The sequence below is a fragment of the Qipengyuania psychrotolerans genome (genome assembly GCF_019711355.1).
GTDB lineage: Bacteria > Pseudomonadota > Alphaproteobacteria > Sphingomonadales > Sphingomonadaceae > Qipengyuania > Qipengyuania psychrotolerans.
In genome coordinates this window covers 1,813,697-2,000,000 of the sequence record NZ_CP081297.1, presented here as the reverse complement: position 1 = coordinate 2,000,000, position 186,304 = coordinate 1,813,697, and the positions used below count along the sequence as shown (strand labels likewise).

168 protein-coding genes, 1 tRNA gene, 2 rRNA genes and 1 other RNA gene (2 of these 172 cut by a window edge) are annotated in these 186,304 nt (G+C 60.6%); 98 read left to right on the top strand and 74 right to left on the bottom strand.

Annotation, left to right across the window (positions count from 1 at the left end; genetic code table 11):
- The 3 genes from K3166_RS09800 to K3166_RS09790 all read left to right on the top strand — a co-directional run.
- Window positions 1-1,219, top strand: a 23S ribosomal RNA gene (locus K3166_RS09800); it begins 1,590 nt to the left of the window's first position.
- 117 nt (window positions 1,220-1,336) lie between these two features.
- Window positions 1,337-1,451 (top strand): 5S ribosomal RNA (gene rrf, locus K3166_RS09795).
- Window positions 1,452-1,573: 122 nt separating this feature from the next.
- Window positions 1,574-1,650 (top strand) — tRNA-Met (locus tag K3166_RS09790).
- Between the two features lie 406 nt (window positions 1,651-2,056).
- On the opposite strand, the gene K3166_RS09785 is transcribed toward K3166_RS09790, so the two are convergent.
- On the bottom strand, window positions 2,057-2,395 hold the full coding sequence (locus K3166_RS09785; protein WP_221422067.1) for an ArsR/SmtB family transcription factor: 339 nt from the start codon (window positions 2,393-2,395) through the stop codon (window positions 2,057-2,059).
- Window positions 2,392-3,063 carry a peroxiredoxin gene (locus tag K3166_RS09780; RefSeq protein WP_247714603.1) on the bottom strand — a complete coding sequence of 224 codons (672 nt, stop codon included), beginning with the start codon at window positions 3,061-3,063 and terminating at the stop codon, window positions 2,392-2,394. Before K3166_RS09780 ends, K3166_RS09785 begins: the two co-directional genes overlap by 4 nt.
- 74 nt (window positions 3,064-3,137) lie before the next feature.
- On the opposite strand from K3166_RS09780, the gene K3166_RS09775 reads away from it, so the two are divergent.
- The 9 genes from K3166_RS09775 (at window position 3,138) to K3166_RS09735 (ending at window position 11,117) form a co-directional block, all read left to right on the top strand.
- Entirely contained in the window at window positions 3,138-4,067 is a 930-nt protein-coding gene (locus tag K3166_RS09775) for an MBL fold metallo-hydrolase (RefSeq protein ID WP_221422066.1), read from the top strand.
- Window positions 4,064-4,510 (top strand): YeeE/YedE family protein, encoded by a 447-nt coding sequence (locus K3166_RS09770; RefSeq protein WP_221422065.1) that lies wholly within the window; start codon window positions 4,064-4,066, stop codon window positions 4,508-4,510. Before K3166_RS09775 ends, K3166_RS09770 begins: the two co-directional genes overlap by 4 nt.
- A complete protein-coding gene (locus tag K3166_RS09765) occupies window positions 4,510-4,929 on the top strand; it encodes a DUF6691 family protein (protein WP_221422064.1) in 420 nt (139 codons plus the stop codon). Before K3166_RS09770 ends, K3166_RS09765 begins: the two co-directional genes overlap by 1 nt.
- Window positions 4,926-5,339 (top strand): protein tyrosine phosphatase family protein, encoded by a 414-nt coding sequence (locus K3166_RS09760; RefSeq protein ID WP_221422063.1) that lies wholly within the window; start codon window positions 4,926-4,928, stop codon window positions 5,337-5,339. The genes K3166_RS09765 and K3166_RS09760 overlap by 4 nt, the downstream gene beginning before the upstream one ends.
- 22 nt (window positions 5,340-5,361) lie before the next feature.
- A complete protein-coding gene (locus tag K3166_RS09755; protein ID WP_247714602.1) occupies window positions 5,362-6,594 on the top strand; it encodes an NAD(P)/FAD-dependent oxidoreductase in 1,233 nt (410 codons plus the stop codon).
- Window positions 6,558-8,417 (top strand): SulP family inorganic anion transporter, encoded by a 1,860-nt coding sequence (locus K3166_RS09750; protein WP_247714601.1) that lies wholly within the window; start codon window positions 6,558-6,560, stop codon window positions 8,415-8,417. The genes K3166_RS09755 and K3166_RS09750 overlap by 37 nt, the downstream gene beginning before the upstream one ends.
- 108 nt (window positions 8,418-8,525) lie before the next feature.
- Window positions 8,526-9,983 carry a cytochrome ubiquinol oxidase subunit I gene (locus tag K3166_RS09745; protein ID WP_221422062.1) on the top strand — a complete coding sequence of 486 codons (1,458 nt, stop codon included), beginning with the start codon at window positions 8,526-8,528 and terminating at the stop codon, window positions 9,981-9,983.
- Window positions 9,973-10,980 carry a cytochrome d ubiquinol oxidase subunit II gene (gene cydB, locus K3166_RS09740; protein WP_221422061.1) on the top strand — a complete coding sequence of 336 codons (1,008 nt, stop codon included), beginning with the start codon at window positions 9,973-9,975 and terminating at the stop codon, window positions 10,978-10,980. Before K3166_RS09745 ends, cydB begins: the two co-directional genes overlap by 11 nt.
- Window positions 10,980-11,117, top strand: a complete 138-nt coding sequence (locus K3166_RS09735) for a DUF2474 domain-containing protein (RefSeq protein WP_221422060.1) — start codon at window positions 10,980-10,982, stop codon at window positions 11,115-11,117. Before cydB ends, K3166_RS09735 begins: the two co-directional genes overlap by 1 nt.
- A gap of 80 nt (window positions 11,118-11,197) precedes the next feature.
- On the opposite strand, the gene K3166_RS09730 is transcribed toward K3166_RS09735, so the two are convergent.
- Window positions 11,198-11,536, bottom strand: coding sequence for a tRNA-binding protein (locus K3166_RS09730; RefSeq protein WP_221422059.1), 339 nt, complete (start codon window positions 11,534-11,536; stop codon window positions 11,198-11,200).
- A gap of 89 nt (window positions 11,537-11,625) precedes the next feature.
- On the opposite strand from K3166_RS09730, the gene K3166_RS09725 reads away from it, so the two are divergent.
- The 3 genes from K3166_RS09725 to K3166_RS09715 are packed head-to-tail and all read left to right on the top strand — an operon-like array spanning window position 11,626 to window position 15,835.
- Window positions 11,626-12,855, top strand: a complete 1,230-nt coding sequence (locus tag K3166_RS09725; RefSeq protein ID WP_221422058.1) for an MFS transporter — start codon at window positions 11,626-11,628, stop codon at window positions 12,853-12,855.
- A 32-nt stretch (window positions 12,856-12,887) separates the two neighbouring features.
- Window positions 12,888-14,912, top strand: coding sequence for a TonB-dependent receptor plug domain-containing protein (locus K3166_RS09720; RefSeq protein ID WP_221422057.1), 2,025 nt, complete (start codon window positions 12,888-12,890; stop codon window positions 14,910-14,912).
- A 29-nt stretch (window positions 14,913-14,941) separates the two neighbouring features.
- Entirely contained in the window at window positions 14,942-15,835 is an 894-nt protein-coding gene (locus K3166_RS09715) for an HpcH/HpaI aldolase/citrate lyase family protein (protein ID WP_221422056.1), read from the top strand.
- Here K3166_RS09715 and K3166_RS09710 read toward each other — a convergent pair.
- The 10 genes from K3166_RS09710 to K3166_RS09665 all read right to left on the bottom strand — a co-directional run bounded on the left by K3166_RS09710 (window position 15,832) and on the right by K3166_RS09665 (window position 30,901).
- The gene (locus K3166_RS09710; protein ID WP_221422055.1) at window positions 15,832-16,566 is read right to left on the bottom strand and encodes a 3'(2'),5'-bisphosphate nucleotidase CysQ; all 735 of its coding nucleotides are present in this window, start codon (window positions 16,564-16,566) and stop codon (window positions 15,832-15,834) included. The genes K3166_RS09715 and K3166_RS09710 overlap by 4 nt on opposite strands.
- 90 nt (window positions 16,567-16,656) lie before the next feature.
- Window positions 16,657-18,072, bottom strand: a complete 1,416-nt coding sequence (locus tag K3166_RS09705) for a sugar MFS transporter (RefSeq protein WP_221422054.1) — start codon at window positions 18,070-18,072, stop codon at window positions 16,657-16,659.
- A gap of 102 nt (window positions 18,073-18,174) precedes the next feature.
- Window positions 18,175-20,544 carry a glycoside hydrolase family 3 protein gene (locus tag K3166_RS09700; RefSeq protein WP_221422053.1) on the bottom strand — a complete coding sequence of 790 codons (2,370 nt, stop codon included), beginning with the start codon at window positions 20,542-20,544 and terminating at the stop codon, window positions 18,175-18,177.
- Window positions 20,545-20,627: 83 nt separating this feature from the next.
- Complete coding sequence (locus K3166_RS09695; protein WP_221422052.1) at window positions 20,628-21,824, bottom strand: MFS transporter; 1,197 nt, start codon at window positions 21,822-21,824, stop codon at window positions 20,628-20,630.
- On the bottom strand, window positions 21,814-22,875 hold the full coding sequence (locus K3166_RS09690; protein WP_221422051.1) for a LacI family DNA-binding transcriptional regulator: 1,062 nt from the start codon (window positions 22,873-22,875) through the stop codon (window positions 21,814-21,816). The genes K3166_RS09695 and K3166_RS09690 overlap by 11 nt, the downstream gene beginning before the upstream one ends.
- 80 nt (window positions 22,876-22,955) lie before the next feature.
- The gene (locus K3166_RS09685) at window positions 22,956-24,458 is read right to left on the bottom strand and encodes a tryptophan halogenase family protein (RefSeq protein ID WP_221422050.1); all 1,503 of its coding nucleotides are present in this window, start codon (window positions 24,456-24,458) and stop codon (window positions 22,956-22,958) included.
- Entirely contained in the window at window positions 24,455-25,486 is a 1,032-nt protein-coding gene (locus K3166_RS09680) for a cupin-like domain-containing protein (protein WP_221422049.1), read from the bottom strand. Before K3166_RS09680 ends, K3166_RS09685 begins: the two co-directional genes overlap by 4 nt.
- Window positions 25,479-26,198: a SapC family protein gene (locus K3166_RS09675; RefSeq protein ID WP_221422048.1), complete on the bottom strand. Its 720-nt coding sequence runs from the start codon at window positions 26,196-26,198 to the stop codon at window positions 25,479-25,481. Before K3166_RS09675 ends, K3166_RS09680 begins: the two co-directional genes overlap by 8 nt.
- Entirely contained in the window at window positions 26,199-27,746 is a 1,548-nt protein-coding gene (locus K3166_RS09670) for a tryptophan halogenase family protein (RefSeq protein WP_221422047.1), read from the bottom strand.
- 128 nt (window positions 27,747-27,874) lie between these two features.
- A complete protein-coding gene (locus tag K3166_RS09665) occupies window positions 27,875-30,901 on the bottom strand; it encodes a TonB-dependent receptor (protein WP_247714600.1) in 3,027 nt (1,008 codons plus the stop codon).
- Between the two features lie 200 nt (window positions 30,902-31,101).
- Here K3166_RS09665 and K3166_RS09660 point away from each other — a divergent pair, with 200 nt between their 5' ends.
- Genes K3166_RS09660 through K3166_RS09640 form a run of 5 tightly spaced genes read left to right on the top strand, consistent with a single transcriptional unit; the run spans window position 31,102 to window position 35,667 of the window.
- Complete coding sequence (locus K3166_RS09660; RefSeq protein WP_221422046.1) at window positions 31,102-31,692, top strand: flavin reductase family protein; 591 nt, start codon at window positions 31,102-31,104, stop codon at window positions 31,690-31,692.
- Window positions 31,693-31,752: 60 nt separating this feature from the next.
- Window positions 31,753-32,730: an NAD(P)H-dependent flavin oxidoreductase gene (locus K3166_RS09655; protein ID WP_221422045.1), complete on the top strand. Its 978-nt coding sequence runs from the start codon at window positions 31,753-31,755 to the stop codon at window positions 32,728-32,730.
- Between the two features lie 13 nt (window positions 32,731-32,743).
- Entirely contained in the window at window positions 32,744-33,886 is a 1,143-nt protein-coding gene (locus K3166_RS09650; protein WP_221422044.1) for an acyl-CoA dehydrogenase family protein, read from the top strand.
- Window positions 33,887-33,896: 10 nt separating this feature from the next.
- Window positions 33,897-34,637, top strand: a complete 741-nt coding sequence (locus K3166_RS09645) for an SDR family NAD(P)-dependent oxidoreductase (RefSeq protein ID WP_221422043.1) — start codon at window positions 33,897-33,899, stop codon at window positions 34,635-34,637.
- 4 nt (window positions 34,638-34,641) lie between these two features.
- Window positions 34,642-35,667, top strand: a complete 1,026-nt coding sequence (locus K3166_RS09640) for an aldo/keto reductase (RefSeq protein WP_221422042.1) — start codon at window positions 34,642-34,644, stop codon at window positions 35,665-35,667.
- A 107-nt stretch (window positions 35,668-35,774) separates the two neighbouring features.
- Here K3166_RS09640 and K3166_RS09635 read toward each other — a convergent pair whose 3' ends face one another.
- The 5 genes from K3166_RS09635 to mtgA form a co-directional block, all read right to left on the bottom strand.
- Window positions 35,775-36,344, bottom strand: a complete 570-nt coding sequence (locus K3166_RS09635) for a fasciclin domain-containing protein (protein WP_221422041.1) — start codon at window positions 36,342-36,344, stop codon at window positions 35,775-35,777.
- Window positions 36,345-36,426: 82 nt separating this feature from the next.
- Window positions 36,427-37,140, bottom strand: a complete 714-nt coding sequence (locus K3166_RS09630; RefSeq protein ID WP_221422040.1) for an anti-sigma factor — start codon at window positions 37,138-37,140, stop codon at window positions 36,427-36,429.
- Window positions 37,137-37,706, bottom strand: coding sequence for a sigma-70 family RNA polymerase sigma factor (locus K3166_RS09625; protein ID WP_221422039.1), 570 nt, complete (start codon window positions 37,704-37,706; stop codon window positions 37,137-37,139). The genes K3166_RS09630 and K3166_RS09625 overlap by 4 nt, the downstream gene beginning before the upstream one ends.
- Window positions 37,706-38,626 (bottom strand): cation diffusion facilitator family transporter, encoded by a 921-nt coding sequence (locus tag K3166_RS09620; RefSeq protein WP_221422038.1) that lies wholly within the window; start codon window positions 38,624-38,626, stop codon window positions 37,706-37,708. The genes K3166_RS09625 and K3166_RS09620 overlap by 1 nt, the downstream gene beginning before the upstream one ends.
- Window positions 38,627-38,809: 183 nt before the next feature.
- Window positions 38,810-39,478 (bottom strand): monofunctional biosynthetic peptidoglycan transglycosylase, encoded by a 669-nt coding sequence (gene mtgA, locus K3166_RS09615; protein ID WP_221422037.1) that lies wholly within the window; start codon window positions 39,476-39,478, stop codon window positions 38,810-38,812.
- Between the two features lie 93 nt (window positions 39,479-39,571).
- Between mtgA and K3166_RS09610 the strand changes: the two genes are divergently transcribed.
- Window positions 39,572-40,912 (top strand): amidohydrolase, encoded by a 1,341-nt coding sequence (locus K3166_RS09610; protein WP_247714599.1) that lies wholly within the window; start codon window positions 39,572-39,574, stop codon window positions 40,910-40,912.
- A 71-nt stretch (window positions 40,913-40,983) separates the two neighbouring features.
- On the opposite strand, the gene rpoH is transcribed toward K3166_RS09610, so the two are convergent.
- Together rpoH and K3166_RS09600 are read right to left on the bottom strand one after the other, a co-directional pair.
- A complete protein-coding gene (gene rpoH, locus K3166_RS09605; RefSeq protein ID WP_425594561.1) occupies window positions 40,984-41,943 on the bottom strand; it encodes an RNA polymerase sigma factor RpoH in 960 nt (319 codons plus the stop codon).
- Window positions 41,944-42,012: 69 nt separating this feature from the next.
- Window positions 42,013-42,957, bottom strand: a complete 945-nt coding sequence (locus tag K3166_RS09600) for an RluA family pseudouridine synthase (RefSeq protein ID WP_221422035.1) — start codon at window positions 42,955-42,957, stop codon at window positions 42,013-42,015.
- A 16-nt stretch (window positions 42,958-42,973) separates the two neighbouring features.
- On the opposite strand from K3166_RS09600, the gene K3166_RS09595 reads away from it, so the two are divergent.
- The 4 genes from K3166_RS09595 (at window position 42,974) to rnpB (ending at window position 45,312) form a co-directional block, all read left to right on the top strand.
- Entirely contained in the window at window positions 42,974-43,369 is a 396-nt protein-coding gene (locus tag K3166_RS09595; RefSeq protein ID WP_221422034.1) for a M67 family metallopeptidase, read from the top strand.
- Window positions 43,370-43,405: 36 nt separating this feature from the next.
- A complete protein-coding gene (locus K3166_RS09590) occupies window positions 43,406-44,065 on the top strand; it encodes a histidine phosphotransferase family protein (protein ID WP_221422033.1) in 660 nt (219 codons plus the stop codon).
- Window positions 44,066-44,172: 107 nt separating this feature from the next.
- Entirely contained in the window at window positions 44,173-44,811 is a 639-nt protein-coding gene (locus K3166_RS09585; RefSeq protein ID WP_221424053.1) for an N-acetylmuramoyl-L-alanine amidase, read from the top strand.
- Window positions 44,812-44,907: 96 nt separating this feature from the next.
- Window positions 44,908-45,312, top strand: an RNA gene (rnpB, locus tag K3166_RS09580) — RNase P RNA component class A.
- A gap of 9 nt (window positions 45,313-45,321) precedes the next feature.
- Here the strand turns inward: rnpB and K3166_RS09575 are convergent.
- Window positions 45,322-46,122 carry a metallophosphoesterase family protein gene (locus tag K3166_RS09575; RefSeq protein WP_221422032.1) on the bottom strand — a complete coding sequence of 267 codons (801 nt, stop codon included), beginning with the start codon at window positions 46,120-46,122 and terminating at the stop codon, window positions 45,322-45,324.
- Between the two features lie 269 nt (window positions 46,123-46,391).
- On the opposite strand from K3166_RS09575, the gene K3166_RS09570 reads away from it, so the two are divergent.
- Both K3166_RS09570 and K3166_RS09565 read left to right on the top strand, forming a co-directional pair.
- A complete protein-coding gene (locus K3166_RS09570) occupies window positions 46,392-47,171 on the top strand; it encodes a TorF family putative porin (protein ID WP_221422031.1) in 780 nt (259 codons plus the stop codon).
- 81 nt (window positions 47,172-47,252) lie between these two features.
- A complete protein-coding gene (locus tag K3166_RS09565) occupies window positions 47,253-47,690 on the top strand; it encodes a VOC family protein (protein ID WP_221422030.1) in 438 nt (145 codons plus the stop codon).
- A 10-nt stretch (window positions 47,691-47,700) separates the two neighbouring features.
- Here the strand turns inward: K3166_RS09565 and nhaA are convergent, their stop codons facing one another.
- A complete protein-coding gene (nhaA, locus tag K3166_RS09560; RefSeq protein ID WP_425594560.1) occupies window positions 47,701-48,957 on the bottom strand; it encodes a Na+/H+ antiporter NhaA in 1,257 nt (418 codons plus the stop codon).
- 55 nt (window positions 48,958-49,012) lie between these two features.
- Between nhaA and K3166_RS09555 the strand changes: the two genes are divergently transcribed.
- The 5 genes from K3166_RS09555 (at window position 49,013) to K3166_RS09535 (ending at window position 55,321) form a co-directional block, all read left to right on the top strand.
- Window positions 49,013-50,413, top strand: coding sequence for a glycosyl transferase family protein (locus K3166_RS09555; protein WP_221422029.1), 1,401 nt, complete (start codon window positions 49,013-49,015; stop codon window positions 50,411-50,413).
- Complete coding sequence (locus tag K3166_RS09550) at window positions 50,410-51,522, top strand: hypothetical protein (RefSeq protein ID WP_221422028.1); 1,113 nt, start codon at window positions 50,410-50,412, stop codon at window positions 51,520-51,522. Before K3166_RS09555 ends, K3166_RS09550 begins: the two co-directional genes overlap by 4 nt.
- Before the next feature lie 46 nt (window positions 51,523-51,568).
- Window positions 51,569-52,474 (top strand): sulfite exporter TauE/SafE family protein, encoded by a 906-nt coding sequence (locus K3166_RS09545; protein ID WP_221422027.1) that lies wholly within the window; start codon window positions 51,569-51,571, stop codon window positions 52,472-52,474.
- Window positions 52,471-53,220 carry a TIGR02186 family protein gene (locus tag K3166_RS09540; protein WP_221422026.1) on the top strand — a complete coding sequence of 250 codons (750 nt, stop codon included), beginning with the start codon at window positions 52,471-52,473 and terminating at the stop codon, window positions 53,218-53,220. Before K3166_RS09545 ends, K3166_RS09540 begins: the two co-directional genes overlap by 4 nt.
- 97 nt (window positions 53,221-53,317) lie before the next feature.
- Complete coding sequence (locus K3166_RS09535; RefSeq protein WP_247714598.1) at window positions 53,318-55,321, top strand: ATP-binding protein; 2,004 nt, start codon at window positions 53,318-53,320, stop codon at window positions 55,319-55,321.
- Between the two features lie 109 nt (window positions 55,322-55,430).
- On the opposite strand, the gene K3166_RS09530 is transcribed toward K3166_RS09535, so the two are convergent.
- Both K3166_RS09530 and K3166_RS09525 read right to left on the bottom strand, forming a co-directional pair.
- The gene (locus K3166_RS09530; protein WP_221422025.1) at window positions 55,431-56,165 is read right to left on the bottom strand and encodes a 7-carboxy-7-deazaguanine synthase QueE; all 735 of its coding nucleotides are present in this window, start codon (window positions 56,163-56,165) and stop codon (window positions 55,431-55,433) included.
- Between the two features lies 1 nt (window position 56,166).
- Complete coding sequence (locus K3166_RS09525; RefSeq protein WP_221422024.1) at window positions 56,167-58,875, bottom strand: valine--tRNA ligase; 2,709 nt, start codon at window positions 58,873-58,875, stop codon at window positions 56,167-56,169.
- Between the two features lie 103 nt (window positions 58,876-58,978).
- Between K3166_RS09525 and K3166_RS09520 the strand changes: the two genes are divergently transcribed.
- Genes K3166_RS09520 through K3166_RS09505 form a run of 4 tightly spaced genes read left to right on the top strand, consistent with a single transcriptional unit; the run spans window position 58,979 to window position 62,537 of the window.
- Window positions 58,979-60,088, top strand: a complete 1,110-nt coding sequence (locus K3166_RS09520) for an MlaE family ABC transporter permease (RefSeq protein WP_221422023.1) — start codon at window positions 58,979-58,981, stop codon at window positions 60,086-60,088.
- On the top strand, window positions 60,088-60,984 hold the full coding sequence (locus tag K3166_RS09515; protein ID WP_221422022.1) for an ABC transporter ATP-binding protein: 897 nt from the start codon (window positions 60,088-60,090) through the stop codon (window positions 60,982-60,984). The genes K3166_RS09520 and K3166_RS09515 overlap by 1 nt, the downstream gene beginning before the upstream one ends.
- A gap of 3 nt (window positions 60,985-60,987) precedes the next feature.
- Window positions 60,988-61,938, top strand: a complete 951-nt coding sequence (locus K3166_RS09510) for an MlaD family protein (RefSeq protein WP_221422021.1) — start codon at window positions 60,988-60,990, stop codon at window positions 61,936-61,938.
- Between the two features lie 14 nt (window positions 61,939-61,952).
- Window positions 61,953-62,537 carry an ABC-type transport auxiliary lipoprotein family protein gene (locus K3166_RS09505; RefSeq protein ID WP_221422020.1) on the top strand — a complete coding sequence of 195 codons (585 nt, stop codon included), beginning with the start codon at window positions 61,953-61,955 and terminating at the stop codon, window positions 62,535-62,537.
- Window positions 62,538-62,584: 47 nt separating this feature from the next.
- On the opposite strand, the gene K3166_RS09500 is transcribed toward K3166_RS09505, so the two are convergent.
- The 7 genes from K3166_RS09500 to crcB form a co-directional block, all read right to left on the bottom strand.
- A complete protein-coding gene (locus K3166_RS09500; RefSeq protein ID WP_221422019.1) occupies window positions 62,585-63,718 on the bottom strand; it encodes an SMP-30/gluconolactonase/LRE family protein in 1,134 nt (377 codons plus the stop codon).
- Between the two features lie 122 nt (window positions 63,719-63,840).
- Complete coding sequence (locus K3166_RS09495; RefSeq protein ID WP_221422018.1) at window positions 63,841-64,533, bottom strand: ATP12 family chaperone protein; 693 nt, start codon at window positions 64,531-64,533, stop codon at window positions 63,841-63,843.
- Window positions 64,530-64,739, bottom strand: a complete 210-nt coding sequence (locus K3166_RS09490; protein ID WP_221422017.1) for a hypothetical protein — start codon at window positions 64,737-64,739, stop codon at window positions 64,530-64,532. The genes K3166_RS09495 and K3166_RS09490 overlap by 4 nt, the downstream gene beginning before the upstream one ends.
- Window positions 64,732-65,385 carry an HAD-IA family hydrolase gene (locus K3166_RS09485; protein ID WP_221422016.1) on the bottom strand — a complete coding sequence of 218 codons (654 nt, stop codon included), beginning with the start codon at window positions 65,383-65,385 and terminating at the stop codon, window positions 64,732-64,734. The genes K3166_RS09490 and K3166_RS09485 overlap by 8 nt, the downstream gene beginning before the upstream one ends.
- The gene (locus K3166_RS09480) at window positions 65,382-65,981 is read right to left on the bottom strand and encodes an FMN-binding negative transcriptional regulator (RefSeq protein ID WP_221422015.1); all 600 of its coding nucleotides are present in this window, start codon (window positions 65,979-65,981) and stop codon (window positions 65,382-65,384) included. Before K3166_RS09480 ends, K3166_RS09485 begins: the two co-directional genes overlap by 4 nt.
- Window positions 65,981-67,114, bottom strand: a complete 1,134-nt coding sequence (locus K3166_RS09475) for an RluA family pseudouridine synthase (protein ID WP_221422014.1) — start codon at window positions 67,112-67,114, stop codon at window positions 65,981-65,983. Before K3166_RS09475 ends, K3166_RS09480 begins: the two co-directional genes overlap by 1 nt.
- Window positions 67,111-67,521, bottom strand: a complete 411-nt coding sequence (gene crcB, locus K3166_RS09470; RefSeq protein WP_221422013.1) for a fluoride efflux transporter CrcB — start codon at window positions 67,519-67,521, stop codon at window positions 67,111-67,113. Before crcB ends, K3166_RS09475 begins: the two co-directional genes overlap by 4 nt.
- A gap of 205 nt (window positions 67,522-67,726) precedes the next feature.
- On the opposite strand from crcB, the gene rpsU reads away from it, so the two are divergent.
- The 5 genes from rpsU to K3166_RS09445 all read left to right on the top strand — a co-directional run bounded on the left by rpsU (window position 67,727) and on the right by K3166_RS09445 (window position 70,649).
- Window positions 67,727-67,933 (top strand): 30S ribosomal protein S21, encoded by a 207-nt coding sequence (gene rpsU / locus K3166_RS09465; protein ID WP_006834591.1) that lies wholly within the window; start codon window positions 67,727-67,729, stop codon window positions 67,931-67,933.
- Between the two features lie 81 nt (window positions 67,934-68,014).
- Entirely contained in the window at window positions 68,015-68,590 is a 576-nt protein-coding gene (locus K3166_RS09460) for an FKBP-type peptidyl-prolyl cis-trans isomerase (protein ID WP_221422012.1), read from the top strand.
- A gap of 49 nt (window positions 68,591-68,639) precedes the next feature.
- Complete coding sequence (gene gatC / locus K3166_RS09455) at window positions 68,640-68,942, top strand: Asp-tRNA(Asn)/Glu-tRNA(Gln) amidotransferase subunit GatC (RefSeq protein WP_221422011.1); 303 nt, start codon at window positions 68,640-68,642, stop codon at window positions 68,940-68,942.
- Window positions 68,942-70,423, top strand: coding sequence for an Asp-tRNA(Asn)/Glu-tRNA(Gln) amidotransferase subunit GatA (gene gatA / locus K3166_RS09450; protein ID WP_221422010.1), 1,482 nt, complete (start codon window positions 68,942-68,944; stop codon window positions 70,421-70,423). The genes gatC and gatA overlap by 1 nt, the downstream gene beginning before the upstream one ends.
- 13 nt (window positions 70,424-70,436) lie before the next feature.
- Window positions 70,437-70,649 carry a hypothetical protein gene (locus tag K3166_RS09445; RefSeq protein ID WP_221422009.1) on the top strand — a complete coding sequence of 71 codons (213 nt, stop codon included), beginning with the start codon at window positions 70,437-70,439 and terminating at the stop codon, window positions 70,647-70,649.
- Window positions 70,650-70,654: 5 nt separating this feature from the next.
- Here the strand turns inward: K3166_RS09445 and K3166_RS09440 are convergent, their stop codons facing one another.
- Entirely contained in the window at window positions 70,655-71,440 is a 786-nt protein-coding gene (locus K3166_RS09440; RefSeq protein ID WP_221422008.1) for a class I SAM-dependent methyltransferase, read from the bottom strand.
- 63 nt (window positions 71,441-71,503) lie between these two features.
- On the opposite strand from K3166_RS09440, the gene gatB reads away from it, so the two are divergent.
- From gatB to K3166_RS09420, 4 genes are all read left to right on the top strand, one after another.
- Window positions 71,504-73,006 (top strand): Asp-tRNA(Asn)/Glu-tRNA(Gln) amidotransferase subunit GatB, encoded by a 1,503-nt coding sequence (gene gatB / locus K3166_RS09435; RefSeq protein ID WP_221422007.1) that lies wholly within the window; start codon window positions 71,504-71,506, stop codon window positions 73,004-73,006.
- 7 nt (window positions 73,007-73,013) lie between these two features.
- Entirely contained in the window at window positions 73,014-73,472 is a 459-nt protein-coding gene (locus K3166_RS09430) for a tRNA (cytidine(34)-2'-O)-methyltransferase (RefSeq protein ID WP_221422006.1), read from the top strand.
- A gap of 129 nt (window positions 73,473-73,601) precedes the next feature.
- Entirely contained in the window at window positions 73,602-75,764 is a 2,163-nt protein-coding gene (locus K3166_RS09425; RefSeq protein ID WP_221422005.1) for a S46 family peptidase, read from the top strand.
- Window positions 75,765-75,853: 89 nt separating this feature from the next.
- Window positions 75,854-76,090, top strand: coding sequence for a hypothetical protein (locus K3166_RS09420; RefSeq protein WP_221422004.1), 237 nt, complete (start codon window positions 75,854-75,856; stop codon window positions 76,088-76,090).
- Window positions 76,091-76,096: 6 nt separating this feature from the next.
- On the opposite strand, the gene K3166_RS09415 is transcribed toward K3166_RS09420, so the two are convergent.
- The 7 genes from K3166_RS09415 to K3166_RS09385 form a co-directional block, all read right to left on the bottom strand.
- Window positions 76,097-76,657: a hypothetical protein gene (locus tag K3166_RS09415; RefSeq protein WP_221422003.1), complete on the bottom strand. Its 561-nt coding sequence runs from the start codon at window positions 76,655-76,657 to the stop codon at window positions 76,097-76,099.
- Window positions 76,658-76,664: 7 nt separating this feature from the next.
- Window positions 76,665-77,156, bottom strand: a complete 492-nt coding sequence (locus K3166_RS09410) for a hypothetical protein (RefSeq protein WP_247714596.1) — start codon at window positions 77,154-77,156, stop codon at window positions 76,665-76,667.
- 24 nt (window positions 77,157-77,180) lie between these two features.
- Window positions 77,181-77,795: a hypothetical protein gene (locus tag K3166_RS09405; RefSeq protein ID WP_221422002.1), complete on the bottom strand. Its 615-nt coding sequence runs from the start codon at window positions 77,793-77,795 to the stop codon at window positions 77,181-77,183.
- A gap of 16 nt (window positions 77,796-77,811) precedes the next feature.
- Window positions 77,812-78,597: a hypothetical protein gene (locus K3166_RS09400; RefSeq protein WP_221422001.1), complete on the bottom strand. Its 786-nt coding sequence runs from the start codon at window positions 78,595-78,597 to the stop codon at window positions 77,812-77,814.
- A 206-nt stretch (window positions 78,598-78,803) separates the two neighbouring features.
- The gene (locus K3166_RS09395) at window positions 78,804-79,109 is read right to left on the bottom strand and encodes a hypothetical protein (RefSeq protein ID WP_221422000.1); all 306 of its coding nucleotides are present in this window, start codon (window positions 79,107-79,109) and stop codon (window positions 78,804-78,806) included.
- 88 nt (window positions 79,110-79,197) lie between these two features.
- Window positions 79,198-82,104, bottom strand: coding sequence for a M16 family metallopeptidase (locus K3166_RS09390; RefSeq protein WP_221421999.1), 2,907 nt, complete (start codon window positions 82,102-82,104; stop codon window positions 79,198-79,200).
- Window positions 82,105-82,144: 40 nt separating this feature from the next.
- Window positions 82,145-84,340: an acylase gene (locus tag K3166_RS09385; protein ID WP_221421998.1), complete on the bottom strand. Its 2,196-nt coding sequence runs from the start codon at window positions 84,338-84,340 to the stop codon at window positions 82,145-82,147.
- Window positions 84,341-84,460: 120 nt separating this feature from the next.
- Between K3166_RS09385 and K3166_RS09380 the strand changes: the two genes are divergently transcribed.
- The 4 genes from K3166_RS09380 (at window position 84,461) to K3166_RS09365 (ending at window position 94,649) form a co-directional block, all read left to right on the top strand.
- The gene (locus K3166_RS09380; RefSeq protein WP_221421997.1) at window positions 84,461-85,909 is read left to right on the top strand and encodes a helicase HerA domain-containing protein; all 1,449 of its coding nucleotides are present in this window, start codon (window positions 84,461-84,463) and stop codon (window positions 85,907-85,909) included.
- Window positions 85,910-86,045: 136 nt separating this feature from the next.
- Window positions 86,046-88,622: an ATP-dependent chaperone ClpB gene (gene clpB / locus K3166_RS09375; RefSeq protein ID WP_221421996.1), complete on the top strand. Its 2,577-nt coding sequence runs from the start codon at window positions 86,046-86,048 to the stop codon at window positions 88,620-88,622.
- Window positions 88,623-89,015: 393 nt separating this feature from the next.
- Window positions 89,016-92,531 carry a TonB-dependent receptor domain-containing protein gene (locus tag K3166_RS09370; RefSeq protein WP_221421995.1) on the top strand — a complete coding sequence of 1,172 codons (3,516 nt, stop codon included), beginning with the start codon at window positions 89,016-89,018 and terminating at the stop codon, window positions 92,529-92,531.
- Window positions 92,532-92,657: 126 nt separating this feature from the next.
- Entirely contained in the window at window positions 92,658-94,649 is a 1,992-nt protein-coding gene (locus tag K3166_RS09365) for an alpha/beta hydrolase family protein (protein ID WP_247714595.1), read from the top strand.
- A gap of 429 nt (window positions 94,650-95,078) precedes the next feature.
- Here the strand turns inward: K3166_RS09365 and K3166_RS09360 are convergent, their stop codons facing one another.
- On the bottom strand, window positions 95,079-98,057 hold the full coding sequence (locus K3166_RS09360) for a TonB-dependent receptor domain-containing protein (protein ID WP_221421993.1): 2,979 nt from the start codon (window positions 98,055-98,057) through the stop codon (window positions 95,079-95,081).
- Between the two features lie 360 nt (window positions 98,058-98,417).
- Between K3166_RS09360 and K3166_RS09355 the strand changes: the two genes are divergently transcribed.
- From K3166_RS09355 to K3166_RS09345, 3 genes are all read left to right on the top strand, one after another.
- Window positions 98,418-98,954 (top strand): hypothetical protein, encoded by a 537-nt coding sequence (locus K3166_RS09355; protein ID WP_221421992.1) that lies wholly within the window; start codon window positions 98,418-98,420, stop codon window positions 98,952-98,954.
- A 141-nt stretch (window positions 98,955-99,095) separates the two neighbouring features.
- Window positions 99,096-100,268, top strand: a complete 1,173-nt coding sequence (locus K3166_RS09350) for an acetyl-CoA C-acetyltransferase (RefSeq protein ID WP_221421991.1) — start codon at window positions 99,096-99,098, stop codon at window positions 100,266-100,268.
- A gap of 27 nt (window positions 100,269-100,295) precedes the next feature.
- Window positions 100,296-101,081, top strand: a complete 786-nt coding sequence (locus tag K3166_RS09345; protein ID WP_221421990.1) for an SDR family NAD(P)-dependent oxidoreductase — start codon at window positions 100,296-100,298, stop codon at window positions 101,079-101,081.
- A 116-nt stretch (window positions 101,082-101,197) separates the two neighbouring features.
- On the opposite strand, the gene K3166_RS09340 is transcribed toward K3166_RS09345, so the two are convergent.
- Window positions 101,198-104,089 carry a M16 family metallopeptidase gene (locus tag K3166_RS09340; protein WP_221421989.1) on the bottom strand — a complete coding sequence of 964 codons (2,892 nt, stop codon included), beginning with the start codon at window positions 104,087-104,089 and terminating at the stop codon, window positions 101,198-101,200.
- A gap of 41 nt (window positions 104,090-104,130) precedes the next feature.
- On the opposite strand from K3166_RS09340, the gene K3166_RS09335 reads away from it, so the two are divergent.
- On the top strand, window positions 104,131-104,349 hold the full coding sequence (locus K3166_RS09335) for a hypothetical protein (RefSeq protein ID WP_221421988.1): 219 nt from the start codon (window positions 104,131-104,133) through the stop codon (window positions 104,347-104,349).
- 28 nt (window positions 104,350-104,377) lie between these two features.
- Here the strand turns inward: K3166_RS09335 and K3166_RS09330 are convergent, their stop codons facing one another.
- Window positions 104,378-104,977: an SDR family oxidoreductase gene (locus tag K3166_RS09330; RefSeq protein WP_221421987.1), complete on the bottom strand. Its 600-nt coding sequence runs from the start codon at window positions 104,975-104,977 to the stop codon at window positions 104,378-104,380.
- Window positions 104,978-105,005: 28 nt separating this feature from the next.
- Window positions 105,006-106,385: an NAD-dependent succinate-semialdehyde dehydrogenase gene (locus K3166_RS09325; protein WP_221421986.1), complete on the bottom strand. Its 1,380-nt coding sequence runs from the start codon at window positions 106,383-106,385 to the stop codon at window positions 105,006-105,008.
- Between the two features lie 270 nt (window positions 106,386-106,655).
- Here K3166_RS09325 and K3166_RS09320 point away from each other — a divergent pair, with 270 nt between their 5' ends.
- Entirely contained in the window at window positions 106,656-107,528 is an 873-nt protein-coding gene (locus K3166_RS09320; protein WP_221421985.1) for a crotonase/enoyl-CoA hydratase family protein, read from the top strand.
- Between the two features lie 66 nt (window positions 107,529-107,594).
- Window positions 107,595-108,065, top strand: coding sequence for a MarR family winged helix-turn-helix transcriptional regulator (locus K3166_RS09315; RefSeq protein ID WP_221421984.1), 471 nt, complete (start codon window positions 107,595-107,597; stop codon window positions 108,063-108,065).
- A 54-nt stretch (window positions 108,066-108,119) separates the two neighbouring features.
- Here K3166_RS09315 and K3166_RS09310 read toward each other — a convergent pair whose 3' ends face one another.
- The 7 genes from K3166_RS09310 to K3166_RS09280 form a co-directional block, all read right to left on the bottom strand.
- Window positions 108,120-109,130, bottom strand: a complete 1,011-nt coding sequence (locus K3166_RS09310; protein WP_425594559.1) for a type II secretion system F family protein — start codon at window positions 109,128-109,130, stop codon at window positions 108,120-108,122.
- Between the two features lie 19 nt (window positions 109,131-109,149).
- On the bottom strand, window positions 109,150-110,124 hold the full coding sequence (locus K3166_RS09305; protein WP_221421983.1) for a type II secretion system F family protein: 975 nt from the start codon (window positions 110,122-110,124) through the stop codon (window positions 109,150-109,152).
- An 84-nt stretch (window positions 110,125-110,208) separates the two neighbouring features.
- Complete coding sequence (locus K3166_RS09300; RefSeq protein WP_221421982.1) at window positions 110,209-111,492, bottom strand: pilus assembly protein CpaE; 1,284 nt, start codon at window positions 111,490-111,492, stop codon at window positions 110,209-110,211.
- Between the two features lie 3 nt (window positions 111,493-111,495).
- On the bottom strand, window positions 111,496-112,149 hold the full coding sequence (locus tag K3166_RS09295; RefSeq protein ID WP_247714594.1) for a CpaD family pilus assembly protein: 654 nt from the start codon (window positions 112,147-112,149) through the stop codon (window positions 111,496-111,498).
- Between the two features lie 11 nt (window positions 112,150-112,160).
- Complete coding sequence (locus K3166_RS09290; RefSeq protein ID WP_221421981.1) at window positions 112,161-113,711, bottom strand: type II and III secretion system protein family protein; 1,551 nt, start codon at window positions 113,709-113,711, stop codon at window positions 112,161-112,163.
- 39 nt (window positions 113,712-113,750) lie between these two features.
- Window positions 113,751-114,782, bottom strand: a complete 1,032-nt coding sequence (gene cpaB / locus K3166_RS09285; RefSeq protein ID WP_221421980.1) for a Flp pilus assembly protein CpaB — start codon at window positions 114,780-114,782, stop codon at window positions 113,751-113,753.
- A gap of 92 nt (window positions 114,783-114,874) precedes the next feature.
- Window positions 114,875-115,588: an A24 family peptidase gene (locus K3166_RS09280; protein WP_221421979.1), complete on the bottom strand. Its 714-nt coding sequence runs from the start codon at window positions 115,586-115,588 to the stop codon at window positions 114,875-114,877.
- 114 nt (window positions 115,589-115,702) lie between these two features.
- On the opposite strand from K3166_RS09280, the gene K3166_RS09275 reads away from it, so the two are divergent.
- The 3 genes from K3166_RS09275 to K3166_RS09265 all read left to right on the top strand — a co-directional run bounded on the left by K3166_RS09275 (window position 115,703) and on the right by K3166_RS09265 (window position 117,991).
- Window positions 115,703-116,659 carry an alpha/beta fold hydrolase gene (locus K3166_RS09275; protein ID WP_221424048.1) on the top strand — a complete coding sequence of 319 codons (957 nt, stop codon included), beginning with the start codon at window positions 115,703-115,705 and terminating at the stop codon, window positions 116,657-116,659.
- A complete protein-coding gene (locus tag K3166_RS09270; RefSeq protein WP_221421978.1) occupies window positions 116,656-117,753 on the top strand; it encodes an NAD(P)/FAD-dependent oxidoreductase in 1,098 nt (365 codons plus the stop codon). Before K3166_RS09275 ends, K3166_RS09270 begins: the two co-directional genes overlap by 4 nt.
- 61 nt (window positions 117,754-117,814) lie before the next feature.
- Window positions 117,815-117,991 carry a YegP family protein gene (locus tag K3166_RS09265; RefSeq protein ID WP_221421977.1) on the top strand — a complete coding sequence of 59 codons (177 nt, stop codon included), beginning with the start codon at window positions 117,815-117,817 and terminating at the stop codon, window positions 117,989-117,991.
- Window positions 117,992-117,994: 3 nt separating this feature from the next.
- Here K3166_RS09265 and rnhA read toward each other — a convergent pair whose 3' ends face one another.
- Genes rnhA through ispH form a run of 3 tightly spaced genes read right to left on the bottom strand, consistent with a single transcriptional unit; the run spans window position 117,995 to window position 120,404 of the window.
- On the bottom strand, window positions 117,995-118,441 hold the full coding sequence (rnhA, locus tag K3166_RS09260) for a ribonuclease HI (RefSeq protein ID WP_221421976.1): 447 nt from the start codon (window positions 118,439-118,441) through the stop codon (window positions 117,995-117,997).
- A 27-nt stretch (window positions 118,442-118,468) separates the two neighbouring features.
- Window positions 118,469-119,425 carry a homoserine kinase gene (thrB, locus tag K3166_RS09255; protein WP_221421975.1) on the bottom strand — a complete coding sequence of 319 codons (957 nt, stop codon included), beginning with the start codon at window positions 119,423-119,425 and terminating at the stop codon, window positions 118,469-118,471.
- 1 nt (window position 119,426) lies between these two features.
- On the bottom strand, window positions 119,427-120,404 hold the full coding sequence (ispH, locus tag K3166_RS09250) for a 4-hydroxy-3-methylbut-2-enyl diphosphate reductase (protein ID WP_221421974.1): 978 nt from the start codon (window positions 120,402-120,404) through the stop codon (window positions 119,427-119,429).
- Window positions 120,405-120,497: 93 nt separating this feature from the next.
- Here ispH and K3166_RS09245 point away from each other — a divergent pair, with 93 nt between their 5' ends.
- From K3166_RS09245 to tatC, 9 genes are all read left to right on the top strand, one after another.
- Entirely contained in the window at window positions 120,498-121,151 is a 654-nt protein-coding gene (locus K3166_RS09245; protein ID WP_221421973.1) for a hypothetical protein, read from the top strand.
- A 65-nt stretch (window positions 121,152-121,216) separates the two neighbouring features.
- Complete coding sequence (gene argS, locus K3166_RS09240) at window positions 121,217-122,956, top strand: arginine--tRNA ligase (protein WP_221421972.1); 1,740 nt, start codon at window positions 121,217-121,219, stop codon at window positions 122,954-122,956.
- A gap of 2 nt (window positions 122,957-122,958) precedes the next feature.
- Window positions 122,959-123,675 carry an SPOR domain-containing protein gene (locus K3166_RS09235; RefSeq protein WP_221421971.1) on the top strand — a complete coding sequence of 239 codons (717 nt, stop codon included), beginning with the start codon at window positions 122,959-122,961 and terminating at the stop codon, window positions 123,673-123,675.
- Between the two features lie 79 nt (window positions 123,676-123,754).
- Complete coding sequence (gene nagZ, locus K3166_RS09230) at window positions 123,755-124,774, top strand: beta-N-acetylhexosaminidase (protein WP_221421970.1); 1,020 nt, start codon at window positions 123,755-123,757, stop codon at window positions 124,772-124,774.
- Window positions 124,771-125,571, top strand: a complete 801-nt coding sequence (locus tag K3166_RS09225) for a segregation and condensation protein A (protein ID WP_221421969.1) — start codon at window positions 124,771-124,773, stop codon at window positions 125,569-125,571. The genes nagZ and K3166_RS09225 overlap by 4 nt, the downstream gene beginning before the upstream one ends.
- Window positions 125,568-126,158, top strand: a complete 591-nt coding sequence (gene scpB / locus K3166_RS09220) for an SMC-Scp complex subunit ScpB (protein ID WP_221421968.1) — start codon at window positions 125,568-125,570, stop codon at window positions 126,156-126,158. Before K3166_RS09225 ends, scpB begins: the two co-directional genes overlap by 4 nt.
- Before the next feature lie 59 nt (window positions 126,159-126,217).
- Window positions 126,218-126,448: a twin-arginine translocase TatA/TatE family subunit gene (gene tatA / locus K3166_RS09215; protein ID WP_221421967.1), complete on the top strand. Its 231-nt coding sequence runs from the start codon at window positions 126,218-126,220 to the stop codon at window positions 126,446-126,448.
- A 23-nt stretch (window positions 126,449-126,471) separates the two neighbouring features.
- Entirely contained in the window at window positions 126,472-126,936 is a 465-nt protein-coding gene (tatB, locus tag K3166_RS09210) for a Sec-independent protein translocase protein TatB (protein ID WP_221421966.1), read from the top strand.
- 1 nt (window position 126,937) lies between these two features.
- The gene (tatC, locus tag K3166_RS09205) at window positions 126,938-127,762 is read left to right on the top strand and encodes a twin-arginine translocase subunit TatC (RefSeq protein WP_221421965.1); all 825 of its coding nucleotides are present in this window, start codon (window positions 126,938-126,940) and stop codon (window positions 127,760-127,762) included.
- Here the strand turns inward: tatC and K3166_RS09200 are convergent.
- Window positions 127,747-129,396, bottom strand: coding sequence for an amidohydrolase (locus K3166_RS09200; protein ID WP_221421964.1), 1,650 nt, complete (start codon window positions 129,394-129,396; stop codon window positions 127,747-127,749). The genes tatC and K3166_RS09200 overlap by 16 nt on opposite strands.
- 106 nt (window positions 129,397-129,502) lie before the next feature.
- Here K3166_RS09200 and K3166_RS09195 point away from each other — a divergent pair, with 106 nt between their 5' ends.
- The 4 genes from K3166_RS09195 to K3166_RS09180 all read left to right on the top strand — a co-directional run bounded on the left by K3166_RS09195 (window position 129,503) and on the right by K3166_RS09180 (window position 138,075).
- Complete coding sequence (locus tag K3166_RS09195) at window positions 129,503-130,756, top strand: threonine ammonia-lyase (protein ID WP_221421963.1); 1,254 nt, start codon at window positions 129,503-129,505, stop codon at window positions 130,754-130,756.
- 143 nt (window positions 130,757-130,899) lie between these two features.
- Complete coding sequence (locus tag K3166_RS09190) at window positions 130,900-131,742, top strand: arginyltransferase (protein ID WP_221421962.1); 843 nt, start codon at window positions 130,900-130,902, stop codon at window positions 131,740-131,742.
- On the top strand, window positions 131,720-133,873 hold the full coding sequence (locus K3166_RS09185) for an autotransporter assembly complex protein TamA (protein WP_247714592.1): 2,154 nt from the start codon (window positions 131,720-131,722) through the stop codon (window positions 133,871-133,873). The genes K3166_RS09190 and K3166_RS09185 overlap by 23 nt, the downstream gene beginning before the upstream one ends.
- Window positions 133,873-138,075 (top strand): translocation/assembly module TamB domain-containing protein, encoded by a 4,203-nt coding sequence (locus K3166_RS09180; RefSeq protein ID WP_221421960.1) that lies wholly within the window; start codon window positions 133,873-133,875, stop codon window positions 138,073-138,075. Before K3166_RS09185 ends, K3166_RS09180 begins: the two co-directional genes overlap by 1 nt.
- Here the strand turns inward: K3166_RS09180 and K3166_RS09175 are convergent.
- The 9 genes from K3166_RS09175 to K3166_RS09135 all read right to left on the bottom strand — a co-directional run bounded on the left by K3166_RS09175 (window position 138,069) and on the right by K3166_RS09135 (window position 145,874).
- Window positions 138,069-138,632 carry a fasciclin domain-containing protein gene (locus K3166_RS09175; protein WP_221421959.1) on the bottom strand — a complete coding sequence of 188 codons (564 nt, stop codon included), beginning with the start codon at window positions 138,630-138,632 and terminating at the stop codon, window positions 138,069-138,071. The genes K3166_RS09180 and K3166_RS09175 overlap by 7 nt on opposite strands.
- A 13-nt stretch (window positions 138,633-138,645) precedes the next feature.
- Window positions 138,646-139,653, bottom strand: a complete 1,008-nt coding sequence (locus K3166_RS09170) for a hypothetical protein (protein WP_221421958.1) — start codon at window positions 139,651-139,653, stop codon at window positions 138,646-138,648.
- A gap of 90 nt (window positions 139,654-139,743) precedes the next feature.
- On the bottom strand, window positions 139,744-140,352 hold the full coding sequence (locus K3166_RS09165; RefSeq protein ID WP_221421957.1) for a lysozyme: 609 nt from the start codon (window positions 140,350-140,352) through the stop codon (window positions 139,744-139,746).
- Between the two features lie 100 nt (window positions 140,353-140,452).
- Window positions 140,453-140,977 (bottom strand): TPM domain-containing protein, encoded by a 525-nt coding sequence (locus tag K3166_RS09160; RefSeq protein WP_221421956.1) that lies wholly within the window; start codon window positions 140,975-140,977, stop codon window positions 140,453-140,455.
- 165 nt (window positions 140,978-141,142) lie between these two features.
- Window positions 141,143-142,552: a type I glutamate--ammonia ligase gene (gene glnA / locus K3166_RS09155; protein WP_221421955.1), complete on the bottom strand. Its 1,410-nt coding sequence runs from the start codon at window positions 142,550-142,552 to the stop codon at window positions 141,143-141,145.
- A gap of 61 nt (window positions 142,553-142,613) precedes the next feature.
- Window positions 142,614-142,952, bottom strand: coding sequence for a P-II family nitrogen regulator (locus K3166_RS09150; protein ID WP_221421954.1), 339 nt, complete (start codon window positions 142,950-142,952; stop codon window positions 142,614-142,616).
- Window positions 142,953-143,125: 173 nt separating this feature from the next.
- The gene (gene argC, locus K3166_RS09145) at window positions 143,126-144,085 is read right to left on the bottom strand and encodes an N-acetyl-gamma-glutamyl-phosphate reductase (RefSeq protein WP_247714591.1); all 960 of its coding nucleotides are present in this window, start codon (window positions 144,083-144,085) and stop codon (window positions 143,126-143,128) included.
- Window positions 144,054-144,407: a hypothetical protein gene (locus K3166_RS09140; protein WP_221421953.1), complete on the bottom strand. Its 354-nt coding sequence runs from the start codon at window positions 144,405-144,407 to the stop codon at window positions 144,054-144,056. Before K3166_RS09140 ends, argC begins: the two co-directional genes overlap by 32 nt.
- A gap of 78 nt (window positions 144,408-144,485) precedes the next feature.
- Window positions 144,486-145,874: a leucyl aminopeptidase family protein gene (locus K3166_RS09135; RefSeq protein WP_221421952.1), complete on the bottom strand. Its 1,389-nt coding sequence runs from the start codon at window positions 145,872-145,874 to the stop codon at window positions 144,486-144,488.
- A 44-nt stretch (window positions 145,875-145,918) separates the two neighbouring features.
- Here K3166_RS09135 and K3166_RS09130 point away from each other — a divergent pair, with 44 nt between their 5' ends.
- Together K3166_RS09130 and map are read left to right on the top strand one after the other, a co-directional pair.
- The gene (locus K3166_RS09130) at window positions 145,919-146,737 is read left to right on the top strand and encodes a DUF4163 domain-containing protein (RefSeq protein WP_221421951.1); all 819 of its coding nucleotides are present in this window, start codon (window positions 145,919-145,921) and stop codon (window positions 146,735-146,737) included.
- A gap of 41 nt (window positions 146,738-146,778) precedes the next feature.
- Window positions 146,779-147,606, top strand: a complete 828-nt coding sequence (map, locus tag K3166_RS09125) for a type I methionyl aminopeptidase (RefSeq protein ID WP_221421950.1) — start codon at window positions 146,779-146,781, stop codon at window positions 147,604-147,606.
- A gap of 22 nt (window positions 147,607-147,628) precedes the next feature.
- Here the strand turns inward: map and K3166_RS09120 are convergent, their stop codons facing one another.
- The 3 genes from K3166_RS09120 to ccmA form a co-directional block, all read right to left on the bottom strand.
- Window positions 147,629-148,207, bottom strand: a complete 579-nt coding sequence (locus K3166_RS09120) for a J domain-containing protein (protein WP_221421949.1) — start codon at window positions 148,205-148,207, stop codon at window positions 147,629-147,631.
- A 112-nt stretch (window positions 148,208-148,319) separates the two neighbouring features.
- Complete coding sequence (locus K3166_RS09115; RefSeq protein ID WP_221421948.1) at window positions 148,320-148,979, bottom strand: heme exporter protein CcmB; 660 nt, start codon at window positions 148,977-148,979, stop codon at window positions 148,320-148,322.
- Entirely contained in the window at window positions 148,976-149,557 is a 582-nt protein-coding gene (ccmA, locus tag K3166_RS09110; RefSeq protein WP_221421947.1) for a heme ABC exporter ATP-binding protein CcmA, read from the bottom strand. The genes K3166_RS09115 and ccmA overlap by 4 nt, the downstream gene beginning before the upstream one ends.
- A 24-nt stretch (window positions 149,558-149,581) precedes the next feature.
- On the opposite strand from ccmA, the gene K3166_RS09105 reads away from it, so the two are divergent.
- Complete coding sequence (locus K3166_RS09105) at window positions 149,582-149,905, top strand: 4a-hydroxytetrahydrobiopterin dehydratase (RefSeq protein WP_282098811.1); 324 nt, start codon at window positions 149,582-149,584, stop codon at window positions 149,903-149,905.
- On the opposite strand, the gene K3166_RS09100 is transcribed toward K3166_RS09105, so the two are convergent.
- From K3166_RS09100 to K3166_RS09090, 3 genes are read right to left on the bottom strand one after another with little or no spacing between them, the layout of a single operon-like run.
- Window positions 149,902-150,945 carry an alpha/beta hydrolase gene (locus K3166_RS09100; RefSeq protein ID WP_221421945.1) on the bottom strand — a complete coding sequence of 348 codons (1,044 nt, stop codon included), beginning with the start codon at window positions 150,943-150,945 and terminating at the stop codon, window positions 149,902-149,904. The genes K3166_RS09105 and K3166_RS09100 overlap by 4 nt on opposite strands.
- Before the next feature lie 11 nt (window positions 150,946-150,956).
- Window positions 150,957-151,763 carry an SDR family oxidoreductase gene (locus K3166_RS09095; protein WP_221421944.1) on the bottom strand — a complete coding sequence of 269 codons (807 nt, stop codon included), beginning with the start codon at window positions 151,761-151,763 and terminating at the stop codon, window positions 150,957-150,959.
- Between the two features lie 21 nt (window positions 151,764-151,784).
- Entirely contained in the window at window positions 151,785-152,402 is a 618-nt protein-coding gene (locus tag K3166_RS09090) for a DNA-3-methyladenine glycosylase family protein (protein ID WP_221421943.1), read from the bottom strand.
- A gap of 81 nt (window positions 152,403-152,483) precedes the next feature.
- Between K3166_RS09090 and K3166_RS09085 the strand changes: the two genes are divergently transcribed.
- The 24 genes from K3166_RS09085 to K3166_RS08970 all read left to right on the top strand — a co-directional run bounded on the left by K3166_RS09085 (window position 152,484) and on the right by K3166_RS08970 (window position 178,511).
- Complete coding sequence (locus tag K3166_RS09085) at window positions 152,484-152,801, top strand: 2Fe-2S iron-sulfur cluster-binding family protein (protein WP_221421942.1); 318 nt, start codon at window positions 152,484-152,486, stop codon at window positions 152,799-152,801.
- 42 nt (window positions 152,802-152,843) lie between these two features.
- Window positions 152,844-153,860: a cysteine synthase A gene (locus tag K3166_RS09080; protein ID WP_221421941.1), complete on the top strand. Its 1,017-nt coding sequence runs from the start codon at window positions 152,844-152,846 to the stop codon at window positions 153,858-153,860.
- Window positions 153,861-153,892: 32 nt separating this feature from the next.
- Complete coding sequence (locus tag K3166_RS09075; protein ID WP_425594581.1) at window positions 153,893-154,258, top strand: hypothetical protein; 366 nt, start codon at window positions 153,893-153,895, stop codon at window positions 154,256-154,258.
- Window positions 154,236-154,988 (top strand): motility-associated ABC transporter substrate-binding family protein, encoded by a 753-nt coding sequence (locus tag K3166_RS09070; protein WP_221421939.1) that lies wholly within the window; start codon window positions 154,236-154,238, stop codon window positions 154,986-154,988. The genes K3166_RS09075 and K3166_RS09070 overlap by 23 nt, the downstream gene beginning before the upstream one ends.
- Window positions 154,989-155,330: 342 nt before the next feature.
- Window positions 155,331-155,816, top strand: coding sequence for a division/cell wall cluster transcriptional repressor MraZ (locus tag K3166_RS09065; protein WP_247714590.1), 486 nt, complete (start codon window positions 155,331-155,333; stop codon window positions 155,814-155,816).
- Window positions 155,813-156,751 carry a 16S rRNA (cytosine(1402)-N(4))-methyltransferase RsmH gene (gene rsmH, locus K3166_RS09060; protein ID WP_221421937.1) on the top strand — a complete coding sequence of 313 codons (939 nt, stop codon included), beginning with the start codon at window positions 155,813-155,815 and terminating at the stop codon, window positions 156,749-156,751. Before K3166_RS09065 ends, rsmH begins: the two co-directional genes overlap by 4 nt.
- Entirely contained in the window at window positions 156,751-157,263 is a 513-nt protein-coding gene (locus K3166_RS09055) for a hypothetical protein (protein ID WP_221421936.1), read from the top strand. The genes rsmH and K3166_RS09055 overlap by 1 nt, the downstream gene beginning before the upstream one ends.
- A 41-nt stretch (window positions 157,264-157,304) precedes the next feature.
- On the top strand, window positions 157,305-159,005 hold the full coding sequence (locus K3166_RS09050) for a peptidoglycan D,D-transpeptidase FtsI family protein (RefSeq protein WP_221424046.1): 1,701 nt from the start codon (window positions 157,305-157,307) through the stop codon (window positions 159,003-159,005).
- On the top strand, window positions 159,002-160,474 hold the full coding sequence (locus K3166_RS09045) for a UDP-N-acetylmuramoyl-L-alanyl-D-glutamate--2,6-diaminopimelate ligase (RefSeq protein WP_221421935.1): 1,473 nt from the start codon (window positions 159,002-159,004) through the stop codon (window positions 160,472-160,474). Before K3166_RS09050 ends, K3166_RS09045 begins: the two co-directional genes overlap by 4 nt.
- Window positions 160,471-161,937, top strand: coding sequence for a UDP-N-acetylmuramoyl-tripeptide--D-alanyl-D-alanine ligase (locus K3166_RS09040; RefSeq protein ID WP_221421934.1), 1,467 nt, complete (start codon window positions 160,471-160,473; stop codon window positions 161,935-161,937). Before K3166_RS09045 ends, K3166_RS09040 begins: the two co-directional genes overlap by 4 nt.
- A gap of 18 nt (window positions 161,938-161,955) precedes the next feature.
- Complete coding sequence (gene mraY / locus K3166_RS09035; protein WP_221421933.1) at window positions 161,956-163,026, top strand: phospho-N-acetylmuramoyl-pentapeptide-transferase; 1,071 nt, start codon at window positions 161,956-161,958, stop codon at window positions 163,024-163,026.
- Complete coding sequence (gene murD, locus K3166_RS09030; protein ID WP_221421932.1) at window positions 163,023-164,303, top strand: UDP-N-acetylmuramoyl-L-alanine--D-glutamate ligase; 1,281 nt, start codon at window positions 163,023-163,025, stop codon at window positions 164,301-164,303. Before mraY ends, murD begins: the two co-directional genes overlap by 4 nt.
- A 5-nt stretch (window positions 164,304-164,308) precedes the next feature.
- Window positions 164,309-165,568 carry an FtsW/RodA/SpoVE family cell cycle protein gene (locus K3166_RS09025; RefSeq protein ID WP_247714790.1) on the top strand — a complete coding sequence of 420 codons (1,260 nt, stop codon included), beginning with the start codon at window positions 164,309-164,311 and terminating at the stop codon, window positions 165,566-165,568.
- Entirely contained in the window at window positions 165,565-166,761 is a 1,197-nt protein-coding gene (gene murG / locus K3166_RS09020) for an undecaprenyldiphospho-muramoylpentapeptide beta-N-acetylglucosaminyltransferase (RefSeq protein WP_221421930.1), read from the top strand. Before K3166_RS09025 ends, murG begins: the two co-directional genes overlap by 4 nt.
- A complete protein-coding gene (murC, locus tag K3166_RS09015) occupies window positions 166,758-168,179 on the top strand; it encodes a UDP-N-acetylmuramate--L-alanine ligase (RefSeq protein WP_221421929.1) in 1,422 nt (473 codons plus the stop codon). The genes murG and murC overlap by 4 nt, the downstream gene beginning before the upstream one ends.
- Window positions 168,180-168,217: 38 nt before the next feature.
- Window positions 168,218-169,141 (top strand): UDP-N-acetylmuramate dehydrogenase, encoded by a 924-nt coding sequence (gene murB / locus K3166_RS09010; protein WP_247714789.1) that lies wholly within the window; start codon window positions 168,218-168,220, stop codon window positions 169,139-169,141.
- Entirely contained in the window at window positions 169,141-170,124 is a 984-nt protein-coding gene (locus K3166_RS09005) for a D-alanine--D-alanine ligase (protein WP_221421928.1), read from the top strand. Before murB ends, K3166_RS09005 begins: the two co-directional genes overlap by 1 nt.
- Window positions 170,117-171,013 (top strand): cell division protein FtsQ/DivIB, encoded by an 897-nt coding sequence (locus K3166_RS09000; RefSeq protein WP_221421927.1) that lies wholly within the window; start codon window positions 170,117-170,119, stop codon window positions 171,011-171,013. The genes K3166_RS09005 and K3166_RS09000 overlap by 8 nt, the downstream gene beginning before the upstream one ends.
- Window positions 171,013-172,305 carry a cell division protein FtsA gene (gene ftsA / locus K3166_RS08995; RefSeq protein WP_221424044.1) on the top strand — a complete coding sequence of 431 codons (1,293 nt, stop codon included), beginning with the start codon at window positions 171,013-171,015 and terminating at the stop codon, window positions 172,303-172,305. The genes K3166_RS09000 and ftsA overlap by 1 nt, the downstream gene beginning before the upstream one ends.
- Window positions 172,306-172,438: 133 nt before the next feature.
- On the top strand, window positions 172,439-174,157 hold the full coding sequence (gene ftsZ, locus K3166_RS08990; protein WP_221421926.1) for a cell division protein FtsZ: 1,719 nt from the start codon (window positions 172,439-172,441) through the stop codon (window positions 174,155-174,157).
- A 46-nt stretch (window positions 174,158-174,203) separates the two neighbouring features.
- Window positions 174,204-175,799 carry an SPOR domain-containing protein gene (locus K3166_RS08985; protein WP_221421925.1) on the top strand — a complete coding sequence of 532 codons (1,596 nt, stop codon included), beginning with the start codon at window positions 174,204-174,206 and terminating at the stop codon, window positions 175,797-175,799.
- A 145-nt stretch (window positions 175,800-175,944) separates the two neighbouring features.
- On the top strand, window positions 175,945-176,448 hold the full coding sequence (locus tag K3166_RS08980) for a type III secretion system chaperone family protein (RefSeq protein WP_221421924.1): 504 nt from the start codon (window positions 175,945-175,947) through the stop codon (window positions 176,446-176,448).
- Between the two features lie 146 nt (window positions 176,449-176,594).
- Window positions 176,595-177,377, top strand: coding sequence for a Bax inhibitor-1/YccA family protein (locus tag K3166_RS08975; protein ID WP_221421923.1), 783 nt, complete (start codon window positions 176,595-176,597; stop codon window positions 177,375-177,377).
- Between the two features lie 171 nt (window positions 177,378-177,548).
- Window positions 177,549-178,511, top strand: a complete 963-nt coding sequence (locus K3166_RS08970; RefSeq protein WP_221421922.1) for a hypothetical protein — start codon at window positions 177,549-177,551, stop codon at window positions 178,509-178,511.
- A gap of 9 nt (window positions 178,512-178,520) precedes the next feature.
- On the opposite strand, the gene K3166_RS08965 is transcribed toward K3166_RS08970, so the two are convergent.
- The 5 genes in view from K3166_RS08965 to K3166_RS08945 are tightly spaced (each overlapping or abutting the next) and all read right to left on the bottom strand, a layout consistent with a single transcriptional unit that may run on beyond the window.
- Complete coding sequence (locus tag K3166_RS08965; protein ID WP_221421921.1) at window positions 178,521-180,017, bottom strand: tryptophan halogenase family protein; 1,497 nt, start codon at window positions 180,015-180,017, stop codon at window positions 178,521-178,523.
- The gene (locus K3166_RS08960; RefSeq protein ID WP_247714589.1) at window positions 180,014-182,050 is read right to left on the bottom strand and encodes a glycoside hydrolase family 97 protein; all 2,037 of its coding nucleotides are present in this window, start codon (window positions 182,048-182,050) and stop codon (window positions 180,014-180,016) included. Before K3166_RS08960 ends, K3166_RS08965 begins: the two co-directional genes overlap by 4 nt.
- The gene (locus K3166_RS08955) at window positions 182,047-183,633 is read right to left on the bottom strand and encodes an alpha-amylase family glycosyl hydrolase (protein WP_221421920.1); all 1,587 of its coding nucleotides are present in this window, start codon (window positions 183,631-183,633) and stop codon (window positions 182,047-182,049) included. The genes K3166_RS08960 and K3166_RS08955 overlap by 4 nt, the downstream gene beginning before the upstream one ends.
- Entirely contained in the window at window positions 183,630-185,471 is a 1,842-nt protein-coding gene (locus tag K3166_RS08950) for an alpha-amylase family glycosyl hydrolase (RefSeq protein WP_221421919.1), read from the bottom strand. The genes K3166_RS08955 and K3166_RS08950 overlap by 4 nt, the downstream gene beginning before the upstream one ends.
- Window positions 185,468-186,304 carry the 3' portion of a tryptophan halogenase family protein gene (locus tag K3166_RS08945; protein ID WP_282098797.1) on the bottom strand. Its footprint extends 681 nt past the window's final position, so 837 of the gene's 1,518 nt are visible here — the last part of the coding sequence; its start codon lies beyond the right edge, outside the window — the gene reads right to left on this strand; the stop codon is at window positions 185,468-185,470. The genes K3166_RS08950 and K3166_RS08945 overlap by 4 nt, the downstream gene beginning before the upstream one ends.

The following is a 186,304-nucleotide window of genomic DNA, read 5'->3' as shown; positions in this document are numbered from 1 at the left end:
GCTTGAGAGAAGTATCCTGAAGGAACTCGGCAAATTGCCTCCGTACCTTCGGAAGAAGGAGGCCCTCTCATTACGCAAGTAGTGTGGAGGGGGCACAGGCCAGGGGGTAGCGACTGTTTAGCAAAAACACAGCACTCTGCTAAGTCGGCTTCAAGACGACGTATAGGGTGTGACGCCTGCCCGGTGCTCGAAGGTTAAGAGGAGGAGTGCAAGCTCCGAATTGAAGCCCGAGTAAACGGCGGCCGTAACTATAACGGTCCTAAGGTAGCGAAATTCCTTGTCGGGTAAGTTCCGACCTGCACGAATGGCGTAACGACTTCCCCACTGTCTCCAGGATATGCTCAGCGAAATTGAATTCTCCGTGAAGATGCGGAGTACCCGCGGTTAGACGGAAAGACCCCGTGCACCTTTACTGCAGCTTTAGAGTGGCATTAGGAAAGAATTGTGTAGAATAGGTGGGAGGCTTTGAAACTTGGGCGCCAGTCCTTGTGGAGCCAACCTGTGAAATACCACCCTGTTGTTTTCTGATGTCTAACCTAGATCCGTTATCCGGATCAGGGACCCTCTATGGCGGGTAGTTTGACTGGGGCGGTCGCCTCCTAAAGAGTAACGGAGGCGCGCGATGGTATGCTCAGGACGGTTGGAAACCGTCTGCAAGAGTGCAATGGCATAAGCATGCCTGACTGCGAGACTGACGAGTCGAGCAGAGACGAAAGTCGGTCATAGTGATCCGGTGGTCCCTCGTGGAAGGGCCATCGCTCAACGGATAAAAGGTACGCCGGGGATAACAGGCTGATGATTCCCAAGAGCTCATATCGACGGAATCGTTTGGCACCTCGATGTCGGCTCATCACATCCTGGGGCTGGAGCAGGTCCCAAGGGTTTGGCTGTTCGCCAATTAAAGTGGTACGTGAGCTGGGTTCAGAACGTCGCGAGACAGTTTGGTCCCTATCTGCCGTGGGCGTCGATACTTGATAGGAGTTGCCCCTAGTACGAGAGGACCGGGGTGAACATACCTCTGGTGTACCAGTCATTCCGCCAGGAGTGCCGCTGGGTAGCTATGTATGGAAGGGATAACCGCTGAAAGCATCTAAGCGGGAAGCCTCCCTAAAGATAAGGTATCTTCGAACCGTCGTAGACCACGACGTTGATAGGCCGGGTGTGGAAGCGCAGTAATGCGTGTAGCTAACCGGTCCTAATAGTTCTTTTCGCGCTTGTAGGATCCATACCATCAACGACAGCCCTGCTGGGTTGTCCGAGAGGTGGAAGAAACTTCAGCCGGATAAACGCCCAGTATCGTGCATCGATTTAAAACCCATGTCCGCCAGCTTCATTGCTTGGTGACCTTAGCGTCTGTGACCCACCCGATCCCATCTCGAACTCGGCCGTGAAACCGGACAGCGCCGATGGTACTAGTGCTCAAGCACTGGAAGAGTAGGTCGTCGCCAGGCATTGCAGCCGGCGGGCATTGGTAACAAACCCATTCACAGTTTCAAAAAAGCCGCTGCCGGTGCGAACCGAGCGGCGGCTTTTTCGTCTCCGGCGTAAGTGCCGGAGTCGATCCACACGGTGCCGCGGGGTGGAGCAGTCCGGTAGCTCGTCAGGCTCATAACCTGAAGGTCGTTGGTTCAAATCCAACCCCCGCAACCACCGTCCCTTTGAAAACCCAACACAAACTCACCCCGCTCCAACCAGCGGGGCTTTCGTCGTGCCCAAATAGAAATGCAAACCAGGCACATGGCCTGCCTGAGCTCGGCCCCAAGGCGAGATCCCCAAGCTCTCGAGCAGGTCGCGAAGGAGCGCAGAGGGCGGAATTGGCAAGGTAAACTGGCATGTTAGCTGCCGTAGTCCTGCGATCGCTCAGTGCATTTAACTAGAGGGATTCAGCAAGGTTGGCAGGGCCTCGATGACTGCCATTTTCTAATCGGCAAGATAGAGGGACCGACTGCTTCACCGTACTTCTTTTGCCGGTGTTGCGGGCCTTCCAAGGTGACGCAGCCCAGGCCCCGAGCATGCATTTCAGACCAGATCTCTCATCTCTATCTCGGCTGCCTTCTCACGTAAGTTTTGCGAAATTGGCGACGCCGGGAGCGGGTTGACGCGAATATCGGACAACCCCTGCGGACATTCCGCCCAGCTCTCCCGTAGCGGCAGTGACCTTCGCAAGCCTGCCCTCATCAATCCGGTAGTAGACTAGCTTTGCGTCTTTGCGAGTTGTCACAAGCCCTGCATTTCGCAGAACTGCCAGCTGCTGAGACAGGGTCGGTTGGCCGATCTCGGCGGTCTCGTCGATCTCGCCTACATTGCGTTCCACGCCCGTCAGCGCTCGCATGATCCTCAGTCGCACCGGGTGAGCCAGAGCCTTCAGCGCGTCGACGAACTCTTCATCTGTCATTTCCTTGAACCCCGCCCGGCTTCTCTGATGAACCAGTCAGTCTGGCCCTTGGCGGAGAAGACAGTGTCCAATGATGCATCGGGCTGAGCAAGCAGTGCCTCGCCGGGTGCCCAGTTCGCAGGAGCCAGCACAGGACCTTCATCGACGGCCTGAAGCGCATCGAGGGTCCGGAGCATCTCGGGCGTCGATCGGCCAACATTGGCAGGGTAACACGTCATCGCGCGGATAACCCCCTGCGGATCGATAAAGAAAGTCGTTCGCACAGTCGCACTGTCGTTATCTTGCGGAGCTACCATCCCGTAGGCCCGCCCGATCACCAGCGTAGGGTCTTCCACGATGGGAAAGCGCACTTCAATATCGTAACGATCCCTGATCATTCTGAGCCAGGCGAAATGCGAGAATAGGCTGTCGACCGCGAGCGCCATCAGAGCGCAGTCGCGCTTTTCGAATTTGTCCGCCGAAGAGGCGAGGGCAACGAACTCGGTCGTGCAGACCGGGGTGAAGTCGGCGGGATGAGAGAAAAGGATAAGCCACCGCCCTCGATAATCGGACAGGCGCACCTGACCGACCGTGCTCCTCACAGAAAAGTCAGGAGCCACATCTCCTATTCGTAGTCCTGCGCCTGACGCCTCTCGCTGGGCTTTCGGGTCGATCATCTTGTCGGTCATCGGGTTTACATACCACTTGACATTCAAATGGCAACACATATAATCAGTTTATGTAATTGATTGGAGATAAGTCCATGGCGGACGATCAGAACCTTCAGCTTGCTACATCGCAGATCGAACGCGCGCAGGCGGAGAAGCGCTTGCGCCCCTCGATAGCGGGCTTTTTCGATGAGGCGACAAACACTGTTTCCTACGTCGTGCACGATCCTGCAACGAACGAAGCGGCCATCATCGACTCGGTGCTCGATTACGAAGCGGCTTCGGGCCGCACTTCGCACGGCTCGGCAGACAGGATAGTCGAATATGTCACTTCTAATAATTTGCAAGTGAAGTGGCTTATCGAGACGCATGCGCACGCCGATCATATCTCGGCCGCCCCCTACCTGCAGGACCGGCTCGGCGGAAAACTGGCGATTGGGCGCGAGATCATCAGGGTGCAGGAAGTGTTCGGCAAGCTGTTCAACGCAGGCACCGACTTCGAACGGGACGGATCGCAGTTCGACAAGCTGTTCGAAGATGGCGAAGTGTTCAAGGTCGGGGAGATTGAAGGCATCGCGCTTCATGTCCCCGGGCACACGCCGGCAGACATGGCTTTCATCATTGGCGATGCTGCCTTTGTGGGTGACACGATATTCATGCCGGATTTCGGGACGGCGCGTGCCGACTTCCCTGGCGGTGACGCACACCAGCTGTATCGCTCTATCCGTCGGCTGTTATCGTTGCCGGATGAGACCCGGCTGTTCCTGTGCCACGATTACAAGGCGCCCGGGCGTGATGAGTACGCTTGGGAAACGACCGTCAAGCAGCAGCGGGAAGAGAACGTCCATGTGAAGGACGGGGTCAGCGAAGAGGAGTTCGTGGAAATGCGGACGACCCGCGACAAGACCCTCGCCATGCCTAACCTGATCATGCCCTCGGTGCAGGTGAACATTCGCGGTGGGCATCTGCCCGAGCCGGAAGACAACGGCGTCAGCTACATCAAAATTCCGGTGAATGCCGTATGATGCTCCCTGGATATCCTGAAGCCGCACCCCTTGCCGGACTGGCCGGCGGTGCCCTCATTGGTATTGCCGCTGCCCTGATGCTGCTGGGTCTTGGTCGGATCGCCGGCGTTTCGGGACTTGCCGCAAAGGCGGTTGGTCTCGGCGGCAGTGGCATTTCCCGAAGCGGGGCGTGGATGTTCGTTATCGGCCTCCCGCTCGGCGCATTGATCGTATCGGCAGCTACTGGCGGCATCGAAGCCAGTTTCGCCAATCCCGTCACGCTGGCAATCGCAGGCGTAATTGTCGGCATCGGCACACGTCTTGGCAGCGGTTGCACGAGCGGACACGGGGTGTGCGGTGTCAGTCGCCTGTCTACCCGCTCGATCGTCGCCACACTGACCTTCATGGTCACCGGTATTGCCACGGTCGCCGTCATGAATGCATTAGGTTTGGAGGTTCTGTGATGCGCACTGCAATCACCTCTCTCGTGGTGGGAACCTTGTTCGGCGCAGGCCTTGCCCTTGGGGGCATGACCGATCCGGCGCGCGTTCGCGGTTTCCTCGATATCTTTGGCGACTGGGATCCCACGCTGGCGTTTGTCATGGGCGGGGCGGTCATCGTAATGGCGATCGCCTGGCTCATCGTCCCGCGCATGGCCGAACCACTCATTGCCGACGAATTCCACTTGCCGACCAAGTCGGGCCTGACCCCGAGCCTGATCGGCGGCGCGGCCCTGTTCGGCATGGGCTGGGGAATTGCGGGCCTGTGCCCAGGGCCCGGCATCGCCGCGCTTGTGATCGAACCAGTGTCCGCCGCGATCTTCGTCATCGCAATGCTGGCAGGTATGGCCGCCTTGCGCCTGGTGGAAGGTGCGTCGTCGTGAAGCTCGCGCAAGTAACCGAAGGCTTCGCGGTTTCGCCGCAACTCCGGCCTGAAGAGCTGCAACAGTTGGCTCAGGGCGGTTACACCACGGTGATCTGCAACCGGCCCGATGGTGAGGATCCGGACCAGCCAACAGTCGAGGCGATGCGGAGTGCGGCGGAGGCCGCCGGCATCGCCTTCCACCACATACCGGTTTCCGGAGGAACGTTCCCGCCAGCTGCGATCAGGGCGTTTGCCCAGGTCCGGAAGGGAGCCGAAGGCAAGGTCCTTGCATACTGCAGGACGGGAACGCGTTCGATAACTCTCGATGCCCTTGCCAATACCGAGCAGCTGACGACGGACGAGCGTATCGGGCGCGCCAAGATGGCGGGATACGACCTGGCCGCCATGCGTGACAAGCTGACTCAATAATCAGAATTACGGAGAGATCGTCATGGCACAGATGCTCAAGCACGAGGTCGTTATCATCGGCGGAGGCTCTGCGGGAATAGCCACGGCAGCATCTATGTTGAAGCGGCGGCCGTCCCTCGACATCGCAATCGCCGAGCCCAGCGAGGATCATTATTACCAGCCTGGCTGGACAATGGTTGGGGCCGGGGTCTTCGAAGCGCCGGTCACGCGCCACACCATGGCAAGCGTCATGCCGAAGGGGACCATCTGGTTGCACCAGGCTGCCGCGACATTCCAGCCTGAGAACAATCAGGTGACGCTGTCCGATGGCACGACAGTCACTTACGAGATTCTGATCGTGGCACCGGGTATCCGGTTGGCCTGGAAAAAAATCGACGGTCTGGAGGAAACTCTCGGCAAGAACGGGGTGACGTCCAACTACCGCTACGACCTGGCGCCCTATACCTGGGAACTCGTCCGCACCCTCAAGTCTGGCCGGGCAATCTTCAGCCAGCCCCCGATGCCCATCAAGTGTGCTGGCGCCCCGCAGAAGGCGATGTATCTTTCCTGCGATGCCTGGCTGGACCGCGGCGTGCTCGGCGACATCGATGTCGAGTTCCGCAATGCTGGCGGCGTGCTCTTCGGAGTAAAGGAATATGTGCCCGCTCTGGAAGAGTACGTCGAGAAATACGGGATCGGCCTGAAGCTCAACCAGAATCTGGTGGCGGTCGATGGGCCGGGCCGGCAAGCGACTTTCAAGACTGAGAATGGCGAGGAGACAGTGGGGTTCGACATGCTTCACGCCGTCCCACCGCAGGTTGCCCCGCAGTTCGTTGCCGACAGTCCGCTCGCCAATCCCGAAAGCGGCTTCGTCGATATCGACAAGTTCACGCTGCAGCACGTCCGCTACCCGAATGTATTCGGGGTAGGCGATGCCGGGTCCACGCCCAATGCCAAGACTGCAGCTGCTGCGCGCAAACAGGCGCCGATTGTTGCGGTCAACGCCTTGTCCGTGCTGGATGCCAAAAAGCCGGTGGCCGACTACGACGGATATGGATCCTGTCCGCTCACCGTGGAGCGCGGAAAAATCGTCCTCGCCGAGTTCGGGTACGACGGTAAACTTCTGCCGAGTTTTCCGAAGTGGCTAATCGATGGCACGCGGCCTCGCAGGCTTAGCTGGCTCCTGAAATCCGAAATTTTGCCTTGGGTTTACTGGAACGGGATGCTCAAGGGGCATGAGTGGCTGGTGAAACCGCAGGTGAAGAAGGCGGCATAATCGTGAGCGACAGCACCCCTGACGCGGCTTCGGTGCCGTCTGGTTTGCCGCGCAAGCACAAACCCGGATTGCTGTCGCAATATTTTCCCATTCTTGAATGGGGGCGATCCTATAACCGATCTGTCCTGACGAACGATCTTGTCGCAGCGATCATCGTTACGATCATGCTGATTCCGCAAAGCCTGGCTTATGCGCTGCTGGCGGGGCTTCCGCCGGTGGTCGGCCTCTATGCCTCGATCCTGCCGCTGGTGGCCTACGCGATTTTCGGCACGAGCCGTACGCTGGCAGTAGGGCCGGTCGCCGTCGTCTCGCTCATGACGGCAAGCGCGGCGGGAGCCGTGGCGGCGCAGGGGACTGCGCTCTATCTCGAGGCGGCGATCACGCTGGCAGCGCTGTCCGGTATCATGCTGGCAGTCCTCGGCTTATTGCGCATGGGCTTTCTCGCCAATCTTTTGTCCCACCCGGTGATCAGCGGGTTCATCACCGCCAGCGGCATCCTGATTGCTACCAGCCAGTTGAAGCACATCCTCGGCGTTTCGGCAGGCGGCGATACCTGGCCTGCAATGCTCGGCGGTTTGGCCTCCGCCTTCGGCACCATCAATCCGTGGACCCTCGCGATCGGGATTCCGGCGACGCTGTTCCTGTTCTGGGTTCGCAAGGGCCTGAAGCCTGCCCTCGTAAAGTTGGGCCTGGCGCCGAGGACCGCCGAAATTTCGGCAAAGGCTGGTCCGGTGATCGCGGTGATCGCCACGATCCTCGCCGCGATTGGGCTCGACCTTGAAAATCGCGGAGTAAACCTCGTCGGCGCGATCCCGCAGGGGCTGCCCCCATTTGCCTTGCCCTCGACGGATCTCGGATTGATCGGGCAATTGTGGGTGCCTGCCCTGCTGATTTCGATCATCGGTTTCGTGGAAAGCGTATCGGTCGCGCAGACCTTGGCGGCAAAACGCCGCCAGCGGATTGCTCCAAATCAGGAATTGATCGGTCTTGGAGCGTCGAACATCGCCAGCGCATTTTCTGGAGGTTATCCGGTCACCGGAGGCTTTGCCCGCTCGGTGGTAAATTTCGATGCCGGGGCTGAAACGCCTGCGGCTGGTGCCTATACCGCTGTCGGCATTGCACTGGCCGGCCTGTTCTTGACCCCGCTTCTTTACAGCCTGCCTATCGCGACCCTTGCTGCCACAATCATCGTCGCAGTTCTCAGCCTCGTCGATCTCAAGACGCCCGCGGAATTGTGGAATTATTCCAAGGCAGATTTCGCCGCACACATGGCCACGATCGTGATCACGCTGATCGCGGGGGTCGAGATGGGTGTGATCGCCGGGGTCGGGGTGGGATTGTTGCTCTATCTGTGGCGGGCAAGCCGCCCGCACGCGGCCATCGTGGGGCGCGTCCCCGAAAGTGAGCATTTTCGCAATGTCGACCGGCACAATGTCTTCACTGTGCCGCATGTTCTGTCGATTCGGATCGACGAGAGCCTGACATACCTCAACGCTCGCTGGCTGGAAGAATATGTTCTGGAAGAGATCGCGGATCGCCCTGCTGTGCGCCACGTGATCCTGATGTGCAGCGCGGTCAACGAGATCGATGCTTCCGGCCTGGAAAGCCTTGAAGCTATCAACCACCGCCTGATTGATGCCGGGATCGGACTGCATCTGTCCGAAGTGAAAGGCCCGGTGATGGACCGGCTGAAGCGGACGCACTTCATCGAAGAACTCAACGGGCAGGTATTCCTGTCACAGAACCGTGCCTTTCGTGAGCTGGCGTCCAATGGTGGCCCGCCCGCAGAGCCTATCGCCGATGCCGCGCGTGGAATGATCTGATGCCTTCGATACCGATCACGGGTTTGCGGCTTCGCAGGACCGGGATCATCAGGAAAACAATCGACCGTTGGCTTCAAACACCTGCCGACAGAAAACACGGATAAGAAAATGTTCGAGCAGTTCGACGCCATTGTGCTGGCCCGCATCCAGTTCGCCTTCACGGTCAGCTTCCACTTTATCTTCCCCGCCTTTTCGATTGGCCTCGCCAGCTATCTCGCGGTGCTGGAGGGGCTGTGGCTAAAGACCGGCAAGGCGATCTATCTCGACCTGTTCAAATATTGGCTGAAGATATTTGCCATCGCGTTTGCCATGGGCGTGGTGAGCGGCATCGTGATGTCTTATCAGTTCGGCACAAACTGGTCGGTCTTTTCCGATATTGCCGGCCCGGTGATCGGACCTCTCATGGCTTACGAGGTGCTGACCGCCTTCTTCCTCGAAGCGGGCTTTCTGGGTGTCATGCTGTTCGGCATGAACAAGGTGGGCAGGAAACTGCACTTTGCCGCGACATTGATGGTCGCGCTCGGCACCTTCATCAGCGCCTTCTGGATACTTTCGGTGAACAGCTGGATGCAGACCCCGGTTGGCTTCGAAATTGGGGCCAACGGACAATTCCTTCCCGGCGAGAGCTGGTGGGATATCGTGTTCAATCCCAGCTTCCCATATCGCCTCGTCCACACGGTGATCGCTGCTTACCTCACGACCGCGTTTGTGGTCGGCGGGGTGGGTGCCTGGCACTTGCTGAAAGACCGGGCGAACGCACACGCGCGCAAGATGTTTTCGATGGCAATGTGGATGGCGGCAATCGTTGCACCGATCCAGATCTTTGCCGGCGACATGCACGGGCTCAACACGCTCGAGTACCAGCCGCAAAAGGTCATGGCGATGGAGGGGCACTATCAAAGCCACCCGAATGGCGCCCCCCTGATCCTGTTCGGCATTCCCAACAGCAAGGAAAAGCGGGTCGACTACGCGCTCGAAATACCAAAGGCATCGTCGTTGATCCTGAAGCACGACCTCAATGCGCCGCTGGCAGGGCTCGACACCATCCCCGACGATGAGGAACCCCCGGTCGGCATCATCTTCTGGTCGTTCCGGATCATGGTCGGGATCGGTTTTGCAATGCTGGGGCTTGGTCTGTGGAGCCTGCTCGCGCGCTCCCGCAGGAAGCTGTACGACTGGCCCATGCTGCACCGGGCAGCCCTGATCATGGCCCCGAGCGGTTTCGTCGCCGTGATTGCCGGCTGGATCACGACCGAGGTCGGCCGCCAGCCCTATGTGATCTATAACCTGCTGCGAACGGCGGATGCGGCCAGCCCGCTGGATGCCCCCGCTGTCGCGGCTTCGCTTCTGGCTTTCGTGGTGGTCTACTTCGCGGTTTTCGGCGCGGGTGTCTGGTACATCCTCCACCTGATGCACAAACCGCCTCACGCTGACGAAGTCGGGGTCAAGCGCGGCGATACGGGACCCATCCGCACTGCGGGCATCACGCCGGGACCGACACAGAATCCGGGTGCCGACCCCGATGTCCTGCCCACTGGGCGCAAGGAGGCGACCGATGGCCGTTAATTTCGACCTGACTGTTATCTGGGCGTTTATCATCGCCTTTGCAGTCTTCGCATATGTCGTGATGGACGGTTTCGACCTCGGCATCGGGATCCTCTTCCCGACCTTCGAGGTTGGCCCGGAACGCGACCGGGCGATGAACTCCATTGCGCCGGTATGGGATGGCAACGAGACTTGGCTTGTGCTCGGGGGCGGGGGGCTTTTTGCAGCCTTCCCATTGGCGTACGCAGTGGTGCTTCCCGCGACCTATCCGCTGATAATCGCGATGCTGCTGGGCCTCGTTTTCCGCGGGGTCGCGTTCGAATATCGATGGCGCGATCCGGGGCACCGAAAATACTGGGACATAGCCTTCTCTGGCGGATCGCTGGTGGCGGCCATGGCTCAGGGCATGACGCTGGGGGCATTGCTGCAGGGTGTGGAAGTCGTCGACCGGTCCTACGCCGGCAGCTGGTTCGACTGGCTGACGCCTTACACCCTGCTCACGGGTTTGGGCACGGTCGCCGGTTACGCGCTACTGGGCGCGACCTGGCTGGTGTGGAAACTGAATGGCGATAGCCAACATCACGCAAGAAAGCTGGGCAAGCGCGCTGCCTGGGCAACGCTCGTGCTTATGGGAGGCGTCAGCCTCTACAATGTGTTTCTCAATGTAGAATATGCCGAGCGCTGGCTGACTGCGCCGGAGATTTATTTCGCTGCCCCGGTACCGATCCTCACCGCGATCGTCGCTGCCGCATTGATACGGGCACTTTCGGTCGAGCGGCACAGCAAGCCATTCTGGCTCAGCATTGCGCTGTTCTTTTTCGGCATGGCCGGCCTCGGGGTTACTATGTGGCCCTACGTCGTGCCGCCCGGCCTCACCATCTGGGATGCTGCCGCGCCGGAACGCAGCCAGGTCTTCATGCTGGTGGGCGTGGCTATCACCATGCCGCTGATCATCGGCTACACGGCGTGGGCTTACTGGGTATTCCGCGGCAAAGTGTCGGACGAGGGCTATCATTGATGGACAATTCGCCGCGAAAACACGCCGAAGATACTCCGCTAATCCAGAGGCTCGGCTGGATGGCGGCGATCTGGATCGCAAGCGTCACTGTTCTCGGTATCGTTGCGATGTCCATTCGCTGGTGGCTGGCCCCTTGATACTGGATTGGTGCATATAAAGGCGGGATGTCTATCTCGCTTCGGCGGAGGCCTGGAAAGCTGCTCAATGGCTACAGGATCTACGCCAGCCGCGCGCCGTCCGGCACACCTGCTCCGGGACTGGCGAGCACGATCGATCCATCGTCGTCGGGGAAACCCAGTATCAGCACTTCTGACATGAACGGTCCGATCTGGCGCGGCGGGAAATTGACTACTGCCATCACTTTGCGGCCGACCAGCCCCTCTGGTTGGTAATGATCCGTGATCTGGGCGGAACTCTTCTTCACGCCAATCGCCTCACCGAAATCGACTTTCAGCTTGATCGCCGGTTTGCGGGCTTCTGGAAACGCGCTTGCCTCGATCACAGTGCCGCAGCGAATGTCGACTTTCATGAAGTCCTGAAAATCGATCTGTTCCATGCCTGCAAGGCTAAAGTCCGGAGGCGCGTCTGTCGAGCCGACATGTGAGCGCCCTTGCGAGCCGCGCAGAGAGTGATAGGGGCGAAATCATGCTGTCTTCGGCTCTGTCAATTCGCCCGCTCCTGGTTGCGATCTTTGTCCTGATGACGGGAAGCGGCTTCCTGTCGACCTTGATCGCGATCCGGTTGGAGCAGGCCGGCACACCTGCTTTGCTCATCGGCCTGGTAGGCACCAGCTATTTTGCGGGTCTCACCTGGGGCGCTTTCCGGGTGGAGGCTCTCATTGCCAGGGTCGGGCATATCCGCGCCTTTGCGGCGTTCGTGACAGTCTTTTCGGCGAGCAGCCTGACCTATGCGGTTATTGATTACCCGTATCTATGGATCGTCCTGCGCGTCATTGATGGCTTTGCCATGGCAGGGGTTTTCGTTTGCCTCGAAAGCTGGTTGAACCAGCAGGCAAGTGCCCGGACCAGAAGCACCGTCTTGGCGGCTTACATGATTGCTTTATACAGCGGACAGGCTGCCGGGCAGTTTCTACTCAATCTGAGTGACAATTCACCGGACCTGCCATTCATGGTGTCGGCCATTCTTCTCTCGATCGCACTGCTTCCGGTCCTGCTGACCCGCATGGAGCAGCCATTCATTCAGAAGACCGTGCCGTTCTCGATCAAGCGCCTTTATAAGGCTTCTCCGCTCGGGATTGTCGGAACGTTGGCGACAGGCGCCATGCTTGGTGCTTTCTACGCGCTTGGTGCGGTATATGTGCAGCGGATCGGTATGGACCTTTCGCAGGTCGCCTTGTTTACCTCGTGCGTGATCGCTGGCGGCGTTGCCCTCCAATATCCGCTTGGCCTTCTGTCCGACCGGTTTGACAGGCGCAAGGTCATCGTCGCCTGCCTGTTTGTGGCAGCACTTGTTTGCGCTGGAATGGCACTGCTCCAGTTGCCGGTGGCTGGCACGATTGCGCTCGGCGCAGTGTTCGGAGGCTTCGTATTTGCGCTGTATCCCTTGTGTGTCGCCCATTCCAACGATCACCTGGGAAAAGACGAGCGGGTTGGCGCCAGCAGCGGTCTTGTGCTGACATATTCGGCAGGCGCTGTTGCTGGGCCCATGATCGGCTCTGCCGTCATGGCTCTTTGGGGGCCCGGAGGGCTGTTCCTGGCGATCGGAGGGATCGCGCTTCTCGGCGGCATATTCGGACTTTGGCGCATGACGGCAAGTGCGCCGGTCGCGGCAGAAGATCAGCAACCTTTCCAAAGCCTGCCCCGCACATCACCGATGGCTGCGGTCATCGACTCCAGGATCAAACGCACACCTTGACCGGCTGCTCAGCCTCAACGAAAGCAGCCCCCATGTCATCGCGTCATCCAGCATACCTCCCGGCCTGTTTCGCCATTTGTGCGGCAGGCCTTTCCTGGCCGCTAATTGCCCAGGAAACGGAGCCTCCCGAAGGCGAGGTCATCGTCGTCATGGGCGAAGGGCTTGAGGAAACGCCTGCTGCTCCGGCCTATGATGGTCAGACGATTTCCCGCGAACAGATCGTATCAAGTGGATCGGGGCGGATAGAGGACGTGCTCTCGAGCGTCGCGGGCTTCCAGCAGTTCCGCCGGTCCGACAGCCGTTCGTCCAATCCGAGTGCGCAAGGCGCGACCTTGCGGGCTCTCGGCGGAAACGCGACGAGCAGGGCATTGGTCCTGCTTGACGGGGTGCCGATGGCCGATCCCTTCTTTGGCTTTATTCCTTTCAGCGCCATCGCACCCGAACGGCTGGGCGAGGTGCGCGTCACGCGTGGAGGCGGGGCGGGCCCATTCGGTGCTGGCGCACTTGCAGGCACGATTGAGCTGACCAGTGCCGACACGCGCGAACTGGGTGTATGGGGCGCGCAAATTCTTGCCAACGACAGGGGCGGAACCGAAGCGGGCGCCCATCTCGCCGCTGAACTCGGCGGGGGCTTTGGCGTCATTTCAGGCCGCTGGGACAGAGGGCCCGGGTTCTACACCACACCCGAGGCTGACCGGGTCGGCGCATCGGTTCGTGCCGCTTACGACAGCTATTCTTTCCAGGCGCGCGGTGTCATTCCTGTCGGTGATACCGTTGAGCTGCAGGCGCGCGGCCTCGTCTACGATGACAGGCGAACACTGCGGTTTGATGGGGCCGAAAGCTCCAGTACCGGGCAGGATGCGAGCCTGCGCCTGATCGGAAGAGGCGATTGGGAGTTCGAGGCGCTCGCGTATCTCCAGTCGCGCAATTTCACCAATGTCGTGATCAGCTCGACACGCTTCGTACCGGTCCTTGATCAACGCAACACGCCCTCGACCGGGATTGGCGGCAAGCTCGAGCTAAGGCCTCCGGTGGGTGATGCACATGTCCTTCGGCTGGGAGTAGATTACCGTCGATCGGACGGCGAGCTATACGAGACGGCGATCAGTGCATTCACGGGCGCGGTTAATGAACGCCGCAATGCTGGCGGCACCAACAGCGACCTTGGGCTGTTTGCGGAGCATGACTGGACGCTGGGCGCTCTGACGCTGACAGGCGGCGCACGGATCGACCACTTCACAATTGCGGACGGTTTTTACGAAGCGCGCGATGCGGGTGGGGGCCTCCTCCAGTCGGACCGCTTTGCCGAGCGTTCCGGTTGGCAGGAATCCTTCCGCGGCGGAGCGTTGCTGAATCTCAGCGATGCCGTTCGCCTGCGCGCGGCTGCCTATAGCGGGCTGCGGCTGCCGACGCTGAATGAACTTTACCGGCCGTTCGTTATCTTCCCGGTGGTTACCAATGCAAACGCCGCTTTGAAGAACGAGCGGTTGATCGGATATGAGGCCGGTGTCGAGATCGCTCCGGCCGAGGGTATTGAGTTGAGCGCCACGGTATTCGAAAACCGGGTGAAGGACGCGATAGCCAACGTGACGCTCGACCCGGTGACGAGGCAGCGTCAGAACATTGAGGAAATCCGCGCGCGCGGCGTAGAGATGGCTGCTGGCATGACCATCAGTGATGTGCGCCTGGATGCATCACTCGCGTATATCGACGCAGAGGCGCGCAATCCCGGCGCCGATTTCGATGGCAACCGGCCCTCGCAGACTCCGCGCTGGGCAGGGGCGGCGACGCTAAGCTGGCGACCTTCCGAAGACTGGCTGTTCGGGGCCACCTTGCGCCATGTTGGCGACCAGTTCGAAGACGACCTGCAAAGCGATATCCTGCCGGCCGCAACGACCGTGTCCGCTTATGCCGAAGTGCCGGTATCTCGCGGCGTTTCAATCGTGCTTCGCGGCGAGAATTTGACAGACGAGACGATCGTGACACGCAATCAGGGCGGTTCGATTGATCTGGGCACCCCGCGCACCGTGTGGGCCGGCATCAAACTTGGCCTTTGACGCGCCGCCAATTGACAGAGGATCCTAGCATGACCGACCGACCCGCCATGCCAACCCGCTTCCGTTCTTGGCTGTTTGCCCCGGGCGACAGCGAACGCAAGATGACCAAGGCGGCTGGCGGCGACGCCGACATCGTCATTTTCGATATCGAGGATGCGGTCGCAGAAGATGCGAAGCCAGCGGCGCGTGAAGGGATCCGGTCATTCCTGCTCGCATGCAGCGAGGAAGAGCGCCTGCGCCTGTGGGTTCGCGTAAATCCGCTCGACGGGCCGCATACTGCAAATGATCTCGCCGCAATCCTGCCGGGACGTCCGGGCGGGATCATGCTTCCCAAGTCGCGCGGCCGTGAGGATGTGGAGGAGCTGGACCGCCTGCTCACGCCGCTGGAAATGGAACTTGGGATTGAACCTGGCAGCACAGCTGTCATCGCGCTGGTTACCGAAGTTGCCGCGGCAATGTTCACCACCGGGGATTATGCAGGTGCGCCGCGCCTGTGTGCGATGACCTGGGGTGCCGAAGATCTCGCCGACTCCATCGGGGCACTGTCGAACCGCGGCGAGGACGGCGAATACAGTTTTACCTATGAACTGGCGCGAAGCCTCACCCTGTTGGGGGCGGCTGCGGCGTCGGTGCCAGCTATTGAGACGATCGACGGCGATTTCCGCAATCTCGATGGCCTGAAAAAGCGCTGCGAAAAGGTGCGCCGCGATGGCTATCGCGGGATGTTGGCGATCCACCCGGCACAGGTCCCGATCATCAACGCGGCCTTTACGCCGAGCGAGGAAGAAATTGCCGAAGCGCGCGAAATCGTGGCGCTATTCGCCGCCAATCCGGGGGCCGGGACCATCGGTCATGGCGGCAAGATGCTGGATCGTCCGCATCTGTCGCGGGCCCAGCAATTGCTGGCTCAAATCGAGGATTAGACCGACAGCTTGGCCACTTCGGCCAACACCTGGTCGGCATATTCGGGACGACAAATTAGCAGGTCGGGCATGTATGTGTCCGCCTGGTTATAGACCAGCGGGCTACCGTCGATGCGGCTGGCATGCATGCCGTGCGCAAGGGCGACCGCCGCGGGGGCTGCGCTGTCCCATTCGTACTGGCCGCCGGTGTGCAGATAGATCTCGGCCTCGCCGCGCACCACGGCCATTGCCTTGGCTCCGGCGGAACCCATTCCCACCAGTTCCGCGCCGATTTTCTCGGACACCGCGACGGCTTCAGCAGCAGGGCGTGTCCGGCTGACCACCATGCGCGGCGTCGCTGTAGCGGGTGGAACGTCAATTGGCTTGTCGGTTCGAAGCACCGTTCCAAGGCCGGGTAGGGCGACGGCGCCGATTTCCGGCCTACCGCCAATGCAGAGTGCAACGTGAACCGCCCAGTCCGAGCGCGCTTCGCCGTATTCGCGTGTGCCGTCGACCGGATCGACGATCCAGACGCGCTCCTTCGAGAGGCGTTCCTGCGTGTCCTTGCTCTCTTCCGAAAGTAGGCCGTCCTCCGGGCGCTGCTGGCGCAAGGCGTGCACGAGAAACTGGTTCGCCGTCTCGTCGCCGGCTTTACCTAGGCTCTTGCCTTCGAACATCCCGCTTTCCCGTACCTTGATCAGGATATCTCCCGCCACTTCGGCAAGATGGGCGGCAAGTTCGGCGTCGGTCATGTAGCAAGTCCAATAGCTCTAAACGATTTCGGGGGCCGCATGGCAGACCGAAGCCACCTTGCGAACCCCCGAAATGTTGCGTGTGCGAAATCAGGCAGGGCGGCGTGCGAAAATCCCGAAGGCTGCGATGATCGCATAGCACGCGATCGGCAGGATCATCGCGGTGCCGAGGCTGCCGCTCGCGTCAGCAATCATGCCGGTCAGCAGCGGAATCACCGCGCCCCCGAAGATCGCGATGTTGATGATGCCGGATCCGTCTGCAGCCTTGAGGCCAAGCTTTTCGCAGGCGAGCGAGAAGATGGTCGGGAACATGATCGAATTCATCAGGCCGACCGCCAGCAGGCTATAACCCGCTGTCGTTCCGGTGGTGTTGGTCGAGATGAGCACCAGGGAGATCGCGCCCAGAGCCACGCCCATCAGGACAAGACCGGGGCTGACATATCGCAGCACGAGCGAACCGATGATACGGCCCACCAGTGCCCCACCCCAATAAAGGAAGATCATGTTGCCTGCGTTAAGTTCGCTGAGGCCCATGACGCTATCCTGCATCAGGTAGTTCACGATCAGCGAGCCGATAGCGACTTCGGCGCCGACGTAGAGGAAAATGCAGGCTGCCCCGAACGAAAAGCGGGTGCGGCTCAGGAGGCTGTTGCCCCATAGCCAGACAGTCGGTCCGACCAGCAGCAAGGCGATGCCGATGAGTTCATTGCCGCGGATGACCAGCCAGCCGCCGAGCGCGATCGGCACGATGCCGATCAGATAGCGGGTGAAGGTCGTCAGCGCAGCGCCCTGCATCTCCGAAGCATCATGGGGGAGCTTGTTGCGGTTGAACCAGACGACCAGCGCGATCACGGCCAGTGCCACGGCAAGACCGATATAGGTCGAGACGATCGCGGCGCTTTCGGCAGTGCGATAGGCGTCAAGCTCGGCTCCGGACAGTTCGGCAGCCGATACACCCGCCAGCCCGCCAAGGATGAGGGCAGAGCCGACGCGCGGGAAAATCGTGGTCCCGAGACTGTTGAAGGCCTGTGCGAAAGTCAGGCGGCTGTGCACGGTCTTCTGTGGGCCCAGCAGCGAGATCAGCGGGTTGGTCACAACCTGGACAATCACCACCCCGCTGGCGAGGATGAAGAGCGCGCCGAGGAATAGGCCATAGGTCGCGGTCTGGCTCGCCGGGATGAAGAGCAGGCAGCCTGCCATCATGATGAGCAAACCTGCCACCGCCCCGCGCATGTAGCCGATCCGTTTCACCAGCTCTGCACCAGGAATGCCGATCAAGAGATAGGCGAAGAAGAAGCAGAACTGCACCAGCATGGCTTCGGTGTAGGAAAGCGTGAACAGCTCTTTGAGCTTGGGCAAAATCACGTCGTTGAGTGAAGTGATGCCGCCAAAAATGAAGAACAGCGCGAACACGAAATACTGAAGCCCGGGGGCATTGACGTGCGTGCCCTCCGCTTCAATCGGATTCGGGTCGGTGCTCGACGCGACGTCTGGTGCCAATGCCATTTTTTCTACCCTCCCATGGTCAGCGGCCCAATGACCTGCCGACCTGATATTTTGACCGGTTTGCCAGCGTTATTCCGCTGCGCAAAGCGAATACGAATGTGCTCAGAAAGAGCAGTCGGTCCCTTCAGCCACTTCTTCGCGCGAAATGGTCGCGATGTCGAAGCTGAATGCGCCGGTGCTTGTAAACGTCAGGCTGTCGCCAAGGCTGGCAGCGCAGGCTTGGGTAATCACCATCTCGCGCCAGTCCTTCTCGGCTGCGACTGACAGCGGATAAGTCAGGTCGACATCCGCTTCACCGGTCTTCAGCATGACGGGCTGCGTCGGGCGCTGCCTTACGCGGTAAAGGATGCGGTAGGCGCCAGTCCCTTCGCTGTCCTGCGCAATCGTGATTGATGATCCGGGCGCGAATGTGATGGTACGCGAATCTTCCTGCGCAATCCGGTCAAGGCCGATTGCCGTGATCCCGGCAGCCTTGCCGCGAAGGTTGGGAAGGTCGGTGCCGCCAGCAGTTGCCGTGATACCGTCGGAGAACCGGCCGTTGACGAACCATTCAGCTCCGTCGTGAGCCATCAGGGCGTCGCATGTCTCGTCAAGCTGGCGCAGCGGCGCCGTATCGGCGAGCGAGCGGCCATAGCCCAGCGGGAAAAGCGCGCCTTCGGCCGAATTGAGCGGCCCTTGGTCGCACTTTTCAGGCCAGCTGAAGCCCAGCTTGCCTGTCGCGGGAATTGCGCCGCTAAGAACGTCAGCGATACCAGCGCCTTCGCTTCCCGGAAGCCACGATGCCACGAAGGCATTCGCGGCATTGAGCTCGCGGTTCACCCACATCGGACGCCCGCTGAGGAATACGGCGACCGCCGGAATTCCGTCGGCCTTGAACTTGCGCAGGAGCGAGAGACCTTCTTCGTCGCTAAACGCGAGGTTCTTTCGGTCACCGGCGAATTCGGCGTAAGGTTCTTCGCCGAATACCACCACGGCGACATCGGGCTTTGTGGAGTAGCTTCCATCTGCAGCAAGCGTGGCGGTCCCGCCGCCCGCTTTAACTGCGGTTTCGATACCGCTCCAGATGGAGGTTGCACCGGGGAAATCATCATTGTCCAGATCGCCGCCGCCTTGCCATGTCAGCGTCCAGCCGCCCGCGGCTTGCGCGATGTTGTTGGCGGCACTGCCAGCGACGAGGACATTGGATCCGCTGCGCAGCGGCAGGATGCCGTCGTTCTTGAGGACGACCTGTGATTTGGCGACCGCGGTCCGGGCAACCTGTCGGTGCGGTGCGAAACCGAGCTTCTCCCATTCGCCGGCATTAGGCCGGTCGGAGGGCTTTACAAATTCGTCCATCAGGCCAGCGCGGATCTTCACGCGAAGGACGCTGCCGACCGCTTCATCCAGGCGGGCCATCGGGATGGTACCATCTTCCACCTGCGCCACGAGCGTTTCGAGCAGGCCCTTCCAGTCGTCGGGCACCATGTAGATATCGAGACCTGCGAGCAGCGCCTGCGGGCAATCGGTATTGGTGCAGCCCTTGATCTGGCCGTGACCGTTCCAGTCCCCGACCACCAGGCCTTCAAAGCCAAGCTCACCGCGCAGGACGCCGGTCAGCAGCTCCTCATTGCCGTGCATCTTCTTGCCATTGATGGAGTTGAAGCTGGCCATGACCGTCTGGACGCCCGCATCGATGGCTGCGGGGTAGGGGACGGCGTGCACGCTCTTGAGCGCTTCGATGTCACCGTTGACGTCGCCCTGATCGACACCCTGTTCGGTTCCGCCATCGCCGAAGAAGTGCTTGGCAGTGGCGATCACCCGGCCCGTGCCAAGGAAATCGGCGTCGCCTTTGCGGCCCTGCAAGCCTTCGACCAGCGCGGCGCCCATTGCGGCGACAATCTGCGGGTCTTCGGAATAGCTTTCGTAAGTGCGGCCCCAACGATCATCGCGGGCAACAGCCACGGTTGGCGAGAAGTTCCAGTCGATGCCGGTTACTTCGATTTCAGTTGCGGTGGCTGCGCCGATCATGCGGACGAGGTCCGGATCGCGTGTCGCGCCCAGCGCGATATTGTGTGGAAAAATCGTTGCCTGCACGACATTGGTGTGGCCGTGAACCGCATCAGTGCCCCAGATGACGGGAATGACCGGCTCCCCGCTGCCGAGCGGCTGCGTCGAGGCAATGTACATTTCGTCGGCCAGGCGGAGCCATTCTGAACCGGGCGCGAATTCATCACCGTAAGGGCCGCCGTTGCCGCCATTGAGGTAGCTGCCGAAGCGATACCGCTCCATGTCTTCGGCGGTGAAGGAATTGATCTGCGGCTGGATGAGCTGCGCAACCTTGCGCTCCACACTCATGCGCGAGAGCAAGTCCGCGACGCGCACATCTTCGCTCTGCATTGCCGATGCAACGGGAGTTGTTTCCACTTCTGCCGGAATTGCAGTGCAGCCAGCCAAGGCAAGGGCCGCCGCCGATGCCATCCAAAACGCCTTCATGTCCTCTTCCCTCCGCGCTCTCGTTTAATTGAGAACGTTATCAATAGAGGGAATTGGCACGCATTGAGTGGAAAATCAAGCGGTCAAATCCGATGCTGAAGGGACAACAGCAGGATTGTCGCCACACCTGCCAGACCGGCGAGAACGAAGAACAATCCCCCGAACCCGAAGACCGGTACGAGAGCCAGCGTGAGCCATGGCATGATCAGGCTCGGCACGGTATTGGTCAGGTTGAAAAGCCCAAGGTCGCGGCCCCGCGTTTCGGGCCTGGGGAGTACGCGCAACGTCTGGCTGGTATGGAGTGCCAGAAACACGCTCGTTGCCAGTCCGAACACTACATAACCGAAGATCGCACCGGGCAAGCTTTGCGAAAGCCCCATGATGACTAGACCGACCGCACCGATGCCGGCGCCGAATGCGAGTGGGACTACCGGGCGGTCATGGCGATCGGACCAACGCCCAGACAAGATGGCGAGGGGAACCGAAATGCCGAGCACCACCGTGAATACTATCGCGGTCTGATTATCGCCGAACCCATCGTCGATGGTCGCAAACCACACGAGGAGATAAGCGAACAGCGCTGCCTCGGCGATTTGAACCAGCAGCCTCGAAAGCCACATCCTCGCAACTGTGCCGCGCGGCCTGCTGACGGTAATCCGCTCATGATCCTCCGAACTGCGCATGAGGTGGGGCATTGGGCGCGGTTTGCCGAAAATCAGCACCGGCAGGACCATGATCGCGACCAGGCAGGCAACGATCATCAGGCGGGTATCGGCATCTGCAAGACCGGGGATCGTCACCAGCGAGCCTGAAAGCGCGCCCAGTGCGGGCGCAAAAGCGAGTAGGCCGCCCAGCCGGCCTTTCTGCATGTCAGGCACGCAGTCCCCAGCCCACGCGGCAAGCGGGGCAAGCATCATGTTGAGCCCGATTTGCCACACAACGATCAGGGCTAGCAGTTCACTGGCATTGTCAGTTCGCCGGACCGAAACCAGCAAGATGCAGGACAGAACGAGGCCTGCAAGAATCCAGCCCTGCCGGTTCCTCGTGGCGTCGCTCGCCCAGCCGAACAGGATGTTGGAAACGCTGGCAGAAACGGCGCCCGCGAATGCGATATAAGCCAGAACGCCGACCGTATCATTTGCCGCTAGTTCGCCGACACGGATCGGCAGCAGAAGCGTGAGAAACGGGACGTATGAAACAGCGCCGCCCGCCGCAGCGAGGGCATAAAGCCATAGAAAGTGTCGCGACTGTTCAGGTGAAGGAGCGGGCTTAGTCGCCATCGCGAACCGGCACCGGGCCGGTCGAGCCTCTTACGACAAGTTCGCCCCTGACCCGGACAGGTTCGTCGGGGATACCCTCGTCGCGGGCGGCAATCAGCAATTCGACCGCGCGCGATGCGGTTGCGGCGATCGGCTGGTCGACGGCCGTAAGCGGAGGTTCGGTAAAGCGGACGATCGGCGAATTGTCGAAGCTGATGACTGACAGGTCTTCCGGCACCTTCAACCCTCGTTCGCGCGCAACCTGCAGGACAGCAAAGGTCATCTGGTCGCTGCTGGCAATAATGGCTGTCGGGGGAGAGGGCTGGTCCAGCAATTTTCGCGCCGCGACAAGGCCGCTGTCAAAACCGAAATCTCCGCGCTCACAAAGGCCGTCCGTATCCAGCTTTGCGGCGAACATGGCCTCTTTCCAGCCGGCAATTCGCCAATCGCTCAGGCTGAACTCCTTGGGGCCGGCGATGAAGCCGATACGGCAGTGGCCGAGGTCGAGCAGATGTTCGGTCGCAATCCGCGAATTGTAGGTGTCGCCCATCGTCATGGCGATGCCGGGCCCTGAATGGGTCGAGCCAATGCGTGCAAAGGGAATGCCGCGATCGGCGAGCAGGCCGGTGATTAACGGATTTTCAGAATGCGGAGGGGTTAGAATAACACCGTCTGGCTGAAGCGCGGCGATGGCTGCACCCAGTTCGCGTTCCACGTGGTCATTGTGGGTGTCCACCAGTTCTATGAGCATGCGATACCCGTGCTTGGCGCAGGTCAGCATCCCGCCCAGCAGCATTTGGTCGACCCAGTCCCGGCCTTCGCGCGCACGCCAGTCGGCAATGGTCAGATCCCGGTCGTTGATCGCCAGGATGAGGTAGGACCGCGAGCCGCTCATGCGCTGCGCCGCGATCGAAGGGACGTAGCCGAGCTTGTCGATACTCGCCTGCACGCGCTCTTTCATCGCAGGGCGGACATTGGGTTCCTTGTTGATGACACGGCTGACGGTCTGGAGCGAAACTCCAGCGTCGGCAGCTACGTGTTTGATCGTCACCGATTGGCGCCTGCGCCCCATCGTCTGACCCCCTTCTCAAAATCATCCACTATGGCTGCGTCCAGGATCCCAAGTTCGCAGCGCGCCAGCAATAATCACTCTCAGGCTGCTTCGGTCTCCCGGGCCCCACAGTATCTGGCTACATAAGCATGATGTTCGGGCAATCCGGCAACCGTGCGCGCGACGTTTTCGCGTTGTGTCGACAGAAATCGCGTCAATTCCTCGTCGCTCATCTTTGTCGCGACGGGGTGGTAGCTCTCCGGCATGATACCTTGCCCCATCATCACTTGCACCCAGCTGTTTTCGGCAAATAGCTCCTCCTCGCGGCGGAAGACCCGGCCGGTTTCCCGGAACAGCTTGATCTTGTGAGCCAGGCTATCGGGGATTTCCATGTCCGCGCATTGGCGCCAGAATGGGGAATCGCGCCGTTCCGTCGCTTTGTAGTGCAAGATGAGGAAATCGCGGATCTGATACATATCCGTGAGCTGCTGATCATTGAATTCATCGACATCGCTTTGAGCAACTTCACCAAACGGCAGCATGCGAATTATCCGCAAGACCGCACGTTGGATCAGGTGGATGCTGGTCGATTCCAGTGGCTCCATAAAGCCGCTCGACAGGCCGACAGCAACACAGTTGCGATGCCATTGCTTGCGCCGCGCCCCGGTCGTGAACCGAATGCGATTGGGATTGCTGCAAGTCTCGCCTTCGACGGTTGACAGCAGGCGAGCTTCGGCTTCGTCTTCCGACAGATAGCGGCTGCAATAAACGATGCCGTTGCCTTGGCGGTGCTGAAGCGGGATGCGCCACTGCCAGCCAGCATCATGTGCGATCGCACGGGTGTAAGGAATAGGCGGGCGAACGCTCTCGGTCTGGACTGCGATTGCCCGGTCACAAGGCAGATAATGGCTCCAATCGTCATAGCCGACGTGCAGCGCACCTTCGATCAGCAAGGCACGAAAGCCGGTGCAGTCGATGAACAAGTCACCCTCAATTGTCGTACCGTCCTCAAGGTGCAAAGCGGCGATGTCGCCGGTTTCGCTATCAAGCGCGACGCGGGAAATTTTCCCTTCCTTGCGTAGGGCACCATGGCTTTCGGCCTCGCGCCTCAGGAATGCGGCGTACCGGGTCGCATCCAGTTGGTACGCATAGTTGATGCGATTATCGGGAAGGTGGGCGAACTTGCCTGCGTAGGCTGCCTGCAATTCGAGACAGTAGTCGTCGAAGCTTTCGGTGTGGCCTTGCGTTTGCCCATGCATCCAGAAATGCTGAAATCCCGCCGACCAGTGATCGCGGCCAGTCGCACCAAACGAGTGGAAATACTTTTCGCCGTCAACTTTCCAGTTTTCAAACTCGATACCGAGTTTGAAGGTCGCCTGCGTCTCGCGCATGAAGGTGTTTTCGTCCATCCCGATCAGCTGATTGTATTTGACCAGCGGGGGGATCGTGCTTTCGCCCACACCAACGGTGCCGATGGCATCGCTTTCAACCAGTGTCAGCTCGATTGTCTTACCCAGCGTGCGGGCCAGCGCACAGGCAGCCATCCAGCCTGCGGTTCCGCCTCCAGCAATAACAATACGTCGAGGCGTGTAATGTGGGGTCATGAATTGAGCATCCTTAGCAGGAAAGCGCGTAATCGCGAGGCGGAAGCGGAGTCCAGCGGTTCGAGGATACCGCGTGACCCTGCGGGAATATGATCTATGCTATCTGGACCGTTTTCGAAGACATAGTGATCGAATAGATCGCGCCAGATAGCTTTATCCTTATCCGGCAAATCCCGTAACGCCAAAATCGCGTGATTGAGCGCGGTTTGCGGATCGCCAGCGAATGATGGCACGTCGCGCCACCAATAATTCACGAGGATGTTGAATTCGGCCAGCCCTTCGACATGGTGCCACCACATCGATGGGATGAATACGGCATCGCCCGGCTCTAAAACCGCGACTTGCGCGTGTTCCAGCGCGTCGGCAAAGCGCGGGAAGCGCTCGTAATCAGGTGCGTCGAAATCGACCATGCTGATAGGGCGCCCGGCCGGCGTGTTGTCGAGCGGCCCCAGGTACAGGTTCTTGAACTGGTCAGGCGGAAACAGGGTGAAGCGGCGTTTACCCGCCGCGCAGCAGGCGAGATTGTCGGGAAAGTCGTTGTGCGCTGCAATACGTGTGGCGGTGCCGATCCAGATACTCTCACGCGGCTGCCGGTCGCCAAGCGGCGGCGGGTTTTCCTCAGCGACGCCGTCGAAATGCTGCCTGATGTCGATTGAACCCAGATAGGCGGTCGGAGCACCGGGCTGCGCCTCATGCTTTTCGAACCCCGCAAAAATTTCCGACAATTTGCCTTTGCCCATGCGGAAATTCATCGCCATTTCTTCGTCGTAGAACATCCGTCCATTGTGTTCGGGCGGTCCGAGGGAAATGGCAAATTGGACCGGACGAGCCCGATCGACGAGATATGTGCGGGCCGCGCTGTTCGATTTCAGGCCCGCTTTCACCAATGGCCAACTGGCCACGAGGCCGCGAACCAAAAAAGGTTCGCGCGCGCTCTTTAGCAGGGCATCAAGCTCCGCTTCGTCCCGAACAATGCGTTCAGGCACCACCGAGAGCGCTGGAAAGATCGAGGGGTCAGCTTCAGCCATTCCTTGCTCTGGCATCCTTGCGTTCCACGAGCTCGGTAAAATGGGAGAGCGAGGCAAGAGCCATGAAGACGGGCATGAGATGACCATTCGAATGGAGGTCAGCCAGCGCATCGCCGTCCAGCTTCTGGAGCTTGGCCTCATCAATAATGTGGAACCCTACCAGCGAATGCTTCGATCCATCCGACAGGGGCACTTCGAGAGTGAAAGGTTCGAGCAGTTCGTGCCGCTTCAGCGCTTCGAAGAAACCTGTGCTATGCCTGAAGCCATCGTCAAGTTCACCCAGCAGCCCGGCTATTTCCTCGAGGTACGGAGTGGTCCCGCCGTCCTCGTCAAAAACTCGAGTACCCTCATCAGTGCTGGAAATGCGCGGGTGGTCCATATCAATGTGGACCTGGCCTTCACCATCACCATCGGCCGGTCGACCGATCAGGAAGGGTTGGATGGCTATACTAAGCGGCCGGTAGTGCGCGTCCCATTTGCCATCTCCCAGGAACAAATTTTCGCCGTTCTCGAAACCGAACAATGCCAGCGCGGTGAATGAACCATCTTCCTGATTAAGGCGGAAGACGATGGGATAGTCGCCTTGGGCGCGGCGAAATTCCGCCGGGGTTATCAACGTCGCCATGACTGCATCACCGCGCTCGGCGCCCGGTTCAAGCAGCACGCGTAAATCGCGGTGGTCGGCATTGTTCAGAATCTGGTGGTTACTCATTTAAGCGACTTCTCCTGCGCGACTATTCTGCGCTTGGGTAGTGTTCAGGGCATCCAGATAGACGCGATTGGTCGGTAGTGCAGCCCTCAGGCCCCTGGCACGGTCATGCACTTCGGCTAGACGCTGCTTGGCTCCCTTGACGTCCATTCCCGGCACCGGCTGTGGAACGGGAAAGCCCATGCCGTAAAGGACGTAATGCTGGCTGGCTGCGGAAAAAATCTCTTCGGCCTGGGGAAAGTCCCACTGGGAAGGCGGCTGGTCACGCCACAGTGTGAGCTGGCTCGCCAGGGAGTCTGGGATGCTTTCCGGCGCACGTTGCGCGACCCAATAGGGTTCGGGGCGCCTGCTGAGCACGTAATGCAGCTTGAGAAAATCGACAATGCGATCCCAGCGATAACGAAACAGCGCATTAAACCGATCGGAATGCGCCGGCAACGCTGCACGGCTCACCGGGAAATTGTCGGTCAATGATTTGAGCGACAGCTCGATCAATACAATTGCCGATGCCTCAAGCGGTTCGATGAAACCTGCTGACAACCCGATGGCAAGGCAGTTCCCCTGCCAGAACCGTTCGCGGTGGCCAGTGCGAAAAGTCAGCTTGCGCGGCGTCAGCGTCTCCGGGTCGGTACCGGGCACATTGGCCATGATGTAGCTGCGCAGCGTGGCTTCGGCTTGTGCATCGTCGCAGAACCGTGAGGCATAGACACAACCAATTCCGCGTCGGTTGGGTAGGGCAATGTCCCACAGCCAGCCAGCTTCGTGCGCCGTACCCACGGTCTGCGATGGGATCGTAGCGCCTGGTTTCGTTGGGACCTGAATGGCGAGGGCGCGGTCGTTGAATGAAACATCCCCGCGATCGATCCAGCCGCTGTCGAGGTGCTTCCCTGAAAGCAAGCCTGCCATGCCTGTGCAGTCTAGGAAGAAGTCACCTTCAAGCACGCCCATGTCGCGCAAATTGATCGCGCTGATAAGGCCGCTTTCGTCACTGATTGCGTCGGTCATGTGATCGGCGATGTGGCGGACGCCAAGACGCTCTGTTGCATGGCGTTTGAGGAGCCGGGCAAACTTGCCCGCATCAAGGTGATACCCGTAATTCAGCGCACCGGCATAATCGGGCATTGCACGCTGACGCGGCGCCAGATCACGTTCACATACGGTAGCCTGCGGACTAGCGAGGTCGGCAAATTTCTTGCGTTGATTTGCGTCCTGCCAAGCAGAAAGCATCGCCCGGATATCACCGGGTGCTGGCGGAGTGAAAGGGTGGAGGTAACTGTCCCCCGCCTTGCCGGTCGCCCACCCGTCGAAGCGGGACCCCTGTTTGAAGCTGGCATCGCATTCCAGCAGGAACTCGGCCTCAGGAATGCCGATGGTGCGCAATGTGTCGCGCATCGTTGGCCATGTGCCTTCGCCGACCCCGATCGTGGGGATGTCAGGCGCTTCAACCAGAGTGATCGTGAGGTCAGGTCGGCGCGCAGCGAGGTAGGCAGCGGAAAGCCAACCGGCGGTACCTCCGCCTACGATCACGACGTGTTCGATCTCTCGTTTCATATCCTTGCCTCAGGTTCTTTACATGCCCAACGCACAAGACAAAAGGGAAAGGCCGCGCATGCCTCTCGGCAGCGCGGCCCCTCATTTTCCAAACGTCGGGGGCGCCTTAAGCAGCCCCCCGCTTTCGCCTAGAAGCTGAAGCGAACGCCTGCCGCGTAACGCGGAGCACCGCGATATGCGAAGAAGGTCGTATTCTCGCTCCGGCGGTAGCCCTTGAGGTTTTCACCCGTCAGGTTGATCGCTTCCGCGAACACCGTCACACCCATGTCGAACTCGTAGGAAGCGCTGGCATCGATCTGCCAGTACTCGTCACGATAGAAGGGGTTCGTCGGGTTCTGGCTGTAACCAGCCAGGAAGTCGTCACGCCAGTTCCATGCGGCACGCGCCTGGAACGGGCCCTTGTCATAGAACAGGACAGCGTTGGCACTATCCGACAGGCCTACCAGTGCGAACTGCGGGATACGGTAAGGCTGTGTGTTATCGAACTCGGCATCGCCGTTGACGATGGTGTAGTTCAGGATAACGCCAAAGCCGGTTTCCCAGAAGTTGTGCTGTACTGCGAATTCCCAGCCGTCGATTGTGGCCTTCTGATCCGAGTTCACCGGTACCGACAGGTTGAATTCGAGCAGTGGATCACCGGCTACACCGAAGATCGAAGTCTGACCCGTGACAGGGTTGAACGACGTCGTTTCGGGGTAATTGTCGATGATATACTGACGAATATCCTCCAGCGGAGCATCCTGGCCGAGAGCGGCGCGAGCCTCGCTGGCGCGCGGACCAGCATAGGGGTTGTAAATGCCGTCGAAGACCTGCTGGATTCCGTCTACCGTGATGTAGTTTTCTACATTCTTGCGGAAATAGCCGACCGACACGTAGCTGGCGTTGCCATAATACCATTCGGCCGAAGCATCGAAGTTCTCCGATTTGAATGGCAGCAGGCTGGGGTTGCCACGCGCACCGTCGCCGCCGTCGAGACGGAATAGCGGGTTGAAGTTCGTACCACCCTGCAATTGGTCGTACGATGGGCGCGTAATCGTGTGGCTGTAGGAAGCACGCAGGATCACGTCACTGATCGGTTCGATATCGAAGTCGACATTGGGAAGCCAGAAATCGTAGCTGCCCTTTACGCGTGTGAAATCACGCTCTTCAGCGAAGTCGATAAAGAACTCGTTGGCTGCAACCCAGGCAGTGCCTTCAGGCAGGATGCTCAGGCCGGACGAATCAATATCGGTGGCTTCGTAACGAAGGCCCGTGATGAGGTTCGCCGCACCGGCACCGACATCGAAGCTGAAAGTCGCTTCTACGAAGGGTGCGATGGTCGTCTCGTTGATCCTGCGATCGACGGTCTGTTCCGCGAGGCAAGTTCCGGCGATCGAGCTTCCGTTGGCCGGGTTGCTACAAATCTGGAACTCGCTTTCGAGGATATCGACAACCCGTTCGACATCAAAGCCATAGAAGCTTTGGATGATGTTCGGGCTGTCCACGCCTTCGAGCCCGCGGAATGCGTCGCGCACATCGATCTCGTAGAAAAGATCGTCTGGAAGCGTTTCGGGAGTACCGAGGCCGCCCCAAGTGTCGTTCTGGATGAAGCCATAGGCCGACTGGACCCGGTTGTCCGTATACGTGACGCCAAAGTCGAGCGAGTCGAGGAAGGAGTCCGTTTCCGGCGTGTAATTACCGCTCAGCTGAACCTGGTCGATTTCGTCCTTGAAGTAGGCATTCCGGAATGCGTTGCCCGTCGCGAAACGCAGCGAGGGATCATTGGAATCGATGCCCGGAGCGTTCACGTAGGAAATGACCGGAAGGTAGGTGTCGAAATCGATACGCTGCTCGGCCAGACCGAAGACTGCAGTGCCAACCGAAAGGTTCGAACCGTAGGGCAGGGTAGGCTTGGATTCCGCGCTCGACGTGTGAGCATCGAGGACGAACGTCACGCCGCCGGGGCCTTGCCATTCGATGTTTCCACCCAAAGAGTGGTTGAGCGAACGGTTGGCTGTGAGCGAGCCGCTGTAGGAAAGATCCGACGGATTTGCGCCGAAATTTTCGGAATAGAACAGCGGTCCTGCTACAGGACCGTCGGTCCAGGCGCTGGAAGTGGTCACGTGGTTGAACCAGATGCCGACCGAGCTTTGCGCCGCTTCGACGGTGTTCTGCGAGAAGGTGTAGTCCAGCGTTGCCGTCACATTGTCGCCGAGCTTGGCCTGCAGCACGGCCTGGCCGTTGATGCGCTCACGTTCGATGTTGGTAACGTTGTAGGAACCGTTCTGCGGGACCGCGTATACATCGGTCGCGCCGGGGCGGTTTTCCTGCAGATTGTAGTTGCCGCGCCAGTCATTGCCCGGATCGCAAGGCACCGCGCCCCATTCGTTCTCGTAATCGCTACCACAGCCGAGATAGCCATCGCGGAATTCGCTGAAGAACTGGTTGAAGCCGGAATTGCGCTTCTGGTAGCTGCCCGAGACCGCGATACCAATACGATCATCGTTGAAGGTAGTGCTGATGATGCCCGAAACTTCAGGCGTGATGCTGACATCGCCGTTTTCGGAATCATCGTAGACACCCTTGGCGGCTACGCTTCCGCTGAAGCCCGGATTGTCGAGCGGACGCGGGGTGCGAATATTGATCGTCGAACCGATACCGCCCGAAGGCACGGTGGCGCGACCGGTCTTGTAAACTTCGACCGATGCGACTGCTTCAGATGCGAGGTTGCCGAAATCGAATGAACGTGACGACGGCGCGCTGGCGCCATCACCAAGGGTCGAGGTGGGCATCTGGCGGCCGTTAAGCGTAACCAAGTTGTATTCCGGACCGAAACCGCGAACGGTGACGCGTGCGCCTTCGCCGTTTTCTCGGTCGATCGAGACACCGGTGATGCGCTGAAGCGACTCAGCCAGGTTGGTGTCCGGGAATTTGCCGATGTCTTCGGCCGAGATTGCGTCGACAACACCCTGCGCATTGCGCTTGATATTCATCGAGTCACGAAGCGAAGCGCGGATACCGGTGACAACGATGACGTCGTCTTCAACGATTTCCTCTGCCGCTTCTTCATTCGCAGTAGCGTCCTGCGCTGCTGCTTGCGTGGCGCCGAAGCCCAATGCCACAACCGATGCCCCTGCCAAGAATTTGGCAAAAGAGGGCTTACGTCCAAAAGCCATCTGTGATTCTCCTCCCAAGACATGCACTTAGCGTACATGCAAAGCTAATTGTGAACGTTCACCTATTTGATAACGTTCATTCGGTCAATTCCGACGGGGAAGTGTGAGGACAAATTGCGTGTTGTGTTGCATTCTTGTTGCATAATGTTGTCACGCCTACCCATTGCCCTTCTGCGCAGCCCGCGTTAGCGCGATCACCGATGTTCGATCCACAGGCTTTCCGCAGCGCATTGGGCTCTTTTGTAACCGGCGTCACGATTGTGACGGCGCGGGACGAGGATGGTCGGCCGGTTGGCTTGACCGCCAACAGCTTCAATTCGGTCAGCCTCGATCCGCCGATGGTCTTGTGGAGCCTGTCGCTTCACTCGGGTAGTTTGCCCGTCTTCCGCGAGGCGGAATGCTGGGCAGTCCATGTGCTGGCCGCAGACCAGCAGGCCATGTCCGACAGGTTCGCACAGCCGCGCCAGGACAAGTTTGACGGCCTCGACATCGCCGATGGCCCTGAAGGCGCACCGCTGATCGAAGGCTATGCCGCACGCTTCGGCTGCCGCGCCCGGTTCGAATACGAGGGCGGCGATCATGCGATCTTCCTGGGCGAAGTCATCGATTTCGAGCGCCGCGAGGCCGAACCGCTGATCTATCACTCGGGCGGCTACAGCCGCCTGATGCGAGCGCCGACCGGCGAAGACCTCGAGCACGAAGGACTTGCTGAAAAGGGCGCTGACGGACTTGCCCTTACGGAACGCGGCACCGAGTTGCTCGCCGCATTGGAGCGGCTAGCGAAGCGCTAGACTCCTTCCGCTTGCCCCGATACCGGTTGCGAAAAGCAACCAGCGAGAGAGGCAGGCATCATGAAAACGCGCATCACCGAAATGTTCGGTATCAAGCATCCCATCATCCAGGGCGGCATGCACTATGTCGGATTTGCAGAGATGGCCGCTGCCGTTTCCAATGCTGGCGGGCTCGGCATCATTACGGGCCTGACGCAGGGTACCCCTGAAAAGCTGGCCAATGAAATCGCACGCTGCAAGGACATGACCGACAAGCCATTCGGCGTGAACCTGACCTTCCTGCCGACGGTCAATGCGCCCGACTATCCGGGTCTTGTCCGCGTCATCATCGAAGGCGGTGTGAAAATCGTCGAGACTGCGGGCAACAATCCAGCGCAGGTCCTGCCCTTCTTCAAGGATGCGGGCGTCAAGGTCATTCACAAATGCACCAGCGTTCGCCACAGCCTCAAGGCGCAGTCGATCGGCTGCGATGCGGTGAGTGTCGACGGTTTTGAATGCGGCGGTCACCCGGGCGAAGACGATATCCCGAATATGATCCTGTTGCCGCGCGCAGCAGACGAGCTGGAAATCCCGTTCGTGGCCAGCGGCGGGATGGCCGACGGGCGCAGTCTTGTGGCCAGCCTCGCGATGGGCGCGGACGGCATCAACATGGGAACGCGCTTCATCGCGACCAAGGAAGCGCCGGTGCATGAAAACGTGAAGAAGGCGATTGTCGCAGCCTCCGAACTCGACACCCGCCTCGTGATGCGTCCGCTTCGGAACACCGAGCGCGTGATGACCAATGATGCGGTCGAAGAACTGCTGCGGATCGAAAAGGAAAAAGGCGACGACCTAAAATTCGAAGACGTGATCGAACAGGTTGCTGGTGTCTATCCGCGCATCATGACCGAAGGCGACATGGATGCAGGCGCGTGGTCGTGCGGCATGGTTGCGGGCCTGATCAATGACATCCCGACCTGCCAGGAACTGATCGACGGCATCATGGCCCAGGCCGAGGAGATCATCACCCAGCGCCTCGCCGGTTTCCAGAACGCCTAAGGGACGCGGACAGATGCTCGATACAAGCAAGCGCTTCGCCTATAACGATGACCATGAGGCTTTTCGCGGCACAGTGCGCAAGGTCTTCGCCGAACACATGACCCCGTTCCTCGACCAGCACGAGGAAGAAGGAATTGTCGGCCGCGAAGCGTGGAAGGCGCTGGGCGAGGCGGGAATGCTCTGCCCCACCGTGGCTGAGGAGAATGGCGGCCTTGGCCTCGATTTCGGGTTCAACTGCGTCATTGCTGAAGAGCTGTCGTACCTCGGCTCATCTGCCGGTTTCACTTTGCAGAACGACATTACCGTCAATTATTTCGAACGGCTCGGTACGGACGAGCAGAAGGCGAAATACCTGCCCGGCATGGTGTCCGGCGACATTATCACCGCCATCGCCATGACCGAACCGGGCGCAGGGTCCGACCTTCAGGGCGTGCGTACGACCGCGGTGCTCGACGGCGACGAATGGGTGATCAACGGGTCGAAGACCTACATCACCAACGGCCAGAACGCTGATTGCGTAATCGTCGTGTGCAAGACTGATCCGACCCAGGGCGCCAAGGGAACCAGTCTCATCCTCGTGGATGCCGGCACCCCCGGGTTCGAGCGCGGACGCAATCTCGACAAGATCGGCCAGCACGCGGCTGACACGTCGGAATTGTTCTTCAGCGATTGCCGTGTGCCCAAGGATAACCTGCTCGGCGGGGAAGGGCGGGGCTTTATCCACTTGATGGAAGAGCTGCCGCAAGAGCGCCTGTCGATTGCCGTTGGCGCGCAAGCTGGGGCTCAGCGTGCGTTCGATGAGGCGGTGAAGTTCACGAAGGACCGCAAGGCCTTCGGGCGCACGGTGTTCGAATTCCAGAACACCAAGTTCGTGCTCGCGGACCTCGCTGCCAAGCTGCAGGTCGGCTGGGCGCATCTCGACTGGGCAATCCAGCGCCACCTGAAGGGCGAGCTTACTACGGACGAAGCCAGCGCTGCCAAGCTGTGGCACACGGACCTGCAATGGGAATGCTGTGACCAGTCGCTCCAGCTGCATGGCGGCGCAGGGTATATGAACGAATATCCCATCGCCCGTTTGTGGCGTGATGCCCGCGTCCAGCGCATTTATGGCGGCACGAACGAGATCATGAAGGAAGTCGTCAGCCGCGCGATTTAAGGAGAGAGAAATGACCGATCCGCTCGATTTTTCAGGCAAGACCGTCCTCGTGGTGGGAGGGACCAGCGGGATCGGCAACGGCATCGCTCACGGTTTCCGCGAACATGGCGCAGATGTGCATGTCACGGGCACGCGCGCCAAGGCAGAAGATTACTCGGCAGAGGATGGCAGCGTGATGGAGGGCCTGACCTTCCATTCGCTGGATGTAGCGGACCGGGCAGCAGTCGATGCATTCCCATGGCCTGAGCGGCTCGACGTGGTTGTCCTGTGCCAAGGCATCGCGCGGTATAATCGCGAGGAATTCGGCCGCGAGGGCTGGGACGCCGTCATGGCGGTCAATCTCGACTCGCTGCTCGATTGCGCCAACGCTGTTCGCGGCAAGCTTGCCGAGACGGATGGCTCCATGATCATCATCAGTTCCATCGGCGGCTACCGAGGCCTGATTGGCAACCCTGCCTATGGCGCCAGCAAGGCAGCCGCGATCAGCATGGTCAAATCGCTGGGTGTGGCGTTTGCCGCCGAGGGTATCCGCGTCAACGGTATCGCGCCCGGATATGTCCATACGAAGATCAACGACGCATTCCTTGGCAATGAAAAATTCCGCGATGCCACGATTGCGAGCACTCCGCGCGGGAGGCTGGGCTTGCCGCAGGACATGGCCGGTGTGGCCCTGTTCCTCGCCTCGCCACTGGCCGATTATGTGGTGGGCCAGACGATCAGCGTCGATGGCGGCCTGAGCGTAGGGAATTAAGGCGGTGGAATACATCAATCTTGGCCGTTCCGGCCTCAAGGTCTCGCGTCTGTGCCTTGGCTGCATGAGCTATGGTGATACCTCCCGCGGCTGGCACGGTGACTGGGTGCTGTCCGAAGACGAAAGCCGCCCGTTCATTCGAGAGGCGGTTGAGGCAGGCATCAATTTCTTCGACACGGCGAACATGTATTCGATGGGCGCATCCGAAGAGGTGGTCGGCAAGCTGCTCCCGGAATTCGCTCACCGTGATGAAATCGTGCTAGCGACCAAGGCGTTCCTGCCTTGGCGGCAGGCGCCCAATGCAGGCGGGCTATCCCGCAAGAGCCTGATGCAGGCAATGGATGACAGCCTGACCAGGCTGAACATGGATTATGTCGATCTCTACCAGATCCATCGCTGGGACGAGAGCACTCCGATCGAGGAAACGATGGAGGCGCTGCATGACATCGTGAAGGCCGGCAAGGCCCGTTACATCGGCGCATCCAGCATGGCGGCGTGGCAATTCGCCAAAGCGCAGGAAGTGGCGCGCGCCAATGGCTGGACGCCGTTCATATCGATGCAGAACCACGTGAACCTGCTCTACCGCGAGGAAGAGCGCGAGATGATTCCGCTATGCCGCGATCAGGACGTGGGCATCATCCCGTGGTCACCGCTGGCACGCGGAAAACTGGCGCGGGCGTGGGATGAAAGCACGGTCCGCAGTGAAACCGATGGCTTCGGCAAGATGCTCTACACCCAGAATGTCGATGCTGACCGCGAAGTGGTGGAAGCGGTCGGGGCGATTGCCGAAGATCGCGGCGTCTCGCGCGCAACCGTGGCTCTGGCATGGCATTTTGCCACGCCAGGTATAACTGCGCCAATCATCGGTGCGACCAAGGAAGGCCACATTGGCGCTGCCGTGGATGCGATGACGCTCGGCCTGACGAAGGAAGAGGTCGCGCGGCTGGAAAAGCCCTATCGGCCCAAGACGCCTGTCGGGGTGCAGTCGACCGCGCCGCAGAACTGGTCGCTTACTCTCAAGGCCGAATAGCTTCAGGCGCAAAAAATCCCGCCCGGCGCTTTGCAAAAACCGGGCGGGATCGTGTGGCACCGCTATTCGAGGGGGATGCTCATTGGCAGCGGCGCCGAACCGCGTGATCAACCGGGCAGGAACACACCATCGGTTACATGGATCACGCCGTTTGTGGTCTTGACGTCGGCCTGCGTCACCTTGGTTTCGCGGCCTGCGCCATCGGTGATGACGATCGTTTGGCCGTCGAAGCTTGCCGACAGGGTTTCGCCTGCGACCGTCTCGAATTCATAGCTTCCGCCTGCCTGATTGATTGCGGCGGCAAGCTTGGCTGCCGGAATGCGTCCTGCAACCACGTGGTAGGTCAGAATGGTCTGGAGCTGGCCCTTGTTCTCTTCCATCAGAAGCGTGTCCACCGTGCCGGCTGGCAATGCTGCGAAGGCATCATCGGTCGGCGCGAAAACGGTGAAGGGTCCCGGCGAGGACAAGGTGTCGACAAGGTCTGCGGCCTGTACGGCTGCGACCAAGGTGTTGTGCACTCCGGTGCTTACTGCTGCCTCTACGAGGTTCGGCTGACTCATCTCGGAATGCTTACCGTGATTATGTGCCAGCGCGGGGCTTCCTGCGGCGAGGGCAAAGCCACCCATCGCGAGGATTGATGCGGTAGCGGCAGCCTTAAGCTTGGTCGAAATTGTCATCTTGATTCTCCTGATCAGGCAAGCCCGTCCATCTTGCGTGCAGGAGTTACGGAGCGTGACGCCCCGCGGATGCAAAAAAGATTCAGATTTTTCTGAGCAAGCCTTCTGCCACGACCGGACCGGCATCAAGACCTTCCGGTTTGCCGCCCAAAGGCTCGCGCGTGAGGAGCAGGGGTGAACCATCTGCCACCCGTGATGCTACCGCCGGATCCAGCTTGACGCGGCGCTCTTCGCCCGGAACGACCACGCCCAGCGACATAAGCGGGCTGTCATCACCCGGCACGAGCCACAATTCATGATCGTGCACGCCGTCAGCGGCAATCCCGCTCGCCGAAACGAGCAATTCGCTGCGATCTGGCAGGTAAGTGACGGCAAGCCGCAGGTCGGTGTCGGCAATCGGGATCGAGGCTGCCAGCGGCGCTTGCTCGACCGGTTGAGTGACCGGTGCGGTCTTGAAGGTGAATGCAAACACGGCGATCGCCGCAGCTGCGGCAGCGCTTGCACCGCCGAACCACTGCCAGCGGCGCAGCTTGGTCTTGAGTTCGACGACTTCTGCACTGGGCATCGACACGCCCAGATCGGCCTCGATCCTTTTCCAGACATCTTCGCGCGGAGTGGCAGGCGGGATATTGTCGAGCAGCGGGGCAAGCTGCGACTGCCAGCGTTCCACCATTGCTGCGAATGCCGGATCACTGGCTTCGCGACCACGGGCGGCCATGAGGTCCTCGCCCTCAAGAAAGCCAAGTGCGAATTCCGCGGCGAGAATTTCGTCATCGGGGCGGTCGGTATCGGTCATTCGCCCTTCTCCAGACAGGATTTGAGCCGGGTTAGCGCCCGGCGGATACGGCTTTTCATCGTCCCCAGCGGGGTGCCGGAACTCTCGGCAAGTTCGGCATAGGTGCGGCCTTCGAAGAATGCCGAACGAATGGCGTGGCGCGGTTCTTCGTCCAGCGTCTCGATGCAGGTGTGAACGCGCGCATCGTTTTCGGCGTCGATCATCATCGCATCGGCCAGCGGAGCACTGTCAGCGATCGGCGCGGCTTCTTGTTCGCTGACGCTGCCCTTGCGGACCTTGCCGGTGCGCAGGCGGTCGATTGCTCGGTTACGTGCGAAAGTGGCAAGCCATGCAATCGGGCTGGCCTTCTTCGGGTCATAACGGCCGGCGCGGCGCCATAGGTTGATATATACGTCCTGCAATGCGTCTTCTGCTTCTTTCTCGTCTCCCAAGATACGCAAGCAGATGCCAAATAGCTTCGCGGAGGTGGCGCGATAGATTTCCTCCAGCGCGCCGCGGTCACCGCCGGACAGGCGGGCCATCGCCGCTTTCAAGCGTTCGCGCGCTTCGCTGCTGGCGGGCTTCATCAGCAGTCCGCCTGACCATGATCCGGAGCGGTCTCGATCTGGATGGTCGAGTGGTTGATCCGGTGATCATGCGAGAGGCCGTGAGCCGCTTCGCGCAGGAATGCATCTCCCGGATGGCCGTCCGGCATGACGAGATGTGCAGTCAAAGCCGTCTCCGTGGTCGACATTGGCCATATATGCAGATGGTGCACGCCGCTTACCCCTTTGAGAGAGGAGAGATAGCCGCGGACTGCCTTTTCGGAAATGCCTTTCGGGACTGCGAGCAGGCTCATGGAAACGCTGTCCTTGAGCAGGCCCCAGGTGCCCCAGGCAATGACGAGGACGATTAGCAGGCTGACAGCCGGGTCGATCCATTGCGCGCCTGTAAGGATGATCGCGATACCGGCGAGGACAACCCCGAGACTGACCAGGGCGTCTGCAGCCATGTGCAGGAAGGCGCCCCGGATATTGATGTCGTGCTTGCGCCCGCGCATGAAAAGCATGGCAGTGCCGGCATTGATGGCGATGCCGATACCGGCAACAATCACCATCGTCATGCCTGCTACGGGTGCCGGGTCCGACAGTCGGTGCAGCGTTTCATAGGCGATTGCCCCGATCGCGATGAGAAGCAGCGCTGCATTCGCGAGCGCCGCGAGGATAGTGGAGCTCTTGTATCCATAGGTGAACCGCTCATTCGGTGGGCGCTTGGCAGCGACACTGGCCCCCCATGCGAGCAGTAGGGCGAGGACATCGGACAGATTGTGCCCGGCATCCGCGATCAACGCCATGGACCCGGAAATCCAGCCATAAATGACTTCGATGATGACGAAGCCGGTATTCAGCACGACGCCGATCAGGAATGCATTGCCGAAATCCTTCGGAGCATGGGCGTGTCCATGATCGTGACCGTGATCGCTTTCGTGGCTGTGCCCTAAACCCAAAGTCTGTCGCTCCCCATGCGTATGCGCCTTCCGCCTATCCGTTATCTCATCGTGATCTCAAGAGAAAATACAAATAAAACAGAACGATACGGAATAACACATCTGCAATGTTATAACATTATTTATGGCGCGCAAGAGGGTAAGCGCCTGAGCGCATTCGGGAATTGTCTGAGCAGCGATGGATTAATCGTACACGCAGGCGTCCAGACCATCGCGGCGAACCACGCCAACGCGGGCGGCGATTGTATTGCCGTGCCGACGCAGCCATCCGGATGGATTGGTGACCGAGCGTTTCTGCGGCAACGGCAGTGCAGCTGCCATCCGCGCGGCCTCGAGCGGGGTAAGGCGCGCAGCCGATTTGCCGAAGTACCGCTGTGCCCCGGCTTCGGCGCCGTAGGTCCCGATGCCGGTTTCCGCGACGTTTAAATAAACTTCCATGATCCGCCGCTTGCCCCAGATTTTCTCGATTAGCACGGTGAAATAGGCCTCCAGCCCCTTGCGGAAAAAACCGCCACCCTGCCACAGAAACACGTTCTTGGCCGTTTGCTGGCTGATGGTGGAGCCGCCCCGGATCCGGCCGCCTTTCGAGTTCTGTTCGATCGCCTTTTCGATGGCTTCGCGGTCGAACCCGTCGTGACTGCAGAATTTGCCGTCTTCCGCAGCGATAACCGCGCGGACCATGTTGCGATCAATATCGGAAAGCGGTTCCCAGTCCTTGGTGATGCCGTCGCCGTTCATGATCATCGTTGCAGTCACCGGCACCGGCACGAATTTGAATAGCAGCACCAACGCCAGGCTGAGGCCGAGAAAGCCGATGAGGAACTTGAGCAGGAAACGGACGACCAATCGCATGGCGCGGCTCTACTGCGGTGGTCTCCCGGGTGCAATCGGATGCTTGTCGATTGATACGATGCGTGCTCTTCTTCTCACTAGGCATTCAGGGAGATGGAAATGCTACTCGGAAAATATTGGGCAAGTGCAGCGTCGGTCGCGGTATTGTGGGGCGCAGTGCCCGTAAGCGCTGACACCGGCGAGATCGCGGCGGCGGTGGAGCAGGATTACGCCAATCACCTCGAAGCGCTGTTCGTTCATTTCCACGAAAATCCCGAACTTTCATTCCTTGAAACCAATACGGCCAGGCGCATGGCGGCAGAACTGCGTTCCACCGGAATGGAAGTCACCGAAAACGTCGGCGGGACAGGCGTGGTCGGCATGGTTCGAAACGGACCGGGACCGCTAGTCATGTTGCGCGCCGACATGGACGGCTTGCCGCTACCGGAGAAGTCGGGGCTGCCCTATGCCTCCAGCGCTGTGCAAGTCGCCCAGGATGGCGCTGAATATCCCGTGATGCACGCGTGCGGCCACGATGTGCATATCACCTCGATGGTCGGCACAGCGCGCCAGTTGATGGCAATGAAGGACCAGTGGTCTGGAACGCTCATGTTCGTGGTGCAGCCTGCCGAAGAGCGGGTTGGCGGGGCCGAACTGATGCTCAAGGACGGATTATACGAACGCTTCGGCAAGCCGGATTATGCGCTCGCATTCCATGTCGATGCGGACATTCCGACCGGCAAGGTTTCCGGATCGGAAGGCATTGTCGGATCGAGCGCGGATTCGGTTGATATCGTCGTGCCCGGCATCGGCGCGCACGGTGCATCTCCCCACCAGGGGCGCGATCCTGTCTATATCGGTGCGCAGATCGTGACTGCGCTGCAATCGATCGACAGCCGTGAAATCGGCCCGCTTACGCCGGTCGTGGTGACCGTGGGCGCATTTCATTCGGGGACCAAGCACAACATCATTTCGGACGAGGCGCGCCTCCAGCTTACGGTGCGGGCCAATGATGAGGAAATCCGAGCGCAAACCCACGCCGCGATCGAACGGATCGCGGTCAACATTGGCCGCGCCCACGGGTTGCCCGAAGATCTCCTGCCCCGCGTGACGCGAACCGAAGGCACGCCGGTCACGGCAAACGATTCGGCATTGGCGCGGCGCCTGAACGCCGTAATGATCGACGCATTCGGTGAAGATGGGTTCGAGCCTGCCGTGCAGACCGGGATGGGCGCGGAAGACTTCGCTTATTTCGTGACAAAGGAGCAGGGCGTTCCCGGCTACTATTTCGCGGTCGGCGGCACACCTCCCGAAGATTTTGAGGCTGCGGCGAACGGCGGCCCGCCCGTTCCCAGCCACCATTCCCCGCTGTTCAAGATCGCTCCGAAGGAATCGGTAACGCTGGGCACCCAGGCGATGATCGCCGCCGTGTTGGACCTTGCTCCGGCGCCATAAGCCAGCGACCGACGAAAAAGGCCGCCCGTCCTCATGGACCGGCGGCCTTTATTTCTTGTGGCGGTGTGACGTCAGGCGACGCCCGGCATCAGCCTTTCGCCCGCAATGGCTTTCATCGCCTTCTGCAGCTTCTCGAATGCACGCACTTCGATCTGGCGGATGCGTTCGCGGCTGACGCTGTAGACCTGCGAGAGCTCTTCAAGCGTCTGCGGATTATCCGTCAGGCGGCGTTCGGTGAGAATGTGCTTTTCACGCTCGTTCAGGCTGTCCATCGCATCCACGAGCATTTCGTGGCGGACTTCCTTTTCTTCCGCATCGGCGACGGTTTCATCCTGAAGCGGACGGTCATCCGTCAGCCAGTCGAGCCATTCGCCCGATCCTTCTTCGCCATTGCGCATCGAGACGTTCAGCGAGCCATCGCCGCCCATCATCATCCGGCGGTTCATGTTAATCACTTCCTGCTCGGGCACGCCGAGGTCGGTTGCAATCTTGTTCACATCGTCCGGGTGAAGATCGGTATCCTCGTAAGCATCGAGGTTCTTCTTCATGCGGCGCAAGTTGAAGAACAGCTTCTTCTGCGCAGCGGTGGTGCCCATTTTGACAAGGCTCCACGAACGCAGGATGTATTCCTGGATGCTCGCCTTGATCCACCACATCGCATAGGTCGCAAGACGAAAACCGCGATCGGCTTCGAACTTCTTGACGCCCTGCATCAGGCCAACGTTGCCTTCGGAGATAAGATCGGAAACCGGCAGGCCATAGCCGCGGTAACCCATCGCAATCTTCGAGACGAGGCGCAGGTGCGAGGTAACGAGCTGCGCAGCAGCTTCGGGATCCTCGTGCTCCTCGTAACGCTTGGCGAGCATGTATTCCTGCTCTTGCGTGAGAATCGGGAATTTCTTGATCTCGGATAGATAGCGGTTGAGGCTCTGCTCACCGCCGAGCGCCGGAACGCTCAAAGATTTGGAATTAGTCACTTTAACCCTGACCTTTCTAGCGTCGACCTCTGTTGCCGGACCCCTGATGGGCATCCGGTCTCTCGGGCCACTTGATTACATATACCGGAGTGTGCAGCGAAATGCACTTAGCTTTCGTCGATTTCAACGAGCGGTTTCGTCGATCAGTTCCCGTATATCTGCAGGTAATTCCGCCCTGAAATCCACGGTTTCACCGCTGATAGGATGTCTAAACCCGAGTCTGGCCGCGTGGAGGGCCTGGCGGCGGAAATCCAGCGTGTCGAGAAGGGGCTTGAGTGCCTTTGGCGTGCTTCCGTATATCGGGTCCCCTAATAGCGCATGGCCAATTGACGCACAGTGAACGCGGACCTGGTGAGTGCGCCCGGTTTCGAGCCTGCATTCGATGAGCGCAGCATGGTTCAGGCGCTGGATCGTCTCGTAATGTGTGACGGCAAGCTTGCCTCTCGCCGACTTGTCGGGGAGCACCGCCATCTTCTTGCGGTCCTTGTCGGATCGCCCGATTCGGCCAGAGACGGTCCCAGATGGCGGGTTCGGCTGGCCGCCGCACACGGCGAGATAGCGGCGGGTGATCGAATGATCGGCGAACTGCGCCGCCAGCCCTTCGTGCGCGGCATCGGACTTCGCCACGACCAGCAACCCGCTCGTATCCTTGTCGATCCGGTGAACGATGCCGGGACGCTCAACCCCGTTGATGCCCGATAATTGACCACGGCAATGATGCAGCAGGGCATTCACCAGCGTGCCATCCCGATTGCCGGCTGCAGGGTGAACCACCATTCCGGCTGGCTTGTTGACCACCAGCAGATCGGCGTCCTCGAACACGATATCGAGCGGGATATCCTGCGCGGGAGTGTCGAGCGGCTCGGCCGGAGGCAGGGCTATCCGCCAGTTCTCTTCGCCTTGGACCTTGGCAGAGGGCGATTTTGCGAGCGTTTTGCCGATTGTGACCGCGCCTGCGGCAATCAGGCCCTTGATGCGCTCACGCGACAAACCGCTCGCCTCGGCCAACGCCTTGTCGAGGCGGCCAGGAGCGGTGAGGTTTCCGCTGAGGATTTCGGGCAAAGACATGCTAGAGCCATGGGCGATGACGCTCGAAGTCTCAAGTCAGGTAATGGAAGCCATGATTGCCGAGGCGGCGGCCGTGTACCCGCGCGAATGCTGCGGCATACTGCTGGGCGAGGGGGCGGTCATCACCGCGATACTGCGTGCAGAGAATGTGCACGGCGATCCGGTAAAGCACTTCGAAATCGATCCGCAAGCACTGGTGGATGCCCACCGCGCTGCTCGAGCAGGCGGGCCGCAGGTACTGGGCTATTACCATTCTCACCCCAACGGCCTGGAGCGGCCATCATCGCGCGATCTGGACATGGCGGCGCGCGACGGGGCGGTGTGGGCGATTATCGCGGCGGGCGGAGTGACCTTCTGGCGTCTGGGGGATGCAGGCTTCAGCGCGCTTCCCTATGTGCTTTCACACCGCTAGGGAGGCGGGGAACCATTCGCACCCGACGGGCCACACATGACTGACATCAATCCTACCGACCTTGCGGCAATGCTTTGCTCGCGCTTGTGCCACGATATGCTCAGCCCCGTGGGCGCAATGAGCAACGGGCTGGAATTGCTGGCCATGGAAACCGATCCCGAAATGCGGGAAAGCGTAATGGGCCTGCTCGAGCAGAGCGCGGCAATCTCCACCACCAAGCTGAAGTTCTTCCGCCTCGCCTTCGGCGCAGCCGGCGGGTTTGGCGAACGGGTTGATGTGGAAGAGCCCAAGGCGCTCATCCAGGCCCTGATTGCCGAGAAACCGAATGTCCAAATCAACTGGGCGCTCGAAACCGGGAATTTGGGCAAGCCTGCGGTCAAAGTGCTGCTGAACTTCGCTCAGATCGCTATCGATGCACTTGTTCGCGGCGGCACACTCGATATCGGCGCGGAAATCCGTGACGGTGCGTGCGAAATCGTAGTCCGTGCAGCGGCCGCGAAAATCGCGTTCGACGACGTGATCGGCAAGGCGCTCGAAGGCAGCCTCGATCCTTCCGAGATTACCAGCCGCACCGCAGCCGCGCACATGATCGCGCTGCTGGCTGAACAGTGCGGCGGCGGACTGCAATATGCGCGCACCCAGGATGCGTTGGTGCTTGGCGCAGTGATGCCCGAGGGCGAAGGATTGATCGGTTGAGCTCGGATTTCGGAAAGCTCGGAGACGGTCTCCCGGTCAGCAAGGACGAGCTGGTCGATCGCGAAGTGCTCTCGCCAAATCACGACGAACGCAAACTGCCGATATCCATGCTGGTGATCCATTACACCGAAATGGAAGACAAGGGCTTCGCGATCGAACGTCTATGCGATCCGGAAGCCAAGGTGTCCGCGCATTATCTGATCGGCGAACACGGCGAAGTCGTGCGGCTGGTGCCCGAAGCTAAGCGGGCCTGGCATGCAGGCCTGTCATACTGGCGCGGCCACAAGGACGTGAACTCTGCCAGCATCGGCATCGAGCTTGATCATCCGGGCCACAAATACGGCTACCGCGAATTCAACGAGGCTCAGTTCGAGGCGCTCGTTCCGCTGGTGGCGCGCATCGTGAAGGAATTCGACATTCCGCGCGCCAATGTCGTCGGCCATTCCGACGTCGCCCCGGCGCGCAAGATCGATCCGGGCGAGCTTTTCCCGTGGGACCGCCTTGCCGAATACGGATTGTGCCTCCCACGTCCCAAGAAATTGGAGCGCGGCGATCCGTTCGACAATGATGCCAGCTTCTATCTCGCGCTTGAACGCTTCGGATATGATATTTCCGATGGCCACAAGGCGGTAGAAGCCTTCCAGCGCCGCTGGCGCCCGGAAAAGATCAATGGCCAGATCGATGGCGAGGTTCGCGCGATCCTATTCCAGCTGCTGCTCGACCGTGACCGGGGCCTGACACGCTGAGCGCAGCTGCAAGCTTTCGCGATGAGCTTTCGCGGACGAAATCCTTCAATATCGGCGGCTTCCCAGAGGCCGCTCTTGTGCCTATATGCCATCGTGCCAGGGGGCCGGGCAGCCGCGTGACTTCGGTCGCGAGGAAAGTCCGGGCTCCACGAAACAAGGGTGGCGGGTAACGCCCGCCGTGGGCAACCATAGGGAAAGTGCCGCAGAGAGCAGACCGCCGATGGCCTCCTCGGAGGATCAGGTAAGGGTGAAAGGGTGCGGTAAGAGCGCACCGGGGCGCTGGTAACAGGGCTCGCACGGTAAACCCCACCCGGAGCAAGGCCGAATAGGGGCGGCGCGTCTTCGCAAGAAGGCAGATGTGTTTTGCATCGACCGCCCGGGTTGGCTGCTTGAGCCGCGGAGCGATCCGCGGCCCAGACGAATGGCTGCCACTGCGGATACGGTCCGGTTATCGGATACCGTCTGCAGAGACAGAACCCGGCTTACAGGCCCCCTGGCGCTTTATTGCAATTAGTCGAAGTGGCGGATTTCGATTGTTTCGGAGTCGATCTGCACCGACTGGATCGAACGGCGCCGGTCGCCTTCGAGGACCAGGGCGGTCAGGCGTCCGGTGCGGAACGCGCCGGTGTCGATCCCGACCCGGTCGCCATTGTCTTCGATGTCCTCGAAAATCGTATGGCCATGAACCACGACATGGCTGAGCGGTTCGTCATGGTTGAGGAACCGGTCGCGAATCCACAGCAGATCCTTGCGCTTCTGGTCGTCCATGGCGCGCTTCGGATTGACCCCTGCATGGGCCAGGACATAGTCCCCCACCACGATCAGTTCCTCGAAGCTTTCCATGAAGGTCCGGTCATCCGCGGGGACCTTTTCGGTCATCACTTTCTGCACCTCGTCGAGCTGCATCCGGTTGTATTCCTTGCGCTTCACCCCGTAACTGAGGACCGTTTCGCGGCCGCCGTGGCGCAGGAAGTGGCGCAGGACTTCCTTGTCCTCGAAGCTTTCCAGGAACATCTCTTCGTGATTACCGGCGAGGTAGCGCACGTTCCGCGTATTGCCCCAGTCACGGGCAAGTTTGATCACGCCCGCACTGTCGGGTCCGCGGTCGACCAGATCGCCAAGAAACACGACGGTGGATTGCGCTGCACTGCATTTCGCATCGTCAGCCTCGATCGCTTCCTGCAAGGCTTCGAGGAGGTCGAGGCGCCCGTGAATGTCCCCGATCACATACCAGCGTTCACCATCAGGAACCCGCGCGACGCGCTTGGGCTTGGACGATTTCGAAAACATGTGGCGGAGAGCTTGGATCATGGGTGCAGTCTGTAGGGGGTTGCTTCGTGCGCAAGGCATTTAGGACACCTGCATCTTGCCAGCAAGCGATGAGCATCGCCTGAATATGTTCGCAGTTGCACAATAGCCACGCTTCATACGGCGATAGCGAAAAGTCGCGGTAGCGATCTTGCGCGGCGATGGGGTGTCCTGCAATATCATTGCGATTCGACCGAGGAGCCCTTTCACAATCGGGACCCGTCGGAACGCAGGTGGGACGAAGCACCAAACCGAACGCAAGGAGTTCGACTATGCTCACGTCCTTTCGCGGCCGCCTGGCCGTTTCGCTTGCCGCGCTTGCATGCGGCATTTCCACGCCAGCTTTGGCCCAGACCGTCCTGCCAGCCGAAGAGGTTGAGGATGATGGTACCGATACAGGCGCTTTCACCATTTCGGCCAATGCGTCCGTAACTACGGACTACCGTTTCCGCGGCGTATCGCTTTCGGCTGGCGACCCTGCCATCCAGGGCGGTGTCGATGTCGCACATGACAGCGGATTCTATGTCGGCATGTGGGCATCCTCGATCGAGGGCGGCCCTGCTTATGGCGAGCTGGAATTCGACGTCTACGGCGGCTGGTCCGGTCAACTGACCGACGCGGTCAGCATGGATGTCGGCCTGCTGTATTACGCTTACCCGTCCAATGATCTGGACGTCGATGTCGACTATTGGGAGCCCTATGCTTCGGTCGGCTTTAACCTTGGCCCCGCCGAGGCAACCGTCGGCGCAGCCTATGCTTTCGAACAGGATTCGCTGGGCGGGGATGATAACCTTTATATCTACACCGACCTCAGCACCGGCCTGCCCGGAACACCGCTGACGCTGTCGGGCCATCTTGGCTATACTGACGGTGTTCTCGCACCGCCTTTGCTGGCTGGGGATACGGACGATTCCGGACTGGACTGGTCAATCGGTGCCAGTATGTCGGCCAGCATTCTCGAGGTGGGCATTGCCTATGTCGGGGTCGAAGGGCCTTCCATCGACGGATTTACCGACGACACGATCGTCGCGACAGTAACCGCCAGTTTCTAGAACTCGCTGGCGGCCATCCCGGGGGCGCGTCCTTGTGGCGCGCCCCTTTCCGTTTGGAGCCGCTGCGCCTAAGTAGGCGCCATGGTCAAATATCTTCACACGATGATCCGGGTCTCGGATCCCGCCGCGACAGTCGCTTTCTTCGAACTCATCGGGCTGGAAGAGATCCGGCGCTTCGATAGTGAAAAAGGGCGTTTTACGCTGATCTTCCTCGCCGCTCCCGGTCAGCAAGGCTTGGCTGAAGTCGAGCTGACCTACAATTGGCCACCTGAAGATGGCAGCGCGGCGGAGCAGTACGACGGCGGGCGTAACTTTGGCCATCTCGCCTACCGCGTCGACAACATTTACGACACGTGTCAGCGGCTGATGGACGCCGGCCACACCATTCACCGGCCACCGCACGACGGACACATGGCGTTCGTGAAGACGCTGGACGGCATCTCCATCGAATTACTGCAAGAAGGCAATCTCGACCCTCAGGAACCCTGGGCCAGCATGCCCAATACCGGCAGCTGGTAAGAACCTCGGCTTACGCGGCATCCTCATTGAGATAAGGTGACTTCTCGTCATCGGGATGATCGGTCGTCATGCGCAGGATCGTATAACCGACCACTGCTGATATGAACGAACCCATCAGGATGCCGATCTTGGCTTCCTCGATCAGCAGCGCATTGCCTGCAAAGGCGAGGCCGGAGATGAACAGCGACATGGTGAAGCCGATCCCGCAAAGGATCGAAACGCCCCAGATTTCTGTCCAGGACGCACCGCTTGGCCGCGGCGCGAAGCCAAGGCGGTCGGCGACCCAGATTGCCGACAGAATGCCGACCTGCTTGCCGAAGAACAGGCCAGCCGCGATTGCCAGCGGCAGCGGGGCGAAGACGCCCGCCATTCCCAGTTCGCCGATTTCCACGCCGGCATTGGCAAAGCCGAATACCGGAACGATGAGATAGGCGCTCCACGGCGCGAGATTATGCTCGAGATGCTCGAGCATCGTATCATCGTCCTTGCCGCGCATCGGGATTGCGAGAGCTGCTACAACGCCGGCAATGGTGGCGTGAACGCCTGAATTCAGGACCAGGAACCAAAGGACTACGGCCATCAGCACGAACGGCGTGTAAGCGGATACTTTCGCCTTGTTCATGGCGAACATCGCTGCGGTCACTGCAGCTGCGGCCACTAGCCACACGATTTTGAGGTTGGCGGTATAGAACAGGGCGATGACCAGGACCGCACCGATATCGTCGACAATGGCCACGGTCAGCAGGAAGAGGCGCAGCGATGCTGGCACACGGCTGCCAAGCAAGCCCAGCACGCCCATGGCAAAGGCGATGTCGGTCGCGGCCGGAATTGCCCAGCCGCGCGTCAGGCCATCTGCGCCTTCGGCATTGACGAAAAACAGGTAGACCGCAGCAGGCACGATCATCCCGGCTGCCGCCGCGAGGATCGGCATTTTGCGCTGGTCATTGTCGGACAGCTGCCCCTCGATCCATTCGCGCTTCACTTCCAGCCCGACCACGAAGAAGAAGATCGCCATCAAACCATCGTTGATCCACAGGTGCAGCGTATTCAGTTTGAAAATATCAGCGCTGAACAGCTCGCCGTGAAAAAGATGATGGTAATCGTCGGCAAATACCGAATTGGCTGCAAGCATCGCGGCAATCGCCACGAGGATGAGCAGGATGCCCGCAGAGGCATCGCTCACAAAGAGCGCACGCACGGGGGCAAAGACAAGGCGGATCGGGGATGGCCGGTTATTCATATCGAGGTGCTCTCTTTCGTAAAGCATCGCGCGTTGCAAGAGGGGATTCCCCGCGTTAGGGAGCGCACAGGGGGATAAAGGGTTGCCGGTCGCACAATTCACGTTTGCCGAGTGGCTTGCGCTGCTCCAGCACGAGCTGTTGCTGCTCGCTGCGGTATTTTTCGCCATCGGGCTGCTGGACGAACTGGCCGTCGATGCCAGTTATGCCTGGCTTCGGATAACCGGCAGGGCCGAAACTCCCAGAATTCAGGATGATGGACGCGCCGATCAGCTGATGTCAGGAATGGCAGCGGTTTTCATCCCGGCCTGGGAGGAAGACGCCGTCATCGGTCCCACGCTGGCCCATGCGCTGAGGTCCTGGGTTTTAGACGAATTGCGCATCTATGTGGGCTGCTATCGCAACGATGCGCCCACCATCGCTTCTGTCGCCGCAATCGCGCGCGATGATGATCGGGTCAGGATTGTCATCGTCGGCGAAGATGGGCCGACCAGCAAGGCGCATTGCCTGAACCGGCTTTACCGGGCGCTTCGCGAAGACGAAGACCGCTCCCAGACCAAGGCGCACATGGTCGTGCTGCATGATGCCGAAGACATGGTCGATCCTGCCGCTCTGGCGCTTCTCGACCGCGAGATCTGGGAGAAGGATTTCGTCCAGCTCCCCGTCATGGCCTTGCCGCCATCGCATTCGAACTGGATTGCGGGTCACTATTCGGACGAGTTTGCCGAATCCCACGCGAAATCGATGGTGGTACGCGATGCCCTGGGCTGCTCCGTACCCGGCGCGGGTGTCGGCTCCGCGATAGCGCGCCCGATGCTGAGCCGGCTGGCAGCTGCGCACGGCGGGGAGCCATTTGCGCGGCACTCGCTGACCGAGGATTACGAATTGGGACAACGGATCGGCGCGCTAGGCGGACGCGGGTGTTTCCTGCGCGTTCGCACGGCTGAAGGACGTTTGGTCGCGACGCGTTCCTATTTCCCTTCGGACATTCGATCTGCCGTGCGACAGAAAACCCGTTGGACCCACGGCATCGCCCTGCAGGGGTGGGACAGGCTTGGCTGGCATGGTAAATTCGCGGATCGCTGGATGACACTGCGGGACAGGCGCGGGCCACTGGCAGCCATTCTCTTGGCGGTCGCCTATGCCCTCGTCTTGTCGGCGGTGTTCTCGCACATCCTGGTGGAGTTCGGGGCGATCGCTCCGCTTAAACCGTCGCCATTGCTGCAGTATTTGCTGGTATTCACTTTTGCCGGCCTGGTGTGGCGCTGCCTGATGCGCGCTGCTTTCACGGCACGAGAGTACGGCTTCTTCCAGGGCGTGATCGCAATCCCCCGAATACTGGTGTCGAATATCATCGCGATCATGAGCGGCCGCCGGGCGATTGCCGCCTACTGGCGCACCCTGCGCGGAGCACCTGTAGTCTGGGATAAGACCGACCACCGTGATCATCCCGCGCTGGCGCTTGAACCACAGGTGGCAGGATGAGCGTCCCGGCAGCCGGAAGGCGCGGCCAACCGCTGATATTCCTGTTTTGCCTGATTGGCGGCTGGGCGATGCTCCGCGTCGCGACGTGGGAAAACCCGTGGCCGCAGCAGCTGGTACCCGAATGGATCGCGCCGGCGATGGAGCAACTCGCACTCGCACCGGGCCCCCACACCGAACCGGCTGCTGGATCGCAGGTGTCGATGGCATCGGCCAAGGCTTTGACCGTAAAAACCAATTCCGCACCGCCTTTGTTCGCCGAAAGCACGCGTGAACTGCTGGACGCCCAAGCAATAGCGCGCGAATTTGCGATCGGCCGCACGGTTGCAGGACACAATCTTGTCTGGATGTCGGCAATGTCGCGGCTCCCTATGCCGAACACAGTGGCAGCGGTGCTTGATGGACGGCGAGAGGCCGTTCCCGCTCCATCATACGTGGACGATGGAGAGACACGTCCGGCGCGCTGGCGTTTCGATGGCTGGCTGCAATTGCGCGGCGGTACCAGCAATGCGGCCACTGGCGGCGTCCGTCCCGCATCTTATGGGGCCAGCCAACTCGGTGGCGTGCTTGCATACCGCTTGTTCCCGAGATCTCAGCGTGATCCGGCGATTTACCTGCGCGCCTCATCCGCATTGCGGGAGTCGGGAGAAAGCGAGGCTGCCGTAGGGCTGCGCGCTCGCCCGGTAACCGGCCTGCCAATGTCTCTCCATGCAGAGCTCCGCGCCACGCAGCGCCCAGGCCGGACCGAGCTCCGCCCCGCGGCATTCGCAGTTATTGGCTTCGAGGATCGCGACCTGCCGCTCGGTCTTGGCGCGCGCGGCTATGCCCAGGCGGGATACGTCGGCGGCACATTCGCGACGGGGTTCGCCGACGGACACCTGATTGTCGACTATCCCGTCGCCAGCTTCGACCTGGGCAATGTGCGGACCGGTGCAGGGGCGTGGGGCGGTATGCAGAAGGATGCTGCGCGAATCGATGTTGGCCCTACGGCCAGCGTCGATCTCGAATTTGGCGAAGTGCCCGCACGGGTCAGTGTCGACTACCGCATTCGCGTGGCAGGCGATGCGGAGCCCGGTAACGGACCTGCTTTGACCCTTTCGACGGGCTTTTGACACGGTTCAGCTTTAATAGAGAGTGACCCTGCGATAGGGCAGCGCAATGGATGTCTATCTCCCCATCGCGAACTTGTCAGTGGACGGCCTGTTCATTGTCGCGCTGGGCGTGCTTACCGGCGTCCTTTCCGGTCTGTTTGGCGTAGGGGGAGGCTTCCTGACCACGCCGCTGCTGATCTTCTATGGAATCCCGCCAACCGTAGCTGCTGCATCGGCTTCGACCCAGGTGACTGGCGCAAGTGTCTCGGGCGTGGTGGCCTATTCGAAACGGCGCGGGGTCGATTACCGCATGGGCGCGGTCATGATTGGCGGCGGGATAATCGGTTCGGGCATCGGTGCCCTCCTGTTCAATTTTTTCCGCGCGATCGGCCAGATCGATGTGGTTATCAACGCGCTTTATGTTGTGCTGCTAGGATCAATCGGTCTGCTGATGGCCAAGGAATCCATCCAGACCTTGCGGGGAAGCAGCGGGACACAGGTTGCACGGCGGCGGCATCACCCGCTGGTTGCCAGCCTGCCATTTCGGTGGCGGTTTTATGGTTCCGGCCTGTATATCTCCCCCCTCGCGCCGCTGATTGTCGGCGTGCTGGTCGGCATTCTTACCATGCTGATGGGCGTGGGCGGCGGGTTCATCCTGGTGCCGGCCATGCTCTACATTTTAGGGATGAGTTCGAACGTGGTCGTGGGTACCAGCCTGTTCAACATCCTGTTTGTGACCATTGCGACCACGATCATGCATTCACTGACCACCAAGGCGGTCGACATCGTGCTGGTGGCGCTGTTGCTGCTCGGATCGGTGTCCGGCGCGCAGATAGGTTCCCAATTCGCCGTGAAAGCGAAACCGGAAATCCTGCGGCTCGTGCTTGCCGCAATTGTTCTGGCGGTGGCGTTCCGGATGTTCCTCGGCCTGTTCTACCGGCCGGATGAAATCTACACGGTGTATCCGCTATGAGGGTGGCTCTCCTCCTGATTGCGGCCCTGTTCCTGATGGGGCAGCGGGATCCGGTGCTCGTTCCGGAGGTCTCGCAGCACGAAGTCCAGGTCCGGCAGGGGTTTGTCGGGCAGGAATTGCTGTTGTTCGGGGCGGTCCTCGATCCCACAGGTGCGGCGGGGCGCGATTACGATATCGTGGTGGTCCTGAAGGGGCCGAGCGAACCCATCCGCCTGCGCGAGAAAGAGCGCTTCATCGGCGTCTGGGTCAATGCCGAAAGTAGCGATTTTCGTTCGGTGCCCAGCTACTTCGCGGTCGCATCCTCGCGCCCGATTACCGAAATTGTCGATCAGAAAACTGCTGCGATCTACGAGTTCGGCACGGAGTACATCCAGCTTTCGCCCAGCGGCTCCATCAACCCCGAAGAAGAGCGCCGCTTTGCAGCCGGTCTGGTCGATCTCAAACGCCGCCTCGGCCTCTACCGCGAAAATTTCGGCGGGGTGGAGATCAAGGAAAGCGTTCTTTACCAGGCGCGCATCGAGCTGCCGTCGAATGTGACAACCGGCACCTATACAGCCGAAACATTTGCCGTGAGCAGAGGGCGGGTCATTGCCTCTGCCGTCGCGGAAGTGGCGGTGCGCAAGGTCGGCTTTGAACGCTTTGTCGAAGACAGCGCCAATGATTGGGGCCTTGCTTACGGGCTGATCGCGGTCATGCTTTCCGTCGGCATGGGCTGGGGCGCAGGCCGCCTCTTCGCCCGCCTCTAACGCACCCTCGCGGGTCATCGTTGACGCGATTTTAACCGTTCTTCGGCATTCAGTCCCTGCAATATTGCGCAATCTGCATGAGGGGCGTGCGTTAGTTATGAATGACATGGGCAGCGGAAATTTCCGTACATTCGATCCTGCCAAGGAAGATGGCGCAGAACCACGCCAGCCGCGCGGCAACAGCCTTCGCGACCGTATCAAGCGTTCCGAGCAGGCGCAGCAGCCAGCATCAGGTGCATCGCGCTCAGGCTATGTCCACCAGCCGCAAGCGGACGCAGAGATGCAGCCACAAGCGCAGCCAAACCACGCGCCGCAGCCTGCCGCCGAACCGCAGCAGTCCGCTCCCGTACCCCAGCAGTCGGCACCCGCCCAGCCGCAGGCCGAGATACAGCCAACTCCTGCTCCCGCACCCGTTCGTGCCGAGAGCCCCGCGCCTGCAACCAAGCCCGAAGCAAAGCCCGAACGTCAGGAACAGCCGCAGCAACTGCAGGCCGCTCCAGGCGAGAACGGCGCGCAGCCAATCGGCGTCGTGCTCGAAATTTCGGGCGCTGGTTCGCAGGTTGCGATTGATCTCCAGCGCCTTGGCGAATGCTCCGAGGATGAAGACCCGTCGGTTGCAATGGCCGGACAGGTCGGTTCGCAGATCAAGATCCGCGTTGGCAACAATTGGCTGCTCGCCAGCGTCCGCAATCAGAAGCAGGACCGCAAGGCCGGCAGTATCCTCGCCAACATCGACTTTCTCGGTGAAGGCGTTGAAGAAAAGTTGACCGGCCGCCTCCACGGCTTCCGCCGCGGTGTGACGCGTTACCCGGTTCCCGGCGCAATGGTGTATCCGGCCAGTACCGCCGACCTCAAACAGGTTTACGCCAGCGATGGCCGCAGCGCGGTCACGATCGGCAGGGTTTATCCGACCAAGGACATTCGCGCCGGCCTCTATGTCGACGCCATGCTCGGCAAGCATTTCGCGCTGCTTGGCTCGACCGGTACAGGTAAATCGACAAGCGCGGCCCTGATCCTGCACCGGATTTGCGAAGCTGCGCCGGAAGGTCACATCGTGATGGTCGACCCTCACGGGGAGTACTCGGCCGCGTTCCGCCAGACCGGCGTTATCCTCGATGTCTCGAACCTCCAGATGCCGTACTGGATCATGAACTTCGAAGAACACTGCGAGGTTCTGCTGACCAGCAATGGCAATGACCGCCAGGTCGATGCGGACATTCTGGCCCGCTGTCTGCTCAAGGCTCGGCAGAAGAGCCGTCTGGCCGAACAGATGGGCAAGATCACGGTGGATTCCCCGATCCCCTATCTGCTGTCCGACCTTTCCAACGCCATCCAGGATGCGATGGGCAAGCTCGACAAGGCGACCAATTCAGCGCCTTACATGCGCATCAAGAACAAGCTTGATGAATTGAAGACCGACCCGCGTTACCAGTTCATGTTCTCGGGCATGCTGGTGGCCGACACCATGTCGGATTTCATCTCCAAGATTTTCCGTATGCCGGCAAACGGCAAGCCCATTTCGATCATCGACGTGTCGGGTGTTCCATCCGATATCACCTCGACGGTGGTCGCCGTGCTCAGCCGCCTGGTATTCGACTTCGCAATCTGGGGGCGCGAGGAGAAGACCACGCCGATCCTGCTCGTGTGCGAAGAAGCGCACCGCTATGTGCCGAGCGAGCAAAATGCCAATGGCAATTCGGTCGGGACTATCCTGTCGCGGATCGCCAAGGAAGGCCGTAAATACGGCATCAGCCTGGGCCTCATCACGCAGCGACCGTCCGACCTTGCGGAAGGCGTCCTGTCACAATGCGGTACGATCATTTCAATGCGCCTCAACAACGACCGCGACCAGGACTTCGTCCGTGCGGCGATGCCCGAAGGTGCACGCGGTTTCCTCGACGCCATCCCGGCACTGCGTAACCGCGAGTGCATCATCTGCGGCGAGGGTGTCGCCATTCCGATCCGTGTGAGCTTCGACAACCTCGAAGAGATCAAGCGTCCGGCATCGGAAGATCCCAGCTTTGTGGAGCTGTGGAGCCAGAGCGGCGGCGAAGAAGACATCGTCCAGCGCACCGTCCAGCGCTGGCGCTCGCAAGGCTGATCGCTTTTGTTCGAACCCGCCGCGGCGGGTTCGTCCTCGCTACGTGCTCAGCAATCTGCGTGCTGGGGGCTTACCATCCGCTAATTACGGATAGGTTTTCCGTAATCGGTCAGGTGCCGCGCGTATCGCCGAAGAGGTGGATGTGGAGCCGGTCGCTCATGCGAAAGCCGTGCTCGACGCATAGCGGGGCGAGCCATTTTTCGCGTTTCCAAAGCGTCGCGCTATCGGTGCCTTCGGGCATCAGGAACACGTGGCCTGGCTTGAAGCGGTAGCGATCCCTTAGCGCGATAACTTCGTCCACGTCCGAAGGCTGCGCGATCACGAACTTGAACCATGCGCGCGGATCGGTCGCGTAGGCATCGAGCCGTTCGGGGATGAGCGCCAGGTCCGCCGGATTGTCGCTATGTGCGAGCTTTGGGCTGACGTTGAACTGGTCGATCCTGATATCGAGCGGAGTGGGCGCCTTGGTGGTGCCGTTGGTTTCGACCTCCACCGTGATGTCCGGCAAAAGGCCAAGGAGCTTGGCGAGGGCCGGGGCCTGCAGCAACGGCTCCCCTCCCGTGATGACAAGGCGGGTTTGCCCTAGCGCGAGGATGCGCTCGGCTACGTCAGCCTCGTCCAGCGTGACCTGGTTGGCCTTGCGGTCAAAGGTCGCCCCATCGCGGTGCGGGCGGTCATCGCCCTCGAAATGCCAGGTGTAGGCGGTGTCGCACCACACGCACGCCAGGTTGCAACGCGACAGGCGCATGAAGGCGACCGGCATGCCGGCGCTCGGGCCTTCGCCCTGGACGGACGCGAAAATCTCCGGGCCGCCGGTGTCGTCGGTTGCGAGGACTAGCGGCACGTCATCCCAGCCGAACCAGCGCAGCTTCGAGGCGTTCGATTTCTGCCTTGTGATGGGCCAGGTCTGCGCGCGCCTTTTCGACAGCTTCGGGTTTGGCGCGTTCGACAAAATTCGCATTGCCCAGGCGGCCTTCAAGCGACTTTGCCTCCTTTGCCGAGGCTTCGAGGCCCTTCGACAAGCGCGCCTTTTCAGCGTCGATGTCGATCACACCCTCGAGCGGTACGATGAAGGCGTCATCGCCCGCAGCGACCTGCATGGCTGCCCCCGAAGGTGCTTCGCCGAAATGCACCGGAGTAAGACGCGCCAGCCGTTCGATCGCAGCGGCGTTTTCTTCGACAACCTTGCGCCCGAGCGCCGAGGGGGAGGGGCAGAACGCCTCCAGCTTCGCGCCGGGATTGATGCCGAGTTCGTTCTTCGCCGTGCGAACTGCACTGGTGAGCGCGATCAGCCAGTCGATTTCGGCCTTGGAACCTGCATCGACCTCTGCTTGCGGATCCGGCCATTTGGCGGTGATCAATGGATAGTTCGCGCGGTCGCCCTGGTTGAACCACAGTTCTTCCGTGATGAACGGCATGAACGGGTGCAGCATAACGAGGATCTGGTCGAGCGCCCAACCGGCGACCGCCTTGGTTTCCTCGTCGAAATTGCCTTTGATCAGTTCGATGTACCAATCGCAGAACCGGTCCCAGACGAAGTGGTAGATCGTGTTTGCCGCAGCATCGAAGCGCAGGTCAGCCAGCGCCTTGTCGAGCGTTTCCTGCGTCTCGACGACCTCGCCGATGATCCATTTGTTGACCGCAGAGTTTGCCTTGGGCGCTGCAATGCTGTCGCTCGCACCGATACCGTTCGACTGGCAGAAACGGGTCGCATTCCAGAGCTTGGTCGCGAAATTGCGGTAACCCTCGACGCGGCGCTCATCCATCTTGATGTCGCGGCCCTGGCTTTCCATCGCCGCCATGAAGAACCGTAGCGCATCCGCGCCGTATTGGTCGATCAGGCCCAGCGGATCGACCACATTGCCCTTGGACTTGGACATTTTCGCGCCGTCGGCGGCGCGAACCAGACCGTGAAGGTAAAGCTTGGGCCATGGAGCCTTGCCGGTCAGGTGCATGCCTTGCATCATCATGCGCGCATCCCAGAAGAACAGGATATCAAAGCCGCTGATCAGCAGGTTGTTGGGGTAATGCTTGTTGAACAGGCCAGTTTCGTCCGGCCAGCCGAGCGTGGCAAAGGGCCAGAGCGCGGAGGAGAACCACGTGTCGAGCACGTCTTCGTCGCGGGTGAGAGCAATGCCGTCGCCAGCCTGCGCCTGAGCATCCTCTTCGGTCATGGCGACATAAGCCTTGCCGTCTTGGTCGTACCATGCCGGAATTCGGTGGCCCCACCACAGCTGGCGGCTGACGCACCACGGCTGGATGTTGTCCATCCAGTTGAAAAAGGTTTTTTCCCAGCTCTTCGGGACGATTTCGATCGTTCCGTCCTTGACCGCCTCGATCGGAGCCTTGGCCAGCGTTGCGGCATCGACATACCATTGATCGGTCAGCCACGGTTCGATCACCACGCCGCCGCGGTCGCCGAAGGGCGTCGCGATAGTGCGCGGCTCGGCGTCATGCTCGACCGGCTCGCCTTCCTTGTTCTTGGTGACGTGCGGGATGAGGAAGCCAGCTTCCTTGAGGCGCTGGACCACCAGTTCGCGCGCGCCGTTCACGCCGTCTCGCTTGAAGCGGTGCAGGCCGATAAATTCATCCGGCACCAGACCGTCCGCCGTCTGGCAGACATTTGCCTCGCCATCGAGCATGTTTAGCATCTCGGCAGCCTTGAAGCCGGCGCGCTTGCCGACATCGAAATCGTTGAAGTCGTGTCCCGGCGTGATCTTCACCGCGCCCGAACCAAGCTCTGGATCGGCATGCTCGTCGGCAACGATGGGAACCCGGCGCCCCGTGATCGGCAGAATCACGTGCTTGCCCACGACGCTGGCATAGCGTTCGTCCGTTGGGTGAACGGCCACGGCCATGTCGGCGAGCATCGTTTCGGGACGGGTCGTTGCCACCTCGATAAAATCGCGCCCGTCAGCCAGCGTCACCCCGTCTTCGAGCGGGTATTTGAAGTGCCAGAAACTGCCCTTTAGATCCTGCGTCTCAACCTCAAGGTCGGAAATCGCGGTCTTGAGCTTGGGGTCCCAGTTCACCAGCCGCTTGTCGCGGTAAATGAGGCCGTCATTGTAGAGATCGACAAATGTCTTGAGCACGGCGCTGGAGAAATGCTCGTCCATCGTGAACTGCTCGCGGCTCCAGTCCATCGAACAGCCGAGGCGGCGCAGCTGGCGCGTGATCGTGCCGCCGCTTTCCTCTTTCCATTCCCAGACTTTCTTTACAAAGTCTTCGCGCGAGTAATTCGTGCGCTTGTCCTGCTTCGCCTCCATCTGGCGCTCGACCACCATCTGCGTCGCGATACCTGCGTGGTCGGTGCCAACCACCCATAACGCATCCTTGCCGCGCAGGCGTTCGTAACGGATCACGATGTCCTGAAGCGTGTTGTCGAGCGCATGGCCGATATGCAGGCTGCCGGTGACATTCGGCGGAGGGTTCACGATGGTGAACGGCTCTGCGTCCGCGCGCTCGGGGCGGAACAGGCCGTTTTCTTCCCAATGCGCGTACCAGCGCGTCTCGATATCGGCGGGGTCGAATGTCTTTGATAGCTCGGTGCTCATGCAGGTGCCAATGCCAGTGCGCATTGTGCGATGCAACGGGATATAGGATTTCGATGCTTACGCGCTTGTTTGCCGAGCCAAATCCGCCCATACGGGCAGGCGAATGACAGGGCTTGCACAATTTGAGGTTGTAGATGGGGACGGGGGTGCCACACTGGTGCTGACCGGGCCATATCTTGTGTCCTCGATTGGCGGCATCGACGAAGACATTCGCAGCATTGATGGCACCATCGCCAAGATCGACCTGTCCGGCGTGTCGGAAATAGACACGGTCGGTGCATGGCTCGCCAGCACACTGTCTTCGGAACATGATGCTGACATCGAAGGTGCAAGTTCGCGCGCGCAGCGGCTGCTCGATGCTATTGCCGGTCTTGGGGGCGAGGAAAAGATCGCCGCTCGCCGCCTCCCTTTCTGGAGCCGTGTGCCCGAAAGCATGGGCGAAAAGGTCTTCGATGCGCGCGACGGTGTAGTCGGCGTCGTCAGTTTTCTTGGCGCACTGCTCATTTCCACATGGCACCTGATCCGCCATCCGGGGCGTTTCCGCATCGTGGCGCTGGTTCGGCAGATGGAACTGGTGGGTATTTCCGCGCTGCCGATCATCGGTTTGATGAGCTTCCTGATCGGGATTGTGATCGCCCAGCAGGGTGCAGTGCAGCTCGCCCAGTTCGGCGCTGAAACACTGACGATCAATCTGGTGGGCCGGATCACCCTGCGCGAACTCGGCGTCCTGATGACGGCCATCATGGTCGCGGGCCGGTCGGGCAGCGCCTTTGCTGCCGAAATCGGCACCATGAAGCTCACCGAAGAAATAGACGCGATGCGCACGATCGGCATATCGCCGATGGAAGCGCTGGTGATCCCGCGGATTCTCGCCTCGATCCTGATGATGCCGCTGCTTGGCTTCTATGCCTCCTGCATGGCGATCATCGGCGGCGCGGTGATCGGTGAAACAATGCTCGGCATTCCGTTCTGGACGTTCCTGGTACGTATCCAGGAAGTAGTGCCCACCTATGATCTGTGGGTCGGATTGTTGAAGGCGCCTGTGTTTGGCCTCATTATCGGATTGTCCGGCTGTTTCAACGGTATGCAGGTCAAGGGCAATTCCGAAGAAGTGGGCCGCCGCACAACCTTGTCGGTGGTTGCTGCCATTTTCGCCGTAATCGTCCTCGATGCATTTTTCGCCGTGTTCTTCACCGAAATCGGGTGGGCGTGATGGCAGACGCAAGTCATGGCAAGCACGAGAGATTTCGCGGTGATTATCCGATCATCGTCGAAGGGCTCGTCAACCGCTTCGGCACGCAGACGGTGCACCAGGATCTCGATCTCAGGGTCCGGCGGGGCGAGATTATCGGCGTCGTGGGCGGATCAGGTTCGGGCAAATCGGTGCTGATGCGCTCAATCATCGGATTGCAGATACCCAAAGAGGGCGACATCCGGATTTTCGACAAGTCGATTACGGATGCGCAGCCCGACGAGGTTCTTGGTGTGCGCGACAGATGGGGTGTACTCTTCCAGGGCGGTGCGCTTTTCTCGACGCTGACCGTCGGCGAAAATGTCGAGGTCCCGCTCAAGCAGTTCTATCCCGACATCTCCGACAAATTGCGCCACGAAATCGCGCGCTACAAAGTGATGCTGACCGGGCTTCCTGAAGAAGCCGTGAGCAAATTTCCGAGCGAGCTTTCAGGCGGCATGAAGAAGCGCGCAGGCCTGGCCCGTGCACTGGCACTCGATCCCGAGTTGCTCTTCCTCGACGAACCGACGGCCGGCCTCGATCCCATTGGCGCCGCCGCATTCGACCGGCTGACGCGCGAACTTAAGGATACGCTTGGCCTCACGGTCTTCCTGATCACTCACGACCTCGATACGCTGCACGAGATTTGTGACCGGGTTGCGGTGATCGCGGACAAGCGAGTCATCGCGGTCGACACGGTTCCGAACCTGATGGAACTCGACCATCCGTGGATCCAGGAATACTTCAACGGGCCGCGCGGACGCGCCGCCCTGACAGCGCAGGCGCTCGACGAATTGCGCCAGCATATGGACATGCCGATCGCCGCAAATGCGGTCAAAGCGTTGGACAAAACGCCTTCTGGCAAGGATAAGGCCTAACCAATGGAAACACGGGCAAATTACATCTGGGTGGGGGCCGTGACGCTCGCAGTGCTCGCCGCTCTGGCGCTCTTCATCGTGTGGCTCGCGCGGTGGGGCGAAGGTGCGCAGAAAGAATACGACATCTTCTTCAAGCAGTCCGTCGATGGCCTCGCCAACGGCAGCCAGGTCAGCTTCGCCGGTGTTCCGGTGGGTCAGGTCAGCCAGATCGTGCTGTGGGACAAGGATCCCGAATTCGTCCGCGTGCGCATCAGCGTGAAAGAAGAAGTCCCTGTACTCGTCGGCACGACCGCGACTATCCAGGGCAGCTTCACCGGCGTATCGGCGATCCTGCTGGACGGCGCGCGCAGCGGTGCACCTGCTGTAACCTGCGAGACAACCGCCTGCACGGAAGGCGTACCGATCATTCCACCGAACGATGGCGGCGGACTTGGTGCCGTGCTGTCCAACGCTCCGCTGCTGCTCGAGCGCTTGGCGACCCTGACCGAGCGGCTGACAGAGCTGCTGGATGAAGAGAACCAGGGCGAGATTGCCGGTATCCTCGCCAATACGAATACCATGACCCAAAGCCTGGCGCAGACCGCGCCGCAGTTCGAACGCACCATGGCAGAGCTTCAGATTACTCTGCGCGAAGCGAGTGAGGCTCTGGACGAATTCGAGAAGGTCACCGCATCGACCGACCGCCTGCTCAATCAGGAAGGCGCGCAACTGGCGCAGGAACTGCGCAAGACGCTGGCTTCGGCTGGCGGCGCTGCCAAGGCGCTGGAACAGACGCTCGAAGAAGCGCGACCGGCGACCAAGCAATTGACCGAAAGCACATTGCCCGCCGCAGAGGCGACGCTGCGTGATCTGCGCGCGACCAGCAAGGCGCTGCGCAATGTGACCGAGAAAATCGACGAACAGGGTGCAGGGGCGCTGCTTTCCAGCCAGCCGCTGCCCGAATACGAACCGTGAGACAGGATACCGCGATGAAAGCTACCAAGACCCTCGCGATCCTCGCCCCGGCCCTGCTGCTGGGCGGCTGCGTGAGCTTTGGCGCAGAGCCGCCGGAAAGCTTGCTGACCCTCACGCCCACGGCCACAGCACCGGCGGGCTCTGGCGGATCGAGCGAAGAGGGCACGGCCATCGTGCTCATGGAGTTTCAGGCTCCTGCCGCGTTAGACGTCACACGTGTGCCGGTGCAGGTCACCGATACCCAGCTCGCTTATCTCAAAGACGCCGTATGGGTGGAAAAGCCCGCTCGCCTATTGCGCCGACTGATGGCCGAAACCATTCGAACCCGCTCGAACCGCGTGGTCATCGATGGGGACGATCCTGGCGCATTGGCCAGCAACCGGCTGACCGGAACACTGCGCCAGTTCGGCTATGACGCGTCCACCTCGAGCGTGGTGGTGATATTCGACGCCGTGCGTCCGGGCGAAGGCAATGCAGTCGAAACGCGCCGCTTCGAAGCCGTTGTACCGGGCGTCACGGCTGATGTGCAGGGCGTGGGTCCGGCACTCAACCGAGCAGCGAACGATATCGCGGTGCAGGTTGCAGACTGGGTGGGTTAGCCGAAGGTCTGCTTACGACCTGATTGCGGACAGAAGCTCGTAATCCGTCACTCGCTGTCGGTCGCAACTACAGGCGATTTACGCAACCGTCCAAGTTCGTGCGTTTCTAGCGAAGAAATATAGATCCAATCATCGCTTTCCACGGCGCCCGTAGTGGTGGGGTAGCTGCCTTGAGGATCTTGCAGCGATTGCAGCACTTCGCCATCTTCATCGATCTGGATCACATGGCCATAGGGATCCGCAACCGGCTGCAAAGCCTGCGGGAGGCGAAATCCAACTTTGCGTGCAAAAGGAGACTGCGCCGCATCGTCCAAGGTTTTTGAACGCGGGGCGACCAATCCGACCCAATAAGTCTGCTTGCCATCAACCATCGCGCCGCGATTGATATTGTCAGGAAAGCCGGGCAAGTTTTCGATCAGGCGCTCCGTCTGACCCTTCTTGGGACCAGCGACATAGATGCGATCGATAGAGTACGATCCCGTTTCGGCACCCAAGAAACAATCGCCATCAGGACACATGGCAACACCATTGGCAAAGCTGTAACCGGTGGTGACGATAGCTGTCTTACCGGTTGCGGGGTCGTAGGATAGGAAACGCCCAGTCTTTCCGTGCTCGAAAATTTCGAGCAGGCTGGCCGCCATTGTGCTCCCTGTGGCTTCCGCCCCGAATTTGGTCGAGGCATCGGAAAAATAGATCACTCCGTCAGGCGCAATGTCGAGATCGTCTGCATAGAGTATCGGCGAACCGTTCACTTCGTCCGTCAGGACTTCCACCGTGCGGCCATCTGGGCTGATCGAGAGCAGCCCGCGATAGGCATCGGCCACTATGAAGTTGCCTTCCGCATCGCGCTCCATTCCCAGCGGCACACCGCCCGTATCAGCAAACACTGAGCCGGTGCGGCTTTCCGTATCGATGCGCAGTATCACGCCTGTTTGCGAAGTGGTGTAGACGATCTCGCGGCCATCTTCCTGCGCTACGACAAAGTCTTCCGGCCCGTGCACCCCTTCCGGCAAGGGAATGCGATCAAGATTGGCGAGCCGCGTATTTACAGCAAAGTCTCCCGTAAAACCTTTGTCAGCGGGTGCCCGCCACGCCTGTGGCGCAATCGGAATCGGCCATAAAGTAAGGTAGGCTGCCAAAAGCAAAATAGCGACGATCCCAGCCCTAACCGCGGATTTCATGGCGTGCTCCAAACATTCAGTATCTCGGGTATTCAATCAATGCGCCAACCCTGCAAGCAGAGTTTGTCCGGCACTGGAGTCGAATGTACCCGTAACTTCCACTAGCCACCCAATACAAGACATCAGCCAACAGCCCGAGCAAACTCCATTGCGGCGAGAAAATCAGCCTTCCGCCTGGCGCGCCGTTCTTCAGCTTCTTCCTCGCGGCCCCAAAGGTCGGCTTGCCATTCTTCTTCGAGGCTGGCGGCGGCCCATAGGGCTTCACCGTCTGCACCTTCTTCCAGCGCTGCGAGACCTACGCACAGCGATGCGGAGAGCGAAGTCAGCAGTTCGAGTGCGGCCAGCTGGAGGGGCGGCAGCTCGGCCAGCCGTTGCCGCAGCTTCTTGAGTGAGCCATTCGGCTGCGCCTTGTGGACGATGCCGCTCACGCGGTGCAGGCTGATGCCTTCCCGGGCTTCCAGCTCGGTGATCAGCGGCTCCCACAGTTCCTGCTGGCGGCGATAGAGTGCCTCTTCGGGGTCCGCGCGGTAACAAAGCGTATCGGTCTCCGCAAAACCGATCAGCTTGTCGATGATCTCTGCCGGATCGCGCGCCACGACATCGAGTGCGTAATCCGTCATGTCACGAAAGCGGAACGAGGAGGGAATGATCGTCTCGCCTTGGGAGCGCCATTCGGTAGCAAGCATTTCGGCCAGCTGCTTGCTGGCGACGACTTGCGGTGCCCCGGAAGGCGTCTTGATCGGGCGCCCGTCGAGCATGACGTGCCATCCAAGATCGCTATGTGCGAGGGTCACGTCCTTGTAGAAACGCTTCATCCCAGTTTCTTCCACTGCTTGACCAGAAACCATGGCAGGAAGAAAAACTCGAGTGCTCCCAGAACTAGCAGGATCCCGCCGACAAATGCCGGCAAGGCGACCAGATCGGCGAGGATCAGGATCCCCGCAAAACACACCGCGAGCGCGCAGGCGCGCACTGCCTGGAGCGTCCAGAAACGCTTCGCGGCGATGTCTTCCTCACTCACGGATCAAAGCCTCCAGTTCTTCCATCGTATCGGCCACGCCAATGGCCCCGGCACCGCGTAATTCAGCCGGTTCGTGATAGCCCCACGATACGCCGATCGCGCGTACCCCGATGGCCTGTGCCATGTCGATATCAAAGGTAGTGTCGCCGATCATCACCGTATCGGCGGCGACCACGCCTGCTTCATCGAGGGCTGCCTGGAGCATCGCGGGATGGGGCTTGGAAGGATGGCGGTCCGCGGTCTGGAGCGTGACAAAGCGGTGCTTGATTTCGTGCTTGTCGAGACACGCATGTAGGCCCCGGTCGCTCTTGCCCGTGGCAACGCCCAGCAACCAGTCGTCTGCTCCCAGCCGTTCGAGCAAGGCGGCCATGCCATCGAACAAGGGTTCGTGCAGCGCGCCCGACAGGCGTGTTTCGCGGAACAGGCGCTTGTAGGCGTCGACCACTTGAAGCCGGTCGACCTCGCGCCCGCCCATCATCAATTGCTGCACCGCGACCGGCAGGCTGAGGCCCACGGTCCGGCGGATCGCGCTGCGCGGTGGTGGCGAGCTGCCGATGGCTGCAAACGCCTGCTCCATCGTCTCGCACACGGCGGCCTGTCCATCGACCAGCGTGCCGTCGCAATCGAACACGGCGAGGCGGCTCATGCCGTGATCTCGCGCATCAGGTTGGCAATGGCGGATTTGCCGCGGGCATCATGTCCGGCAGCAATGCGCGCGCGTTCGGCTGCGTTTTTCTTTTGCGAAAGTTTGAGCGTGGGGCGCCAGTCGCTCACCTGCATCTCGAAGCCTGTAATGCCATTGAGCAGTGCTTTCCAAACGACCTCGCTGGTTTCGCTGGCCTGCCACGGCTCGCCTTCGATGCGGCCCTCGAACTTGACGATAATTGCGTGGAGGAAATCTTCCAGATCGGCTTCTCCGAGCTGTTTAACCTGTCCCTGCATTTCGATGGCTGCATAGTCCCAAGTCGGCACCGTATCGCGGTTGTCGTACCATCGCGGACTGACATAGGCGTCGGGACCGGTGATGGTGATGAGTGCCCGTGACCCCGCCAGGTGCGGCGTAAGGGCGTTTCGGTTCGCCAGATGGAACCGTATGGAACCGTTCCCGTCAGACAGCACCGGCGTATGGGTCGCGTGCGGACCGTCGGGCAGAGATGCAAACACCGTGCCGAAGCCGATTTCGTCGATCATGCTTTCCAGAAGCGCGTGGTCATTGGTTCGGAAAAGCGGGTTGGGATGCATCAGCGCGGGGCCTTCGGCTTGCTGCGCGCCGTGGGCTTGCCTTCCGGCGTGCGCCGACCGCGCCGTTCACCCTTGCGGGATTTGCGATAGTTTTTCGCGTGCTGGCGGGCCTGCTGCTTCTTCTCCTCGCGGCTCTTGGGCGGAGGATCATCGCGCATTGGTGTCGCATCGCTGGCGTTCACGTCAAACCCGAGCTGCTCCAGCGACTGGGCAAAGTGGTCCGGCAAATCGGCCGTCACATCCAGCTTCCCGCCGTCAGGGCTGTCGATAATGAGACGCCGTGCGTGGAGGTGCATCTTGCGGCTGATCGAGCCGGTCAGAAACGCTTCCTTGCCTCCATATTTGCCGTCACCCACGATCGGGTGGCCCATGGCTGCGCAGTGAACGCGGAGCTGGTGAGTGCGCCCGGTCATCGGCTGCAGTTCGAGCCATGCGGCGGTCTTGGCGGCTGTTTCCACGACGCGGTACTTGGTTTTCGCAGGCGCGCCGCCTTCATGGTCGACGTGCATTTTCTCGCCGCCCGAACCGGGCTGCTTGGCCAGCGGAGCCTCGATCACGCCTTGCTTGATATCGGGGACACCGACGACCAGCGCCCAGTAAACCTTTTTCGCGCTTCGGCCGGAGAACCGCTTGGAGAAATAGGCTGCGCTGCCCGGTGTGCGCGCGACCAGCAGGACGCCGGAGGTATCCTTGTCCAGCCGGTGCACAAGGCGAGGGCGAACTTCTTCGCCTTCTTCGATGAAGGCATCCAGCAATCCGTCGACGTGATTGAACGTATTGGTACCGCCTTGCGTGGCGAGCCCAGCCGGCTTGTTGAGCACGAGGGCCGACTTGGTCTTGGCGATGACCATTTCATGCGCCTGCTCGATCTCGGCATCGCTCAGTTCGCGCTTGGCCTTCGGCTGCTTGTGCGGCGCATCGCCGCCCGGCGGCACGCGGATTTGCTGGCCCTTCTCGATTCGGTCTTCGGGTTTCACCCGCTTGCCATCGATCCGGATCTGTCCGGTACGCGCCCATTTGCTGACCGTGCCGAAGCCGATCTGTGGCAAATGACGCTTGAACCAGCGATCGACCCGGATGCCGTCGTCATCGGCTTCGACTGTGAACTGGCGAACTTCGTCTGAGGTATTCATCCTGCCATCCTCATTACCGCAAGGCCGACCATGAGGCCGGTGATGCCGAGCGCAAAGGAAAGAACCGCGTATAGCGTTGCAAAAAGATATTGTCCGCGCTCAAGCAGCATCACCATTTCGAGGCTAAACGCGCTGAAGGTGGTGAAACCGCCAAGCAATCCCGCACCGATTAGCAGCCGTGTCTGTTCGCTGGGGGCGGCGCCCTGCCGCATCAGCCATCCGGCGAGCAAACCCATCAGCAGGCTGCCCAGTGCGTTGACTGCTAGCGTGGCAAAAGGGAAGATGCCCATGATCGGCGCACCGAGCCACTGGGTCATGGCGCGGCCGGTCTGATAGCGCAGGGCCGCACCGACACCGCCGCCGATGGCGACATGGAGGGTGGCAACTAAAGGAGAGAGGGTGGACATTGCGCGCTCCCCTAGCCGCTCGCGCCGGTTTGCGAAAGGCAACACTGCACGCTTGCCTTTTATGCCCCGAATCCGTATGTGGCCGCCATTCGAGCCGGTCCGGAACGGATTCGGCGCGCTTTTCGTTTATAGAGCGAAACCCTATTCAAGGAGGCATACCCCGCTAAAGGCGGGCTCTGGCCCGTAAGTCGAGGTATTGAATTTTATGCAGATCATGGTTCGCGATAACAATGTCGACCAGGCCCTCCGCGCGCTCAAGAAGAAGCTGCAGCGTGAAGGTGTCTATCGCGAAATGAAGCTGCGCCGCCACTACGAAAAGCCCAGCGAAAAGCGCGCCCGTGAAAAGGCAGCTGCGGTTCGCCGTGCTCGTAAGCTCGAGCGTAAGCGTATGGAGCGTGACGGGATCAAGTAATCCCGTCTTGCGACCTACGACAAGCTAAGCCATGAGGGCGCGGAGAAATCCGCGCCCTTTGCGTATCAGGACACTACTTTCATGACCGAGATCACCCGCGTACCGCTCCAGCCCATTGCCAAGGGCTCGCTCACCAAGCTTTGGCTCGGTGTGCTCGTCGCCATTTTGCTGGGCGCCGGCCTCGCATGGGCCGCTGTTCCCAAGGGTGTCGATGTCGATACCCTGACCGAAGGTGTCGGCCCCACGGCGAAGATGGGTGATGTAGTGTTCGCGAAATATGTCGGTTCGCTGCCGGACGGCACGGAATTCGACCGTTCGCAGCCGAGCCCGTTCCCGCCCGAAGTCTTCCCTGAAGGCACACCGTTCCCGCTTGAGGAGGAAAGCGGCCTGATCGCCGGTTTCGTCGAGGGGCTGCTGCAGACCAGGCAGGGCGGCAAGTACCGAATCGAAATTCCCGCCGACAAGGCTTATGGCGCAGCGCCCCCTCCCGGGTCGCCGATTCCAGCGAACAGCGACCTCGTGTTCGATATCGAAGTGATGGAAATCATGTCGCTTGAAGAAGCCCAGCAACGCTTCATGCAGTTGCAGGCGCAAATGGGCGCGCAAGGCGGGCAGGGTGCGCCCCAGCCAGCTCCGCAGGCGCCTCCTGGCGAATAAGGCGCAAAGGCTGCTTGAAGCGCGCGCGTCACACGGCTAACGCGCGCCCATGTCAGTTACCCGAGAAGAAGTGGCGAAAATCGCCTCGCTGGCCCGCATCCGTATGGCGGATGCGGAGCTTGACCGCATGGTGCCCGAACTCAACAATATCCTCGATTGGGTAGAGCAGTTGGGCGAAGTCGACACGTCCGGTGTCGAGCCGATGACCGCGGTCATCCCCAACACCTTGCGCCTGCGTGACGATGTGGTCGATGCGATCCCCGAAACTTCGGGCGGGCGGCGCGACGATATTCTGGCCAATGCGCCCGCAGCCGAACACGGTTTCTTCGGCGTGCCCAAGGTGATCGAATAATGAGCGACCTTACTCAGCTTGGCGTGAAGCAGATCCGCGACGGCGTGGCCGGCGGTGATTTCACCGCGCGCGAAGTAGCCGAAAGCTTCAACGCTGCCGTCGCCGGTGCCGCCGAACTTAACGCGTTCATCGTCACTACGCCTGACCATGCGCTCGCCGCTGCCGATGCCGCCGATGCGAAGCGCGCCAAGGGCGAAGATCTTGGCAAGATGGGCGGCGTGCCGATCGGCATGAAGGACCTGTTCGCCACCCACGGCGTGCAGACCACCGCCGCCAGCCACATCCTCGAAGGGTTCAAGCCGCAGTACGAAAGCACTGTCTCGCAGAAGCTGTGGGATGCAGGCGCAGGCATGCTGGGCAAGCTCAACCTCGACCAGTTCGCGATGGGCAGCTCCAACGAGACCAGCTATTTCGGGAATGTATCCTCGCCGTGGAAGAAAGACGGCACCAATGCCGCGATGAGCCCTGGTGGCTCGTCGGGCGGTTCCTCCACCGCCGTGGCAGCGCGAATTGCGCCCGCCGCGACCGGCACCGATACCGGCGGCTCGATCCGTCAGCCCGCCGCGTTCACCGGCATTTGCGGCATCAAGCCGACCTATGGCCGTTGCAGCCGCTGGGGCGTTGTCGCCTTTGCCAGTTCGCTTGACCAGGCAGGCCCGATGGCGCGTTCGGTCGAAGACTGCGCAATCATGCTCGAAGCGATGGCCGGTTTCGATCCGAAGGATGCCACCAGCCTCCAGATGGACGTGCCCAATTGGGAGGCTGCTTTGTCAGCGGACCTGAAGGGCAAGAAGGTCGGCATCCCGCGCGAATACCGCATGGACGGGACCGACGAGGAAATTCTCAAGTCCTGGGAGCAGGGCAAGGAATGGCTGCGCGATGCAGGCGCCGAGATCGTCGATATCTCGCTGCCGCACACCAAATACGCGCTGCCCGCCTATTACATCATCGCCCCCGCCGAAGCCTCGTCCAACCTCGCGCGCTATGACGGTGTGCGGTATGGCTTGCGCGAACTCCCTGAAGGAGCCGGCTTGCAGGACATGTATGCCGCCACCCGCGCCGCCGGCTTCGGCGATGAGGTGAAGCGCCGTGTGCTGATCGGCACCTATGTGCTTTCGGCCGGTTTCTACGACGCCTACTACACGCAGGCGCAGAAGATCCGGGCGCTGGTCGCACAGGATTTCGACAAGGCATTCGGCGAATGCGACGTTATCCTTGCGCCGACGACGCCAACCGCCAGTTTCCCGCTCGGCTCGCTTAACGAAGATCCGCTGACGATGTACCTGAACGATGTGTTCGCGGTGCCCGCCAGCCTGGCAGGCCTGCCAGCGATGAGCGTTCCGGCCACCGTCAATTCCGATGGGCTGCCGCTCGGCTTGCAGCTGATCGGCAAGGCTTTCGATGAGCAGGGCGTGCTGAACGCGGGTCTCGCCATCCAGCAGCGCGCGCAGTTCGGCGCCCAGCCCGACAAGTGGTGGTGATCAGCGCTTGGTCGTGGTGATAATCGTCCTGGCCGTTCTGGCGGTCGGTTTCCTCGCGGTCTGGATTTCCCGGAACGTCGAACATGGGGAGGCGAGGTTCTGCCCCGACGGTCCCCTTGCTTCTTTCGAGGAAGAAGAACGCCCTGCGCTTCGGGTGAGCATTCGCTCGCAGCGTAGCGAGGGTCCGGAAGCCATCAACTCCGCCGACGACCAAACAGGCGGCTGATCGGCTTACTTTACGAGGCGGCTCACCAGGCCGGTTGGCAGGACCATCTTGGCCAGGCGCCTTGCGGATGGTCCCGCTGGCATCTGCGCATGAGCAGCCAGCAAGTCCGGGTGGACCATGTCCATCGTCTCCAGACGGTCGATGCGGGGAACACCGCGCGCTGCCAGCTTGGCCTCCAGGGCATTGTGCTTTCTGACATAGAGGAAGGTGTTCTGCTGATACCAGTATGGCACCTCTGCACTGCCCCAAAGGGCCGGGCGGAACAGATCCCAGGCCGAATATTCCTGTGCCGCGAAGTCTCGGGCCCAATCCGATTGCGGGCGCAGGTTGACGTGCTGTGTGCCGCTCTGATGCGGGATCGCTGCACCGAATATCAACACGTCGGCTGCCGCGCATAAAAGGTTCACGAGGCCTGCTGACGTTTCGGGCGGCAGGTGCTCTGCGACTTCGAGCGACATGGACAGATCGAACCGCTCTCCATGCCAGGTCTCCCGGCTCAGTTTTTCAAGATCGCTGGGCCTGAACTCGATTGCCGAATCGATCATTGCGCCGTCGTTCCAAGCACCGTCGAGCCCCACCAGCTTCTGTGCGCCAGCCTCGCCAAAGGCCTTGAGCCAGGCGCCGCGGCCGCAGCCGACGTCGAGGATGGATGCCGGTTTCAATACCTCGGCCAGACGCTTTGCATAGACACGCGCGGCCACCAGCGATTCTTCCACCTGCGCGGCGTAGAAGCTGTCGTCATAGGGAGAGGGCTGGGTGTTTGGCATGATCAGGCCTTCGACCCGTACCATTGAAGAGAAAAGGCGCAAGAGACCCCTGTTCATCAGCCACACAAGGCGATAATGCCGCGCGCCATGAGCAACTACCGTATCCAGGGCGCGACCGGCGAATGGGAGGTCGTAATCGGCCTCGAAGTCCATGCACAGGTCACTTCGAACGCAAAACTGTTTTCAGGCGCAAGCACGTCCTTCGGTGCAGAACCGAATACGCAGGTCAGCCTTGTCGATGCGGCGATGCCGGGCATGCTGCCTGTGCCGAACCGCGAATGCATCCGGCAGGCGGTTCGCACCGGCATGGCGATCGAAGCGCAGATCAACAAATACAGCCGGTTCGACCGGAAGAACTACTTCTACGCCGATTTGCCGCAGGGCTATCAGATCAGCCAGCTCTACCACCCGATCGTGGGCGAAGGGCAGCTGCTGATCGAGGCAGACGAGAAGGCCGGCATTCCCGAAGACAAGATCATTGGCATCGAACGAATCCACGTCGAACAGGACGCGGGCAAGCTGATGCACGACCAGCATCCCACGATGTCCTATGTCGATTTGAACCGTGTGGGCATTGCGCTGATGGAAATCGTGTCCATGCCGGACATGACCTCGCCCGCCGAAGCCGGGGCCTATGTGCGCAAACTGCGCTCGATCCTGCGTTATGTCGGATCGTGCGACGGCAATATGGAACAGGGTTCCATGCGCGCCGACGTCAATGTTTCGGTGCGCAAGGTGGGCGATACCGAACTGGGCACACGCACTGAAACCAAGAACGTGAACTCGGTCCGCTTCGTGATGGCCGTTATCGAGCAGGAAGCGCGCCGCCAGGTCGACCTGATCGAGGATGGTGGAGCGGTCGTGCAGGAAACGCGGCTCTACGATCCCGACCGCAACGAAACGCGGTCCATGCGCAGCAAGGAAGATGCGCATGATTATCGCTATTTCCCCGATCCGGACCTGCTGCCGCTGGAACTGGAAGACAGTTTCCTCGACGAATGCCGCGCCAGCCTGCCCGAATTGCCCGATGCCAAGCGCACGCGCTACGAGAACGAGCTGGGCCTCACGCCTTACAATGCGCGCGAACTGACCGCGGAAGTCGAAACCTTCGGGCGGTTTGAAACGCTGCTGGCAGAGACGGCCACTCAAGTCGGCAAACCCGAAGCCGATGTTGCAACGCAGGTTGCCAACTGGGCGCTTTCGGTCGCTCCCGGCGTCATGAAGTCACTCGGCGACGAAGCCGATCCGGCAAATGCCACCGCACAGGCGCAGGCCAAGATCCTCGCCATGCAGGGCAAGGGCGAGATTTCCGGCGGCCAGGCCAAGGAAATCTACGAAATCGTGCTGCGCGATGGCGGCGATCCGGAAAAGATTGCCGATGAAAAGGGCCTCAAGCAGGTCAGCGACACGGGTGCCATCGAAACCGCAATCGACGCGATCATCGCGGCGAATAGCGACAAGGTCGAGGAATACCGCGGCGGCAAGGACAAGCTGTTCGGCTTCTTCGTGGGACAGACCATGAAGGCGATGCAGGGCAAGGCGAACCCGGCGGTGGTCAACCAGATTTTGAAGGACAAGCTGGACGGATAACAGGGCGATGACCTCTATCGTCCTGGTCCATCCGGAAATCCCGGGAAATACGGGCGCAGTGGGGCGCACCTGCGTCGCGCTCGACCTTGAACTGATCCTGATCCATCCGCTTGGTTTCGACCTGTCGGACAAGAGGGTGAAGCGCTCCGGCCTCGACTATTGGCAGCACATCCGGCTCGCTGAATTTGCCAGCTGGGAGGCGTTCCTCGAAGCACGCGTTCCGCGCGGTGACCAGATGTTCCTGTTCGAGGAATATGCCAAGTCCAGCTTCTATGAACCAGATTACCCGCCTGACGCATATCTTGTGTTCGGGCGAGAGACCAAGGGCCTGCCTGCCGCCATTGTGGAAGCGCACGAGGCGCAATTGGTCGCCTTGCCGATGCGGTCGGACAAGGTCCGTTCGCTAAACCTCGCAAATACCGTCGCTGCGGCGGCCTATCAGGCACTGCGCGGCCACCTGTCCTGACCGCCAACCGGCGTTTGTCGGGAAGATATGTCGCTGACCGAGCGCGCGCTTGCGTGCTGCGGTCTCAGCCCCTAGCCCGCTGACGTTGGTGCGCCCGGTCGCGCGCACACGGAAGAGGACTGAAAATCAATGCGTAAGACTCCTGTAGTCGCCGCTTTGCTGGCCTGCGTCGCAACTGCGCCGCTCGCCGCGAAGGAGGGGATGTTTACCCCGGGCCAGCTGCCCGCCATCGCCGAAGACCTGAAGGAAACGGGTCTCGAAATCGATCCTGAAGCACTGACCGATCTGACCGGGTTCCCGATGGGCGCCATCGTGTCGCTCGGCGGATGTTCGGCAAGCTTCGTGTCGCCGGCAGGTCTGGTTGTCACCAACCATCACTGTGCTCGCGGTTCGGTGCAGTTCAACTCGACTGCGGAAAACAACTATCTGGAAAATGGCTTCCTCGCGCAGGCCAAGGGCGATGAACTGCCCGCAGCACCCGGATCGCGCATCTATGTGACGACCGAGATTACCGACGTGACCGAGCGGATGCGCAGCGGCGTCGATACAATGTCGCCGACCGAACGTTACGACACGCTCGAGCAGCGCATGAAAGATATCACTGCGGAATGCGAAGAAGAGGCGGGCTTCCGCTGTCAGGTCGCCAGCTTCTATGGCGGCGCCGAATACACGCTGATCAAGCGCCTCGAAGTGCGCGATGTGCGTCTTGTCTATGCTCCGGCAGATTCGATCGGCAAATATGGCGGCGATATCGATAACTGGATGTGGCCGCGCCACACCGGCGATTTCGCGTTTTACCGCGCCTATGTCGCCCCCGATGGGTCGGCAGCCGACTTTGCCGCTGAAAACGTGCCCTACGCGCCCGACCATCACCTTAAGGTGAGCGCCGCCGGTCTCGACGATGGCGATTTCGTCATGGCGGCAGGGTATCCGGGTTCCACGCAGCGCTATGCGACGCTGGCAGAAGTGGAGAACACCTTCTCGTGGTCCTACCCGACTTACGTCAAGCTGGTGAACGAATGGATCGACACCGTCGAGGAAGCGGCGCCTGAAGGTTCGGATGCCCGCGTGAAGTATGAATCGCTGCTAGCCGGACTGAACAACTTCGAGAAGAACACGCGCGGCCAGCTTGAAGGCGCCCGCCGCGTTGGCCTCGTAGATCGTCGCCGCGAACGTGAACAAGCGCTCGGCGTGTGGATCGCCGCTGATAAGGACCGGGCCGGTTACGGTGAAGCCATCGCCGGGCTCCAGGCATTGTCCGAGGAAAGTGCCGAGGCAGACCGCAAGGCATTCTGGTACAATTTCGCAACGCGTCCGACATTGCTGTCGACCGCCCAGCGCCTGTACCGCCTCTCGCACGAACGCCAGAAGCCCAACGCCCAGCGCGAACCCGGTTACCAGGACCGCGACATGACGTTCTTCCGTCAGGGGATGCAGGCTATCGATCGCCGCTACGAGGCATCGGTCGACAAGGCGCAGTGGCTGCTGTTCCTCGATACCTACCTGAAGGAACCCGCCGGGAACCGCGTTGCCGTATTCGATAATGCGCTCGGGCTGAACGCCAACCTTGGTGCGGACGCTTTGTCAGCCAAGCTGGACGGCTATTATGCCGGCACCACGCTTGATGATGTCGACACGCGTCTGGCGCTGATGGAAGCAACGCCCGAGCAACTCGAAGCGAGCGACGATCCGTTCATGCAGCTGGCGGTTGCGCTCTACGAATACGAGCGCGGACTTGAAGCGGAAGGCGAAGAGCGGGCTGGCCGTGCCCAGGCGCTGCGTCCCGCTTATATGCAGGCGATCATGCAGTGGCAGCAGTCGCAGGGTATGCTGACCTATCCCGATGCCAATTCCACGCTACGCGTGACCTATGGCAAGGTGATGGGCGGTTCGCCCAAGGACGGGATGGCGTACCTGCCGTTCACGACACTGGAAGGTATCCTTGAAAAGGACACCGGCGAAGATCCGTTCAATGCTCCTGCTAAGCAGCTGCAGCAGATCCGTGAAAAAGACTACGGCTCATACGCGCTCGACAGCATCGGCTCGGTTCCGGTCAACTTCCTGACCGATCTCGACAGCACCGGCGGCAACAGCGGCTCGGCGACGCTCAACGCGCGCGCTGAGCTGGTCGGCCTGCTGTTCGATGGCACGTTCGAAAGCGTCAATTCGGACTGGGATTTCGATCCGCGCACGACCCGCACGATCCATGTCGACACCCGTTACATGCTGTGGGTGATGGACAAGGTTGATGGCGCAAATGGCCTGATCGAAGAAATGGATATCGTCGACTGACACTTGTCCATCAAGACCAACAAGAAGGGCCGCCGGTAACGATCCGGCGGCCCTTTGCGTTTCGCCCGCTACGCTGTAGCCTGCCCTGCATGAAGTGGGTTTTCATCATTTTCATGGCGCTTTACGCCGCAGCGCTCTTCCTGCTTGCTGTCGGCACTTTCGGCTGGTTCGGGCAGGAGCAGGACCCGCTCTCCGGCGTGTTCCTGATGCCATTGGGCCTGCCGTGGAACATCCTGGCGGATAGGATGGGTCTTGCGGGACCGGGGGCCGTAATCCTTGCTCCAGCGATCAATGCCAGCATCCTCTACTGGCTCTGGAAGCGCTGATCCGGTTCAGTTAGCGGCGGCAGGTTCGATCCGGCTGACCGGTGCAGACTTGCCCAAGGTCTGCATGTGTTGGTCCGCTTCTCGCAACACTCCCATGAAGGCGACATAGTCATCGTCGAAGCACCCTGAATTCCACGCGATTTCCGTAGTCGTGGCGCCTTTGGTCAGGCGTAGCGTCCCATATGCTGCATCGGTCATGAAATTCGAGCAGTCCTGATGATCGGGCGCAGGGTCGGGGAGCTTGCCGAGTATGGCTTCAAGCTGCGCATAATTCGCAACTTCGGGCTCGATCTCATGCCATTCCTGCGCGGCTGGCATGGCAGGCGACTGGCCCGCTTCGGCGACTGCTACGGTCCAGCTTCCCCCGCCATTGGGAAGAATGCGCCATGACGATCTTGTTCCGCCCCAGCTTTTCACCTCGAATTCGACAAAATCCCAAGCAGGTGCGGCGGGCGTGTCTTGGGCCGCGATGTCGCCGGGGAGGGCGGTCAGGGCGACCGCAGCCAGGCAAGGAAAAACCTTGAGCATGGCAGCGCTCACACGAGCCGGAGCCAGATAGGCTTGCATTACAGGATCATCCACCGGTTATGAGAGCATCGACCAGAACATAGGTTTCCGGCCCGAACTTGATCGTCACCCGGTCGCCATCGCGGCTGGAAGTGAAATCCCAGCCCGCCGAGCCGTCAGCCTGGGCGCTGTCCGCGCCATAGGGTTCGGTGCCATTGAAGAAAATGGCACGCTTGGTTCCATCCGGTTTGGTTACTTCGACGAGATGCGTGCCGTCCTCGCCCCAGTTCCGTTTGACGCCGGCCTCGCAGCTCTGGGTCGGCGGGGCGTTGTCGAATCCGCAATTAAGGATGGTCGTTGCGTTGTAGTCGGTCCCGGCGACCTTGGCGTCGCCTTCGCCGTAAGCGGGAGTATCCGCATCTCCGGTTTGCGCGGTGGAGGCCGCGTCATCCTCCACGTCACCGACCGTCTCGGCGGGTTCCATCTCGTCGGTTGCCGCGCCATCGCCGCACGCCGTGAGGGTCAGGACAAGGGCGGAAGTGATTATGGCAATCCTCATGCAGGATACTCCTTCTCAATCGTGTCAGAGCGCGCCTTCGCTCCCGGTATACATGACCTCTCCGATGGTACCGTCGCGATAGGCGAGGCAGCGCCAAGGTGCTTCCGCGCCTTGCACATTCACGTAGATCCCGATGGCCGCTTCGCTTTCCTCGATGCGGTTGGTCCCCAGGACGGGCGCTCCGACCGTGCTGGCCACCTTATCGGCGCAGCGCGTCTCGAGACTGTTCGCGCCGCGGATTGGAACCTGGGCGGGGTCTGCGGCTTGCGTGGAAGCCGCTACCGGCCCGTTTTCGCCCATCGCGTCGCCCATCCCAGCGTTGGCATCGCCCATCGGCATACTGACGAGGCGGACGCCATCAACATTGCCCACGATGTTGCCGCCGAGCGCCTCGGCCGAGGCTTCGCTTGGGCAGCCGACGAGCATGGCGCTGTCGTCAAGGTAGTTTGATGTCGCCGCGCTCTCGCCAAGGTTGCGGCACGGATCTCCCGCATTGGGATAGCCATCGCCGAATGGTGCGAGGCTTTCCGGGATCACGGCAAGCTCTTCAGCAGGTGCTGCTTGAGGCTCGGCCGAGTTTTCGCCGCAAGCGGCAAGGGCGAGCGCCGAAGCGCCCGCCACGATTACCTTGAGTTTCATCGCTCGTCCCCCTCGCTCAGCGGCAATTCGGATGCTGGCCGATGTCGCGGATGTCGTAGAACCGACCGTCGGCGATGGTCACCTGAACGCATTGGCGCGACTGGGGACGCCACTGGATCGAATAGCGGGTATTGCCGCTGGTGAAATTATCGACTTGGCGGAAGCCGCGGTTCTCAAGTTGGCTCATGCCACCTGCTGCGCGTGCGCCGTTCAAATCCTTGAACTGCGCTGTCTGGCGGTAACCGCCATGTCCCTGGTGGTGACTCAGATTGGCGTTGCGTTCCCTCACCCCAGCCTCATACCCGCTCGAATAGGCGTTCGAACGATCGTAATTATGGTAGGATGCGTTGTGGAGGCCGTCCTTGTAACCGCGCTCGTACTGGGCGTCGGCTTCGCGGTCGTCATGGTGCTTGTTGTCGTCGTGATGATGCGACTTGTGGCTAAGCAAGGCACCTAGGATTGCGGCGCCAGCAACAGCGGCAACGGCTGCTCCGGCATCGCCCTTGTGATGGCCGCAGTCCTGATCGCTCGCATCGGTTATGCTTTCGACCCTGCCGTCGTAGACTTCGACATTGACGCATTTGTCATCGGCCTCGTCCCACCAGTAACTGTAGACGTAGCCCATCTCGTTCTTGTGGGTGGAGATATGCGCGAAGCCGCGTTCGCGCAGCTGGGTTTCGGCGTCGCGACCGTAAGACCCGTTGATATAGGTAAGCTCGCTGGCTTTCTCGGCCAGAACCGGAACTGCCGTCATGGCGGCCAGCGCGGTACCGGCGACGAAATGCTTCAGTCCAAAAGTCATGCAAATCTCCCCTAAGCCCCGCAATGGGAGCAAAATCGTTGATAGCGAATCGACCCGGACTTTTATTATCAGAACCAACGTACTGCCAATGATGGCGAAAAAGTGGCGCGCAGCCATTTGTGGCGAATGCCGATGCAGGCCTGCACGAAAAAGGGCCGCCGGAAGCGATCCGGCGGCCCTCGTTTTTTCAGGTCTGACCTGCGGGCTTAGCCCTGGCGTTGGCCAGTCAGCGCCATGTCACCGAATGCACCGGCGTTAACGGTACCGGTCAGCTGGTCGCCGTCGACGGTAGCCTTGCAGTTGAGCGTCATCGGCATGGGGACGGTCATGTCCATGGCCCAGGTCAGCTCGTTGCCGTTGATCTTGCCATCCTTGACGTCCATTCCGCCCATGCCGCCGGCCATCGAGCCGGTGAAGGTGTTGCCATCGTCACCAGGTACGACAGTGAAAGTGCCCTTCTGGTCACCCATGGGGCTTTTGACGACGGTTTCATAAGTACCGGCTACGGACATGCATATTCTCCTAAACGATTTGGACCGCTGATGCGGACCGGAAACAGTGGTGCAGACATCGGCATTACTTACACCGATGTCAACAAGCTCATTCTTGCGGTTCGATCACCTCGACCTTGAGGCCAAGGCTTTCCAGCTGCGGCTCAACAACTTCGGCATCGCCCACTACTACATAGACGATGTTACCCTCGTCGAGGTTCCGGCGAGCTTCGGCATCAAGCTCTGCTGCAGTGAGCTTGCTGAACAATTCAGCGCGGGTTTCGTAGTAATTGTCCGGACGGTTGAAGCGAACGATATTGACGAGTCCGCCGAGCACGTCGCCTGCAGTCTCGAACTGGCCGGGCAGCTCGCGCATGTTGGAATTGACGATCCGCTCAAGCTCGTTCGGCTGGACGCCGCGATTGTCGGTGAAGTCGGTAATCTCGCGGCGGATCTCGGCGATGGAATCACCGGTCCGGTCGGACTGTACCGGTGCGCGGACGCCGTAGTATACGCGGTCGAAAGCATTTCCGACGCCGCTGCCTGCACCGTAGGACCAGCCTTTTTCTTCGCGCAGGTTCATGTTGATCCGTGCGAGGAAACCACCGCCCAATGCCTCGTTCGAAGCAGACAGGAGCGTGATGTCCTGATCACGGCCGCGCACGTCGAGAACTTGTGCGCCGTAAATCACCGATTGCGGCGAGTTCGGACGGTTGACCAGGACGATGCGCTGATCGGGTGCCGGGATTGCAACGTCGTAATTCCGCTGCGGCTTGGCCGTTGCCGGAGCCTGCCAATCGCCGAAGCTCGCTTCGAGCAGCGCGGTGACTTCGGCCAGCGACGTGTCGCCGACCACGAAGATGCGGGCATTGTCAGGCCGCAGCCATTTGTCGTGGAACATGCGAAGATCATCGGCGGTAAGGCTTTCCAGCCGTGCACTGGAACCCAGACCGGAGGACGGAAGCCCGTACGGATGCGAACCGAATATCAGCTGGCGTGCCGTGCGGTCAGCGATCGAGTTGGGATCCTTCAACTCCGACGAAAGCGCGTTGAGAAGCTGTGACCGTTCACGCTCGATCACGTTTGCGCGCAGGCCGGGCTGGCGGATTGTCTCGGCCAGGAGTTCCAGCGAAGGTGCCAGGTTTGGCGCCAGTGCAGCCAGCGAGAAGTTCGTGAAATCCGCGTCGAAACCATTGTAGACCGAAGCACCCAGGCGCTCCTGAGCGATGGCGTATTCCGTTGAATCGAGGCGCTGCGTCCCTTCACCCATCGTGCTGAGCAGCAGTCGCTGGGTGCCGAGTGTGTCGGCATTCTCAGCCGCGCGGCCAGCATCGAATTCGACGCGTACCGAAACGGTCGGCACGGCATCGCGATGTGCGAAATACACCTGCATCCCATTCGAAAGCGTAGCGCGTTCGATATCGGGGAAGTCGAGGCCGGTCAGCGGCTCGAGCGGGGGCAGGGTATCGCGGTCGGCCTGCATGGTCGTGGCAATGCCCGACAGGTCGCAGCTTTCTTTGGCACAGTAATTTGCCTGCGCGATATCGGCCAGGGAATCCGGCCCCGTTATCGCTCCGCCGCGATTTTCGCCGCCTTCGGTGCGTTCGCCGGGGTTATAGACGAGATTGAAGACCGGACGAGAAAGCCACTTGCGTGCCAGCGCGCCGACCTGGTCGGGCGTTGCGGCGGCCATCTGGGAAAGCTGGCGTTCGACATAGCCGGCATCGTTCATGAACAGCTCGCCGGAGGCCAGCTGCGGAGCCTTGCCGCCGAAGCCGCCGACAGATTCGAGGCCGCGAATAACGCTAGCCATGGTGGAAACCTTGGCGCGCTCCAGTTCATCGGCCGTGGGACCGGTGGCGAGGAAGTCAGCGATCTGCGCGTCCAGCTTGGCTGCGACTTCTTCCGGATCGACACCCGGCTTCACATCCGCCTGGACGATGAAGACGCCTGCATCTTCCATGGTGAAGTTGAAGCTGCTCACCGAAACCGCGACAGGGTCTTCGCGCACGAGAGCGTTATCGAGGCGCGAGCTGGACAGGCCGCCCAGCACGGATGACGCCAAGTTCATCGGTACCGATTCCGCCGAGTTCGAACCGGGTACGGTCCACATACGGTAAAGGCGTGTGGTCGAGATTTGGTCGGTTACCGTCTTGGTCTTGGATTCTGCCAGGGTGGGAACGGTGATCGCCGGGTGATTGACCTCGGGTCCGCGGGCAATGTCGCCGAACCACTTCTCGACCTTTGCGCGGGCGGTGGCGGTATCGAGATCGCCGGCCAGCACGAGGACCGCATTGTTCGGACCATAGTGGTCTGTGAACCAGCTGCGGACATCGTCCATCGATGCTGCATCGAGATCGCCCATCGAGCCGATGGTCGAGTGATGGTAACGGTGCCCCTTGGGGAACAGGTTTTCGAAGATTTCGTAACGCAGCAGGCCGAAGGGGTTGTTGTCGCCCTGGCGCTTTTCATTCTGGACAACGCCGCGTTGGTTATCGAGCTTCTCCTGCGTCACCGCATCGAGCAGGTGCCCCATGCGGTCGCTTTCCAGCATCAGCACACGGTCCAGCGCGCCGGTGGGAACTGTCTGGAAATAATTCGTGCGGTCGGGATTGGTGGTGCCGTTGGTATCGGTACCGCCCATCTGCTGGATATATTCGAACCAGTCAGCCGGGGCATTTTCCGTGCCGTTGAACATAAGATGCTCGAACAGGTGGGCAAAGCCGGTCTTGCCCTTGGGTTCGTGCTTGGAGCCGACATCATACCACACGGAGACGCCGACCAGCGGGGCCTTGCGGTCTTCGTGCACGATGACAGTGAGCCCGTTGTCGAGCACGAATTTGTCATACGGCAGGTCGACTTCGGCAACCAGCTGCGAAAGCGGCGCAGGTTCAAACGCGGCGGCTTCGTCCGTGACTGCGGCATCTGCGATGGCCGCGTCCATCGGCGCTTCCGAATAGGTCGAGCAGGCCGAAACGGCGAGCGCGATAATGCTGGTGGAAATCAGGCGTTTCATAGTCTTGGTCCCCTAGAAAACAGGTAGTCGGCCTAGAAAATTATCGGCGGTTCGTCACCGTCTTTCGGCTGGTTGCATTGGCGAGCACATCTTCACGCCAGAAATGAACCGGCTTCAAGCGGTGCTGGACGAACAGCGTAGATTGATCGCTGTAGTGCGGCGAACGCGGCCGCGTGGTGGCCGCACCGAATGGCTGGATGGACTGGGACACGACGCGTTCGCCTGCATTCCATTCCACCCATTGGATGAAGCTGTCGCCGTGGCGCACTGACAGGCGGCCATCCTCGTCGACATCCCACAAGGTGGAAGCGCGCAGCGTGTCTGACCCACCGTCGAGCGGGAGGTCTACGTCACCTTGGCGCAGCCTGAGCAGTTCGCCCATGGGCGGGTCGATCCGCCCGAAATGCTGCATGAGGTGATCGACATGACCTCGCAATTCTTCCCGCACATCGGGGCGAGGCTTGTTCTGGTAGGACGAGGACATGAACTCGCGGATCATCAAAAGCGCAAGGCTGTCCGCGCGCCCGATATTGTCGGCGGTAAAGTCCCATTCCATGAGCAGGTCACGCGCCTTGGACAATTGCGCATCGTCCGAAAGGTCCAATGCTTCGAGGTCGTCCCACAGATCGCCGACATAGCCATCGCGGGCGTAGCCGGTATCGTATTTGATCGCTTCGAGTGTAGCGCGGTCGATGGTTTCCGCTTCGCTCATCAGTTTCCATGCCCGGCGCGAGCGGTTGGTCTGCTTGAGTTCGACGCCCAGTTCGGGTGCGAAGGCGTCCGGCGACAAGTCGCTGCCCGTGCCCGCCGCAGTATAAGGCGCATTGTTGGCATTGTAGATCCAGCCCGAGGCGGGGTTCACATATCGCGGCAGTTCCTCGTAATCGACCGGACCTTTCCAGACGAGCGCGCTGTCATTGCCGGGCAGAACCGCGCGCCAGTTCGGGCCTTCGGGGCGATCGGGAATGGCGGCATTGTAGACGTAGGCAATATTACCGGTCTTGTCCGCGTAGATGAAGTTGGTCGAGGGGATATCCATCCGCGCAAGGATGCTTTCCCATTCTTCCAGGGTGCTGGCCTTGTTGAGCCTGTAGTAAGCATCGAGCTGGCCCAGATTGTCGATGCCGCCATACCGGAAGGCAAAGGCACCGTTATCGTTCTTGATCACCGGTCCGTGGACGCTGCGATAGATATCACGGCTGATGGGAAGGACCAGCGGACCGAAGCGCACGGGAAGGGTGACGCTCTTCTTTTCCAGATCGCGCCACTCACCGTCGAGCATGTACCGCTCGCCGGTGTCGTCCAGTTCCAGTTCGTATACGTCGACCATGTCCGGAGTGTTGACGGTGTTCGTCCAGCCAAGATCGCGGTTGTGGCCAAGGAACGGGAAGGGCGAACCGGGGAAGTTGGCCCCGGCATAGTGCCAGCCTTCCTCGCTTTCGACGACCAGCTCGTACCAGGCGACGCCGCCGCGCCAGGGCTGGTGGGCGTTCGAAACCAATGTGGTGGGGCCGCCCGATTTGGCTGGCGAGACGGCGAAGGCGTTGGAGCCGTTCATTCCGCTGTCCTGGCCAAGCGGCGACATGGCGACGCGTTCGGCATCGTTACTGGCCTGAACAGGATCGACGGTGCGCGGGAAGCCGGGGATGTCCGGCCCGTATTCCGGGCGCAGGGCCTCGCCGGATACAAGCGGCTCGATCACGCTGTTGAGGCCGAAGAAAAACGGTTGGCGCAGGGAAAAACCTGCCGCCACATCCGTGCCCTCGACCGGGAAGAGATTGGCAAGCTTCAACTCGCCCGGGTTTGCAGCAGCATATTCGTTGAGGCCGGTTGCATAGGCTTCGAACAGCGCGCGGGTGTCTTCCGGCAGGTCGGGATATTGCCGCTCTGCCGTGCCGCGCGCATCGAGCAGGTGGTAGACGTAATCAACCGCCGCGCCGTCCTGTCCGGCAATCGCGCCATAACGGCCCTGCGCCATGGCGATGACATCCTGGAGGGTAGAGAAATCGTCTTCGGAATGCGCAATGGCGACGCCGTAAGCGACGTCGGCGTCGGTCTTGCCGTAAATATGCGGGACGCCAAATTCGTCACGGATGATTTCGGCGGTGTAAATTCGATCGGACTGCGCGACATTTTCGCGCTTTGCCCAGAAGGGTTCCCACGTTGCCAAGGCGATTCCCGCCACCAGCACGACAAGCAACAGGGCGAATCCAATACGCCCGACCCATTTGATCATGAAATTCAGTCCTCTCTCACCGGACGACCTAGCGTTGTGCGACGAGTGGAGCAACCGGTCTGGGCAAAACCTTGGTCCAGCTATTCCGCTTAGTGGATTCGGCTGTCTAGCCATGTGCGTGTGACAGCCAACATCACCATCGGCCATGAAACCTCCGGAAAGGAGGTGCTCTTCGACATCGAGGAGCTCCTTGCCACGCGCCTATTGGTGCAAGGCAATTCGGGCAGCGGTAAGTCGCACCTTCTGCGCCGCCTGCTCGAAGAAAGCGCAGGCCTGGTCCAGCAGGTGGTGATCGACCCGGAAGGCGACTTTCCCTCGCTGGCGGACGAATTTGGCCATGTGGTGATTGATGGCTCTGCCTATTCGCCAGCAGAGATCGAAGCGCTGGCCCGCCGCATCCGCGAACACCGGGCGAGCGTGGTGCTCGACCTCGACGGGCTGGAGGTCGAACAGCAGATCCGCTGCGCCGCCCAGTTCCTCACCGCGTTGTTCGATTCCCCGCGCGAGCATTGGTATCCCGTGCTCGTCGTGGTGGATGAAGCGCAGATGTTCGCGCCTGCAGTGGCGGGCGAAATCGCCGAAGACACGCGCCGCATGACCCTTTCGGCCATGACCAATCTTATGTGCCGCGGGCGCAAGCGTGGGCTGGCAGGCGTGGTGGCGACCCAGCGGCTGGCGAAGCTGGCCAAGAATGTCGCGGCAGAAGCGTCCAACTTCCTGATGGGCAGGACTTTCCTCGATATCGACATGATCCGTGCCGCTGATCTTCTCGGAATGGAACGCAGGTCCGCAGAGCGCATCCGCGAACTGGAGCGCGGGCATTTTCTCGCCCTCGGTCCTGCCATCACGCGGTTGCCGCTAGCGGTGAAGATCGGACCTGTGAAAACCGGCCTGAAAGCGCGCGCCGAAGGGCTGATGGCGATGCCGGAGACAGCGCCTGAGGACATGGCGGAACTGCTGACGAAAAACCTCGCCAGCGAGGCGCGCGAGGCCGTGCCTCCTCCGCCTGCGCCTCCTGCTCCGCGCGTGGACGAGATTGCGGAAACGATCGCTCGCGCCGAGGAGCGCCAGGTCGAAGCTCCTGCGGAGCGGGCCGACACCACCACGGTAGCATCGCGGATTGCGGAACTGATTACGGAATTGTCCGCGGAGGAAGGTATCGCTTTCCAGTCGTCCAGCGCGCAGTACCAGACATTCCTGACCCGCTGCCGCCGCGAACGATTGATCGGACCGATGCCCGATATGCAGGCGTTCCGCCGCCGGTTCGCCATTGCAGGTTCGGGCCTGGATACGCTGGATGAGGAATTGCAGAAGCGGATCATGCAGCTTGCCAGCGCGGTGGACGATGATCTTCTCGCACCCTTCCTCGTGATCGCCAAAGCCTCGCATACCGGGGAAACGCAGGTCGACGAAAGTGCACTGGCGCGGGCCTATGGCACCAGTTCGCCAGGCCGCATCCGCCGCCTGCTCGATCACCTGGAAAAGCAGGGCCTGATCGTGGTGCGAGAAGATTTCGGCGGCGACCGCACGGTAATGGTGCCCGGGCTCGAAAGTCAGGCAACAGGATAAATTACGTATTCCCCCTCGCCATTCGAGAACCTACCCCTATATTTGACTAACACACCTCCTGATTGTTGTGGGTGAGGGCTTGTGTTGTAATTGGGCAACACCATATGGGTGCGGCAATTCTTGATGAGGGCAAGCAATGAATCTCGAAAAATTCACTGACCGCGCGAAGGGTTTTCTCCAGGCCGCGCAGACCGTTGCGATCCGGATGAATCACCAGCGGATCACTTCGTCGCACCTGCTCAAGGCGCTGCTCGACGACGAGCAGGGCATGGCCGCACAGCTGATCCAGCGGGCCGGAGGAAATCCGGGTGTTGCGATTACCGAGGTCGACAATGCGTTGGCCAAGATCCCCGCAGTTTCGGGCGGCGGCGCGCAGCAAACTCCGGGTCTCGACAATGACGCGGTCCGCGCGCTCGACAAGGCAGAGCAGCTGGCAGAGAAAGCCGGCGACAGCTTCGTGCCCGTCCAGCGCGTGCTTCAGGCACTCGCGATGGCAGACAATGATGCCGGCAAGGCGCTCACATCGGCGGGCGTCGATGCCAAGTCTCTCGAGGCCGCGATCCAGGAAGTCACCGGCGGCCGCACGGCCGACAGTTCCGGCGCCGAAAACGCCTATGACGCGATGAAGAAGTATGCCCGCGACCTGACGCAGGCGGCACGCGACGGCAAGCTCGATCCGGTCATCGGACGCGACGAGGAAATTCGCCGTACCATCCAGATCCTGGCCCGCCGCACCAAGAACAATCCCGCCCTCATCGGCGAACCCGGCACCGGCAAGACCGCGATTGCCGAAGGTCTCGCCCTGCGCATTGCCAACGGCGATGTGCCTGACAGCCTCAAGGGCCGCACGCTCATGTCGCTCGACATGGGCTCCCTGATTGCCGGCGCGAAGTACCGCGGCGAGTTCGAAGAACGTCTCAAGGCCGTCCTCGACGAGGTGAAGGGCGCCGAAGGCCAGATCATCCTGTTTATCGACGAAATGCACACTCTGATTGGTGCTGGTGCCAGCGAAGGCAGCATGGATGCGTCCAATCTCCTCAAGCCTGCGCTCAGCCGCGGAGAGCTGCACTGCATCGGCGCAACCACGCTCGACGAATACCAGAAGTACGTCGAGAAAGACCCGGCGCTGCAACGCCGCTTCCAGTCGGTTTATATTGACGAGCCCAGCGTGGAGGACACGATTTCCATCCTGCGCGGCATCAAGGACAAGTACGAATTGCACCACGGCGTGCGCATCACTGATGGCGCGATTGTCGCCGCGGCGCAGCTGTCCAACCGGTATATCCAGAACCGCTTCCTGCCCGACAAGGCAATCGACCTGATGGACGAGGCAGCATCACGCATCCGCATGGAGGTGGAGAGCAAACCGGAAGAGATCGAAGGTCTCGACCGCCGGATCATCCAGCTGCGCATCGAAGAACAGGCCCTGCAGAAGGAAAGCGACACCGCGTCCAAGGACCGGCTCGAAACCTTGCGCAAGGAACTGGCCGAGCTCGAACAGCAATCGAGCGAGTTGACCACGCGCTGGCAGAACGAGCGCGACAAAATCCATGCCGAAGCACGGATCAAGGAAGAACTCGACCACGCCCGCCTTGAACTGGAGCAGGCGCAGCGCGCAGGCGACTTGGCAAAGGCTGGTGAGCTTTCCTACGGCAAGATACCCGAACTCGAGAAGAAACTCGCCGAAGCGACACCGCACACGGAAAATGCCCTGCTGAGGGAAGAGGTCACGGAAGACGACATCGCCGGTGTCGTCAGCCGCTGGACCGGTATCCCCGTCGACAAGATGATGGAGGGTGAGCGCGAAAAGCTGCTCGAGATGGAAAGCATCCTTTCGAAGCGGGTGATCGGCCAAAGTCAGGCCATCGATGCGGTTTCCAAGGCCGTGCGCCGCGCGCGTGCCGGGCTCCAGGATCCGGGCCGACCGCTCGGCAGCTTCCTGTTCCTCGGCCCCACCGGCGTCGGCAAGACGGAACTGACCAAGGCGCTCGCCGGGTTCCTGTTCGACGACGATACCGCAATGGTGCGCATCGACATGAGCGAATTCATGGAAAAGCACGCGGTCGCCCGTCTGATTGGCGCGCCTCCCGGCTATGTCGGCTATGAAGAAGGCGGCGTCTTGACCGAGGCTGTCCGGCGCAGGCCCTATCAGGTGGTGCTGTTTGACGAAGTCGAGAAAGCCCACAGCGATGTCTTCAACGTGCTGCTGCAAGTGCTCGACGATGGCCGTCTGACCGACGGGCAGGGCAGGGTCGTGGACTTCAGCAACACGCTGATCATCCTTACCTCCAACCTCGGCAGCCAGTACCTTGCCAGCATGACCGACGATCAGAAGGTGGAAGATGTCGAACCGCAGGTGATGGACGTGGTGCGCGGACATTTCCGTCCCGAATTCCTCAACCGGCTGGACGAGATCATCCTGTTCCACCGTCTGGGAATGGAACACATGGCACCGATCGTCGAAATCCAGGTGGCGCGGGTCCAGAAGCTGCTCAAGGACCGCAAGATCGTGATCGATCTCACGGAAGGCGCGAAGAAATGGCTCGGGCGTGTGGGCTATGACCCAGTCTACGGTGCGCGGCCGCTGAAGCGGGCAGTGCAGCGTTATGTTCAGGACCCGCTGGCTGACATGATCCTGCAAGGCAAGGTGCCCGATGGCTCCCACGTGAAGATCGACGAGGGCGACGGCGCTTTGGAAATGAAGGTCGAATAATGCTTTGCCGGGCGGCTCGGCCTTTGCCGTGCCGCCCGTCATCGGTTTGTCAAATACCAAGCGATTCGCCCGAATTCTCGTGAGCCAGAAAATCGGCGCCGGGCTTCGCGAAAGATAGTTCTAGATTTCACGCCCTCATTAACTGATAGTTACGCATAGGAATGCGCGGATCCCGCGCTGGTCCAGATTAATGTGGGATTTACGCAACAGACGCTCCAAAACCGCCAAACCGCTTTGACACTGCAGGACCGTTAACGCAGAACCCCTCGCAGTTGGGACTGGGGGTCTTTCCACCCGGACAAATAATGACGAACCGGACGCCGCTAGGGGTGCGTCCTTTTCGTCGTCCGGTGATGGTAGGCGCAGTTCCGGTTGTCGCGACTGGAGTATTCAATGCGAAAAATTCATACAAAAACAATTAAGGGTCTCGCCCTGTCGGCGTCGGCCATTGCGCTTGTGTCTGGTAGCCAGGTATTTGCGCAGGACGCTGACTGTCCTGAAGGCCAGGAAGACGTTAACGGCGAATGTGTCGTTCAGTCTGACGGTCCTGACGGCGTAACCAACAATGACGCCAGCGCCGGCGACGTCGTTGATGTAAGCAGCACGGGCGCTAGCGGTGAGCAAGCACCCGGTGCCATCGTTGTTACCGGTTCGCGTATCAAGCGCGACACTTACAGCTCGATCTCGCCGCTTCAGGTTCTGACTACCGAAGCTGAGCAGGAAGCCGGCCTCTTCGATCCGACTTCGATCCTTCAGCGCTCTGAAAGTGCTGCCGGTGTCCAGATCGACGCAACGTTCCAGGGCTTCGTGCTCGACAACGGTCCGGGTTCGACCACGCTGGACCTTCGCGGTCTCGGCGCTGACCGTACACTTCTCCTCATCAACGGTCGCCGTCTCGCGCCCGCAGGTGTTGAAGGTGCGCCTACCGCTCCTTCGCTCAACCTGCTCCCGAGCACGCTGATCGAGCGCTACGACCTGCTTCTCGACGGTGCTTCGTCGGTTTACGGTTCGGACGCAGTTGCCGGTGTCGGTAACGTCATCCTCAAGAAGGATTTCGACGGTCTTGAGCTGACTGCATTCGGCAACATCAACCCGCAGGGCGGCGGCGATGACTACACAGTCGGCGCAGCATGGGGCTTCAACACCGACCGTGGTTTCTTCGGCATCGGCGCGGAATATGACTTCCGTGACAGCGTCCGCCTGAGCGACCGTGATTTCTTCCGCGGTTGCGATACCAACCTCGACATCACCAATACTGGTGAAATTCGCCGCCTCACGATCGACCAGCAGGCAGGTGCGCTTGCCGATTCGGATGGCCTGATCACGACTTCTACGAGCGAATGTATCCAGGACGGCTTCAATGGCCGCATCATCGTTCCGTTCACCAATATTGGTTCGATCTATTACGACGAGACCGTCTATGGCGGCCAGGTCGGTAACTCCGGTATTCCGGGCTTCTCGGAATCGTTCTTCGGTGGCCCGATCGATGCGGATGGCGATGGCGTTCGCGACCTCGACTTCCTGAACGATTACAACCTGAACGGGGCCAATCCCGAGCAGACGTTCCTCAGCCAGCAGAAGCGTTACAACATCCTCGCTTACGGTGAGTACACCTTCCCGGGTGCGGCAAATCTGACGCCGTTCTTTGAAGCGATGTACACACGTGCAGAAGTGTTCGGCGAGAACGAATTCTTCGCCCAGATCTTCCCGTACGTACCGGATAACAACCAGTTCAACCCGTGTAATACGGACGTCTCGGGCATCGACTGTCGTTCCGACACCGAAGCCTCGCTTCCTGGTTCCGGCCTATTTGGTTTCGGTCCGATTTCGGCCCGTCCGGTGTTCGCCATCGAAGGCGACCGTAACAACACCGATGTTACGCAGGAGCAGTATCGCGGCGTATTCGGTCTGCGCGGGGACCTTCCCTTCATCGCACCGAGCTGGTCGTTCGAAACTTCGTTCGTCTATTCGTTTGCTGAAGGTCGTTCGAACGTCCGCGGTATCCGCGAAGACAAGCTTGCCTTCGCTCTGGGTATCGACCCGACGATGGACTTCGACGGCGACGGCATCATCGACAATAACGGTGACGGTATTGCCGACGACTACAACTCCGGTGTGACTATCGGTAACTCGTTCATCGCACAGGTAACTGGTGGTCTTCCGGCTATCACGCCTTGTGATGCATCGGCACTTGCAAATCCGAACGCGGCGCTCGCCGATCTCACGCAGGGCTGTGTTCCTGTGAACCTGTTCGCACCGAGCGTTCTTGGCTCGGCGCAGGGCAATTTCGCCACGCAGGCCGAGCGTGATTACGTGTTCGGTGATCGCTCGTTCGACACGACTTACGAACAGATCGTCTGGAACGCGTTCGTAACGGGTGACTTGTTTGACCTTCCCGCAGGCCCGGTTGGCGCTGTGCTTGGTGTCGAATATCGCCGTGACGAGATCAACTCGGTCGCAAGTGATGTCGCATCCAACGGTCTCTTCTTCGGCTTCTTCGCGGATAGCGGTGCAGTCGGAAGCAAGGAAATCAAGGAAGCCTTCGGCGAAATCGACATTCCGCTGCAGGCCGACAAGCCTTGGGTTCGCGAACTGAACCTGAACCTGTCGGGCCGTGTAACGGATGAAGAGTTCTACGGAACCAACTTCACCTACTCGATCAAGGCTGGCTGGCGTCCGATCGACGCTCTCTTGCTCAAGTTCAGCTACGGTACTTCGTTCCGTGCACCGAACCTGCGCGAGAACTTCCTCGGTTCGCAGTCGGGCTTCAACTCGGTTACCGATCCGTGCGCCGTGCCTGATCAGGCGTTCGATGCTGACACCGGCACGTACGATCCGACCAACGAAACGCGCGATCAGCGTATCCTCGACAACTGTATCCGCGAAGGCCGTGATCCGACCACAGTCGGTTTGCAGATCGATCCGACCACGGGTGCAGCGCTGTCGCCGATCCAGGTCGCCAGCGTCGAAGTCAGCCGCGGTGGTGCGCTTGACATCGATCCGGAAACCTCACGCTCGATCACAGCTGGTTTCGCGTTCGAAGAAACCTTTGGTGAAGGTTGGGACTTCGCGCTGGGCGCGAACTACTACGATATCAAGGTGAAGGACTCGATCATTTCGCCTTCGCTCGGTTTCATCGTCAGCGATTGCTACACGCGGGAAGATCCGCAACGCAGCACTTTCTGTGATCGTATCACCGCATCGACCACCGGTTCGCAGCTGATCTCTGACGTTTTCGCAGGCTTCATTAACCTGAACGAAGAAAGCGTCCGCGGCTTCGACTTCAACGGTCGTCTGGGCAAGGAAGTGCCGCTGTTCGGCACACTGGTGGACTTCGGACTGAATGTCCGTGCCAACCATCTCCTTGAGCGGAGTTCGCTGTTCATCGATGATACCACGGGCAACTTCGTCAGCGACGAAGACCGGGGCGAAGTGGGTCTCCAGAAGTGGACCGGTCGTGCGACCTTCACTGCTGGCATCGACGAATTCCGCTTCTCGTGGAACACTCGCTACATCGGCGGCTTCGACCAGGATCCTGACCTGATCGACGAATTCTCGGACGTCTTCGGTTATAACGAAGCAGGTGAATTCATCGGCCAGACCGGCAGCACCTGTCTCGGTGGCGGTTCGCGTGATGCGTTCGGTGTCCAAGACGGCATCGTCCCAGGCGACGGCGTGTTCTGTCGCCCGGTCGGCTTCGCTGACGAACAGTTCCTGCACACGGCATCGATCAGCTACCGTGCTGAGCAGATGGAAATCATCCTTGGCGTAAGCAACGTCTTTGATACTGCGCCGCCGCAGGTCAGCCCGTTTGCATCCGGCATCACGGATATTTCGAATACCGTGCTTGGTGCTGGTTACGACTATAACGGTCGTGAATTCTTCGCGTCGATCAACTACGCGTTCTAACGCTGTTCAGTTTTACTGAACTATAAGTTTGGGCGGCTCGGTGCGAATGTGCTGGGCCGCCCATTTTCGTTCAAGGGGTTGAACAGGTCTTGTGAGAAGAGTCTTATGAATAGTCTGAAGTTTAGTATGATGGCCGCAGCTGCAGTCGTTTTGTCTGCGCCCCTTGGGCCGGTAGCTGCATCGGCGCAGCAGAACACCACCGGAATGCCGACGGTCCCGATCGAAGCTTGGGCACTTCGCGATGTGGTGAGCTCGGTCCAGGTTTCTCCCGATGGCAAACACGTCTTGGTGGTGAGCAGGGACAGCAAGCTCGGTGACAACTTCCTCGACATCTATAAAGTGGAAGACATGTCCAAGCCCTTCAAGCGGCTTGCCGCCGATCCGATGGAAATCGTGTCCGCCTCGTGGATCAGCGATAATCAGATCATCGGCACCACCTGGAAGGTCATCCGCAAGTCGGTGAAGTACCAAGAGCAGGATGTTCGCGGCTACAAGGTCTATGTCTACAACCTCGAGAAGAACAAGTTCACCGAGGCAGACGGCAATTATGACATCGTCAACAGGTTGCCCAACGATCCCGATCACGTGCTGATTTCACAGGCTCGCCGTAATGATGGCGGAACGGGCGTCGATCCCCTCGAATTCATTCGTCCGCGCGCCTATTACAAATTCAACGTTGAAAGCGGAACAAGAGCGCTCGTCTACAAGGGCAGCGAGAAATATCCGAGTGCTATCTTTGATGACGACGGTAATCCGCGCTTCACCTCGTCGATCGACCAGGCGACGAAAGAGCTGCGCTTCTACTACCGCGGTGCCAACGACGGCGACTGGACTCAGATGGATCAGACATATGATCTGGATGAGCACGAGAATATCTATACCGTCTACAGCGGTTTCCAGGGCTTCCAGGGCTTCAACGCCGAAGATCCCACCAAGGGTTACTTCATCACGACAAATGGTGAGGACAAGGCCGGTCTTTACGAATTCGACTTCAATACCGGCAAGCTAGGCGCAAAGCTCTATTCCAACGAGAATGCCGACATCATCGGACTTCAGCGTCATTCGATGGCGCGTTCGGGGAATACCAGTCTCGTGGCAGCAGTTTTCCCGGGAGAGAAGTACGAACGCGCATGGTTCGACGAGACGGAATTGGCACTTCACCAGACCCTCGAAGCCAGCATTCCAAATGCTCACCAAGTGTCGATTACAAGTCGGTCGGACGACGGGAAGACCATGATTGTGAGCAACTCAGGTCCGCGTGATCCGGGTTCATACTGGCTGGTCAAGGACGGCCGGATGTCCAAATTGGGCAGCCGCAATCCGCTTCTCACGCCGAACGAACTGAGTGACGTCGAATACATCCAGTACAAATCGCGCGACGGGCGGACGATTCCGGCCTACGTCACCAAGCCCAAGGGCGAGGGACCGTTTCCGCTGGTGGTCATGCCGCACGGCGGACCGCACGTGAATGAAGTCGTCGGTTTCGACGAATGGGGCCAGCTGCTTGCGAATGCTGGCTACATGGTCCTCCAGCCTCAGTACCGTATCTCGACGGGTTGGGGGAAAGAGCACTTCGATGCCGGTTATGGCGAACATGGCGGAAAGATGCAGGACGATAAGGACGATGGTGCGATGTACCTTGTCCAGCAGGGTCTGGTTGATCCTGACCGTATGGCAATGTTTGGCTGGTCGTATGGCGGTTACGCCGCGCTGGTTGCTGCGCAGCGTGATGAGAATATCTATCAGTGCGCGATTGCCGGTGCAGCGGTTGCCAACTCGGAACGCTGGTACAAAGAGACCCGCAGCCCGTACAGCCCGCAGGCATTCGATGATTGGTCGAAGCGTCGCGGTACGATCGGCGTAGATCCCGTCAAGACAGCGGAAAAGACCAATATCCCGCTTCTGATGGTACATGGTGATGTTGATCGCCGTGTGATGTATTATCACTACGAAGACTACAAGAAGGCCATGGAAAAGGCCGGCAAGACCAATGCGCAGTATCTGACGCTTGAAGGTGCCGATCACTTCTCCAACACGCTGATGTACGATCACCAGGAGCTGTTTTACACCAAGATGCTGGACTTCCTGAAGAACGATTGCGGCCCGGGTGGTCTTTGATCCAGGCTTAGCATAGCAAATACACACAGAAGGGGCTGGACGAGCGATCGTCCGGCCCCTTTTTTTGCGCCCGGCCTCGGGAGCGTACGACAGGATTGGTCGGGCTTTGCGCTTGCAGGAGCGGCTGCCCGTGTGTGTGCAGACATGACAGTCCGAATGGTGAGGGGGGCTAAGGTAGTGTGGAGAGGCCTTGCGGCCACCGAACGGTGCGCGACGCGCGGCCTCCTGAGCTTACTGCCCTGAAGAGCGTCGGCAGGATACCGAAGCGTGGGTGGTATGCTTGATGGCGCCTTCTGAGAGCATGCACCAGTCTTCGGCGTTGCGGTCTTGAACAACGGGCATGGTGCCAGCCGCGGCACAATGGCTTCAGGCAAAGAAAAAGCCGCGGACCTTTCGATCCGCGGCTTCTCTATGTGACTTCTTCGGGAATTAGAATTCGAAGTTGATCCCGGCGAAGAAGGTCCGACCTGTGTCGTACAGGGTCGGGAAGGTGTTGCCGTTGCCGAGCGGAGCGCCCGACGACGAGCTGACCGGGGGCTGCTCGTTGAGGAAGTTGAGCACACCGCCGCGCAGGGTTACCGAGTCTGTCAGGTCCGCGAAGAGCGTGAAGTCAAGGTAGTTCACTGCAGGCATACGGTCATCGATTTCAGGCGATGCGCCTTCTTCGTTGTCCGTACCGCCGTAGTAGCGCCATGTCAGCGACGGCGAGATGCCGGCGATGCCGTCCCAACCGATGGTCAGGTTATGACGATACTTCGGGTTCACCGGAACGACGCAGTCGTTGTTCAGCTGAGCAACGCAGTCAATCGCATCACCGCCCGGGAAGGGGATGAAGTCGTTCGACAGCAGGTATGTTGCTGCATAGTTGAGCGACAGGTCACCGCCACCAAGCGGCAGACGATAGGCCACCTGGCCGTCGATGCCCGAAGTGGTCAGTTCTGCGATGTTGACGTTCGTCAGCGTGAAGCCAACGCCCGGAGCCGAGTTCAGCGAACCCTGAGCGTCACGCTGCAGGAGGTCACAGAACGTGGAGTCGCCGGTCGCCAGGCAGTTATCAAGAATGGTCTGCTGACCGATACCTGCGCTGATGTAATCTTCGACGGTGATGTCGAAGTAGTCGACCGAGACGATCAGACCCGGAGCAAAGGTGGGCTGGAAGACCGCACCGAACGTCCACGTGTCCGAGCTTTCCGGGATCAGGTCCGGGTTACCGCCGGTGATGGCACCGGTCTGGCCCGAAATGACGTCCAGGATGTTGCCGTACTGTCCAGCCGTTACACCCGTGTTGGCACAGGCAGCAGCCGATGCGTCGGGATTTGCGGTTGCACAGGGATCGTAAAGACCCGAGCTACGCTGGTTGAGGTTCGCAAGACCGATGTCCTGGCCGGTGTACAGCTCGATGACGTTCGGTGCACGAACGGCGCGCTGGAACTGACCGCGGAACGTGATGTCCTCGATCGGCTTCCAGCTCAACTGTACGCCGAACGCATCCGTAGCGAACGAGTTGGTGCTGTTGTTACCTTCAGCTTCGTATTCTGAGTGACGGTACTGACCAGCGACAACCAGTTCTTCGAAGAACGGACGGTCGGTGATCAAAGGAACCTGCAGCTCGGTGTAGATTTCATGAACGTCTACACGGCCGGCAACCGGGAGGGTTGCACCGCCAACGCCAGTGAAACCGCCACCGGGGATCCGGCTGATTTCGTCAGGAGTCGACTGCAGTTTGTCCTGGCGGTACTCGACACCAACGAGGAAGGCGACGCCTTCGTCGGAGAACGGCGACGAGAAGCCATATTCACCCAGGTCAGCCTGGATGTTGGCACCCAGAACGAGCTGCTTGGTTTCACCGATGATGATGCCGACGCCCTGAATGAAGTCGGTCTGATCACTGGTGATACGCGTGGTGCCATCGGCATTACGCTGGAACGGGTTGTAAGGAACACAACCGCCGCTCTGGTCGATACAAACAACGTTGCCGTTGCCATCGTCGACAGCAAAGAAAGCCTGCTGCAGGTTGGCAACGACGAAGTCGTTGGTCGAAACCGAAGTGTCGGAAGTCTGGCCGTACTGACCGAAAGCTTCCCAGTCCCAGATGTCGGCGAAGGTGCCGCGGAAACCGCCAACGATACGGAACGCCGAGTTGTCGAGACGCGAGTTACGCGGTCCGCCTTCGATGTTACGGTGCGAAGCGGAAATGCCGCTTACGATGTTGCCATCAGCGATATCGTCGGCAGTACAACCGAAGATGTCGGTCAGAGCGAGGCCTGGCGTACCCTGGATGTAGGGGTTGTCGCAGTTGATCGAATACGCGCCGATACCGAACGAAGCGGTTTCAGCGATCTGCGCATCCGAGCTGTTGTCGACATAGCTCAGGTCCATGAACATTTCGACGTTGTCGGTCAGTTCATAATAGCCCTTGGCGTAAAGCGTGAAACGCTCTGAAGGACGCTGGAAGAAGTTACGCTGACCGAAGTTGTAGGTCTGAGCGGGACCGCCAGCGAAAGGAATGATCGTGCCGTCTTCTTCCTGGAAAGCAAAGCCACCCGGTCCGCCGAAGAGGCGGAAGTTTGCCGAGCCAACGCAACCTGCGCCGCCGAAGCTGGTCGCGCTGGTCGAATTACCGATGGTACAAGCCGAGAATGCACGGTTGTCCTGGGTAACCTGCTCACGCTTTTCGTAGTTGGCGTACAGCGTTACGTTACCGCGACCGTCGGCAGTGTTGGTGCCGATGATGCCGGTGAAAGCATACTCGAGACCGTCAAGTGCCGGATCAGGAATGGGCTGACCGCCAGCTGCGAGGACGTTCTCGAAGAAGTCCTGGTCGTTGCCGTTCTGCTGGAAGCCGACCTGCGCGTCGAGTTCGACGCCTTCGAAGTCACGCTTGAGGATGAAGTTGGCAACACCGCCGACTGCGTCCGAACCGTAAACGGCCGAAGCACCACCCGTCAGGATGTCGACACGTTCGACAAGCTGCGAAGGGATAAGGTCAAGGTTGGCCGACGAGATCTGCGACGAACCGTAAGGCAGGCGACGACCGTCGATGAGGACGAGCGTACGGACCGAGCCGAGGCCGCGAAGGTTCAGTGTCGAAGTACCCGAGGCACCGTTCGAAACTTCACCGGCCTGACCGGCGAAAACCGAAGGCAGCTGGTTGGTGAGGTCTTCGATACGTGTCGTACCGCGTGCAGCGATCTGCTCGCTCGAAACCGAAAGAACGGGAGCCGCGCTCTCGAGATTCGGGTTGGCGTTGAGTCGTGTACCCGTGACGATGATGGCCGGGGGCGCTTCTTCTTCAGCCGTGGTGTCAACAGTGACATCCGCGTCCTGAGCGAAGGCCGGAGCCGCCACCATGGCCAGAGCGACGGTAAGCGAACCGGCACTAAGGCGAAGTTGCGTAGATTTTTTCATCTGGTTTCATACCCTTATGAATTGCCCGCACCACCAGGGCGGTGAAGGCGTTGCCGATTGAAGGGATGAAATTTGCCGCGTCGAAACGAAGCGTTTGGTCCCTCCAACCAAATGCGTGGGGTGAAGCCTGCGAGTGACTGGATAACTCCCCAGCCGCCATACAGACGTTCCCTGAAGCCGACCTACGCCTAATGGATGGCTGGATGAAACGCATTCGGCGGGAAAACAGGAATTTCGGCGCCTCGTGTAGCACACATGCAACACATCGCGACTTGCCGAAAAGCGCAGTTTTCGCCACAGTTTTGGGGCCTTGCAACCGTGTAAGGCGCGTTCGTGCCACAATTCCCGAAAGGATGTTCAATGGCCCATCTACCGCTTCGCCTGCTCGTAATATCGGCAATCGTCCTGCCGATGCCGCTTGCCGCGCAGGACCGTGCTTCGGACAAGCTCAAGACGCCTGAAGTGGTCGAGGAATTGTTCAATTGCCGTGCAATCGAGAATCCTGAAGAACGCCTTGCCTGCTTCGACCGGGAAGTGGAACGGGTCTTCGCAGCAAATGAAACGCGCGACCTCGTCATCACGGACCAGAGCGAGATCACCGAAGCCAAGCGCGGCCTGTTTGGATTGAACCTTCCCAATCTGCGGATTTTTTCCAGTGACAATGGCTCGGAAGACGTTGACCAGCTTACCGCCACGCTCGCCCGGGTGAGCAGGATGGATAATGGACGTTACCTGTTCGTGCTCGAAGACGGCGCGCGGTGGATGCAGACCGGCAACGTGAACGGGGCCCAGCGTTACAAGGAAGGTGACGAGGTGCTGATCAAGAAAGCATCGCTGGGCAGCTTCCGGGCGTCGGTCGGCGGAAGGAATGCCGGAAAAGTGCGCCGCCTCGACTAGGCGCGGCCTCGGAGCAGGGACGCAAGCGGCAGATCGCACCGAAGGGCCAGAGTAGCGCATCTGTCCGGCATTGCAGTTGACGTAAACGGAAAGCGACCTTAGCCCGTGGCAAATTGAAACTGTAATCCGGAGAGAGCCATTATGCCCGAAGCCTATATCGTCGAAGCCGTCAGGACCGCCGGCGGAAGAAGGGGCGGCAGGCTTGCCGGTGTGCATCCGGTCGACCTTGCGGCGCGCTCGCTCGATGCCATCATGGAACGCAGCGGCCTTGAGACCAAGGTGGTCGACGATGTGGTCATGGGCTGCGTCAGCCAGGGCGGTGAACAGGCGATGCAGGTGGGACGCAACGCCGTCCTCGCGGCCAAGCATCTCGGCGAAGGCGTGCCCGCCGTCACCATCGACCGCCAGTGCGGATCATCCCAGCAGGCGATCCAGTTCGCCGCGCAGGCGGTTATGAGCGGGACGCAGGACGTGGTGATCGCCAGCGGCGTCGAAAGCATGAGCCGGGTGCCGATGGGCTCGACGGCGATGTTCCACATGAAAGAGGGACTGGGCAACTACAAGTCGCCAGGCCTCGAGGAAAAATACCCCGGCATCCAGTGGTCCCAGTTCATGGGCGCGGAAATGATCGTGAAGAAGCATGGCTTCACCAAGGACGATCTCGACCGGTTTGCCTTGTCCAGCCACCAGAAGGCGATCGAAGCCACCCGTTCCGGCGCTTTCGAGGCTGAAATCGTGCCGGTCGAGATCGAAACCCCCGAAGGCACGCAGATGCATACCGTGGACGAAGGCATCCGCTTCGACGCCACGCTTGAAAGCATCTCCGGCGTTAAGCTGCTGAGCCCCGAGGGCACCATTACCGCCGCTTCGAGCAGCCAGATTTGCGATGGCTCCAGCGCGGTGCTGGTGGTTTCGGAAAGGGCGCTCAAGGAATATGGCCTCACCCCGATGGCCCGCATCCACAATCTGACCGTGACGGCCGGTGATCCGGTGATCATGCTGGAAGAACCGCTGTTCGCGACTGATCGCGCTCTCCAGCGTGCCGGAATGAGCATTGGCGATATCGACCTGTTCGAGGTGAACGAAGCTTTCGCTCCGGTCCCGCTCGCGTGGATGAAGCATACCGGTGCCGATCCTGACCGACTCAATGTGAACGGCGGTGCGATTGCGCTTGGCCATCCGCTGGGCGCATCCGGGACAAAATTGATGGCCACGCTCGTTCATGCATTGAAGGCGCGCGGCAAGAAATACGGTTTGCAGACGATGTGCGAAGGCGGCGGCGTCGCCAATGTCACCATCGTCGAATCGCTTTAACTAGTTCTAATTTCGAGAGGAAATTCCATGGAAGTCAGTAGCAACACTCCCGCAGTCGTAACCGGCGGCGCATCGGGCCTCGGTGAAGCCACCGCGCGCGCACTTGCCGCAAAGGGTGCCAAGGTAGCCATCTTCGACATGAACGAAGAGAAGGGCGAAGCGGTCGCCAAGGACATCGGCGGCATCTTCTGCAAGGTCAACGTGACCAGCGACGAAGACGTGGATGCCGGTTTCGCCAAGGCGCGCGATGCCCACGGTCAGGAACGTATCCTGGTAAACTGCGCGGGTATCGGCAACGCGATCAAGACCGCCAGCCGCGACAAGCAGACCGGCGAAATCAAGCATTTCCCGATCAGCGCGTTCGACTTCGTGATCCAGGTCAACCTGATCGGCACCTTCCGCTGCATCGCCAAGTCGGCTGCGGGCATGATGACTCTCGATCCGCTGAGCGAAGACGGCGACCGCGGGGCTATCGTGAACACCGCATCGGTTGCTGCCGAAGACGGGCAGATGGGCCAGGCAGCCTATTCCGCATCGAAGGGCGGCGTGGTCGGCATGACCTTGCCGATCGCACGCGACCTGATGCGCGAAGGCATCCGCGTGAACACCATCCTGCCGGGTATCTTCAACACCCCGCTGATGAATGCCGCTCCGCCGCAGGTGAAGGAAGCGCTGGCTGCATCGGTGCCGTTCCCCAAGCGCCTCGGCTATCCTGCAGAATACGCCAACGTCGCCATGTGCATGATCGAGACGGGTTACTTCAACGGTGAAGACGTCCGGCTCGACGGCGCGATCCGCATGGCACCGCGTTAAGCCAGCGGCTTAATCGCCGGCCGGCCCGCAGCGGCTGGAGGTCCAAATGAAAAGCCCCCGAGCGCTTCGCGCATCGGGGGCTTTTTTTGGATTGTCCGGACCCGATCGGAGGCTGTTTATTCAGACCCGTCTTTCGGCATCACGCGGATTTCCAGCGCGCCATCGGGCTTGAGATACTCGCGCGCTGCCGCGCTGATATCGGCGATAGTGATTGATGCCAGCACATCCGCGGCATTCCGGCGCCGTTCGAGGCGGTCCGGCTCTGCCTGTGCGGTCGCAACGACGCTGCTCCAGCTATCGTTATCCCGCTCTGCCCGAGTGAGCCGTTCTGCAATTGGCTGACGGGCGCGGAGCAGCGCATCTTCCGAGATGGTCCCTGACGCCAGTTCGGCAGCAATCTGTCGCGCGGCCATCGTCACGACATCCATCTTGTCAGGCGTTGACGGGGCCAGCACCGTGATGTGCCCGAAGCCATCATAATCGTACGAGGAATAGGAGAAGGCTTCAGGCGTGTAGGTTGCGCCCAATTCCTCGCGCACGACATCGGTCATGCGCAGTCCGAAGATGGCAGCGAGAAGCTCGCGAGTGGCATCAGAGCGGGCATCGGAGCCGTCGTCAGTCTTCCATTGCAGGGCCACCAGCCCTTGGTCTGCCGCGCCCGCATGAAAGAGCGTCCGCCGGGACAGGTCGTCGGTGAACGTGACAGGCTGCACTGTCTGCGGCCGTGCAGGAGCCGCCCGATCAGTCAGCGCCCCGAGCGTAGCGGCAACGGCGGCAATCGCGGCATCTTCGTCAAACGCCCCGACCAGGCCAAGCTCTACCGAGCCAGAGGCCAACTGTGGTTCAATCGCCGCCTTCAAATCCGCAAGCGACACGCGTGTTAGCGCCGCAGGATCGTCGAAACCAAAGCGCGTGTCATTGCCAGCGGGAATATAGTTCAGCGCCGAGATGAACAGCTGGATAGGATTGTTTGCAGTGTTGGTTGCCAGAAGCTGGGAAAGTCCTTCCCACTGGGACTGCGTTTCCGGGCGGTAGCCAGTTGCCGTCAGACGCGCAGCCAGAAGCTTGAGCTGGAACTCCAGATCCTGCGGCGTGGTGGTTCCCGAAGCGATCAGGGCGTCCTGCGCAGCGCGCATCCCCATTACGACGTTCCTGCCAGCAATGATGCGGCGCATTTCGTCGCTGTCATGAGCGGCGAACCCGTCTGCGGGAAGGAGGGTTTGCATCAGGTTTGCAAGGGCAGGCTTGTCTTGCGGAAATGCGCTCGCGCCCTGACCGATTTCCATGGTCAGCGATACGCTGTCTGGCTTGAAATCGGTCACTTTCATGTTGAGCTGGACGCCGTTGGCGAAGCGTACTGCGCGAATGCCGAGATCGTCGATGCGCGTATCCGATACCACCGTTCCGGGCACCCCGAAGCTGTCATAGGCAAAGTCCGCCGTCACCGCCTCGACCGGCGCGGTCAGCGCTATTGCCTGGCTTGCATCCAGAGCGGAGGCGACCTCGGCGTCGAAATTGTCGATCGGGGTCTTCGTGGCAATGTGGATAGCGGTCGGTCCGCCCTGCCAGGCCGCCTTGAAGGCGGTGTGCACGGCGTCCGCCGTCATCGCCGGTTTGAGGGCTTCCCACAATTGCAGCGTGTCTTGCGGGGCCATGACCACTGTGTCCATGATCGAACTCAGCGCGATCTCATCAGCGATCGCAGAGCTCGGGCGGCCTTCTGCCTGTGCCGCAGCATTGCGCAGCGCGGAATCGAACAGCGCCATGGCTTCTTCAATCTCGCTTTGCGTAAAGCCGAATTCGTCGGCGCGGCGCATTTCCTGCTCCGCCAATGAAAGCGCAGAGCGCCAGTCATCGTCTTTCGTGACCACCAGCAGGCCGAAGCTTTGCGCGGCCTGGAACAATTTTTGCGCTGATGCCTGTCCGCCGAGCATGGCAGCATCGGGCTGCTTTGCCAGCGTGTTGACGCGGTTGGTGATGGCCAGCCCCGCGATAGCTTTCAGCAGCTCTTCACGCTGCTCGGCCAGAGTGTTCGTCGCAGGTGTGAACGGCGACATGCGATGGTATTCGATCACGCCGGGCACCGCCGGATCGGCAAAGTGTCCCAGCAGCGGTTTGGCAGGTGGGTTGACCGCGCCGACATAGTCAGCGCCCGGCTCTCCAGTGCCGCGCCAGTCGGAGAAACCATCGCGGATGCGCTGTTCCATCGCGGCAACATCGAAGTCCCCGACCACGACCAGGGTCGCATTTTGCGGACGATAATACGCGCGATAGAAATCGCGGAGCGTCTCGGCACTGATCGTGGCCGTTGCCTCTGCATCGGAGCCGATACGCTGACCAAGGCGGCTTTCGGGCAGTGCCAGCGTGAACCAATCACTTCCGCGCCGCAGCCGTGGGTCGTTGCGAACCTGCGCTTCGGAGATGATAATGCCGCGCTCACGCTCTACCGCTGCGTCAGAAATGGTCAGTTCGCCGGCCACTTCGCGCATGATCATCATTGCCGCATTGATCGTGGCATCATCGGTCTTGGGCAGGTCGAGCTTGTAGGTGGTGCGGTCGGGCCAGGTCTCTGCATTGGTATCGGCGCCGAAGGCCAGCCCCAGCCGTTCCAGCATGGCGACCAGTTCGCCTTCTGGAATGTTGGTCGACCCGTTGAAAGCCATGTGCTCGATGTAGTGGGCAGCCGTCCGCTCAGCGGCACTTTCTTCCAGATTGCCGACATCGAAAGAGAAGCGCACCGAGGCGCCTCCTTGCGGCGTGCCATTGGGCCGCAGAGCATAGCGCATGCCGTTGTCCAGGCGGCCAAAGACGATCGCCGGATCCGCAGGAAGTTCCGTGCTGTCGATATTCCAGGCGGGCACGCCGTATACGGCATCGGTTTGCGTTTGCTGGGTGGCGGCAATTGTTTCCTGCGCCGCAGCCGGGCTGGCCGTCAGCGATACGGCCAGGGCTGCAGCCATAGCCATTGTCGATACGCGCAAACGTGCGCCTGAAAAATTCGAAGTCATGTGCGGTCCCCTATCGGTTTGATGCGAGCGAGGCGGTTCCAATGCCCGCCACTGCGCTCGTCAAATCCGGATCTGGTTTCAACACATTGACATCATTGCGTCCATCGGCGCTGGCGACGCTGGTCGAACGATCAAAGTCGTTGATAGAACGGTGTGACTATTCCGGCACCACCATCTGCGTCGCGGCCAGCAATGCCAGCCGCGACCAGAAGATTGTAGGGAGCAGCTATTACCCGATCATAGCGCCCGAGTGGGAGTGATGCTGCAATTACTTGTCGGCAAAAGGTCTTAGCTGATGGTTTCCATAAGGCTTACTTTGCCGTTCCATGCGTCGTCTTCGGCTGCATTGGCCAAAACGACAGCGACATCGCCGCGCGCGGCTTTGCCTTGTGGATCGACATCGTCGCCCAGCCGCACGCTGCCGGTTGCATCGTCATCGGTGAGCGCGACCGGGCGCAGGATCGCGTATTCGATGCTGCTGGATTTCAGGCGTTCGTCAGCAGCATGTTTGGCTTCGAGATAATGGGCCAGTTCGCTGTCGGGATCGGGATTCTCCGCGCCGACAGAACTTAACATCACGAAGCGCCGCACATCGGACTTTTCGGCTATCTCGATGAGACGGATCGCGCCGTCCCGGTCGACCTTGTCGGTCATTTCCGCGTCGGTATCGCCGCCGGAGCCGGCTGCGAAAATCACCACTTCGCAATCATGCGCCACGCTGTCATCCAGATCGGTGAGATCGCCAAGGCGTTGTTCGGCGGCTTCGGGCAATTGGCTGGTGTCCGACGAAGACCGTACGAGCGCGACTGGTTCGTGGCCGCGGTTGCACAATTCTTGGACGAGACGAGTGCCGGTGTTGCCGGTAGCTCCGGCGACTAAGATTTTCATGCGATATTCTCCGTAAATCTTGTAATTATCAGGGCAGGAAGATGGCTTTCGCGTTCACGAATTCCTTCATTCCGAAGCCGCCATGTTCACGGCCGTATCCGGAATTTTTCACACCGCCGAAGGGCATGTTCGGATCAGCTGCCCCGAACGAATTGATGCGCACCATCCCGGTGTCGAAATGGTCACGTGCGAGCCGGATGGCCTTGTCCTCGTCCTTGGTGAAAATGCCGCCGCCAAGACCGTAACGGCTGTCATTTGCGATCCGCATTGCGTCTTCATCGTCCTTGGCCCTGATGATAGAGGCTACCGGTCCGAACAGTTCATCGTCATAGGCAGGCGTGCCCTTCTTGCAGTCGGCAAGCACGGTGGCAGGATAATACCATCCGCTCGGGTCTTCCTCGGGATCGCCGCCGCACAGCAGTGTTGCGCCGCCTGCCACGCTCTTGCCCACCTGTTCGACCAATGTGTCGAACTGCTCCTTGCTGGAAACTGGCCCAAGCTGCGTGTCTTCGGCGGTGGGGTCACCCATCGTGATGGCTTTCATCTGGTCGACAAATGCACTCACGAACTCGTCATAGACCGCATCGGTCACAATGAACCGCTTGGCTGAAACGCAGGTTTCGCCATTGTTGTAGAGGCGCCCTTGGACGCAGGTTTTTACCGCCAGTTCGAGATCGGCATCTTCAAGCACGATGTAGGCATCGTTCGATCCCAGCTCGAGAACGGTCTTCTTCAACGCCTCGGTCGCCTTGGTGCCGATGTGGCGTCCGGCACCATCGCTGCCTGTCATGGTAACGGCGCGAACCTTGCCGTGCGCGATGATTTCATCGGACAGGTCGTGGCCCACCAGCACAACGTCGAACAACCCCTTCGGCAATCCTGCCTCCAGGCACAAATCGCGCAGCAGCAGGCCGCTTCCCGTGCAGATGGAGGCGTGCTTGAGAATGCAGGCGTTGCCTGCCATCGCATTGGCGGCAAGTACGCGCACCGGCTGGTAGAACGGGAAATTCCACGGCTGGATCGAATAGATCACGCCGATCGGCGAATAGGTCACGATGCCGCGCTTCTTGCCGCCGGAATGCTTACGCTCTTCGTCGGCGAGCTGGGAGGGTCCATTGTCCGCGGTGTATTCGAAAATGCGCGCACAAATCTCGACTTCGGTCTTTCCGTCGCGGATCAGCTTGCCGGTTTCCCGGGTCATCAGTTCACTGATGCGGTCGGTGTTTGCGCGCAGGACTTTTGCAATTTCCCGCAGCACCTCGGCCCGGTCTTCATGGCTGCGCGCGCGCCATTCCTCGAACGCCTCGTGCGCAGCGTCAATTTTAGCGAACGCCTCGTCCTTCGACATCAGGTCGTAGGTTTCGACTGATTCTCGCGTGGCGGGATTACAGGTTTCGATCTGTGACATGGAGGTATCCTGGCGTTGCTTAATGAAAAATACTCTTCCTCAACGGGCCTCGATGCCGCGCTGTTCCAGAGAGTATTTTTTCCTGGAATCGGAACTTTTGCGCCGCAGGATTTCCTACTTTGCGGCAGTGGCTTAGAGGCCGCAAGAGATGCAAAACCGCTCTCAGCTCAATTCCGATCCCGCTTGTCCCGGCAGAGGGACGCTTTGCTTTTCGGGCAAGACCGTGTTCCATGTGTTCCATCCAGATGGACCGACCAAGAGGGAATCCAAATGAGCTCCTACACGCAGATCAAGCTCGACATCGCCGACGGTATTGCCACCGTGACGCTGCACCGGCCCGAGAAGATGAATGCCTTCACCCGCACCATGATGGCCGAGTTCATCGACGCGCTCGACGTGACCGATGCCGACGACAGCGTGCGCGCGGTGATCGTGACGGGCGAGGGCGAACGTGCCTTCTGCGCCGGTGCCGACCTGACGCCGGAAGGCGGGGGGCATGTGTTCTCCGATCCCAATCCGGTCGATGACCTGTCTGACGAGCGGGTGCGCGATGGCGGCGGGCGGCTGACGCTGCGGCTGTTCAACTCCAAGAAGCCGCTGATCGGGGCCTGCAACGGCGTGGCGGTGGGCGTGGGGGCGACGATGCAGTTGCCATTCGACATCCGCCTCGCCAGCGACAACGCGCGGTTCGGGTTCGTGTTCGCGAGGCGCGGGATCACGCCCGAAGCGGCCTCGAGCTGGTTCCTGCCCAAGCTGGTCGGAATGCAGACCGCGCTGGAATGGTGCATGACAGGCCGGGTGTTCGATGCGGGCGAAGCGCTCGACCGGGGGTTGGTGCGCTCGGTGCATCCGCAGGGCGAGTTAATGGATGCGGCGGTCGGTCTCGCACGCGAGATCGCCGACAACACCTCGGCTGTGTCGGTTGCAATGACCCGGGCGATGCTGTGGCGGATCGGGGCGGGGGGGCATCCGATGGACGCTCACCGGATCGACAGCCGCGCGATCTACCGCCTCAGCCGGAGCGCGGATGCGAAAGAAGGCATCGCCAGCTTCCTGGAGAAAAGGCCACCTGAATATCCCGATACGGTGGGGCAGAACATGCCCGATTTCTATCCCTGGTGGGACGAGCCGGGCTACGAGTAGTTGCAAATGTGATAGTTACGCCCGCAACGGCCTTGCCAACCGCGTCACTATACCTAGAAACGCCTCATGCCCATTCGCCACCCTGCCAAGCGCCTCGCCGATTTCCTGCCGTACCAGCTGTCCGTCGCGTCCAATGCGGTGTCGACACGCATTGCGGAGCAGTATCGCAAGCGTTTCGCGCTCAAGACGACCGAGTGGCGGATTATGGCGGTGCTCGGCGACAGCGGGCCGCTGACCCAGCGCGAGCTGTCGCAGCTCACGCTGATGGACAAGGTGCCGGTCAATCGCGCCTGCAAGACGCTGGAAAGCAGGGGGCTCGCCGAACGGACGCCAAATGCGAAGGACGGGCGCTCGCACCTCCTCGCGCTCACGACAGAAGGCAAGGCCGTACATTCGGGCATTATGCCGCTCGCGCTGAAGATCGAGAAAGAGATGTTCTCCGTCCTGACCCCGGAAGAACAGGCCGCCATGCGCGACATGCTGGCCCGGGTCAGGGATAACGCCGGAGACTTCGACGCAGAAAGCCTGGCCGACTAAATAGCCGACCAGGCTTTCTCACATACGACCCGCAAGGGCAGTTATTGTTGCCTGTCAGCCTCCGCCGCTCGTCACGCCGCTGGCGAAAGCGTCGGCGATCGAACAACCCGCCGGGCCGAGGATGACCACGAACAACACGGGCAGGATGAACAGGATCAGCGGAACGGTCATGATGGCGGGAAGACGCGCGGCCTTCTCTTCTGCGCGCATCATACGCTCGTTACGGAATTCGGCCGACAGGACGCGCAAGGCGCTGGCGAGCGGAGTACCATAGCGTTCGGTCTGGACCATCGTAGTCACCACGCCCTGAACAGCCTCGAGATTGACGCGGTAGGCCAGGTGATCGAACGCCTGCTTACGTTCGTTCAGGAACGATAGCTCGATTGCCGTAAGGGTGAATTCTTCGCCCAGTTCCGGATAAGCCCGGCCCAGTTCCTTGGCGACGCGGTTGAACGCGGCGTCCACGGTAAGACCAGCTTCCGCGCAGATGACGAGTAGATCGAGTGCATCGGGCAGACCCTTGCGGATTGCATCGGTACGCTTGTTCGCCTTGTTCTTGAGGACGATTTCGGGCCCCTTGTATCCCATGAACACGACGAACGCGAGCGCGGCTACGCGCTTATATTGCCAATCAGGATAGATCTCGACCAGATAGAGCATGACGAATGCAAACCCGCCCAGGAGGATTGGGAGGACCATCCGAAGACCGATCAGGACGACCGCGACTTCCTTGTTTCGATAGCCGGCCCAGGCCAGCTTTTGCTGCATGTCTTCGACCTGGCTCTGCTGCAGAACCTTGAGGTTGCCCAGCGTATCCTTGATCTTGTCGGTCGTGTCGGTCTTGCGAACCAGGCTCTGACGTTTCTTCGCGCTGGTTGTGACGAGGCCGAGCTTCAATTCTTCACGGCGACCTTCAAGTGCTCGGACGCGTTTCGCCATGGGATCCCTGATTGTGACCGCGGAATAGATCGCGATGAACACGGCCATTGCTGCGATCCCGGCAAGGATCGAGCCGACGAGAATGACGTCGAAGCCGAGGAGGGTAGGGCCGCTTACGGGTTCCATGATATCTCTTCCTCGTGCCTTAGATTTCGAAACTGACCATCTTGGACATGATGAACGCCCCGATGCTCATCCACACCAGACCGCCCAGTCCGATAACGATCAGGCGATCGTCTTCGAAGAATGCGCCGACGTAGGTCGGGTTGATCCACCAGATCATGCCAAAGACGATGAACGGGAGGGCGCCGACTATGTAAGCCGATGCTTTGGATTCCGAGCTCATCGCGCGGATCTTGAGCTTCATCTGCGCGCGCTTGCGGAGCACGTCTGACAGGTTCGACAGGGTTTCTGCCAAGTTGCCGCCCGTTTCGCGCTGGATTGCGAGAGTGATGCAGAAGAAGTTGAATTCCGGTATTCCCAGACGGTCAGCGGTCTGTTGGAGGGCATCCTCCATCGTCCGACCGATCTTCGTGCGCTCGACAATGCCGCGGAATTCCTGACCTACAGGCCCGGGAACTTCCTGCGCCACCACGCCGAGAGTTTCGGTCACCGGAAGGCCCGAGCGAAGGCCGCGGACGAGAAGTTCGATCGCGTCGGGAAATTTCGAGTTGAACTGGTTGGTACGCTTCTTGATCGTGCGATTGACGACAAAGTGCGGGATGCCCAGTCCAAAAAACAGGCCAATTCCGAACGACAGCGGCAGCGAACCGCTCTTGAGGAACATGATGATGGCGATGCCAAGCGTGATGCCCAGCGATGCATAGGCATATTGGCTCAACGTCCAGCCTTTGCCTGTACGATCCAGGCGGATAGCCAGCGCTTCGAGGCGTGAACCCGACCCAGCCCGTTTGAACTGTTTGGGCTTGCGGGCCGCAATGGCCTTTTTCAGCTGCGATTCGACCTTGGTGTCGGTGCTTTCCGAGTGACGGAAGCGTAGTTGCTGAAGGCGGCGGTGTCCGGCTTTCGCAGCATCAGGTCCGGTGAACGCCATGTACCCGATGACGAGCAGCGCAAGGACGCCGCCAGCAAGTAGCATGATCTGGAGCAAATTATTCATCTCGTTCCGTCCCCGTCGCTCAATCTTGAGTATGCGCCCGGAAGGGAAGGGCCGCGCGTCGCGCGGTCCCTGCTCTCCGCGTGCTTATTCGGCCGATGCCTCGACCTTGTCCTTCTTCGCCAGCAGTGACTTGATGTCGAAGCTGCCGAGGAGGGACTTCTTGCCCGAAGCCACTTCAGCGGCTTCATCGCTTTCTTCGTCTCCAAGCCCGATGATACGGGTCGAAAGCTGCTTGATGCTCGCCGACGCCTTGCTCGATGCATTGGCATCGACAAAGGTCTTGCCCAGTTTCGCAGCGTTCGCGGCAGCCTTCTGGTCGGACGGGATCGTGATATCGATCGCGCGCTCAATCGAGGCTTCGAAATCGGCCTTGCTGATTTCCGCGGCACCCGGCTGGACCTTGTTGGCCACGATCACCGGAGTGGCGTGCGCAGCATTGGTCTTGAGCCAGGACAGGATGCGGATCGTATCGCGTGCCGAAGCCAGCGTCATTTCCGTTACCAGCGTCACGACGTTCACATCGTTCAGCAAGTGCGGGAAGTTGATCAGCATGTTGCGCGGCATATCCACCAGCGTCATCTCGAATGCGTGACGGAATTCTTCCTGCAGTTGCAGGAATGCCGAACCGTCGGTCATCAAGGGCGCGTTGATGGGTGCTTCTGCCGACAGGATCGCCAGATTGTCATTCGCACGGATCATGGCGCGTTCGATAAACAGGCCGTCGATGCGGCTGGGGTTATCGATTGCGTCGGTCAGGCCGCGGCCCGGTTCCAGATCCAGTGTCAGTGCGCCGACCCCGAAATGCACGTCGAGATCAAGCAGAGCCGTCGGCATGTGCTGCTCGGCGTAGATCCATGCCAGCGAAGTCGCGATGGTGGAGGCACCAACGCCGCCGCGTGTTCCGACAACCGCCGTGGAAATGTGACGCTTGACCTGATCGCTTTCGCCGCCGCGCGGGGCAGTGAACACTGCCTGCGCCGCATTCAGCGAATCGCGCAGGACCGAAGCCGAGAGCGGCTTGAGCAGGTAATCGTGAATGCCGCTCGCAAGGAGGTCGCGGTAAAGACGCACGTCATTGACCTGCCCGATGGCGATAACGACCGTGCCGGGTTCGCAGACTTCGGCCAGGGCGTTGATGTCGTTGAGCGGATCTCCGCTTTCCGACAGGTCGACCATCAGGATGTTCGGGCTAGCCGAAACCGACAGGGACTGGATCGCATTGCGCAGACCGCCCTTGTTGCATTTTTCAGGCTGCCAGCCGAGCTCGATAACGACCGGGCGCAGGACGTCCAGCGCTGTCTCGTCGCACAGATATGCTGCGAACGGATCGCGATTGCCGGGCATGCTCGTTTTCAAGGAAGCGCTCATGACTTACTCCACTCCTTCGGTCGTGCTGATTTCAGGCAGGCCGCCGGCACCGGTCGGCTCTGCGTCCCGATAGGCCCGGATGGCTTTCGTCGAGGTCGTGACGATGGTCTCGCCAGTGCCCTGCTGGCCCTTGATCAGGTCTTCCGGATTGGCGACCATCGCAGCGAGATTGCTGTTGGTAGCGCATCCGTAGTTGGGATTGGTCGAGTTGTCGTAATTCCGCTCGGCCGTGTGCGACCAATCGGGGCAACCCGGGACCGAAGCGGTCGAGCGCGTGAGAACGACACGTGCCTGGCCAGGTTCGGAGTAGCCGGAAGTGACCGGCGTGCCTTCAGCAAGAAGGATACCGTACCGAGATGCCAGAGCTGCCACGTCTTCACGCAGTGCAGTCGAATTGGTGGCGTCTTCGATGGCAACGCGGTCGCCATAACGAAGGTCCATGCTTTCAAACCATTCGGCCAGACGCTGCTGTTCGGATACGGGCAGGCCATCAGCATTGGTACTGACGTCGAGCGTGTAGTTCGAGCGCTCAACCACCGGCTGCTTCACGCTGTAAAGCGAGCGGTTGTCCATGTTCGTGCTGCCGCAGGCACCCAGTGCGAGGGCAAGCGAAGCTGCGAGCGAAGCGGAAAGCTTGCGTTTCATATTCGTGTGCATCTTTCGTCCCCTTATTCGAAGCTGAAGCCGGGCTTGGCAGCCGCAGTCTTCTCATCGCGGCGAGCCTCGTTAGGCATGGCCACTTGTTCGTTCTTGTCCGATCCCTGGTACGAGATCTGCGGCGCAGTGTTGCCGGAGTTGCGGACGGTCGGGACCGGGCGGCCAAGACCACCTGATTGGCCATCAGCTTCCGAGAAACCAAGCGTGCGCTGGAGTTCGGTCGGTTTCAGGTAGCCATCGGTCGGAAGACGGATGTCGTTCGCGTTGACCGGCTTGACCAGATAGGGCGTGACCACGATCACGAGCTCGGTTTCGCCCTTACGATAATCGGTCGATCGGAACAGGTTGCCCAAGACCGGGATATCACCGAGGCCAGGAGCCTTCTCGATCTGGTTCTGCGAAGAATTCGACAGCAGGCCAGCGATCATGAAGCTCTGGCCAGAACCCAGTTCGACGGTGGTTTCGGCACGGCGTGTAATCAGGCCGGGAACGCGGAACCCTTCGATCGTGATGGCGCCCTGGGAAGAGAGCTCCGAAACTTCGGGCCGCACGCGGATCGAAATACGGCCGTTCGAGAGAACCGTGGGGGTGTAAGCAAGGCTTACGCCGTAGTTCTTGTATTCGATCGTCGTAGTTCCGAGGCCCTGGCTGAGCGGGATCGGAAATTCGCCGCCAGCGAGAAACTCGGCAGTTTCACCCGAAAGTGCGGTCAGGTTTGGCTGCGACAACGTTGTCACCAGGCCCTGCGTTTCCGCAAGATCGAGCGCCGAGAGGATGTCCAGACCAAGCAAGTTGCCGGTAAATCCGAGCCGCGTGCCCGCATCTGCCATCGGAACGACAGAAGTTCCGGAACCTCCAGTGTCGAAACCGACACCGAAACCGCCGGGGCTGTTGGCTCCGTATTGCGGGATGCCTTGATCGAACCCGGTGCCGACACCGACGCGGAACCCGTTGGTCGCATCGATCGAGGCGAGGTTCGCACCGATAGTACGGACAACCGAACGGCTGACCTCTGCGATGCGGACCTGAAGGTTGACCTGCAGCGGCGTAGCCATGCGCAGGCGGCTGATGACGTTCGTCTCGTCGCCCACGAAGGCTTCTACGAGGGCTTGTGCCTCCGCAGCGTCTTCAGGAGCAGCAACCGTGCCGGTCAGAAGCACCGTGTTGGTGCCCATCGTGGCGACGTTGATCTGCGCCTGCGGCATCGCGAGAGCCAGCATCTGATCGACGCTGTCGATGTTCGAGCCTACGCGAACATTGGCCGACCAGATGATGTCACCGCGAGCGTTACTGGCATAAACGGTGGTTTCACCGCCTGATTTGCCGAACAGGTACAGCTGGCGCTGCGATTTCACCTGCACATCGGCGACGTTTTCGTTCGAGATGAACACGTCGGCCATGGTGCCGGGCACGTTGATAAGCTCGCCGCGGCCAATCGAAAGGACGATGTCCTGGCTAGGGCTGACGACCGACTGGGCCGTAGCCGTGGTCGTCGGGGATGCTGCCAGAGGCGCAAGCGCCAGGCCGGCAAGCAGCAGTTTTGTGGAGAGACGACGTTTCATGGAATTGCCCCCTGAATGGCTTCCTAAGCTTGATTAATCTTAACGGAGCGACTGTGCGGAAACGGGTACCGCTTCGGTAGCCTTGCCGCGCGTTACACGAACCAGCGGACCGCTGGGCCGGGCGACCGTGGCAGTCGTGCCGCCGTCGCTCGCCGGAGCTGGCGCCTGCTGGCGAGCGCCGCCGCCGCCGCCCTGAGCCGGCATGGTGCTGCGCTGGAAGCGCGAGACATCACCGCCGGTCACAAAGGTGCCGCGAGCATCGTCCGGACGTCCCAGGGCATTGCGAAGGATACGTTCTTCTTCTTCGGGCGTCGCATCGTCGGGGATGCTGATATCGCCCTTGGCAAGAGCACGCTCGAGTTCGCCTTCGGTATCAGCGATAGCGCGCAGAGCCAGGCTCAGCGTACCGATCGTCTGTGCGACGGCGACCTTTTCGGCGATCACGGGAGTGACTTCCATGGTGACCGTGCGGAACGCCTTGACCTGCGTAACGCCGTCGATGGTTTCCTGCGTGGTCGACTGGTCGGTTGCCAGCACGCGAAGGTTACGAAGGATGGTTTCCGACGCCTTCAACGATGTGCCGTTATCGCCCTGCACCGACTGGGTGAGGACCATGTCCACACGGTCGCCCGGGAATACGAAGCCGGCAACGCCGCTTTTCGCATCAACGGGAACGGTGATGGCACGCATGCCAGGAGTAAGGGCTGCCGCAAGGAATCCTGCATCGCCCGGGCTCACCAGTGAACCTTGCGTAACCGGCTCGCCTGCTGTGATCGGGTGACGGACAACAGTGCCGATCAGCTTGGCCAGATCCGCCTCGCCATCGAGGAAGTATGCGTCCTGCACCAGTTGTTCCGGCCAAAGCTGGAAACCGATTGCATCGGCAGTGATGATGGTACCGGTCGGCAACGCGCGTTGCGCCACCAGGACCTTGGGACCGTTGGCTTCGACCTGTGCCGCGGCGTTGGCCTCTGGAGCCGAGGCTCCTGCGAACATGCTGCGGGCAACAAGCGCAGTGCCGATCGCAACGATCAGCGCACCAACCAGCAGTACCAGCTTCTTCCTATCCATGGCTATTAAGCCCCCTCATATGGCCCGCTTGATTTAAGGTGCGGGCAGCTATGGTTTCTGTCTCTAAACCCCGAATGGTTAAGATCGGGTTTTCAGCCGAATCCGGCCTGTGAAAATTCTGTGATGAAGCCGCCGCCGGCCACCCACAGTCCGGCGATGGCGATTGCCAGACCATATGGAATCCGCGGCTGCTGATCGTGACGGCGAATGATTCGGATCGACGCCAGCGTGACGAAAGCGAGGATCGCGACCGGCACCATTGCGACCAGCAGGGAAACCGCGCCGTTCGTGGCTATGGGCTCGATCAATGCATCGGGCAGGGCCAGCTTGGGACCGCCCAGAACGGCACTGGCGAAATTGAGTGCGACAAGGGTGCACGCCCCAAGCAGGAAGGTATCGCGAATGGGCTTGCGGCCGACGACGCGTGAATGCGCAACGCCCCACATGCCCATGGCAAGCGTGAGCACCCAGCCAGCCATCGCCATGATGATCACGAGGAGTGCAAAGTTCGTCGGCGGGAACCACAGAGCCAGGGCAGTCAGGAGTTTGACGTCGCCCCCGCCCATCTGGCGCACGGCAAAGAAGAGGCAGCAGATCGCAAATGTTGCGGCTGCCAGACCGATCTGGATGGCAACGCCCGGCCAGAGCGACAAACCGGTCTCCCACCAGAACAGCGGCGCTCCGGCCGCAATGACCAGGTTCAGCTTGTTGCCGATTGTCCGGGTCCTGAGGTCGGTGAAAGCCGCCCACAGCAGACCGATTGCCAATCCGGCAAGCAGAACGTAATTGAAAAACTGGTCGTGCATGACGCCCCCGAAACTTCAGTATCGAGGGCTGTGCTACCGAAACATGCTTACCAAATAGTAACCATGCCACGCTCGAACATTCGGGAGAAGCCCATTACTACTGCCAACCCGACAATGCAGAGCGCGCCGATCGACCGGCGGGCCATTCCGCCCCACGCCATCGAGAGCAAATGGCAGGCAGCGGATGGTCACCAGCTGCGCCGGATCGACTGGCCCGGCGAAGATGGCGGCGTACGTGGGTCGATCCTGTTCCTGCCGGGACGCGGCGATTTCTACGAAAAGTATCTGGAAAGCCTGGAGCAATGGCACCGTGACGGCTGGCGTGTCACCGCGGCAGACTGGCGCGGGCAGGCAGGCTCGGGGCGTTTGGGTAATGACGACACCACCGGCCACGTAGAAGACTTCGCCGACTGGGTAGCCGACCTTGAACACTTCTGGACCGAGTGGGTGAAGACCACGCCCGGTCCCCATGTCCTGGCTGCCCACTCCATGGGCGGTCACATCGTGATGCGCGCCCTCGTCGACGGAGCAGTATCGCCAGATGCCGTATTTCTCTCCGCTCCGATGCTCGGAATGAGCGGGCCGCCACTGCCGCTTCCGATGCTGCACAGCGTCGCGCGGGTGATGACCATGGTCGGCGAACCTACCCGCCCCGCCTGGAAGTGGAGCGAGAAGCCCGGTGAGGTTCCTGCCCATCGCCGCGAGCTCCTCACCCATGATGATGAACGTTACGAAGATGAACTGTGGTGGCGAGAGCAGCGCCCCGAGCTCGTCATGGGGCCCGGAAGCTGGGGCTGGGTGGAGCGGGCCTATGCCTCAACCCGGGTGATCGAAGCCGATGGCGCGATGGAAAAGGTCAATGTGCCGGTCCTCATCATTTCAACGACCAACGATAAACTGGTGAGCCATCCCGCGGTCAGGAAGGCCGCACAACGTCTGCCCAAAGGCGAGCTCGCAGAATTTGGCGACGAATCGCATCATGAGATACTGCGCGAAGTGCCGGCAGTCCGCGACAAGGCAATGGCTGCGATCAGGGAATTTCTCGACCGGGTGGTACCCGCGCAAAAGTGACGACCTACGACTACGCCATAATCGGCGCCGGAATTGCCGGTGCGAGCCTCGCTGCCGAGCTCGGAGAAGCGGGAGCAAGCGTCCTGCTGCTCGAGGCGGAAGATCATCCGGGCTATCATTCAACCGGCCGGTCGGCAGCGTTCTGGGAGGAATGTTACGGCGGGCCGCAACTGGTTCCGCTGACGCTGGCATCGGGCGCGCACTTGCGGGACAACGGCTTTCTCCGGCCGCGCGGCGCTCTTTACATAGGCCGGGCGCAAGACAAGGCGGCCCTCGACAGCTTCATGGACCGGTTTGCCGGAACCGGAGCCACGATAGAACGGATCGGCCGCGAACCCATCGCAGCTCGGGTCGCCGGTCTGCGCGAGAAATGGACCGATGCAATCTGGGAACCTGCCTGCGCCGATATCGATGTCGCGAGGCTGCATGAGCACTATCTGGCGCGAGCAAACAAGGCCGGAACCACTCTGGTGTGCAGGTCAGCCGTCATACAGGCCGATCGGACAGGCGGCGCGTGGTCACTCGAATGTTCAAACGGGAACACATACGCCAGTTGCACCTTGGTCAACGCGGCAGGCGCGTGGGCTGACACTATTGCGGAATTGGTCGGTGCTCGTCCGCTCGGAATTCAGCCGCTGCGCCGCACGGTCGCGCAACTGCGGACTGATCCGGCTCCTTTGCCTGACCAGCCGCTGGTACTGGATATTTCGGGAAGCTTCTATTTCAAACCAGAAGCGGGCCGCGTGTGGCTAAGTCCCCATGACGAAGAGCCCAGCGCGCCCTGCGACGCAGCCCCAGAAGAGCTGGCGGTGGCGCAGGCGATCGACCGATTCCAGCAAGTCGTCGATTGCAACGTCGTCGCGGTCGAACGCAAATGGGCAGGGCTCAGAAGTTTCGCGCCTGACCGGCTGCCTGTCTACGGGATGGATCCGCAGGTCGAAGGGCTCGCATGGTTTGCCGGGCAAGGCGGATTCGGCATCCAGACCTCACCCGCGGCTGCGCGGCTTGCAGCGCAATTGCTGACAGGCTCGCCGCGCGATGCGGTGACCGAAGGGATCGATGCCGCCATTTATTCGCCGGGACGCTTCGCCTAGCCAAAGCGTCAACATTTGTTAGGGTGCATGGCGAATCCAACGTCAATTCTAGGAGAGACGCATGAGCCATCATTTCGAAATTTATAAGGACAAGGCCGGGGAATTCCGGGTCCGTTTCAAATATAATTCCGAAACCATGTTCTCGACTGAGGGCTACAGCTCCAAGGCGAGCGCGCAGAATGCCATCGATTCAATCAAGAAGAATGGCCCCGGCGCGGAAGTCGTCGACAACTCCTGAATTCTAGCCCTTGCCAGCGGCGGCGCGGTCAGCGGCTTCGGTGGCGAGGGCATCCACCCGTTCGTTTTCCGGGTGACCCGAATGGCCTTTGACCCAGTTCCATTCGATGGTGTGGCGCGCGCTTGCCTCGATCAGGTCGTGCCATAGTTCCGCGTTTTTGACCGGCTTCTTGCTAGCATTGACCCAGCCGCGCTTTTTCCAACCGTGGACCCACTTCGTGATGCCTTCGATCAGATACTTGCTGTCGGTATAAAGAGCGACCTGGCACGGCTCGATCAGCGCGTTAAGGCCCTTGATCGCAGCGGTCATTTCCATCCGGTTGTTTGTGGTATCGGGATCGCCGCCCGACAATTCTTTTTCATGCTTTCCCATGCGCAGCAACGCGCCCCAACCGCCAGGGCCAGGATTGCCTTTGCACGATCCATCGGTGAACAATTCAACTTGTTTCATCGGGAGGCCCCTAGCGCGAGTGCGCGCTCAGGCGAAGGCCTTGTCGGCGTTCTCGACATAGAAATCCCAACGCCGCACGAAATCCATCGGATCCTTGCGCGTAACCAGCGCATCGGCGGGCGTGTCGAGCCAATCTTCGGCGCGGCTTGCGACGAATCGCAGACAAGCGCCCTGGGCAAGGATCGGCAGCGCTTGCCGTTCGCTGCCCTCGAGCGGCCTGACGGTCTCATACCCCTCGACAAGCGCCTGTCCGATAGCTGCACCGAACCTTTTGCCGGTCCGATCGAAGCACCATGCCGCGTGGGTTACCGCAAGGTCGTAAGCCATGGCGCCATTGCAGGCGAAGTAGAAATCAATCAGGCCCGATACCGTTTCGCCCATCATCAGGACATTGTCTGGAAACAGGTCTGAATGAATGACCGATTGGGGCAGATCGCCTGGCCAGGTTTCAGTGATATTGCGGCCCATATCGATAACACGCGGCAGCCGGGGATCGATTTTGGCCAGAGCATCGGCTCCGCATTTCTCGAGGATTGCCAACGTGTCTTCCGGTGCAAGGTCGTTTTCGCGCTGGCGGCCGAAATCCATGGCCGCGATGTGGATCTGCGCGAGCGCCGCGCCAACCGCACGGGCCTGCGCCGGCGTAGGTTCAGCTGGAGAGATGCCCGGAAGAAACTCGATCAGGGCAACTGCCTTGCCGTCATGGCTCCGGTAGGCTTTCCCTGAACGATCGTGGACAGTTGCCGGCACAGGACACTTTTTCGCTGCGAGGTGATCAAGCAGGCCGAGGAAAAAAGGCAGGTCGCCCAATTCTATTCGCCGCTCGTACATCGTCAGGATGAAGCGGGCCTTGGCAGTATCGACAATCCAGTTCGAATTCGAGACGCCCTCTGCGATGCCCTTGGCAGAAACCAGTTCGCCGACATCGTAATGCGCGATCAGGCCCGCCAGTTCTTCGGCGCCAAGGAAGGTATAGACTGCCAATTCAGTCGGTGAGCTGACGCGGCAGTTTGAAGATCATCTTTTCCTCGGTGGTGGTGATGATCTCTTCGCTGACAGCGCGCCAGTCGGACAGGCGGTCAACCACCTCGCGGACCAGCTTTTCCGGGGCCGATGCGCCGGCGGTCAGACCAAGTGTGCCGACACCTTCGAGCCATTCCGGTTCGATCTCGCTCGCGCGCTGGATCAGCCGTGCATCTGTTCCCATCCGCTGGGCAACTTCGACGAGACGCAGCGAGTTCGATGAATTCGGCGCTCCGATCACCAGCACCAGGTCGCAGCCGCCAGCAATCTCTTTCACCGAGGCCTGACGATTGCTGGTCGCATAGCAAATATCTTCTGCTTTCGGTGCGACGATCTGCGGATAGCGTTCCTGCAAGGCTTCGACGATTTCGCGCGTGTCATCCACGGACAGAGTGGTTTGCGTGAGGAACGAGAGATCTTCGTCTTGGCCGAACGGCAATTTCGCAACGTCTTCGATTGTTTCGACGAGCGTGATCTGGCCTTCGGGCACTTGGCCCATCGTCCCGATAACTTCGGGATGTCCTTCGTGGCCGATGAAAAGGATATGCTGGCCCTTTTCGATCTGGCGTTCAGCCTGCCGGTGGACCTTGCTCACGAGCGGGCAGGTTGCATCGACATACAGAAGCTTGCGGCGCTCCGCTTCTGCCGGGACCGATTTCGGCACACCGTGCGCGGAAAAAACGACATGCGCATCGTCTGGCACTTCGTCCAGGTCCTCGACGAAGATCGCGCCTTTAGCTTTCAGCGAGTCTACAACGTACCTGTTGTGCACGATTTCGTGCCGTACATAGACGGGCGCGCCATATTTTTCGAGCGCACGCTCGACGATTTCGATCGCTCGGTCCACGCCTGCGCAGAAGCCGCGCGGTGCCGCGATCAGCAGTTGGAGCGGGAGTCGGGGATCATTCCCCGAAGCGGTGGATGGAAATGGGGCGTTCATGCGGGCCCCTCTAGCGCTTTGCATCGCGCCAAGCTAGGGCACGCTCGCCCCGGCTGGGGCTCTGAATACGAACACATGAGGATTGCCATCAACATGACCTATCGCTTTCGATTCCTGACCGCACTTGGAATGGGTCTCGCACTTGCAGGATGCAAGAGTGATGGTGAACTGGTTGTTGCTGGCAATGCCGTGGGTATTACGGCAGTCCGGACTGCTTGCCCTGCGGTCGGCATTCCCGATTATACGGGCGATATGACGCTGTTCAACAGCCCGACTTCCAGGACGCTTGGCGATCTCGATGTGACCGCGGCAATCACCAACCTCAATTCTACCTGCAACGAAGAAGGCGACCGGGTTTATGCCGAAGCCACCTTCGATGTCGTGGCGCGCCGCGCCAATGTGCAGGGCGCACGCACCATTGAACTGCCGTATTTCTCGACCGTATTGCGCGGCGGCAGCGCCGTTGTCAGCAAGCGCGTGGGTACGGTCACCCTCACTTTCGCCGATGGTGCCGAGCGCGCTACGGCAAGTGGGAAGGCTGCGGCTTTCGTGAACCGCGCAGATGCCACGCTACCTGCGGACGTTCGTGAACGGATCACGCGCAAGCGTAAGGCGGGCGATCCCGATGCGGCGCTCGACCCGCTCGCCGATCCCGAGGTGCGGGCAGCCGTGCAGCGCGCAACGTTTGAGCTGCTGGTCGGCTTCCAGCTGACGCAAGACCAGCTGCGTTACAACGCAACCCGCTAATACGCAGGGGCGAAAGCCCATTCTGACATCTTGCCATTTTGCCCGATTCGTCTAGGCGCGCGGGCATGGCTGAACTGCAGACACTCCACGCTTCGTTCGCGGCGAAAATCGACGCTGTCCTCAACGCGCTCGAGATGGAAGGACACCTTCCCAAAGACGCGGATCGTTCGAATGTGACCGTCGAACCGCCGCGCGACCCTTCGCATGGCGACCTGTCGACGAATGCGGCGATGGTGCTGGCCAAGCAGGCGAAAACCAATCCGCGTGCACTTGCAGAACTGATCGTCGAGCATCTCCAGCGCGAACCGGACATCGCCGATTCGATGATTGCCGGGCCCGGCTTCATCAATCTGCGGCTTGCAGATACGGCCTGGCTTCGCGAACTGGGTGCGATCAACTCGCTCGGCAAGGATTATGGCCGCTCTGAACTTGGCGGCGGCAAGATGGTCAATGTCGAATATGTTTCGGCCAATCCCACCGGCCCGATGCACATGGGGCACTGCCGCGGAGCAGTGGTCGGCGATGCGCTGTCAGGATTGCTCGAATTTGCGGGCCACAAGGTTACGCGCGAATATTATGTCAACGACGCAGGCGGCCAGGTCGACGTGCTGGCCCGCTCTGCGCACCTCAGATACCGTGAAGCGCTGGGCGAAGATATCGGCGCGATCCCCGAAGGTCTCTACCCGGGCGACTACCTGAAACCAGTCGGCAGGGCGCTGGCCGAGGAATTCGGCGATAAATACGCGACTGCTTCAGAGAATGAATGGCTTGCCATCTTCCGCAAGAAGGCAGTCGCGGCGATGATGGACATGATCCGCGCCGATCTCGCGCGGCTCGGTATCGAGCACGCGGTGTTCGCCTCGGAAGCTGAATTGCAGGCCGCGGGGAAGCCTGAAGAAGCAGAAAAATGGCTGCGCGAACATGGGTTTGTCTATGACGGTGTGCTTGAAGCGCCAAAGGGCAAGGCCCCGCCGGAAGACTGGGAGCCGGTTGAGCTGCCGCTGTTCCGTTCGACCCAGTTCGGCGATGACCAGGACCGGCCGATCAAGAAGTCGAACGGGGCGTGGACCTATTTCGGCGCCGATCTCGCCTATCACTTCCAGAAGGCAGACGAAGCCGACGTCCTGATTGATATCTGGGGTGCGGACCATGCCGGAACGGTGAAGCGGATCAAGGCTGCTGTGGCCGCGCTGACACAGGGTGCTGGCCGCGATGTGCCGTTCGACGTAAAGCTTGTGCAGATGGTCAATCTGATGCGCGACGGCGAGCCGGTGAAGATGTCCAAACGCTCGGGCACGTTCGTCACCCTGGCCGATGTCGTGGACGAAGTCGGCAAGGACGTGGTGCGTTTCACCATGCTGACCCGGAAGCCCGAAGCGCAGATGGAGTTCGACTTCGCCAAGGTGGTCGAAGCCTCCAAGGACAACCCGGTTTTCTACCTCCAGTATGCCCATGCGCGTATCCGCTCGACCCTGCGCAAGGCGGGCGTCGAGCCGAGTGCGGAGCATCTGGACCGGCTTGGCGAGAACGAATTCGCGCTTGTACGGGAAGCGGCACAGTTTCCGCGGATCGTCGAAGCGGCCGCGCGGGCGCGCGAACCGCATCGCATTGCGTTTTTCCTCGGCGATCTGGCCGCTGCCTTCCACAGCTACTGGAATGCAGGTAATGATGACCCGGCAAAGCGCATCATTCTGGAAAGTGATCCGGAATTGACTGGTGCGCGCCTGTTCGTGGCAGCGCAAGTTGCGCAGGTTATCCGTAATGGCCTTGGTATTCTGGGCGTCGAAGCGGTCGAGGAGATGTAAGCATGGCTTCCGGTACCTACGATCAGAACGGCAACTGGGACGAGGGCGAAGATCTCGAGCTGCTCGACAGCGACGAGCGCCTGCCCTGGCTCGAAGCCGATGACGACGAGGAAGACGAGGCGGGCTTCGCTACGTCGCGCATAGTCCTGCTGGGCATCCTCTCGCTGGTACTGGTCGGCGCGCTCGTCGCGGGCGCATGGTATTTCCTTGGCGGCAGCGCGGACGAACCACCAGCTGACGGTAGCCTGATTGCAGCGCCCACCGAACCCTATAAAACCCGTCCGGACGATCCCGGCGGCAAGACCTATGCCGGGACCGGCGATACCAGCTTCGCGGTCGGCGAAGGCCAGACGCGCGAAGGGAAACTGGCGGATAAGCCGGAGCAGAACGCTGGGGCTACCGGGCCGTCCATCGCGAGCACCCTCAATGACGACGGTTCCGAGGCTGCCGAGCCGGCCGCCCCCGCTCCCGCTCCGCAGGCACTAAGCGGTGTCGCAGTGCAGGTTGGGGCTTTTCCCACCCGTGCAGATGCGCAGGATGCCTGGGCTGGCTTGATGCGGCAAACGGAGGCCTTGAACGGCGTAAGCCACCGGGTGGTGGAGGCGAAAGTCGATATTGGCACGGTGTATCGTCTTCAGGCTGTCACCGGTGACCGGGCATCTGCCATTCGGCTTTGCAACGCGCTGAAAACCGACGGACTGCCCTGTTTCGTCAAATAAGGTGCGGGTGGGCGCGGTTTCCACACTTCCTGCCCGTTGATTGCTTGCCACTAGGCGTATTGAGGCGCATTTTCGCACCATGTTACCTGCAATCTTCGGCATCGCCGGACTAGAGTTGTCGCCGGACGAACGCGCCTTCTTCAAGGACGCGGACCCTGCGGGCTATATCCTGTTCGCTCGCAACTGTGAAAACCGCGAACAGCTGCGCCGGCTGACCGATGATTTGCGCAGCATTCATGGACGTGACCGGCTGATCGTCTCGATCGATCAGGAGGGCGGGCGCGTGGCGCGCCTCAAGCCGCCCGAATGGCCGGCATATCCTGCCGGCGAAGTGTTCGCGCATCTGTTCGACATTGCTCCGGCCTGTGCGATCGAAGCAGCGCGAAACAATGCCGAAGCGATGGCTCGCGAACTCGCGCTGGTCGGCATCAGCGTCGATTTTCATGCCCCCTTCGACGTGCGCCGCCCTGAAACGGACGATGTGATCGGAGACCGCGCGCTGGGCACCGACGAACTGCAGGTTGCGGCGCTGGGCCGCGCCATCCTCGACGGGATGGGCCATGCCGGCGTCGTTGGCTGCCTCAAGCATATGCCTGGGCACGGGCGCGCAACGGTCGACAGTCACAAGCAATTGCCCCGCGTCGATGCGAGCGACGAAGAATTGCAAGTCGACATCGACCCGTTTCGCACCTTGGCCGCCCACCCGCTGGGCATGACCGCGCATATTGTCTTCTCGGCATGGGATGATCAGCGGCCTGCCACGATGTCACCCACAGTGATTGAAAAGATCATTCGCGGGCGAATCGGTTTTGACGGTCTGTTGCTGACGGACGACATCGATATGCAGGCGCTCGACGGCACTATTGCCGAACGGTGCGAGAAAGCCTTGGCCGCTGGCTGCGACATTGCGCTGAATTGCTGGGCCAAGCAAGACGATCAGATCGCCATCGCGAGCAGTCTTGGCCCCATGTCCGCCAAGACCGCAGAGCGTCTTGACCGTGTCCACGCCTTGATGGGCGATCCCGCAGACACAGCGGACACTGCCGAACTCTTGGCCAAGCGTGATGCATTGCTCGCACTGGCCGGGGAGGCCGCGTGAACGACGGCCTGCTGTTCACTGATCCTTCGCAAGAGACCGAGGACTGGGACGGTGTTGCCGCCGAAAAATCTGCCGATGAAGGCTCCCTCTATCTGGAGCTTGATGGCTGGGAAGGTCCGCTCGACCTCTTGCTTGACCTTGCGCGCCGACAGAAGGTGGACCTGCGCGAGATATCGATCCTGTCACTGGTTGAACAATACCTCGATTACATCGAGACTGCCGAAGCGCTTAAGCTGGAACTGGCCGCCGATTATCTCGTGATGGCGGCATGGCTGGCTTATTTGAAATCGGCGATGCTCCTGCCCAAGGAAGAGCAGGAAGATCCCAGCCCCGAAGAGCTCGCGCTGAAGCTGCAATTGCGTTTGCAACGCCTCGGCGCGATGCGCGATGCGGCGGCGCGGCTGATGGGCGGCGACCGGATAGGCAGAGATGTTTTCCTGCGCGGATCACCCGAAGGCCTGGACATCGTTCGCAAGACGAAATGGAACTGTGACCAGTATGCGCTGATCGAGGCTTATGGCCGGGTCAAGGCGCGCACCGCGCCTGCGGTCCATATGGTCCGTGAGCGGCCGGTCATGACGCTCGATTCCGCGCTGGAGCGGGTGTCCCATATGCTCGGCGTTACGCTGGAGTGGATGGAAATCCGCGATTTCCTCCCGCCCCATGCCGAACCGAGACTGCGCCGATCAGCTTTGGCCTCCAGCTTCGTCGCCGCGCTGGAACTGGCACGCCGGGGCCGGGCAGAGATTGCGCAGGAAGATACGTTTGGTCCCTTGCGGTTGAGGCGCATCACATGACCGATCTGGAACGCGCTATCGAAGCGGCACTGTTTGCAGCGGAAGAGCCGATGACTGTCGAAGCGCTGGCGGGATTTCTGGGCGATGCCGCGGTCGCCGACGTCCGAGAGGCGCTGAAGGAGCTGGCACAAACCTATTCCGAGCGCGGGGTCCATCTCGTCGAACGGGCAAAACGTTGGCATTTCGAGACTGCACCCGACCTCGCTCACCTGCTGCGCAAGGAAAAGGAGCAGGTCCGCCGCCTCAGCCGTGCCGCGACCGAGGTCCTTGCGATCATCGCCTATCATGAACCGGTCAGCCGTGCGGAAATCGAATCCATCCGCGGGGTGCAGACATCAGGCGGCACGTTGGACGTCCTCTTGGAAGCGGGCTGGGTGAAAATTGCAGGCCGCCGCGAAGTGCCCGGACGGCCGACCATCTACGCGACAACGCCTGATTTCCTCGACCATTTCGGGCTTGGCAGCCGACGCGATTTGCCGGGTATCTCCGAACTGCGCGCCACCGGCCTGCTCGACCCGGTCGAGGACGCCTATGAAGAGCTGATGGGGCCTGACGAAGAACAAAGCGAACCGCAGGACGCAGCCTGACTGGCGCTTCGCCCCGCAAGCGCCTATATTGGTGCCAACGTTATTGAAAAGGTTTCCCCATGTCGCTCGGCCCCTGGCAGCTCATTATCATCGCACTCGTTATCCTCGTCCTGTTCGGGCGGGGCCGCATTTCCGAAATGATGGGTGATTTCGGCAAGGGGATAAAAAGCTTCAAGCAAGGCATGAACGAAGACGATGCAGCTCCGTCCAAGCAGTTGGAGCACGAAGCGAAACCGGCGAGCGAAGGCCTGACCGAAGACCAGGTCAAGTCGAACTCCGAACCCAAGTAACCCGCTGAAGGGCGCACGCGCGCATGTTCGATATCGGCGCTGCCGAACTCTTGCTGGTCGTCATTGTGGCGATACTGGTGATCGGCCCGAAGGATATGCCGCGCGCGATGCGCACGGCTGGCAGATGGATCGGCAAGATGCGCCGTATGTCCTCGCATTTCCGTTCAGGAATCGACGAAATGGTCCGGCAGGCCGAGATCGAGGACATGGAAAAGAAGTGGGCCGACCGTAACTCTGAAATCATGGCCAAGTATCCTACCGGCTCCGAACCGGCAGGCGGCGCGCCCGAGGGCCTGCTGGATGGCGAAATGCAGCCGCTTGCGTCTGCTGGCGAAGTTCCCGATGCCGATGCGGCCGCCGAAGCAGCTATCAAACGCGCTGCGCCGAAGAAGGCGCCGGAGCATGGCGGTGCGGCCGATGATGAACCCGGTCTCCCGCTTGGCGATCAACCGCCAGCGCCTCCTCCTCCTGTGAAGGGCGAGGGCTGAGATGGCGCTCGAAATCAAGGACATCGATGAAAGCCAGGCGCCGCTGCTTGATCACCTGATCGAGCTGCGTTCACGCCTCGTGCGCTGTGTGGCAGCGCTGATGGTGGCTTTTGCGGGGTGCCTTTATTTCGCCGATCAAATTCTCGGCTTCCTGATCCAGCCGCTCAAGAAGGCGTTTCCCAACGGCCAGGGCCAGCTCATTTTCACCAAGCTCTACGAAGTGTTCTTCGTCGAGTTGAAAGTGGCGCTGTTTGCCGGCTTTTGTATCTCGTTCCCGTTTATCGCGAACCAGCTTTGGGCGTTCGTGGCGCCTGGCCTTTATGCGCGCGAGAAGAAGGCGTTCCTGCCCTTCTTGCTGGCGACACCGTTCCTGTTCATAAGCGGCGCGGCGCTGGCCTACTATGTCGTCATGCCAACCGCGTTCGAGTGGTTCCTGGGCTTTGAAGGCGAGGCGGGGGGCCTGCAGATTAACGCACTGCCGACGGCCAACGAATACCTCGGCCTCGTGATGCAGTTCATTCTGGCATTCGGGATGAGTTTCCTGCTGCCAGTCTTGCTCCTGCTGCTTCACCGTGCGGGGATAGTGACGAGGATGCAGCTGGTCAGCGCGCGTCGCTATGTGATTGTGCTGGTGGTGGCTCTGGCAGCGATTATCACGCCGCCAGACCCCGGATCGCAGCTGTTACTCGCTATTCCGCTCATTCTGCTGTTCGAAGGATCGCTGCTGCTGATGCGTCTATTCGACAGGAAAGCTGCCAAGGAAAAGCCAGCTGAAGCCACAACGGAAGCTGATACTGAGCACCCTACCGATCAGTCGGCTTCGTAAACCTTCCGGCCACCCACCCAGGTTTCGAAAACCCGCGTCGCGCGAATTTCGTCGGGTGTAGCCAGCAACGGATCACGGTCGACGAGGATGAAGTCGGCGCGTTCACCCGGTAACAGGCGTCCGAACCTCCCTTCTGCAAATCCCGCATATGCGGCATCGGACGTGAAACCGGCGAGGGCTTGTTCGCGGTTCACCCGTTCAGCAGGAAGCCAGCCGCCAAAGGGCTCGCCGTTGGCGTCCATCCGGGTAATGGCTGCTGCATATCCGGCGAAGACGTCAGCCGGCTCGACTGGTGCGTCTGAACCGAAAGCCAGCTTGCCGCCCTGCTGGATAACCGTATTCCATGCATAGGCACCGCCAAGACGGTCCATCCCCAGCCGCGCTTCTGCCATGGTGCGGTCAGAGGTCTGGTGGAGCGGCTGCATCGAAGCGATGATGCCATTCTTGCCTAATTTTGGCAGGTCCGCAGGATCAATGATTTGCGCATGCTCGATGCGCCAGCGGCGATCGCCGCCGTAACTTTCCGCGATCTCGCCAATGGCATTCAAGACTTCTGCATTGGCAGCCGTACCGATGGCGTGGACAGCTGGCTGGAAGCCGCCTTGCGCTGCGCGGACAAGGGTGTTGCGCAGCTGGGCCGGTGCCATCAACGCCAGGCCCGTGTTGCCGGGATCGTCGGCATAGGGCCGCTTGAGCCAGGCGCCGCGGCTACCCAATGCGCCGTCGAGGTAAAGCTTCACGCCGTTCATGCGCAGCTTGTCGTCATACAGCCACGGCGAGGGATTTGCTCCTGCGATCAGCGTCATCTGATCCGCCCCTGCGGCATATGACATGATCCGCAGGTTCAGGGCGCCCATGTCGCCAGCGCGGCGGAATGACTGCCAATCCTCTATGCTGGTGCCCATATCGGCAACGGCGGTGATCCCGTACTTGTGAAAGACCTTCTGCGCCTCGGCCAATGCCAGATCGCGCTCGTTCGGGCGCGGGGCGGGAATGGCCTTGGTCATCAGTTCCTCGGCCGCGTCCACGAAGACGCCCGATGGCTCGTTCGAACCCGGCAGCTTCTCGATCCGCCCACCAGAAGGGGACTTCGACGACGCGGTGATGCCAGCCGCCTGGAGCGCCAGGCTGTTCGCCCAGCCAGCATGGCCATCGACCCGCGAGAGGTAAACAGGGCGGTCGGCAACAGCGCTGTCCAGTTCAGCGGCTGTCGGGAAGCGGCCAAGACCCCACTTTTCCTGATTCCAGCCGCGGCCAAGGATCCATGGACGCGATTCATTTTCAGCCGCGAAGCTACGGATCTTGTCGAGAGCTTCTTCAAGCGAATTCGTGTCTGACAGATCAAGTGTAAGCGCGCCAAAGCCTACGCCCATCACATGGACGTGGGCATCAATCATTCCGGGCAGCATGACCCGGCCTTCGGCATCTTCGCGGTAATCAGTCTGCGGACGGTCCTCTCCGCGCCCAATCACTTGCGCGATGCGGCCTTCGTCATCGATCACCAGCGCTTCGAAGCGTTTGACCTTGCCATCTTCATCCATCGTGATCCCGGCCACATTGTCGACCAGCACATCGGCATAGGCTGGCACAGCGAGCGCAGAAGCGAGCAAGGCGGCGATAATCTTGGTTTTCATCAGGCAATCCCGGTTTCGATATTTGCGCTTGCGATAAGGCAAAGCTTGGCAGGGGCAAACCCTTTCGCTGATTGCACAGTGTTTCTGCGGCACTAAGGTTGGCCACATGAACCAGGCAAACCCTCTGCCCGCTGGAGAAAAGGCGACCGATCTCCTTACCCTCGACCATGTTCGGGCTGCTGCTGCGCGGATTGAAGGCTCGGTCGTCAAAACGTCGCTGATGCATTCGAAGACCCTGTCCGCAATTACCGGCGCGGACATCTGGCTCAAATTTGAAAATCACCAGTTTACCGCTGCTTATAAGGAACGCGGCGCGCTGAATGCCTTGCTCCATCTCTCGCAGGAACAGCGGGAACGCGGCGTAATCGCCGCATCGGCCGGCAATCATTCGCAAGGGCTATCCTATCATGGTCGCCGCTTGGGGGTGCCGGTGACGATCGTCATGCCGAAGACCACGCCAAGTGTGAAAGTCATGCAGACCGAGAGCGTCGGCGGCAATGTGGTGCTGTTCGGAGAGACATTCGATGAAGCTCACGCCCATGCATTGGAGCTCGAAACGGAACGCGGGCTGACATTCGTACACCCGTTCGACGATCCAAACGTGGCGGCCGGGCAGGGCACGGTCGCGCTGGAGATGCTGGAGGAAAAAGACGATTTTGATTGTCTGGTCGTGCCCATCGGCGGAGGCGGATTGATGAGCGGAATGGCCACGGTGGCCAAGTCCCTTCAGCCGAATATCGATATGGTCGGCGTACAGGCTCTGCTTTTTCCCTCCATGTATTCGGCTGTGACCGGCCACGATCTTCCATGCGGGGGCGATACCCTGGCAGAAGGCATTGCCGTGAAACAGCCCGGCGCCTTTACGCGGCAAATAATCTCCGAACTGGTCGATGAAGTCCTGCTCGTGGGTGAGCCCAAGCTCGAGCACGCAGTATCGCTTCTCCTCCAGATCGAGAAAACCGTAGTCGAAGGCGCAGGCGCTGCCGGTCTGGCTGCGGTGCTCAGCAATCCGGAAAGGTTTGCGGGGAAAACCGTCGGCCTGGTGCTGTGTGGCGGAAACATCGACACGCGCCTGCTGGCCAATGTCCTGCTGCGCGATCTTGCGCGGAGCGGGCGGTTGGCGCGGCTTCGGATCACCCTGCAGGATCGGCCGGGCGCCCTCTATAACGTGATGCGCGAATTCGACGCGCAGAACGTAAATATCATCGAGATCTACCACCAGCGAATCTTCACTGCTCTGCCCGCCAAGGGTCTTATCACCGAGATCGAGTGCGAGGCGCGCGACGGAGCGCAGATCGAACGATTGATGCATGAACTGGAGGCCAAGGGGTATTCGGTGGAACCTGCAGAGCTCGAGTAACTCCCCGACTATCGCGGGAATCCAAGACTTTGCGCCCTCTCTGGAAGTTTTCATGGTTAAGAGGGTTTTAACCTGTTCACCTCTCAGGCATAAACGACTCGTTAACTAATTAAGTCGTGCAGCCCAGAGGATGTCCAGAACCCGTGACGGCACCGATCCGCTTCCCTCGCTTTTTCGTCACGAGCCCTGCGCCGTGCCCGTACCTTCCGGGCAAGAGCGAGCGTAAGGTTTTCACCGAGCTTCGCGGACAGGGTACGGACGAATTGAACGAAGCGCTTGGCCGCATTGGTTTCCGTCGGAGCCAGACGGTCGCTTACCGGCCCTCCTGCCTCGACTGCCAGGCCTGCGTGTCGGTTCGCGTCGTTGCGGGCGAGTTCAAGCCATCGTCCAGCCAGAAGCGTGCACTCAAGGCAAACAGCGACATCGAAGTCACTGAATGCCGCCCCTGGGCCACCGACGAACAGTATGAATTACTTCGCAAATATCTCGCTCATCGCCATCCCGGCGGCGGCATGGCAGAGATGGAAGAATCAGATTTTGCGGATATGGTGGAACATACTCCCGTATCAAGCTATGTGATTGAATATAGGGAGCCGGGGGTAGGGTCGCAGCCGGGTCGGTTGATTGGCGCCTGCCTCACGGACATTCAGGGCGATGGGCTGTCGATGATCTACAGCTTCTACGACCCTGATATTGAGGATCGCGCCGGGCTTGGAAATTTCATCATCCTTGATCACATCCGCCGTGCTGCGGATCAGGGCCTCGACTATGTTTATCTCGGATATTGGGTCGAAGGGTCCGAACGGATGCAATACAAGGTCCGTTACCGCCCGCTTGAACGGCTCAACCGCGGCGGCTGGGAGCGTATGCCGGAAGCAGAGCAAAAGCGCCTCATTACCGCTGCAACCAGGCCGCGTAACGAACGTGTCGCAGAGCCTCTCCCTGCCAAGGATGGCAGCCAGCGTGAGTACAAATTGGCCGACTAGTTCGGCCCGCCGTCTCCTCACAGCCTGCACCGCCGCCCTAGCTTTGGCGAGCGCGTCTTCGTATGCGCAGGATTCCGAGGCTCCGCCGAACCTCGAAGATCTGATCCCTGACAGCGCGATCGAAAATCCGGAAGAGTGGGCGCAGCAAGGCACGGGCGAGCCTTCCGATCTGGAAGCCGGAACCGCGCCTGATCCCGAAACTCCCATCGAAACGCCGCCAGGTCTTACGATCGCTTGGCCGGACGAACTGGAAATCGACGGTTTCGAGCCGCTCGAACCGGAAGAAGACATTCAATTCGCCGACCTCGATACCGGCGCTCCGCAAGTCGCGTTCGACGACGCTGAAACGGAGCAGATTGCGGATAATCTTATACTAGGTTTTCCTCAGGCCGAACCGCCATTTTCCGAACGCGGTGACTTCCTTGCCCGGTATTCAGCCTTGTCGACCATCGAGGAGTTGGGCGACAGTGACGCCAATGTCGCGCAACTGGCTGCGCGTGCGCGTGAAGACGAGGAATTGCTCGGCAATCTGCTGCGCGTTTACGGCTATTACGACGGTGAAATCATCCGCACGATCGGAGCTGTTCGCCCAGGCGAAGACCAGTCGGAAGAGCAACCCGTCGTGCGCTTCGACATCATCCCCGGAGCCCGGTATCGCTATGGTGCGATCGATCTGGGGAACCTGTCGTCAGCGCCGGACTACGATGCACTGCGCGACGTGTTCGATATCTATCCAGGTGATTTTCTCCAGAGCGACACGATCGTGCTCGAGCAGTTCGACCTCGACAGAGCGCTAGGCGAAAATGGCTATGCCTTTGCTGTGATCGACGGACCGCAATTGCTGATCGACCACGAAAGCCAGATTGGCGATCTCACCCTCCCGGTCGAACCGGGCGGGAAATACGTCTTCGGGGAAGTGGTCAGCAGCGATCCAAAGTTCCTGTCCAGCAAACACCTGTCGACCATCGCCCGCTTTGAAACTGGGGACACGTACCAGCGTAGCCTATCGCTCGACTTACGCCGAGCGGTCACTGCGACGGGTTTGGTCTCTACAGTTTCCATAACTCCGCGCGAAGTGCAGCCTCCAAGCGCGACCGAACCCGGTGTGGTGGCGATGGATGTCGAAATGACACCTGCCAAACTCCGCTCCATCGCCGGAGCCATCGGATATGGCTCGGAAGAAGGTTTCCGGATCCAGGCAAGCTGGGAACATCGGAACTTCTTCCCTCCCGAAGGGTCGCTTCGGGTACGCGGCGTACTGGGGACGCAGGAACAGCTGGCTGGCGTTACTTTCCGCAAGAACAATTTCGGCGGCAGGGACAAAGTCCTGACGATCGATGCATACGCAACGACGGTAGACAACGTCGCTTATGATGCCCGAACAGTGGCCGTAACGGGTGCGTATGAGCGCTTGTCCACGCTGTTGTTCCAAAAGCCTCTCGCTTGGGCGTTGGGGGCTGAAATCCTCGCCACGGACGAGCGCAACAGGGTGATAAGCGGCATTCCAAGAGAGAGGCAGACCTACTTTATTGCCTCCGTGTTTGGCCGAGCAACCCTCGATACCACTGATTCGCTGCTCGACCCGACCCAAGGTTTTCGTCTGACGGGATTTCTCGCGCCTGAAACATCGCGCACATCGGGCGAACAATACTATTATCTTCGCAACCAAGCGGATGCGTCTTACTACCGCTCGATCAATGACAGCACGGTCATTGCCGGGCGGGTTCGGTTCGCAAGCATCCAGGGTGCGCCGACATTCGCCATCGCTCCTTCGCGTAGACTATATGCCGGCGGCGGCGGATCCGTGCGTGGATATGGCTATCAAGCCATCGGTCCCAAGAACGATTTGGGAGAGCCGACTGGTGGACGTAGCCTTGTCGAGGCATCGATCGAAGCACGGATCGGAACCGGATTTTTTGACGGCGCCCTGTCGGTCGTTCCCTTTTTTGACGTCGGTTCTGTGTCGATCGAGACCACACCCAATTTCCGCTTCGTGAATTACGGCGCGGGTGTCGGACTAAGATACGATACTGGATTTGGTCCGTTGCGGCTTGATGTAGGGGCGCCGCTGAATCCGGGCCCCGATGACGCGCCCGTTGCGGTATACGTATCGCTTGGACAGGCATTCTGATGACCGAACCTGTCCACGAAGCGGCAACACCCGAACCGCGTGAGCGCAGCAGATTCGGCCGCGCAGGCAAGTGGGCGCTCGGCGCAGCTGGCGCGCTCCTTTTGCTGATCGTGGGCATGGCCGTCTTGCTGAACACCCCTATCGGCGAACGCTTCCTCGCGGACCGTATCGCACGTCAGACCTTTCCGAATGGCCTGAACATTTCGATCGGCCGGATCGACGGCAATATTTACGGCGAGGCGGTTTTGCACGACGTGCGATTGTCAGATCCGCAGGGTGTTTTCCTGACCATTCCGCGCGCAGAGATTGATTGGAACCCTCGCGGCTGGCTCAACAACCGGCTCGATATTGACACATTTGCGGCGCGCCGTGCGACACTGGCAAGGCTTCCCGAATTTCTGCCGAGCGAAGAAGAAGGCCCGATCTTGCCTGGCTTCGATATTTCCATCGACAGCTTGCAAATCGATAACCTGACGCTCGCGCCCGGTATCGCAGGAGACGAAGCGCAGAGGGTCGATCTCGAGGCTGAAGTACAGGTCGAGGATCGGCGCTTGTTCGTTGATGGCGACGCCCGGCTGGGTCAGGAAGACACGCTTGCGCTGCTTCTGAATGCCGAACCGGATGGGGATGAATTCGATCTCTCGGCCGATCTCTCCGCAGCAGAAGATGGTGCGATTGCCGGGCTACTCGGTCTCGATGCTGCGTATACCGCAAAGCTGCGCGGCGATGGGACATGGTCGGCCTGGAACGGTGCATTGCTCGTTCGGAGCGACGGCGAGAATGTAGCTGCCATCAAGCTTACCAACACCGCGGGCACCTTCGGCTTGCTGGGCAAGATTGACCCCAGCGGGTTTGTAAGCGGCACGCTCGCCAATGCGCTTGGCGACGATGTGTCGCTGAAATCCCGTGTGAGCATTGATAACCGGGCGTTCGATGGCCGGACGATCTTGCTGGGGCGCGGCATCTATCTCGACGGCGAAGGCTTGATCGATCTGGCGGAAAATCGCGTCGATGATTTCGATCTTTCCGCACGCTTGCGCGATCCAGCCCTTTTTGGCGAAAGCCTCGTGCTGGAAAATGCCACTGCGACGGCAACGCTGAACGGGGCTTTTGCCGATCTTGATATTGCCCATGAACTTAACGTTGGCGCCTTGGTCTCCGGCGATACCCGCCTGAGCGGTCTGACGCAGCAAGGGACGGCGCGGTATGACGGCAACCGGTGGACTGTGCCGTTGGCCATTGGCGTCGAGCGGGTTTCGACCGGCAATGCATTGGTCGATCCCCGGCTCGTCAACGGCACGCTTCGCGGTCAGCTTTCCCTGTCAGGAAGCACTCTACTGGCCGACGACCTCCGGGTCGCGTTCCAGGGTCTCGACGCCAATCTGGCGCTGCGCGGTAATCTTGACGACGGCCGCTACCAACTCCGCGGGCCGGTTCGCGCGAGCGGGCTTGCACTCGAGAATGTAGGCCGCGCGGGCGGCACCGCCATGATCGATTTCGAGCTGCTGCCGACAGGCTGGCGGCTTGGCGCAGACCTCGATGCGCGGGTTGCTCCGGTAACCAACGCCACGCTGGCGAACCTGGCGGGCCCGAATTTGCGGGTGCGCGGAGGGATTGCGACCGGCAGCGCCAGCGCGCTCGATTTCGATAATGTCCGGGTCTCTGCAGAAAAGCTGCAAATCGCGCTCGATGGGTCGGTCGATAGCGGTACTACGCAGCTCGCAGGCAGAGGCACACATGTCGACTATGGTGACTTCACTGTCGAAGCGGAACTCAACGATGATGGCCCAACGGCGCAGCTTGTATTTGCCGAGCCTGTTACCGGCCTCGAGAATGTGCGCGTTGCCATCGCGCCAACCGAAGATGGTTTCGCCATCGATACCGAAGGAGGTTCGGTTCTTGGACCTTTCGATGGTATTCTGGCGCTATATGCTCCGGCAAACGGCCCAACCCGAATCAACATCGAGCGTCTGACGGTTTCCGATACGTCGGTTTCCGGCGACCTGACGCTGGTAGAAGGCGGCGCCGAGGGATTGGTCACCCTTTCGGGCGGTGGCCTCGGCGGCACGATCGGGCTCGTACCCCGCAATGGGGGGCAGGGTCTCAACCTTGATCTCACGGCGCGCAATGCCAGCTTCGGAGGCGATACACCAATCACGGTCGCGCGCGGCCAGATTGATGTGCAAGGCGTGATCGGCGAAGGCAGGACCAACTTTAGTGGGACCGCCAATGCGCAGGGCCTGCAATACGGCGGCCTGTTCATCGCGCGCCTCGCCGCGCAGGGCGAAGTCGAGAATGGCGTTGGCAGCGTCGATGCACGAATTACCGGACAGCGCGGCGTGCGTTTTGCATTGGACTTGAATGCGCGTTTCCAGCCAGAGCGGATCGCTGTTGCCGCTCAAGGCGAATTTGCTGGCCGACCCATCGCGATGCCGCGCCGTGCGGTCCTGACAGCGATGGATGGCGGCGGATGGAAACTTTCGCCGACGCAGATTTCTTATGGCGATGGCGGCGCAATCGCTTCGGGCAGGTTTGGCGGCGGTGATATGACCGTCGACCTCAAGCTCGCCCGGATGCCCTTGTCCCTGACCGATGTCGCGGTTGCAGATCTCGGCCTTGGCGGGACCATTTCCGGCGTGGTTCAATACAACAGCCCGGCTGGCGGACTTCCGACAGGTTCGGCGCGGGTCAAGGTCGATGATCTCACGCGGTCCGGCCTGGTGCTGTCGTCAAAGCCAGTAGATCTTGCACTGGTCGCCAACCTGGAAACCGGGCGTCTTGAAGCGCGAGCGGTCTTGGCCAACGAGGACATCAGCCAAGGGCGCCTACAGGCCTACATCACGGATCTTCCCAGCCAGGGCGACATAACCCAGCGCCTGCGAGCTGGCAGGCTCAACGGCCAATTGCGATACCAAGGCGCGGCGGAAAGCCTGTGGCGGCTTGCTGCAATCGATGCGTTCGACTTGACCGGGCCTGTCTCGATAGCCGCAAATGCCACGGGGACACTGGCACAGCCCAGGGTGAGGGGCACCGCGTCGAGCGATAACCTTCGTGTGCGCAGTGCGTTATCCGGTACCGATATCCGCGATGTTTCGATGCGCGGCACCTTCGCTGGATCGCTTTTGCGGCTGACAAGCTTTTCCGGTTCCACGGCGAACGGAGGCAAGGTTTCCGGCAGCGGGACTGTCGATCTTGAGGGACTGGGCGAACGGGTCGAGGGCCGGTTCGTTGAAATCCGCGGGCCCACCCTCGATCTGCGGGCTGCTGCGACCAATGCAAGGCTGCTGGATGCAAACGGTCTATCGGCAACGATAACAGGTCCTTTGAGGATCGTTTCAAACGGTCTTGGGGGTACTATTGCGGGACGTGTCCGTATCGACCGGGCCAGCTGGAAATTGGGTACATCCGCCGATGACCTGCGCCTTCCGCGTATCAGCACAAGAGAAGTCAATCTTCCTGCCGACCGCCGGACCGCAGTCGCCGCCAGTCGGCCTTGGCGTTACCTCATCGATGCAACTGCCGACAGCAGGATCGACGTTGACGGCATGGGTCTGGAAAGCGAATGGGGTGCCGATGTCATCATCCGCGGCACGACGGACAATCCGCGCGTGGGCGGCAGCGCTCAGGTGGTCAGGGGTGACTATACGTTTGCCGGCACACGTTTCGAGCTTACTCGCGGTGAGATAGATTTCGATGAAAACCAGCCGATCAATCCGCGGATCGATATTCGCGCCGAGACTGAGGCAAATGGAGTGAACGTGATCGTTTCGATCACAGGAACTTCTGATCAACTCGAGATTGCGTTCAATTCGGATCCGGCATTGCCGGAGGAAGAAATCCTCGCGCGGTTGTTGTTCGGGGGTTCGATCACGAGCCTGTCGGCAACAGATGCGTTGCAATTGGGTGCCGCTGTGGCGAGCCTGCGCGGCGGCGGGGGCATGGACCCGATCAACCAGCTACGCTCGGCAATCGGTTTGGACCGGTTACGGATTGTCAGCGCCGACCCGGCGCTCGGGCGCGGGACCGGTGTTGCACTCGGCAAGAATATCGGACGCCGCTTCTACGTTGAGATCATCACCGACGGTCGCGGATACAGCGCGACCGAGGCCGAGTTCCGCATCACGAGCTGGCTATCGCTGCTCGCGAGCGTCTCGACCATCGGCCGCGAAAGTATCGTGGCTGAAGTCAGCCGGGATTACTGAGGCGTCAGCACGGTCCCGATCGGGATCACGACGCCGTTGGACGCCGCAAGAGCGGTTCCGGTGAAGGCAGCAGTGGTTCCTGCCGAATTCGTAACAGTCAATGTCTCGCCATCGCGCGTGAAGGTAACTTCACCGCCGCCAAGGGTAGTCATTGTGACCGAGCCGTTCGCCTTATCGATTGCAGCGGAAATATCTTCAGGCCGCATATGGCCCGGCAGAACATGCTCGCGCAGAATGCCGACCAGGATCGGTTTCTGAGCTTCGGAAAGAAGGGTTTTACCATCTTCCCCGAGCGCTTCGAACGCGGCGTCGGTCGGAGCCAGTAGCGTGTAGCTACCGGCGCCATCGAACACAGCATTGAGACCGGCGTTGGCGACGGCACCAGTCAAGGTGCCCAGATCGTCCGAGTCGCCAAGTGCGGCCGCTAGCGTCAGGTTAACGTCACCAGATGTGACGCCGTCTGTAGCATTATTATCGGTCGCATCGCTGCACGCTGGCAGCGCGGCCAGACCGACGATCGCGAAAACATGGGCGAAGTGATTTCTTGTCATTTTCATCGCGTGAATTTCCTCAGGTCAGCAAGTCGATTGCTGCGGCTACAAGACGTGTTTCCGGGTCGACGCGGTACACGTAGCCATCAGAATAACGGTACATTGCATCGGGAGAATCGTAATATCGGTCGCGATAGGGCGACGGGACGTTGTAAACGTCATAGCCGCGCGGCATGGGTTGGCCGACGGAGAATTCATCTCCTGTGATGAGCGCTGCGACCGACATGATCGCCGCGTCTTCGGGGTCGACACGGTAGATTACGTTGTCGGCATAGCGATACCGGTCACGGCCACCGAGACCGTAGTAATCAACGTAGTAATCGGGAACATCATAGCTCTGATATCCGGTCGGCCAGATGTTGCCGATACCGAGCGCGCCGCCGAGCAGCGGGATCCAGCCCGATATCCCGCCCCGGTCGCCATAGCGCACCAGATAGCCGTCACGGTATGAGTAATCGCCGCGGCCGTAATTGGTCAGGCCGAACAGGCTAGGCCGATAGTTCGAACCGAACAGGCTGCGCTGATAGCTATCCTTCACCTGACCGGGAGGATTGCATCCGTTCCGCTTCTTGGCGAGGCCCGGAGGACAGCCGTTGACAAGCCCTCGGTTGCGATCATTGGCAAGCCAAAATCCTCCGCCGTCGTAGCGGTTGCCTGCATTGCGCCGGTCACCGCCGCGATCATCGTAGCGGATGCGGACGTCGTTTCGGTCGTTACCATTGCCATTTGAGCGCTGGACGGGGCTGCGGTCATTGCCGTTGCTGTTGCCATTGCCGTTGCCGCGATTGCCGCGATCCGCTTGGACGGGCCGCTTGTCATTGCCGCGGTCGGCCTTCGCATTGCCTTGGCCGTTACCGCGATTTTGCTGGCGCTCTGGACCACGATCGGCCTTAGACTTGCCGCCGCCATTGGTCTGGGCGGCAGCGGGTTTGCCATTGCCGTTACCGTTGCCCTTGCCATTACCTTGCGCGATCGCACCAGTCGCCGCGAGTGCGAGCGCGGCGGTGCCTGCTAGAAAGATACGCATTTGTTAAGCTCCTTGTATGAAGGGACTAACGAGGCGCAGTGGGTTTGGGTTCCGGTTAACCTGCTGGCAAGATTTGCGATTTCGAACAGGTTATGCGCGGTAGAGACGCTTTTCTGCGGTTCTGCGCTTCACAAGTCCTCTCAGCACCCTGCCGCCTGCGTATTTCCAGCGATCAAATTCCTGCGCGGCATCATCGAACTGGCCGGCACAATGGAGCCTGGTCAGCGTCGCGCGTTTGATGGCCCCGGTGTTGTAGTGAAAGCTGACAAGAGCATCGAACTGGGTTTGACTGGTGGGACAATCGCCGATCGCTTCCGCGACCTCTGCTGCATATCTTGTCAAATCGGCTTCGAAACGCGCGTCGGCCTGCGCGCGGGTCCAGACCGTGTCGGGCCCGATGCCGGGCCCTGTCGATCCCCAACCGATGGTCCAAGGCTGGCCGCCGGTGCCTGGGTCGGGATAGGCTTCGACCCTCCCGTCCGGTCGTACCTGCGCGAAACCTTCGAACTGCTTGATGAGTTGGAGGCCTCCGGGACCGATCCTGCGCGATGGAACACCTGGAACACTGTCCTGGTGGAAATCATCAGCACTCGCCGAGATGGCTTTATCGATCGCGTCATCGATTGCCTCCACCTCCGACTGGCGAAACTTGCGGCCCAGCACGCGGCGGAAGGCGTCGAAGATGGGTTTACGGTTCATGGCTCAGGCACCTCGTTTGGAATTGAGGTGAGGGGATTAGGCATGTTTTGCGCCAGTAGGAAAATGCAAGATCACCATTCCGGACTGACGGCGTGGCAGTTCAGTCCAGCCGAGCGATCAGGGCGTCGGCGCCCGAGGTGATACCTTGGACGAAATCTCCGCGAGAAAAATGCGGAGTCATTCTGGTTTCTATCACGTCCTGGCAGAATTCGTCGGTCAGGGCGCTGCGCAGTCCGTCACCCACCGAGATTCGCACCTGGCGCTCGTTCGGGGCCACCAAGATGACAACGCCGTCGTCAAATTCTTTCTGGCCAACACCCCAGCGGTTGCCAAGATCATCGGTAAATTGAGCTATGTCCGCAGCCTCAAGTGACGTGACCGTCACGACAGCGATCTGATGTCCTGTGTTATTCTCGAGCGATTGCAGCCGCGCTGCGATGTCGCGCTCTACCTGAGGGTCGAGCAGGTCGGCCTGGTCCGTTACCCAGCCCGCCGGTTCAAGCAACTTGCTGGCGGCTTGCGCTTCAAGGCTCTGATCGAAGAGGTCAGGTGCACTTGATCCTTCCCGGCATCCTCCCGCCAAAACCGCGAGGGTCATCACCAGCGCCGGAAGTAGCTTTTTCATGAGATTAGGCTGCTTTGGCTGGTCGGCCCAGTCAACCGATTTCGTCAGGCAAACAGCACACGAAACGAATATGGGCGCCCGGATCGCTCCGGACGCCCTCTCGGTGATTGGGATGCTTTAAGCCAAAATCATTAAGCGGTCATGTATCAATCTGAAATATAGCGATTAAGAGCTATAATACATGTCAAACTCGGCCGCGCACGGCGTTGTCTCGACGCGCAGCACTTCTTCCCACTTCAGTTCGGTATATGCTTCGATCTGGTCCTTGCTGAACACGTCGCCCTTGAGCAGGAATTCGTGATCCGCTTCGAGTGCTTCGAGTGCTTCGCGCAAGGAACCGCAAACCGTCGGCACGTCAGCCAGTTCGGCTGGCGGCAGGTCGTAGAGGTTCTTGTCCATCGCTTCACCCGGGTGGATCTTGTTCTGGATCCCATCGAGGCCGGCCATCATCAGCGCGGAATAGGCGAGGTAAGGGTTGGCCATCGCATCGGGGAAACGGAATTCCACGCGCTTGGCCTTGTCGCCCGTACCGTATGGGATGCGGCACGAAGCCGAACGGTTGCGTGCCGAATAGGCCAGCAGGACCGGTGCTTCGAAACCCGGGACAAGGCGCTTGTAGCTGTTGGTGGTCGGGTTGGTGAAGGCATTCAGCGCCTTGGCGTGCTTGATCACACCGCCGATGTAATAAAGGCAGTTTTCGCTGAGGCCGCCGTACTGATTGCCTGCGAAAGTCGGCTTGCCATCGTCCCAGATCGACATGTGGACGTGCATGCCGCTGCCGTTATCGTCCTTGATCGGCTTGGGCATGAAAGTAGCGGTCTTGCCGTAAATATGCGCGACCTGGTGGACGACATACTTGTAGATCTGGAGGTTGTCGGCGGTTTCGACCAGCGTCGCGAATGTGACACCCAGCTCGTGCTGGGCAGCGGCGACTTCGTGGTGATGCTTGTCACATGGCAAGCCCATTTCGATCATGGTGGAGACCATCTCGCCGCGGATGTCGACTGCGCTGTCTACGGGGGCTACGGGGAAGTAGCCACCCTTGGCGCGAGGACGGTGGGCGAGGTTGCCGCTTTCGTATTCCTTGCCGGTGTTGGTCGGCAGTTCGATGTCGTCGATGGCATAGCCCGAACCGGCATAGCCGTCTTCGAACCGTACATCGTCGAACATGAAGAACTCGGCTTCCATGCCGACGTAGATCGTATCGCCGATACCGGTGCTCTTCACGAAACTTTCGGCGCGCTTGGCGGTGGAACGCGGATCGCGGGAATACAGTTCGCCGGTCGAAGGTTCGACAATGTCGCAGAACATGATCAGCATCGGTTCTGCACTGAACGGATCGACATATACGCGGTCGAGATCAGGGCGCAGGATCATGTCGCTTTCGTTGATGACCTTCCAGCCCGCAATCGAAGAACCGTCGAACATCAGGCCGTCTTCAAGCTGGTCTTCGTCCAGCGTCTTGGCGACCATGGTCAGGTGCTGCCACTTGCCCTTGGGATCAGTGAAGCGAAGGTCGACCCACTCGATGTTTTCGTCCTTGATACGTTTCAGGACATCGGTTGCACTTGCCATTAGATGATCTCCGTTTGGGATTGTTCGTATTGAGGCCGCAGCGGATTGCGGGGCCGGGATGTCAGATTGCGTCGTTGTCTCTTTCGCCGGTTCGGATGCGCAGCGCGCTTTCGATCGGCGAGACGAAAATCTTGCCGTCACCGATCCGCCCGGTCTGGGCAGCCGCAGCAATGGCTTCGACCGTGCGTTCAGCGATGTCGCTGGGCACGATGACTTCCAATTTAACCTTGGGCAGGAAATCGACGACATATTCAGCGCCGCGATAAAGCTCGGTGTGGCCTTTCTGGCGGCCAAAGCCCTTTGCTTCGGTGACGGTGATCCCGGATACGCCGATTTCGTGTAGCGCCTCCTTCACCTCATCGAGTTTGAAGGGTTTGATGATCGCTTCGATCTTTTTCACTGGTCCACCGATCCCGTTGCCAAGCGTGCGGAAAGATTCGCACAACTTTGTAATGTCTTCTTTCGCGCGTCGTTCCAAGAAACGTGCCAATTGCGCAAATGGCGCAAATGCGCGGTTCCGTGAGTAATAGCAGGTGGCAGGTGCTTAAAAGCTGATCGCGGGCTGCCTAGAAATTAGGCAGCGGGAAGGACGAGGCCAGCCGTTTCGGGCAAGTCGCACATCAGGTTGAGATTCTGGACCGCTGCACCGCTCGCGCCCTTGCCGAGATTGTCGAGGCGGGCGACCAGCCTGGCGTGCCAGCCGCCTTCGTTGCCGAACACGAAGAGCTCCATCGCGTCGGAAGAGGGTGCGTTCTTTTCAAGTAGCAGTTCGCCGACAGCGCCCTTGTCATGGACAGATACTACCGCCGAACCCTGATAGAACTTGTGCAGGGAAGCGCGCAGGGCATCGGCATGCGGGTTGTCCGCCATGGCTCCGAGATGGAGCGGTATTTCAACGATCATCCCGCGATAAGCCGGAACGACTGAAGGTGCGAAGATGACGCTATGCTTCAGGCCGGCATGCGCTTTCATTTCGGACAGGTGTTTGTGCGCCATGTCATATCCGTAAGAACGGAATGCTGGGGCGCCGTCCTGTTCGAATCGTTCGATGAGCGCCTTGCCGCCGCCAGAATACCCGCTCACCGCATTGACCGTGTAAGGCCAGTCATTGGGCAGCAGGCCCGCACGGACGAGCGGTGCGACAAGCGCCAGGAACCCGCTGGGGTAGCAGCCGGGATTCGACACGCGCCGCGCTTCGGCCACACGTTCCCGCCCGACCAGTTCGGGGAAGCCATAGCACCAGCCAGCAGCCGTACGGTGGGCGCTGGAGGCGTCGATAACCCGGGTTCCGCTCGACGGGTTGATCATGTTCGCGGCTTCGATTGCCGCGTCGTCGGGAAGGCACAGGATCGCGATATCGGCAGAATTCAGCGCATCGCGGCGGGCGGCGGCATCCTTGCGCTTGGCATCTTCCAGCACAATCAGTTCGAACTCGCTGCGGCCTTCCAGCCGCGCGGCAATCTCGAGGCCGGTTGTGCCGGCCGCGCCGTCGATGAAAACGCTATGCACCGCCGTCAGCGGCGAGAACGCCAAGCCTTACATAACCGCTCGGACCGTTGGGTCCGTGCGTGATCCAGGCCCAGTCACCGGCAATATCGAGCAGTTCGACGTCGGAACATGCATCCAGCGTCGCGCCGTCGTCGCCGTCATCCCGCATGGCCAGTTTCAGCACTACGTCGGCGTCGCCGATCCGGCGTTTCATCGGGACGACATAATGCGCAGCCAGATAGCGTCCAGCCAGCGCGATATGCGCCAGATCGCCGCGCAGCGGCAAGGTCCCGGGCGCGGGCCGGTCAACCGGACCTTTAAGTCCGACTATGCCTTCTGGCAGGGAATAGCTGGCGTCTTCGCTCACGAAACCTGTCTGGATTGATCTTTAATACAAGCCCGGGCGCTTAGCCTCGCTTGGCTAATCTCGCAAGGCACGCCAATTTCATGTCCCCGCATAGCGCGCTTTGAGCATGTGCCATGAAGCGCGCAGACCGTAGGCATCGCCGCCCTTGGGCCGGCCCGGCTTGGCCGTCGGTCGCCATGCAAACGTGTCGAAGTGGGCCCAGTCGAGCCCTTCGCCGACAAATTTGTCGAGGAAGAGACCTGCCACGCTGGCTCCGGCAAAGGCATTGCCATGCGCATTGTTAGTGTCGGCAATGTCCGAGACGAGCCATTCCCTATAGGCGTCGGGCAGGGGGAGGCGCCAGGGTTCGTCATCGACTTTACGGCCCGCTTCGATGAGCGCCTGCGCCGTTTCATCGCGGCGCGCCATCAGGGCCGGATAGTCCGGACCGAGCGCCACGCGGGCGGCCCCGGTAAGGGTTGCGAAATCGATGATGAGGTCAGGCTTTTCCTCGCTCGCACGGGTCAGCGCATCGCCAAGGATCAGGCGGCCTTCGGCATCGGTGTTGCCGATCTCGACCGTAATGCCCTTGCGTGACGACAGCACGTCGCCCGGGCGGAATGCGTTGCCTGCAATCGCGTTCTCGACTGCGGGAACAATCATGTGCAGCCGGACCGGCAATTTGCCGCCCATTATGAGCCCGGCCAGCGCGAGCGCGTGGGCCGAACCGCCCATGTCCTTCTTCATCAGTTTCATTCCCGCAGCGCTCTTCACATCGAGACCGCCGCTGTCGAAGCACACACCTTTGCCCACGATAGCGAGCACGGGATCGCTTTCCTTGCCCCAGGTGAGGTGGATCAGGCGCGGTGCGTGCTTGCGGGTTGCTGCACGGCCCACCGCGTGGACCATGGGATAATCCTGCTCCAGCGCATCGCCGCGCACGACGCGCAACTCGGCACTGTATTTCTTGGCGAGCTTTTCAGCCTCTTCCTCGAGCGCGGCCGGACCCATGTCCTCTGCCGGAGTGTTCACCAGATCCCGCACGAGACGCAGTGCATCGGCTTCGGCAATCGCCGCATCGATCCTGCCTGCCTGCTTGGTCAGCAGGACACGCGGCCCGGTCGGGTTGTCGGGCTTCTTGTAGCGTTCGAAGGTATACTGCGCGGCCTGCCAGCCATGCATCGCGGGCCCCGGCTCACCATTGGCGCGGCGATAGGTGCCTTCCGGCAAGACTTCTGCCAGCTTGGCCATGCACCAGCTTGAAAGCTCGTCCGGATTGGCGACGCCGCCGACCGCGAACCAGCTGTCACCATCCGGAACGATCGCGGTTTGATATCCCGACCCGTCGAATTTCTGGGCCTTCAGGGCCTCGCGCTGACCGGCTGACAGCTTTTTCGCCCAGTTTTCGAACCCGTCCTTGTTAACAAGGTGGATAAGGATGGCATCTTGGCCCTGATCGGGCTGGATGAGAGCGGATGTATCGGCCATTATAGTGTACCCCGTACGAATGTGGTCTCGGGCATGGAAATGATATGCGACAACGCCTGTTCCTGATTTCACTTGCGCTGTCGAGTGCCAGTTGCTCGCCAGCGCCGGACCCTGCGCGGGTCGAAAACGATCCGCAGCGCGCTTCGGCGACGGCAACTCCCGAGACGCAAACCGAGATCGTTGGCGTGCAATTCGAAGATAACGATAAGGTCGGCGAGGCGGTTAGAGAGTTCGCTTACAGCTGGCCTGTAGAAATCTCCGCAATCCCTGAACTGGCTGCGCAATTGCAGAAGGAGCGCGATGCCGCCTTGGCCGAACAAAAGGCCGAATGGGACCGCTCGCGGAACGAATTCCCAAGCGACTGCATCAGTTGCATCAACCGCGGTTATGAAACCGAGTGGAAGGTCGTTGCCCAGATCCCCGGCTGGCTGAGCCTGTCTTTCGATAACTACCTCTACACTGGCGGAGCGCATGGCAATTACGGGCGCGGCTCGATGGTCTGGGACCGCGAGGGTAAGGTCGGCATCGACGGCATAGAATTGTTCAATTCGCCCGTGGCGCTGGAAAACGCGCTCGGCACTGCTCTGTGCAACACGCTAAATCAGAAACGGGAAAGCAAGCGCGGCGCCCCGGTTGACCGGTCGAGTGGCGATATCTTCAATGACTGCCCTGGCCTCGACGAGGCAAGCGTCTTCGTTGGTTCTTCCGATGGTGAGTATTTCGACCGGATCGGGATCTATTTCGGCCCCTATGTCGCGGGTCCTTATGCCGAGGGCGCCTACGAGCTGAATTTCCCAGTCACAGGGTCGGTTCTCGATGCTGTGAAACCGCAATATGCCAAGGCATTTCGCGTCCAGCGCTGATCTGCTCGCAATTTGCGCGTGCAATCGCTATGTGGGCGCGCATGACCGAATATCAGGTAATCGACAGCGAACAGACCGTCTACCGCGACGGTACGATCAAACTCCATGGGCCGGAAGGTTTTGAGGGTATGCGCAAGGCCGGGCGGCTGGCCGCAGAAATCCTCGACGAGTTGACCACCTTCGTGAAACCGGGCGTGACCACTGGCGAGATCGACGATCTTGTCCGCACCATGACCCTGGACGGCGGAGCTGTTCCAGCCACGATGGGTTACCGCGGCTATGCGCACAGCTGCTGCACCTCGATCAACCATGTGATCTGCCACGGCATTCCGAGCGAGAAGGCATTGAAAGATGGCGACATCGTCAATGTCGATGTTACGCCGCTGCTCGATGGATGGCACGGCGATACCAGCCGCATGTTCTTTGTCGGCGACGTAGCGCTCAAGGCGCGCAAGCTGGTCGATGTGACTTACGAATGCCTCATGCTCGGCATCGAGGCCGCATCGAAGCCCGGCGCACGGCTGGGCGATATTGGCGCAGTCATCGAAGCGCATGCCCGCCAGCACCGCTACGGCGTGGTGCAGGAATTTTGCGGACATGGCCTGGGCCGCCTGTTCCACGATGCGCCCGAGGTAATCCACACAGGCCGCATGGGAACCGGACCGGAATTGAAGCCCGGCATGTTCTTCACTATCGAGCCGATGATCAATCTAGGCCGCCCGCAGGCAAAACTGCTGCGCGACGGATGGACCGCGGTCACGCGCGACAAGAGCCTGAGCGCTCAGTTCGAACATTCGATCGGGATCACCGAAACGGGCGTGGAAATCTTCACTGAAAGCCCGAAAGGCCTGCACCAGCCGCCGTATTGAGCGGGGGTGATGGTCGCACCGTCTATTCGGTGATGTCGGCCGACTGAGAGATAAGCAGCCTTTCGCTTTCAGACTTGCGGCTGGTCGAAATTACGTGGTCGACGCCTTCAATGGTGATGGCCAGCGTGCCTTGTTCGGTAATCTGGATGAAGCCCTTCGATTTCAGATACCACGAATGGAATTCGAAGCTTTCTGCTGAGCAACCCAGCATTTCCTGCACGTAAAATCCGATGACACCCGCATCGCCGGGCGTTTCGCGGCGCTTCTTGTAAAGGAAGTGCAGGATTTTCTCATGCGCTTCCGCATCGTCTATCGCCGATTGCTCGTCGATCTGGATTTCATTGTCGAACTTGAATTTGGGCGTTTCATCGGCCTTGTGAATGTGGTGGACACGGTCGTATTCGGCGCGCTTCTTGTGATCTCTCAGGACGCGATAGGCATCGTTAATTGCCTGAAATTTCTCGATGTCTGCCGTTTCGCGGTGGTCGGGATGGTACATATGGGCGAAATGCCGATACGCCTTTTCCAGAATTTTCGCGTCGCACGTCGGATTGACTTGCAAAAGCGCATAGTAATCGACGAATTCTTGTCCGTTTTCCATCGCTTCGGCCCCCTGCCAAGTCCAGCAAGCAGCATACTACTGCCACGTCAGAACTAACAGCCGACAATTGCTTCTGATTGTAGAATTGCGCCGATTTTGAGAATAGCGGGCCCTAATTTTCCCGCGCAGCACGCAGCGCCGAACCGGCAGCAATCGGTGCGATGGCGCAAAGGCCAAGACTTATCGCCGCTGTGAGCAGCAAGCCGCTGGGGTCAGGCCGGGCAAGGCTGCCAGCGCCGAAAATCAATATCGGCACGGCAAGCGGGATCACCATCAGACCTGCAAGAGCTGCCCCTCCTCTGAGGCTGGCGGTCAGCGCAGCAACGGCAAGGCCGACAGCGGCGAGGCCCGGAGTGCCGGCCACCAGCCCAAGCAATACGGTTCGCGTTGTGTCCGCGGACAAGCCAAGCAGTGCGGCTGCGGGGAGCGCGGCCAACAGCAGGAGCGGCGCAAACGCCAGCCAATGCGCGATCAGGCGCGACGCCATTGCCCATTCCTCGCTCACTCCGCGCAAATGCAGCTGATCGAACACGCCCGCTTCCAGATCGGCCGACACCAGCTTTTCCAGCGGCAGGATGGCCGCAAGCAATGCGGCGACCCAGATGACGCCTCCGCCGGTCCGCGCCAGGAGCTGCGCATCGGGTCCGACGGCGAAGGGATAAAGCATCGCCACGGCAAGGAAGAACAATAGCGGCAGGATGCCTGCGCCGCCGCGCCCTCCGGGCAGTAGCAATCCGAGATCACGGCGCAGCAATGTGGCAAAGGCGCTCATGCCGCATACTCCGCAAGATCGATCGTGCGCGCGCCGGGCAGGGCGATTTCCTGATGAGAGGCGACAACCGCAATGCCGCCGCCTGCGCAGTGCTGCGCGACAAGCGCTTCAACGCTGGCGGTTGCCTGCGCGTCGAGACCGTTGAGCGGCTCGTCCAGCAGCCAGATCGGGCAACCCCGATTAAGCAATCTGGCAAGCGCGGCGCGTTTCTTCTGACCGGTCGACAGGTAGCGCACCGGCACGTCCATCAATGCTTCGAGCTGGAGTAAGTGCGCGGACCGACCTGGGTCGCAGCATCCATCGAGCTTCTCGTAGAACCCCAAGGCCTTGCCGAGCGGCAGATTGGCATCGAGGGCGAGGCGGTCATCTACCAGCCCCATCGCTCCCTCGCTCTCTACCTCACCGGCAAATGGACGCAGCAATCCGGCGAGGATCCGGATCAGGCTCGACTTTCCGATCCCGTTTGCGCCCGCAATATGCAGCGCGGATCCCGGCTGGCAATCGAATGACAGGCCGCGAAAAAGCAGCCGCTCGCCGCGGCGGCAGGCGAGGTCAGTAGCTGCGAGGCGCGCTTGCATGGGCGGGAGCGATAGGCAAAAGCGCTGCCAGCGACAAGCAGGAGAGATTCGCGCATGACTTCTATCGAGAAACTCACCGAGGAAGAACGCAGCAGCTGGCTGAGTGCGCTGCCCGAATGGTCGCTCGCCCGTGATGGCGATGCAATCGAGCGCAAATTCGAGTTTGCCGACTTTTCCGAAGCCTTCGCTTTCATGACGCGCGTGGCAATGATCGCCGAGACGCGCGATCATCACCCCGAGTGGTTCAACGTCTACAACCGTGTCGAAATCACCCTGACCACGCATGATGCTGGCGGGCTGAGCCTGCGGGACGTCAAAATGGCGCGCAAGATCGACGCGCTTCTTTAATCGGCGCTGCTGCTCTCGCGCGGGGTGGGGCCAAGCTCGAGCAGCAGGCATTTGTAGTAGATCGCCTCGCGCGCGCGCTCCGCAGTCTCCGGTGTCATGCGGATGCTGTTTTCACGCGTACACTCGCTCTCGAGCAATGCGTTTTCTTCAGCCGTTCGCTCGGCAATTTCGGGGCCGCCAATGAGCGGGTAGCTGCGGTATTCGCGGCTGGGCGTTCCATACAGCGCCCGAAATGCGTCCAGCGCCATCGGGTGATATAGCGTCCCGTGGGTCTCGGCTTTGCCGGCGTCGACGAAGCTCCATTCCAGACCTTCCGGCGCATCGTTGCGCAGCGCAGTGACGAGCCGTTCGGTGCCCTCCCGGTGCCAGTCGCCCTCATTGGCACTGGTCAGGTAGAGACGGCGCTTTCCGGCTGGATGACGCGCGAGATAATCTGCGGCCTCGCGCCCGTACTTCATTGTTTCCCACCACATGGACGGAGAGATGGCGATATAATCGTCGAACAGCGCCGGGTCTTCCAGCAGCGTTTCGACCACGAACAAACCTGCGAGGGATTCGCCCATGACCGCATCGTGCCCGTCGGTCCGGAAATTGGCCTCGATCAATGGTTTGAGTTCCTCGCGCAGGAAGCGACGGTACTTGGCCGAGCCGCCGGGCGTCGCGCGCAAAGCTTCCTCGTAAGGGGCGGGATCAGCGACCGCCGGTGACAGCTCGTGGCGGCGATTTACGCTCTGGATGCCCACCACGATGAAGGGTTCGAACGAATAGTTCATCTCCCGGCTCTGTGCGATCCCTGCAATATGCGCAAAATCCTGCTCGGGTCCGCCGTCGAGGACATAGACCACCGGGAAATGCAGTTCCGCATCGGCGTCGTATTCCACCGGTAGGCGGACCGTGACCTTGCGGGTTTCGCCTTCGAGAATGGCAGTTTGGACCGTGTAAGTCTGGCCAAGCACGTAGGGCTCGCTCGCAGGCATTTCGCCCAGCGCAGGTCCGGCAAACAGCAGCGCTGCCAAAGGCAGTAGTCGGCGTAGAATCACGATTGCTATCCCTATTTGCCCAGCGGCCTCAGGCTGCTGCGGGTCTGCTTGCGCACGCGGCCCGGCATCCAACGGGCGCCGAACGCAATGCTCTTGGCGGTTTTGCCTACCAGCGTGTGCAGCTTGTCGCCATGAACCGCGTCCCATGCCGCATCGGCCACTTCCGAGACGGGTGTGATCTCCAGCCCTGCATCCTTCACGCGCTGGCGGATGCCTTCGTTCGACTGGGCGTTGGGCGTGTGGTCGAGCAGCGGGGTATCGATGAAGCTGGGGCATAGCGAGCGGACCTTGATGCCTTCGTCCGCCCATTCCCCGTCGAGGCTTTCTGTAATGCCTTTAACGCCGAATTTGGTCGCCGTGTAAACGCTTGCCCCGGGGGTGCCATAAATGCCTGCCGCGCTCGCGGTGTTGAGGAGGCACGAGCCTGGTGCGGTCCTCAGCAGATATGGATAAGCGGCCTGAGCGCCGAACAGCACGCCTTTCAAATTGATGTCGAGGCAGCGTTCGATCTCTTGTGTCGAATTCTCCATCAGCGCTCCGCCCAGCGGAATGCCTGCATTGTTCGCCAGCACATCGATCCGGCCACCTGCTGCCGTGGCGAAGCCGTCCAGCGCCTTGTCCCACGCATCGCGGTCACGGACATCGAACTTGTGCGTATAGGTGAAGCCGTTTTCGATCAGGTGGAGTGTTTCATCCATGCCTGCCTGATCGATGTCGCCAAGGCCGACAAACCAGCCTTCGGCAGCAAACCTCAATGCGATCGCGCGGCCGATACCGGACCCGCCGCCCGTGATGAAAATTGCCTTGCGTTCGCTCATCTCGTCTCTCCTTCGCGCGCTTTAAAGCGCGGCGTTGTTGTAGGTGTGCCAAGTAAAGATGGCCATGGCGCCGCGGTAGGGCCGCCACCTGTCACCCAATGCCCGGGTTTCCTTCTCGCTCGGCCGTTCCGGCAGTTCTAGCAATCGCCCGACAGCCTCCTGCACTGCGAGGTCGCCGGCGGGCCAGATATCCTGGCGCCCTTCGGCGAACAGCAGGTAGATTTCCGCCGACCAGCGACCGATACCCTTGATCCGGATGAGTTCGGCAATCGCCTCTTCATCATCGGCAGGCAGGTTATCGAGATCGAGTTCGCCCTGTGCCACCAGTTCGCATAACGAGCGGGCATAGCCCTGTTTCTGCCGGGACAGGCCGCAGGCGCGGAGAGTGTCGAAATCCCGCGCGAGCAGTTCGCCTGCTTGCAAGTCCTCGCCAAGTTCCACTTCGAGCTTGTTCCAGACCGACGCTGCCGCAGCAACGCTGACTTGCTGGCCCACGATTGTGCGCAGCAAAGTCCGATATCCGGTCGGGCGAATGCGTTCTTCGGGATAATCGCAACGCTCCAGCGCGCCAGCCACGACGGGATCGCTGGCTGCCACTGCATCCAGATGCTCGCGCAATTGCGAATTGGTCAGGCCCACCTTGCGCTCCCGCTTCAGTTTGAATAGCAGCGCAACGCATAAGGCCCGCGATGCGGGCGAGGCAACAAGGATAAGCAATCGATGCCCAAGTTGATCGTCACTACCCGCGAAGGCGATACGAGCGAGATCGAGGTCGAAGACGGCCTCACTGTCATGGAAGCGATCCGCGACAACGGCTTCGACGAACTGCTGGCGCTGTGCGGCGGCTGCTGTTCGTGTGCGACGTGCCACATCCATGTCGATCCCGCGTTCAAGGACAAGCTCCCCGAAATGAGCGAAGACGAAGACGACCTGCTGGAATCGACTGAACACCGGGTCGAGACTTCGCGCCTGTCCTGCCAGATTCCCTTCGGCAGTGAACTTGACGGGTTGAAGGTTACTATCGCCCCTGAAGATTGATGTTGTTTGCGAGCAGGCGCGCGCGCGCCTACTTGCTGCAACATGACACAGATACCTCTTCGCGAGCATACGCTCGACCTGATCGGCAATACGCCGCTCGTCCGGCTTGAAGGACCGAGCGCGGAAGCCGGCTGCGATATTTACGGCAAATGCGAATTTACGAATCCCGGCGCGTCGGTAAAAGACCGGGCCGCGCTCTATATCATCCGTGATGCAGAAGCGCGGGGCGAACTGAAGCCCGGCGGCTGCGTGGTGGAAGGCACCGCGGGCAACACCGGGATTGGCATTGCGCTGGTCGCCAACGCACTTGGCTATCGCACGATCATCGTGATGCCGGACAACCAGTCCAAGGAGAAGATGGACACGCTGCGCGCGCTTGGCGCAGAGTTGGTGACCGTTCCGCCCACCAAGTTCGCCGATAGCAACCATTTCGTGCACACGTCGCGCCGCCTGGCAGAAGAAACCGAGGGCGCGATCTGGGCCAACCAGTTCGACAACACGGCCAACCGCAAGGCGCATATCGAGGGCACCGCCAAGGAAATCTGGGAACAGACCGGCGGCAAGATCGATGGCTTCACCTGCGCAGCCGGGACGGGCGGCACCATTGCCGGCGTCGGCATGGGCCTCAAGGAATTCGACGAGAACGTAAAGATCGCGCTCACCGATCCGCATGGTGCTGCGCTTTACAGCTACTATGCGCATGGCGAACTTAAGGCCGAAGGGTCTTCTGTAGCCGAAGGTATCGGGCAGGGCCGCATCACCGGCAATCTGGAAGGCGCACCGATCGACACCCAGTTCCGTATTTCGGACGAAGAAGGGCTGCACTGGGTCGCCCGCCTCCTGCGCGAAGAGGGCCTGTGCCTTGGCATTTCGAGCGGCATCAATGTAGCCGGCGCAATCGCGCTGGGCAAGGAACTGGTTGCCGAAGGGCGTGAGCGTCCCCGTGTCGTCACAATCCTGTGCGACACCGGTTTTCGCTATCTCTCCACCCTCTACAATCGCGAATGGCTGGAAGCGAAGGGGCTGCCGGTATTCGATTGGCTGAAGACTTCGGATTGACGCCAGCGGCGAAGGAGCGCAGAATCGTGAAAATGCCGCGTTATTTCGATCTGTCATCCAGCAAGCCGCAATTGGGCGGCCTTCCCGACGTGCCGCTGGGCGGAACGAGGGCTCAGGCCGTTCACCGTTTGCAGATCGGCATAGCGGGCGTGGTTCTGATGGTCCTGCTCGTCGGATTGGCCAGCTTGGTCCAGGACCGAGCGAGAGAGGTCGATGCCTCGTCTGTGCCTTCGGCTGCTGCCACGACAGAACCTAGCGCGGCCCCCACGCAAGCGGATCCGTTGGTCGAGGCCGGCGTGGTGCCGGACCTTCCAGCCGAACGCGCGCCCACGCCAGCGCAAAATCCGGCGGTTGTACCCGAACAGGGTAGCGGCAATGCACCTTCGACTGCCGAATAAGCTGGTTTCGACATGTCTGGTCTTCCTGCTCGCTGCCTGCTCGGCAGGGGATGGCGAGGGACGTGAAGTCGCTCCTGCCAGCACGGAAAAGCTCGGACTGTTCACTTCGCTGCCGATCTATTGGAGCGACGGCGAAGACATTGCGACCATGCTGCAAGACGGGGCACAAGAACCAAGCTGGGTTCGCGAAGTGCTGGAATCGCGGTCTGAACTGATCCCTCTCGATACACTCGAAGCTGATGTGCTTGCCGGACTTGATCGGATCGTCCTTGCACAGCCGCGCGCCTTGGCTCCGTCCGAGAACGTGGCGCTGGATGGCTGGCTGCGTGACGGAGGGCAGGCACTGATTTTTGCCGATCCTTTTCTTACCCAGCATTCCGAATTCGGCCTGGGCGATCCGCGCAGGCCGTTCGACGTGGTGCTGATCTCGCCCATCCTGGCGCGGTGGGGCCTGGAATTGCAATTCGATGATACCCAGCCGCGTGACGAGCGGATCATCCCTGCCGGACGCAGCGATCTGCCAGTGGAGCTTGCCGGTCAGTTCGCCGTTCTGGATGGCGAAGCCCAAGCATCGTGCACCTTGTCGGCGCAGAACCTGATTGCGGATTGCAAGATTGGCGATGGATCGGCGGTCCTGATCGCCGATGCCGCGGTCCTCGACACCGACAAGGACTCAGGCGAACGCCGCGCTGCACTGGAATCGCTACTGTCGCGACTCCAACATCGTTGAGTCGCGGGAAAACCCGGGATTTGGCTTGGTCGCGCGATCTCCGGAATCGAAAAACCCGCGGAAATCCGTTACTTGCCTTAACAAAGTCGAAACCTCTCACGTCCTCATTTCAATAATTTAATCACCTTAAATCAATAGTTTACTGGGTTATCCCGTAAAATCCCGCAATTTTCCCTTCCATCCCCGCCTCACACGCGGTAATTCTTCATGACATCGGACAGCCACTGTCTTTGCGCGTTCAATCAACGAGTTGAGCGAGCCGACCGAGCACGCGCTTGGCCGGGGCGGAGAAGCTTTGTCCGACAGGGGATGTTGAACACGAACCGGGGACGGGGGCGGAAAGTGCAATTCGGAGGGTACAGCGGACAAGCCTACTCGCCTGCTGGCGACAAGGGCCGCTTTGTGCTTCCGCCGATCTTCCGCAAGGCTCTCAAGGAATCCAGCGACGGCCGCGTGCTCTGCCTGATGAAGCACCCGACCTGGAACTGCCTCGTCGGTTTCGGCCTGTCGCGCAAAGACGAACTCAATGCCCAACTCGACCGTGAAGAAGAGATGGCAGTGCGCCTCGGCAAGGAATTCGACCGCGACACGCGCGCCAGCCAGCTGTTCGGCTTTCAGGAAATGCCGTTCGATGACAGCGGACGCTTCGTGATGCCCGACCACCTGCGCAGCCTTGGCCGGATCGACGGCGGTCTGTATTTCCAGGGCGGCGGGCGCTTCTTCACCTTGTGGAACCCCGAGCAGCTCGCTGAAATGGGTGACGACTGGGCAGGTGCCAAGGCTGCCTGCGAAAGCTTCCTCGCTGAAGCAAAGGCGAAGTCCAAATGAACGGCGCGCCTCACATTCCAGTCCTGCTCGACGAGGTCGTTGACGCACTCGATCCGCAACCGGGCGACGTGATTATCGACGCCACCTTTGGTGCTGGCGGCTATACCCGCGCCCTGCTGGACCGCGGCGCGACCGTACACGCATTCGACAGAGACCCCGATGCTATTGCTTCGGGTCGCAAATGGCGGGAGACGGAGCAAACTCCGCCCCGCCTAATTCTTCACCCGAGCCGGTTTTCCGACATGCTTGATGTCATGACGTCGGCCGGCGTTGCCAAGGTCGACGGCGTTGTCATGGATATCGGCGTGTCTTCGATGCAGCTCGACCAGGCGGAGCGGGGCTTTGCCTTCTCGGCTGACGGCCCGCTCGACATGCGGATGAGCCAGGACGGCGAAACCGCGGCTGATTTCCTCAACACTGCCGAGGAATCGGTGATCGCCGACGTTATCTACCAATACGGCGAAGAGCGTCAGTCGCGCCGCGTTGCCCGCGCCATCGTGGCCGCGCGCCCGCTGGAAACCACCGGTGAACTGGCGCGCGTGGTGCGCAAGGCGCTGGGTTACAAGCCGCACGACAAGAAAGACCCGGCCACCCGCACATTCCAGGCCATCAGAATTCACGTGAACGGCGAGCTCGACGAACTGTCCCAAGGGCTGTCGGCTGCCGAACACCTGCTGAGGGAAGGGGGCCGCCTTGCCGTGGTCAGCTTCCACAGCCTAGAGGACCGGATCGTCAAGCGCTTCCTGCGCGAGGCATCTTCAACCCCAAGCGCCTCGCGTCATGTCCCGATGGCAGCGCAGCGCGATCCGGTCTTCACCTCCGTGTCCAAGGCGATCAAGCCGTCCGAAGCCGAGATCGAGCGTAATCCGCGTGCCCGCTCGTCCGTTCTGCGCCACGCGGCGCGTACCGGCGCGCCGGCAAGGGAGGCAGCGTAATGTTCCAGTCTTCCCGCGTCCGTCAGATCGGCTGGCTGCTTACGCTGGGCGCGTGCCTGGCGGCATTGCTCGCGCTCACCTTCAAGGTGAACGCAGTGAAGAGCGAAGTCCGCCTGGTCGAACGGCAGATCATTGCCGCCGAACATTCCAAGCTGATGCTTGAAACCGAATTCCAGACCCGCGCCAGCCAGCACCAGCTTGCTGCATGGAACCAGGTCGAGTTTGGCTATTCCGCGCCCCGCGCCGACCAATACGTCGAGCAGGAGCGCCAACTTGCCGCGCTGGGAACTCCGCGCGGTATCAATGCCCCGCAGCCCATCCGTGTCGCGATGCTTCGCCCTGTCAGCCAGGGCGAAAACGAAGAGAGCATCTTCGGGGACTGGCTCGGCGAGGAGGAACAACCTCCCGCCGTCGCCAGGCGAGAAGCCGCAAACGGCCTCGCTACAACTCTGGCGCAGCGCCTGTCACAGCCGACCAAGGCTTCCCTCGCTTCGGCTGAGGTGGCGCGGTGAACGCTTTTTCCGCCATTCATGGCGGACCGGGCGCTGTAAGCATGGCTGTCGCAAGCGGGCGAGTGCAACTGGTCACGCTGCGCCAGCGCTCGCTCGATCTTGCCCGCTGGCGGCTTCTCTGGATTGTCGTGGTATTCGCCTTCGTGGCGATCATCGCGCTCCTCCGCATTTCGTATCTTGGCATGAACGGATCAGAAGCGCGCGCCACTACGCTGGCTGACGCCTTGTTGCCGCCACGCGGCGAAATCACCGACCGCAACGGCGTACCAATGGCGCGCGCCTTTCCGGCCTACGCGCTGTGGTTCAATCCCGAGGCCTTGGGAGAGAAAGGTGAACCGCTTGTGGGTTCGCCGCGAAGCGTGGCGCAGAAACTCGTCGCGATTTTCCCTGATCTCGACGAGGCGAAGCTGACCGCTCAATTGGCTTCCGGCAAGCAGGGTTATCTGCGCCGCCGCTTGCTGCCTGAAGAAGCCAATCAGGTGCAGGAAATTGGCGAGTTGGCGCTCGAAGTTCCGATGGAACAGGACCGCCATTATCCGCAAGGCAAGATGGGCGCGCATGTGCTTGGCTATGTCGCGGCGGATGGTACGGGCCGTGTCGGTATGGAGCAGGTGCTGAACGAGCATCTCAGCAATCCCGAAACCCGCGGAACGCCGGTCGCATTGTCGGTTGACGTGCGAGTGCAGGGCGCACTGGAGGATGAGCTTCGTCGCGGCATGAAGCTGACCCAGGCACAGGGCGGTGCGGGCATCGTGCTGGACGTAGACACAGGCGAAGTGCTTGCGCTGGCATCACTGCCGGAATTCGATCCCAACAAGATCGACGAGCAGGGCCAGCAGTTGATGTTCAACCGGGTCACCAACCAGGTTTACGAACTGGGTTCCACTTTCAAACCCCTCACCGTTGCGGCCGCCATCGATTCCGGCACGATCCGCGACCTGGGGAAACGTTATGACGCGACGCCGGTGAAAGTCGGGCGTTTCACAATCCGCGATAGTCACGCAATGGGCAATACTCTCAACGCGGTCGAAACCTTGATCCACTCATCGAACACGACCACTGCGCGCATCGCCGATGAGATGGGTTCGGAACGCCTGCGCCAGTACATGATCGACCTCGGCATGAACGAGCGTCCGCATATCGAACTTCCCGCCAAGGGGTTCCCGATCTGGCCGGGCGAGAAATGGCCGCGACTGACGAACATGACAGTCGGCTTCGGTCACAGCATTGCCGTATCGCCCCTGCATCTCGCCAGCGCTTACGCCGCAATGGTCAACGGCGGCATCTGGCGTCCGGCCACGCTGAAGAAACTCGGTCCTGGCGAGGCACCCAAGGGCCGCAGGGTCTTCAAGGCTTCAACTTCGAGCCGGATGCGCCAGATCCTCAGGGCGATTTCGGTCTATGGCACCGGCCGCAACGCTGATGCGCCCGGCTACCGTGTCGGCGGCAAGACCGGCTCGGCAGAGAAGCCTGGCGCCAATGGCTACCGCAAGACCGCTCTGGTTTCGACCTTCGCGGCTGCCTTCCCGATGGATCGTCCGCGCTATGTGGTCGTCGCCATGCTCGATGAACCGCGCGGCACGCTGGCAAGTTCGTACCAGCGGACCGCGGCATGGAACGCAGCGCCCATCGTCGGCCGTCTGGTTCCCCGCATCGGCCCGCTGATCGGCGTGAGGCCGGACGATACGCGCGACATCGATATCTCGGCCATCAAGCCGCTCATTCCGGAGGCAAGCGAGTGAAGCTGGGCAAGCTATGCGACAACGCCGGCCTCGCGTGCGAAGGTGATTGCGATGCGAATGTGACCGGCTTTGCGATCGACAATCGCAAGGTTGCCCCGGGCACCGTCTTCGGCGCGTTCCAAGGCAGCGTCGTCAATGGCGAGGATTACATTCCCGCAGCGATTGATGCCGGTGCCATCGCGGTTGTCGCACGTCCCGAAGCAGTGGTTGAAGGCGCAGTCCATATTGCCGCCGCCAATCCGCGCAGGGCATTCGCCCAGCTCGCGGCGCAATTCTTTACGCCGGTTCCGGAACACATCGTGGCCGTCACCGGGACCAACGGAAAAACCTCCACCGCGGAAATGACGCGCCAGATATGGCGCATGGCCGGTGAACGCGCCGCCAGTATCGGTACGCTTGGCGTCACGACGCCAGATGAAAGCGTGTCCACCGGACTGACCACGCCTGATATCGTGACTTTCCTTTCGAATATGAGCGGGCTCGCACGCGAAGGCGTAACCCACGTCGCCTACGAAGCATCAAGCCACGGATTGTCGCAGTCGCGCAACGAAGGTGTGCCGGTCGAAGCGGCCGCTTTCACCAACTTCAGCCGCGACCACCTTGATTACCACAAGGACATGGAAGACTATTTCGCGGCCAAGATGCGGCTGTTTGACGAAGTGGTTTCCGACGGCGCGACCGCCGTGATCTGGCTCGACGGAAGCGACTGGAACGCCCGCGTTGTGGAACATGCCAGGAAGCGCGGCCTGAAAGTCATGACTGTCGGCGAAACCGGCGAAGACATCTGCCTCGTCAAGCGTGAGCCGACCCAGCTGGGCCAATCGCTCACCGTTCGGCATGGCGACACGGAAAGGACGATCAACCTGCCTTTGATCGGAGCATATCAGGTATCCAACGCGCTGACTGCCGCCGGTCTGGCGCTTGCCACCGGCACAGACGCGGGCCTGGTGTGGGATGCCGTTGCCCGTCTCCAGCCCGTCCGCGGCCGCCTCGAACGTGCGGTCATCGCGCCCAGCGGCGCGCCGGTTTATATCGATTACGCCCACACGCCCGACGCTTTGGAAGCCGCAATCGCCGCGCTTCGTCCCCATGTTGGAGGGAAGCTGATTACGGTTTTCGGGGCTGGCGGCGACCGCGATCACGGCAAGCGCGCACCGATGGGCGAAGCCGCCGCAAAGGCAAGCGACGTGGTGATTGTGACCGATGACAATCCGCGCGGTGAAGATCCTGCGGATATCCGCCGCGCAGTCCTTGAAGGTGCGCCCCAAGCAAGAGAGATAGGCGGCCGCCGCGACGCGATATGTGCCGCCATCGCAGAAGCCGGCCGTGACGACATCGTGCTCGTCGCAGGCAAAGGCCACGAACAGGGTCAGATCATCGGATCGGGAGAAAACATGAAGGTCCTTCCCTTCGACGACGTGGAAGTCGCACGCGAATGCGCGGCGCAAATCGCAAGAGGTAACGCATGAGCGCTGCAATTCTCCGTCACCCTGCCTTCGTGGAATGGCCGAAGGATCCGCGCGATCGGCTGCCGCTGACGCTGTGGAGTGCGGATGCGATTGCTGCCGCCACGGGCGGCACTGCCAGCTGCGATTTCCAGGTTGCAGGCGTCGAAATGGATAGCCGCGATGTAGTCTACGGTGATCTATTCGTGGCGTTGAAGGGCGAGGCAATGGACGGCCACCGCTTCCTCGACAAGGCATTCGAAAATGGCGCGACCGCTGCCTTGGTCGACCGCCCGGTGGATTATCCGCACGTACTTGTCGCCGACACTACCGCTGCACTCGAAGCGCTGGGCAAGGCTGCCCGCAGCCGCACGCAGGCGCGCATCATTGGCGTGACCGGTTCGGTCGGCAAGACCGGCGTCAAGGAAGCTATCTTCGCGTCGCTGGAACGCGCCAGCAGGGGCGCCGCGCACCGTTCCACGCGTAGTTACAACAATCACGTGGGCGTCCCGCTCAGCCTCGCACGGATGGGCGCGCGCAGCCGTTTCGGCGTCTTCGAGATGGGCATGAACCACGCCGGAGAGATCGAAGGGCTGACCACGCAGGTTCGCCCGCATGTGGCAGTCATCACGACAATCGCACCTGCACACATTGAAAACCTCGGTTCCATGGAAGCCATCGCCGATGCCAAGGCGGAAATCTTCGCCGGCCTCGAACCCGGCGGAACTGCAGTCATCCCCGCAGACAGCGAATATTACGACCAGCTAAGGCTTGCCGCCACGCGCGCCGGTGCGAAGGTCGTCAGCTTCGGCAAGGCGCGCCACGCGGATATGCGCCTTCTCGATGCGATACCCAGCGCAAATGGCGGCAGTCTCGTGACGTGCGAATTCGACACGGGCCGTCTGTGCTATACGGTGGCCGAACCGGGCGAACATTGGGTGGCGAACTCGCTCGCCGTTATGGCTGCAGTACGCGCGGCAGGCGGAGACATGGCAGCCGCTGGCCTCGCGCTGGCGGAAATGGGTGGCCTCAAGGGACGCGGCGCACGGCTCGGCATCGCCGTTCCGGGCGGCAAGGCGCTGATGATCGATGAAAGTTACAATGCCAATCCCGCCAGCATGCGTGCGACGCTCGCACAATTGGGTGCTACACCGTCCACCCGGCGGATTGCAGTGCTCGGCGCGATGAAGGAGCTGGGCGATTTTGCGCCGAAGTTCCACGCCGCGCTGGCCGAGAATATTATCGCCGCCGACATCGACTTTGCGGTACTGGTTGGCGACGAGATGCGCGCTTTGGCGGGCGAACTGGGGAAACCCGTATTAAACTCGCTTGGCAAGCCGCTTGAGTGGGAGCATTGCAACACCGCTGACGAGGCGATGGAGCTGCTCGAAGACTTCGGTATCGTGGCGGGCGACGCGGTGCTGGTGAAAGGCTCCAATTCGGTCGGTCTCGGCCGCCTCGTGGACCGTTTCACTCGCCCTGAATAGGAGGCCCCGCGCGGCCCGATGCTTTACCTCCTCGCCGAGTATTTCAATTTCGAAGGCCTGTTCAATCTGGTCCGCTACCAGACGGCGCGTGCCGGAGCGACGCTGCTCACTGCGCTGCTGATCGGACTGCTGATCGGCCCGCGCTTCATCGACATGCTGCGCGTGCGGCAGGGCAAAGGCCAGCCGATCCGCGAAGACGGACCGCAGACGCACCTTGCCAAGGTTGGCACGCCGACGATGGGCGGGTTGATGATCCTCGTCAGCCTGACGATTTCGATGCTGCTGTGGATGGACCTTTCCAACCCCTTCATCTGGGCCTGCCTTGCCGTGACCGGCGGCTTCGGTCTGATCGGTTTCCTCGACGATTACGACAAGGTGACCAAGGCCAGCCACAAGGGCGTTTCGGGCCGCACCCGATTGTTGTTCGAATTCATCGTTGCCGGTGCCGCCAGCTGGATCATCGTCAGCCAGATCAACACCTTCGTTTACGTCCCGTTCGTCAATGATTTCGGGATCGAACTGGGGCCATTTTACTATCTGTTTGCCGCCTTTGTCATCGTTGGCGCGGGCAATGCCGTGAACCTTACCGACGGTCTCGACGGGCTGGCGACGATGCCGGTGATCATTGCAGCTGGCACATTCGCGATCATTGCCTATCTCGTCGGCCGCGTGGACTATTCCGCATATCTGGGAATCCCGCATGTACCGGGTGCAGGCGAACTGGCCATCCTGTGTGCAGCCATCATGGGTGCGGGCCTTGCCTTCCTGTGGTTCAACGCACCGCCCGCCGCTGTATTCATGGGCGATACCGGATCACTCGCCCTTGGCGGTGCGCTTGGCGCGATCGCGGTTGCGACGCATCACGAAGTCGTGCTGGCGATCGTCGGCGGACTGTTCGTGTTCGAGGCGCTTTCGGTCATCATCCAGGTCTTCTGGTTCAAGCGCACGGGGCGGCGGGTGTTCCGCATGGCACCCATCCACCACCATTTCGAGCAGCTCGGCTGGTCCGAGAGCAAGGTCGTGATCCGCTTCTGGATCGTGGCCATCGTGCTCGCACTCCTGGGGCTCGCGACGCTCAAGCTGAGATGATCACTTCACCTGCCTGGAAGGACAAGAAATACGCGGTGCTCGGCCTCGCGCGGTCCGGCCGGGCGACGGTCGAGGCTTTGCTGGCGGCGGGCGCGAACGTGCTGGTGTGGGACGACCGCGCCGAAGCGCGCGAGCCTTTCGCCGGCCGCTGCGCGATTGGCGATCCTTTGGAAGCGGACCTGACCGGCTATGCTGGTGTGGTTGTCAGCCCCGGTGTCCCGCTCAACACCCACCCGATTAAGCCGCATGCCGACAGCTTTGGCGTGCCGGTCATCGGCGACATCGAACTGTTCGCACAGGCGCGGGCGAACCTGCCGCCGCACAAGGTTGTCGGCATTACCGGCACTAATGGCAAATCGACTACCACCGCGCTGGTCCACCACATCCTCAAGACCGCAGGCGTGCCGACCACCATGGGCGGCAACATCGGCCTGCCGATCCTCGAGCAGGAGCCGCTGCCCGCGGGCGGAGTTTATGTGCTGGAACTGTCCAGCTACCAGATCGACCTGACCTATTCGCTCGATTGCTATATTGCGGTTCTTTTAAATGTGACGCCCGACCATCTGGACCGGTATGATGGTGATTTCGAAAAGTATGTGGCGGCTAAAATCCGCTTATTCGAGATGCAAGAGGCAGACGGGCTGAAGCTCATAGGAACGAGCGACGCCGCGAGTTCAGCGGCCTACGAGCGCTTCTTTGAATCAGCGCAGCCAGTTACTAGGCAGGAATATCCGGATCAGCCAGACTGGCCTAGCCTTCAAGGCCCTCACAACAGGGAAAATGTTAGCGCGGCAATCCTGACAGCATTCTGGTTCGATATCCCGGAAAGCAGCCTTGATCAGGCTTTGCGCACATTCCCCGGCCTCCCGCACCGAATGCAGCGGGTCGCCGAAATCTCCGGTGTCGCCTACGTAAACGACAGCAAGGGCACCAACACCGCTGCCTCTGCCCCTGCACTCGCGGCGTTCGACAACATCCACTGGATCCTCGGCGGGCTCGCCAAGGAGCCGGGGCTGGGCGAGTGCGAGGCCGAATTGCCACACGTGAAAGCCGCCTACACCATCGGCAAGGCCGGACCCCAGTTCGCCACATTGCTCGAAGGCCGCGTGCCGGTGGAGCAGTGCGAAACGCTCGACCGCGCGGTCGCCAGTGCAGCTGCCAAGGCCGAGGCGGGCGACACCGTCCTCCTCTCGCCAGCCTGCGCCAGCTTCGACCAGTATGCCGACTTCGAAAAGCGCGGCGATCATTTCCGCGAACTGGTCGAGGGGCTGAAATGAGCACCATGCAGCCCTATGTTCCCGGCGCGAAACGCAAGCCTGCGCATATCCCGAGCGGCAAGATTTCCCGCTGGAGCGAACTCAAGATCTGGTGGCGCGAGATCGACCGCGTGCTGCTCGGGCTCGTCCTGCTCGTCATGACGTTGGGCACAATCGCCGTAGCCGCCGCAAGTCCGGCCAGCGCAGGGCGCCTGTCCACATCGAGCACCACGCTCGACCCGCTGTATTTCTTTTATCGCCATGTCACCTGGCAGATGCTTGCGCTTGGTGTCTTGCTGGGCGTTTCGATGCTCAGCCGCGAGAATGCTCGCCGTCTTGGCGTGGTGCTGGCTGGCGGGATGATCGGATTGTTGTTTCTGGTCCCTTTCATCGGTGTCGAGATCAATGGCGCGCGGCGCTGGATCAATCTTGGCTTCCAGTTCCAGCCCTCCGAATTCCTCAAGCCCGGATTTGCCATTGCGATGGCGTGGATATTGTCGTGGCGAATGCGTGATCCGAACTTGCCGGTTCTTGTGATCGCCACTGCCCTGCTGGTGCTGATCGCAGCATTGATGATGTTGCAACCCAACTTTGGCGGGACGATCCTGTTCGGCGGAGTGTGGTTCGTGATGGTGGTCCTGTCCGGAGTGCCGGTAAAGCGGCTCGGCGGGGTAATTGGCGGCGGCATTGCAGGGATCACTGCGACTTACTTCCTCTATGACAACGCGCGCCACCGTATCGACGCTTTCTTTGGCGGCGGTACGGCGTTCGACCAGGTCGACCTTGCCAGCCGCACCATTCTGGCAGGCGGGTGGACCGGTGCGGGTTACGGCCTCGGTATCCGCAAGATGAGCCTGCCCGAAGCGCATACCGACTACATATTCTCGGTTATCGGCGAAGAATTCGGCCTGATCGCCTGCGGTCTGATCGTCCTGCTATATCTCGCCATCGTCGTGCGGGTGCTGATGCGGCTGGTGGACGAAGATGATCTGTTTGCGCTGCTGGCAGGGACGGGCCTTGTCGCCCTGCTCGGCGGTCAGGCGTTCATCAATATCCTCGTGAACCTCCAGCTCTTCCCGTCGAAAGGCATGACACTGCCGCTGGTCAGCTATGGCGGGTCGTCCACGATTGCCGTGTGCCTGGCCATCGGCCTGCTGATTGCGATCACGCGGCGTAATCCGTACTTGAAAAGGTCCACGCGGGGGCTTGGCGATCTGATCGGTTTCGGGCAGTCGGAAAAGATGACCGATAAACCCTCGCCGCTCTCGCGCGATATCTACCAATGACGACATCCAACCGACATTATGTCCTCGCAGCAGGAGGGACCGGCGGGCACCTTCTCCCGGCCTTTGCGCTGGCAGCCGAACTGGACCGCCGCGGACACCACGTGGCGCTGATAACGGACGAGCGCGGGGCCGAAATCCCGGGCAAGCCCGACTTCATGCCCGCGCATGTCCTGCCCGCTGGCCGTTTCGGCAAGAATCCGCTTCAATGGCTGCGCGGCTTCCGTTCGGTCCTCGAAGGCCGCAAGATGGCGCTGCGTCTGTTCGAAAGTTTCGAGCCTAGCGCGGTCGTGGGTTTCGGCGGCTATCCCTCGCTTCCCGCAGTCCTGGCGTCGACGTCTGCCGGCATCCCGACGGTCGTTCACGAGCAAAATGCGGTGCTCGGCCGGGTGAACCGGCTGCTGTCTGGCCGTGTCGATGCGATCGCCACGGCCTATCCTGATGTGCAGCGGCTCAAGCCCAAGCACGAGGTGAAGACCCACCTTGTCGGCAATCCGGTGCGCGCAGGCGTCCTGTCGCTGCGTGAACAACCGTTCCCCGCATATGGCGAGGACGGCTTGCTGCGTGTGCTGGTCACCGGGGGCAGCCAGGGCGCGCGCGTGCTGTCTGAAGTCGTACCTGACGGCCTTGCCATGCTCCCGCCCGCCATTCGCGAGCGGTTGCAGGTAACCCAGCAGTGCCGCGCAGAAGACCTCGACACGGTGCGCGAACGCTATCGCAATCACGGCATTCCGGCTGAGCTTGCGACGTATTTCGAAGACATGGCCACCCGCTTGGCCGATGCGCATCTGTTCATTGGACGCGCCGGTGCTTCGACTGTTGCCGAGCTGACTGCGGTCGGCCGCCCGGGCATTCTGATACCTCTGCCGATCGCGACCGACGACCACCAGGCCGCCAACACCCGCGAAATGGTAAAAGCGGGCGGTGCCCGAATGGTGCGCCAGGAAAAGTTCGAGGCGAAAGAGCTCGCCAAGCAAATTCGCGTGCTGGCCGATGACCCCAAGGCCTTGGCCAACGCGGCGCACGCGGCATGGAACTGCGGACGCCCCAAAGCGGTGGAAGATCTGGCCGATCTCATCGAAAGCTTCGGCGGTGCAGACATGATGGACGTCATTCGTGTCGGCGGTAACAATGCGCGCGGCGCAACGCAGGGCGCGCCTGCCGGACAGGGCGCCTCCAAGGAGATATCGAAATGAAGGGTGTCCCTACCGACATCGGCACGATCCACTTCGTGGGCATTGGCGGTATCGGCATGTCCGGTATTGCCGAGGTGATGAAGAACCTCGGCTACAGCGTCCAGGGATCCGACATCAACGATAGCCCGGCGGTCGAACGCCTGCGCAGCCAGGGGATCGATGTCAAAATTGGCCACGCTCCTGAAAACGTGGAAGGTGCCGGCGTGGTTGTCACTTCCACTGCGGTGCGCAGGACCAACCCCGAAGTGGCCTTCGCATTGGAAAACCGCATTCCCGTTGTGCGCCGGGCCGAAATGCTCGCGGAACTCATGCGCCTGAAGTCCACTGTTGCGGTGGCAGGAACGCATGGCAAGACCACCACGACCAGCATGATAGCCGCGCTGCTTGATGCAGGACATGTCGACCCCACCGTCATCAACGGCGGCATTATCGAGCAATACGGGTCGAACGCGCGCCTCGGTGACAGTGACTGGATGGTTGTCGAGGCGGACGAAAGCGATGGCAGCTTCCTGCGTCTGGACGGGACAATTGCCGTCGTCACCAATATCGATCCCGAACATCTCGACCATTACGGCGATTTTGACGGGGTGAAGGACGCGTTCGTCGAATTCATTCACAATGTGCCGTTCTATGGCGCGGCCATACTGTGCATAGATCATCCCGAGGTTCAGGCCGTCATCGGCAAGGTCCGCGACCGCCGGGTGACGACATATGGTTTCAGCCTGCAGGCCGATATTTGCGGCGTGAACGTCCAGCCCCACGAAGGCGGAAACCGGTTCGATGTGATCGTGCGCCAACGGGGCGAAGAAGATCGCCGGATCGAGAACGTCAACCTGCCCATGCCGGGCCGCCACAACGTGCAGAACGCGCTTGCCGCGATTGCAGTCGCGATCGAGATGGGTTGTCCCGACGAAGTCATCTGTAACGGGTTTTCCAGCTTTGGCGGTGTGCGCCGCCGCTTCACCAAGGTCGGCGAAGTGCCCACCCGCGAAGGCAAGGTCACGATCATCGACGATTACGGTCACCATCCGGTGGAAATTCGTGCCGTTCTCGGCGCTGCACGCGAAGCGGCGCAAAACCGTGTCATCGCCGTCATGCAGCCGCACCGATATACTCGCCTGCGCGATCTGATGGATGATTTCCAGAGCGCGTTCAACGAAGCGGACGTGGTCTATGTCACGCCGGTCTACGAGGCAGGCGAAGACCCCATCGAAGGCGTCGATGCAGCCGCACTGGTCGCCGGAATCAAATCGCGCGGACACCGGTCCGTGGCGACGGTCGAGGACCGCGCCGATCTCGCAAGAGTGCTCGCTGATGAAATCGAGCAGGGCGACATGGTCGTGTGCCTTGGAGCCGGTGACATCACGAAATGGGCGGCAGGCCTAGCCGACGCGATAATTGAGGAGCGCGGCGCGTGATGCAGCAGCCGGACGACGTCCCCAATTGGGATAGCGGTATGGCCCCGGACTGCGAAGTCGAGGGCAGCGTCAGCGCGCCCGTGTCAACCGATGGCTTGCGCGGCTCGCTGAAATCGCAGGCGCCGCTGGCAAAACTCGTCTGGTTCAAGACTGGCGGCTGTGCAGATTGGCTGTTCGAGCCAGAGGATCTCGACGACCTAAAGCTTTTTCTCGAACGGCTCGACGGCCACCTGCCGGTTATGGCGCTGGGCCTTGGCTCGAACATGATCATCCGTGACGGGGGCGTACCCGGCGTAGTGATCAAGCTGGGCAAACCGTTTGCAAATGTCGATATCGACGAGCAGGTCGTGACCTGTGGCGGCGGCGCACACGGCATACTCGTTGCCAGTGCAGCGCGCGATGAAGGTGTTGCGGGGCTCGAATTCATGCGCGGCATCCCGGGCACGGTCGGCGGTTTCGTGCGCATGAATGGCGGCGCCTATGGGCGCGAGGTGTCGGACGTGCTGATCGATTGCGATGTCATCATGCCCGGCGGAGAATTGGTCACGCTGCCCGCGGCAGACCTCGATTACAGCTATCGCCATTCCGCATTGCCCGAAGGCGCAGTAGTGGTCTCTGCGCGCTTCCAGGGCGTGCCTGGCGATCCCGAGAAAATTGGCGCTGAAATGGACCGCATCGCCGAAGCACGCGAAAATTCCCAGCCGCTGCGCACCAAGACCGGCGGTTCGACCTTCAAGAACCCGCCCGGCAAGAAAGCTTGGGAACTGGTCGATGCAGCAGGCTGCCGAGGCCTCACGATGGGCGGCGCGCAGGTGAGCGAAAAGCATACCAATTTCATGATCAATACCGGCGATGCGACCAGCGCAGACATCGAAGGTCTGGGTGAAGAGGTGCGCCGCCGTGTCTATGCGCATTCGGGCGTCGAACTTGAATGGGAAATCCAGCGGGTAGGGAGGCCATAATGAGCGTGAGCGTCCTGGACAAAAAACTCCACGTCGCCGTCCTCATGGGCGGCTGGGCCAATGAACGCCCCGTCAGCCTGATGTCCGGCGAGGGCGTGGCCAAGGCATTGGAAGAGCGCGGGCACAAGGTCACCCGGATCGATATGGACCGGCAGGTTGCCGCGCGTATCGCTGAGGCTGCGCCTGACGTCGTGTTTAACGCGCTCCACGGCGTTCCGGGTGAAGACGGCACGGTGCAGGGCATGCTCGATCTGATGGGTGTGCCTTACACGCATTCCGGTCTCGCTACTTCGGTAGTCGCCATCGACAAGCAGCTCACCAAGCAGGCGCTGGTCCCGCATGGCATCCCCATGCCCGGTGGGCGCATCGTCAAGAGCGCAGACCTGTTCGAACGCGATCCCATGCCGCGCCCCTATGTGCTGAAACCCGTCAATGAAGGCAGCTCGGTCGGTGTCGCCATCGTCACCGATGACGGCAACTACGGCAATCCGATCGCGAGGGACGCCAAGGGCCCCTGGCAGGACTTTGGCGAATTGCTGGCAGAGCCGTTTATCCGCGGGCTGGAGCTGACATCGGCGGTGGTCGATTTCGAGGACGGGCCGCGTGCGCTGGCCGTGACCGAGCTCAAGCCGAAAAGCGGCTTCTACGATTTCAACGCCAAATACACTGACGGGATGACCGACCATATCTGTCCGGCCCAAATACCGGAGCAGATCGAAAAACTGTGCCTCGAAATCGCGCTCAAGGCGCACAATTTGCTGGGCTGCAAAGGCACCAGTCGCACGGACTTCCGCTGGGATGACGAACAGGGCGAAGACGGTCTGTTCGTCCTTGAGACCAATACGCAGCCGGGCATGACGCCGCTCAGCCTGGTGCCAGAACAGGCAAGATTTGCGGGCATGGAATACGGCGAGCTGGTGGAGACGATTATCGCTGCCGCACTGCGCGATTTTGCCAGCAGGCAGGATGCGCGTGATGGCTAAGGTCAAACGCAAACCCACAGGAGTGCGGCGTTCAACCGCTGCGCGCAGTCGCAGCCAGAAGGCGCGGGCAGCCAAGCGGCACACCTCGGGACTCCTCGACCGGGCTATGACTGCTCTGCCCTTTACCGAAGAGCAGTGGCACAAGTTCTTCCTGTTCCTGATCGTGGCGGCGGGTTTGGGCATCGCCTGGACCGTGGCGAGCTATGCAGGCGTGCCGGAGCTGGCCAAGTCGGAATTGGCGAAGTCCGCCAGCCGCGCCGGGTACGAAGTGCGCAAGGTGCGGGTGACGGGCGTAGACCGTATGAGCGAGCAGGTCGTTTATCAGCGCGTGCTCGGCGAAACCGATCGGCCCATGCCGCTGGTGGAGATTGCCGAGATACGCGACCGGCTGCTCGAATTGCCGTGGGTCAAGGATGCGCGGGTGTCGCGCCAACTTCCCGATACGCTGCGGATCGATATCGTCGAGCGTGAACCTCACGCAGTGCTGGTCAAACCGGACCGCCTGATGCTGGTCGATCCCGAAGGACAGGAGCTCGAGCCTGTTTCGGCAAAGGCTGCTGAAGGCATGCTGCTCATTTCCGGCCCCGGGGCGCAGAAGCAGGTCGCCGATCTGGGCCGCTTGCTTGGCTCGGCACCGGCTCTGAAACCGCAGATCGTGGCTGCCGAATGGGTTGGCAATCGCCGCTGGAACCTCACTTTCAAAACTGGGCAGATGCTGGCCCTTCCAGAAGGCGACCAGGGTCCCGCAGCACTGGTGAAATTTGCCGAGATGGACGGGCGCAACCGGCTAATCGGCGGAAAGGCCGTCGCGATTGACATGCGCGTTGCGGACCGGGCCTATCTGCGTTGCAAGGATGGCCCGTGTCCACGCGGGATGAGCGCGGAATAATGGCCTCGGCAGCACCTCTTCCGCGGGTCAACCGCGTTTTCGGAGCGGTGAACATCGGCTCCTTCCGTGTGTCCGCCATGATCATGGGCCAGTCGGAAGATGGGGAAATGGTCGTGCTCGGATCTTCCCACCGCAAGAGCGAAGGAATCAAGCGCGGTTATGTAACCGATATGCGCGCTGCGACGCTTGCCATCCGCAATGCAGTGGAAAAAGCGGAAGCCAACGCAAATACCTCGGTGTCGAGCGTCTGGATCGGCTGCGCCGGGGCCGGGCTTTCCAGCAAGATCGCGAGCGTTGAAATCGCTATCGGCGGGCGCCGCATCGACGAAGACGACATCGAACATCTGCTGTTTGCAGCGCGAGATCACATCCAGCCCGACGGCCGCATGGTGCTGCACGCCCAACCGGCGCATTACACGCTCGACGGAGCTCATGGGATCGCGAACCCCACGGGCCTTCACGCTGAATCGCTGGGCGTCGATATCCACGTTACCCTGGCAGAGGGTGCACCAGTCAAGAACCTGATCGAGGCAGTGCAAAGCGCACACCTCGATGTCGAAGGCGTGGTGGCAAGCCCGCTCGCCGCCGCCTACGCCTGCCTGAGCGGCGAAGAACGCGATCTGGGCGTGGCGCTGGTCGAAATTGGCGCACAGGTGACCAATGTCTCGGTCCATGCTGGCGGGATGCTGCTTGGCCTTCGCTCCATCCCCATAGGTTCGAACGATATCACCGATGCGCTTGCATCATCGCTCGGCATTCGGCGCAGTCAGGCGGAACGGCTCAAGTGCGTGTCCGGCTCCGCCATCGCGACGCCAAGCGACCACCGCGAAATGATCCCTGTTAACGCCCCCGATGAAGAGATATCGGGTCAGCCAGCGCGCGGATCGGACGAACACAACCGCATACCTCGTGCCGAACTGGTTTCGGTGGTGACGGATCGACTGGGTGCGATGACGTCCGAGATCGGCAAGGGATTGAAGGCGATGGGCTTTTCCGGTGCAAGCGGGGGTCAGGTCGTGCTGACCGGCGGCGGCGCCGAATTGCACGGCGTCGCGGAGTTCATGCAAGGAGCGTTGGGAATGCCGGTGCGCACCGGGAAACCGCCTGCACTGCGCGGCCTTCCGGAAGCCCATGCAACGCCGGGATTTGCGACACTTGCGGGCCTGTGCCTCTACGCTTCCGAAGAACCGGTAGACATCCGCTCCATCGGGCCAAGTTACCAGCCAACCAAGCGTTATACCGGACTGGGTTTGATCAACCGCGTCATGCAAGCGGTCAAAGAATACTTTTGATGCTTGTAACGCAGGGTAACGCGAGCTTTAGGCCTTGTGGATAAGGCTGTTTACCTTCGGCTTAGCGATTCGCTTTGTGCGCGAGTTGTGACATAAACGTTTTCAGACGACTTTTTACTTTGAGGAAAGCTCAATGAGCATCAATATCGGCCCGGCATCCAGCGACGATCTTCGTCCCAAAATCATGGTCATCGGCGTTGGCGGCGCTGGCGGCAACGCTATCGCAAACATGATGGCCGCCGAGATTGAAGGCGTGGAATTCCTCGTCGCAAATACCGATGCGCAGGCGCTCTCGACCTCATCATCGGAAAAGCGCATCCAGCTTGGCCCGGATATCACCGGCGGACTGGGCGCTGGCGCTCGCCCCGAAGTCGGCAAGGCGGCGGCAGAAGAAACGGTCGAAGACATCGATGATGCGCTGGAAGGCTGCAACATGCTCTTCATCGCGGCTGGCATGGGCGGCGGTACCGGCACCGGTGCTGCACCTGTCATCGCAGAAGCTGCCCGCAAGAAGGGCGTGCTGACGGTCGGCGTTGTGACCAAGCCGTTCCTGTTCGAAGGTTCGCGCCGGATGAAGGCTGCTGAAGCCGGCATCGAAGAACTGCAGAAGCACGTCGATACGCTGATCGTGATCCCCAACCAGAACCTGTTCCTGGTGGCGAAGGCCGAAACGACCTTCAAGGAAGCCTTCATGCTGGCCGACGAAGTGCTGCAGCAAGGCGTGCGTTCGATCACCGACCTCATGGTCATGCCCGGCCTCATCAACCTCGATTTTGCCGACGTGCGTTCGGTGATGCAGGAAATGGGCAAGGCAATGATGGGTACCGGCGAAGGCGAAGGCGACAATCGGGCCCTCCAAGCTGCCGAACATGCCATCGCCAACCCGCTGCTCGACGGTGTCAGCATGGCGGGTGCCAAGGGTGTTATCATCTCGATCATCGGCGGCGAAGACATGAAGCTGCTCGAAGTTGACGAAGCGGCCAATCACATTCGCGAACTGGTCGACGAAGACGCCAACATCATCTGGGGTAGTGCATTCAACCCCGACCTCGATGGCAAGATCCGCGTTTCCGTGGTTGCTACGGGCATTGAACAAAGCGGCTCTTCAGCTTCTGCCCCGACGCGCAGTTTCTCGATGTCGGATGCCCGCGCACCCCAGCGTCCGGTCCTCGACCTGCCGAGCGAGAGCGTCGCCGAAGACGAGCCGTTCGAGCTCAGCGAAGGCCTTTCCGCAGATCCGGAAGACGAATATTCGGCTGATGATGCGGTCACGGCCGGAAGCAGTGAATTCAACACAGCCGGACTGTCTCCTGCCAGCGCCGCCGATTTCGGTGACGAAGACGAGGAAGATGACGATGTCGACGGTATCGTCGACCCGCTCGCTGGCCTGCGTAACGATGAAAACGACGATTTCGACGGGTACGGCGACGATGGCGAAGGTGTTCCTTCGCCTGCCGAAGATGGCAATTTCGCCTCCGCAGACGCGGGCGATGGCTGGACCGACGAAGGCGATGACGATGACCGCCCGCCGCTCGATCTTTCCGAGCCGCTTGGAGGTGAAGGCGACGCCGGTCACGACGAATTGCAGCTTGGCACAGACCAGCTTGCCGAGGGCGAAAGCCCGCTGGCAAGCAAGCCTAGCCGCAAGCAGTCGATCCTTGGCGGCGGTGCATCCGGCGGAGGTGACAATGCCGCGCTGGGTAGCACTCTGTTCGAACGCATGGCCAACCTCTCGCGCGGTTCGGGTGCTCCTGAAGGCGGGTCAGATGACGGCGATGACGAGGATGATGACGAAGGCGGCAGCGGTTCGCTGAATATCCCGCGCTTCCTCGGCCGTCAGAACAACCAGTAAGGTACTCGAAAACCCCGCAGCGTTTCAGACGCTGCATGGGAAAGCCATGAACCGATCGATTTTCAGACGCGGTGTCTACAGCTCGGCCATGCTGGCGCTGGCCGTTACAGCTCTGCCGTTAAAGGCCCAGGAGGTTGTCCAGGCGCTCCCGGCTGAAGGGACGGCGCAGCTGAATTCCGCCCTGCAAAGACTGGCGCGCGATTCTGGCGATGTCAGCGCCTTGCTGGATGCGGGTGAGGCGGCCTTGGCCTTGCGAGATATTCCGGCTGCGATTGGCTTTTTTGGCCGGGCAAAGGATATTTCTCCAAGCAACCCGCGCGTAACGCTGGGACTGGCCAACGCCTATACGATGTCGCGCCGCCCGGTAGAGGCTCTGCTCCTTTTTGCGGAAGCAGAAAGGGCAGGAGTGGCTCCGGCCCGGATGGCCGAGCAACGGGGGCTCGCTTTCGATCTAGTCGGCGATGCCGCCAGCGCGCAGGAGCAGTACCGGATCGCACTTGCGCAGGGCGAAAACGCCAGCGTTCGCCGTAATCTGGCGCTCAATCAGGCGATCCTGGGCGACAGTGCCGGGTTCGAGGCAACCCTGCTGCCATTGTTGCAAGAGGGCGATAACGCGGCCTTTCGCACACGGGCTTTCGGACTCGCGGTTCTGGGCGACACCGAGGCTGCGGTGCAAATTGCCAAAGACATGATGCAACCCCGGATGGCATCACGGGTAGAGCCTTACCTTCGCTATATGCCGCGGCTCACCTCGGCGCAGCAAGCCGCCGCCGGAAATCTCGGCGTCTTCCCGCGAACGGCCGCCATCGGGCGCGATGATCCGGCCATTGCCGCGTACGACCGTTCAGCGGTGCGAACAGCGGATGCGTCTTTGGCACCGCAGGGGCCGGTAATGGGGTCCCAGCTCGAACGGGCTCGGGCGCGCCAGCAACCCAGTGAAGAGCCAGCCTCTGCCAAGCCAGCGCGGCGCGCTGAGACTAGTTCGACACCCGCATTTTCGCGTTCGGTGACAAGCCGCCGGGCAGAGGCCGGGCAAACGCCGACACCCGGTCCGGCTGCGACACCAACACCAGTTCCAGCTCCGGCGCCGGCGATGGCGCGCGCAGAGCAGCCCAGGCCGCAAGGCGAACTTGCGCCAGTAAACTCAGCGCCAATGAACTCAGCGCCGGTGCGGGAAGCGCCGGTCGTGGTGGCAAGTGTACCGGTTGCTGCCCCGGCAGCTCAAACCCGGCCAGCCCCACAAGTTTCAAGCGTGGCGGACGCATTCTCAGACTTCAACCTCGCCCAGACCACGGCGTCACCAAGCGCGGGCGCAGTCGATATCACCCGGATCGCAGCGCCGCGCGAAGTGGCCGCACCGCCGCCGCCTGCGCACCCCGCACGCCATTGGGTACAGGTCGCTACCGGGCGCGATATCAAAGCCCTGGGTTTCGACTGGCGCCGTATTTCCCGCCAGTCAGAGGATGCACTGACGGGCAAGGGGCCATTCGTGACCCCGTGGGGCGAGGCGAACCGGTTGCTATCCGGACCATACGAATCGCGCGACGCAGCGCGGGCGATGGTGAACCGCCTGCAAGAGCTGGGAATCGACAGTTTTCCGTTCTCGAGCGATGAAGGCCAGGAAATCCTGCCGCTCGATTAAGAGGTGTTTCAGTCCGTAAGTTTGGGCTTGTGCACAGGGTATACACAAGGCGCTTCGGTTCTCCCCAGCACGCTTCCGGAGCCCGATTGCCAAGCCCGCCTGCGGGGCTGCACAAGGCCTGCATGAGAGCCACGGGATCGCCGCAATGAAAACCGAAGAAAGTCGTTTCGAGGCAGAGGAAGACTCTGCTCCGCTCGACATGCTGATGGCATTGTTCGAGGCGCGCGGCTGGCCTTGCGGCTCGTCGAACGAAGAGATGAGTGGCGAGGTCCAGGGCAGCTGGACAACATATCAATTGCGCTGCGTCTGGCGGGCGGAGGACCAGGTTCTCCAACTGCTATGCCTGCCGGAAATCCGCGTTCCGGACGAAAAGCGCGCCGCTGCTGAGGAACTTTTGTCCCTCATCAACGAGCAAATGTGGCTGGGGCATTTCGACGTATGGTCGAACGGCGGCGTGCTGCTTTATCGAAACGGCACCATGCTGGGCGACGAGGGCTTGCTCAGCCTTTCGCAGGCGCAGGCTCTGGTCGAAATCGCGGTGGAAGAATGCGACCGGTTCTATCCGGCGTTCCAGTTTGTCCTGTGGGGCGACAAGAGCCCGCGGGACGCACTTGAGGCGGCGATGGTGGACCCTGCCGGCGAAGCCTGAACGCGGCTGCCGATCAAGTCACCGCAAATGGTTGATTTCCATTAGGCAAGTTCAATCCGGTTTCACTTGAAAAATGCCGAAATAACCCCGATATTCCCTGCAGAAGCACAGTGCGAATTCGCGCTGCGCATGGGAGTATAGAAACAATGTCCGATTGGAACGACACCGACCGCATCCAGGCGACTTCGTCTGTGCCGCGCGCGGGCGACGCCGTTTCCCGCCAGACGACATTCGACGCGGGTCTCCGTCAGCATATGCTGTCGATCTACAACATGATGGCATCCGGCGTGCTGCTGACGGGTATCGTCGCACTGCTGTTCGTCAATACGCCGCTGTTCAATGCAGCGTATACTGTAACGCAGACGCCTTATGGCGCAGCCGTCAGCCCGACCATGCTGGGCTGGATCATCTCGCTGGCGCCGCTGGCGTTTATCCTCGTCCTCAGCTTTGGCGGTATCCAGCGCTTCAGCAAGACCACGCTCCAGATCATGTTCTGGTCGTTTGCGGTGCTGTTCGGCATGTCGATGTCGACGATTTTCGCCACCTACACCGGTGAATCGATCGCCACTGCGTTCTTCGCTTCGGCTGCCGCTTTCGCCGGTCTGAGCCTGTTCGGCTACACCACGAAGAAGAACCTGTCGGGCTGGGGCAGCTTCCTGCTCATGGGCCTCGTCGGCATTATGGTCGCGATGCTGCTGAACTTCTTCTTCTTCCAGTCCGGCGCGATGGGTCTGGTGATCAATATCCTCGGCGTGCTGATTTTCGCGGGCTTTACCGCCTACGATACACAGCGCCTGAAGAACGAATATTCGTTCGTTCGCGGAACGGAATACGCCGCCAAGGCCGTCGTGATGGGCGCATTCAGCCTTTATCTCGACTTCATCAACCTCTTCATGTTCCTGCTACAGTTCCTCGGCAACCGCGAGTAGCGCGCAACCGATCGCAGGAATGAGTCGTTTGAACGTGCCCGGGGTGTATCTTGCACCTCGGGCATTTTCTTTGTCCGCACGCGGCGCTAGAGAATTTTACAAGGCTTCATCGCCGGTCAATCACTGTCCGCGTAGAATGAATTCGCATTTCCTGAAGGAGGGTCGCGCTCCGTGAGCAGCAATTCGAACACTACCATCCGTCTCGCCGCGATTGTCGGCGGTCTTCTTGCTGTTGCTGCCTGCACAACTCCGCCTCCTCCGCCTCCTCCGCCACCCCCGCCGCCGCCGCCCGCGCCCGTGATCATTCCGCCGCGTCCGGCCCCGCCGATGGGTGCAGCGATGGGCATGACGATCCCGACGGTTGCCACAGATGGTGTGCGCCAGACGGTGAACGCCAATCTGACACCTGCACAGACGACCTGGAATTTGCGTTCGGCCCTCAACGTGGCTGCGCTTAATTGTCCCGAGCCGCAACGCACCATGATCGTCGACAATTACGGTGCCTTCCTGAAGCGCAACGTGCGTCAGCTATCGGCGACCAATCGTGCATTGCAGAGCGAATTCCGCCAGCAGTACGGCCCAGCCTACCGCGACGTGCAGGATTCCTACATGACGCAGGTCTACAACTATTTCGCGCTGCCCCCTGCGCTGGGCAATTTCTGTGACGTATCCTACGCGGTAAGCCAGGAAGCTCTGACAGCCGAGCCTGGCGATCTCGAAGTGTTTGCGGCGCGCTCGTTGCCGAGGATCGAGGCGGTCTTCGATGACTTCTATCGGGCCTACGAACAGTACCGTGTCAACCTTGCCGCTTGGGATTCGCAGTATGGACCGCCAACGGTCATGACTACGGTCCAGGGATATACCAACCCACTCGATCCTTCGGTCAGAGTTGCGCCGGGCGAAACCGTGGTCAATTCCATGCCCGCCACGCAGCCCGTCACAGTCGCCGGAGAAACCCAGGCGCCGGTGGATATCCCGCCAGCATCGGGCCAGCAGCCCGTGATTGTCGCCACGCAGGACGAGACGACCGGGGAAGAGATCATCAGCCTTCCAACCCAGGGTCCGATCTTCCAGTCGGGTGAGATCGTACAGGGCGAAACCGTTGCAACCACGGACGATACTCCGGTCCCTTGATAGGGTGGTTCAGACCGGTTTGTAATCGGGGAAGTTGCGCGCGCAGGCAGACAGCATTGCGCGCGTCCCTTCGATGTCAGCGGCTTCGACGTCTGTAGGCAGCGCTTGCAACTTCGCGGCGGGAGGAAACGTCCCGTAGCCAGCGAACAGTGCGTGCCAGCTCATCGAGGGATAGGCCGGGTTCGCGCCGTAGATCCTAGCATTGGCTTCGGTCACAGGCACTTGCGTGAACCACGCGGTCATCATTGCCTTGAGATTGTCGGACAGCGCCTGGTTCGAGGCATTTTCACGCCAGTACGGTGTGCCGTGTCGCTGGTTCATCCGGTAATGCGCAACGATATAGTCGCGGATCCCATCATAGCGTGCGGCGATACGGCGGTTGAACTCAGCCCTGTGCTGATCCGTGAAGCCGCCGCTTTCATAAGCGCTGGCAAAGTCGAGCGCTGTCGCGATCACAATGTGCAGCGCTGTCGCCTCGAGCGGCTCAATGAAGCCTTGCGCCAGTCCCGCCGCGAGGCAGTTGCGCGTCCAGCTTTTTTCCAGCCGCCCGACTTTCATTTTCAAGACCCGCGCGTCAGCCTCTTCTGCGCCCGGGCCCAGCGCTGACCTCAGCTCGGTCTCGGCTTCTTCGTCAGAGATATGCTTTGAAGAATAGACGTAACCATTGCCGACCCGCGTGGTCAGCGGGATGGCCCAGCGCCAACCGGCGTTCATCGCGATACTTTCGGTTTGCGGTTTCACCGGACCGGAGTGGGGCGTCGGGATGACTACGGCGCGGTCATTGAAGAGATTGTCGTCAAACGGGATGAAGCTCTCACCCAGCTTCTGCTGTGCGAGCAAGGCTGCAAAGCCTGAGCAATCGACGAACAGATCGCCCTCAATCCGCTCCCCATTTTCGCAAATGAGCGCTGCGATATCGCCGCTGTCGCCAACTTCCGCGTGTTCGACTTTCAGCTGGTGATGGACGATGCCGCGCGGCACGGCCCAATCGCGCAGGAATGCCCCGAGTTTGTGTGCGTCGAAGTGGTAGCCATAGCTTTGCGGGAATGGGAAGTTTGCGCTCGGCTCGGGGCTTTTGCAATCCTCGGCCAATCGTGCAGCGAGAAACCAGTCATCGGGATGCGCTGGTACATCGAAGCCGCGGCGGCGCAGCGCGCAATTGTGGGTGAAGCCGGGTTCGCTATGAAGGTCGACCGGCCCCGGAAAGGGGTGGAAATAGCTCTCGCAGCCTTCGCGCTCGCTCCATCTGGAAAAGCGGATGCCGAGCTTGTAGGTCGCATCGCAGGCCGCCATCCAATCGCTTTCGGCGATGCCCAGGTGATCGAAGAACGCCTTGAGCTGAGGTGTCGAGCCTTCGCCGACACCGATGATGCCGATGGCCGGGCTTTCCACCACAGTAACGCGCCCGCCCCGCTTGGCCCACTGTTGGTGGAGCAGGCAAGCGGTGATCCAGCCGGCACTGCCGCCGCCCAGAACGACGACGTGGGGAGGGTGGTTGTCTTTCACCCTTCGGGCACGAACTCGATCGCAAATCCGCCCGCAGGGGCAAGGCGCAGGTCGAGCGTTTGGACGGATGTTACGGTCATTGTGTCCACCTCCATCGCATGACGATCCGCTCCAAGTCCATCCGCCGTCGCACCGTCGCGCCAGATTGTCGCCCGGTAGTTTTTGCCGGGATCGAGGAAGGTCAGTGGCACGCTGGCCTGGCGTTCCTCGGCATCGGTTACTGCTCCGACGTACCAGTTCAAAGTGCCGCGATCGCGCCGCGCGATGACCGCATATTCTCCGACCTTGCCGTCAACCAGCAAGCTCTCGGCCCAATCGGCCGGAACGCGTTTCACGAAGTCGAGCGCGCGCGGATATTTCGCGAGGTTTTCTGGCAAGTCCGCCACCATCTGGATGGGCGAATAGATCGCGACATAGAAGGCCAATTGGCGGGCCAGCGTGCTGGGCAAATCGGGAGCAGTCGCCCCGCGACCTTCAAGCGAGAACACTCCGGGAGTGTAGTCCATCGGGCCCGACAGCAATCGGGTGAAGATGAGTTCCGGAACGTGTCCAGGATCGTTCTTCGGTACTGACCATGCATCGTATTCCGCGCCCCGTGCTCCCTCGCGGCTCACCCAGTTGGGATAAGTACGGCGCAGGCCGGTATCCTTGACCGGTTCGTGCGGGTTCACGGCGATTTTATGCGCGGCAGCTTCTCGCACGACCTTCAGATGATGGCGGACCATCTCCTGGCCGTCATGCCATACGAAAGTTTCGCCCTGGCCGCCTTCGCCTGCGGGAGCGATGATGCCTCCTGCATCTGCGACATAGCCGCTTTTTACAGCATCGATCCCGAGGCTTTCATAGAAGGCCATCGCATCTTCGAGCTGTTCTTCGTAGACCTTGATGTTGCCGCCGGTTTCGTGGTGACCGATGATCTTCACGCCATTGTCTGCAGCATAGCGCGCAACTTCGGCGATATCGAAATCAGGGTAGGCGGTGGTGAAGTCGAAATCGCGCCCGTTCCCGAACCACATTCCGTCCCAGCCCAGGTTCCACCCTTCGATCAGGACGCCTCGAAAGCCATGCTGCGCCGCGAAGTCGATGTGGCGCTTGGCATTTTCAGTGGTCGCACCGTGCTTTTCGCCGCTGGCCCAGCTGCTGTCTTCAAGATGCATCTCCCACCAGATGCCGATGTATTTGTGCGGGGTGAACCAACTTACGTCGCCCAGCTTGTTCGGCTCGTTGAGGTTCAGGATGATATTGCTTTCGAAGAGTCCCTTCGGACCGCCCGCAATCTGGATGGTGCGCCATGGGGTGGTGAATGCGCCGTCGCGGATGACCTTGGGCCCTCGCGGAGAAGGAGCCAGTTGCGCGCGGAAACGTGTGCCGTCCATGCGCCTCATCCACATGCCCGAATAATCGACTAGCGCCGCTTCATGGAATGACAGGTGCAGCCCGTTGTCCAGTACCATCGTCACTGGCGTATGGACCGTCGAAAGGGCGCTGACCGGTGTTTCGGCATAGAGGTATTCGTACCGGTTCCAGTCACCTGCAGGGATGGACCAGGCAGTGCCGTCCGCCGCGATGTTGAACTCGGTCAGCTCTTCGGAAATGCGGTAGGTAGGCTGGAGCCCGGTCTCCGGAAATTCCATGCGGAAGCCGAGCCCGTCGTCGAAGACACGCATTCTGACGAGGATTTCACGCGCGTCGTCATCCTTCTGGCGGAAGGTGATGGCCAGTTCGTTGTGAATGTCCTGCACCCACTGACGCTCGCCCCAAGGCTGTTCCCAGGTGCTTGCATGGCTTTCCTCGCGGAACGCGACCACTTCGAAATTGCGGCGCATGGGATCAGCATCGGTGAACGTGAAGCCGAGATTGGATTTGGCAATCACCGGCACACCGTCTCGGGCCACTTCGTAATAGGGAATGCCTTCTCCATCAGCATCGAGAGTGACGCTGATGCGGCCATCTGGCGAGGTGACAGTTTCCGCCTGCGCGGCGGTAATCGGAAGCAGGCTCGCAGTGAGCATCAGGACGATATGGCGGATCAAGCTTCAAGCTCCAGAATGATGGCTGAGTAGGGGGGCAGGGATGTCGTGCTGGCACCGTTGATCGCGAGCCGTACTTCGCCTTCGCAGTCGGAACAGTCGATCTGGTCGCTGCCCAGATTAAACCGGCAACGCAGCAGTTGCCCATCTGCCTCCCGCGTTAATTCCAGCAAATCGCCGTCATGCGTGCAGTCCGCGATACGGCCGTGGTGCAGGGCAGGGTTCGTCTTGCGCAGCGCAATCGCAGTCTTGGTGGAGGCGAGCAGGGATGACGCCGATGCTCGCTGCAACTCGACCGCCAGATCGCGGTTGTGATCTCCGATGGGCAGCCAAGGGGTCTCGCTGCCAAAACCGGCGCAGTCGCTTTCGTCCCAAGGCATCGGTGTACGCGCACCATCGCGGCTAAGGGTGAGCGGCCAGTTCGCAATCGCTTCGGGATCGTGGAGCTGGTCGAACGGGATATCGACCTGCATAAGGCCGAGCTCCTCTCCATAATAAAGGATGGCGTTGCCCCGCAGGCTCATCAGCAGGAGCGTCTTGAGCCGGGCAAAAGCCTCGCGGTCTTCCGGCTTGCACCAGCGACTCAGCGCGCGCGGCGCGTCGTGGTTTTCAAACGCCCAGCTCGGCCAGCCCAGTCCCTGCTCGTCCGGCCATTCGGCCAAGGCCGAGCAGACAAGGGTGGGCGTCAAGGCGTCAGCATAAAGGAAGTTGAACCCGTAAGCCGAATTGAGATGGGTTTCGCCTTGGGTAAAGGCCCTCATTTCGCGCACGGCATCATCGCCGCCGACTTCGGCAACGGTGAAGATACCGTCGTATTCGTCGGTCAGATTGCGAATTCGTTCGATGAACGCCGGGATATCCGGATGGCTCTGGTTGTAGGTCTTGAGCTGGAAATCGAACGGGCGCGTGCGCGGCTTATTCGTGGCAGGGGCGGGCGGATTGTCGCGCAGCTGTGGGTCATGCATCGCAAAATTGAGCGCATCGATCCGGAATCCGTCGACACCGCGTTCCAGCCAGAAACGCATCACTTCGAGCACCGCCTGCTGTGCATCGGCATTGTGCAGGTTTAGCTGCGGCTGGCTGCTGAGGAAATTGTGCAGGTAATACTGCCCCCGCCTGGCATCCCACGTCCACGCAGGACCACCGAAAACGGATTGCCAGTTCGAAGGCGGAGAGCCGTCGGGCTTGGCATCGGCCCAGACATACCAGTCAGCCTTGTCGTTGTGGCGGCTGGAACGGCTTTCGGTAAACCATTTATGCTCGTCGGAGGTGTGCGAATAGACTTGGTCGATCAGGACCTTGAGCCCAAGCTCGTGCGACCGGGCGACGACTTTATCGAAATCCGCCAGCGTACCGAAAATCGGATCGACATCGCAGTAATCAGCTACGTCGTAGCCGAAATCCTTCATGGGGGATTTGAAGAAGGGAGATATCCAGATCGCATCCGCACCCAGGTCGGCAATGTGCGGCAGGCGCTGGGTGATGCCCGGGAGATCGCCGATACCGTCCCCGTTGGAATCCATGAAGCTGCGCGGATAGATCTGATAGATTACCGCACCCTTCCACCAAGGCAGCACCCCGCTCATTCGGCAGTCTCCGAAACGCGGCAAATCGCCCAGCCAAAGGCGGGAAGCGAGAACGCGGCACTGCCGGGAGCGGAAACTGCTGCTGGGCAGGAGCCGGCAAGCGCTTCAAAGCTGCGAGCGTCATAGCCAAGCGTTACATTGGCCGTTTGCGCCGCATCGCTTGTGTTGAAAACCGCGAGATATTCGCCGCCATTCTCCGGATCGAAACGGCTCACTGCAAACACGCCCGGTTCCTGGCCATAATGCCGCACTATCTGGCGTCCACGAAGCAGTGCAGGGTGCGCACGGCGGACTGCCGAAAGTTCGGCGATTAGTCGGAACAGCGGATGGCTTTCGTCAAAATTGCTGTCCGCTGTGGTGGCATCGGTACCGATCAGCTGGTTGTCATTATAGCTGTCGGTGAGGCTGGGAAACATGTCCTCGCGAGCGGCCTGATCGTTTCCATCGCCCACGAACCCTTGCTCGGAACCGTAATAGACGACGGGCGATCCGCGCAGCGCCAGGAGCATAGCGTGCGCCAGCTTCGTGCGGGCGAGCATTTCGGCGCTGGAGATTTCCTCATTGTCCCACCGCAGGATGGTCGTGAAGCGCCCCATGTCGTGATTGCCAAGGAAGGTCGGCATTGTAAGCGCCGCTTCTTCGCCGCCTTCGTAAAGGACATCGCCATCGAACAATTCGTTGAGAATGTAAGTGCCCTTTTTCTGGCTCACTGTTTCGCGGATGGCCTGCTGGAATGCAAAGTCGAGCACGGCAGGAAAACCGTCGCGCCGCGTGTACTGTGCGATGTAGCCATTGTCGTGATTGTCGCGGTAAACTTCGCCGAAGATATGAAAGTTCGGAATGCCGTTTTCGCGCGCAGTCTCCAGCATCGCGGGCACGAACGCCTGCCAGAATTCCGGGTTTACATGACGGGCAGTGTCGACGCGGAAGCCGTCGACGCCGGTGTCGCGTATCCAGGCCGAATAGATCTCGATCATGCCCTCGACCACGCGGGGGTGTTCGGTAAACAGATCGTCCAGCCCCACGAAATCACCCTGCCGGCTGCTTTCTCCGCTGAAGGTCGTGTCGCCGCGGTTGTGGTAATAGATCGGATCGTTGAGCCAGGCGGGGACCTTCACATCGGCTTCAGCCTTGGGAACAGTCGGCGTGTAAGCATATGCGGGATCGGTCAGCTTTGCGAAATTTTCGGCCGTTCGCACTTCATCGCCCAGGAAGCCGTCATTGATTGGTTCGCCGTTGACGCCGCCTTTGCGGGAATAGGGAAAGTCGCCCTTGCTGCGGTAGGTATAGCCGCTTTCATCGCCTTCCAGATACAGGATCACGTCGGCAGTGTGGTTGGTGATGATGTCCATATAGACTTTCATCCCGCGCGCATGGGCGGCATCGACGAAAGCCTTGAATTCATCGCGCGAGCCAAAATGCGAGTCCGGCCGCGTGAAATCCGTCACCCAATATCCGTGATAGCCAGCGCTTTCATTGCCAGGTGTGCCCTGGACGGGTTTGTTCTGGAAAATCGGGGCGAACCAGATTGCGGTGACGCCCAGGTTCTCGAGATAGTCCAACCGCTCCGTCAGACCCTTCAGATCGCCCCCGTGGAAAAACCCCTTGTGCGCAGGATCGAACCCGGTTTCCATCGGACCGCCGCTGAAGTTACCCAGATCATTGCTCGGATCGCCGTTCTCGAACCGGTCGGGCAGGACGAAATAGACGATCTCCTCGCTGGGCAGGCGTTCACGGAAGCTGGTTCCCTCGGTTGGCGCAGTGCTGACCGGCGCAGGCTGTGCATTGGCGCACGCAGCTATTGCTAGGGCGATGAGGGGGAGAGACTGGCGGATCATGCGACTGCGTCCTGATGGGGAGGGAGATTTGCGAATTTGTTGAGGAATTCGCTGTGGGATTGCATTTGCCGCGCCTCTTCCGCGCAGGCAGCCTCGATACTACCGAGCAGGCTGCGCAGATCATCTTCGCTCAGCGCATCGGCGAGGGGGTTGTAGGAGCGCGCCTCCAAACCCTGACCGGCAAGCACCTGGAACCACCCGACTTCGGTGAAAAGCTCCTCGTGCTCGCGGTGAATAAATCCGGCAGCCCGCCAGTTTTCCAGCTTGGCCACCAGAGTGTCCGGCTTTTTCATGTGCCGAACAGCGTCCCACAAGGGCTCTCCCTCACGTTCGTTGACCGAATAATGAAGAACGAGAAAATCACGGATGCGCAACCACTCGAAATCCGCCTGACCGTTGAACCAATCGCGAATGGCGGGGTCGGCCTCGGCGCCCGGCAGGACCGAAAGGAACCGACTGACCGCGCTTTGGACCAAGTGAATACTGGTGGATTCCAGCGGTTCCATGAACCCGGCCGCAAGGCCCAGTGCGAGGCAATTGGCGTTCCAGTGTTTGCGCCGCTTGCCGGTGGTGAAACTTATCGGACGTGGATCGCCTTGCGGAGCGCCGTCGAGATTAGCCAAGAGTGTTTCGGCAGCATCTTCGTCCGACAAGTGCGCGGATGAATAGACAAGACCATTGCCGATGCGGTGCTGGAGCGGGATGCGCCATTGCCAACCTGCGCTTCGCGCGATCGAGCGGGTGTAGGGCGTAAAATCGCCGCCATTGTCGGAAGGGACAGCCATCGCCCGGTCGCAAGGCAGGTAATCCGTCCAGTCATCGAACCCGGTTTT

What these genes read in the sequence shown, in the direction of transcription:
- K3166_RS09785 (WP_221422067.1), bottom strand. Translation starts at nt 2,395, where the DNA reads ATGACAGATGAAGAGTTCGTCGACGCGCTGAAGGCTCTGGCTCACCCG.
- K3166_RS09780 (WP_247714603.1), bottom strand. Translation starts at nt 3,063, where the DNA reads ATGACCGACAAGATGATCGACCCGAAAGCCCAGCGAGAGGCGTCAGGC.
- K3166_RS09775 (WP_221422066.1), top strand. Translation starts at nt 3,138, where the DNA reads ATGGCGGACGATCAGAACCTTCAGCTTGCTACATCGCAGATCGAACGC.
- K3166_RS09770 (WP_221422065.1), top strand. Translation starts at nt 4,064, where the DNA reads ATGATGCTCCCTGGATATCCTGAAGCCGCACCCCTTGCCGGACTGGCC.
- K3166_RS09765 (WP_221422064.1), top strand. Translation starts at nt 4,510, where the DNA reads ATGCGCACTGCAATCACCTCTCTCGTGGTGGGAACCTTGTTCGGCGCA.
- K3166_RS09755 (WP_247714602.1), top strand. Translation starts at nt 5,362, where the DNA reads ATGGCACAGATGCTCAAGCACGAGGTCGTTATCATCGGCGGAGGCTCT.
- K3166_RS09745 (WP_221422062.1), top strand. Translation starts at nt 8,526, where the DNA reads ATGTTCGAGCAGTTCGACGCCATTGTGCTGGCCCGCATCCAGTTCGCC.
- cydB (WP_221422061.1), top strand. Translation starts at nt 9,973, where the DNA reads ATGGCCGTTAATTTCGACCTGACTGTTATCTGGGCGTTTATCATCGCC.
- K3166_RS09735 (WP_221422060.1), top strand. Translation starts at nt 10,980, where the DNA reads ATGGACAATTCGCCGCGAAAACACGCCGAAGATACTCCGCTAATCCAG.
- K3166_RS09730 (WP_221422059.1), bottom strand. Translation starts at nt 11,536, where the DNA reads ATGGAACAGATCGATTTTCAGGACTTCATGAAAGTCGACATTCGCTGC.
- K3166_RS09725 (WP_221422058.1), top strand. Translation starts at nt 11,626, where the DNA reads ATGCTGTCTTCGGCTCTGTCAATTCGCCCGCTCCTGGTTGCGATCTTT.
- K3166_RS09720 (WP_221422057.1), top strand. Translation starts at nt 12,888, where the DNA reads ATGTCATCGCGTCATCCAGCATACCTCCCGGCCTGTTTCGCCATTTGT.
- K3166_RS09715 (WP_221422056.1), top strand. Translation starts at nt 14,942, where the DNA reads ATGACCGACCGACCCGCCATGCCAACCCGCTTCCGTTCTTGGCTGTTT.
- K3166_RS09710 (WP_221422055.1), bottom strand. Translation starts at nt 16,566, where the DNA reads ATGACCGACGCCGAACTTGCCGCCCATCTTGCCGAAGTGGCGGGAGAT.
- K3166_RS09705 (WP_221422054.1), bottom strand. Translation starts at nt 18,072, where the DNA reads ATGGCATTGGCACCAGACGTCGCGTCGAGCACCGACCCGAATCCGATT.
- K3166_RS09700 (WP_221422053.1), bottom strand. Translation starts at nt 20,544, where the DNA reads ATGAAGGCGTTTTGGATGGCATCGGCGGCGGCCCTTGCCTTGGCTGGC.
- K3166_RS09695 (WP_221422052.1), bottom strand. Translation starts at nt 21,824, where the DNA reads ATGGCGACTAAGCCCGCTCCTTCACCTGAACAGTCGCGACACTTTCTA.
- K3166_RS09690 (WP_221422051.1), bottom strand. Translation starts at nt 22,875, where the DNA reads ATGGGGCGCAGGCGCCAATCGGTGACGATCAAACACGTAGCTGCCGAC.
- K3166_RS09685 (WP_221422050.1), bottom strand. Translation starts at nt 24,458, where the DNA reads ATGACCCCACATTACACGCCTCGACGTATTGTTATTGCTGGAGGCGGA.
- K3166_RS09680 (WP_221422049.1), bottom strand. Translation starts at nt 25,486, where the DNA reads ATGGCTGAAGCTGACCCCTCGATCTTTCCAGCGCTCTCGGTGGTGCCT.
- K3166_RS09675 (WP_221422048.1), bottom strand. Translation starts at nt 26,198, where the DNA reads ATGAGTAACCACCAGATTCTGAACAATGCCGACCACCGCGATTTACGC.
- K3166_RS09670 (WP_221422047.1), bottom strand. Translation starts at nt 27,746, where the DNA reads ATGAAACGAGAGATCGAACACGTCGTGATCGTAGGCGGAGGTACCGCC.
- K3166_RS09665 (WP_247714600.1), bottom strand. Translation starts at nt 30,901, where the DNA reads ATGGCTTTTGGACGTAAGCCCTCTTTTGCCAAATTCTTGGCAGGGGCA.
- K3166_RS09660 (WP_221422046.1), top strand. Translation starts at nt 31,102, where the DNA reads ATGTTCGATCCACAGGCTTTCCGCAGCGCATTGGGCTCTTTTGTAACC.
- K3166_RS09655 (WP_221422045.1), top strand. Translation starts at nt 31,753, where the DNA reads ATGAAAACGCGCATCACCGAAATGTTCGGTATCAAGCATCCCATCATC.
- K3166_RS09650 (WP_221422044.1), top strand. Translation starts at nt 32,744, where the DNA reads ATGCTCGATACAAGCAAGCGCTTCGCCTATAACGATGACCATGAGGCT.
- K3166_RS09645 (WP_221422043.1), top strand. Translation starts at nt 33,897, where the DNA reads ATGACCGATCCGCTCGATTTTTCAGGCAAGACCGTCCTCGTGGTGGGA.
- K3166_RS09635 (WP_221422041.1), bottom strand. Translation starts at nt 36,344, where the DNA reads ATGACAATTTCGACCAAGCTTAAGGCTGCCGCTACCGCATCAATCCTC.
- K3166_RS09630 (WP_221422040.1), bottom strand. Translation starts at nt 37,140, where the DNA reads ATGACCGATACCGACCGCCCCGATGACGAAATTCTCGCCGCGGAATTC.
- K3166_RS09625 (WP_221422039.1), bottom strand. Translation starts at nt 37,706, where the DNA reads ATGAAGCCCGCCAGCAGCGAAGCGCGCGAACGCTTGAAAGCGGCGATG.
- mtgA (WP_221422037.1), bottom strand. Translation starts at nt 39,478, where the DNA reads ATGCGATTGGTCGTCCGTTTCCTGCTCAAGTTCCTCATCGGCTTTCTC.
- K3166_RS09610 (WP_247714599.1), top strand. Translation starts at nt 39,572, where the DNA reads ATGGAAATGCTACTCGGAAAATATTGGGCAAGTGCAGCGTCGGTCGCG.
- rpoH (WP_425594561.1), bottom strand. Translation starts at nt 41,943, where the DNA reads ATGCCCATCAGGGGTCCGGCAACAGAGGTCGACGCTAGAAAGGTCAGG.
- K3166_RS09600 (WP_221422035.1), bottom strand. Translation starts at nt 42,957, where the DNA reads ATGTCTTTGCCCGAAATCCTCAGCGGAAACCTCACCGCTCCTGGCCGC.
- K3166_RS09595 (WP_221422034.1), top strand. Translation starts at nt 42,974, where the DNA reads ATGACGCTCGAAGTCTCAAGTCAGGTAATGGAAGCCATGATTGCCGAG.
- K3166_RS09590 (WP_221422033.1), top strand. Translation starts at nt 43,406, where the DNA reads ATGACTGACATCAATCCTACCGACCTTGCGGCAATGCTTTGCTCGCGC.
- K3166_RS09585 (WP_221424053.1), top strand. Translation starts at nt 44,173, where the DNA reads ATGCTGGTGATCCATTACACCGAAATGGAAGACAAGGGCTTCGCGATC.
- K3166_RS09575 (WP_221422032.1), bottom strand. Translation starts at nt 46,122, where the DNA reads ATGATCCAAGCTCTCCGCCACATGTTTTCGAAATCGTCCAAGCCCAAG.
- K3166_RS09570 (WP_221422031.1), top strand. Translation starts at nt 46,392, where the DNA reads ATGCTCACGTCCTTTCGCGGCCGCCTGGCCGTTTCGCTTGCCGCGCTT.
- K3166_RS09565 (WP_221422030.1), top strand. Translation starts at nt 47,253, where the DNA reads ATGGTCAAATATCTTCACACGATGATCCGGGTCTCGGATCCCGCCGCG.
- nhaA (WP_425594560.1), bottom strand. Translation starts at nt 48,957, where the DNA reads ATGCTTTACGAAAGAGAGCACCTCGATATGAATAACCGGCCATCCCCG.
- K3166_RS09550 (WP_221422028.1), top strand. Translation starts at nt 50,410, where the DNA reads ATGAGCGTCCCGGCAGCCGGAAGGCGCGGCCAACCGCTGATATTCCTG.
- K3166_RS09545 (WP_221422027.1), top strand. Translation starts at nt 51,569, where the DNA reads ATGGATGTCTATCTCCCCATCGCGAACTTGTCAGTGGACGGCCTGTTC.
- K3166_RS09540 (WP_221422026.1), top strand. Translation starts at nt 52,471, where the DNA reads ATGAGGGTGGCTCTCCTCCTGATTGCGGCCCTGTTCCTGATGGGGCAG.
- K3166_RS09535 (WP_247714598.1), top strand. Translation starts at nt 53,318, where the DNA reads ATGAATGACATGGGCAGCGGAAATTTCCGTACATTCGATCCTGCCAAG.
- K3166_RS09525 (WP_221422024.1), bottom strand. Translation starts at nt 58,875, where the DNA reads ATGAGCACCGAGCTATCAAAGACATTCGACCCCGCCGATATCGAGACG.
- K3166_RS09520 (WP_221422023.1), top strand. Translation starts at nt 58,979, where the DNA reads ATGACAGGGCTTGCACAATTTGAGGTTGTAGATGGGGACGGGGGTGCC.
- K3166_RS09515 (WP_221422022.1), top strand. Translation starts at nt 60,088, where the DNA reads ATGGCAGACGCAAGTCATGGCAAGCACGAGAGATTTCGCGGTGATTAT.
- K3166_RS09510 (WP_221422021.1), top strand. Translation starts at nt 60,988, where the DNA reads ATGGAAACACGGGCAAATTACATCTGGGTGGGGGCCGTGACGCTCGCA.
- K3166_RS09505 (WP_221422020.1), top strand. Translation starts at nt 61,953, where the DNA reads ATGAAAGCTACCAAGACCCTCGCGATCCTCGCCCCGGCCCTGCTGCTG.
- K3166_RS09500 (WP_221422019.1), bottom strand. Translation starts at nt 63,718, where the DNA reads ATGAAATCCGCGGTTAGGGCTGGGATCGTCGCTATTTTGCTTTTGGCA.
- K3166_RS09495 (WP_221422018.1), bottom strand. Translation starts at nt 64,533, where the DNA reads ATGAAGCGTTTCTACAAGGACGTGACCCTCGCACATAGCGATCTTGGA.
- K3166_RS09485 (WP_221422016.1), bottom strand. Translation starts at nt 65,385, where the DNA reads ATGAGCCGCCTCGCCGTGTTCGATTGCGACGGCACGCTGGTCGATGGA.
- K3166_RS09480 (WP_221422015.1), bottom strand. Translation starts at nt 65,981, where the DNA reads ATGCATCCCAACCCGCTTTTCCGAACCAATGACCACGCGCTTCTGGAA.
- K3166_RS09475 (WP_221422014.1), bottom strand. Translation starts at nt 67,114, where the DNA reads ATGAATACCTCAGACGAAGTTCGCCAGTTCACAGTCGAAGCCGATGAC.
- crcB (WP_221422013.1), bottom strand. Translation starts at nt 67,521, where the DNA reads ATGTCCACCCTCTCTCCTTTAGTTGCCACCCTCCATGTCGCCATCGGC.
- rpsU (WP_006834591.1), top strand. Translation starts at nt 67,727, where the DNA reads ATGCAGATCATGGTTCGCGATAACAATGTCGACCAGGCCCTCCGCGCG.
- K3166_RS09460 (WP_221422012.1), top strand. Translation starts at nt 68,015, where the DNA reads ATGACCGAGATCACCCGCGTACCGCTCCAGCCCATTGCCAAGGGCTCG.
- gatC (WP_221422011.1), top strand. Translation starts at nt 68,640, where the DNA reads ATGTCAGTTACCCGAGAAGAAGTGGCGAAAATCGCCTCGCTGGCCCGC.
- gatA (WP_221422010.1), top strand. Translation starts at nt 68,942, where the DNA reads ATGAGCGACCTTACTCAGCTTGGCGTGAAGCAGATCCGCGACGGCGTG.
- K3166_RS09440 (WP_221422008.1), bottom strand. Translation starts at nt 71,440, where the DNA reads ATGGTACGGGTCGAAGGCCTGATCATGCCAAACACCCAGCCCTCTCCC.
- gatB (WP_221422007.1), top strand. Translation starts at nt 71,504, where the DNA reads ATGAGCAACTACCGTATCCAGGGCGCGACCGGCGAATGGGAGGTCGTA.
- K3166_RS09430 (WP_221422006.1), top strand. Translation starts at nt 73,014, where the DNA reads ATGACCTCTATCGTCCTGGTCCATCCGGAAATCCCGGGAAATACGGGC.
- K3166_RS09425 (WP_221422005.1), top strand. Translation starts at nt 73,602, where the DNA reads ATGCGTAAGACTCCTGTAGTCGCCGCTTTGCTGGCCTGCGTCGCAACT.
- K3166_RS09420 (WP_221422004.1), top strand. Translation starts at nt 75,854, where the DNA reads ATGAAGTGGGTTTTCATCATTTTCATGGCGCTTTACGCCGCAGCGCTC.
- K3166_RS09415 (WP_221422003.1), bottom strand. Translation starts at nt 76,657, where the DNA reads ATGCAAGCCTATCTGGCTCCGGCTCGTGTGAGCGCTGCCATGCTCAAG.
- K3166_RS09410 (WP_247714596.1), bottom strand. Translation starts at nt 77,156, where the DNA reads ATGAGGATTGCCATAATCACTTCCGCCCTTGTCCTGACCCTCACGGCG.
- K3166_RS09405 (WP_221422002.1), bottom strand. Translation starts at nt 77,795, where the DNA reads ATGAAACTCAAGGTAATCGTGGCGGGCGCTTCGGCGCTCGCCCTTGCC.
- K3166_RS09400 (WP_221422001.1), bottom strand. Translation starts at nt 78,597, where the DNA reads ATGACTTTTGGACTGAAGCATTTCGTCGCCGGTACCGCGCTGGCCGCC.
- K3166_RS09395 (WP_221422000.1), bottom strand. Translation starts at nt 79,109, where the DNA reads ATGTCCGTAGCCGGTACTTATGAAACCGTCGTCAAAAGCCCCATGGGT.
- K3166_RS09390 (WP_221421999.1), bottom strand. Translation starts at nt 82,104, where the DNA reads ATGAAACGCCTGATTTCCACCAGCATTATCGCGCTCGCCGTTTCGGCC.
- K3166_RS09385 (WP_221421998.1), bottom strand. Translation starts at nt 84,340, where the DNA reads ATGATCAAATGGGTCGGGCGTATTGGATTCGCCCTGTTGCTTGTCGTG.
- clpB (WP_221421996.1), top strand. Translation starts at nt 86,046, where the DNA reads ATGAATCTCGAAAAATTCACTGACCGCGCGAAGGGTTTTCTCCAGGCC.
- K3166_RS09370 (WP_221421995.1), top strand. Translation starts at nt 89,016, where the DNA reads ATGCGAAAAATTCATACAAAAACAATTAAGGGTCTCGCCCTGTCGGCG.
- K3166_RS09365 (WP_247714595.1), top strand. Translation starts at nt 92,658, where the DNA reads ATGATGGCCGCAGCTGCAGTCGTTTTGTCTGCGCCCCTTGGGCCGGTA.
- K3166_RS09360 (WP_221421993.1), bottom strand. Translation starts at nt 98,057, where the DNA reads ATGAAAAAATCTACGCAACTTCGCCTTAGTGCCGGTTCGCTTACCGTC.
- K3166_RS09355 (WP_221421992.1), top strand. Translation starts at nt 98,418, where the DNA reads ATGGCCCATCTACCGCTTCGCCTGCTCGTAATATCGGCAATCGTCCTG.
- K3166_RS09350 (WP_221421991.1), top strand. Translation starts at nt 99,096, where the DNA reads ATGCCCGAAGCCTATATCGTCGAAGCCGTCAGGACCGCCGGCGGAAGA.
- K3166_RS09345 (WP_221421990.1), top strand. Translation starts at nt 100,296, where the DNA reads ATGGAAGTCAGTAGCAACACTCCCGCAGTCGTAACCGGCGGCGCATCG.
- K3166_RS09340 (WP_221421989.1), bottom strand. Translation starts at nt 104,089, where the DNA reads ATGACTTCGAATTTTTCAGGCGCACGTTTGCGCGTATCGACAATGGCT.
- K3166_RS09335 (WP_221421988.1), top strand. Translation starts at nt 104,131, where the DNA reads ATGCCCGCCACTGCGCTCGTCAAATCCGGATCTGGTTTCAACACATTG.
- K3166_RS09330 (WP_221421987.1), bottom strand. Translation starts at nt 104,977, where the DNA reads ATGAAAATCTTAGTCGCCGGAGCTACCGGCAACACCGGCACTCGTCTC.
- K3166_RS09325 (WP_221421986.1), bottom strand. Translation starts at nt 106,385, where the DNA reads ATGTCACAGATCGAAACCTGTAATCCCGCCACGCGAGAATCAGTCGAA.
- K3166_RS09320 (WP_221421985.1), top strand. Translation starts at nt 106,656, where the DNA reads ATGAGCTCCTACACGCAGATCAAGCTCGACATCGCCGACGGTATTGCC.
- K3166_RS09315 (WP_221421984.1), top strand. Translation starts at nt 107,595, where the DNA reads ATGCCCATTCGCCACCCTGCCAAGCGCCTCGCCGATTTCCTGCCGTAC.
- K3166_RS09310 (WP_425594559.1), bottom strand. Translation starts at nt 109,130, where the DNA reads ATGGAACCCGTAAGCGGCCCTACCCTCCTCGGCTTCGACGTCATTCTC.
- K3166_RS09305 (WP_221421983.1), bottom strand. Translation starts at nt 110,124, where the DNA reads ATGAATAATTTGCTCCAGATCATGCTACTTGCTGGCGGCGTCCTTGCG.
- K3166_RS09300 (WP_221421982.1), bottom strand. Translation starts at nt 111,492, where the DNA reads ATGAGCGCTTCCTTGAAAACGAGCATGCCCGGCAATCGCGATCCGTTC.
- K3166_RS09295 (WP_247714594.1), bottom strand. Translation starts at nt 112,149, where the DNA reads ATGCACACGAATATGAAACGCAAGCTTTCCGCTTCGCTCGCAGCTTCG.
- K3166_RS09290 (WP_221421981.1), bottom strand. Translation starts at nt 113,711, where the DNA reads ATGAAACGTCGTCTCTCCACAAAACTGCTGCTTGCCGGCCTGGCGCTT.
- cpaB (WP_221421980.1), bottom strand. Translation starts at nt 114,782, where the DNA reads ATGGATAGGAAGAAGCTGGTACTGCTGGTTGGTGCGCTGATCGTTGCG.
- K3166_RS09280 (WP_221421979.1), bottom strand. Translation starts at nt 115,588, where the DNA reads ATGCACGACCAGTTTTTCAATTACGTTCTGCTTGCCGGATTGGCAATC.
- K3166_RS09275 (WP_221424048.1), top strand. Translation starts at nt 115,703, where the DNA reads ATGCAGAGCGCGCCGATCGACCGGCGGGCCATTCCGCCCCACGCCATC.
- K3166_RS09265 (WP_221421977.1), top strand. Translation starts at nt 117,815, where the DNA reads ATGAGCCATCATTTCGAAATTTATAAGGACAAGGCCGGGGAATTCCGG.
- rnhA (WP_221421976.1), bottom strand. Translation starts at nt 118,441, where the DNA reads ATGAAACAAGTTGAATTGTTCACCGATGGATCGTGCAAAGGCAATCCT.
- ispH (WP_221421974.1), bottom strand. Translation starts at nt 120,404, where the DNA reads ATGAACGCCCCATTTCCATCCACCGCTTCGGGGAATGATCCCCGACTC.
- K3166_RS09245 (WP_221421973.1), top strand. Translation starts at nt 120,498, where the DNA reads ATGACCTATCGCTTTCGATTCCTGACCGCACTTGGAATGGGTCTCGCA.
- argS (WP_221421972.1), top strand. Translation starts at nt 121,217, where the DNA reads ATGGCTGAACTGCAGACACTCCACGCTTCGTTCGCGGCGAAAATCGAC.
- K3166_RS09235 (WP_221421971.1), top strand. Translation starts at nt 122,959, where the DNA reads ATGGCTTCCGGTACCTACGATCAGAACGGCAACTGGGACGAGGGCGAA.
- nagZ (WP_221421970.1), top strand. Translation starts at nt 123,755, where the DNA reads ATGTTACCTGCAATCTTCGGCATCGCCGGACTAGAGTTGTCGCCGGAC.
- scpB (WP_221421968.1), top strand. Translation starts at nt 125,568, where the DNA reads ATGACCGATCTGGAACGCGCTATCGAAGCGGCACTGTTTGCAGCGGAA.
- tatA (WP_221421967.1), top strand. Translation starts at nt 126,218, where the DNA reads ATGTCGCTCGGCCCCTGGCAGCTCATTATCATCGCACTCGTTATCCTC.
- tatB (WP_221421966.1), top strand. Translation starts at nt 126,472, where the DNA reads ATGTTCGATATCGGCGCTGCCGAACTCTTGCTGGTCGTCATTGTGGCG.
- tatC (WP_221421965.1), top strand. Translation starts at nt 126,938, where the DNA reads ATGGCGCTCGAAATCAAGGACATCGATGAAAGCCAGGCGCCGCTGCTT.
- K3166_RS09200 (WP_221421964.1), bottom strand. Translation starts at nt 129,396, where the DNA reads ATGAAAACCAAGATTATCGCCGCCTTGCTCGCTTCTGCGCTCGCTGTG.
- K3166_RS09195 (WP_221421963.1), top strand. Translation starts at nt 129,503, where the DNA reads ATGAACCAGGCAAACCCTCTGCCCGCTGGAGAAAAGGCGACCGATCTC.
- K3166_RS09180 (WP_221421960.1), top strand. Translation starts at nt 133,873, where the DNA reads ATGACCGAACCTGTCCACGAAGCGGCAACACCCGAACCGCGTGAGCGC.
- K3166_RS09175 (WP_221421959.1), bottom strand. Translation starts at nt 138,632, where the DNA reads ATGAAAATGACAAGAAATCACTTCGCCCATGTTTTCGCGATCGTCGGT.
- K3166_RS09170 (WP_221421958.1), bottom strand. Translation starts at nt 139,653, where the DNA reads ATGCGTATCTTTCTAGCAGGCACCGCCGCGCTCGCACTCGCGGCGACT.
- K3166_RS09165 (WP_221421957.1), bottom strand. Translation starts at nt 140,352, where the DNA reads ATGAACCGTAAACCCATCTTCGACGCCTTCCGCCGCGTGCTGGGCCGC.
- K3166_RS09160 (WP_221421956.1), bottom strand. Translation starts at nt 140,977, where the DNA reads ATGAAAAAGCTACTTCCGGCGCTGGTGATGACCCTCGCGGTTTTGGCG.
- glnA (WP_221421955.1), bottom strand. Translation starts at nt 142,552, where the DNA reads ATGGCAAGTGCAACCGATGTCCTGAAACGTATCAAGGACGAAAACATC.
- K3166_RS09135 (WP_221421952.1), bottom strand. Translation starts at nt 145,874, where the DNA reads ATGGCCGATACATCCGCTCTCATCCAGCCCGATCAGGGCCAAGATGCC.
- K3166_RS09130 (WP_221421951.1), top strand. Translation starts at nt 145,919, where the DNA reads ATGCGACAACGCCTGTTCCTGATTTCACTTGCGCTGTCGAGTGCCAGT.
- map (WP_221421950.1), top strand. Translation starts at nt 146,779, where the DNA reads ATGACCGAATATCAGGTAATCGACAGCGAACAGACCGTCTACCGCGAC.
- K3166_RS09120 (WP_221421949.1), bottom strand. Translation starts at nt 148,207, where the DNA reads ATGGAAAACGGACAAGAATTCGTCGATTACTATGCGCTTTTGCAAGTC.
- K3166_RS09115 (WP_221421948.1), bottom strand. Translation starts at nt 148,979, where the DNA reads ATGAGCGCCTTTGCCACATTGCTGCGCCGTGATCTCGGATTGCTACTG.
- ccmA (WP_221421947.1), bottom strand. Translation starts at nt 149,557, where the DNA reads ATGCAAGCGCGCCTCGCAGCTACTGACCTCGCCTGCCGCCGCGGCGAG.
- K3166_RS09095 (WP_221421944.1), bottom strand. Translation starts at nt 151,763, where the DNA reads ATGAGCGAACGCAAGGCAATTTTCATCACGGGCGGCGGGTCCGGTATC.
- K3166_RS09085 (WP_221421942.1), top strand. Translation starts at nt 152,484, where the DNA reads ATGCCCAAGTTGATCGTCACTACCCGCGAAGGCGATACGAGCGAGATC.
- K3166_RS09080 (WP_221421941.1), top strand. Translation starts at nt 152,844, where the DNA reads ATGACACAGATACCTCTTCGCGAGCATACGCTCGACCTGATCGGCAAT.
- K3166_RS09075 (WP_425594581.1), top strand. Translation starts at nt 153,893, where the DNA reads ATGCCGCGTTATTTCGATCTGTCATCCAGCAAGCCGCAATTGGGCGGC.
- K3166_RS09070 (WP_221421939.1), top strand. Translation starts at nt 154,236, where the DNA reads ATGCACCTTCGACTGCCGAATAAGCTGGTTTCGACATGTCTGGTCTTC.
- rsmH (WP_221421937.1), top strand. Translation starts at nt 155,813, where the DNA reads ATGAACGGCGCGCCTCACATTCCAGTCCTGCTCGACGAGGTCGTTGAC.
- K3166_RS09055 (WP_221421936.1), top strand. Translation starts at nt 156,751, where the DNA reads ATGTTCCAGTCTTCCCGCGTCCGTCAGATCGGCTGGCTGCTTACGCTG.
- K3166_RS09050 (WP_221424046.1), top strand. Translation starts at nt 157,305, where the DNA reads ATGGCTGTCGCAAGCGGGCGAGTGCAACTGGTCACGCTGCGCCAGCGC.
- K3166_RS09040 (WP_221421934.1), top strand. Translation starts at nt 160,471, where the DNA reads ATGAGCGCTGCAATTCTCCGTCACCCTGCCTTCGTGGAATGGCCGAAG.
- mraY (WP_221421933.1), top strand. Translation starts at nt 161,956, where the DNA reads ATGCTTTACCTCCTCGCCGAGTATTTCAATTTCGAAGGCCTGTTCAAT.
- murD (WP_221421932.1), top strand. Translation starts at nt 163,023, where the DNA reads ATGATCACTTCACCTGCCTGGAAGGACAAGAAATACGCGGTGCTCGGC.
- K3166_RS09025 (WP_247714790.1), top strand. Translation starts at nt 164,309, where the DNA reads ATGCAGCCCTATGTTCCCGGCGCGAAACGCAAGCCTGCGCATATCCCG.
- murG (WP_221421930.1), top strand. Translation starts at nt 165,565, where the DNA reads ATGACGACATCCAACCGACATTATGTCCTCGCAGCAGGAGGGACCGGC.
- murC (WP_221421929.1), top strand. Translation starts at nt 166,758, where the DNA reads ATGAAGGGTGTCCCTACCGACATCGGCACGATCCACTTCGTGGGCATT.
- murB (WP_247714789.1), top strand. Translation starts at nt 168,218, where the DNA reads ATGGCCCCGGACTGCGAAGTCGAGGGCAGCGTCAGCGCGCCCGTGTCA.
- K3166_RS09005 (WP_221421928.1), top strand. Translation starts at nt 169,141, where the DNA reads ATGAGCGTGAGCGTCCTGGACAAAAAACTCCACGTCGCCGTCCTCATG.
- K3166_RS09000 (WP_221421927.1), top strand. Translation starts at nt 170,117, where the DNA reads ATGGCTAAGGTCAAACGCAAACCCACAGGAGTGCGGCGTTCAACCGCT.
- ftsA (WP_221424044.1), top strand. Translation starts at nt 171,013, where the DNA reads ATGGCCTCGGCAGCACCTCTTCCGCGGGTCAACCGCGTTTTCGGAGCG.
- ftsZ (WP_221421926.1), top strand. Translation starts at nt 172,439, where the DNA reads ATGAGCATCAATATCGGCCCGGCATCCAGCGACGATCTTCGTCCCAAA.
- K3166_RS08985 (WP_221421925.1), top strand. Translation starts at nt 174,204, where the DNA reads ATGAACCGATCGATTTTCAGACGCGGTGTCTACAGCTCGGCCATGCTG.
- K3166_RS08980 (WP_221421924.1), top strand. Translation starts at nt 175,945, where the DNA reads ATGAAAACCGAAGAAAGTCGTTTCGAGGCAGAGGAAGACTCTGCTCCG.
- K3166_RS08975 (WP_221421923.1), top strand. Translation starts at nt 176,595, where the DNA reads ATGTCCGATTGGAACGACACCGACCGCATCCAGGCGACTTCGTCTGTG.
- K3166_RS08955 (WP_221421920.1), bottom strand. Translation starts at nt 183,633, where the DNA reads ATGAGCGGGGTGCTGCCTTGGTGGAAGGGTGCGGTAATCTATCAGATC.
- K3166_RS08950 (WP_221421919.1), bottom strand. Translation starts at nt 185,471, where the DNA reads ATGATCCGCCAGTCTCTCCCCCTCATCGCCCTAGCAATAGCTGCGTGC.